This is a genomic window from Fluctibacter halophilus, from assembly GCF_020687825.1.
Taxonomy (GTDB): domain Bacteria; phylum Pseudomonadota; class Gammaproteobacteria; order Enterobacterales; family Alteromonadaceae; genus Fluctibacter; species Fluctibacter halophilus.
Genome location: NZ_JAJEWP010000001.1, coordinates 172,078 through 402,763 on the forward strand (window position 1 = coordinate 172,078; position 230,686 = coordinate 402,763).

A 230,686-nucleotide genomic window follows, 5' to 3' on the forward strand; every position below is an offset into this window, starting at 1 on the left:
GAGGCTGGCCCTTGCGGCGAGGGCAGGGACAGCCCGAGTAATCCTTCTGCTCAATTTCCTATCGTTGTAATACGTGGCCGCAGTCATCGACCGGGGTTTTTGTTTTTTGTCGTGTACGAGGAGATGAGAACCTCCTCAGGTTCGACGCTTTTGCCGGGAGCAAAAGCGAACAGCCGGAGGCTGGCCCTTGCGGCGAGGGCAGGGACAGCCCGAGTAATCCTTCTGCTCAATTTCCTATCGTTGTAATACGTGGACGCAGTCATCGACCGGGGTTTTTGTTTTTTGTCGTGTACGAGGAGGGTAAGCCGCGGCGAGCAAAGTGAGTGAGCCGTGATAGGTGATCACGGCGAGAGTGGCGCACGACACATCGTGGACGATGTGGCTGGAATCAGGTTACATGGACGTAGTGTCGACTGCCTGAGACTTTTTAAGTCTGATAAGCAAAAGCGAACAGCCGGAGGGTGAGGCTTCGTTCGCTGAAAGCGATGAGGCGTGAGTTAACCTCACGCCGAAAGAAACGAACGACGGTACAGGACGTACCGGCCGGGAGAGTTACCAGGGATGGGGTGCGCCAACGTTATGCTTGCGACTAGGCGATCGCATTTTCTGCCGAACAGTATCCTATATTTGTCACCCGGTCATCGACCGGGGTTTTTGTTTTTTGTCGTGTACGAGGAGATGAGAACCTCCTCAGGTTCGACGCTTTTGCCAGCAATAACGACCGTCTTTACAAGGTTGAAAAATTTATCCATCCTAGTTGCAGAGCGTTTCGCGATAGGCCATGCGAAGCCCGCCGGGGGTATTAACACAATAGGCCTGAAAGGATGAACAATTGAGATTTCAAGGAAAGCTGCTCCAATGGGATGATGAAAGAGGTTTTGGTTTTGTGCAACCAAACGGCGGTGGGCCACGGGCGTTCGTGCATATCTCGTCATTCACAAAGCCTTCTAAAAGACCAGCAATCGGCGACGTGATTATCTATGAGCACGTTGAGGATCCCAATAAGGGGCTAAGGGCAATCAATGTCCGTCTGCTTACGGGTGCCAGAAGGGGCGCAACAAAAAAACACATGACGTCATCGCCGTTTGGCAGCACATTTGTCGCTGCTTTTTGCGTTATTCTGGCTGTCAGCGTGTTGCTACAGTTTTTGCCGTTAGCGGTTTTGTATATTTACCTAACCGCCAGTGTTTTAGCGTTTTTGGTCTATGCATTGGATAAATCCTCCGCACGACGTGGCAGATGGCGCACGCCAGAAAGTCACTTACATCTGCTCAGTTTGGTAGGTGGTTGGCCAGGCGCTTATTATGCGCAAAAGCGGTTGAGGCATAAATCCAGCAAAGTAGCCTTCAAGCGTGTGTTTTGGGCAACGGTTTTGTGTAATGTTGCACTGTTTGTCTGGCTTTTCAGTGACCAGGGGCGTTCGTTGTTAACTGCTTTTGTCGGTTAACGGTGCCCCTGTCCAGCGTGTTAGCAGAGGATTGCCGTTAGGTCATCGAGTAAGGCTAGGCTTCGGTCGACACCTTGCCAAACTGCTTGGCCCAGCTCTGTGGAAATTTGCCTTGTAGCACGTAGGAAAAAGCGATTAACTCGGCGATCACATGGTACAGCGCTTTGGGGATGTCCTGGCCAAGTTCCAATTGACTGAGGAACTCGCTCAGGTAGGGATCTTCATGTACCAGTACACCGTTGGCTTTGGCCACTGCGATGATTTCTTCCGCCAATTCACCAAACCCTTTGGCGATCAGCACCGGGGCTTGATCGTCACCTTCCTGGTACTTTATTCCAACCGCACGGCGATTACCGGGTGTGTTGTCTGTCATGCTTTGGCCTCAAAAATCTGAAAAGGACGTTCGCGCAAGGATTCGGGGATCTTGCCTAATTGGCAGGTCGGGGTTTCCATTTCGATACCCAGGGCGGCAAAACGTTGTTTGAGCAGGGGCAGGTATTGGTGTACCCGCTCAAGCGCTGCTGTCGTTGATGCATAGAGATCCAGTGCAAGCGTTTCCTGCTGCCAACGGGCTTTGCTCAGCACAGCGCCCATTTCACCGATATCCAGTCGCATAGTCAGGTGCCAGCAGGTGCTGCTGGTTTGTTGCTGTTTGTTGTCATGTTTATCTTCGGTCTGTCGACGGATCAGGATTTCGGTGTCTTTGCCGTTTTGTCCGAGCATGCTCGGCAACACGTAGTACAGGGTGTCCTGACCCTGCATGCTCTGCTCGGCACTGTAAAGCTTATTGCTCTGATGGCCCGATAGCAGCCGCATGACACTGTGCAACAGACCCATGCGTTGGTCTTGCATTTGCACATCAGCCAGCAGTCGTCTCGGTGCCGTCCCGCCGGTGGTTTTCGCGCCGTCGACCAGTGCGCCGCTGAAAGACGCCAGTATCTGGCTGGCCAGTTGCGGGTGCTGGCTGGTCAGTCGTGCGCCCATGGCTACCTGCAACAGGCTGATCAAGGTAGTGATCAGGTGCGGTCGGGGCTGGGCTGCAACGAGTTGATCGCTGGCCATCGGCAACGGTGTCGCGCCAAGCAGCTGGGTGATACGTGCGGCGTCAGTAGTGTCACCGCGGGGCACGGATGCAGAGAGCTGCGTGGCGAGGTTGCTGAAGGCTTCCCTCAGCGCCGGTGCCAGTTGAGGCGAAGATTGTTGTAACTGGGTCACTAATTCAGCGAGCCCTTTGGAGGGCGAAACCTGATGGGGCTCGAGTTGTCGTTGCAGTAAAGCGAGCAAGCGGCCTAGGTCCTGCTGACTGCCGACCACTGAGGTTGTTCCTGGCGCGGGTTGGGACGTTAGCGGCGCAGTGCCTTGTATGCCGGATTGAGGCGGTTGTGCAACCAACCCTGCTTTGATCAATTGATTGAGCTGTGCGTTGTCCAGCGCAACTTTAGCGATTTCTGGCAGACCCTGTTGCTGTAACTGAGCGCCGCCGGGGGTGATGTTGACAATTGGCGGCGAAACCGGGCCACCTTTCACGTTGGGAGGCGCGACTGCAGTCGCAGAGGGCAAGGTGCTGCGCAGGGTTTCATTGAGGGGAAACTGGATCGTCTGAGCGCTGCTCAATTGCGGTAGCAACGTCGCCACAACGGCCGCACTGACAGTACTACTTGCCAGGCTTGGGGTAGTGTTCGGGCGCGCCAGGGTCAGCTGCCAACCCTGTCTGCCCGGTGCCACCGTGAGTTCCACCTGTGTACCCGGTTTCAGGGTGTTGGCGTTTGTGTCGCCGAGTTTCAGCGCCAGCGGTTGTTGCAAACCCGCCAGCTTAACCCAAACCTGGCCATCCTCTACCCGTTGAACGGTAGCGGGGAAACGCAGCGTCGGCGGATTGGTGACGGTTTGTTGAAGGCCCCGCAACAGGCTTTCAAGCTGGCTTTGATTCAAAGGGGTTTGTAGCGATGTTGGTGTGTTGCTCAGAAATTGCAGTTGGGTTTGCAGTGCATTTTGCACCACCTGAACCTGATAGGCGCCTGCTGGCAGTTGGCGCAGGGTTTGACTGTCAACCGGTAGTTTGGTGCTGGCCTTGCTGTCGGGACGGGCGAGTTGCAACGCATTGCCCGCCAGGTGTTGCACCAGTATCGGCTTGGCCTGGCTGGCCAACGTTGTGTTCGACGCCGGTGACAGTTGCTTCAGGGCCTGTCCCAGCAGTTGATTGGCAGAAAGCTGTACGTCACTCATAAACAGGTTATCGGCAGGGGAACATGATCCTGATCAATTCATCCTACACTAATTCTGGTCGTCGCTGGCAAGTTTGTCGATTCCCGATAGTATGCCTGATTTTGTCGACAGATATACGCCCAATACACAGCGCAATCAGTTGGTTGGGCGTCGCTTTAGTGGTATGCTACGCGACACTTTTTTGCCCGTTTTATTGCTCATTTTACCGGGGATCGGTTTGGTAGTGCTTTCAGGTCATCAGCTCGCTTGTCGTAAAAAAGACCGAGTGTTGTTCAGTCAACTGGATATTTCGGTTGGGCAAGGCCAGTTGTGGTATGTCAGAGGGCCTAATGGCGCTGGCAAAACCAGCCTACTGCGGATCCTGGTCGGCTTATCCGAAGCCGCTGAAGGGCAAGTCTTTTTTCACGGTCAGCCGCTGCATGACGCGCGCCATGAGTTTCACCAGGCGCTGATGTTCCTGGGCCACAAGCTCGGTCTCAACCGCACCCTCAATGCCCTCGAAAACCTGTCCTTCTGGTGCCAGCAAAATGGCCTCCAGGTATCGCAGGAAACCCTGTATCAGCGCTTGGCGTTGTGGGGGTTAGTCGGGCTTGAAACCATTCCCGTCAGTGAACTGTCGGCAGGTCAGCAACGACGGGTTGCGTTGTGTCGCCTGGGTCTTAAACCCGATGCGCAGCTATGGGTTCTGGATGAGCCTTACACGGCACTTGATGTGGATGGGATTGCGTTGTTAGACGCTGGTATCCTGGCGCACTTGCAACAGGGGGGAGCCGTTATCATGACCTCCCATCAGCCGTTGTCTATCGAGTGGACGGTGGAGCACTTGGTGCTGGAGTATCAGATTTGAAATTACGCGCCGTACTGTATCGAGAATTGACCCTGGCTTACCGCCAGAAGGCGGAGTTGATCCAACCGTTGCTGTTTTTCTTATTAGTGGTGACGCTGTTTCCGTTGGGGGTAGGTCCCGGACCGGAGACCCTGCAAAAAATTGGCCCTGGCGTGGTATGGGTGGCTGCGATTCTTTCCTCATTGTTGGGCATGGATCGTTTGTTTCGTGATGAATTCCTTGATGGCTGGATGGAGCAAACCCTGCTCAGCCCCATCGGCCTGGGATGGGTTGCGCTGATCAAAGTCCTGGCCCATTGGGTGATCAGCATTGTACCACTGCTGCTGATATCACCCCTGATGGCACTTTTTCTGAATTTAACCGTACCCATGTACACGGCACTGGTGATCACCTTGTTGGTGGGCACGCCATTGCTGAGTCTGGTAGGGGCGATTGCGGTTGCCCTGACGGTTGGCTTGCAGCGTGGCGGTGTTTTGTTGGCATTGCTGCTGTTGCCGCTGTTTGTACCCTTGCTGATCTTCGCCACCTCGGCAGTGGATGCGGCGAGCATGCAGTTGCCTTATACGCCCCAGATTGCGATCATCGGGGCCATGTTAATGTTGGCGCTGGCATTAGCGCCGTTTGCCATTGCGTATGCGTTAAGAGTGAGTCAAAACTGATGTGGAAATGGTTAAACCAATATGCAAAACCTGAAGCGGCGTTCAATTTGTGCCGGCGCTTATTGCCTTGGTTCGGATGGTTGTCTGGTCTGTGCCTGACCGTTGGTACCGTGTGGGGATTGGCCTACGCGCCGGCTGATTATCAACAGGGCGATTCATTCCGCATTATCTACATTCACGTGCCCAGTGCGATCTTGTCCATGAGTGGCTATGCCGCGATGGCTGTTGCTGCGTTGGTAGGTTTGGTTTGGCAATGGCGGACGGCCTATATGACCATGATAGCGATAGCACCCGTCGGTGCGGTGGTTACGTTTATCGCACTGTTCACCGGCGCCGCGTGGGGCAAGCCCATGTGGGGAACCTGGTGGGTGTGGGATGCGCGCCTGACGTCGGAATTGATCCTGCTGTTTCTGTATTTTGGGGTTATCGCCCTGTATGCGGCGTTTGATGACAAACAGCAGGGTGGCAAGGCGGCCGGTGTGATGGCCCTGGTTGGTGTGGTCAACTTGCCGATCATTCATTTTTCGGTGGAATGGTGGAACACCCTGCACCAAGGGGCCACCATTACCAAATTCGGTAAGCCGTCGATTGCGCCGGAGATGCTGTGGCCGCTGTTGATCAATCTGCTGGGCATGGCCCTGTTCATGGCGGCCGTGTCGGTACATCGCCTGCAAAATGAAATTTTACGTCGTGAATTGCATCGCCCCTGGGTGATGAGCCTGTTACACCATAATGGAGAAAAGTCACGTGCAGTTTGATAGCTGGCAAGCCTTTGTTGATATGGGCGGATATGGTTTTTTTGTCTGGTTGTCTTTTGGTGTGACGGCACTGGCGATGCTGGGCAGTATTGTCGAAAGCCGGGTCGCGCGCCGTCGATTGATCAAGGCGTTGCATGAAGAAGTGAAACGGCAGGAGCGCATTGCTGCCGCCAAAGGTGTGAAACGTGGTTTAGATGCTCAGGAGGTACGAGGATGAATCCCCGTCGTCAAAAACGGTTAGCCATCGTGGCGTTGGTTGTGTCGGTTGTTGCTGGTGCGGTTGGCTTGATGCTGTATGCGTTGAACCAGAACATTGACCTGTTTTATACCCCTTCCGAAATCATCGATGGCAAACAAGGCACTGTTCCACAGGTGGGGCAGCGTTTGCGTATCGGCGGAATGGTCGTACCCGGCTCGGTGAAGCGTAATCAGGAAACCCTGGCGGTGAGTTTTGACCTGGTTGACACTGGGCCTGCCGTAACGGTCAGTTATCAGGGCATTCTGCCGGATTTGTTCCGAGAAGGACAAGGCATTGTGGCGACCGGTGTACTGACGGCTGCCAACCGTATTCAGGCCGAAGAGGTGCTGGCTAAGCACGATGAAGAATACATGCCGCCGGAACTGGCTGAAAAGATGAAAGGGATCAAACACGTTAAGCCTGACAACCTGGCAACGGGAGGTCACTAATGTGGCCTGAAATTGGCAACCTGTCATTGGTCATCGCGTTGATGATGGCCATCTTGCTGGCGATATACCCGTTGTGGGGGGCGCACCGCGATCAGCACAACCTGATGGCGCTGGCCAAACCCCTGGCGATTGGCATGTTTTTGTTCACTGCCGTGGCATATGCAACCTTGACCCACAGCTTCATGGTGGATGATTTTACCGTTGCCTATGTGGCCGGGCACTCCAACAGCCAATTGCCCTGGTATTACAAGTTCACTGCCGTGTGGGGCGGGCACGAAGGCTCGTTTCTGTTATGGGTGCTGATATATTCCATCTGGACCGTGGCGGTTGCCTTGTTCAGTCGTGCGATCCCGCTACCGATGGTGGCTCGGGTATTGGGGATCCTCGGTGCTGTGGCGGTTGGGTTCTACCTGTTCATGTTGCTGGCGTCCAATCCCTTTGAGCGATTGTTGCCGTTCTACCCGGTCGACGGCCGGGATCTGAATCCGTTGTTGCAGGATTTTGGCATGATCATTCATCCGCCGATGCTGTACATGGGCTATGTGGGCTTCTCGGTGGCCTTTGCCTTTGCCGTCTCTGCGCTGATTTCAGGCCAACTGGATTCCACCTGGGCTCGCTGGTCGCGCCCCTGGACGATTGCGGCGTGGGGCTTCTTAACCCTCGGTATCGCGCTGGGTTCCTGGTGGGCCTATTACGAGCTGGGCTGGGGTGGCTGGTGGTTCTGGGATCCGGTCGAGAATGCGTCTTTCATGCCCTGGTTGGTAGGCACCGCGTTAATGCACAGCCTGGCGGTAACAGAGAAACGTAAGATCTTTAAATCCTGGACCGTTTTGCTCGCCATAGCCGCGTTTTCGCTGAGTTTGCTGGGCACGTTCCTGGTGCGCTCCGGCATCATTGTGTCGGTGCACTCCTTTGCCAGTGACCCGACCCGAGGCCTGTTCATTCTGGGTATTCTTGGTGTGGTGGTGTGTTGTTCGTTGTTACTGTATGCCATGCGTGCGCCACAACTGCGCAGTACCGGACGCTACAGCTTGTTTTCCCGCGAAGTGCTGTTGATTGGCAACAACGTGTTGCTCAGCGCTGCCACCATTGTGGTATTGCTCGGCACGCTGCTGCCACTGGTGCACAAAGAACTGGGGCTGGGGTCAATTTCCATCGGAGCACCCTTTTTCAACCAGATGTTTGTCTATCTGATTGTGCCCTTTGTCTTGCTGCTCGGCGTCGGTCCGCTGACCCGCTGGAAAAATCAGCCCGCGGGCGCGCTACGCAACCAATTGTTGCTGGCCATGGGCCTTGCTTTGTCGGCGGCGTTATTGGTGACGTTCAGTTACAGCACGCCGGCGTATCTTGGCGCGCTGGGCATGGTATTAAGTTTCTGGATCCTGGTGACCAGTGTGCAGGAGGTGCTTGCCCGTTTGAATGCGGCAACCACGGACCTGCCACTGATGCAACGTCTGCGCATGCTGACGCCCAGCCATTGGGGCATGATCCTGGGCCACGTGGGCTTCGCGGTGACATTGATTGGTATCACCCTGGTGAGCAACTATGAGACCGAAAAGGACCTTCGTATGGGTGCCGGTGATGAAGTGAGCCTGTCCGGTTATACGTTCCGGTTTGAAGGGGTCAGCGATCTGGTTGGGCCCAATTACACCGGCCATGCCGGTGAGTTTTCGGTGTGGGTGAATGGCAAACAAATCAGTCAGCTACACGCCGAAAAGCGTTTTTACCCGGTGCAACGGATGCCGATGACCGAAGCCGCCATTGACAGCGGATTGGGTGGCGATTTGTTTGTGGCGCTGGGAGAAGCACTGGACAACGGCGATTGGGCCGTGCGCATCTATGTGAAACCTTTTGTTAACTGGATTTGGTTTGGCGCCGGGATAATGGCGTTGGGTGGTTTGTGTTCGATGTTGGATAAACGCTACCGAATGGCACGTACCGCGCGCAGTCGTCGACAAGCCACTTCAGCTACGCCGGGTAATGCACCGGTGCAGGAGGCGTGATGAAGAAGTGGAGTCTGTTTGCGTTACCATTGGTGCTGTTTGTATCACTGGCGGTATTTTTGTACCAGGGGCTGTTTTCTGACCCCCGTTCACGTCCATCCAGTGTGGTAGATACGCCGTTACCGCCGATGGATTTGCCGGATCTGATGTTCCCCGAGCAACGCTATTCTGTGACGGATTTTGAAGGCAAGGTCACCTTACTCAATGTGTGGGGCGTGTGGTGCGTTACCTGTGCCATTGAGTTGCCGTACCTGACCGAATTACGTCAACAGGGCGTGAACATTGTTGGTTTGTACTACGACCAGGATGTGGATCCGGACTTTGGCCAGAAAACCCTGGCCGAAATCCAGCAGGAAGTGCGCCTCAAACTCAACCAACTGGGCAACCCCTATCAGTACAACATTTTTGATACGTACCGGGATTACTCCCTGGATCTGGGGGTGACGGGGGCGCCGGAAACGTTTGTGATTGATAAGACCGGTCATATCCGTATGCACCACATCGGTGATGTTAATCCCCGAGTTTGGGAACATAAGATTGGTCCCATGTATCAACGCTTGCTGCAGGAGTAGAACGATGCAAAGAGTGATTGTAATGGCATTGTTGTTGTTCAGCCTGTGCGCTGTGGCCAGTGAAGAGATCTATGAGTTCGATGATCCTGCCCGGGAAGCCCTGTTCAAGGAACTGACCCTGGAGTTGCGTTGTCCCCAATGTCAGAACCAGAATATTGCCGACTCAAATGCCATGATCGCCCGGGATTTGCGACGCAAAGTGTACCAGTTGCTGCAGCAAGGCAAGAGTCGTGAGGAAGTGATCGATTACATGAAAGCCCGCTACGGAGACTTTGTGTCCTACGAGCCGCCGGTAACCCCTGCCACCATCTGGCTGTGGGTATTGCCCGTGGGCTTTGTGATCCTGGCGGGGTGGGTGATTGCCCGGTCGCGGCCCACTGCGCGAGTGGATGATGAAGACAAATTGGCCAAGGCCAATGCAATGCTGGAGAACGACGAGTGACCGAGTTTTACCTGATTGCCGGTGTATTGGTGTTGCTGGCGGTGGTGTTAATGACACTGCCCTGGAGCCGGTTTAGCCATCGCCAGGATCATCTGACCAACACCCAGATTGTGCGCCAGCGATTGCAGGAGTTGGAACGGGAATACCGCGAAGGATTGTTGTCAGACGCGGACAAGAATGCCGCCATTACGGAGCTGAAAGTGGCGTTGGCCGACGAGGGGGATCGTAAGGTTCACTGGCATCTCGGCAGTGGGCGTTGGGTCTGGTTGGGAACGGTTGTTGCGTTACTGGTTGGTGCGGGTATCTATGCGCGGGTCAATCAGGTCAGTCAGGTTCAGCACTGGCATGAAGCGCTGGCCTCGTTGCCGGGCTTGGCGCAGCGGATCGTGATCGACGGTGATCGTACCGTCAGTCCTCAGGAAATGCAGACATTTGCTCTTGGCCTGCGTACCGAGCTGGCACGCAAAGGCGGCGATGCTGCAGGTTGGCGTCTACTCGGCCGTTTACATGCTGCATTGGGGCAGATGGACAGTGCAGTACAGGCGTTTGAGAAGTCGCTGGCACTGGTACCGGATCACCCCGGCAGCCTGACCAGCTACGCACAGGCATTGATGATGCTGGGGCAGGATGAGGCGCTTGAAAAAGCGGATGTCGCCCTGGCCACGTTGGGCCGCGTCCAACCTGAAAACAGCACCGCCTTGGGCATGAGAGCGCTGTTAGCGGAACAACAAGGTGATACCCAGCTTGCCATCGCGCGCTGGCAGGAACTTCAGTCGTTGTTACCCGTGGATAGTCCGATGCAGGCTGAAGTGGTAAAACGTTTAGATGCCTTAAGTGGTAATGTCACGGCGGTGACCGTCACCGTGTCGGTGGCACAAGATCTACTAGCAAATCTGCCGGAGCAAGGCTATGTGTTTGTGTTCGCCCAGGATGCCGCCAGTGACAGCAGGGTGCCTGCTGCGGTGATCAAGCAACCCCTGTCGACGTTTCCATTGACCGTGACCTTGACCGACCAGAATGCAATGATGCCGGGCGTAACCCTGTCTGGGTTACAACAGGTGCGGTTGGTGGCGCGGATTTCTGTGGATGGCAATGTGGCGGCCCAGGCGGGCGAGTTAGAAGGAGAGGCGTCGTTTGAGCTGAATGTTGGCCAAACCCAACGCCAGGATATCGTGATCAGTAAGGAGATAATGTGATTCGAGCATTGCACATCGGTGTGATCGTCAGTCTGTTGCTGTTGTCTGGCTGTGCCAGTCGCGAGGCGACGGAGCAGCAAGTAGCGGCACAAAACAGCGGCGATCCCCGCGATCCCTTTGAGTCGGTCAACCGCGAGCTGTGGGATTTTAACTACGATATTCTGGATGCCTATGTGTTGCGTCCTGTCACCGTGGCCTACGTCGACTATATGCCGCAATTTGCCCGTACCGGTTTGTACAACATGGCGCTCAACCTTGAAGAGCCGAGCAATACCGTCAACAACCTGTTGCAGGGCAAAGTGGATGGCACCTTCATTAGTCTGGGGCGTTTTTTGATCAACTCCACCATCGGCTTGTTGGGCAGTATTGACGTTGCAACCCACATCGGGTTGGAGCGACGGGAAGAGGAATTTGGCGAAGTGCTGGGCAAATGGGGGGTTGATACCGGCCCTTATCTGATGGTGCCGGCGTTGGGGCCGAACGATGTGCGTTCAGGGACCGGTGATCTGGTCGACAGCGCCTATTTCCCGCTGGACAATCTGAATATCTATGTGAGTATTCTGCGCTCGGGGATCAAGGCGCTCGAAGCCCGTGCAACCTTGATGCAGCAGGAGCAGCAACTGGAACAGTCGCTGGACCCTTACACCTTTGTTAAGACGGCTTATTTTCAGAACCTGGAATTCAAAGTCACCGACGGTGCAGTCGGGGAAGATGTTGACGCCGAGGCACCGGATGCGCAACAGGAAGCCCTCAGTGATGAGGAACTCGAAGACATTGATGCGTTGCTTGATGATTTGTAACGGCCGCGTTATGGCCTAAAAAAAAGCGCCGACAGGCGCTTTTTTTGTATCCGGGCAATGGCAATCGACTATTTGCTATAGCCGTCAGGATTCTGCGATTGCCAGTGCCACGCGTCCCTGCACATGTCGGTCAGCGTGCGGGTAGCTTTCCAGCCAAGGGCTTGTTCCGCCAGACTCGGGTCGGCAAAACAGGCTGCCACATCACCCTCCCTGCGCGGCGCAATGCGGTAATTGATTGAACAGCCACTTTGGGCTTCAAATGCCTGGATCATTTCCAGCACACTGTAGCCTACCCCAGTGCCCAGATTGTAGGTGACCAATCCGCAATCCTGGTCAAGCTTACTCAGTGCTTTGAGGTGCCCATTGGCCAGATCCTCAACATGAATGTAATCCCGTACGCCGGTACCGTCAGGGGTATCATAATCGTCGCCGAACACCGCCAGTTGGTCCCGTTTGCCGGATGCAACCTGGGAAATAAACGGCATCAGGTTGTTGGGGATACCGTTCGGATCTTCACCGATCTGTCCACTGGGATGGGCACCGACCGGATTGAAATAGCGTAACAGGACGATGTTCCAGCGCGCTTCGGACTTGTGCAGATCTTTGAGGATCACCTCGACCATCAGTTTGGACTGTCCATAGGGGTTGGTCGGTTGTCCTGTCGGCATGTTCTCGTTCAAGGGCAAACTGATGGGATCGCCGTAAACGGTTGCAGAGGAACTGAACACCAGATTGTATACGCCGTGTCTGGCCATGGCTTCGACCAGCACCAGTGAGCCATAAACATTGTTCTGGTAATACATTAGTGGCTTTTCCACCGATTCTCCGACCGCTTTGAGACCGGCAAAATGGATCACCGCGTCGATGCTGTGGGCAGTGAACAACTGGTCCAACAGGGCATCATCACGAATATCGCCCTCGACAAAGGTGATGGATTTTCCGGTCAGGTGTTCAACCCGTCGAAGAGACTCCTTTGACGCATTGCTCAGGTTATCCAATACCACGACAGAATAGTCGGCCTCTAATAGCTGCAGTACAGTATGGCTGCCGATATAGCCGGCGCCACCGGTGACCAGGATTGTCTGGCGCATCACACGTCTCCTTGTGTCTGTTCGGTTTTCAGGTGCTTGGCACAAAAACTGTGTTGGATCGGGGTCAGCACCAAGGGGTATGCCAGGATCAGTAGTGCCGCCCAAACCAGTGCCCACCAGTCATCGCTGGCGCGCAGTATCAGTGCAAAAGCCGGTACGATGATCAGCAGTTTAAGCAGGTTGAGCAGGAGCTTCTCCGGCGGCGTCAGGCGTTTTTCCGCGTCACGCATGGCCTGCATACGGTCGCCAAACGGAAGATGTTTAAGTTGTGGTATCTGCCGGGTTGTAAAGTAGAGTTTCACGTCAAGTCGCTGCATTGGTAATTGCCAAGAAGGTGTATCTTAACAAGTTGGGCACTGAGGGCCAGCACAAACATACCCAACACCAACAAAAACGCCCGGTTAAACCGGGCGTTTTGGCGAGTTTATGATAAGCCTTTAGGCTGTCGCACTTTCCATATTGCTGTCTTTTTTCTCTGACAGTTTTTCCCACACCCGGGTTTTCAGCGTGAACAAGGCAATCAGAATACCGATTGCAATGGTGAACAGACTGATTTGCAGGTACAGGTTCGGCATTTGATCGACTTTTTCCGGGTCGAAGTTACCGGCCAGCAGGCCAGCAACAACGTTACCGATGGAGTAGGTCAGTACAAAAACACCCATCATCTGACCGGCGAAACGTTTTGGCGATAGCTTACTTACCGCACTCAGGGCAACCGGGCTCAGGCACAGCTCACCAACGGTATGCAGGAAGTAAGTGGCCACCAACCAATACGGCGCCACTTTCAGACCGCTGGCTGCCAACTGGGCGGCAAAGAACATGACGATGAAGCCGGTTGCCATGATGATCAGGCCCACTGCACACTTGATACCGTAGGATGGCTGAACCATCCGTTTACCCAGATTGATCCACAGCGCAGCAAAGAACGGTGACAGCAGAATGATGAAAAACGAGTTAGCCGACTGGAACCAGGCCGTTGGGATTTCAAAGGTACCGACGATTCGGTCGGTATAATCACGGCCAAACAGGTTCAGTGAAGAGCCGGCTTGTTCAAAGCCTGCCCAGAAAAAGATTGATGCCAGACACACCAGGAACAGGGCACCCAGACTGCGTTTTTCGTCGGCGTTGAGATTGCCAAACACGTAAACACCAGCGTAGTAGGCCAAAAAGACCAGGGTGATGGCGATGGCCACGTATTGGGCAAGGCTGACAGGGTCAATGCTGAAGAGTCCTGTCATCATGGCAAAGGTCAGGAAGGCCAGACCGACCAGAAACGCAACGATTGCCATCCAGCTGATTTTCACACCTTTGTCAGACATGCGAACCAAAGGCTCGGCACCGGCGCCTTCCAATTTAGGCAGAGTGGCACGGTATTGGATCAGACCGAGTCCCATACCGATCGCCGCGGCACCAAAGGCGTAGTGATAACCGTATTCGACCTGCAAGTAACCACACACCATGTAGCCAATCACTGAGCCGATATTGATACCCATGTAGTACAGGGTATAACCGGCATCACGGCGCTGATCTTCAGGACTATAAAGCTGTCCAACCATGGCGCCGATATTGGGTTTAAGCAGTCCTGTTCCCAGCACGACCAGGATCAGGCCGATGAAAAATGTTGTGTCACTGGGGATGGCCAATACAATATGACCTGACATGATGATCAGGCCCCCGTACCAGACTGCCCGTTGACCGCCAATCAGGCGGTCGGCAATCCAGCCGCCGGGCAGGCCCATGAAATACACCGCACCGGTGTAAAGGCCGTAGATGGCGGTAGCGGACGCTACAGTGATGGCCAGGCCACCTTCCTGCAGGCTGGCGGTCATAAACAATACCAGCAGGGCGCGCATGCCGTAATAACTCATGCGCTCCCACATCTCGGTGAAAAACAGGGTAGATAGGCCGCCTGGATGACCCAGGAAGTCTTTGGTTTGCGTTTTTGTCGTCATGTTACTGCCTTTAAAAAAACACCCACAGAGTGTGAGTTGCCCGTCGCGAACAGGTCTGTTTGTAATAATAATGGCGCGAAAAAACCTCGGCGCACGCCGAAACTGACATCGGGTTATACTAGAGCTTCTTGCATAACACAAGTCAAACACGGTGGCTGTCATACGAAGCGTTTGTTCGGGAACTATTTGGGGGCTTAGGCGTCTTGATGTTTGGGAACTGAAAAAAGCGCAATACTGGTGGTCTGATGCCCTTTACTGCTACGGTAGATCAGTTATCATGACCGGCTGTTCGAAAGGCTTTTAAAATTAACCTGTTAATAGCACGGAAGTCGTATTTTAATGAATGTAATTCGGGTACTCCTCACTGTCGTGTGTGCGTTGGTGGCATTCCAGCCCATCGCCCAAACCATGCCAACTCAGCAGCAAATTCAGCAGTTTAAACGCTTACCCAAAGCGCAACAGCAGCGAATAGCACAACAGATGGGCATCGACCTGTCACTGTTGGATCAGCAAGGGCAAGGGCAGTCCAATGAGTTTGACAATGCCACACAGGTTTACCCCAGAGGTACGCAATTTGATGAGTTCGGCAACCCCATCGAGGAAGATGAGCAAAAGGCCAGGAGCGAAGAAGATGACGAACTGGCCCTTTATGGTGCTGACATCTTCTCCAATGAACCCACCGGTTTTAATCACGAAATATCGATGCCTGTACCCGATCACTATATTATTGGACCTGGCGATGAGTTGGTTATTGCTTTGTACGGGAATGAGACCGATACGTTTACGCTAAACGTAGAGCGCGATGGCAGTATTCTTTTGCCCCCGTTGGGGCCGATTCAAGTGGGTTCATTATCCTTTGCTGATGCGACGCAGGCGATCCGCAACGCGGTTACACAACAACTCATTGGCGTAAAAGTCAGTGTAACAATGGGATCACTGCGCACAATGCGGGTTTTTGTGATGGGCGAAGCGTATAAACCCGGCGCCTATCAAGTCAGCGCTTTATCAACCATAACCAATGCCTTGTTTGCCAGTGGCGGTGTCACCGACATTGCATCATTGCGCACAATCAAGGTGAAACGGCAGGGTAAAACGGTGGTGGAGTTTGACCTTTATGACCTGCTCAACGAAGGTGACGCCAGCAGTGACATTACACTCCAAGACGGAGATGTTGTGTTTGTTCCTGCGCTCAAAGATACGGTCGAGGTTGACGGTCAGGTCAGACGTCCCGCCATTTATGAGCTAAAAGACGAGCGTCACCTTGATGAAGTGCTGGCTCTGGCTGGTAACCCATTACCATCAGCATACATAGAAGCAGTGAGCATTGGGCGCTTTGAACAGGGGCGCAAAATCCAGATCACTGCGGATGGTCGTCAGGGGGCAAACACACCAGTGTTTAGCGGGGACGAAATTAAGGTGCCTTCCGTGACAAAACGCGTGTCTGATGCTGTGACATTGATTGGTGCGGTGGCGAGGCCTGGTCGCTATCAATATCATCAAGGCGTGACCATTGGCACGTTGTTGGGAGATGTGAGCAAAACCGTGCTGGAAACGGCGGATCTCAGCTATATCCTGGTATTGAGAACCAATCCAGTAAACTACCAGATGCAGGTATTCCAACTGGATTATATTGATGTGTTATCTGGCCAAGCGGATGATTTTCCGCTGGCCTCGAACGATAAAGTACTGGTGTTTTCGCGCATTGAGAGTGAGAGCATCGGCGATATTGACTTGGAAGAACTGGCCTACACAGAAGAAGAGCTTGAAGAGCAAGAAAAAGAAGCCTGGGATGAGCGAATTGAAGATAAATTGTTCTGGCAAAGTGTTGGTTTGACGGAAGAAGATCCCAATGCTTCCGCCAGCAATGACCTCGAGGATTTGCAGTCTCAATCGATCATTACCTTGTCTGAACAGGAGCGAGAGCGAGTACTTGAATATCGGGATTCGACCTATTTCTCCCGCAAACGTATGCTCGCCCCCGTCATTGCAATGCTTCAGGAGCAAGCCCGCTACGGCCATCCTTTGCAACTGGTTGAAGTGAATGGTGAAGTTAAGGTGCCCGGTTTATATCCACTGCCGCAGAATGGCGGTTTGAAGGCCTTGATCAAAGCGGCTGGTGGGCTAACAGAGGCGTCCTATGCGCAATCATCAGAGATTACCCGCACCATGGTGGGGGAAGATGGCGCGACACGGATTGAGCACATTAAGTTTTCACCACAGACGGTCATTTCTGCTCAAACTGATGATATCACTCTGCACAGTAAAGACAGAGTGAATGTGTTTTCCGTACCTTCATGGCAGCAGGAACTGTCAGTTGAGGTTGTGGGTGAAGTTCAGTTCCCTGGTAAATATGCGATCCGTCGAGGCGAGTCATTGGCTGAATTGCTCGAACGTGTTGGGGGATTGACTGAGTTTGGTGATCCTAATGCGGCAATTTTCACTCGCGAGAAGCTCAAAGAGCAGGAGCGACGAAATTTACGGGATTTGGCCGAAGAGCTGCGCAAACAAATCGCCTCGGAGAGTTTGCGTCGCAGCAGCGGTGCCGGCGCTATTGTCAGTTATGACGAGGCCAAGAAGTTATTAAGGGATTTAACGCAAACAGAAGCCATTGGTCGTTTGGTTATTGACTTTGAAGCACTTCTGACCGGCAATGAGAGTGCCGATGTGTTGCTGGAAGACGGCGATACGCTCTATATACCCAGCAAAACTCAATCCGTTAACGTGATTGGTGAGGTGTATGTTCCAACGTCCCATTTGTACACAAATGACCTTACCTATCAGGATTACATTGAAAAGAGCGGTGGTTATCGCGCGTTGGCGGATGAAGATAGAACCTACATCATCCGCGCCAATGGCTCGGTGGTGTTGCCCCAACGAAATGGCGGGTTCTGGTTTGACGGTGACGCTGCAGATTCATTGATAAGGCCAGGCGATACCATCGTTGTGCCATTTGATTCTGACAATGTCGACAATATGACGTTGTGGGCGAATGCCTCACAAATTGCTTATCAGATTGCTGTGGCGGTAGCAGCCATCGGTAGCTTGTAACCTAGCAAAGATTAACCTGTGGAGTTGAGATACAGTATGCGAATGAAAAACAGCGGATTTACGTTGGTGGAGTTGTTGATCGTTATCGTGATCATTGGCCTGTTGGCGTCTTTGGTCGCACCTGAAATGTTCTCCAAAGTAGATTCATCCCGACAAAAGACGGCAACGGCGCAGATGCAAATGTTTCAAACAGCATTGGATACCTACCGACTTGACATGGGACGCTACCCTAAAACGCTGAATGAACTAGTACAATCGAGCGAAAATGGTTGGGATGGCCCGTATTTGCCGAAAAGTGTGCCCAATGATCCGTGGGGTAATCCGTATGTTTATGCTGCACCTGGCACGAACGGTAAGGCTTATGAGCTAAAGTCCCTAGGTGCAGATGGGCAACCCGGCGGCCAGGAACAGGATGCAGATATCATTCATGAGTAGTGCTATCGTAGAGGTGTTGCAACGCCACGGTGTCAATGCCCAAGACATTGACAAGGCTATCAGCTACCAAAGTAAACATGGCGGTCAGATTGAGCAACTGTTGGTCAACCTTGGTGCCCTGGCCGAAGAGGAACTCCCCCATGTCTACGGTGATTTGTTGGGGTGCTCGGTCGTTCTGGACGCCTCTGATTTGCCATCGTTGACACACGCTGATAGTCCGTCACTTAATCATCACTATCTCGCCCACCGGCACTGGTTCTTGTTGGGGCAGCGAGAAGGGACATTGGTGTTTGCCGCGCAATACCCGATGAATCGCGATGCGAAGCAGTACCTCGCCCTCGAGGGGGTTGATTATGACCTCATTGTGATAGCCGCCGATGTTGCGGAGTCGTTGCGTCAAACGGTTGTGGGTTCAACAGATTCACAGGATGCCCTTGAAGATTCTTTGCTATCGGATGTCGAGGAAGACAAGCTGCGCGAGCTCGCCAGTGAAGCGCCCGTTGTTAACTTGTTGAATTCATTGATTGCCAAGGGCTTGAAATTGGGCGCCTCTGATATGCATGTAGAGCCAGTCAAGGGCAGATGTCGAGTGCGCTACAGGATTGATGGTGTACTGCATGACAGTGAGACGATCCCTAAACGGCTGGAATTACCGGTTGTTTCGCGCCTGAAGATCTTGTCGAACATGGACATTGCCGAGAAGCGGCGTCCGCAAGACGGTAAGATAGAAATCAAAATCGCCAACGTTGAACTGGACATTCGTGTGTCGGCCTTGCCGCTCAATGAGGGCGAGTCGATTGTCCTGCGTTTTTTGCGCAAAGACAGCATACGCTACGATATGGATGTGCTCGGCATCGCCGCGGACATTCGACAGAAGCTGGCTGAAGACCTGAAGTCTACCGCAGGCGTTATTCTTTTGACCGGTCCGACGGGCTCCGGGAAAACCACCTCTTTGTACACCTTTCTCAATGAACTCAACGATGATGACGTAAAGATTATCACTCTTGAGGACCCGGTTGAATATCAACTGGAAGGGATCAATCAAGTCCAGGTCAACAATGACATTGGCTTTGACTTTGCCAGCGGACTGAGAAGTATTGTGCGTCAAGACCCTGATATCATCATGTTGGGGGAGATCCGCGATAAGGAAACCGCCAATATCGCAATGCAAAGTGCATTGACTGGTCACTTGGTGTTTTCAACCGTGCATACCAACGATGCACCGAGCGCATTCACCCGACTGCTTGATTTGGGCGTTGAGGAATTCCTGTTAAATGCCGCTATTGTCTCGATCGTTGCCCAGCGCCTGGCCCGTAAGCTTTGTGATAACTGTAAACAACCCGATCCAAATGCGCAGGCATTGATAGAACAATATCAGTTGCAAGATCGGGTCAAAGGACCTATTTCGCTCTACCACCCGGTGGGTTGCGAGGCTTGTGCTCATAGCGGTTATAAGGGGCGGACCGCAATCATTGAATATTTACGTTGTGATGACGACATTAAATCCTTACCCAAGGATCATCAGTTCATTCAGCGAGCCCGTGCACACAATCAACAGCAAGGACACAGAACCTTGCTTCAGGATGGTTTGCTGAAAGCCTCAGAGGGTATTACCTCAATTGAGGAAGTGATTCGGGTTGCCGGCTGATGAACTTCCAATACACCGCGTATGATGCTCATGGCGTCAAGGTCGAAGGACAACTCGAGGCGCAGGATCGAGAGGCCGCGAAACGACAATTGGCGGCTGACAAATTGGTGGTGATTGCCATCAAGGAAAGCGCCTCTTTACGCAACCGTTCGCGCAATCAGGGTAAAGATGGACGAGTCGGTCTTAAGAACCTGGAGTTTATCACTGCCGAGCTGGCGATACTGCTCAATAGCGGCGTTAAGATAGACAAAGGGTTGAGCATCTTAAGTCGTGGGGTTAGTGACGCTGCCACAGGCAATTTGTTACAAAAATTGAGCACCGAAATCAAAAACGGCAGTACTGTCGCCAATGCGTTTGCAGCCCAAGAAGGGGTGTTTAGCCCTCTATTTATCAATATGTTGCGTCTGGGGGAGTCATCGGGGACGTTATCTGAAGTGTTTGCCAAACTGGCCGAAGAATTAACCTTTCAGCGACAGTTGCGCAGCAAAATTGTCCAGAGTTTAACGTACCCCAGTGTCATACTTGCAGTGTGTGTCGCTTGTATCCTATTTGTGTTCAATTATATCGTGCCACAAATGAGTGGGATGTTCGATAGGGCTGATGACTTGCCCCTCTACACGGAATTGTTGTTGGGATTAAGTGATTGGTTTGTCAGCTACCAGTGGTACCTTCTGGCGGCAATCGTTGTCGGGGGGTATGCCTTATACCGAGGTTGGCAGCAGCCAACGACGCGACGGCGCTTGGATGAGATAGGCCTAAAACTGCCCCTTATCGGAACAGGTATCCGTTTGGTGGAGCGCATCCGCTTTAACAGCTCCATGGCCATGGGGTTATCCAGTGGCGTAGCACTTGTCGATGCTATCGCTTTGGCTAAAGGCAATATCGCAAACCAGCAAATTGCACAGACCTTACAAGCCAGTCGAAACCGTATTAAACAGGGTGAACGATTATCGGTGGTCTTAAAGAGCGTACCGATTTATTCCGATTTTCAGCTTTCTTTGGTTGAAGTTGGAGAGGAAAGTGGCGACTTGGAGCCTGTATTTGCCGAAATCGCTCATCGTGCCCGGGAAGAGTTCGAGGGCTGGACGAAAACCCTGACCAACATGATTGAACCCCTTTTAATCTTGTTAATGGGTGGCATCGTTGGTTCAGTGGTAGTCGTGATGCTTCTGAGCATTGTCAGCACGAATGACGTTGGATTGTAGGGCATGCAAGGGCTTCGCAGGTGGCCGGGATTTACGCTGGTAGAATTGCTGGTGGTGCTGGCAATAGCGGGTACGATAGGGGCGTTGGTTGGACCCAATTTGTTCAGAGCGCTTGACAGCGTTACCGTGGAGTCGGATTTGCGCACTTTGCGTGGGACAGTAAAAAGCCTGTCTCATCTTGCCTTTATTAATGATCGGGACATCTCAGTGAAATTTTCAGATGACCGTATGCATTACTGGTATCTTGACGCGCCTCAACGTCAACAATCCTTAGCGTTTGAAACCCTGCGTTTTCCTCTCCAGGAGGTGAAAATTTCCCGTGCAGGTTTTCCCTGGCCTCAGCAAATAAGAGCGGATGCAGGTAACGAAGCGACAACAGTCGCTCTGCTAAAAGGTGCGCAACAATGATGCGCAAAATGGCAGGTTTTTCGCTGATTGAGGCGCTGGTCGCCGGACTTATCATGTTCATTGCATTGACGGTATTCACCAATGTCTATCGCGGTGCTCTGCAGGCGAACCAACGTGCCACGGAGGTGGTTTGGCAAACGGCACCGCTGGATTTGCTGTTTGATGCAATCCATTTGAAGCTTACCCAAGCACAATATGCCGACACCCAGCGGGGAGAAGAATACTTTCTGGGGCGGCGTTACCTGTGGGAAGCGAAAGTCAGTCGACGTATTACCCCTCCGGAGCGCTACCTGAATAAAGAGAAAGTAGAGACCGGGGGACAGGCCGTTGTATGGAAGGTGTCACTGCATGATGCCAGCAGCGATGACGTGCATGAATACATGGAGATAACGTGGTAAGGACGTCATTCCGGTACAGGGGATTCTCGTTAGTTGAACTGTTGGTGGCGATGGCCATTTTAGCCATGACGATCATGATTGCGACCATGGGTTACAGCTATTTTGTCCAGCGCTGGCAGAAAGATGCCAACGCGTTTGACGCTCATGTTGATACCTTGCAGGCACTGAAGCGCGTGCAGATGGCCGTTACCGGTTTGTATCCCTACATCGTCAGAGATCAAGAGCAAAACGCGACGCTTTATTTCGAGGGGTCTGAGGACAGCTTCATCGGCGTATCCAAATCCCCGTTTTCCGGTCGTCAGGGGCTCGCAGTGGTGAGACTGTCCATCGTTCAGTCGTCCGACCTTTCCTACTCTCTGCAGTACGAAGAAGCGGTTTTGAAGAATGATCTATTGCTGACCCTGGAGCAACGCCATGCTTTCACGTTTCAGCAAACCCTGTTATCCGGTGCGTCCGATATGGTGTTTGAGTACTATGGCTATGAAAACCTGGGACAGAAAACCGCATCTGCTGCGCGGCAATGGTGGACCAGTTTTAATGGTTCGAACCGTAATGTGATGCCCTCGGCCATACGACTGCAGTACGTTAAAGAGGGCCAGCAACAAGCCGTGGTTTTTTCCGTGAGTCAGTTAAACAGTCGGGCATTGGGGTGGTTTTCAAATGACTTCTAAGCAATCCGGTGTTGCATTGGTTCAGGTATTGCTGATCAGCGCAATCATCGCCATTGTCGCGTTGCATTTTAACAAGACCGCGCAACGCAACGTCGATATTGCCCGGCAGTATCAGCAGCGACTGGAAGCCGAGTTGGCAATGCGCAGTGCTAAGACAGCGGTACTGAGTCGCTTTTATCAAACGGATACGCTGGCCTTGTTTAACCATAGCGGTCAGGGAACGTCCTGGTATTGTAACGGTAAACCGGTGACCCTTTCCCCCGGTGTCACGTTGCAGGTAAAGAGTATGTTGGGGAAGTTGTCGGTATCGTTACCTCAAGACGAGCTATTGGTGCCGCTGTTTCGGGCTGAACAGATCCCGGATGAGCAATGGGGGCAGTTTTTACCTGCGCTGCACGACTGGACAGATGTTGACGATAACGTGTCACCATTTGGCGCTGAGCACGCCTATTACAACGCCAGTGATAAAGCCGGACCGCGCAATGGTCCGTTGCAAAGTGTTGCTGAAATTCGTGCATTACCGGGAATTAGTGATACCCAGTACGAGCGTATTGGGCCGAATCTGACCCATCACTATATCTCAACGTTTGCTCCGTTGTGCGCCTCTGCGCCTCTTGTTAGGGCGTTGTTCAATGAAGATATTGCGCAGCAGTTGATCATTCTCGGCAATGGACAACAAGACATAGAGCAGGGCTGGCAACAAATTTTTGGTAGTTTTGTCCCGTATGATGGCTTACTGGATGTCTTTCCCGGGAACCTGTTTGAAGTGACGTTGTCGGTGACTCGGGGGGACGTGAAACTGGATCATCGGTTTGAGATTTTGATACAGACGCATCAAAGTCGAGAACCAATCCTCCAGTTGTCATATTATTAGCCGATTAACTTGCAACACAGTCATTTAATTGACGATAATGGCCGGTCTTTTACATCAGGCCCGGCAATTGAGGGAGCTTTGTCATTAACGCACTGGTAACATATCTGCAGCGGTTTGTCGCATTTGATTCAGAATCATCGGGCAAGGAGAGCAAAGCCCAATTCGTCGCTGTTGTCGAGCGTGAACGCTGTTTTGAAACTGTCAAGGATTTGCCCATTGCCAATGTCAGTGAAGCGCTAAAAGCTGCGGAGCTGATGGATGACATTAGTCCTGTCCTTGGTCATCGGTACACACTGGTCGAGCCTTTGGGACTCGATAAATGTCGGGTCTATTTTTGGGTCATTCCAGACAACGCCTACAAGGATGCCGCCAAAGGCAGTTGGTTAATTATACCTGAGCCTTTGTTAGCAAAGCGTGCAATGGACACTGTAGCGACAGGAGAAATGCGTTGGCTGGTGGAGCGCAACGGACATGTGCTGCAGGTTATGTCTCGAGGCGGGGAGTTCTGCACCGATACTCTACCGCGCACACCCTCCGATATGGATGGCAAGGTCGACGGCTACCAAACCTATGAGCAAACGGATTGGCAGCGTACATTGACCCGACAGCTTTTTCATATGCCACCTCATGTTTGGCGCCAAAGCATTAACAAGCTGCGTTTGGGTAAGTTAATTGAAGGCATTAAATGGCGTTGGTTGGGAGCTGCGTTTGTCGGTTGTGTTGCAGCTTATCTGGCAATGACCAGTGCTTTTTTAGTCTGGCGTCAAGGCGCGGTGGAAGCACAATTGTCTGAACAACGTGAGCAACTTAATGACGTTTTTGCGTTGCAACACCAACTGGAAAACCATCAAGCCTTTGTCGCTGTGCTGCAAGACAGTGTAAACACCTTTCAGCCGTCTTCGGCCTTATGGCGTGTGGTTCTTTCGTTGCTGGACAAGCAGGATGTGCAAATTCAATCCATTGCTGTTGAAAATGGCCAGGTCAGCATGAGGACTAAGTCAGACAAGGTATCTGATTTATTGAAGGCCTTGTCCACGATTCCCGGAATTATAGAACCTCAAATGGCCTCTCCGGTGCTTCAGGTCAGAGGGGGAGAGATTGTGACTCTGACGTTCCGGGTGAATGATGATCAGGTCTGGTCCAGTGATGCAGGAGGCGATGGTGCAGAATAAAACTATACTGCTTGGCTTTGTGGCCGTGTTGTTGGTAATAAAGTTTGCCGTTGTGCCTCTGATTGACTGGCAGGATAGCACCGCAGCGACGGTGCACCGCCAGGCCGCCCAGTTGGAAAAAGGTAAACGTTTACTGGCCAACCAAGAGGACATCGCCGCAAGAGTACAGGCGCTAGAGGCTCTTCGAGAGACGTTGCAAGAAGGGTTGGTTTTCAGTGCTGAAGATCAGACTTCTTTGCAGATCGAGTTGCAGTCGTTCTTGGGCAAGCGCCTTGAAGAATATGGCCTTGAGGCCCGCAATATTAATTGGCTTAACTCCTTGTCAAAGGGGCCTTTGGTGGAACAACGGGTAGAATTATCTTTGTCTGGCAAGTTGCATGGTTTGATCTCGTTTATGCTGGATGTTGAACAATTCCAGCCCCGTATGAGTGTGGTCAGGATCAATACCATTAATTCGAACATGTATCCTCAGCGCCAGACCCTGGGACAGTTTAATGGTATGGTGGTACTTTCAATGATGCGCAATGCGGGGACATCAGGAGAGACCGATGAACAACCGTAGCCTTTTTATTGCGCTGATGGTGATATTGCTGCCCTTGTTTATATGGGATTTTAGTCAGCGTCTGGCGTTGAAAATTGATGACAATGAACAGCAGGATTCAGCCCTCAAGGTAGGTGAAAGCAACATCGCTACGTTGACAGAGGAGCGCCGAGACTCGTTGCTCAATGCGCTGAACCAATACGACCAGCCTAAGGAAAAGCCAACTGCCCGTCCTAAGGAAGAATCGACCAAGCCCAAAATCGCTGGCATGTCGGCAGCGCAACAGCAGCAACAGCAAGGTAAGTTACGAGATCTGTTTGATGGTCAGATGCGATATCGTCTGGTTGGCACGTTTCGTTACAACGGACAGCGATTGGCCATCATTAATGGCGTGAACATAACAAACAGCAAGCAATCGAGCAATGAAATCCAAGTAGGCCAGCGCTTAGGCGAGTACCTAGTTGAAAGGATTGATCCAGGCGTAGTAGCGCTACGCCACAACGAGCGGGTCGTAGAATTGCAGGTGTTTGCGTCAAAAGAGTCCAAGGAGATACAAAAGAATGCCGAGTAAATCGTGGCTGCGGGTGCTATCGGTCGTGGTATCGTCAGCACTCCTATCAGCGTGTGCGACCAGTAACCACAGTGATGCGTTTTCTAAAAAATACGGTGAGCAAGCGCTGGAAGTACGCAAAAGCTATCTGAACATTGATGGCGTGGAAGAGGCTGAACTTGGAATACAAGACGATGTCAGTGAATCTCAACAACGCCGTAACGACGGAGGCTTCTTTACCCTGCCGTCAATGAGTCGGCCTGACGTCTCCTTTTCCTCTGCCGAAATGGAACAACTGTTTCCCGACAGCGGCGAGATCCAAGTTGCTGCGAATCAAATGCCGTTGAACGGTTTTATCCACTATGTGTTTGGTGAACTGCTGGGAGTTAATTACATGGTCACCCCGGATGTGGACCGGGCTACGGCACCTGTGACACTAAACATTTCAAAGCCTGTAACACCGCGTAAGTTATTTGCGCTGGCACAAACGGCTTTGGGGGAGCGACATGTCACGGTCAAATATAATGGCGATGTCTTGTTATTGGCCAAAACAGAACCGAACAGCAAGGCCGCCCGCGCCGTTGGTATGGGACGTGAAGTGAACGACATTCCCAGCACTGCGAACAGCGTGATGCAAATCGTTCCGGTACTGTATGGCATCAAAGTTTCCCTGAAGACCACCATCGAACAGCTGGCCGACGTACAGATCACTCTGGATGCCAAGCAAAGCACGCTGTTTATCACCGGAGATCGTGAGCAAGTTGTCAGGGCTGTAGAACTGGTCCAGTTGCTAGATTCTCCGGCAAACAGAGGACGGCATGTGGGGCTGGTGAAGCTGACGTTTACCGGTATAGACATGTACCTCAACCAGTTGTCAGCGTTGCTGGAGTCGGAGGGGATCCCCAATGGCATCATCGAGCCGGGCAATGACAATCTGGTGTTTGTGCCTCTTTACCAAATCGGTGCTGTTGCGGTGTTTGCCGCCAGCCAGTCGTTGCTCGACCGTGTTGAGTTCTGGACCAAAACGCTGGATCAGCCAACGGAGGGGGATGTGCGTCAGTATTACGTATATCACCCGAAATTTGCCCGCGCCAAGGACATTGGCGAGAGTTTGCAGCCTTTGATTGCCGGAGCCCGACAAACGAACGTTAGCTCCAACGCGCAAAACAGCCGAGAGGACGCAAATGGTGCGTCGACAGGACAACTAAAAGCAACCTCGCGTACTACTGGGGCCAGCAATGATGAACTGAATTTTGTTGTCGACGAACGCACCAATGCGTTGATCTTTAACACGACAGGTACAGCATACAAAAAGATTTTGCCCTTGGTAACGAGCCTTGATGTACTGCCAAAGCAAGTGATGCTGCAGATCACCATCGCAGAAGTCACACTGACTGACGAGTTTAAGATGGGGGTGGAATTTGCCCTATCCAGTGGCAAGTTTGGTTTTAACAGCGGTTTTGCCTCTGAAGGAGTAGGGGATGTGCTGACCTGGGCCAGTGGGGTAAATACAGCATCACTGCAGGCCTTGTCATCCAATAATTTGTTCAATGTGCTGTCTAACCCCAATTTACTGGTGCGGGATGGTGTATCGGCGACCATTCAGGTCGGGCGTGAAATCCCCATTGTTGGCTCGACCACGGTCAATCCCAATACGGGTAACCAGTTGACCCAGTCAGTCGAGTACCGGCGCACGGGAACACTGGTAACGGTGACGCCCACCATTAATGCGCAGGGTGTGGTCATTATGAACATCAGTCAGTCTAACAGTAACGAGACAGAGGGAGACGCGGCCAGTGGCAATCCCAACATTTTTGAACGCTCTCTGTCTACTGAGGTCGTGGCGGAAAACGGACAAACCATACTGATGGGGGGGCTGATCAGCGAAGAGACCACAAACAATAACTCTGGCTTGCCTGGCCTGCGTGATATTCCTTTATTTGGGAATCTGTTTGGGGCAACCACGCAGAGTAAAGTGAAGACGGAACTGGTGATCATGGTAACCCCCCGTGTTATCAGTCGTTCAGACCAATGGGATGGGCTAATGCGTACGTTCAAAGACACGGTGTCGTCCATACGTATTGATTGATATACCTTTAAAATGTGAGAAAGGATTGATTTTTAAAGGCTTTCACGCATACTTACTATGCGTTGAAGAAGGCAACAGACCGTTTTCTCATTAAAGTGTGGCTTTTTTGAGCTAAATACATAATAAATTGACGGTTTTGTTGACATCGGAACTCATTTATATATAAATTGGATTTGGTTCGTTTTTCTGGCCAGCTAGGGTGCGGTTGAACGAAATAAAACCATCGACGGTAAACGGACACAACGCAAAATGAATTGCTTCGTGTTCAATTTCATGAAATTGGAGATAATTACAATGTTCAAAAAGACGCTTATTGCTGCATCTGTAGCAGCTACCGCATCTTTCGCTGCAGTAGGCTCTACTGTTAGCACGACTCCTGCTACACTGGGTGTGGAATATGCGGTCGGCATTCAGCAGGTTACTGCCGCTGACGTTACTATTACCCCTGAGCGTGACTACGACAGCGGTGATATCATCACTCTGGAAGTGACTGGTGCGACTGTTGCTACTATGACTGCAGCTGCTACTCCTGCTCCTATCGTTCCTACAGTGACTGGTGTTGGTAACCTGCTAGATAACATCGAATTCCTCGAGTACTCTGGCAACAAAATCAAACTGTTGGTAACTAACCCTGTAGCTTTCGGCGCTGGTACTGCAGTAACTGTTTCTGGCGTTCAGCTGATCACCACTGCTGCGGCAGACGAAGGTGAAGTTAAGATGTCTGCAGTTGGTACAGTTGCAACCGTTGAAGGTCCTAAAACTGTTGACTCGTCTACTGCAGTAACTGCAATCACTTACGCTCAACAGCTTGACACATCTGTAAGCACTGCTTTCGATGCTGTTATCGACGTTAACACTGCTCGTAAAGAGTTTGTTGGCGGCGGTACTGCTGATACTCTGGTAATCAGCAACACTGAAGCTGCTGTATCTACCGGCGTTACTACCACTGGTGCTACTTACAAAGTTTGGGGTGACTTCTCATTCCTGGACGCTGATGGCGACGGTGAACTAGGCGGTGCTGACGACGGTGCTGTCACTTCAACTGCTGGTACTGCAACTGTAGCTGAAGACTTCATGTCTGTATCTGTAGCGCAAGCAGCTGCTTTCTCTACTGGTACTGTAGGTATCACTGTGACTGGTCCTGCTGATGTGGTAATCCCAGATCAAACCTTCACTGCTGAAACCAAAGTTTCTTACACCGATCCTAAAGGCGGCGCAACTGACCTGGTAGCTACTACTCTGTCTGAAAGCTCTGCTGGTGCATGGACCCTGAATGGTGCGAAAGCACACATTCCATTCCTGCCTTTCGGTTCTGCTTACTCTCAGTCAGTAACTGTGTCTAACACTTCTACTCAAACTGGCGGTGTTGACTTGGTTATCTACGTAGGCGATGACACTGTAGAAATGGAAGGTATCGCAACTGTTGGCGCTGAAGGTGTTACTGACATCTCTGCTGCTATCCGTAACGCAGTAACTTCTGCAGGTCTGAGTGGTCCTCTGTCTTTCGACGTGATCATCAATGCACCTGAAAACGCCATCGTTGTTGAAGCGTTGTACTACGCTAAGACTGACGGCGACCGTCTGCGCACTCTGTAATCACAGAGACGACAGCATTAAAAAGGCGAGCATATGCTCGCCTTTTTTCATTTCTCTGCACACGAAATAGTATGATTGTTATTGCTCGGGCATTGATGCCCATTCTAGGGATAGTGTTGGTCGCAGCAGGTTACTACGGCCTAACAACCATTCCATTCTATCTCGACGATTTTAGTTCGATACTGCACAATCCAGCCATCGCGCCACCGATAGATTGGCAGGCTTTGTGGGACAAGCACAGTTCCAGGCCATTGACCTATGCAATATTCGCCCTTCAGCTTACCTGGTTTGGCGAAAACGCCGCTGCATTTCATGTTTTTAGCATCCTGCTGCACGGGCTGACAAGCGGTTTACTTGGCTTGTTATGTTGGCAGCTACTGCGTCATCAGGCGACCTCTAATACGTTTGACGGAGCGGCTGCATACACTTTCAGTGTTGGTGCAGCAGTTTTATTTGCCGTCCACCCTCAAAATAGTCAGGCTGTTGTTTATGCGGTGCAGCAGGGAGCATTGTGGGCGGCGTTTGGTTCGCTTGGTGCGCTGAATAGTTATGTGTACTGGCGAACAACACAACGCATGTGGGCTTTGTTGGTTGGCTTGCTGTTTTTCATTATAGCGCTATCGGGTAAGCAAAATGCAGCGGTTCTACCACTCATGATATGGGTTCTGGAGTGGTTGTTCTTTAAGCGCTTTACCAAGATACTTTTTGTTAGCGGTATTGCACTCCTAATGGTCTGCGTCATTGGATTAGTAAGCCAGTTCGGCAATCAGACGCTATCCGTGCTGGACGGTTTAACACGGGAAACCGCTGACATTGCACGCATAGACTATCTTATGACGCAATTGGATGCACTGCGCCACTATCAATTCCAGTTCTTCTCTTTGCAAGGCTTGCGGTTGGAATATGACTGGCCGCTTATAACAGTCCCTGATACAGCAACTGTTATATCAGCTATTTGGCACTCAGTAGTTGTGATATGTGCCATTTTAATGCGCCGAAAGATGCCGCTACTCACACTGGGGGTCCTATGTTATTACCTGGCGCATACGGTTGAGTCGAGTGTCATGCCCATCAAGGATTTGGTATTTGAACATCGTACCTATCTACCAAATGCTGGCATGGTGCTGGGCGTTGTTGCCCTTTTGATACCACTAACCCGTCGCAAAGTATGGGCTTTACCAGCGTATGTAGCATGCGCAGTGCTATTGCTATTGTTGACCTACCAATTGCACAACCGTATCACCTTGTGGGCAGATAAGACGCGTTTTTATGCGAATGAAGTCTCTTTGTCTAAACGCAGTGCACGAGCGACCGGTGAATATGCGACAGCTCTGTCTCAAAATAATCAATGTCCCAAAGCCATCAGCTATTTCAGTCACGCCATTGCATTGTATAATAAGCAGCCTGATTGGCAGTTGGGTATCCAGCCTGAGATGCTGCTTAATTACATCGCCTGTCTGCGTGAATTGGGCATTTATCAAAAAGCTGATATCTACGAGCTGGATTTGTTGGAACAAGTAAAAGAGCCCGTGCGTCGGAGTATGATCCTATCCAACAGAGGACTTTTCTACCTGCGCAATAAAGATTTTGAGCGTGCCAATCAGGCGCTGAGCGAAGGGTTTCAGTTAAATAAATCTGACTATGTTCTGACCGTAAATCTGGCCATCACTCGGGTTAACCTAGGGGACTATAAGGCAGGCCAAGCACTGCTCAAACATGCACTTATGCTTAAACCCGGGGATGAGACCGCGACCAACCTGTACAACAAATTGCAACAGTTAACTTCTACGAGCCAAGAATGATACCCATCGTAAAACCTTTCTTGCCCGACATCGGGCGCTATCAGTCATACCTCGATGACATCTATGCACGCACTTGGCTGACCAATAATGGCCCACTGGTGCAGGAACTTGAGACACGTTTGGCAGAGTACCTCGGTGTCGAGCATTTATTACTGGTCGCCAATGGCACACTGGCGTTGCAAGTGGCCTTTCGCACTTTTGGCCTGGAAGAAGGGGAGGCCATCACGACACCCTTCACCTTTGCTGCAACACCAGGTGCATTGCGTTGGCAAAATCTGCAACCCCGTTTTGCGGACATCTGCCCGGACTCATTGAACATTGCTCCTGATTGTGTCGAGAATCTAATCACAGAGACTACTCGAGCGATTGTACCTGTCCACGTATTTGGTAACCCTTGCGACGTTGAGCGGCTATCCACCATCGCTCAACGGCATGGATTGAAAGTGATCTATGATGCTGCCCATGCCTTCGCCTGTCAGTATAAAGGCCAAACAGTTTTGCAACACGGTGACGCTGCGACCTTGAGTCTGCATGCAACAAAAATGTTCCATTGTGTTGAAGGGGGCGCCATCATATTCAAAGAGCGCGAAGCATTGGAAAAAGCACGTCAACTGATTAACTTTGGTTTTGACAGGCACAATGTACCGGCGCATGTTGGCATCAATGCCAAAATGAGTGAGCTTCATGCCGCAATGGGACTCGCAATGCTGGACATTTTTCCTGAAATACTGGCCCATCGACAGGCTTTGATGCAGGCCTACCAGCAACAGCTTTCGGGCTGGGTGACGTTTCAGGAGTGGTCAAAAGACAGTCGTAATAACGGCGCTTATGCCCCGATTATTTTGCCATCAGAGGCGCACGTATTCGCCGTAATGGATGCGTTGCAGGCGGTCAATATTCAATCGCGTCGTTATTTTTATCCCAACCTTGCTGAAGTCAGTGTGTATGGCGATGAAGGTATTTGCCCAACGTCAGCTGACATATCCCGGCGGATTTTATGTTTACCGCTTTTTGCAAATATGACCTTTGAAGAGGTCTCTACGGTATCGGAAACGGTTAAGAAGGCTTTGTCTTAAGTCGCGACGATTTAACCGCTGGATTGGCTTACAGCCTGTATATGCGCTAAAATGCGGCGGTTGTTGAGGAGGGCTCTGTTTGGCCAGTTTTGCGGTTATTATTCCGGCGATGAATGAAGCATCAAGTATTCGTGCAGTGATTGAAGACATTCGCGCGCTGCATGATTGTGCCGTGATCGTCGTTGATGATGCCAGCACCGATGACACCGCATTGGTGTCCGAGCGTGCTGGAGCGATCGTATTACGACATGTGGTCAATATGGGGGCATGGCGCGCTACGCAAACCGGAATTCGCTTTGCGCGCTCTCAAGGCATTGAGCGGGTTATTTCGATGGATGCTGACGGACAGCATCTGGCTACTGAAATCAATAAGTTGCTCGAAGCTTCGTTGCGCGGTACGGATGTCGTGATTGGTTCCTGCTTGTCGAGAGGGAGTTGGGGAAGGCATGTAACCTGGCAACTGCTCAAATGGATTACCCGATTGGGAGTCAGTGATCTAACATCCGGGTTACGTTGTTATAATCGAAATGCCATCGACGTATTGTGCAGCGAGCAGGCCACAATGTTTGAATACCAAGACGTTGGGGTTTTGCTAATGTTGCGGGATGTCGGGCTTCGCTGTCAGGAAATAGAAGTCTTGATGAACGAACGAGAAAACGGCATTTCGCGGATTTTCTATTCATGGCTTGCAGTCGGAAAGTATCTGCTTTACACGCTGGTACTTAGCACGACAAAGGCGGGTTCAGTATCAACCAAGCATTACAAAGAACGATTGAAATTAGGGGAAAACAGTGAATAACGCGCACTTGATTGCTGCTTTTATTGGTGCCGTATTGAGCATTACGATTGTGTTCTTAACACGCCGTGATCACATATCCCCTTTGGTTGCCGTTCGCTGGTTTTTGATTGCGTTACTGGTGCTTTCAGTCAGCTTTTTTCCCGGGGTGGTAGACTGGTTTGGCCGTCAACTAGGCGTAGGTTATCCACCCATCCTGCCGGTTTTGGTAGCCCTGGGGGCAGCAATGGTTAAAATATTGTTGATGGACATTGAGCGCAATAAGATGCAGGTGAAGATTGACCGTCTGGTACAGCGAATGGCAGTGCTTGAGCATCGGGTGACCGAGTCTTCGCAGGACGGACAGAACAATAGCAAACGATCACATCCGTAACGGCATTGCCAGAACGCAACCGTGTCGTACTACCTCCCTTTAACAATGCCATGCTCGCGATATTCCGCTAGTGCGGTGAACCGATGACGAACGCGCTTTCTGTCGCTCAACGCGGCGTGCAATGGACGACCCTGTCCACCTTATTTCGTGCTCTGCTGTTTGTCCTGCAGTTGGCCGTGGCCTCCCGCTTCCTGAATGCCACAGCATTGGGGATATTTGCGCTGGTGCAGTTAACCGTGATGTTTTTTCAACTGCTAATGGACCTGGGCGTTGGGCAGTCTGTTATTCACCAACAGCGCACCCGCCGTAGGCACTTAAATGCGTTGGGCTTTATGTGTTTTTGTGTCGCGCTCGGATTGGCCGTAGGGGTCTATTTGCTCGCACCTTTGGTGGCTTTTCTCTTTTCATCACCGGGTTTGGTTGAGCCGCTGCGGGTCGCGGCATTGGTGTTCGTTTTTAGTGGTTGGAGCCGTATGAATTTGGCCGTTTTACAAAAACATATGCGCTTTGGGGCAATTGCCAGCGCGGAGTTTATGGCGGTTTTTATCAGTGTTATGTGCTCTATTCTGTTGTTGTTGATGGGGCACGGTGTTTATGCATTGATTGCAGGCATTGTGATGAACCAAGGGCTGCTGGCCTTATTCCTATGGCTTTTCTCCGGGCGTAAATGGTTCTTCAGTCTCCCTGATAATTGGACGGAATTACGCCGTTATTGGCATTTTGGCTTATACCAATCAGGCGCCAATGTGGTGAACTTTTTTAATAGCCAGGTTGACGTCATACTGGTCGGCAAGCTTTTGGGCACTGAGATACTCGGTGGATATCATCTAGTTCGTCAGTTGTGCTTTAAACCCGCAATGCTGATTAACCCGGTTGTTACCCGGGTAGCTTACCCGTACATGGCGAAAATGCGTGAGCACACCGATCTTGCTACTACCTACGCAATGATCGTCAAACTGTTGTCCTGGGTTAACTTCTCCCTGTATGCCGCGATGGCTGTTTTTGCGGAGCCGTTGATAGCGGTGTTTTTTGGCCCTGCTTGGTTACATGTCACAGGGTTGATGCAAATTTTGGCTGTTTGGTGCTTATTGCGTTCGGCACAAAATCCAGTAGGTGCGCTACTGATGGCAGTCGGCAAGGTCAGACGGTCGCTGTGGTGGAATGTAGCATTGCTGTTGCTATTTCCCGCAAGCATCGCTGTGGGGACTCAATGGGGCGTTATTGGGGTAGCGACGGCGTTAGCTGCGACACAATTTGTCGCTTATTTCGGCCATTGGTGGTGGTTATTGTTCAAAACAGTGGGATTGTCCGCTGGGCAGTATTCACTGGCCCTGGCCAGGCCGGCCAGCGCCGCATTGCTCTGTGCAGCCTGTGCTGTGGTGTTAATGCGAGCGTTTGCGATTGAATCACCACTGTGGATACTGCTGCTGGGCGCGGTGGTATGGGGCCTCAGTTGGCTGGTGTGTATTGTGATATTTGAACCGCAAGCGGCGCGCTGGCTTCGTTTGCGTATCGGAAGTTGAGGAGAGGTAATGGATCGTTCTATACGAAAAATTATTCATATATTCGGGCAAACGCCACATCATTATCTCCCTATGAAACACTTTTTTGTTGGGCTAAATGTTGAGGAAATCCTCCAAGAGTTTTGGGCTTGGTCAGTCTCTGGAGAGGCTGCACCACAAGGCTTTACTCAATATATGAATGCGAATGAACTGCTTCATTTAATGAAAAAGAATGCAGATGTTGGCAGCATTTTTGTGTTTCATGGCATGTTTGATCGCCATCTGTGGCCTCGGCTGGCGTTCTCTGGCCTTCCTAAGCAATGTCTGTGGGTTTGTTGGGGAGCGGATTTGTATGAGCATATTGCTGAGAGTAAAACAATCAAGAGACGAGTAGCTCATTTCTTCCATCGGAATTTAGTGAAACGATTTAGGCACGTAATCGCGCTGAATGAAGGTGACAGTGAGCTGATTTCCAAACACCTAGCCAAGCGCAAGGTGGATGTAGTCCCTTACCCACTAATTGCTTCAGACAACACATCCTTACAGAAGAAGAACGATACAAAGCTCAATATATTGGTAGGCAACTCAGGCGCTTCCAGCAACAATCATATTGAGGCTTTGGAATGGCTTTCTAAATTCAAGGACGAAAATATTTTAGTCAGCGTACTGTTGAACTACGGCGGTAGCAGCGATTATGTGAACAATGTAGTTCAACACGGGAATACTCTTTTGGGCGAGAAATTTAAACCGATTGTCGAAATGATGGGAAAAGATGAATATGACTCCTTTCTTGCTGGCATCGATGTAGCTGTATTTGCCCATCTTCGACAGCAAGGCTTGTATGTCGTTTATTCCATGTTAAAACATGGCAGAAAAATGTATGTGAGGGGGGCAACTTCGACCTTTAGCGAGTTAGAGCACAAAGGGTTTTATGTTTTTCCCAGTGAATGTATAAAAAAACAGACATTTGCGGATTTCTGTGCGCAAACTCCAGAGCAAAGACAGAATAATCAAACGCTTATGACTATGGTATATAGCGAAAGTGCTCTTCGACCAAAATGGGAGACACTGATTAAAGACAGTGTTAATAAACTTAATGAGGATGCGCATTAATCATGCAAGAAAATACTCCTACTAACCCTTTATTTGTTGCTTACGCCCTATGGTCTCAAAAATGGTTCATCATAGGCATGTCGTTTGTTTTCGCTCTTGGTACAGCTGTTACAACATTTTTCTTGCCGAACCTGTATGAATCGGGTGGAATCTATGAGCATGTCAGAGAAGAGTCTGGTTCGCTTTCATCATCATCTCAGCTTGGCCAAATGGCAAGCCTTGCTGGTTTGTCATTTGGTACACCATCCAATACGGATCCCAAGTCAATTGATGTAGTAGCCATTCAATCCCAAGATTTTCTACAACAATTCATAGCACAACGAGATATCTTGGTGCCGTTATTTGCCGCAGAAGGCTACAATCCCCAAACCGGTGAACTGCAGTTGGATAACGAGGTGTATAACCTTGAAGAGCAACGTTGGACTCGAGAAGTCTCTAGTCCATATACCAAAATCCCATCCTACTTAGAAGCAGTTGAAAGGTTTAAAGAGTTTTTTACCGTTGACGTAGATAGGATTACTGGTCTGGTGACACTTCAACTCGTTTTTTACTCACCTGAATTATCCGCCAAGTGGCTAAATGACCTTGTTGAAGACTTCAATGAGTTTGTTAGGAAAAAGGATATTCAACGCTATACAGACAATTTATTGTTTCTGACCGATAAAGCGAATAATGCACAAAACCAGAACATGCAAACCGTTCTTTACAACCTTATTGAACAAGAGCAAAAGAAGCAGATGCTTGCGACGGTTTCGAAGCACTATGTGTTGCGAGCTGTTGAAACGCCATTCGTACCGATGAAGCGATCGTCACCTAAACGAGCTCTGTTGACCGCTTCTGCCGGTGTGGCGGGGTTATTGCTCGCATCTCTTGGTGTTTTACTCATGTTTTTCGTTCGGGGCGATAGTGGTGTAGATGGCTAGTACTACTCCTTTTTTCAGCATTGTTGTACCTACTTACAATAGGGCTCACCTTATCAGTAAAACGCTACAAAGCCTGCTTACACAAAGTGAGCAGGACTTTGAAGTGTTGGTCGTTGATGATTGTTCTGGCGATATAGAGAGGTTATCCCAGATTATCTCTGAACTGGATGATGAACGTTTTTCGTTACTGAAACATGAAAAAAATCTAAATGGTGCCGCTGCCAGAAATACAGGCATAAATGCCTCGAAAGGCAAATATATAGCGTTTTTGGATTCGGATGATACCTGGCCTGACAAGCGACTGGCTGCAATGCGAGCTGCGATTGAGTGTACCCCCGAAGCCGATAGAGTGGTTTTCTATGGTCAGGTAGATTTTAAGTTTCCGGAGCAAAGCCACGGTCGGATCATGCCGGAGGTTGGTATTGGAGGTGGCAGTGTTGCCGAGTACCTTTTTATTCATGGAGGTCTGATTCAAACGTCGACAATCGTTTGTTCCTCGGCACTGGCAAAAGCGGTTGGATTTGATGAGCGATTTATTCGGCATCAGGATTATGATTTCTGTTTGAGGGCTGAAGCAAATGGATATCTGTTCAAATTTATTCCACATGTTGTATCGAATTGGTTGCGATACAAAGGTGCATCAACGTTTAAAAAGGGAGCAACGTTTGATTTCTGTAAGTTTTGGCTGGCAGAAATGAAACAGTATATGTCCGAAACTGCGAGTAAAAACTATCAGGCAAAAGTCCTTGCGCCCATCGCATTTGAAACCGGTAACTTGGCAGAAGGTTTCGCTATCCTATGTGCCAGTTTGGGACAGGTTTCATTGCGTCGTTGGCCAACCGTGTTACTCAAAAGTATTAAAGGGCTGATTAAATATTTCATCAGAGTGATTTCATGAAGCCGTATACGGTTTTTTTTGAATGGCAAATCGTTCTTCTTGAAAGTCTGGTAGTCATCGGGCTTTCTATATTCTTGGGTATTTTGGCTACTCGCGTATTTGTTCGCCATCAAGATCGAATGGCGACAGTTATCTCGTTTTTAATACTATGTTTCTACACCAAAGTGGCGACATTTTTCCCTTTAGTGCCCTTTTTTCCTGATACGTTAGGGTTTGCGGAGCTTGTCGAATCAAATGATATCCACTCATCGTCTTTGGGGGTCATTCTTTACTATTGGGTTAGTACACCCCTGCGGTGGCTGTCTGGATTTCAAATCGAATTGTTTTTGTACTTGCAGCAGTGTGTTTATCTATTAGGTTGCATATTAATCTGGTTGGCTTGGCGCGGTTTTAGAGAAAACTATGGAGCCACTCCAGGTAACTATTCATTGTATTTGTTCCTTGTCCTGCTGTACCCCTCAACGATCATGTTTATTGCGATGCCATTGCGAGAGTACTTAATGATTCTGGGCTTTGGCTTATTTTTGTATGGATTATATCGATTTCAATATAATCGTAGTTGGGGATGGCTGATCGCCGGAGGGATCATTACCATCATGGTACGGCCACAACTTGTTATTTTGTACCCCCTGATGATGTTAGTAGCAACGCAAAAAAGCCTGTTTAAATTATCGCTGCTAGGGGGGCTGTTGCTTGCCTTGCTAGTCCCGGTATTTGAATGGGTTACTGGGTATCATTTCGAACCCAGTTTCTTTGCTTTTCTCAGAGAAAGAGGAACGACACATTACGCCGCTTCCGGTATGACTTACGGACAAGTGGACTGGAAGACGTATTGGGACATTTTATTGGATTTGCCGGCATTATTTTTACAATTCGTATTGTCTCCTTTGCCGGTTATGCACAGTGTTAATCCCTTTCAACTGAAGTTGATGCTGTTGGATGTTATGTTTGTAATGACAGTTCTCGCAGGCGCAATATTATGTCGCTCAAGAGCGTCAACACCACTTATTCGAATTTTTATCGTGGTCGGGGTGATTTTTTCAATATGGGAATTCTACTTAGGGGGGGCTGTCCGACACAGAATGCCTCTCGTATTGATGTTACTGCCTGTAGCGACAGCGTACTATACATACCTGGGTGAGAGAATCAGGAGTGGATTTGAAAACAAGTATACCAAAGGATAAAAAGCCGCTGAGCCTGACCTTGGGATTCTCGACAGTCGGACAAAACCTGGAACAGTTGAGTTGTCTGCTACATCAGGTTGAGCGGGTTCCAAACATAGAAATTGTAGTGGTTGTTCAAAATTGGAAGGTGCTAGATAAACAGTATGCTGAGAAACATCCAAATATAGTTTGGGACTGGTCCTCAAAAACGGGATTAAGTCGAAGCAGGAATCGCGTTGTGGAACTTGCAGCGTCCGACTATGTCTGGATGTTGGATGATGATGTGGAGTTTGGTGTCGAAGAAATTAACTGGTTGGTCGGTTTTTTAGACCAGCAAGCGAGCGCTGCAGATATTTTGCGAGTGAGGGTCGGGTGCACGCACGATCGGACTCGTCTATACAAGCAATATACTGATTCAAACCGTGTTACTAAATTGACCTTGTTACAAATGAATTCTATCGAACTGCTGTTCAAGCGAACATTTGTTGTTAAACATGCGCTGAGATTCAATGAGAACATCGGATTAGGTACAGCGTATCCTGGCAACGAGGAAGTTAACTTTTTGCTCGATGCATGGCGGTTTAGCCCGACGTTTAAGCTCATCCATCGCCCGTTAGTTTTTCATTCCTGTTTTGAAGGTGGACGACAAAAAGTCGAGTCTGCAGCGATCATGGAAATACGCGGAGCTACAGCCTCTCGCTTTGGTTTATTGGGCGCTATTTTGCTTATTAGGTGGTGTGGGCGGTATGTCACGAAGTACCGCTCGGTTGTACCTGCAAAAGCATTATGGCGTGGTTATTTGAATGGTTATCGGACTTATTGCTAGCAGTGCATATTTTATTTTTAACGGATAATTTTCCGCCGGAGGGAAATGCTCCCGCGTCCCGAACATTTGAACATTGCAAAGTGTGGGTTGCTCAAGGACATGAGGTTACCGTCATCACTTGTGCTCCAAACTTTCCCGATGGAAAAGTATATCCGGGTTACAAAAATAATTGGTACAAACGCTCGGTTGTTGAGGGAATTAATGTTGTTCGTGTAAAGACCTACATGGCTGAAAATAAAGGGTTTCTTCGACGGATATTGGACTTTATGTCGTTTATGGTCAGTGGTTTTTTTGCTGCGGTATGGGCGCGAAAGGTTGATGTTGTAGTCGGCACTTCCCCCCAGTTTTTTACCGCTATTGCCGCGTGGGCGGCAGCAAAGTTAAAAAGGCGACCGTTTGTATTTGAAGTTAGGGATATCTGGCCAGCTTCACTCGTTGCTGTTGGTGCTGCGAAGGAAGGTTCCGCTGTTATAAAAATGTTTGAGAAGATAGAAATGTTTTTATATGGCCGAGCAACACTTATTGTGGCCGTTACCAATCAGTTTAAACGTGAATTAGTCAACCGTGGGGTAAATGGAGCCAAGATTGGCGTTGTGACCAATGGTGTTGATTTAACCTTGTATAAGCAACGAGAAAAGTCTCAAGAGTTGCTTGCTTCATTGGGGTTGCAGAACAAATTTGTTGTAGGGTACATCGGTACTCACGGTATGGCCCACGGGCTTGATAAAGTGATTGAGTCTGCTGAACTGCTTGAAGGAGACTCAGATATTCACTTTTTGCTGGTAGGAGGCGGGGCAAGAGTAGAAGTGCTTAAAAACAGTGTTGTAGAAAAAGGTTTAACTAACGTTTCTATTTTGGGTAGGCAACCCAAAGAGACCATGCCAGACTACTGGTCACTGTGTGATGTGGCACTGATATCTCTGAAAGACTCCCCCTTGTTTGAATCGGTGATTCCCTCAAAAACGTTTGAGTGCTTCGCAATGGGGCTGCCTACAATCGTTTCTGTCCCTAGCGGAGAGATCACTGGAATTGTTGAGGAGTATGAAGCAGGAATAATCGTAAAACCTGAAAATCCAAATGATCTTTCGCGTGCAATACTGAAGTTAAGGGATGACGCTCAAGCGCTCGAGACTTATAGAAGTAACGCTTTAAAAGCAGCAAAACACTTTGACCGTTCAGCTCTTGCGTTGAAAATGCTAGCTCAACTCGAACAAACGCTTTGAAATCTGCATCAAGGTGAAGAAGCTAGTTAATCGATATTGAGCTTTTTGTCCTGCTTGAAAACAATCACGTTGTAAATCACAAACAATCCAATAAACAGTTGTGCCATGATGTGCTCACCAACCCCTTGTTTTTCCTGATAAATGCCGGCGAAACAGAACATCGCACTGATGGCTGAAATATAGGCTGTAGTGCGGGTGTTGGAGCAACCGCTTGCGAGGAAAAGATGATGCAGATGATCGCGGCTGGCGCGCAGCGGAGAGTGACCTTTTGCAACACGGCGTAGCATGACAGAGAACATGTCCATTAACGGAATAGCAATCAGCCATACCGCGGTGACAGGGCGCATAACGGGGTTCTCTCCCTGGGTCATGAAAGTGATTAACCAAATGATGGTCAGTCCCATTAGCATACTGCCGGCATCGCCCATGAAAATTTTATAGCGGCCTTTTTTAAAGTGACCAATATTAAAAAACAGGAATGCAATGACGGCCCCGGCGAGCATGGAAGTGACGGCAGAATCAAAGTATATGCTGCTGGTAACTGCAATGATGCCCAGTGAAATGAAGGTATTAATGCTCAACGCACCTACCAGGCCATCGACGCCATCGGTCATGTTAAACGCGTTAATACAGGTAACCACGGCTAATACGGTGAATAAAGGACCCCACATGCCAAGTGTAACCGTATCACCACCGGCGATGCTGCCCAGTTGGTGAATGTATAAATCGGCGCCAAATACCATCAGTGATCCAATCAAAAACTGTGCGATCAGGCGAAGGCGGGCATCAATGTCGTGATAGTCGTCCAGAGCACCTATCAGAACCATAAACGAAGTGGATAACAAAAATATTTTATAATTGGCATCAAAGGGCGTGACGATAAAACTGCACAGTGTTATCGCTACGTAGATGGCCAGGCCCCCAACCAGAGGTACCTCGCCCTCATGCTGTTTGCGATTGCACGGGCGGTCGACCAGACCGACGTTTTGCGCAACAGGTCTCATCACCAAAACTAACATGAATACCAGAGTGAAGGCTGCTAAAAAATAAAAAAATGTAGCAATCAAGCCAATTTCCTTCGCTTGTTATGAGTTTGTGAACGTGAGTGCCATGGGCTAAAAAAGCGAAGCTATTGTAATCTAGGGTACCGATCATAGCAACGCCAGCGTCCGCTGATTGCCCAATGTGTGTGCACTTTAAATCGATGTTTGCACCAAGTATGCCAATGTTACTTTGTTTGCCTGAACCAAGGCTTAATCAATATGGCCTTTCGGGTGAGCGAGCACAGTGATAAGGGCAGCGCATTTTTTGAAAAAAACAGCCTTTGCCTTTCCATTTATCAGGCATTTGAGCTAGATTAGAACCTTTGTCGCCCCCCTACCAGATTAGGAGTAGAGAGCATTGAAAGTCACCGTTTTCGGTATTGGTTATGTTGGGTTGGTACAAGCTGCTGTATTGGCTGAAGTGGGCCACGATGTTGTGTGTGTTGACGTCGACCAGGCAAAAGTAGACAACCTGAAAAAAGGGATTATCCCAATATATGAACCGGGATTGACGCCGCTGGTTACCAGTAATCATGAGTCAGGACGTCTCGATTTCACGACGGATGCAGAATACGGCGTCCGCCATGGTGACCTGATCTTTATTGCCGTTGGCACCCCTCCGGATGAAGACGGCTCGGCGGATCTTAAGTATGTATTGGCAGTGGCGGGCACTATTGGTCAGTATATGACTGCGCCAAAGGTTATCATTAACAAGTCAACGGTGCCGGTGGGAACAGCGGACAAAGTGACGCAGAAAGTTAACGATACATTGGTGTCGCTGGATAAAGACACTCAATTTGATGTGGTCTCCAATCCTGAGTTCCTCAAAGAAGGTGCTGCAGTGAACGATTGCATGCGCCCTGACCGTATCATTTTGGGAACAGCCAGTGAAAGCGCCGAGAAAAAACTGCGTGAATTGTATGCGCCGTTCAATCGCAACCACGACAAGATCATTGTTATGGATGTGCGCAGTGCAGAGCTGACCAAGTATGCGGCCAACTGTATGCTGGCGACCAAAATCAGCTTTATGAACGAAATGGCCAACCTGGCTGAACGGTTTGGTGCAGACATTGAAAATGTCCGCCGCGGGATCGGATCCGATCCTCGCATCGGTTACCAGTTCATTTATCCTGGCTGTGGTTACGGTGGCTCTTGTTTCCCCAAAGATGTGCAAGCGCTCATTCGAAGTGCAAATGGCGTAGGCTACAAGGCGCAAATCCTGGAATCGGTAGAGGCGGTGAATTATCGTCAGAAAGAAAAGTTATTCGAATACATTTCCCGTCATTTTGGGGGCGATGTCGCAGGCAAAACAGTAGCATTGTGGGGGTTGTCGTTCAAACCCAATACCGATGACATGCGCGAGGCATCATCCCGGGTCCTGATGGAGCAACTCTGGGCGGCCGGAGCACGTGTGCAAGCCTATGATCCTGAGGCGATGGAAGAAACCCAACGGATTTTTGGTGATCGCGATGACCTGAACCTGTGTGGCACCAAAGAAGCTGCATTGAAGGGGGCGGATTTCCTGGTGATTTGTACCGAATGGCAAGCGTTCAGAGCCCCCGATTTTGAAGTGATCAAAAACAGCTTGTCGTTACCGTTGATCTTTGACGGGCGTAACCTGTTTGAACCTGCCCGCATGATGGAATATGGTTTGCATTACTATGCGATTGGACGTGGATTGTCAGTCAAGGAACACGGTAATGAGTCAAGTTAAGAAAGCAGTCATACCGGTAGCGGGTCTGGGAACCCGCATGCTGCCGGCCACCAAGGCCATTCCAAAGGAAATGTTGCCAGTGGTGGACAAGCCACTCATACAACATGTTGTTGCCGAGTGCGTTGCTGCCGGTATCCGGGAAATTATTCTGGTAACCCATGCCAGTAAGAACAGCATTGAAAACCACTTCGATACCAGCTTCGAACTCGAAGCCACCTTGGAGGCTCGGGTTAAACGTCAGTTGCTGTCTGAGGTGCAGAGCATTGTGCCCAAAGACGTCACCATCATGCATGTACGTCAGGGTGTTGCCAAAGGTCTGGGACATGCGATTCTGTGTGCCCGCCCGATGGTTGGCGATGCGCCGTTTGCCGTTGTTCTGCCTGATGTGATCATCGACGATGCCGCCTGCAATCCTAACAAAGACAACCTGGCCGAGATGGTGGCCCGTTTCAACACCAACCGGGTCAGCCAGATCATGGTTGAACGGGTGCCCCACGAAGACGTGTCTAAATACGGCATTGTCGATCTGGACGGTCTGTCTCTGGCTCCCGGCGAATCAGGAAAGATCCATCAGATGGTGGAAAAGCCCCGTCAGGAAGACGCGCCGTCTGATTTGGCTGTCGTAGGTCGTTATGTGTTGTCGGGCAAGATTTGGGATTTACTGGAACAAACGCCTCCCGGTGCGGGTGATGAAATCCAGCTCACCGATGCCATTGCACTGCTGATGAACAAAGAGCAGGTCGATGCCTATTACATGAAGGGCAAGAGCCATGATTGTGGCAGCAAGTTGGGCTATATGAAAGCCAACGTAGAATATGCGTTGCGTCACCCTGAACTGCAGGCTGAATTCAAACAGTATCTGCAGTCGCTGTTGGCAGAAAAATCCAGCAAAAAGAGCTAGAAAGCGCTCGCAGTGATAAACGCAAAGGCCTCAATTTCGAGGCCTTTATTGTTTTTATGCCGCTAACTGGCTTCCGCGTGATCAGCCAGCTTTGCCACCATACGCTCACCGATACCCTTCACCGACGTCAATGCCGCGACGGATGAGAACGGGCCATGACTTTCCCGGTAGTCGAGGATGGCTTTGGCTTTGCTGGCACCAATGCCAGGCAGTCGCTGCAATTCAATCAGGGTTGCTGTGTTGATGTTGACCTTGGCGGTGCGGGTTTGTGCCACGGCAACCTTTTCCTCCAATGTCTGGGCCTGCACGGGCGGAAATGAAGCCAAATGCACGCCACACGCAATGATCAGTGTGGGTAAATACTTTTTCATGTTGGGTCTCCTTGTATGTGAATAAGCGCCACCGGCGTGTTTCCCGGCGATTCCATGCGCTCATTACTAAAGGTATCTGCACGGGTTGTTTTGTGAAAGTCGGGTTTTGTGAAATCGGGTACAGTTTTCAACCCGCAAGGGTGAGTGTGGGGAACAGGATGGATGAGCGGTTGGGCATAAAAAAAGCCGCCCTAGGGCGGCTTTTTTTGATTCCATCACTTCACTTACAGGCGTTCAAGGACTGCCGCAGTGAAGTCAGTGGTACCGTGTTCGCCGCCCAGATCACGGGTGGTACGGTCGCCGCTTTCGATAACGTCTTTCAGCGCGTTACGGATTCGCTCGGCTTTGTCGCCCATGTCGAGATACTCGAGCATCTGGATGGAGGCCAGGATAACCGACGTTGGGTTGGCCAGGTTTTTACCGGCGATGTCAGGTGCAGAGCCGTGAACCGCCTCAAAAATGGCACAGTCTTTACCGATATTGGCACCGGGGGCCATACCCAGACCACCCACAAGACCCGCACACAAGTCTGACAAAATGTCACCAAACAGGTTAGTGGTGACGATAACGTCAAACTGGTGAGGGTTCATGACCAATTGCATGCAGGTGTTGTCCACGATCATCTCGGTAGACTCGATGTCAGGGTACTGCTCTGCAATTTCCCGTGCCACTTTCAGGAACAAGCCTGACGTTGACTTCAGGATGTTGGCTTTGTGCACGGCGGTGACTTTTTTGCGGCCTTCGCGACGGGCCAATTCGTAAGCAAAGGTGACAATGCGCTCAGCACCTTCACGGGTAATTTTACTCATCGCTTCAGCTTCTTTACCGTCCGCTGAGACAACTTGTCCAAGGCCGGAGTACATGCCTTCGGTGTTTTCACGGATAGTAATGATATCGATGTCTTCGTAGCGTGCTTTGGTTCCTTTGAACGACAATACAGGGCGCACGTTGGCATACAACTGGAAACGCTTGCGCAGACTGACGTTGATGGAGGTAAAGCCTTCACCGACCGGGGTTGTCAACGGACCTTTCAGGGTTACTTTGTTTTTCTCGATCAGGTCCAACGTCTGCTGAGGCAACAACTCACCGTGGTTTTCCAGTGCCATCAGGCCAGCATCGGCAAAATCGTAGGCGAAATCGCAACCCGCTTTTTCAAGGATTTGAAGGGCGGAATCGATAATATCAGGACCGATCCCATCACCGCGGATGACGGTAATGCGTTGTTGTGTCATTGAGCTTTCCTTTCTGTGGATAAGTGAGCCGGGGAGCAGCGGGTTTCGCGCGCCACTTTGCCTGCCAGCGAGCAGGCACTAGGCTATTTTAGCCGAACCGGACATAAAAATCAGGGCGCGTTTTATACCACTTTGGTGGTAGAAATGCCAGAAATTCACCGTCCCAGCGGGCAATTTACCGCAATCTCGGTGGCGGCATCAAAGAGGCTGCGGGAGAAGGTTTCATGATCAGTGTCGAGGCTTTCAAAAGCCTGGGCCAGATACGTTTCAGTATGGCGATCTGGCGAGTGGCCGAAATACACCATTCGAGCGCCAGCGAGGCTCAGCCCTAATAAGGTGGCCTGACGCTTTATCAGGGACTTTGTGTTCATCTCCCGCGGTGGCGTTGCCGCCAGGCGTAAGGCTTCGATGCTGCTGGCAGGTTGTTGCCAGGCTTTGGCCAATGTCAGCGGATGGCTGTGTAGCGACGCGTTGTCGGTATGATCATGCAGCGTGGTGATGTCGTACAGCGCATTTTGCTGCTGGCAGCGCCACTGGGTGCGTGTTTTGAATCCTGGGTGGGTAAACAGCCCGGTATTGGCAAAGGTCGCCAGGGTTGGCATTGCCAATGACAGGGTAATGTCGTCTCCGGCCAGCCGTTGGGCCAGTATTGAGCGCAAGCGGGTAAACTGCAGGAAGGCTGATTGCAATGGAAAGTAGTGCTGACTGAGGCGCAGCAGCAGGGCATGTTGTATCAGCTCTGCATTGGCGCGCTCATACCCCAGTACCATCAAGGCGTGGTGTACGCTTTTTACCGTCAGTTGTTCCCGGTTCAGGCGACTGGCAATGTTGAGCAGATGGCTGACAAGCGGCGCCTCTGTGCTGATCAGGGTGGACAGTTTGGCAACGTCCACCACCGGATTGCTCAGTTGGGTCTGGATATCGAGCAAAATCGGCGGGGGATGGTCGAGCCGATACGTGTTGTGCTGTAGCGGGGTAATACCCAGCAATGCGTCACACTGGTGTTGCCAGCGCTCATCCCACCACTGGTTCAGGCGTTGTGGACGACCGATACTTTGTGTTGCCAACCCCTTGTCAGTGGGTTGGCAGCGGTGTACCTGGATATCGTCTTGTTGTTGGCCAGACAGCGAACGAACGATCACATCCGGCTGTGCGACAGACAACACCAGCGAGGTTTGCCCTGATTTATTTCTTATCACCGAACCTGGTGGCATCAGTCCTGGGTAGTCGACCAGCGGCGCCAACCAGTTTCGCCATTGTGGGCTGCTGTGCAGGGCCAGATGGCTCAGCGCCTGAGCCCAGGACATACGACGTTGGTCGGCCACCGGGAGCAACATGCGGGCCAGCCGATGGGATAACACAGCGACTTGTTGCACCGGTTGCAACGCCGTTGGCGACAGTCTCCCGTTCCAGGATGGCAGGGAAGGGGCGATGTCCAGTACGGCGTCCCAGACATCCAACTGACTGTGTCTCAATGCACTGCGTAAACGGGATGAGGGCCGTAATGGCGGAAAACGCGTGTTGCCACCATCAGCTTGTCGAGCCTGGCGTTCTATTTCTGCCTGATTAAAGCTGTAGAGTGTCAGTAGTCCCGCAACCAGATGTTGTAAGGTGGTGTCATTGAACTGGTTGCGAACCCCGGTGACGGCGCCCAGTATCGCGCTGGTCAGGCTTAGCTGGGTGACATAGGGGAGGGCTTTGAATCGCCAGAAAAGGTGTGCAGTGACCTGATCCGGAGATTGTTTCAGGCAGCCAATGAGGTCATCAGCGAGGTGAAGGATTTGATTGACGTGGGCCGGGGTTAGCGCTGTGGTGCGCAGCGTTCGCTGCACACTCACAAGGTCATCGAGCATCCCAGACAGCGATAAGGCAGTCACAGGAGCGCGAAGCTAGTTTTCCAGGTAGCTCTGGTAAGCGCCATCACCCCAGGCAACCAGTTTGTCACCTTCAAACAGCAATGGTGTGCATTCGTTCTGGGTAGTAATCCCATCTGACTTTTTATGTTGGGTACGATAAAACATCACCTGAACGGTTTGATCATCGGAAATCTTGGCTTCACTGATGTCCGGAGAGCCCAACAGCGCAAGGATTTCCTGACGACTGACCCCCAGTTCCAGCTTGGCTATCTGAACCTTGTTGTATTCTTCCCGGTCCTTCCAATCCATATCTTCAGGTTTGTCGGGGTACAGAGTTACCACGCCAAAAACAAAGGCGGCATACAGGCAGACTCCGAGTCCAATGCGCTTAACGATTTTACTGTTCATTCGTGTCCGGTTTCTTTTCAGTGCGTGTGACAGTATACGTTGCCACAACGCCGAGCTAGTGAGCATTCGCCCCGAATTTGGCCATTTTTACCGATTTCTGACCTTGAAACAACCTTACCGTTGGCAAGGACGCCGGTCAGGTAATTACCTGATAGCACGGCTCATAGTGGGATCCTGGCAATTTCATGCGTCCCTGTGCAACAAAAGATTGTAACAATTCATCCATCATGGTCATCAGGGCTTTGTCGCCGTGGATGCTGAACGGACCTTGTTCCCTAATTTGGTGAATGCCTTCGGCTTTCACATTGCCCGCCACAATGCCGGAAAACGCACGGCGCAGGTTCGCTGCAAGGGCACTTTTGGGCTGGTTGAAATGCAGGTTGAGTGCGGCCATGTTGTCATGGGTCGGCACAAAGGGGTGCTGAAAGTCTGGCTCGATTTTCAGTGACCAGTTGAAGTGGTAGGAATCACCCGTGGATTTGCGGTAGTCCCTCACGGCGTCCTGGCGGTCCCGGATGGTGCGCGCAACTTCTGCCGGGTCGCCCACCACAATTTCATAAAGGTGCTGGGCTTCTTCGCCCAAGGTGGCGCCGATGAACCGGTCCAGGGCCTCAAAGTAGCCTTTGCTTTCTGCGGGGCCGGTGAGTATGACCGGTAACACCTGACGTCGATTGTCGCTGTGTAACATGATCCCCAGTAAGTACAACAGTTCTTCTGCGGTGCCTACACCTCCGGGGAAAATAACGATGGCATGGGCAACACGCACAAAGGCTTCCAGACGCTTTTCAATGTCAGGCATGATGACCAGTTCATTGACGATGGCATTTGGGGGTTCGGCGGCGATGATGCTGGGTTCGGAAATGCCTAAATAGCGCCCGGTTTTATAGCGTTGTTTGGCATGCCCGATGGTGGCGCCTTTCATTGGGCCCTTCATCGCTCCGGGACCACAACCGGTGCAGATGTTCATTTCCCGCAAGCCCAGTTGATAACCTACTTCTTTGGTGTATTTGTATTCGTGTTCAACAATCGAATGGCCCCCCCAGCACACCACCATGTTGGGATCACTGCCAACTTTGATTGAGTCACCATGACGTAACATATCAAACACCATGTCAGTCAGTTGGCGGGGATCCATTTTGTCGTAGTTGGGTTGCTGGTATTTGGCGCCCATGTGCAGAATGTCGCGCATCACGGCAAACAACAGTTCTTGCACACCCCGGATCAATTGACCGTCGACAAACGCCACCGGTGGTGGGTTTACCAGTTCCAGTTTAACGCCCCGTTCCCGGCGAACCAGATGGATTTCAAAGTCTTTGTAGGGGGAAAACGTGTTCTCAAAATCGTCTTCTTCGACGCCGCTGTTTAACACGGCCAACGCACAATTTCTGAACAGTTGGTATAAGTCACTGTCAACCGATTGATCAAGGCGGTCTGCTTCACTCTGGGACAGCTGGCTCATCGAGCCGAGTGGATTCAATTGTATCGCTTTCATGATGCGACCTCCTCAATTTTGCATTGGTTTCGTCCGCCATTCTTGGCGTCATACAGCAACCGATCGGCCCGCTCAAATACGCTGGCGATATCATCACCCTGGCGAAAATAGGTGCTGCCAATAGAGACCGTAATGGTGACTTTCTTCTCCTTGAATTTAAACGGTATTCGTTCGATATGGCGACGAATGGTTTCCAGTGGTTTTTGCACATCCTGTAGCGGTGTGTTGGGGAAAATGATCACAAACTCTTCGCCGCCCCAACGGGCCAGAAAGTCGGTTGAACGTAGGCAGCGGCTGATGTTCTGTGCGATGACCTGAAGGGTTTTATCCCCCGCTGCATGGCCATAGTTGTCGTTGATCCCTTTGAAATGATCGACATCGATGACGGCCAGACACAGGTCACCTTTGTGACGTTGCCAACGGCGGAACTCCATTTCCATCCGCTCGTTATACGCGGTTCTGTTCGGTACCTGAGTCAGCGGATCGTGATGGCTGTGGTACTTCTGCTCGAGCAGGCGATGCTTGTATTCCGCAGTCTCCCGCTCTAATTGACTGAGCTGATTTTTCATTTCCTCCAGTAAGCCAATGAGCATGCGCTGCTCTTCCTGATCAGCGTTTTGCCGGTCATCCAATGCACTCGACATGTGCGACAGGTGTTCAGTGGCTCGACGCTTCAAATCGTCAAGGTTGCTGCTTTCATCCACTGCTTTTTCGATGTTCTGCAACTGTTCTCGAATCGCGGTATTGGCCTCGGATTTCGACGCATAGTGAGCTTCGGCATCCTCCAGTGACTGGCCAACGGTCTGATTGACTTTGTGCAGTGAGCTGTGCAGACCGGCGACAAACTTCTCCGCATGTTTGCGTTCTTTCACCACGTCGCGAATGATGGCGCGAATGATCACCAGGCAGCATTCCAGCAACGCTTCGTGGTCAATACCTTTGATTAACTGGAGTTGAATGTCGTTCAACTGCTTATCGTTTTTATTGCTGACCGATAACTGCCCGATCAGTTCCTGCAGTTCCATCGCGATGGCATTGTGCAATTTGGCGTTGATACGCTCCTGTTCCGGTGCGGCAGGCTGGGTTGAATGACTGACATGCTGTTGTCGTGGTACATTGCCCAACGCGTCTTTGTATAACGCCAGTGCCCGTTCAAACAGGGGTAATGAAGTGGTAACGGACGAACCATCCTGTTGCAGGGTGCGCAGCAATTGTTGGGCGTCGGCAAGGACGTCGGGTTGCACGGCTGGATTTTCCTGCAGGGCGCGCACGGAATTTTCCAATACCGACAGGGTCTTGCTGGCATATTTGCGCATCGCATCACTGTTCTGCAGGATCAGGCCGGTGAGCTTGCCGATGGATACGTCGACCAGGGCAAAATTGGACTGCCCGCCAAGGTGGGAGCGCAATACCTGAAGTTCCTTGTCCAGCTCCGGACTGACGCCCTCATAATGCTTGCTCAGGCGAATGAGAAACTGTGATAGTTGCGAAATCTGATGCTTCAGCGTTTGCAGCAGTTTCTTTTGCTGGCGCGCATCATCGCTCTTGGCCGGTCCATTGGAGAACGTTTTTCTGTTCATTCTTGTCCATCAAAAATCGCGGTATGGCACTGTAGCACGCCCGTCACGGAGAACTGATCAGAGGATCATACCGGCGTCGATATACAAATAACTAAGTGATTGATCTTAAAAACTTAGTCACCTTAGTGCTGCAAGGAGAAACGTTAACACCCCTTGCTTAATTCTTAGCATAGATTTTGCCTATTGTCTGGCATTTCTCGCCATTGGCATGGGGCTGTCGACATTGGTTCTGAACGGATTAATGTCGAGCCCTCCCCGTCGGGTGTAACGTGCAAAAACGCTAAGGGTCCGAGGCTGGCAATGCTGCAGAATGTCGGAAAAAATCCGTTCAACGCACTGCTCGTGAAATTCGTTGTGCTGGCGGAAAGACACCAGGTAACGCAGCAATGCTTCTTGATCGATGCGTGGCCCGGTGTAGCGGATCATGACCGACGCCCAGTCAGGTTGATTGGTGATCAGGCAGTTGGATTTGAGCAAATGGCTGACCAAGGTTTCTTCGACGTCCTCTGCTGAGGTCTTCAGCACGCTGGGATCAAGTTCGAAACGGTCAATGCTGATGTCGGCATCGTCGATACAGGTACCCGGCAGTTCACCGAGTGTGAACTGATTAAATGCACTGGGTGGGTAAACCTTGACTTCTACTGCGGCGCCGGCAACCGCCGACAAGTCGTTACGCAACAGGGATTCGAGGGATGGGATGTCGGCAACCGGATGCTGATTGAGGCTGTTAAGATAGAGTTTGAACGATTTGGACTCAATCAGGTTCGGGCTGGTGATCGGCACCCGGCATTCAAGGATCCCCACCTGAGGTTTGCCTTTCGGGGTGAGCCACGACAGCTCATAGCCGTACCACAGATCGGTACCGGTAAATGGCAGGGGTTCACTGACACCAATCGCGTCACGGCTCAGCGAACGGGGCACCCCTTGCAATAAAGCAGGGGAATAGGACTGGGCGTACTCAACCGCTTTGCCAAGTTGTAATTGGGCCAGGGGATCGGTCTGTTCAGTCATGGGGATAGCTTCTTCTGGATAACTGCGGATACAATGCCGCCATTGTAGCGTAATTCGTCGTGTCTGCGCACCCTGACACGGCGTTCAAATAGACAGGTTTACAACATGCAACACGACATTTTTGCGATCATTGACCAGTTATTGGATGACTATCGGCGCCAGCATGGTGAAGAACTGACCATTGACTATGACTCGCAATGGGAGTCGCCGTGCTATCGTCACCAGGCAGAGTCTGGCCAAAGCGTTGCCTGGCAACCGGTAAGGCGTGATCAGCCAGCCGATTTTTCCGGCCTGGAATCAGCCCTTGAAATACACATGCCGGACGCCCTGAAGGCGTTGTTCGGCGGTTATTTCAGCGACAATATTGGGGTGTATGATACCCGTGGACCGGTTGAACTGTTGTTTGCCTGGAATGACGAAGACGTAGAGCGGTTGCAACAGAATCTGATTGGGCATGTGTTGATGAAGCGTCGACTGGGACAACCGGATACGTTGTTTTTTGCCCTGACCGACGAAGAGGATTTGATTTTGAGTGTCGAGGTCGACACCGGTGCAGTTGTCCTTGAACCTGTAGGTTTACCGGCACGGGAAACACTGGCACCGGATCTGGCCTCTTTTCTGGCGCGTTTGACCGTTACTGCGCCTTAGTCAAAGCCGCGACGGCCTTTGTCAGGGCTTCGACCTGGGCTTCCAGTTCCGTGACCCGGTTTTCCAGACAGGTTTGACTGGGTTTGCTGTCGGTGGCCGTTTCAACCGGAGCAAGGGTTGTTGAAGACTGTGCCTGAGGATCCTGCTTCCAGCGCTTTAGCACCGCAATGACTTCAGGGATGGCCAACGGACGGTGGGCTTTGTTGCGGATCATCGCGACGGTGGGTTCTGCACCCTGAGCCGCCAATTGCTGGCACAAGGAGAGGATGTAATCGTGATTTTTCATGCTGTTATTTTTTCTACAAAAGTGGTCAGTTAAACAAACAATTCGTCATCATGGCCAACCGATAATTGATGGTTGCTACGGGTCTGAAAAATTTCCTTTATACATCAATGTCTTATGAGTTGGCCTCATATTTGAATAGCTGAATGAGGTTTTATCATACTCATAAGGGAAAACACCAATGAAAAAATCCATCTTAGCTGCCGTATTTACCTTGCCTGTATTGCTGAGCGGTTGTGTTGTTTCGGTGGGTGGCGATGATGACTATGGTTATCACCGTGACTGGCAGGATCGTGAACAGGACAATCGTCGCTATATTGCAGATCTGAACCTGGACGTCACGCTGGCATCAACCAAACGTAAAATGGGCACACCCGATTTTACCGAGTCGTATCAGCAGGGTGACGATCAGATCACCGTATTGTTTTACCGTACTCACCGCCATGATGGCGACGGTATGACCACCAAAGACGAGTGCACACCGCTGGTGTTTAAAAATGAACGTCTTATCGGCTGGGGCGATACAGCTTACGCCCAGATCTAAGCCTACCTCAGACGCATGTTGAGTTGGTCGATCACTTCGGCCCACTCAGCATCTTCTACCAATGACCCCTGAATAAAAGAAGCCTGGGCTTCAGACCAGAAAGGCGCATCCTGAATGTGTGTACTGCTATCCAGCGGGCGATGTCGTTCGATGAAACGATCGATCGCAGCACTGTCTGACGCCAGACCCAATTGTCCAAATAAGTCGCTCAATGAGGGGGTTGTGGCATTCATCTTAGGTCTCCTTATCTGCTGACGGTCGCACCGTCTTGCTCATACTGCTAAGTATAGCTGCTTAGTGAAAAAGTCAGGTTAACAAAATGTTAACATGCGGCCGATAATCAAGTAGAGTGAATGTGCGAATCGGGGAAAGAAGGGGAACCGTATGCAAACTGCCGATAGTGCCGCGCTGGAATCGTCCATCAAAGCGGTATACCTGACTGCTGAAGATTTAAAGATTGCCGCATCGATTCTGTATCAGGCCTATCACGATGACCCATTGTTTATGGACATCTTTCAGGTCCATAAAGAAGGTTATGAACCCCGTTTGCGCTCCGCAATCCGTGAGGAACTGAATGCGTTCTGGACGTCGCGACAACCGATCATTGGTTTGTTTGAAGGGGAGCGTCTGCTCGCAGTGGCTTGCCTGATCAGCCCTGACTCCGCTTTTTCGCCAGGCAGGTTCTGGCATTGGCGGCTGAAGATGCTGCTGACCGCGGGTTTCTTTGGTACCCGCCAGATGGTCGATAAAGAGCAAAAAGTGCGCGACCTGATGCCTGACGAACGCTGTCATATGTTGTCCTTTATCGGTGTCCATCCGGATCATCAACATCGTGGTCTCGGTCACATACTGATGAGCGCGATTGACAGCGTGATGCTGGAAGAGCCTGAGAGTCAGGGGGTTGGGGTGTATGTTACCTTGCCCAAGTGCCTGTCGTTTTTTGAAGATGGTCAGTACGACCATGTGGGGCCATTGCAGGTGGGCAATATCACCGGTGAAGTGATGTTTCGCCCCCGTCCGCAAGTGGCGGATGAAACTCTGTCAGAGTAGATCGCTACGCGAACCTAAGCGATCGTCGTAATGCCCCGACGTTTGAGCACGCATTCGACGCCCATTTTAGCGGGCTTTTGACGTTCGATGTGTTGCTTGATTGTTGTCGCTTGACCAGTTTGTCGTGCTTCTCCAACACTTTTATTCTCCACAAGCGCTAGCGCCGTTGTCGGCATGTAAGCAAAACGCTGCTTCTTTTGTAAGAGATCGCCTACAACGGTGTAGGATAAACGTGGAATAATCACGGGTTTTAGGCCTACTAAAAAACATAACGTATTGTTTTTATTCGTTATTATTTCATTTTATAGACTTTAGTCTAAGTCAGGTGCCTTTTTTCACCGAAATGCCACTGGTAAACCCTTTGGATTGGCGTATCTTTTACCTCGTCACAAGGAAAACACGACGGGTCAGGATGACGCAAGGACGGTGACAGGATCGCTTCAGGAAGAAGCTTGAAATGCAGGATGCATTTCATCACGGAAGAGCAAGGAACACTATCAGGACGATAGCAGGACAAGTCCAGGAAGGGCAATACTGGAGGTTGGATAGCCAGTACGCACGGACAAAGGAATTGGACACACCCAGGATGGGTGACTCACTTAGGATGAGTGAGAGAAGAGGGAAAGGGGCGTATACGGATGTTGACCGGGATGGTATTGATAGCAAGGGACCGCTGAGAAGGAAGCTCAAAATATCGACGGTGCTGCGTCAGCAGCGCCGTCACCCCCACTTCATGTTAACCAAACACCCTAACCACGCATTAATTCACATACCCACGTCAGCGACACAGGTCTAGTGTCTGTCTGCAGAGTTCTTTACAATACCTGCAAAATTCTGGCGAGTATCTCCTTTGGCTGTAAAACACGTTGCTGAACCACCCTTTGACTGGCGATTTCTGTTGCCCCGTTACTGGTTGACCTGGTTGTCGATTGGTCTGTTGTACCTGATTTCCTGGTTACCTTATCGTCTGCAGTCGTTATTAGGTGCTGGATTGGGCCGTTTGCTTGCGGTTGTTGCCAAAAAACGGGTCGCTATTGCACGGCGCAATCTGGCGTTGTGTTTTCCCCACTGGACCGAAGCTGAGCGGGAAAAAGTGCTCAAGGCCAATGTGCGTGAAGCGGGTATGGCATTGCTGGAAGCCAGTATGGGCTGGTGGTGGCCCGATTGGCGCGTCAGGCGTATTGGCCGTGTCGAAGGCCTGGAACATGTGGAGCGTATTCAGCAACAGGGCAAAGGTGTCTTGGCCCTTGCCACCCACAACATGAGTCTGGAGCTGGGTTGCCGGCTGTTAGGGCTCACTCATCCATCGGTGGCGTTTTACCGTAAACACAACAATCCGTTGATGGAATACATGCAATATCGCGGCAGGGCACGGTCGAACAAATACATGATCCATAAACGTGATGTGAAAGGGCTGATACGCGCGTTACACGACGGTGAGTTATGCCTGTATCTGCCGGATCAGGACTATGGCCCGAATAAATGTGAATTTGTGCCTTTTTTTGACGTCAAACAGACAGCCACCACCACCGGGACATTGTTGTTCGCCAATGCCAGCAATTGCGAAACGGTGTTTGTGGTGTCGTTGCGTGACAAAGACGGATATTTGGTAAAGTTTCTGCCTGGACTGGAGAATTTCCCCTCCGGGGACGATAAACAGGATGTGACGCGCATCAATGAGCAGGTCGAGAAATTGGTGTTGCTGGCACCAGAACAGTATCTGTGGATGCATAAACGGTTTAAAACCCGCCCTGCGGATGCCCCCGAATCATTGTATTAACGAGTAGAGTAGCTCCTTTTAAACAGCAGTAAGGTTAAAAGACACTATGGCCAAGAAAAACACATCCAACACGCTATTTTGGGTGCGCCATTTAGGATTGGCGTTGGCCTTGATCATTCTGGCTGCGGTGATGATCACGCTAAAAAACAGCCGCCAGGATGCGCCTGTGCCTGATGGGGCGCCGGAGAAAAAGTCCGTAGCCAAGAACATGACCGATTTTTATGCGTCCTACCGAATGTCATCATCCAAGCCCTTTGAAGAAGACATTGGCGACTTCGTTATGGAAGTGAACGAAGAGGACGAGCCCTTGGGAGAGCGCCTTCAGGACATGGAAAGTCTGCAAAAGCCGGTATCTGAGCGTTGGGTGGGTGAACACAAGCACCGTAGTTTCAAGGCCGGCAGTACCTTGCGTGAGGCGATCACCAACTACGCACAAAATGAAGGTATGCAGGTATTGTGGGAGCTTGACCGCGATTTCATCATCAAGCACCACTTTCAGATGGACGACACAGTGGTGGGCTCATTGGGCACCATTGCCCAGGCAATTGATAGCAGTTTTGAAGGTGAAGTGGTTGCTTACATATGCCCTAAACAGCGTTCACTCGTGATCACCAACAAGAACGCGGATTACCTGCTGGAAAACTGTCGGGTGATCAAACCCAGCTAAGACGTGCTATTTCGACGCCTGGTCTGCAAAGGTGCTGTGCCAAATCTCTGTCACTGCGGCCCGGGTAGCCTCAAATGCATCATTCAGTGCGACCCGTGATTGTTGCTGTAGGGTCAGGCGATGGCTGGTATTGCGGTAGGCCAGGTAGGCTTCGGTAAGGGTTTGCTGTTGGTCCGTCGTTATGATCTGAACCGCTGCCGCGGTTTCCAGTATCCGCACGTTATCAGGCCAATCACACAGTTGCGGAAACTGATGGGCATGAGCCAACACCCAATACTGCACCAGAAATTCAATGTCGGTGATCCCACCCGGGTCTTGTTTTAAATCGAAGCCCTTGCCCTGGCTTGTGCTGAGGTGGGTACGCATTTTTTCACGCATTTCCACCACATCCTGACGCAGCGTACTCAAGGGACGGGATTGACACAAAATCTCCCGTCGAATCGCGCTGAACCGTTGCGCCATGGATTCACTGCCATACACAAACCGCGCCCTGACCAGCGCCTGGTGTTCCCAGGTCCAGGCTTCTTTTTGCTGATACTCCGCGAAGCCATTCAAGTGACAGACCAATAACCCGGCATTACCGGAAGGACGGAGTCGCATGTCCACGTCGTATAGCGGGCCAAACGCGGTCTTGGTGTTAAACAGGTGCATGATGCGCTGCGCCAGTTTTACGTAAAACAGTGGCGCTTCGATGGCCTTGGCACCGTCGGTCAGGGTACTGCGCTGGGCGTCGTGAACAAACACCAAATCCAGATCAGAGCCATATCCCAGCTCGTAGCCACCTAACTTACCGTAGCCCAATACCGCGAATCCGCGGTTATCGTCATCGCAGCCTTGTGGCTGACCATAGCGTTCGGTGATCTGTTGCCAGGCCAGGTTAACCACATGTTCGATGAGTGCTTCTGCGAGGAAGGTCAGGTGGTCGCTGACTTTCATGACTGGCAGGGCATTGGTCACATCGGCAGCGGCGATACGCAGTTGTTCGGTCAGTTTGAACTGACGCAGCACTTCCATTTGCAGCTCCAGATCGTCAGGGTCAACCCGAAGCAGGTATTGACGCAGGCTTTCTGCGTAATGGCTCAATGGTGTGGCCTGATAGAGTTGAGCCGGATTGAGCAATTCGTCCAGTAAGATCGGGAAACTGGTCAATTGCTCCGCCAACCATGGACTGGCGGCACAAAGGCGCAACAGTTGATCAATGGCACCGTGATGTTCGTTAAGCAATTGCAGGTAGGTGGTGCGGCCGATGATGGCTTGCAGCACACCGACAATGCGCTTAAACAAAGCGATGGGTTCGGCACTGGATTGGCTCAGCAATCGCCACAGCACGTGAGGCATTAACTCGTCCAGGGTGTCCTGCCCCCGTTGCCCCATACCACGCTGCTGACGCCAGGCTTTGCACTCGGTGATCAAGGTGCCAAATGTTTCAATATGTTCAGCATCCAGCCATTCGCTGAGACGCTCCGCGGACTCTTCGGCGGTCAGTGACAGTCGCCACAGATCAGCGATAGGGGAGGGCACCCTTTCTTCACTGTCCTCATCTTCCGGATCGCCGATAAGGGCCTGGAACTCCTCATGAATGGCCTTCATTGCATTGTCTATCTGTCTACGCAGGGTGGAGTAGTCGGCCGCTTGCATCATCGCTGCCAGCACCGCTTGTTGGCTGTCCGTATCAGGCAATTCCTGGGTTTGTTGATCATCCATCTGTTGCAGACAATGCTCAACCTTGCGCAACAACAGGTAATGTTGGCGAAGCTGTGCTGCTTCTTCAGGTTGCAATGCCCCTGTGGTGGCCAGATAGGCCAGATTGGCCAGCAGCGGCGGTTGCCTCAGGTGCGGGTCTCGGCCGCCTCGGATAAGCTGAAAGCTCTGCACAATAAATTCCACTTCGCGGATCCCACCGGCACCGAGTTTGATGTTGTTTGACAGCCGGCGTCGACGTACTTCCTGATTGATCTGGGCTTTCATGTTGCGCAACGACTCGATGGCACCGAAGTCAAGGTAGCGACGGTAGGTGAATGGTCGCAATATGTTGTTCAGCTCTTCATGGTAAGGGCCAACCGGATTGATGATGCGGGCTTTGCTCATGGCATAGCGTTCCCACTCACGACCCTGATCCTGATAGTAATCTTCCAGCGCCGCAAAGGGGCTGACCAGCGGGCCTGAATCACCAAAAGGGCGTAAGCGCATATCAACGCGGAACACCTGCCCCTGTGCAGTGGTTTGATGCAGCGTTGCGATTAGCTTTTGGGCCACTTTAATGAAAAAGCCGTGGTGATCGATTTCGCGCCGTCCACCCTGGGTTTTGCCATTGAACGGGTAAGCAAAAATAAGGTCGATGTCGGAGGAAAAATTGAGCTCCCGCCCGCCCAGTTTTCCCATTCCCAATATGAGCAGTGGCATATCACCGTGTTGCGTTTGCGGACGGCCGAATCGCTCAGCTACCTGCTCATAGGCCCAATGATAGGCCGCCATGATCAAGGCATCGGCCATGGCGGAAACCTGGGCGAGACTGTGCTCGATGGGTTGGCGTCCGGTCAGATCTCGCCAGGTCTGATGGACCATGAAGCGCCGGCGTAAGTGACGCAAAATGGTGTCCATATCCGCCGGACTATCCGCAGATGCCGCGGTTTGCGCGATGATAGCTGGGTAATCCAGTTCGCCATCTTCCAGGGTCTGCTGGTCAAATAACCATTCCAGCAAGGCAGGATCCTGCTCGACACTGCGCGCCACGAAAGTACTCAATCCAAATACCTCCAGACAACGGGCGTGCCAGTCACTCCGTTGTTCGAGTGCTGGGTGCCGTTGGCAGCAGTGCAGCCAGCGGGTTTGGGCGAGGTCGGTCAGGATTGTGTTTGCGCTCATGGTGCTGTGTATCGGTGGCAAGTTTTCAGGGAGCATGCTATGTATAGGCGCATATTGCAAACCCGTTGTGACAGGGTCGAACAGGAATGAGTGAATTAGTCAATTTGGTGGATATTCCCACCGATCTGTGGGTGTTTCTTGCCATCGACATGGCCATTGCCATTGCGCTGTTGTTTACATTGCGCTGGATGAGCGGAAAATTAGCGTCGGTGGATGCCAATGATGAATTGTGCGCCCAGGATAATTTTGCCTTCGGTATTTCAGTTGCTGGCAGGATGCTGTCCCTGTGTATTGTATTGTCAGCCGCAGTGGCCAGCTCCAGTACTAATGATTTCGGCGGCGCCGCACTGACGATGTTGATGTTTGGCGTAGTGGGGATTTTGTTGATCCGGGTTGGGCGCATTGCCCACGACAAAATCGTGTTGAACAGACTGGATAAAGACAAGCACATCAAGCAGCGCAACACCAGTATCGCGTTGGTGGATGCAGCCAGCGCCACCGCCATCGCGTTGATTGTGCAAAGTGTGATGGGCTGGGTTAAAGGGTCGGACACCAATGCGCTGGTGGCCATCTTTACCGGTTTCGTGGTGACACTGGCGATTTTACTCGCGACCACCCGTATTTACGAGCGGCGCTACCGGGCGCGCAACCAGGCGGAATCGATGCAAAAAGCGTTGACCAAAGGGCAGATGGCGCTGGCGATACAGCATGCCGGCAGACTGGTGGGTATGGCGTTGGTGGTGACGGGTTCAGCCAGCCTGCTGATCTATAACCCTGTCGGGTATGTCAGTAATCTGACTGGCTGGTTGATCACGGGGATGGCATTGACACTGCTGCTGGCAGTGCTGGTGGCCATTTCCAAGCGCCTGATCCTGGCAGGTTTGGATCTGAACGTGGAAATCGATCAGCAACACAATATCGGCGTCGCCAGTATTGAGCTGGTGCTCAATGTTGGGATTGCGTTGATTGTGCTTGGGTTGTTGCACTGATTAATGATGCCTCGTCGATATCGGTAGCTAACAAGGCGCTGATGTCCTGGCGCGTGTGGTCAAACGGGATTTCCTCGCATCCGCTCAGCAGGGCTAGTTTGCGGGACCGTGGCCAGCGTTTGACGGTATGTTCGGCCTGTAACGCGGCCCGTCGGTCGGCTAACGAGACGCAGAACTTGAGTGTCAAAGGGCCTTTGCCACGCAAGGATTTTGCCCCTTTGCTTCCCCCCTCACTGTGTTCCCTGAAGCGCCTGCCTGGATCCGTGCTGATGCCGGTATACAATTGGCCCAAGCGGTTTTCGATGATGTATAAATACCACGTCGTGTTCATGCCCGGCAGTGTAATGGAATTTGTGCAGCAGCGGTAGCATGAACGCCGGGTGTGAAAGTTTGATGAATTTTGCAATATTCAGTGTACACATGTACGCTGAAAGGCTACACTTACTGCTCAGACCACTTGAATGAACAGTTGCGCGAACAGTACCATGAACGATTCTACAGCGACCAAGCATACCTACAGTCCTTTGGAAGAATGGCTCAATGCGCTGAGCCATGGCATTGGTTTTATTCTTGCCATTGTTGGACTGGTGTACATGATCCTGCGATCGGAGTCCGCCCTCAGTGTCACCGCATCGTCGATTTACGGTGCCACGCTGACATTGATGTTTATGGCATCCACCATCTACCACAGTGTTCAGCAACAACGATTGAAAGCATGGTTTAAGCTGTTCGATCACAGTGCCATTTACTTGCTTATCGCCGGTACCTACACACCGTTTTTGCTGGTTAGCCTCGGTGGTTGGCTGGGATGGACATCCATTGCGGTGATTTGGTCCATCGCCATTTTCGGTGTGGTATTTAAATGCTTCGCCCGGCACCGGTTCCCCCGTTTGTCGGTGATCACCTATCTGGTCATGGGGTGGTTGGCGCTGTTGTTGATTTACCCGCTGTATCAGGCCCTTCCCGGTGCCGGAATGTGGTTGCTGCTCGCTGGTGGCCTGTGTTTCAGTATTGGCGTGATGTTTTATGTCGCTAAATCAAAAAAATACACCCACGCTGCCTGGCATGTGTTTGTACTGGGTGGTTGTGCCTGTCATTACTTTTCGATCTATCACTTTGTACTTTAGGCCTGTCTGAGTGGGCGCTTTGTCGCGCGATGTCACTTTGATGATTGCGCTTGTGGCTGGGGATCGCTAAGCTAGCAGCACGCAAACAGGTAAGACACCTTATCGTGCAATAGGCGAAAACCATTCATGTATGAAAATCATTACGGGCTGACGTCCAAACCGTTTCAGTTAACTCCTGATCCCAGCTTCTTCTTTGCCAGTAAATGGCACAAGCGGGCCATGTCATATTTACAATATGGCCTTTCTCAGGCGGAAGGCTTCATCGTCATAACCGGCGATATCGGAACGGGCAAGACCACCATCGCCAACAGCCTGTTAGACAGTATTGAAGATGATATTGTCGCCGCGCAGATTGTCACGCCCAAACTGTCTCCAGATGAACTGGTTAAAATGGTGGCGGCAAAATTTGACGTTGATGTGGCACAAAAAACCAAGGCCGATATTCTTAAAGACCTGGAAGTGTTCCTGTTTCAATTGCATAAACAGGGCAAGCGAGCGTTATTGCTGGTGGATGAAGCGCAGAATTTGCCGCTGGAAACCATCGAAGAGCTGCGCATGTTGTCAAACTTTCAGGCCGCCGGGAAACCGTTGTTACAAAGCTTCCTGTTAGGGCAGGAAGAACTGCAGCCGATCCTCAGAGCGCCCAACATGGAGCAGTTTCGTCAGCGTATTGTGGCGTCTTGTCACCTTGCACCACTGACCGACGGTGAAACCCGCGAGTACATCGAATATCGAATGCATCATGCCGGTTGGCAGGGCGAGAACCTGTTTTCTGAAATGGCCTACGACAAGATTTACCAGTTTACCCATGGTGTTCCGCGTAAAATTAATACCTTAATGGATCGTATCCTGTTGTACGGATTTCTTGAAGAATTAACGTCTCTGGATGAAGAGGCGGTCGAGAATGTCGTCAAAGAAGTGGCCGATGAAATGTTTGTACCGGATAAGCCGGTGATGGTTGACGATGCGCCCGTTGAGGGTGTTCAGACCCCAGCATCTGATGGTCCGGTCAAGGATGTGGCCTATTATAAAGCCATGCTCAATGAGTTGACCGATGCGCTGGACAACGCCATTAGCCATAAAATTAAATTAACCCGCTATATCGACAGCCTGTTGAAAAAGAAATACCGCACCTATGTCCGGTTAAAGTCCGACGATTAGGTCATACCTTTTACCTTTCCTTGACTTTTGTCTATTTTGGCTCCAACCTGTCACTATAAAGAGACAGGTTGTGGCTAAAGCGTGACCGCCACCCGGTCGATAAGAATAAAAATTGAACAATATCCATGTTGAACCACTCTAACTCGACAATGCAGTTGTTGTTTGAGAGGGGATAAGTGTTTTGAGGGTGCGCAACCATGAAACGAATGAAGCTAAGCTACTCCGACGCAGCAGAGCTACCAGAGTGTGATCATGCCCGGCATAGGCGCAGGGCTTATTATCACGGCAAATACAATCGCGAACTGACCATGCTAACGGTGGCTTGTTTGTTGTATCTGGTGTGCAGCTCACTGACCTGAGCCGCCACCGTTAATCTTCTATCCAGCTGCCCTGGTGGCAACCTTGTTGCTAGTTGTTGGTGAAGGGCACGCGTATCGAGAATGACACTCGTCGTTCGGTAAGATCCAAGTTGTTTGTGGTTGAGTCACGGTCCATATACTGAACGTCCAGCGACGTTGAAATGTCGCCGGGTAATTGGTGCTTCACACCCACACTTGCACTGGCAATGTCATCTTCTCTACCTTCCGCCTGACGTTCGATCTTGCGTTTTGACAAAGAACTGAACAGTGATGTGCGTGCGCCTAATTTGTATGAGCCGTTAAGGCTGACAGAGCGTGTTTTCCAATCCCGTTGTAAGGTCAGATATTCGGTGTCGGATGTGCCGACTGTCAGGCCAACAGCCAACTTACCGCTGTCATAACCGACTGTCATACCGCCTGCTTTTCGATATACCACTTCTTCATTAATATCCGGTACTGTAACGACCAAATCTGTGAACGACTCACCCGCATTCAGCTCATAATTGGGAGAATCCGGTAAAAAGCAATCGGCAAACGAAGTCGCTTCTTCCGGGCACACGAAAGTACCCAATGATGCTTCAGTCGCTACCAGGCGCGAAAAGGTTGTCACACTTTCACTGTAATAGGCACTGGTACGCACATAGCGAGCGGAATGGCTGAAGTTAAGGTTACCTGTCTCACCAAAGTAGTTGCGTCCGTAACTGGCTTGCAAGCGCGTTCTGCGCGAAAACGCCCAGTCAATGTTGACGCCGAGGTATTGTTTTGAGTCGTCCGTGGTGGTGTTGTCAGTCCGATCGGAGTCGTTATAGGTGACTTCAATTCGTTGAGCAATACCCGGTGCGTAACGAAGACCGATACCGTAGCTGGTAAACTCCAGATCAGACACCGACAGTTCACTGGTGCCGCTGCTGAACTCATTTTCTTCGCGCTGCCCCTGCGCCAGCAGGCTGATGCTGCTGAACAGCGGGAAGCTCAGATTGCCGCTGTAGCTACGGCTTTCCAGGTTGCGCAATGTGTTGCCATCATTCTTCTGATAGCGGGCACTGAGGTTCCAGGTCGCACGTTTCAGTGCACGCCCTTGTGACAGCGATACAAACGCCTGGCTGTTCTCGGTGTCCAGTCCTTCTCTTATCACATCGTCACTGGTGTTGTCAGTGCGACCATCCGATTTCAGTTTGTTGTAACTGCCCAGGCTGGTGAGTGCCACGTAGTCGCCCCGTAAAAGGGACAGGGAATACCCCGCACCATGGGAACGGGTTTCAATTAACTGATTGGAACCCAATAACTGGTTGTCAACGTTAGCGTAAGACGAAGCCCCCGCACGCTGAGACTGGGCGCCTTTTACATTGACCGACAAAATGTTGTCGATGATTTCGTAATCGGCACCGTAGCTATAGCGGGTATAGTGAGAAGGCTTGTCGGGGTCGAGGGCCAGATTACCGGTCAATGGATCGCCAAAGCGGTGGCGGTCAAAATACTCATAACTGGCAGATGCGCGCGCACTGTAATCATTGCCTTTGGCGGATAGCGCCAGGCTGGGTTTTACCGTTAGTGCGTCAACACCACTGGTTTGGGTGTCTTCTGTGTGATCCAGTTCATAGTTGGTATATGCAACCACCGTATCTGCAACCACGTCCACTTCGCCTGCCAGCGCAACGCTCACGTTAAACGCCAGCAGGTTGGTTGCAAACAATGCCGATTTACGCCAATGCACAGTGTTCCCTCTTAAAAGTCTAGTCTGCCTTGCTTCCGTAGTAGTAACCGTAATAGTCGCTACCGTCGCCACTTCCCCGGGTTGATTTGTTGATCACAAAACCTTTTGCCATGTCAGGATTCAACTGATCAACGGCTTGTGATAAACGGGTCAGGCTGGTTTTTCCTTCTTGTACAACCACAACAGCTTGTCCTGCCAGGTTTGCCAGAATAGCGGTCTCGTTAATGCCGACCAGTGGAGGACTGTCGATAATGACAACCCGATCCGGGTACCGGTTGGAAAATTCGTTGACCGATTCGAGCATCTTCTCACTGGCTAACAGCTCGGTCGACAGGTGGTGTGATTTACCCGCCGGGATGACTTTGAGTGTCTCAAGGTCGGTGTGATAGATCACATCACCCACATCTTTAACTTCGCCGAGCAAGTATTCCATCAAGCCGTTTTCAAACGGCTGTTGCAACGTCTTCATAACGCTCGGACGCAACACGTCGGCGTCAACCAACAACACGGTCTTGTCCTGCTCTAATGCAATACTGAGGGCCAGATTGATCGACGTGAAGGTTTTACCTTCATTAGGATTCGGGCTGGTGACCATGATGATGTTGCTGTTGTTCAAGGTCTTGGCCAGCGGGCCGAAGGCGTTGTTTAACACCTTGCGTTTGATGGCCCGGTATTCTTCATTGATGATTTGCCGTCCAACGTTGGAGACAAATCCCTCACGGACGTGTTCCAACGACAATGTGGGCTTATCGTGACTGGTCGCCGGGCTGGCTTTTTCGGCTGGCTTAGGCTTAGCTGCCGGTGCCGCCTCGACGGCGTCAGCCGTCTCGGCCTGCTTTTCGACCGCTTTCTCAATGCTGTTGTCTTTGGCCTTGTTTTCCTGCAAGGCTTTGTTCTTCTGTAAGGCTTTTTCTATCGTGCTCATAACAAGCCCTCCATCAGCTGCAGCGGAGAGCCGCCCAACGCGAACTCTGACCACACCAGCATCACATAAATCCCCACGACCACCACACTGGATACAGTGAATATCAGCATGTTGCGTTTGTTCACTTTGGTCATGGCTTCCACTTCAGTATGGGACACATAACCAAAAACAGGGATATTAAAGGTATTTTTCAATTGGCTGGCGCTGAGCACAACCGGCTTGATCTGACTCACCAGGAAGGCGATGCCCAAGCCTGTCCCGAAGCCAAAAATCAGTACCAGACTGTAGAACATGATGCGGTTCGGTCCGGTTGGCTTGGTGGGCAGGGTGGGTGGATCGATTTCCCGGAACTGGACATCGTCCGAGGTTGCCTCTGCTTTACGGGAAAGCTCAGCTTGTTCTTTACGTTGCAGCAGTTCCAGATATTTCTGACGGGTGATTTCATAATCACGGTTCAGACCCTGGGCTTCTGCTTCGATTTGCGGCACCAAATCGATGATTTGCTTCAGTTCACCCTGACGCTTGCGATACTGTTCAGCCCGCACGCGCAGCGATGCTATCTGGTTTTCATATTGGGCCACCGCCAGCTTCATTTCCTGGTAGACCGGGTTCTGGTTGATGTTGCCGAACTGTGAGTAGGAGCCGGTGCTTTGTGCCACCTGGCTAAGCTCTTTGATCAGCTTGGCTCGGTCTTCACGGAGATTCTCCAACATGCTCTTGGTCTTAACCACATCAGGATGATTATCGGTATAGCGGATCAAGAGTTCGTCAAGGTTGGCTTCCATATTGGCGATACGGGCATCGTACTTGGTCGCGATGGCCGGCGACAGGTCCGCAGAAGGAGCCGCTTGCTGGGCCAGACCAAACACCGGCGCTTCACCGGATAGCTGGTCTTTCGCCGCTTTGAGTTGCGACTCCAGTTCTAACAGGCGCAGTTCAGTGACCTGTAGCTCATCCTGTACCCGTTGTAGCTGGGCATAGTAGTCGCCGGTTTCACCGGGTGCTCTGTCGATACGACTGATTTTGAAATCGGCCAGGCGCTGCTCGGCTTCTTCCAGACGTTGTTCGTATTCTTCGATTTGCCGGGTTAGGAATTCTTCGGCCGAGTCACTGCTCTGGCGATTACTGCCCAGGGAAGATTCGATAAACTCGTTGAGGGTGATCCTCACCACTCGTTGCGACAGCTCTGGCGACTCGGAGGTATACCGAATGGTATAGATGTTCTGTTCCTGAGTACTGGCGATCTTAATGTTCTGTCGCAAACCTTCGACCAATTCATCCATCTCGGCCTGAGTATTGACCGTGATATCGAGGTCTGCTTCACGGGCTATTTTTTCCAGATTCGGGCGGCTCAACAGGGTTTGTGCAACCAGGTTGACCTGCTGCTCTGGATTGTTATAAACCGCGAGACCTCTCAACAGCGGACGGAGCAAGCTGTTGGTGTCGACAAAAAGGCGTGCTGATGACTCGTATTCGTCGGGCATTGTGGCGACCACACCCCATCCAATGGGGCAGATCAACCATGAAGAAACGATGATGTACCGTTTCTTTATCCATACCCCTTTGACGTAGTTCATCACCTGGTCAATGGCTTCTTGAATTCCTAACATGGCTACTTCTACAGTTATCTAATATTTGTGTGTTTCGGGTGTTCTACTAGAACCAAGCTTCAGGAATGATCAAAATATCACCTGGCAGGATGTCTACGTTGGCACTGATATCACCGTCCTTGATCAGGCGATCCAGGTAGACATTGTATTCCCGTTGTTCACCGTTCACGACGCGGATCAACTTGGCACCGTCGCCATTGGCGAACTCGCCCAGACCACCTACGGCAATCATCAGATCAAGCAATGTCATGTTTTCACGGTAGCTGACCGCAGACGGGGAGACGGCCTGACCGACCACTCGCACCTGCTCACTGAACGGTCCACTGAACTGAGTGACGCTGACCGTCACGATAGGATCACGGATGTATTTACCCAGCGCTTGCTCGATATCCCGGGCAAGTTGACTCGGTGTTTTGCCGGACACTGCAAGATCTTCAACCAACGATGTGGTGATTTTGCCGTCAGGACGAACGATAAAGGACCCTGATACTTCCGGGTTACGCCATACAAAGATGGTAAGATTGTCACCGGGACCAATCAGATAATCGTAATCATCGATGGATGTGGTGAGGGATTGATGTGCGGTAGCCTGGGGTAAAGTGTTCGTACTACTGCATGCCGCTATCCAGCCAACCATTGTGGTTATGACCAGCAACTGTACAAGTCTTTTTGTAATCATAATGTCTTTCCTAAACCTAACAGCAACAATTGACGCAATTCTGTCATTTACCGGAGCGTTATAATCTCTATAATGTGGCTCCAGAAAAGTTAGTCTATCTCAATTACTTAAATTAGCATATGATAAATTTCCCAATACAATCAGGGTGGATGTAAATGGCACTGACCAACAAGAAACAGAATAAACGGTCAAATGCTCTGGTGCTGGCAGAAGCCGTCATCGTAGCGTACGTTGCCTATATGGCGAATTTTCTGGTGGTCAACGTGGTCGGCGCCGAGATGCCATCCATCAGTAAGTTGGCTGCCAACATTTCCCTGATCACCATTTTTGTACTGGTTTCCTCACTGTCAGTGGGACTCTACGAAGCCAAACTTCGCGAAACTTTCCGCGGCATCATCCGACGTATTTTTGTCAGCCTGGCGATCACCTATTTCGCGGTTGAAGTGCTGACCAGTACGTTCTTCCTTGAATTGCGCATGCACCCTTATTATCTGCCCACAGCCGCGGGTTTGATCATTCTGTCACTGGTGTTGTTCCGCTATTTTACCAATCGGCTGGGGCTGTTGGGTTTAGGACGCACACGACTGGTGGTGATTGGTGCCGGTGAGCGTGCTTCAATCATTGAAAAGCGTATGCGTCGTGACGTTGACCGCCTGGGTTTCGAACTGCTGGGCTTTATTCCCATTCCCGGCGATAACCGTGAAGATGGTATTCGCAATGAGAAACTGATCCACGTCAAAGTGGATGAGAACTTCCGTAATTTTATTATTGATAACGATATCGAAGAAATTGTCATTGCCTGTGATCAACGACGGGGCACGCTGCCGATTGAAGTGTTATTCGATTGTCGCCTACGGGGGGTTGAAATCACCGATTTGCTGGATTTCATGGAACGGGAAACCGGCCAGATTGTGGTCAACCTGATGTATCCCAGTTGGGTGGTTTACTCGAATGGTTTCCAGTCACAGAACTACCTGCGTGATGCGCTGGAATACAGTCTGAACTGTTTCCTCGGTTTGTTCGTGTTGTTCTTCACCTGGCCATTTATGCTGCTCACCGCCATGATCATCTATTTCGATGACGGTCGCAGAACCGGGACCTCTGTATTCTATAAGCAGGAACGGGTCGGCCTGAATGGCAAACTGTTTAAAATCGTCAAGTTCCGCAGTATGCGTCCGGATGCTGAAAAAGACGGCGCGAAGTGGGCATCCAAGAACGATGACCGCGTGACCCGTATCGGCCATTTCATTCGCAAATACCGCATCGATGAGCTGCCCCAACTGTGGAATGTATTTAAAGGCGAGATGGCCTTTATCGGTCCACGTCCCGAACGCCCGCAATTTGTTGAGCAGTTGATCCGCGAAATTCCTTATTATAACCAGCGTCACAATGTGAAGCCGGGTCTGGCCGGATGGGCACAGTTAAATTATCCCTACGGTGCCAGCGTCGAAGATTCGATGGAAAAGCTGAAGTTCGATCTGTACTACGTTAAGCATCAGAGTCTGATGTTGGATATCTTGATCCTGATCCGCACCGTGGAAGTGGTGTTGTTCGGTAAGGGACGATGAGCATGAACAAGCACCCCAGCCTGAATGCAATGACGGTCGACGTGGAGGATTTCTTTCATGTGTCTGCGTTTGATTCGATCATCAAACCCGAAGACTGGAAAGACTATCAGCCACGGGTTGAAGACAATACCCGCCGGTTGATGGACCTGTTTGCCAGAAAAGGGGTTAAATCAACGTTCTTCGTACTGGGGTGGGTTGCCGAGCGCTATCCACAATTGATCAAAGACATTCACCAGCAAGGGCACGAAATCGCCAGTCATGGCTACGCCCATCGGCGCGCCTCATCGCAGACCCGTGAAGAGTTTCTGGCCGATGTCACCCGCTCAAAGAATCACCTCGAAGATTTGCTGGGTGAAGCTGTGACCGGTTATCGGGCGCCCAGTTTCTCCATCGGCTACGACAATGAGTGGGCCTTCGAAGTGCTAAAAGAGCTGGGGTTTGTTTACAGCTCCAGTACATATCCGGTCAAACATGACTTGTACGGGACTCCAGACTGGCCACGATTTGCCTACCAGCGTAAAGAAGGGATCACTGAAATCCCGATCCCCACGCTGAAAATCATGGGGCGTCAGGTGCCGATCGGTGGGGGCGGCTATTTTCGTCTGTATCCTTATGCCATGACCCGCAAACTGGTATCACGTTATCTGAATCAGGAGCGCCAGCCGTATTCGTTTTATTTTCACCCTTGGGAAATCGATGCCGACCAGCCAAGGCTGACTCAGGCGCCGCTGAAATCCCGTTTCAGGCACTATATCAACCTGGATAAAACGGAAGCCAAGCTGGCTCGCTTACTGGACGATTTTAACTGGTCCACGATGAAGGATGTATACGGAGTAAGTTAGTGACTGCCCAAACTCACCTGACGTTACACACACTGGGGAAGGATCCCGAACAACACGCCGCCTGGGACGCATTTGTGGATGCTTGTTCGGTGGGTTCCTTCTTTCACCTGACCGGTTGGTTGCGGGTGATTGAAAAGGTATATGGGCATACTCCCCATTATCTGTATGCCAAAGACGGCGATGCCATTGTCGGTGTTTTACCGTTGGTTGAGCAAAAAAGTCTGTTGTTTGGCCATGCACTGATCTCCACACCCTTTTGTATGGAAGGCGGGGTGGCCAGTGATGATGAAGCCGTCATGCTGTTTCTCGAAGAGCAGGCCATGCAACTGGCTGATAAATTGGGCGTCGATTACCTTGAAATGCGTTATCCGTTCGCGCGCAACAATCCGAAGCTGATAGAGAAGTGTGCCCACTCGACCTTCGCCTGTGAATTGGCGGCGGACGATGATGCCATTCTGGCCGGGATCAAGAAAAAGCAACGTGCGGTGGTGCGTCATTCGCTGAAAAACGACTTGCAATACCGTGTCGATCAGGACGCCACAACGGCCTACGACGTGTATTCAGAAAGCGTGCGTAATCTGGGCACGCCGGTTTTCCCCAAGCATTATTTCCAGGCGTTGGTGGATGAGTTCGGCGAGCGTTGTGATGTGCTGACGGTTGAGCACAACCGGCAGGCGGTGTCTTCCGTATTGAGCTTCTACTACAAGGGCAAGGTGATGCCGTTTTACGGTGGTGGATTGCACGCCGCCAGGGCATTGAAGAGTAATGACTTTATGTACTACCGCCTGATGTGTGATGCAAAAGCCAAGCGGGATTGTACGGTGTTCGATTTCGGGCGCAGTAAAAATGATTCAGGTGCTTATAACTACAAGCGAACCTGGGGCATGGAACCCACCCCGTTGCATTACCAGTTTTATCTGGTCAACGCTGACGAGCTGCCTAATCTCAGTCCCAATAACCCCAAATATCAATTGTTTATCAAAGCATGGCAGAAGTTGCCATTGTGGTTGAGTCGGCTGATGGGGCCATTTTTGTCCAAGTACCTGGGGTAACGTGTCATGGCGCAAAAGGAAGCACTGCTTTTTCTCTGTCATCGGATCCCATTTCCGCCCAACAAAGGGGATAAGATCCGTTCATTCAATGTGCTCAAAGCATTGAGTGAGCACTACGACATTTACCTGGGGACGTTCGTTGACGACCCTTACGACTGGCAGTACGCCGAAACCCTGAATGATTTCTGCACTGAGGTTTGCCTGCTAGGACAGAACAAACTGTGGTGCAAAATAAAGGGACTGACCTCTCTGCTGACCGGCAAATCGATTTCTGAACCCTACTATTATGATCGCAAGATGGCCCGTTGGGTGGATGATGTGGTGCGTAGCAAAGGGATCAAAAAGGTGTTTGTGTTTTCGTCGCCGATGGCGCAATACATAAACCATTATTCCGCGGAACAACTCACCAGTGTGGTGGATTTCGTCGATGTCGACAGCGACAAATGGCGTCAGTATGCCGAAGGAAAAACCGGTTTGTCGCGCTGGGTGTATGCCCGTGAGCAGCGCAAGTTGCTGGCGTTTGAAATTGCCACCACAGCCCGCGCCAGTCATGCCATTTTTGTTTCACCACAAGAAGCGGCGTTGTTCCAAGGATTGATTCCGCAACACTTGCGCGACAAAGTGCATGGCGTACTCAACGGCGTGGACACGACCTTTTTTGATCCGCAGGCCAAATTTGGCGAGCGCCCATTGGCACCGGTGGAAGTGGTATTCACCGGCGCGATGGACTACTGGGCCAATGTGGATGCGGTATTGTGGTTTGTTCGCCACGTTTGGCCACGGGTGCGGGAAACCCATCCTGAAGCCCTGTTCACGGTTGTCGGCGGTAATCCGAGTACCGAGATTGAAGCATTGGACGGGTATGACGGCATTACTGTCACTGGTCGGGTCAAAGACATTCGTCCCTACATTGCCAATGCCAAGGTAGTGGTTGCACCGCTACAAATTGCACGGGGCATCCAGAACAAAGTACTCGAAGGCATGTCTCTGGAAAAGCCGGTGGTGGCGACCAGTATGGCTGATGAAGGCATTGAATCAGGTTGTGAGCACGTCAGGGTGGAGGATACGCCCGACGGTTTTGCTGAGGCCGTTCGTGGGTATCTGGATAATCCGGTAACGGCGACTGAAAACCGTGCCTGGATCATGCAGCACCTGCAGTGGTCGCAAACACTGTCAGTCTTACCTGAGTGGATAGGAACGGATTAATATGTTTTATCAGACCGCCCATTTCCGTTTATTGTTGTGGACCTTTCTGGCCTGGCTGGGATTGTTCTTCACCAGTATCGAATCGACGGTGTCTATCTGGTACCGATCAGAGACATTCACTCACTGTTTCATTATTCTGCCGATTTGTATCTACCTGATTAAACTGCGATGGCGTGAATTGATCGAAAGAAAAATATCGCATTCTTACAGCGCTTTGGGCTTGCTTATCGGAGTATTGCTGGTTTGGCAATTTGGAGTAATAAGTGAAATCAGTGTATTTGAACAAGCTGCCGCTTTTTCGGTACTGCCCCTGTCGATATGGTTCATCTGCGGAAGAGAAGTTGCTCGAGTAATTTTATTTCCGCTTGTTTTCTGGATGTTCAGTGTACCGGTAGGGGAATTTCTCATTCCCGATTTACAGGATTTGACCGCGGATATAACAGTATGGGCCTTACAAATGTCCAGTATACCGGTCTACAGAGAGGGCTTGTACATAGCAGTGCCCGGTGGCTTGTTTGAGGTAGCTGTTGCTTGTTCTGGTATTCGTTATCTAATAGCGTCATTCACTCTCGGAACACTTTACGCGTACTTGAATTACACCAGCTTGAAAAAAAGAACAATATTCATTCTTTTCTCAATAATTCTTCCTCTGATCGCAAATGGTATAAGAGCCTACGGTATAGTGATTATCGCCTATTTATCGGATATGCAATATGCGGTTGGTGTAGATCACCTTATTTATGGGTGGGTGTTTTTCGGTGTCGTTATTTTGATGATGTTTTCAATAGGAAGTATATGGGCTGATGAAGTAAAGGAACAGAGAAATGAAGGCGTCAGCAATACTACTAAGGAGCTACCAATTCACTCCGTTTTATCTCTTACCGCGCTGATAATTTTATCTTTTTCAGCAGGTAAATACGAACGAGTGGTAGAGCCTCCGGAAACAAATTGGGTTTTCAATGAAATGTGGCGGTACACAGCCCTCGAAGAAGGAAAAGCTGAAACTTGGCAACCTGTATTCAAAGGTGCCGACCAGTTCAGATTGGGTTTTAAACAGGGAATCTACTTCTATTCGGCATCTTATCGTGGAGAAGAAAGCGGGAAAGAGATGATTAGTAGTACCAACCACATATTTGATAGAAATTATTGGATATTGGTTAAACGAACGCCATTTGAAAAATTTGAGCTTCTAGAGCTTATCAACAGTGAAGAGAAAAAAGTAGCGGTAGCTTACGGATACGCCACTCAGTGGATCATTTCGCCTGATGAGTGGAAGGTGAAGCTTATACAGGCAGTACAGGCATTTTTAGGTGAGCCTCAGAGGGGCGTATTAATCGCGATAGGACTGCCTTTAGACTCGGACGGTGACATTGAAAAATTGCTATTGGAAGCAAATCGGGTATTTACCAAAGATCTTATAATGAGCGTCCGACAGTGAAAGAGAAGGTCGCGATAGTACATGTGGTCCATCGTTTTGATACCGGTGGTCTGGAAAATGGCATGGTGAACCTGATCAACCGTCTGGACCCGTCGGTTTACCGGCATTCCATCGTGACGATGAAGGGACACAGCGAACTGTTTGCCGAGCGGATCAAAACCGATAATGTGACCTTTTACGACCTGGCCAAGGGCAATGGTCAGGATCTGGGCATCTTTTTACGCCTCAACCGGTTATTAAAAACCTTACGCCCCGATGTACTGCATACCCGCAATACGGCGACACTGGAAATGCAACTGGTGGGCTGGTGGCGCCGAGTGCCGCTGCGCATCCACGGCGAACATGGCTGGGATGTCAATGACATGCACGGCAGTAATCCCCGCTATCAGAAGCTGCGCCGTTTTATGCGCCGTTTTGTGCATCAGTGGGTTGCCTTGTCCGTCGAAGCGCGGGACTATCTGCTCAATACCATCGGCGTTGCGCCTGAGCGGGTAAACCATATTTGTAACGGCGTCGACATTCAGCGCTTCTCGCCACAGCCGTCGACAGACTCGGATAGCTTGGTGGTTGGTTGTGTCGGTCGCTTGGCTGCGGTGAAAAACCATACGATGCTGGCGACGGCCTTTGTCGATGCCTGGCACTATGCCCGCGAGCGCAACACAACGCTTAAACTGCATCTGATCGGCGATGGTGATTGCCGTGGTGCGGTTGAGAAAATCCTGATTGACGGTGGCTGTATCAAAGATTGTTGGTTAGCGGGCAATCGCAGTGATGTCCCCGACCTGATGGGGCAAATGGATGTCTTTGTGTTACCGTCACTGGCAGAAGGGATATCCAACACGATTCTTGAAGCCATGGCCAGCGGCTTGCCGGTGGTTGCAACCGCCGTCGGCGGCAATGTCGAACTGGTGCAGCATGAGCAAAGCGGCTTTTTGGTGGATGTGGATGCCGGGGCGTTGGCTACAGCACTGAAACGCTATGTTGATGAGCCGGCACTTATTCAACAACAGGGCCAATGTGCTAGACAGCTGGCCGAGGAAAAATTTAGTATTGATGCGATGACGGCCGCCTATGACGGGCTGTATCGTTCCCATTAACTTACACACTAGGATGGTTTTTCATGTGCGGCATTGCAGGCATTTTTGACACCCAAGGGACGGCGCCGCCGTCTGAATCTGTGTTGAATGCGATGAATCAGATTCAATTTCACCGGGGGCCGGACGAGGGAAGCATCTTTATCGACGAGAAAGTCGGTCTGGCCCATCGGCGGTTGTCGATCATTGACATCAGCACAGGGCAACAACCCTTATTCAACAAGCAGCGCAATGCGGCCATTGTGTTTAACGGTGAAGTCTATAACTTCAAATCCTTGCGTGAAGAGTTGATTGCACTGGGTTTTGAGTTCCAGACCCACTCAGACACCGAAGTGATCCTGCAGGCTTATTGTGCCTGGGGTGAAAAAAGCGTTGAGCGGTTGCGTGGAATGTTTGCTTACGCCATCTGGGATTTTGATAAACAACGTCTGTTTGTTGCCCGCGACCGCCTCGGTATCAAACCCTTGTTCTGGTCAATGCTGGACAATGGTCAGTTTATCTTCGGATCTGAGTTGAAAGTGCTGGAACAGCACCCGCAACTTCGCCGCGACATGGACCCGCTGGCGGTGGAAGATTTTTTTGCCTTCGGCTACATCCCTGAACCGCGTACCATCTACAGTCAGGTGCACAAGCTGGAACCCGGCTATTGCATGAGCCTGAGCTTTGGTGACAAGGCACCGACCATCCAACAGTACTGGCGGGTGAGCTTTGCCGACCAACTGACCCAGTCAGAAGACGACATCCGTGAAGAAATGATGGCGCGTTTGCGTGAAGCCGTCGATATCCGCCTGCTCGCCGAGGTGCCTTTGGGGGCGTTTCTGTCCGGTGGCGTAGACTCCAGCGCGATTGTGGCAATGATGGCTGAGATCCAGGGGGATCGTCCGGTCAATACCTGCTCGATCGGATTTGATGTTAAGAATTTCAATGAGACCGAGTTTGCCGAACTGGTGGTCGACCGCTACAAAACTGATCACATGGTTGAGGTGGTCAGCTCCGATGACTTTGATCTGATTGATCAACTGGCTGAGTTGTATGACGAGCCGTACGCCGACAGTTCCGCGATCCCGACGTATCGGGTCTGTGAACTGGCCCGCAAACGGGTAACCGTGTGTTTGTCCGGTGATGGTGGCGATGAGGTCTTTGCCGGCTACCGCCGCCACAAGTGGCATATGCTGGAAGAGAAAATCCGTTCTTATGTGCCGTCCGGCATGCGCAAACCTGTGTTCAATTTCCTGGGCAACTATTACCCGAAAATGGACTGGGCGCCCAAATTCCTGCGTGCCAAATCGACCTTCCAGGCACTGCAACGGGATGCACTGGCGGCTTATCTGCACACCATGAGCTTTGTGCCCGATGCCCGCCGCGAGCAATTGTATTCGTCGTCTTTCAAGCAGACCCTTGGTGGATACCACGCACTGGAAGTGTTTAAGCGCCATGCCAATGAATTTGATGGTCAGGATGCGTTGCAACTGATCCAGTACCTGGACATGAAAACCTATCTACCCGGCGATATCCTGACCAAGGTCGATCGCGCCAGTATGGCTCATAGCCTGGAAGTCCGGGTACCGTTGATTGACCACGAGTTTTTGCAGTGGTCAAACAAAATCCCCAGCCACTACAAGTTGCAGGGTAACAACGGTAAAGCGATTTTCAAAAAGGCATTAGAGCCGAAACTTCCCCATGACGTGTTGTATCGGGACAAAATGGGTTTTGGTGTGCCAATCTCGAAGTGGTTCCGGGGACCGCTCAAGGACAAGCTCCGTCAGCGCATCTTACACGGTAAGATGATGGACAGTGGCTATTTTGATCCCGCTGTGCTGAACAACATGGTTGAAGGTCACATTAACGGTACCCAGGAAAACGGTCAGATGTTGTGGGCGATGATGATGTTTGAAGCCTTTTTACAGCGCACGCAATAGGGCTATTGGCGGTGAAGATACTGACAGTCTCAACCTTGTACCCGAACAACAAAGAGCCCAAGCACGGGATTTTCGTGCGCAACCGGCTAAACCATCTGCGCCAGCATTTTGCCGATGTTGATGCCAAGGTGATTGCGCCGGTACCCTGGTTTCCATTGCGTATTCCGTTTGGCCCGTTTTCCGAATATGCAAAGTTTGTTGGTGTGGCTGAGCGGGAAACCCGTGATGGCATCGACGTATTACACCCCCGTTATCTGGTGATCCCGAAAATTGGCATGTACCTGACGCCGTTTTTTCTCGCCCGGGCGATGAAAAAGGCCGCCAGGCAATTGGCCAGTGAAGGGTTTGAGTGTGATGTGATTGACGGCCACTACTTCTTTCCGGATGGCGTTGCTATCCGCGAGCTGGCCGAGTCATTGGGCAAGCCCTACACTGTGACCGCACGGGGCACGGACATCAATCTCATCCCCCAGTATCCCCGTGCCCGCCGCTGGATTCGGCGGGTTGCTGAGCAAGCCGGTCATTGCATGACCGTGTGTAAGGCATTAAAAGACTCGCTGTTGGAGTTTGCGCCGGTGGGTAACAAGACCACAGTATTACGTAACGGTGTTGATCTGGACTTTTTCCAACCCTCTGATGAGGCACAGCAACGGGCTGCTAAACAGGCTTATGGCGTGGACGAACAGACGCCATTATTGGTCAGTGTCGGACACCTGATTGAACGCAAAGGACACCATTTGGTGATCGAAGCGTTACAGCAACACCCCACCGCTCAGCTATTCATCGCCGGAGACGGGCCCCAGCGACAGTCGCTGACGGCGCTGGTCGACAAGCTCGGATTGTCTGCACGAGTGACCTTTATGGGCGCACTGAGTCAGGAAGATTTACGGGATTTATACCGTGCTGCAGATGCTCTTATACTGGCGTCCAGCCGCGAAGGTTGGGCCAACGTATTGCTTGAAGCAATGGCATGTGGCACGCCGGTGGTGGCAACCAATTTATGGGGTACGCCTGAAGTTGTCGCCGACCCTGTTGCCGGTGTGTTGGTGGATAGAAACGCCGAGGCGATCAGCAACGGCATAACAGCATTATTGGCTGCAGGCATTTCGCGCCAGGCGACGCGACACTATGCACAGGGGTTTGACTGGTTGTCTACGTCCCAGGGCCAGCATCAGATTTTCTCGGCGTTGATCAAGTCAGACGTCGAAGGCAGTAAGGAGAGCCTCGCATGTTAGCGTTAATTGGTATGCCGCGTTCTGGCACAACATGGGTGGCAAAAGCCATCGATAGTCATCCCAAGACCTACTATTTGCACGAACCTGACAGCGTTAAGCGCCTGTCGATCCCGAATATCATCAATGAGCAGGATGCTGATGAGTATCGGCAAACCCTGAGTGATTACATGAATGACATTGAGCGTGTGGATGGCCTCAAGGTGGTAGGGCGCCTGCCGTTCTACCCGAAAGCCTATTTTAACGGGGCTCAGTTGGTTTTTAACCGGATGTCTGCGACGGCCAGTAAGGGATTGGGACGTTTCTTCCCATCACTGGGCAAAGCGGCGCCGCTGTTAATAAAGCCCCGCGGCGACTATGAGGTGTTTTTCAAATCGATTGAATCCATGGGACGAGTCTCGGCACTGCTGAAAGCCGATCCTGACCTCAAGGTATTGATGCTGGTGCGTCATCCCTGTGCCGTGATCAACTCTGAACTGAAAGGGGAAGCGGCCAACAAGTTTGCCTCAAAAACCCCAATCTATGAAAACTGGGGACTGTTTGAAAAGCTCCTGTTCTCCGACACTGCTGTGCAGCAGGGCCTGACACTGGAAGGCCTGAAGGCGATGACACCCGCCGAGCGATTGGCGTGGAAATGGCGCATTTTTTACGAGCAGATGTTGAGTCAGGCTGACAAGCCTCACTGCATGATGATCCAGTATGAAGAGCTGGCCAGTAAGCCACAGGCGGGCTTTGAAAAGGTCATGGCGTTTTATGGGCTGGATATGGATCCGCAGGTGCAACAATACCTGATCGATACAACGACGTCCCACTCTGATGCTTACTATGCAACGTCCAAAGACCCGGCTAAAGCCATGCACAGCTGGAAGCAGCGCCTGGATGAGGACACCATTCAACAAATCACCGCTATTGCCGGTGAGCACCTGAACAATGAGTATTGGTCGGCATGAAGATCCTCTACCATCACCGAGTGGCCTCCAAGGATGGCCAGTATGTCCACATCGAAGAAATCAACAAAGGACTGCTTAAGGCCGGCCATGAAATCGTACTGGTTGCTCCCAGCATGGGTGAAGAGCAGGAGTTTGGGGGTGACGGTGGACTGGTTTCAAAGCTGAAAAAGGCGTTGCCTCAGGCGCTGTATGAAATGGTTGAATTTGCCTACAGCTTCTGGGCATTTTTAAAACTGGCCGTCGCTATCATCAAGCACCGGCCAGACATCATTTATGAACGCTACAATCTGTTCAACCCTGCCGGTGTGTGGGCCAAAAAATGGTTCGGCATTCCGCTGTTGCTGGAAATCAATGCCCCTTTGTTGGAAGAGCGCAACAAATACGATGGTATCGCCCTTTTCAAGCTGGCGCGCTGGACAGAGCATTACACCTGGCGCAATGCGGATTGGGTGTTGCCGGTGACCGACGTGCTGGCGTCCTATCAGCGCGACATCGGCATTCCTGAGTCGCGTATTCGCGTGATCCCGAATGGCATCAACTGGGCAGATTTCACCGATCCGTCAATCAAAAATCCCCTCGAACGTGATGTCTCAGACTTTACCGTGGTTGGTTTTGTTGGCTTCTGCCGTGAATGGCACGGACTGGATAAAATCCTGTCGTTGATGACCGAGCCAGGCAATGAAAAGCTGTTTTTCCTGCTGGTGGGCGATGGCCCTGCGGTGCCCGGTATCAAGGCGCAGGCTGAATCTCTGGGCCTGACCGATCGTATCCACATTACCGGATTAGTGAAGCGGGACGCGATGCCGGGGTGGTTGCTGCCGATGGACATTGCCTTGCAACCGGCGGTCGTAGCCTATGCATCGCCGTTAAAAATGCTTGAATACATGGCCACGGGTAAAGCCATCGTTGCCCCTCGTCAGGCCAATATCGAAGAGTTACTGACTGACGGTGAAAATGCGCTGATGTTTGATACGGACGATCAGCAAACCTTTATTGATGCCTGCAATCGATTGGTCAAAGACGACGAATTGCGCGCGCGGCTGTCAGCCGCTGCCAGAGACACCGTCCTTAATCGGGACCTGACCTGGGACAACAATTGTCGGATCATCATCGATTTGGCCGAGCGTTCTTTGAAGGGCACAAGGTAACACCATGCGCGATTTAGCCATCCTGTCGATTTTTGCCTATGGCTGCTTCCTGGCCTTTAAGCGCCCGTACATCGGTGCGATGGTGATGCTGTGGATCTCCTACATGAACCCTCACCGCCTGGTGCCTTGGGGATTGACTTATTCTCTTCCATTATACGCACTGGCATTTTGCGTAACGTTTCTCGCTTTTTTAATCTCAAAAGATAAACACCGCTATCCTCTGAATGGCATGTCAATTCTGATGATAATATTTGTGTTATGGGGGGGGCTGTGCACGGTATTTGCGTTGGAGCCTGAATGGGCAACTAGTGAACTTAGCCGTTTTTCAAAAATCTTACTGGGAGTGGCGTTGTATCTTATGATCATGCGTGGTGAACATAAGATCAAAATGATGGTGCTGGTGATGGCGGTGGCGACCGCGTTTTACGGCGTCAAAGGCGGCATCTTCGCTATCATGACCGGGGGCAACTTCCGAGTCTGGGGGCCGCCGGACTCCTTCATCGAAGGTAACAACGAATTGGCACTGGCACTGCTGATGACGATTCCACTGCTGTTTTTCCTGTTTACCGACGCGAAGCATAAGTGGCTTAAACGAGCCTACATGGCCTCCATCGGATTGTGTTTCATTTCGGTGGTGGCCAGTTATTCCCGTGGTGCATTCCTGGCTTTGGCTGTCACCAGTTTCTTCCTGTGGCTGAAAAGCCGTTTCAAGGTGCCGTTGGCAGTGTTGGGGATTGTTGCGGTATTGGGCGCAATCCCGTTCATCCCGCAGCACTGGTATGACCGCATGAACACCATTCAGACCTACGAGCAGGATGCCTCTGCGATGGGGCGGATCAATGCCTGGACAGTGGCTGTGAACGTGGCCAACGATCGGATCACCGGCGGTGGTTATGGCCACTGGGGGCCTCGTACCTTCGCCATGTACGCACCAATCCCGGATAAAGTGCATGATGCGCACAGCATTTATTTTGAAGTGTTGGGCGAGTTAGGCTGGCCGGGTCTGTTGATGTTTTTGTCATTACTGCTTATCTGTTGGCGCATGAATGGGCGAAACATCAAACTCAGTGACGGACGAGACGACTTGTTGTGGTGTAACACTCTGGCCAAGATGTTACAAGTGAGCCAGATAGCTTACATGTCGGGCGGTGCGTTTCTCGGGTTGGCGTATTGGAACATGCCGTATCACCTTATGGTGGTGACCATTTTGCTCAATCTGTATCTGAAGGAGCGCGCCGAAGCCCCGCAACAGTCAGAGGAGCAGGATGGTGAGGTTGTCGCGCCGAAAGCCAGCACAAAATACGATTTTGATCCCGAAACCGGCATTCGCCGCCGCTCTTAATTGGTCATGGAGACTTTGCTGTGACGTCGGTTAAAACGTCCCTGAGTTGGACTTTTGCATCCAACTACCTGAACATGTTCATCCGCTTCTTCGCGGTCGCCATCACGGCACGTCTGCTGACCCCTGATGAGATTGGGATCTTCTCCATCGCATTGGCCGGGTTCGGTTTTATCCAGATTTTCCGTGACTTTGGTATCGGGTCTTACATTGTGCAGAAAAAGACCCTTAGCAGTGATGATCTTGGCGCCGCATTTACGGTGTCGATTTGTATTTGCTGGTTCCTGGCTGCCGTTACGTTATTGTTCTCGAAGGCACTGGGGACATTTTACGGCCGTGAAGAAGTCACGGTTATTTTCCAGTTGCTGGCCATCAACCTGGTGATCATTCCTTTCGGCACGATCAATCTGTCGTTGCTGAAGCGCAAGCTCAAATTTAAAAACGTGGCGATCATCGAAGTGTGCAGTGCCATTGTTGGCAGTGGCTCTGTGATCGTGTTTGCCTACATGGGGTACAGTTACAAAAGTCTCGCCTTTGGCTCTATCGCAGGGTGCCTGGCAACCGTCGTCGTGTCGAACATCTTTCGTCAGCCGGAATTACCGTTTTTACCGGGCTTTAAAGGGGTAAAATCGGTCCTTAAATTTGGCTCTATCCTGAGTACCAGCAACATTATGACGCAGATCGATGAAGCCGGTCCTGAGCTGATCATCGGTAAAGTGTCGGGGATGGAATCGGTGGCTTTTTTCAACAAGGGCTATTCCACCGCGAATTTGTTCGACCGTTTTATCTTCAAGGCGGTGCGCAGTATTTCCGGGGCGTACTTCGCTGCCTACAATCGGGAAAATCTCAACCGCTTGCGTACGGCATTCATGCAAATGCAGGACTACATTGTCGTGGTGTCCTGGCCGTTTTTTATTTTTCTGGGGTTCTACGCCGACGAGAGTATTCGTTTATTGTACGGTGACCAGTGGGCCGTCTCTGCGGCTTTGTTACCTTACTGTTGTTTCTTTATTGCGATCAACTCGGTGTTCGCCTTGTTTGATCAGTTACTGATCAATACCGGACACGTTAAGAAGCAACTGGGCATTGTGAATAAAGTGATGCTGCTGAAGCTGGCGATTGTGTTGTATGCCGCACACCAATCCCTCGAATTGTTGGTGATGTTGCTGATGATTGTACCGCTGGTACGTATTCTGATCCTCAAATCAGCCCTGCGGGATGTGCTGGAACTGGAATTGAGTGCTTACTCATCGCACCTGAAAATCTGGGCGTTGTTGTCGGGGGGCTTTTTCACTGCCCTGTACGGCATTCACACGTTACTGGTTAGCGGCGGGCTCAGTGGTATTCCGCTGTTGTTGTGCGCCGGGGTTTTGATGGCGGTTGTGTGGGTTACGCTGGTCATGGCCCTGAGGCATCCATTGCGTGACGAATTAAACGGGATTTTCCGCAAGCTACTGAAACGTTAAAAAAAGGGCTGTCAGACAGCCCCTTTTTGTTGGTTTGAATCGATGTTAGTTTTTCAGCACGTAGTACTTTTTGTCCTGGAATTGGATGTACTCAACGTTTACCAATGTATCCTGGCCTTCATCGCTGACCAGCGCGGTAACGGTTACGCTGCCATCGGCCTGGTGCTCAATGGTGTAATCGGCAATCGGGCCATCAAAGTAGGCAGTGTCCAGGCCTTCGTGGCCATCCAACAGGTCGTTGCCGGCACCACCGCGCACGTGGTCCCACTGAGGGCTGCCGATCAGGCGGTCATGGCCCCCGGCCAGGTCGATAAGTTCAATGCCACGCAGCACGGTATTGCTGAAATCAAACTGTTGACGGTAGTTATCGCCAAGCAGAATGTCATAACCGCCTTTGGCATCGATCTTTTCAACGTTCACGACCACATCTATTGACAGGGTGTCACTGCCTTCGGTGCCGAGGATCTGGTCGTAGCCATCACCCCCATCGATGTTGTCAAAACCAATCGTAGTGCCCGCGAACAGGATATAGTCGTCCCCACCTTGGGCGTCTATAACGTCACTGCCATTGCCACCATCAATCACGTCTTTGCCCTGTGAACCGACCAGGTAGTCGTGGCCGTCGAGTCCTTCAATGGTGAAGCCTGAAGATTGGGCGCTGACATCAAAGCTGTCACGGTATTCGGTGCCGCGCAGGTGTGAGTCCGGCAATACCGACAGGGTCAGCGTTGCACTGGCTTCACCGCCACGACCATCTGTGATGGAGTAGCTGATGTGCTGGTCACCATAACTGCCGGCTTCGGGTTGGAACTGAAGTGATTGGTTGACGATGCTCAGGGAACCGGATTGCGGTGCACTGACGCTGTTCAGGCGCAAGGTGTCTTGATCGGGATCCTGGTCGTTGGCCAGCAAGGTTGCGACCGAAATCACATGTAAGCCAGTACCGAGCAACTCGATGCGATCATCGCCGGCAACCGGGTTATTGTTCGGCCCCTGAACCAGTACCGTAATTGTACTGCTGGTTTGCTCGCCGTCAGTGTCTTCAACCACATACGTCATGTCGACGCGTCCGACAAAGGTGCTGTCGGATTGATAGCTGATGGTATTGCCGAATTGACTCACTGTTCCCTGCGCAGGGGTACTGACACTGATCACGGACATCGCCAGACCTAATTGGTGCAGGTCGTTTTCCAGTGGCGATACGATCACGCTTTCACCCTGGGCTACGACGACCATATCAGGCAGAGCAAACAGCGCCTGGCCTTCGGCGACGGTCAGCTGTGCACCGTAAACGGGCAGTGGCTGTCCGGCTTCATAGGCGCCCAGGTCTGGGGCATTACCCTGGTAGGCATCATTGATGCCGGGGATAGCGATACCGCCGTCGATGGCCATGGATGCACTGTTCAAACGCACATCGGTGCTGGTGCTGAGGTAGTCATCGAAGCGTTGCAGCGACAGGCTGTCGGCAAACAGGGTGTCGCTGTCGAGCAGACGGTCATGGTTACCCAACGGACCTTGCTGCCACTGTGCGAAGCTGTCGACGGACACCGCATAGCGTTGGCTGGCGAGGTCAAAAGTGAACTTACCGTCCTGTGTCCAACCGTTGTAGTCGAGGTTGACGTAGCTGTGAGCACTGGTATTTTTCAGGGTGAACTCAGAGCTGCCGGCACCACTGACGAACAGGTTGTTGTTGATGGTCAGCAGACGGATGTCGCCACTGCTGTTTTTCCAGGCTTCACCGGTGCCGACGTCAGAATCACGGGTCACCAGGGTGTTGTGGTAGATGAGCATGCCGCTGGGGTTGTCTTGCTCCGGCTTGATTTTCAGCGGACCGCGGGCGGCGTTGAGCACCACGTTGCGATAGGCATACACCGGGCCACCCCACACGGGCTGGAAGCTCAGGCCATTGGCGGTGTTGGTGATAAGGTTGTGGTGCACAGCGACATTGCGCAGCGCGAAGTCGAATTCGATACCATCATCGCCACCCCAGTTAATCAGGTTGTGGTGGATATTGATGGCGACGTTGGCCCGTTGGGTGTTCCAGTGCAGGCCGAGGGAGTCACCGAAGCCGGCCAGGGTGTTGTGGGCAACTTCAATGTTGTGTCCGGTAACGACAATGCCTTCATGGTTCCAGGTCTCATTGCTGAGGTTACCGAAGGCATGAGGGCCGGTCAGACGGTTATTGATGATGGTCAGGTCCTGATGGCCGCCTTTGGCGTCGATACCGACATTGACCTGATTGATAAGGTTGCTGTCGATGACCACGCCCTGGGTGTCACTGCTCAGGCGAACCCCTTTACCGGCATTGGTGATGGACAGGTTGTGAATGCGCACATAACTGGCATCGATGTCGACACCCACGCCCTGGCCGTCGGCATTGATAAGGACATTGCCGAGGCTGGCACCGGTGACGGTGACAGGGTGTGCGGCTGTACCACTTTGTTTCAGGGTGATGGGGCCGTACAGTCCGGGAGACAGCACGAAGGTGTCGCCGGGCTCGGCCTGGTTAAGGGCACTTTGCAGTTCGCTGTCATTGGCAATCACGATTTGGCGCAACTGGCCTTGTGTGCCGGGCATGGCACTGGTGCGCAGGGTGATTTCCTGCACGTCATATTCGGTTGTAGCGTCCGGGTCCTGCACGGTGGCACGGACAGTGTATTGGGTGTCCGGGGTCAGGCCGGTGATGATGCCGGCAAAGCCATCGGGCGACAGTTCGGTGCTGTTTTTGGAGTTGCGTACCATGTCAGGGCGCATGCGGAACAGGTCGATGGCCCGTTGCCACTGGTCTTGTCCCTGGGCTTTGATATCAATGCGTACGGTGGCATTGAAGTTTTTATCCTGTTTAGCAGGCAACAGCAGGCTGGCAGAGGTCTGTGTGACACCATCGGCTTGCAGGGTCTGCGGGGTGAGCACATTGATGTCGTCAGGGTTGCTGCGCGGGTACCAGTACCACACACCATCGGAGCCCTGATTATCGCCGGCATTTTGCAGGCCGACAAAATAGTCGCCCTGTTCCACGTAGGTGAATTTACTGAACACTTTATTGGCACCCTGGGCGTCACGCAGTGGGGTGTCGGTATCCTGCTCGTTCCAGATAACCTCGAAGTCGAGAGACTGGGGGTCCCAGGTCATGATTTCGGGGCCACCGTTCCAGAAGTAAAACTTGCCGTCGACAGGGCGGAAGTTAATCGCGGCCTGGGCGAAGAAGTTGGTGAAGTGCAGGTCTTCAAGGGCCGGAAACTCGACCACTTTGGTGGCGCTCAGGGTGTTACCCTGCCAGTCGAGGCGATAAATGGCGTACTTGTGGGCAGAGTACAGCTGTCCGGTTTGTGGGTGGACAAACAGACTGGATAGACCTGGAGCATCAAGCCCAATGACTTCACCAAGCCAGGTTTCTTTACCGTCAGTGTCATATAGGGCAGCAACATGCTTTTTATTCACATGACCGATGAATAACGCCTGATTACGTTCGGCGAGATAAGCCGACATCGGATAATGAAAATTAACTGAGGCCGGATACTGGTGCCAGGTGTTGGTGGCGGTTTTAAATTCCCACATGACGGGAGTTTCAGGAGCATGGGGAGGCACACCGCCACCACCGCCGAAGCCGTGAGGGCTGCTGGTCCAGATACTCTGGGTAGTTGGGTTCCAGACCACACCGTCATAGGTATGGGTAGACATAGGAGAGTTCTCGGGCAGGTACACCGTGGTATTTGCCTTCTGGCTGTGGGCTTCTGGCTTGACCAGCGGCGCCGGGTCAGTCAGACGTGCCCAACTGCCATTGCTCACATCAAAGGTATAGATTTCATTGCCGCCGTAATCGGAATGGCCACCGCCAAAGAAGTAAAAGCGTTGTTGTGACGGAGAAAAGGCTGCGCTGGTCCAGGCACGGAAGACCGCGTTTGGTCCCATGCTGCCCCAGAAAGGTTCGCTTGCGGTATCCAGGATCCATTGGTCGTGTTCTTCCTTGGTGATGGCGACGTCAGAAAACACGTTACTGCTTTGAAGTTTTGTCCATCCGTTGGTTGTTTCGTCGGCCATGACAGTAGAGGATAACGCGCTTGCTGAAAGCCAGAAAGACAACAAAAAACGGCGAAAAACGTTCATAAATCTATTTACCTGTAAGTTCGTACTCCAACCCTGAGTGATTAAAAAAAACCGTGCATCGGTGATGCGGAGCGCACCTTACCAATCGAAAAGGGGTGAAAAAATATACGAACAAATAACCACGTATTAGCTGGCAGTCGCTAAACCGTGATGAAAGAGGTGGGTTAAAAAAAGGGGCGTTGTTGGTGGGGTTTGTAAGTGCTTGTTGCACCTGATAATAGTGTTGGCAAATTGCGACACAAAATGGATCACATGGCATTTGTCAGCATGACATCGTGGGCAAAAGTTTTTTCGATAGTTGGGTAAAAAAATACGACTTTCGTTTAATGGTAACGGCTTTGTTGTTAGTGAGTGATAACAAAATAATTCGCGGAGTGAGGAACTACAACGGGCGTTTACCGTCACTAAAATGCAGGTATTCTATCCGTATCAGGGTGTCCTGTCCTTCATCGCCCTTGAGGGCCGTCACCAGCCAACTGCCATCATGCTGGTATTCAATCACATAATCTGCCGCGTTGTAGCGGTAGTACACCGTATCCTGGCCGGCTTGTCCGTCAATGCTATCATTGCCTTCGCCAGGCAGTACCTTGTCCCACTGGGCACTGCCAATGAATTGGTCATGGCCCCCGGCCAAATCGATCAGTTCTATACCACGGAGTACGGTTTTTCTGAAATCAAACTGTTGACGATAGTTATCGCCAAGCAAAATGTCATAACCGCCTTTGGCATCGATTTTTTCGACATTCACCAGCGAATCAATGGACAGGGTGTCATCGCCTTCGGTGCCGAGGATCTGGTCGTAGCCGTCACCCCCATCGATGTTGTCAAAACCCATCGTAGTACCCGCGAACAGGATATAGTCATCGCCGCCCTGGGCGTCAACAACGTCACTGCCGTCGCCGCCATCAATCCTATCTTTGCCCTGTGAACCAACCAGGTAGTCGTGGCCATCGAGTCCCTCAAGGGTAAAACCGAAGGTGCTGTCACTGAGGTCGATGCTGTCGCGATATTCGGTGCCTTTCACGTGATTGTCGGCTACTACTGACAGGGTCAGGAAGGCAGAGGCTTCGCCACCACGACCATCGGTGATGGTATAACTGACACGCTCATCACCAAATCGGTTGTTATCGGGGCGATACACTAACGTCTGGTTAATGAGTGACAGTGTGCCGCGGGTTGGCATTTGTATGTTTTGCAACGTCAGGGGATCATCGTCCGGATCCCGATCATTGGCCAGTAGCAGGGTGACATCAAAGGTATGTTCATTGAGCCCCATTAATTCCACCGTATCGTTTACTGCCACCGGCGGTTGATTGTCGCCGGTGATCGTAATCACAATTTCGCTATTGTCTTGCTGGCCCCGATTGTCACTGACCGTGTATGCAAGACGTAATGAGCCTTCGAACGAGCTGTCGGCAGTGTAGAAACCGAAGTTACCCGTCATGGTTAACGTGCCCCGTTTAGGGGTTTCTATCGCGGTCAGGTTTAGCGCTCGTCCTTGGCGATGAATATCATTGAGCAAGGGGGCTATGGCGACCCGTTGGCCTTTTTGTACGCTCACATGATCAGGCAGAGCAATCAGCACCTGGTCTTCGGCGACGGTCAGCTGTGCACCGTAAACGGGCAGTGGCTGTCCGGCTTCATAGGCGCCCAGGTCTGGGGCATTACCCTGGTAGGCATCATTGATGCCGGGGATAGCGATACCGCCGTCGATGGCCATGGATGCACTGTTCAAACGCACATCGGTGCTGGTGCTGAGGTAGTCATCGAAGCGTTGCAGCGACAGGCTGTCGGCAAACAGGGTGTCGCTGTCGAGCAGACGGTCATGGTTACCCAACGGACCTTGCTGCCACTGTGCGAAGCTGTCGACGGACACCGCATAGCGTTGGCTGGCGAGGTCAAAAGTGAACTTACCGTCCTGTGTCCAACCGTTGTAGTCGAGGTTGACGTAGCTGTGAGCACTGGTATTTTTCAGGGTGAACTCAGAGCTGCCGGCACCACTGACGAACAGGTTGTTGTTGATGGTCAGCAGACGGATGTCGCCACTGCTGTTTTTCCAGGCTTCACCGGTGCCGACGTCAGAATCACGGGTCACCAGGGTGTTGTGGTAGATGAGCATGCCGCTGGGGTTGTCTTGCTCCGGCTTGATTTTCAGCGGACCGCGGGCGGCGTTGAGCACCACGTTGCGATAGGCATACACCGGGCCACCCCACACGGGCTGGAAGCTCAGGCCATTGGCGGTGTTGGTGATAAGGTTGTGGTGCACAGCGACATTGCGCAGCGCGAAGTCGAATTCGATACCATCATCGCCACCCCAGTTAATCAGGTTGTGGTGGATATTGATGGCGACGTTGGCCCGTTGGGTGTTCCAGTGCAGGCCGAGGGAGTCACCGAAGCCGGCCAGGGTGTTGTGGGCAACTTCAATGTTGTGTCCGGTAACGACAATGCCTTCATGGTTCCAGGTCTCATTGCTGAGGTTACCGAAGGCATGAGGGCCGGTCAGACGGTTATTGATGATGGTCAGGTCCTGATGGCCGCCTTTGGCGTCGATACCGACATTGACCTGATTGATAAGGTTGCTGTCGATGACCACGCCCTGGGTGTCACTGCTCAGGCGAACCCCTTTACCGGCATTGGTGATGGACAGGTTGTGAATGCGCACATAACTGGCATCGATGTCGACACCCACGCCCTGGCCGTCGGCATTGATAAGGACATTGCCGAGGCTGGCACCGGTGACGGTGACAGGGTGTGCGGCTGTACCACTTTGTTTCAGGGTGATGGGGCCGTACAGTCCGGGAGACAGCACGAAGGTGTCGCCGGGCTCGGCCTGGTTAAGGGCACTTTGCAGTTCGCTGTCATTGGCAATCACGATTTGGCGCAACTGGCCTTGTGTGCCGGGCATGGCACTGGTGCGCAGGGTGATTTCCTGCACGTCATATTCGGTTGTAGCGTCCGGGTCCTGCACGGTGGCACGGACAGTGTATTGGGTGTCCGGGGTCAGGCCGGTGATGATGCCGGCAAAGCCATCGGGCGACAGTTCGGTGCTGTTTTTGGAGTTGCGTACCATGTCAGGGCGCATGCGGAACAGGTCGATGGCCCGTTGCCACTGGTCTTGTCCCTGGGCTTTGATATCAATGCGTACGGTGGCATTGAAGTTTTTATCCTGTTTAGCAGGCAACAGCAGGCTGGCAGAGGTCTGTGTGACACCATCGGCTTGCAGGGTCTGCGGGGTGAGCACATTGATGTCGTCAGGGTTGCTGCGCGGGTACCAGTACCACACACCATCGGAGCCCTGATTATCGCCGGCATTTTGCAGGCCGACAAAATAGTCGCCCTGTTCCACGTAGGTGAATTTACTGAACACTTTATTGGCACCCTGGGCGTCACGCAGTGGGGTGTCGGTATCCTGCTCGTTCCAGATAACCTCGAAGTCGAGAGACTGGGGGTCCCAGGTCATGATTTCGGGGCCACCGTTCCAGAAGTAAAACTTGCCGTCGACAGGGCGGAAGTTAATCGCGGCCTGGGCGAAGAAGTTGGTGAAGTGCAGGTCTTCAAGGGCCGGAAACTCGACCACTTTGGTGGCGCTCAGGGTGTTACCCTGCCAGTCGAGGCGATAAATGGCGTACTTGTGGGCAGAGTACAGCTGTCCGGTTTGTGGGTGGACAAACAGACTGGATAGACCTGGAGCATCAAGCCCAATGACTTCACCAAGCCAGGTTTCTTTACCGTCAGTGTCATATAGGGCAGCAACATGCTTTTTATTCACATGACCGATGAATAACGCCTGATTACGTTCGGCGAGATAAGCCGACATCGGATAATGAAAATTAACTGAGGCCGGATACTGGTGCCAGGTGTTGGTGGCGGTTTTAAATTCCCACATGACGGGAGTTTCAGGAGCATGGGGAGGCACACCGCCACCACCGCCGAAGCCGTGAGGGCTGCTGGTCCAGATACTCTGGGTAGTTGGGTTCCAGACCACACCGTCATAGGTATGGGTAGACATAGGAGAGTTCTCGGGCAGGTACACCGTGGTATTTGCCTTCTGGCTGTGGGCTTCTGGCTTGACCAGCGGCGCCGGGTCAGTCAGACGTGCCCAACTGCCATTACTCACATCAAAGGTATAGATTTCATTGCCGCCGTAATCGGAATGGCCACCGCCAAAGAAGTAAAAGCGTTGTTGCGACGGGGAAAAGGCTGCGCTGGTCCAGGCACGGAAGACCGCGTTTGGTCCCATGTTACCCCAAAAATCCTGACCATCACTGTCGTCTAGCAACGCATCATGCGCCTCGCGGCTCAGGGCCACATCTTCAAAGGTGTGCGGGGTAGGGTGCTTGTGCCAGCCTATCTGCGCTTGCGAGGTCGATTGCGCATACAACGTACCTGTGCACATCAGCCATCCCAGCATTGTGCTAACGATCCATCCAGTTTTCATAGTAGGTAGTGTAGTTGTTTAGCGTTTAAAGGTTGCCAGTGTCATGTTTCAGCAGCGTGAAATTAATCACGGTCACATGACCCTATCCGTTGTCCGCGGTATTGCTTCTGGCCCGTTCAATTTTGTTTTTCAAACCATCCAGTGGAAATCCGGCGTCATATGCCACTTTCGCATGTTTCTGAGCGGCTTCCAGCTTGCCCATATCGACGTAGAGAAGGCCCAGGTTGTAGTGAATTTCCGGGTTTTCTGGTTGAATCGTCAATGCAGACAGGTAGTTTTCTTCCGCACCCTCATAATTGCCCGTGGAGTGCAGGTGCAGACCAAACAGAGCTCTGGTGGTAGCATCCGCAGGCTGAAAATAGATCGCGCGCTTGAAATAGCACTCGGCGGTGTAATAGTCATCAATCGTGGCATACTCAATGTTCTGTTGGCGTTGATAACGGGAAACGGCGAATAACGCGCGATGGAAATTGGGAATGGCGCGCAGGGTATAATCAAGGTCGTGTTCAAGCTTTCCGGTTTGACCCTTAATTAACCGCTCAACATTGCTACTAAAATGGTTATTAATAACAATCGGCAACTGTTCTTGATGTGCAGGATTGGTGAAATCCCACGGCCCGTACTGATTAGTCAATGGGTTACCGGGAACGATGTCGCAGGTCACATTGTTGCGGGCCACAGCGCCAAAAGCGACCGAAAGTAAGCAAACTACAGCAAAAAAGGATTTGAAAACCATATCAAATATCCGTCAGAACCAATGCAATGAATTGGTTTAATGGGGCAGTCTTCTGCGAGAGGCCGCCAGAGAAGCCACTAGCTTATTGGATCCCGCCATCACAGGCAACCGATACGCGTTGGATTGCGCTACCACGGTAACGAGGTTCGACCGACAAGCTCGGCCAGTGACGCATGGTAAGGCGCATAGAATGCGTCCACAATTTGTCGCTGTTTTTCTGTCATTTTGGGCGGCTTCTCGGTCATGACCTTGGCTGTTTTCTCCAGCAGTGATCTGGGGATCAGGGGTTTGATGGTTTTAACGAGCTGGTTCAGGCCACCCCGGCGACCAATGGCTTGGTTGAGTCGGCCAAAAGGCCCTGAATACACGAAAGATTGGTTTTGGCTGACATTTTCGTGCAACGCAACATCCTGATCCAGACCGAGAAAAGCAAAGCAGGCTTTAACATGATCGTGGGGAGTCTTAATGAACTCTTCAAAAAACGCGAAATGGAACCGGTCTTTGGCAAAATGGGCCAGATACAGTTCCAGTTGCCCCTGATACAGCCCGGTACGCAAATAGTAGCTATCCTGTTCTATGGCTTGTTCAAAAGGGCGCGACTCTAATCCGGCCCGGACTTGATGCAGATACGCCGAGTAGGCTCTGTCGGTCGGATTACGCATGATATAAATAAATCGCGCGTCGGGAACCGTGTCGGCGATGCGTTGTGCAATGCCTGCGTAGGCACTGACACGGCCAACATCGGCACTGAAGTAGTCCGGCAATGGCGCACAGCTGTAGCTGGTTGACGCGTCAATCAGGCATTTTCTCGTGTCTTCGAAGCGTTGCTCAAACCAACTCAAGCCTTTGTCGAAGTGCTGGGTAAAAAAGTCGGGTTCCTTAGGCGCTGACAGGCAGATGTCCGGGTGCTGGTCCAGGTAACTGGCCAATTGCGTTGTGCCCGCTTTCTGGGCACCGAGTAGAAAAACGTTTGGGGGAAATCCTTGTAAATGCGCGGACACGGGAATTTTCCTGCAGTAATTGGAATCGCAATGAATCACGGCAAACTATCAAACTGCACTGTACTGTCAACCAAAAAACGCCGCAATCGCGGCGGTTTCACAAAATCTTATTGGCGAAAGGATAGATTCTGCGCGCTTCTTTGCGCTAGACTTGTCACTTGGTGATCTCATTACAAACAATGAGCAAGCAAATGGAGTATGTTTAGATGGCCACCCCTCCTATTTTTATCGTTGGCGTACAACGTTCAGGAACGACGTTTTTGCGATTGATATTTAATAGGCATCCTGAAATCAGCATTCCCTTTGAATCCAATTTTTTAGATGTTATCTCAGCAGCCGTAGAGCTGGATTTTTATGACTGGGAACAAAAAAAATCTTTGATGGAAAATATCCTCAATGAGCCCCTAACGCAAAAAGGCGGCATCACATTTCCGGATATGGACAAACTGAGAGAGGTTCATTCGCCAGCGGAAATGATCAGCGCGCTGTTTGATGACAACAGTCGTCGCGAAGGTAAAACAAGATGGGGTGTTAAAACGCCTCATTACATCATCAAAATGCACGAAATTCTGCATTTTTTCCCGGATGCTCGCATAATCGCCCTCGTCAGGGATCCTCGTGGCATTTTTGTGTCACAAAAAAGTATATCTTGGGGCGCCAAGCAGCCATCTAAGCTTGCATATTTTTGGAATATGGCAATTCAGTCGGTAGAAATGATCGAAACATTGTTCCCAAATAATATTAGAGTGGTTAGATATTGTGATTTGATCACTGATACCGAAGAAGTGGTTAAGTCGCTATGTGGGTTTGCTCAATGTGATTTTGTTCCGGAAATGCTGGATTTCGACAATCATAAAAGCGTATTGCCCAAAGATAGCGTAGAGTGGCACAAAAATTCTGTCAGAAGACCAGACCCTAGAAAAGTTGAAGAGTGGCGTGAAAAGCTCAGTCCATTTGATAATGCGACTTTTGTCCACCTTTGTGGGGAAGGACTTAAACGTTTCGGATATGAGGCAATCAAACCAAGCTTCAATCTGCCGCAAAAGGTGTTAAAGCGCTTACGCAGTGCCATATATTACAGTTGAACGTTATTGTGCCTAATCCAATCGAAGAAGAATAATAAACGTGAGAAAAGACACTCCTTCAATCCTTTATGTTGCGTATCATTTCCCTCCCATATTAGGAAGCAGTGGTGTGCATCGCACCCTGGCATTTATCCGTCATTTGGTAGATTGCGGCTGGGACGTCAGCGTGTTGACCACGTCCGTGAAGGCCTATGATAACTGGTCTGAACAACAATATGATTTCATCCCGGATAAGGTTAACGTGATACGTGCCTATGCCCGCAATGTAGCGCGGCATTTCAGCATCAAAGGTAAGTACCTTGGCGCGATGGCATTGCCGGACAACTGGCAAAGCTGGATTATTGGTGGTGTGATTCGTGGGCTTTGGTCTGTGATGGGGAAGCGGCCGTCGATCATCGTATCGACCTATCCGATAGCGTCAGCACACATGATTGGTTATCTGTTGCACCGCATCACTGGTATCCCTTGGGTAGTGGATTTGAGAGATCCCATGGCGCAAGCAGACTATCCGTCAGATCCTAAGCGTAAAAAGTGGTTTGAGTGGATTGAGCGTAAGGTCGTGAAGCACGCGAAGGTGGCGATTGTAACAACATTGGGTACCAAGCGCTTTTATCAGGACAAGTTTCCTGACGTGGCGGAGGATTTCTGGCATGTCATCCCAAATGGCTACGATGAGGCGATGTTTGACGATGTCGTGCCGCAATTGTCGCAAGAGAATGGCAAACTCGTGCTGTTACACAGCGGACTTATTTATCCAAATGAACGGGACCCCAGTGATTTATTCGCCGCCATCGCGGCATTAAAGCAGCAGGGCAAAATTGACGCGCAAGGATTTGAGTTGCGTTTGCGTGCCACCGGACATGATGATCATTACCGCCAGCAGCTCAGTGACCTGAACATTGAAGATGTGGTTACCCTGGCACCAACGGTACCGTATAAACAGGCGCTGCAGGAAATGCTCAGTGTTGACGCGCTGCTGCTTCTACAGGCTGCGAATTGTAATTATCAAATCCCTGCCAAAGCCTATGAATATATTCGCAGCGGCAAGCCGGTACTGGCGTTGACCCCTGAGGAGGGCGATACTGGGCAATTGTTGGCCGGCGCGGGTGTGGCGCAGATTGCACCGTTGGACAATGCCGAACAGATAGAGACTGCGCTGGTACAATTTATCGACGGCATCCGTGGGGGTAATGTGCCCCACCTGGATGAGCAAACCCTGTATGGGTATTCACGCCAGTATCAGGCAAAAGCAATGGAATCGTTGTTGGTGTCGTCTTTGTGACGGTGTAAACCCAGACGATTCGACGTTATCGATTTTAACAGTTGGCAGATTATGGAACAGCAGCAAACGACCTCCGTTACATTGGCCATTGAGGTAGGCAACCGGACGTGCCACATTACCGCGGGCCAGCACAGTGAATATGCACACAATGACCGCGCGCATGTGGTGATCAAAGGGCACCCGAAGACCCAACAAGGTTCACCTGTGGATGCCGAGGGTCTCCTCCTTCTGTGGGATCAGTGCGGCGACCCGGCAGCGCTGTTTGCGCAATTGTACGGACGGTATTTCATCACCCTGGTTGATACGGCCAAACAGCAGGTCGTGCTGTTCAACGATCACATGGGGATGCAGCCGGGGTTTTACGCGCAACAAGGTGACAATCTGCACATCGCAGACAACCTGGGTGCATTGCGTCATCAGCAGGGGGTTGCGGTAACCCTTAATCGTCAGGCGATCTACAACTATTTCTATTCGCACTGCATCCCGGCACCGGACACCATTTACCAGCAGTGTTTTAAGCTGGAACCTGCCAAAGCAGTGATTTTCGAAGGCGCACAGCGGCGCGAGTCGTTGTTGTATCAGCCACACTTTGCGACTCAGGCCTCGGACCCTCAACGCCTGCAAAAAGACTGTCTGTCGATCATTGATGAAGCGGTGTCCCATTACATCACTGATGATTGCGGGGCGTTTCTGAGCGGCGGGCTTGACAGCTCCACCGTGGCGGGGATGCTGGCGCGGCACAAACAACCCGCCAAGACCTTCTCTATCGGTTTTCATCAACCGGACTACGATGAGACCGCTTATGCCCAAATCACTGCCCGGCATTTCAATACTGACCATGAGGTTTTGTATCTGGAACCTGAGCAGGCGGCTGAAAAGTTTGTTGAAGTGGCGCAGTATTTTGACGAGCCCTTTGGTAACTCTTCTGCCATGGCGGCGTATTTTTGTGCCTTGTTTGCTAAACAGCACGGTGTCACACATCTGCTGGCCGGGGATGGTGGTGACGAACTGTTTGCCGGCAATGAGCGCTATGTGAAACAGAAGAAGTTCGAGGTTTTCCATGGCCTGCCAGGCGCAGTGCAATGGCTGCCTCGCTGGATGCTGACGGCTACGCCGTTAAAACAGTTACCTGGCTTTAAGAAAGTGGCCAGTTATATTCGCCAGGCCGATGTGCCGTTGCCGGACCGATTAGAAACCTACAATTTTATCCACCAGTTTGGTGCCAGTGAGATGTTTGCTGCTGATTTCCTGCAGCAGGTGGACACTGAGTACCCGACCAAGCTGAAGCGAGCCCGCTATCAGGAGTGCAGCAGTGAGCACTCTGTGGATCGGATGTTGTACCTTGATTGGAAATTCACGCTGGCGGACAACGATCTGGTTAAAGTCAGTAAAATGTGTGAACTGGCCGGGGTTGAGGTTGACTATCCGTTACTGGACAAGGCGCTGGTTGATTTCAGTTGCACCGTGCCTGCCGATGTTAAATTGCCCGGCGGACAGCTACGTGATTTCTATAAACGCTCATGTAAGGGCTTCCTGGCGGATGAAACACTGAACAAGAGCAAACACGGTTTCGGTTTACCGTTTGGTGTTTGGATGAAGGAAAACCAAACCCTGCAGGCGCTGACTCACGACTGCCTGTCGCGGTTCAAGCAGCGGGGCATCGTCCAGCCAGGATTAATTGATAAAGCGCTACAAGCCCATCAGACGGTGCATGCCGGTTATTATGGCGAACTCATCTGGATCATGGTGATACTGGAGTTGTGGTTGCAGAAACACGGGTTAGACGATGCATAAGTTGTGGCAACTTGGCGGCAAATTGGGCAGCCGCAATAAGCTCAGTATCCTGATCTACCATCAGGTGATGGCCGTTGCCGACCCTATGCGGCCCAGTGAACCTGATGCAAAGCGCTTCGAATGGCAGATGGCCCTGCTGCGCAAGTATTTCACGCCAGTGTCCTTACCCGACGCGGTGGTGATGTTGCGTGAACAACGCTTACCCGCCAATGCGGTGTGTATTACGTTTGATGATGGTTATCTGGATAACCTGACCGTGGCACTACCGATCCTTAAAAAATATCAGATCCCGGCCACCGTGTTTGTCGCTACTGCGTTCAGCGAAGGCGTCAACATGTGGAATGATCGGCTTATCGATCTGATTGGTGACCCGTCACTGACATCCTTGTCGCTCAACGCGATGGACCTGCCAGCCATGCCGCTGGATGATATTGATTCCCGTCAACAGGCGGTAAAAACGCTGATCCCGCTGATAAAATATCAGGATTTTCGTCAACGTCAGACGCTACTTGATGGATTGCTGGCGGAAAACCAGCGAACCGATTCTGCGCCCAAAATGATGACCCCAACCCAGGTTCGGGAACTATCCGACGCGGGCGTCAATATCGGCGCCCACACAGTGGACCACCCGATCATGAAAGTGCAGGATGAAGCCGAGCAATTGCGCCAGTTAACGGTCTGCAAGGAAACCCTGGAACAGTGGTTGGACAAACCGGTGACCGGTTTTGCTTATCCTAACGGTCGTCCCGATACCGACTACGACAGCACTTCCGTCATGCAGGTCAAAAAGGCCGGTTTCGAACATGCGGTGTCGACCCGTTGGGGGATCAATACGCCTTCCACCGACCCGTATCAGCTCAATCGGTTTACCCCTTGGGATCATAGTCAGTCTAAGTTCCATTTACGGCTAGTGTTGAATCAATTATTGTCCAAAGCTTAACAAGCTTGTAAACGATCAAATTTCTGAAAGAGAGACAAATGAATAAGCCCATCCCCCAAAGAAAACTGAGTTACAGTGATTTTTCAGATTTTGATTCCGATCGTCCAGTGTTCCTGACGGCACAATGGTTCGTCCTTTTTTCAAAGTTAATCCCTCAACCCGAATGGTCATCAGGGCTTATTGCTACAAAAGATGAAAAGGTTGGTTTACCCCTAAGAGTAAAAGGTAACCAAGCGGAAAGTCTGACAAACTACTACTCATCAATGTTTGATGTGCTGGGTTGTCATAGTAAGGATGATATTTGTCGACTAATTGAAGAAAATAGAAAGGTGCTTTCAGCCTATTCGACTATCAACTTTTTACCATTGAGGGAAGAGCAAGTAAGTGTTTGGAAAGAGGCTTTATCTCAAATAGGCTTCAAAGCGGAGGCTTATTTTCATACTGTAAACTGGTTTGAAGATGGCATTTGTGGAGTTGAAGACTACTGGGCTAGAAGACCTAGCCGCTTAAAGAATACGGTTAAACGGAAAACGAAGAAGTTAGATAAAGACCCGGAATATCACTGGGATGTAGGAGTACCTGAAACTCTTGCCGAGTTGCAGAGCAAACTGAAGGATTACCACTCAGTATATAACGATAGTTGGAAACAAGAAGAACCACATCTAGACTTTATTAATCAGATGTTGGAGTTGGCTTGGCATCTCGGCCAACTTAGGGTTGGAGTTCTGTATCATAAAAATCAAGCTGTGGCTGCGCAAGTTTGGTTTGTTCAAGAAAAGACAGCCTATATCTTCAAATTGGCTTACCGTAATGCTTACCACGGTCAAAGTGTAGGTACAGTCCTTTCTGCAGCAATTTTTAATTACGTAATAGAGAAAGATAGTGTGACCTGTATTGATTTTTTAACAGGTGATGATGACTATAAAAAAGATTGGATGGGAAGTAAGAGAAGCCTTTTTGGTTTGATCTGCTGTAATACAAAGTCTTTATCTGGACAAGTTGCGTGGTTCAAACAGTTGGTTTCCAAAAAACTCAAAAAACATGGAAATAGGGATTAGCGAGCGTGCATATTAGATATTTTTTTTTGTCTGCCTTCTGCTTTTAGGGGGCAATCACTCATTAGCGGCAGCCCCTAAAATTCTGCTGGATAACCTTCCCCAACCCGATTTAGGGTCGGCGCTGGCGGCAGCCAAAGACGGCAGTACCATTGAGTTAAGCGCCGGTGATTTTCAGCAAAGTGGGGTGCTGAAAGCCAATGATGTCACCATCATCGGACAGCCAGGCACCCGCATCCATGGGCAAGCCTACAAGAATAAGGCAGCGTTGGTTGTTCGTGGAAAGCGTACCACCATCCGACAGATTGAGTGCTTCAATATACAGGTGAAGGACAAAAACGGTGCCTGTGTGAGGCTTATCGGTCGGGACTTAACCCTCGACAATGTTTATTTCCATGATGCCGAGCAAGGCCTGCTAACCGGGGGAAAGCCCGGCATCGTCAAGATCATTAACAGCCGTTTTGAAAACCTGGGACGCATTGGCCGGGCGCACGGAATCTATGTGGGCGGCGGGCAATTGTTCATTCAAAACTCCCACTTTCTGTCGTCCAAAGATGAGGGCCATGAGATTAAGTCCAGGGCGGCAGTGACAGTGATTGAACGCAGTGTCATTGCATCATTGTCGGGTAACGACAGTCGACTCATCGACATTCCCAATGGTGGAGAATTGCGCGTCGTTGATTCGATATTGCAGCAAGGCCCGAACAGCGAAAACTGGAACCTGATTGGCTATGGCCTTGAAGGCTACAAGCACAAAGACAACCGCATCACCTTGGTCGGCAATATCGTGCTGATGGATCGCAGTAGCAATCGCTTCTTGCAGATCAAGCGTGACAAGGTCGAACCTGAGATACGCAGCAATGCGTTTATCGGACCGGTCAAAGACCGCTACGGGGGCAATAATCTGTATTTTGACGATCGCGATGCCGCCCAATTGCCTGATTTTCCCTTTTTACCTGCGCTGGAAAAATGACCTTATGAGCCTGCAACGCATACCGGTATTTATGCCTCTCAACGATGCTGAGTTGTTTTGTTTTACGGTACGTCCACAGGGACAATCCAACGGCGCTTTACTGTTCATTCCTCCCTTTGCAGAAGAAATGAACAAGTCGCGCAAAATGATGACCCTGATGATGGAAGCGGCCGCTCAAGCGGGCTATGAAAGCCACCTGTTGGATGTTTATGGCACCGGTGACAGTGCCGGGGATTTTGGTCAGGCGAGCTGGCAACACTGGGTCGACGACCTTGTGGCATGGATTAGCGCCTGGCGAGCCCAGCAGCCTGACTTGGCGTTACAGATTGTTGCATTGCGCAGCGGCGCTTTGCTGTGCAATGCCGTGTGTGAACAGCTGACCGATACTGATTTTATTGCGCGGATTCACTATTGGCAGCCCGTGTTTAATGGCACGCAATTTGTGAATCAGTTTCTGCGTCTTCGTCTGGCGGCAGATATGATCAAGCAGGACAGTAAACCCCTGACGGTGAAAGACTTACGTGCCCAGTTGCAACAGGATGGTCGATTGGAAGTGGCCGGGTACACACTTCAGCAAGCCTTGATTGACGGGCTTGAAGGGGCTCCTGTTACGCCATCGTCATTGTCATCGGCGACGCCGCTGCATGTCTATGAGGTGTCTGGTCGTGGACAACTGACGCCTGCACTGAGCAAAGCCGTCACAAGCCTCGAACAACAATATCCCACCCGGGTCCACACGTTGATTGGTCCCTCGTTCTGGAACGCGCAGGAGATTGCCCTGTGTGATGATCTTATCAACACCACACTCACGGCACTGAACGGTGAGGAGTCGGCCGATGACTGAACAGGCATTTACGTTTCAGGGTGAAAAGGGAGAGTTGATTGGTATCAGCCATCATCCCCAGGAGTCAGGCGGCAACACCGGTGTGCTGATTGTGGTGGGTGGACCCCAGACACGGGTCGGTAGCCATCGACAGTTTGTGTTGCTGGCCCGTCACCTGGCAGAAAAAGGCCTGCCCTGCATGCGTTTTGATTACTATGGGATGGGTGACAGCGAAGGCCGTGAAGCTAACTTTTTACACGCAGCCGGCGACATCGACGCCGCCATTCGCCAGGCCAAAGTCGTGCTCAATGTAGACAAGATCGCCTTGTGGGGGCTGTGTGACGCTGCGTCTTCCATGTTGTTGTGGGCCCGTCAGTATGACAACGATTGTGTGTCGCACATGGTTCTGCTCAATCCCTGGGCCCGTTCTGAACAGGGCGAGGCCAAAACCCTGGTCAAGCATTATTATCTGGCGCGACTCAAAGATCGTCAGTTCTGGCGCAAAGTGTTGCGGCTGGAGTTTGATGTGGGTGCGTCGTTGTCCTCATTGACTAAGAATCTGCTCGCGATGCGCGGTAAAGCACACAGCGCGGAGACGTCTGCTCTCGCGCCCAGCACTGAAGACAATTACATCAGTCACATGTTACAGGGGCTGCGTCGTTTTACGGGCGATATCTCGTTGATCATCAGTGGCCAGGATCTCACCGCCGCCGAGTTCGAACAGGTGGTGGCTGATTCTACCGACTGGCAAAACAGTATCGCCTCCAAGTGCAGCAACAACCATCGTATCGACGCGGCCAACCATACCTTTTCCAGTGCCCTGTGGCGGGACGAAGTCGCCACCAAGACCGAAGCGTTTATCAAAGGAGGGCAGGGATGAGTCAGGCGCAAGATACTGCATCTATTACCCCCTGGCATGCGTTTAAACGGGGCCTGACCAATCCATCGGGCTTGGCGCTATCAGTGACCCTTGCCATTCCGTTGGGGTTGTTATTGTGGGTTATGTTGTGGGTCAATGAGGCGTGGTTTGCGTCCGACAATCACCGTTGGTTTGCCGACAGTGCGTTTGATGATGCCACATTTGTGTCGGCCCGGGCATTGACCCTGGGATACAGTGATCCCAACCGTGACAAAGTCATCATTGTCGGCGCGTCAGCAACACGGGTGGCGATGCGCCCGGAAATGATCCGACAACGGGTTGGCGACAGTGCCGAAATTTATCCGATGGCCACAGGTCGACAAACGTTCTGGGAAAGCCAGCATCTGCTCAGCCGGTTACCACAGGGTAGTCAGGGTATCGTGTTTGTTGGATTGGGGCCCTCCCGGCTGACCCAGCCATTGGACAGTCTGCAAGACATACTGAACTCGCCGCGGGTTGCGTTTCGCAGTGAAACGTTTGACAACACCCTGTTGGCTCACGGTTTTACCCCGCGCCAGCCGCACACGAACTATGCGTTGGATAACGCCAGCTTTTTACTCGCGAGGGTACCGGCCCTGCTGCGTAACCTGGTGATGGGACCTCCAACCTACTCGGCGGGGTATCTGGACGGTCCTGCTGCGAAAAAAAGGGCCTATGATCGTATTGCCAAGCGCGTCGCCGCCAGATGGGATGATTACGATGCTAATCACAGGCACAATCTCGACGCGCTTTCGGATCTGATTGCCTTTATCCGCGCGCGCTCCGACATGCAGATTGTGCTTCTCGAACATCCGATGAATCCGGCCTTTGAGCAAGAGTATCTGCCGGCTGCATTGCGTCAAAAGCATCAGCAATTGCTCACTGACTTTGCCCAGGAGCATCAGGTGCAATACTGGCAACCTGCCAGTACATTGGATTTCAGTACTGACGCATTCTATGACTGGGCCCATTTGCGAGACCGTGAGGCGGCAAATCAGTACACCCGGAAAGTCATGCAACTGGCCCTGGCAGAGGGGTTGTGGGAGAACAACAATGAATAACGTTTGGCTTCGTGCAGGCCGAGTCGTGCAGGGTATCGTGCTGGGCGTGTTCCTCACCCTGGCGTTGGTGGAAATTGCATTGCTTGAGCATGGCGCGGTGGTGTTTCGCTACCAGGGTTTTTAACCACCATCGTGTGCAATAAACAGGAATAAGTATGTTCAGTGATATGACATTTTGGCTTTGCTTGGCCGTCAGTGTGGTGTTGTTTTGGTCGTTGCCCGGACGGTGGCGGTTTGGCTTTGTCGGGCTGATCTCTTTCGCCTATCTGTTTTCTCTGGACGGCAGTTTATTCTCGGCAAATGGCCAGTTTGACAGCGCTGCACTGCTGACCAAAAACCGCCAGACCTTGTTGCACCTGATTGTGTGGACGGGCGTGTTCTATGTTGTGTGCAACAACTTGTCGCGCTTTGGTCGCTGGCGTCCCTATGCGGTGCCGTCCTTGGTGATAGGCATCCTTTGTTACCTGGCGTATTTTAAATACGTGCCAACCCTGTTGGGGTATGTGGCCGGCAAACCCCTCGACAAGCACATTCTGATCCCGTTGGGGATCAGTTACTTTTCATTCAAGTTCATCCACTACGCGATTGAATGCTCGCGGGGCAATATCAAGGCCCATTCGTTGTCGCAGTTTTTCGCGTATATTTACCTGTTTCCGATTTTCACTGCCGGGCCCATTGAGCGTTTTGATCATTTTCAGAACCAGCAGCACCGACAATTGCGGCGCGATGATGTGATTCTGGGCAGCACCCGAATTGTGCACGGTTTGATCAAGAAGTTTGTGGTTGCGGGGGTTCTGTTAACCAGTTTGCAGCCCTTTGGTACCGAACAACTGCTCAACAACCTGGATCAATTGCACTTTTGGGATGTGTGGTGGTTTCTGGTCCTGTCATACCTGATCATCTACATGGATTTCAGTGCCTACAGTGATATTGCTATCGGTGCCAGCCGTCTGTTTGGTTTTACCATCATGGAAAACTTCAATTGGCCGGTATTGGCGCCCAATATCAGTAACTTCTGGAAACGCTGGCACATGACACTGGCCAACTGGTGTCAGGCGTACGTTTACATGCCGACCCTGGGGCTAACCCGTCAGCCCTATGCCGCAGTGTTCATGACATTTCTGGCCATTGGCCTGTGGCATGCGGGTTCATTGAATTTTATTGCCTGGGGTCTGTATCACGGTTTGGGTGTGTCGGCCTATTTTGCGTGGAATAAGGTCAAACGTAAGAAACGCTGGTTTTTCCTCGAACGGGGCAAGTTCAAGTATTGGGGAGTGCCGGTTACCTTTCTGTACATGGCGGGCAGCTTTGCCTTTACCATGACCCACCAGACCGGTCATCCGAGTGAGTTTTACGCGGCGCTGCGGATTTTGTGTGCTGCTTTTGGTGTGACTCTGGAGGCGTAGCATGACTGACTCAATCATCCAACGTCTGGCTGACCACGCGCTACGACAAGGCGACAAGGTGGCGCTGTACGGTCGTCAGGCCGACGGACAAACCTACCAGTTAACCTATCAACAGTTGTACCAGGACGTGTTTCGCTGGGCTGACGTGATCAGACAGGCCTATCCGGACAGCGAAGGCAATCTGGTACCGATTTTTACCCAGAAATCCCCATCCATGGTGGTCGGCATCCTTGCCAGTATGGCGGCCGGTCAGTGTGCCGCGCCCCTCAACAATAAGCTGCGACCGGTGCAATTGGCGCAGGTGCTTGACGCGTCATCGGCACGTATCGGTTTTATCGACAATGCTGCGCTACTGGCATTGCGCACGGCTAAACAGGGTGATATCCCGGCCCATTGTCAGTGGTTGTGGCATGATCACCACGTCGCGCAGAAAATGCACCACAATCAATTTAACCGGTTGCAGGACTGGTTGCCGATCATGCCGTGGCAACCGGGCGAGGCCAGTGAAATCATGGCGCCTGTGATCGCGGATGGTCCTGGTGTGTGTTTGTTTACCTCCGGGTCCACCGGCGTACCCAAAGGGGTGTTGATTGGTGTGGATGATTTGCTGGCACGTGCTGAGGCAGAGATAGGGCTTTTCTCTCTGTCCGGCGACGATGTTCTGCTCAACATATTGCCCTTTTCGTTCGACGTGGGCCTGAATCAGCTGCTCACCGCAATCGTGGTCGGCGCGCCGTTGGTGATCCTGGATTCCTGGCTGCCGACAGACATCATCAATGCGGTAGCAACGTTTGGAGTGACGGGCATCTCCGGCGTACCGGCAATCTGGCAAGACTTTTTACACCAGCAACTTGCCTTCAATGTGCCTTCAACCTTGCGCTATATCACCGTATCCGGTGGGTCACTGGCCCACGAACTGGTCACCCGGCTTCCCTCATTAGCGCCCAACCTGCAGGTGTTTAAAACCTACGGACAAACCGAGGCTTTTCGTCTCACGGCCCTGCACCCTCAGCACCTGCACAGCAAACCAAACAGCGTGGGTACGCCGTTTGGCGGCGCACGGGTTTACATTGTTAATGAGCGGGGTGAGTCTGCTGCGCCAATGGAAGAGGGCGAGGTGATCCATACCGGCTTGGGCACCATGCACGGCTACCTTGGGGAAGTGGCGGGGGATGAAAAGTGCCGGGCGAATCCTTTTGCCACTGGCCCTGACGACCCACAACTGGCGATTTACACCGGCGACTATGGCTATCTGGATGAAGACGGCTTTCTGTTCTTGCGCGGCCGCAAGGATCACATGGTCAAAATCAGCGGTAATCGTGTCTATCCCAATGAGGTCGTGCCCCACCTTCTGGCCTTGGACGCAGTTGCAGATGCCGCCGTGGTTGCTGTACCCCACGAAAACGACTATACCCTTGTTGCCGCACTGGTGGCGACGGCAGAGCCGTTGGACAACCTGATGGTAATCCGGCACATTGGGCAGATGGTGGCGGCCTACATGGTACCGCGGCACGTTCTGTGGTTGCCGTCTTTACCCCGTACGGCCAGCGGAAAACCCGATTTAAACACAATTCAGCAGATGGCCACGCAACACGTGGTTGATGCACAATCACAACGATAACAACCATGACGATCAGAGAGGAAATATCATGGCATTGAATGAAGCAGCGTTAACCGCGTTTTTGCAGGACAATATGGGCGTCGATCCGAATGATTTGGACGCGGACGCAGCCCTTTTTTCTTCCAACCTGCTGGATTCTTTCAGCATGGTGGAACTGATCATGTTCATTGAGCAATCCGCGGATATTAAGCTTAATCCTTCGGATATCCAGCTTGATAACCTTGATAGTATTAACCGCATCCTGTCCTTTGTGGACGCAGCTAAAGACGCCTGATCATGTTCATCGAAGCGCCGCTAATCCAGCACATTGCCCGACAACACGGTACGCCGTTTTTTGTCTACGATCTGGACATGGTTGATCAACGGATCAAGACCCTTAACGAGGGGTTTGAAGGACTGTTCAAGATCAGCTATGCCATGAAGTGCAATCCTCACCGCGTATTCCTGGAGCGATTTAAGGCACAATTGCCGTCACTGGACATATCCTCTGGCGGGGAATTGATCCGTGCGCTTGATGCCGGTTGGGATGCCGCCAAGATCAGTTTTACCGGGCCTGGTAAGCAGCGCTGGGAGCTCGAACATGCGGTTAACAGTGGGGTGGGTAAGATCATCGTCGAGTCTCCCCGCGAAATCGACATGCTCAATGACATTTGTGCGGATGCACAACGTCAGCAGTCGATCCTGATCCGGGTATCGCCACAACACCTGCCAAAAGGGTTTGGGGTGAATATGTCCGGTAAGCCCAATCAATTTGGCGTTGACGAAGAACATGTTGAAGCGGCGATTGACCAGATCAAGGCCTCGGAGCACCTGGCGTTGGTCGGCTTTCATATCTACTCCGGCACCCAGTGTTTGACGCCGTCAGCGATTTGCGAAAACTTCGCCAATTTCATTCGCTTGTTTGAACAGTTCAGTGAGTACGCTGACATTGAGCCGCAAGCGCTGATTTTCGGTTCGGCGTTTGGGATCCCTTACCATGAGGGCATGCAAACCCTCGACATTGATGAGGTTATCGCCGGTGCGTTACCGCAACTGAAAGGGTTAAAGGCACAGTCCCGCTTCAAAGACACCGGATTATACCTTGAATTGGGCCGTTGGCTGGTGGGCGAAGCAGGCAACTATGTAACGTCCGTGGTATCGACCAAGGAATCCCGTGGAACCACCATCGGCGTCTGTGACGGCGGAATGCATCACCATCTCGGTGCCTGTGGTCACCTTGGCAGCGTGATACATCGCAACTATCAGATGCAGCGTATTGCCAACACACAGCAGTCCACTGCGGTGGAGAACGGCAAAGTTAACCTCGTAGGGTCACTGTGTACCAGTATCGATACGCTGGGCCACGGTGTGGCTTTTGACGGACTCTCGGTTGGCGACCTGGTCTCAATTGGTTGCTCCGGTGGTTATGGCGCAACCTCCAGCCCGGTCAATTTTATCAGTCATCCTTATCCGCAGGAGTTCGCTATCCAGCGTGACCAACAAGGCGCAACCATCACGCCTCTGGCGGATGACTATCGTGCTGACTTCTCTTCTGTACAAGCACTCAGAAAGCCCCAACAGGAGGCTCGGGAAGGGATCGTGGTGCTCGGAACACCACGCTCCGGAACCACCTTGTTACGTCGATTACTCAATGCCCACCCGCGCATTGCGTGCCCAGGGGAAACCAACCTGTTGTCGGCCTGCGCGCGTTTTTTGCATCGTGAAACCATTGCTGAAGGGGTTGAGGTGGGTGTTGAAGCTGGCCTGAAGCACGCCGGTTTTGCGCAGGCAGAGATCTTGAACCGTTTGCGAGACATGGCGTTCGGGTTTCACCGTGATTATGCCCGTCGCCAGGGCAAAGCCCGGTGGGCGGAGAAAACCGCCTTTGACAGCTTCCACATTGACGATATCGAACGGGTGTGTGGCGAGCAGGTGCACTACCTGTGCATGATCCGGCATGGTCTCGACTTCGTGGTCAGTATGCAGGAGCTGTGTGACAAGAATCAGGCGTACTTGCAGGAAGTCCACGACTACATCCGACGGTACCCCAAGCCGCTGGAAGCGTTTGCCCATCTGTGGGTTGCGCTGACGGAACAGTTGCTGGCCTTTGCTCAGCGTCACCCGCACGATGCGGCATTGATCAAGTACGAAGACCTGGTCGCTGCGCCTCATGACGTGCTCTCAGGTGCATTGTCTGTGTGTGCAGAGACGTGCCCCGACGATCTGATTGACACTGCCTTGCAGGACAAGGACTCATTGGGACTGGGGGACTGGAAAACCTACGGCAAAACAGCCATCGAAGCGGGCAGTGTGTCCCGTGGTGACGGGCTCAGCGCGCGCACCAAGGGAGACCTGGCGACCATCATGAATCCAACGCTGGAAAAATGTGGTTATGCGCCTATCCCGTTGCATCAACAACACAGTGACGATGATGCCGCCCGGCGTTATGAGCTGGGTTTGTTGCTGGCGGGTCTGAAAAACAAAGACTGAGGGTCTGCGACCACACGGGAGCCCGTGTGGTCGTGCTTGCTGTTTTGGCTACAGGCAGATTTCGTGCACGTGTGGATGGCCGAGAAAATCCTGTGGACTTGCGGTCGGACCATAGGCTCCGGACTGAAACACCACAAGCCAGTCGCCCAGTTGAGGATCGTTCAACGCCATCTTGTCCGCCAGTGTGTCGAGCGGCGTACACAGAGGACCTACCGCGGTAACCAGCGTTTTTTCAAACCCGTCACCCAGTTTGTTTCCGATCGCCACAGGATAGTTTTTACGGATCACCTGGCCAAAATTGCCGGAGTTGGACAAATGATGGTGCAGGCCACCATTGGTCATCACAAACGTATGGCCGCGGGATGTCTTGATGTCGGTAATACGGCTGGCGTACACACCGGCCTCTGCAACCAGATAGCGTCCCAGTTCGATGATCAACTCCAGTGCCGCCAGGTGCGGGTACTGCTGCAATAACGCCGTCAGGTTTTCGCCAATCGGGGCCAGTTCAAGCCGTTGTTCGCCGGGGAAGTAGGGAATACCAAAACCGCCGCCGATATTGATGGTGCGGGTTGGAACCGGCGTCGCTTTTACAAGCTTATCTGCCAGTGCGAAGGTGTTGGTATGGGCCTCGGTGATGGCATCGACTTTGAGGTTCTGTGAGCCCCAGAAAATATGGAAGCCACGGAATTCAAAGGTGTTGTAATCGAGTGTGGGCAACCAGTCGAACAGGAACTCTTCATCCAGCCCGAATTGCTTGGGACCACCGCCCATCTTCATGCCGGAGGCTTTTAATTCAAACGCCGGATTGACGCGAAAAGCCACTTTGGGTTTCTTACCCAACTGCTCACCAAGGCTGACCGCTCTGGACAACTCCAGCGCAGACTCGACATGCAGGGTGACGCCCGCAACAATGGCGGCTTCAATTTCGGCTTCCTGCTTGCTGGGGCCAGCAAAGCTGATGTCATCCGCAGGCATGCCCGTTTGCAGGGCCAGCAACATTTCTTTCTGCGAAGCCACATCAAAGCCTTCCACCCAGTCGCGCATGGTGTTGACCAAGGGCGCATAAGGGTTGGCTTTGATCGCATAATGCAATTTGATCGGGGCCGGAATGTGCTGGTGAAACTTGTCAATTTGCGCTTTTACCACGGAAGTGTCGTAGGCGTAGAACACCGCTTTGTCGAGCAGACGGGCAATATCATCCAGCGTATGACCGCCAATCAACAGCTGATTTGCTTGCTGCGCAAACTGATCCATTGGCGCGTGTACGGGGGTAGGTTTAGCCATTGCTGTATTTTTCCTTCATCGCTTTGCTCAGGGTGCTACGGTCAACTTTGCCGTTCGGGTTGCGCGGTAGTGCTTCATGGACTTCCAAATGCTTGGGGTGCATGAAATTGGGCAGGTGCTTTTTGCACAATGCCAGCAATGCGTTTTCGTCCAGCGCCTCACCTTCTTTTAATACCATCAGCACCACAATGGCCTGTCCAAGCTCAAGATCATTGACGCCACAGGCGACCACTTCAGCCAGCGCTTCGATACCCTGGTACAAGGCTTCTTCCACTTCCATCGGACTGACCCGATAGCCGGAGGTCTTGATCATCTCATCTCGCCGACCAACAAAGTACAGGTAGCCCTCGGCATCCCGTTTGACAGTGTCTCCCGACCAAACTGCCATCTCCTGCAATATCAGTCCGTTTTGTTTGCTGGGCACCGGCTTGAACCGTTCGGCGGTTTTTTCACTGTCATTCCAATAGCCAAGACTAACGTGCGGACCGCGATGCACCAGTTCACCCGGCTCATCCACATCACACTCGCTGCCGTCTTCGCGCACCACCATGATTTCAGCGTTAGGGATAGCCTTGCCCATAGAGCCTGGGCGCTGATCCACTTGTGATGGATGAAGGTAGGTGCTGCGAAACGCTTCTGTCAGGCCGTACATCAGATAGGGATGGGCGTTAGGGAAGGTTTCGCGCAGTTTATCCAGCGTCACCTTGGGCATTGCGCCACCGGAATTGGTGAAATAGCGCAACTGATGGGTGGCTTCCTGTGGCCAGTTCACTTTCATCAACTGTTGCCACAGTGGCGGTACCGCAGCCAGTCCGGTGACCTGGTGCTTGGCCATGGTCTTGACCACATCACCCGGCAGAAGGTAGTCGAGTAAAACACAGGTGGCCCCGACCAGAAAGGCAGTAGTGACCTGGCTCAGACCATAGTCGAAACTCAGTGGTAACAGCGCCAGTATCACATCATCTGCGTTGTTTTCCAGGTATTGGCTGACGCTCATGGCACCACAGACTAAGTTACGGTGTGATAGCACGACGCCTTTGGGTTTACCTGTGCTGCCAGACGTGTACAGAATGGCCGCCATATCGTTATCAACACGATGTTGATGGGTAATCTGTCCCTGAGGCATTTCGCTCCACAGGGTTACGGGGAGCGTGGTCATCTCGGTGGCGGGAAGCTTATCAACCAGTACGATGTGTTGCAGTGCCGGACAATCAGGCAATATGTCTTGTAAGCCTTTGAGCCGATCACTGCTGGTGATCAGTATCTGCACATCACAATCATTCAGGATATGTTGTACCTGAGGGGCTTTGAGGACCGGATTGACCGGTACGAATACACCGTGCGCCCGGCTGCTGGCAAACAGCGAAACAATGGTTTCGATGCGTTTGGGGAGAAACACTGCAACCCTGCTGTGACGGGAAAGTCCGATGCCGGCAAGGCCCCCTGCGGCTTGTTCAACTTGCGCTTCCAGTTGCGCGTAAGTCAGCTCTTCACGCTTAAAGATGAGTGCGTGAGCCTCGGGTGTCCGTTGGGCGGTGTGTGAAACCAGTTGATCAAAGAAGGTCACCATAACTGCATTAACTCTCTATTTGTTGTCCAGCAACTATTTCTTATTCGAATAAATAATGGAACAATAGCATGATGACAATGGAGCCCTGCTCTGTCCACACGAAAAGACGTAATAATACAGGTACTATCACAATGAATACACCCGCTCTGGTGAAAGATATTTTGATCGATGTTCTGCAACTCTCCAGTGACGAGACGTTTGATGAGGATACCCCTTTGCTGGGTGCTATCCCTGAATTTGATTCCATGGCGGTTGTCAGTGTTATCACTGCCATTGAAGATACCTTTGGTATCGAAGTGGATGATGATGAAATCAGTGCTGATGTGTTTGAGACATTCGGGTCGCTGTGCACCTTTGTCGAGTCCAAGGTATAAGAAGCCACGTCCCTTCCACTTTTAGCGAAAAGGATCATTCATGGCCTACAAGAAAGTATTGTTGGTGTTTGGCACGCGTCCTGAAGCCATCAAAATGGCTCCGCTGGTGCTTGAATTGCGCCGCCATCAGGCGCTCGACGTACAGGTTTGCGTGACCGCGCAACACCGTGAAATGCTCGACCAGGTGTTGGCGCTGTTTGCACTGACGCCGGATTACGATCTTGATTTGATGCAACCAGGACAGGATTTGTACGATATCACCAGTAAAGCCCTGCTGGGATTGCGCGATGTGTTCAAACAGGCCGAACCGGACCTGGTGCTGGTACACGGTGATACGACCACCACCTTTGCGGCGTCGCTGGCGGCATTTTATCAACGCATTCCGGTGGGCCACGTTGAAGCGGGTCTGCGCACAGGGGATATCTACAGCCCGTGGCCGGAAGAAATCAATCGTACTTTGACCGGCGCCATGACGGCGTTGCATTTTGCCCCGACCGAACGGGCACAACAGAATCTTTTAGCAGAGAACAAAGCAGCGGATGCCATTCATGTGACCGGCAATACGGTGATTGACGCCTTGATCCAGGTGGAAGAGAAAATCCGCACTGACGATTCCCTCAATGATACGATGGCCAAGCGCTTTGACTTTCTGGATCCGGCTAAAAAGCTGATCCTGGTGACAGGCCACCGTCGCGAGAGTTTTGGTGGCGGCTTTGAGAACATCTGTCGGGCCCTGAAAACCTTGTCAGAGCAGCCCGATGTGCAAATACTCTATCCGGTGCATCTCAACCCGAATGTGCAGGAGCCGGTCAATCGGTTGCTCAAAGGCATCGACAATGTGTTTCTGATTGAACCGCAGGATTACCTGCCGTTCGTTTATCTGATGAGTAAGGCCACCATCATCCTGACCGACTCGGGTGGGGTGCAGGAAGAAGCCCCTTCACTGGGTAAACCGGTGTTGGTGATGCGTGATACTACCGAGCGCCCGGAAGCGGTTGAGGCCGGCACGGTGAAGCTGGTGGGAACGGATTATCAGGCCATCGTGGAGCAGGCAACGACATTGTTGACTGATTCGGCGGCCTATCAACAAATGGCCTTTGCCCATAACCCGTATGGCGATGGCAAAGCGTGCGAGCGGATCGCACAGATCATATTAGCGAATTAGGATTGTTGTATGGCTTTTGAAAAAGTGTCAGTCGTGGGGCTTGGGTATATTGGTTTACCGACCGCGGCGGTGATTGCATCCAGGGGCATTGAAGTGATTGGTATTGACGTGTCTCAGCGGGCCGTGGATACCATTAATCAGGGCAAAGTGCACATTGTCGAGCCTGATTTGGACATGGTGGTGCAGGCTGCAGTAACCATGGGTAAATTACGCGCATCACTGACGCCGGAGCCGGCCGATGCTTTTATGATCGCCGTACCGACACCGTTTAAAGAAGGTAAACAGCCCGACCTGAGCTACATTCAGCAGGCGGCAGAAGCGATTGCCCCGGTGTTGGAAAAAGGTAATTTGGTGATCCTGGAATCGACCTCTCCGGTTGGTGCTACCGAACAACTGGCCAGTTGGCTGCAAGGTTTACGACCAGACCTGAGTTTCCCCGGGCAATCCGGCAAGTCTGCGGATATGTTCGTTGCTCACTGTCCTGAGCGTGTATTACCGGGTCGGGTGCTTGAGGAGCTGGTGTCCAATGACCGGATCATCGGTGGCATGTCACCGGCGTGCAGTGCCAAAGCGATCGAATTGTACAAAACCTTCGTGCGAGGGGATTGCATTCAAACCAATGCCCGTACCGCCGAGATGGCCAAACTGACGGAAAACTCCTTCCGCGATGTCAACATCGCGTTTGCCAACGAATTGTCGATCATCTGTGATGAGCTGAAAATCAATGTGTGGGAGCTAATCCGCCTGGCTAACCGCCATCCGCGGGTTAATATTCTGAGTCCGGGACCGGGTGTCGGTGGTCATTGTATCGCTGTTGATCCGTGGTTTATTGTGGACTCTGCACCGCAATCAGCTCGCATGATACGCACCGCCCGGGAAATCAATGACGCCAAGCCGGGGTATGTTATCCAGCAAGTGAAAAAAGCCGCGGATGAATTCAAGCGTCCTGTGATTGCCTGTCTGGGGCTTGCATTTAAACCGGATATCGATGACTTGCGGGAAAGCCCGGCACTGGATATTACCCGTCAGTTGGCGGACATGGACATCGGTGAAGTGTTGGCGGTAGAACCTAACATCACGGCGTTGCCAGCCAGCCTTGAAAAGACGGATGTCGCGCTGGTCGGGCTGGAAGAAGCATTGTCGCGGGCCAACGTATTGGTTGTGCTGGTGGACCATAAGCCGTTTAAAGCGTTGTCCGTCACGGATGTGAACACCAAGTTGGTGGTCGATACCCGTGGTCTGTTAAGCGCAAATTAAGGCTGATTTGCCCGGGACTGGAGTATGCCTCGGGTTTTGAAGGAAAGAGGACGATTCATGAAAACATTTCGCAAACACGCCCTGGCATCATCGCTGGTGGTATTGTTAGGCACCGGCTGTTCTCAACAGTCCAGTGACGAGTTGGTGGCCAAAGCACAATCGCACATGGCACAGCAAAATCACGCTGCCGCCATCATTGAGTTAAAAAATGCCGTGATGCAAAGCCCCGATGATCCCACGGTGCGCGCGTTGCTGGGCGAGGCGTATGTTGAAGATGGACAATTACTGGCCGCCGAGAAAGAACTGAACAAAGCGCTGGACAATGGCGCCAGTGCTGAACGGGTGTTACCGAAGTTAGCCTTTGCCCTGTATCACAGTGAACAACTGGAGGGCTTTGAACGACTGGCAGGAATGCTTGATGGTGTGAGTCCGCAAACGGTCAATATCGTCAACCTATACCGTTTGTTGGCGGCGTTGCGCCTGCCGGATAACGGTGGTGAATCACCGACAACACTGCTGCAACAGCTGCAGGGCACCGAAGCAACACTGGGCAATGCTTATGTGTTGCTGAACAACAACGCCAATGCTGAGGCTGTGGCTGCGTTGTCTCAGTTGCCCGCTGGCGAGTACGTACCGGAACAAGCCTTTTTGCGCGGCGTTGCTGCGTTTCGACAAGGTGATTATGACAGTGCTGTCACTGCCTTTGAACAGGTGAAAACGGTTGTACCTCATCCTAACTCGACCAACTTTCACCTGATTGAAGCATTGATGCAGGCCGGGCAGTGGGATAAGGCGATAAGCCGAGTTGACGCGCTGTTTGCGATGAACAAAAACAGCCCGATGACCAATTTCTACAAAGCCCGCCTGGCCTATCGGGAAGACAACTATGAGCCCGCGATGCAGTTTGCCGAGCAAGCGATTCAGAACGGTGTGGATACGGTGCAAGCCAGGATCATTGCCGGTGTCAGCGCGCACCGTCTGGCTGCCAACGAACAGGCCCTCAAACACCTGGTCAACGTAACCAATCGTGAAGGCTTTAATAACGGCGCCGTTGAGCGTTTACTGGCCCAGGTGCAACTGCGTCTTGGCTATACCGAGGAAGCGGCGGCAACGCTTAGAAACATTAACGAGCGACAGTTGGCGGATGCCAGTATGTATGCCGAAGCGGGCATGCAGTTGGCTGCCAGTGGGGATCTGGATGAGGCGCGGGGATTCATGAACCAGGCCACGTCTCTGGATGATGACAACCTTGACTTCAAAGTACAGCGTGCGCTGATGAACGCAGGCATTAATGAACAGGCCGTGATTGATGAATTGCGTGATGTTGTGGCCCAGGACCCGGATAAACGTGTGGCGTGGATACAACTGGCCAAAGCGCACCTTCGCAGCAACGACCAGGCCGCAGCGGTAGAGGTGGCCAAACAGTGGCAGCAGCATGCGCCGGTTCAAGGGCGAGTGCTGGAAGGGTTTGTCTATCTGGAAGGTCAGGATTATGTCAATGCTGCCAGCGTATTGGAAAGTGTATTGGCCGAGAATCCGCAGCAAATGGATGCGCAGCTGTACCTTGTTGATGCCTATCAGCGTGGTCAGCAACCTGAAAAAGCCTATGCATTGGCAAAACAGGTGTTGACCGAGCAACCGGATAACATGAAAGGGATACTGGCGCTGGTTGTGTTGGCAGACACCCTTGACCAACGCAAAGACATGCAGGATTTTCTCAACGGTTTGACCGGTAAAGCCTCTGAACTGTCGCTGCCCACTGTCGGCCTTGCACTCGATGCCCGCTATCATGACGACCCCGAGCGGGCGATTGCATTGCTTGAGCCAAAACAGGGTGGACTGAATACCCTGGGTAAGATGACCTTGGGCGACGCTTACTTCCAGGCAGGTCAGTACAGGCAGGCGATGCAGTTCTATCAGGGATGGGTAGAACAGGAGCCTGCGTCACAGATGGCAAACTTACGCCTGATTGGGATGAACGAATTGATGGGTGACAATGCACAGGCACTGACACTCACCGAAGCCGCACAGCGACACCTGCCAAATGTAACGGTGTTCAAATTATTGGAAATTAACTATCGCACCAAGCTGGGGGAGATAGCCCGGGCCGAAGAGTTGTTAAAAGCAGCAAAAAGTTTGCCCATGTCTGATAGGGAACGCTTGAGCTTGTCCCTGTATGAGGGGCAGGTAGCAGTAGTTAAAAAGCGTTACGCACATGCACTGACACTACTGAGTGACTATCATCGTCGTTCTCCTTCGTTCTTGTCGGCCATTTTGATAGCCAAGTCACAGGTTGGTGTAGGCGAAGTTGAGAAAGCAAGGGCGACGCTGGAAGCACAGATGGGTAAGGTTTCCACAGCGACGCCAGCCATGCTGCACGTGGTCGCCGAGTTTTATCTGCAAAATGGCTATTATCAGGACGCGTTTGACAGTTATGAACGCTTAGCGGAAAAGGATCAGAATGATTTCTTTGCGCTGAATAACCTGGCCTATGTTGCGATGCAGCTTGAGCAATGGGATAAAGCCGAGGCCGCGGCGACTAAGGCGCTGGCTTTGGCTCCGGAAAATCCCTATGTACTGGATACGGCAGGTACCATCGCATTTGAGCGTGGCAACATAGACCAGGCTTTTACTCACTTGTACAAGGCCAACGAGCGGCTTCCACAGGCCAGTGATATCGCCGTGCATCTGGCCAAGGTCTATACCCAGTTAGGGAATGCGCAAAAAGCCAGGGAAGTGTTGCAGCGGGTTAAATCGCCATCGGATGCGGTACGTGAGATGTTGCAATCATTGCCACGTTAATCTCGACACGAGATTTTTCATTGCATGATTAAACAAGAGGGCCTGATGGCCCTCTTTTGCGTCACAGAGGAAGTGAACGGTTTGTTTAAAAATACACCATTCAAGCGTCAGTAAATTTTACAATGGGGTGAATTGGCGATGCCGGGGTAATTTTAATGGGCAAAGAGGGTGGCCTATAAAAGCCTTGTAAAACAAGGGTTTGTAAATTATTTTCAATTTGTTTTAAAAGTTTGGCACAGCACTTGTATTATCTTTGGCGTCAGTGGAACACTTCCCTGACTTTGACGTTGATGTAGAGGTATTTATTGTGAAAAAGATTCTTACTCCTTTAGTATTCGCAGCAGGTGTTATGGCAACTGCCACTGCAACTGCTTCTCCTGTAACTGTTGGCGGCGTGACCTGGGATCCAGATCAAACTCTGTCTTTCCCTGATTTGGGTGACTTTGTTGCTAACGGTACTATTTTCGAAACCGGTGCTGTAAATGCAGGTGACGTTGTAGGTGGTCGCGGTCAAGTGACTCAAATCAACAGCGCTCTGCCTAACGGTGCAGACTTCTGCCCAGGATGTGAACTGACCTTCACTTTCTCAATGGAGCTGGCTAGCGATTTCGCTGGTACACCTAACCTGGCTCTGGGCGGTGTTGACGGTACTTTTGAATTCAAAAACCTGAACATCAAGTTCTTCGTGGATCAAACACCTGATTTCGACGGTACCATGGCTTCTGCTGCTGACGGTAACCTGTGGTTGGAACTGGTTCTGAACCCTAGCAACTTGCTGACTGGTACTGGTATCGCTCTGGGTAGCGGTTCTGACCAAGGTACTGGTTCTGGTGTTCTGGACGTTATCGGTGGTTTGGCCATGGGTAACTTCGATACCAACACTCAAGCAGCTGGTGGCGACATCACTCTGACTTCTTCGTTCCAGCCTACCGCCGGTGCTCCTGGCCTGCTGAACGGTACTTTTGACCTGAAAGGTAACTCCATCCCTGAGCCTTCTGCTCTGGCACTGATGGGTCTGGGTCTGCTGGCTTTCGGTGGCGCTGCGCGTCGCAACAAGAAAGCTTAATACAGGCTAAGCGATGGAGAGGTGTAGGCATATGAAATACCTCTCTACATTGACAGACGGAAAATGTCATTAGCCTGCATTTCTCCATAAAAAAACCAGCCTCCGGGCTGGTTTTTTGTTGCCTGTAAGAAACTGCTCAGCCGGTGATGTGGACGATATGTCTGCTGCTTGTTGCTTTTCTTCGCTTAGCCCAACACAATAGTGACAACACAAAGGATTGAACCGCTGTAGCGGTGGAGAAAGCAAGTTGAATAAAGGCACACTGACGTTGTTGTGTGGCAAGATGGCGGCAGGGAAGTCGACCTATGCACAACGACTGTGCGATGATCACGCTGTTATTTGCCTGTCAGAAGATGTCTGGCTGGCCGCCCATTATCCCGGGCAAATTCACTCCTTCGATGACTATTTACGTTATTCCGCACAGATAAAACCCTTTATCAGACAACATGTTCAGGCATTGTTGAGGGCAGGTATTAACGTGGTGATGGATTTTCCTGCCAATACGGTCAGGCAGCGAGCGTGGTTTGTTGATCTGTGTGCAGAAGTTCACTGCCAGCACCGACTGATCTACCTGGAAAAATCCGATCAGCACTGTTTACAGAATCTGGCCAAACGAAGGAATGAACAGCCTGACAGGCGACAGTTTGATAACGAAGAAGTATTCCATCAGGTCACACGCTATTTCGAGCCGCCGACGGCAAGTGAAGGACTGAATATCACTGTTGTTTGAAGGCAGAGGCGGGTAAGCTGTTTGCACAATGCCACTGAAACTGGCGGTCGTGTGGTCATTACTTCGCTGACTTGGAAAGGAGCACCAATGCCGATTAAAAAATGGTTAATTCAATATGCCGTTGCACTGCCGCTGTTATTTACACTTTTTGGTGGTGTGCAATATATGAAGGGCAAAGCCCTGCAAGACGCCGTCGAGTTTGGCATCATCTGGTCACTGATCTCGTTGGCGATCTTTGCCGCAAACCGCATCTATCAGTTCCGCAAAGGGATCCATTGCGCGGTGTGCAATGACTTGCCCGAAAGGGATTGAGACGCTGAGGGCTCACGCAGAAGTTTGTCTGTGAACACATCGCCAACGGCACATTTCACCGCTGACAGAGGGTGGTTTCCCATCGGCTAGGTGGATAAGCGATACCCAGGGAGGTTTTATCAAAAGGATCACAGTTTTCCTGCTTGTGCTAACCGCATTTAATGTGTGGCTATTTTCGAAATACAGTCAGATAGCGTACATGGTGACTGGACCTGCCAAATATCAGGTTGGCGCGTTTGCGCTATTTCCACAACAGAACGGGAACGACTCTTTTCTTCAATGGACAAGTACCAGTGGCGCTAAGTTCTCTATTCATTTCAACAGTTTTCACCCCACAGCTGCAGTGTCGATTGACGCCGATGTTCAAGCCTCTGTAAAGCGCATAGAAGGCACCACCTATGCCTATACAGAGTGGATCTGGCGGCGGGGACTGAAGGCGTTTCGCTATTCCCCCATTTTGTCCCGCAACAGAGAAGAAGTTGCGTGCCAACAGATGGACAGCAAGAAAATGGTTTGTATTTCTATCTACGACACGGGGATGCCGTTCACACTGTCACATACTTATGGTTCAGTCGACATTGACAGCTTCAATCCCGTAAGTGAACACAAGGAAACCCGCTATCAACTCTTAGAGTTTAGATACCCGTATACTCTGATTTTTCAGTACCCAGATTAGGATGCTATTCCCTGCAAGTTGACGGAATTGGTAAGTGGCGGCTTCGAGCGAATTGCAGGCGACTGACATGAGCAAATTAAATGCCTACTGTATGAGTTAAGCAGACATGAGTTGACCAGCAATATGCATACAAGAGTGTGCCTTCAGTCATTCAGATCGTGAAAGTAAACGTTCCCCAGGAGAGTGTATTTTCAGGGTCACCGTTTTCGGGAAATGTAAACTCACTCCAGGCATCATTATGTTTTATGGCACTGACAGTAAACATCATATGCCATGTATTTCCAGGAAACTTATCACGCGCAATTTGAACCTGCCTATGTGTACCCCTTTCAAACGTCGGGTCCTTTCTATTTTCAGGATCTTTTAAACCACTATATGGAACCCATAAACCCGCATAACCGTTGCGAACCCCTTGAACAGAAGTACTTTCCCAACCATTCTCCGTAAGCTTGCTTTCCCCCATTTGAGCTGAAAGGTGATACTTATGTGGTTGTCCAATATCAGCACTTTCAACATAAAGATCTAATACATTAATGTCTTCGGCCTTGCCTTTAACGCAAATATAAAAATATTTTTTGTCGTGCATCAGGAATATCGTTACATCCGCGGGAAGTTGGATACTAGTTGCAGGTTCCCAATCGTCGTTACCGCAACGACCATCCAACAGTGGTGATTCATTAGTTGAATTAACAATAAACCTTTCTGAAGGGGTTGCTGTAACAGCGTCTGCGGTCAAAAAAATGCTTAACAATATAAATTTTGTAATGTTTCTCATGTCGCTCACTCATATTGGATAGGGTTAAGTTGATCAGTAGATCAGTAGATCAGTAGATCAGTAGATCAGTAGATCAGTAGATCAGTAGATCAGTAGATCAGTAGATCAGTAGATCAGTAGAACAGTTGAGTTGTCGCCTTAACAGTTTCGGTAAATAAATAGTATTTAGTCTTAACCTTCAAAACCTGATGATTCTCTAATGCTGATGGGGTTACCGTCAGGATCGATGCATCGAATGATATTTCCCCAATCTGTTTGGAACCGCTTGGCGTTTAGATCATATCGCTGTACCTGTTCGATTATCTTTTGTGTGTCTTCAACATGGAACCGAAGCACTGTCGGGCTTTGTGAAAATGTTTTTTCCTGGCTGGCCGCAACGCCGCCGGTTTCAATCATTAAGTAGGCGGAGCCAAACTCCAGACAGGTCAACCTAAAATCGCCATCACGTTTTGTGAATAATTCTCTTAACCCAAACAATGATTTATAAAAGGACACACAATCGTCAAAGTTGGCTACATTTAAGATAATTCCGAAACGTTCGATATCCATCTTGCTCCCCCTTTTCTCAAATTAAAAATCATGCAAAGGCAACTTACGGGACGATGACCAATTAGTCAGCTAACGCTATATGCCGTGCTGCGTTAATTTAACAATATCAATGGACCAATGACTCTGTATACGAGTGTTTCTTGAACAGTGCGTTCTGTTTATGGAACTATCATGCGGAGTTGTGGTTGCGGCTCTGCACGCGACTAACCTTGATGAACATGTTAATCCTGTGCTACTTAAAAACGGTTAAAAATTCCTCATTCAGCGTTTTCAGTCTCCAACCTGGTTATTCAAGTTGTTTAGTAAAAATTCGCCTAGCGCCTTCGCTGAAGGAGATTGGGCTCTTCGTGAGGGCGTGAGTAAACTCAATTGCGCAGTACCTGACACCCAATCAGGTAGTACCCTTACCAATTGCCCTTCATTAACTTCATGCCGGCACGTGTATGCGGGCAGGCTGACAATACCGAGACCGTTAATAGCTGCCGTTTTCAGCGTGCTCATGTCATCACTACAAAGTTGTGGGTTGTAAGGGACGGTAGTTTTGAGTCCCTCATTATTTTGAAGTATCCAGTGACCAGTGGAGGGTTGCCAGCCAACCTTCAGACTCTGCCTTTTAAACAAGTCATTAGGTGTTTGAGGGATGCCCGTTTTTTCCAGGTAATTAGGGCTGGCAAACAGGTGCCAGGATACAGTGCAAAGGCTTCTCTGAATGATGCTTGAGTCTGGTAAGGTTTCAATATGTCCCCTGATCGCCAAGTCAATCCCAGAAGAGACTAAATCTATATTCCGATTGGTGACTTGCTGGACGAGCTCTACTTTTGGATTCTCCTGCAGAAATCTTCCAATCAAATCTTTAACGGCAAATTGAGCAACCCCAAGCGAACAGCTCATCGTTACCCGTCCAGTCAAGGACGTTTTCCTGCTCTCTATCGCTGCCTCCGCAGCCTCCATTTCGTCAAGCAGAGCTCGAGCATGTCGATAAAAGAGCTGGCCGGTTTCCGTGACATTGAATTGGCGGGATGTGCGCTGAATTAACTTTATGTCGAGTCTTTCCTCTAGTTTTGAAACATGGCGACTCAAACGTGATTTGGGCATATTTAGCGCTTCAGCTGCGGGCGTAAACCCTTGTTTTTCTACTACGTGTACGAAGTAATAATAGTCATTCAGATCAATCATATTTCTCTACACATTCGCGAATCTTGCCTCAATGTTCTAAATATAGAACACTGTTTTCGGTTTTTCTATCTACAAGGCTTTATCGTTCTATCGCTAGAATGTATTCATCGGTTCGGAAAAATCATTTGGTGAATAAAAATGAATACATTTTTCAAATCTACAGCTGACACCATGAATCATTTGGACATGGTGCCTAGTGTTACTTCAGCGAAATTAGGCGAAGTGTTCAACATCGGTGATGGATTTGAAGCTCTGGCATTTCGCGAAAAAGATTTTTTAGGCGCGATGGATCCACTTGTAATGGTGGACCATTACCGGATGACCAAGCCCACTTTTGGTGCCCATCCGCACGCAGGTCTTTCAGCGGTTTCTGTCTTATTTGAAGACAGTGAGGGGCCATTCCACAATCGAGACTCACTTGGAAATGACTTCGATATCATGCCCGGCGACCTATATTGGCTAAAAGCTGGCTCTGGCGTTATCCATGATGAGTCGCCTCGTGCGGGGTCAAAAATTCACGGGTTGCAAGCATTTGTGAATCTACCTTCGACGCTCAGAAAAAGTGCTCCTGAGTCGCTGCATGTTAAAGCTCAAGACATGCCCATTATCGAGTGTGAAGGCTGTCGTGTACGTATTGTCCTTGGCGAAAGCAATGGCGTTACGGGCAGTCATTCCCCTGCATTACCGATGACCATTCTTGATGGACACATTGATTCAAATGCGACTTTCTCGCATCAATTAAACGATCAGCAAAATGCATGGATTTATGCTGTAAAAGGAGAGCTTATTGTTTTGGTTGGTGGCAGGCAGGTAAGGCTTTCCTCAGGCCACGCTTTTGCGATATCAGACGTTGTACCTGGCGCAAGGAATAGTATTCATGTGCTCAATCCCGCTCCTGAAAGTGCGCAGTTTGTGATGTTTGCAGGAAAACCTATAAATGAAAAATATGTACAGAAAGGACCGTTTATCATGGATTCGGAGGCTGAGATTGCTCAAATCGAAGCGGATTATACTTCCGGTAAACTTGGAAAATTGGCTTAAGAACTCACCATTGTTATTTTTTAAATGAGGAAAATAAGCATGAAGAATCTACCTCTAACAGCAATCAACTATCACTCGTTAACTAACAGAGTCCTTGTGACTTATGCAACTCCCTTGCTTATTTCGTTTGTTATGTCGTTTTTGATGTCCGGCGTCATGTCATTGACTATGTTGGCGCTAGAGTCGTCGACTGTGGGCGAAGTGTTTGCCAGTTGGCCGAAGGCATGGGCTGTAGCGATGCTGGTGGCGTTTCCAGTCAGTTTAATTGTTGTCCCTTTTACAAAACGCCTAGTATCTCAAATTATCGTTTCCGCATAGTTTGTGTAGAGGCTATGTTCATACCGCCCTGCTTATAAAGCGCTGAGATGCACAACGGTTTAGGGGCTAGCCAACATATTCAATACGACAGGAGACGAAGGAAATTAATATGAAAAATAATCTCCAAACCATTTTTATTTTGTTCGTGATGTTGTATTCATCGGCCGTTTTTTCTACGGAGTATTCTGCTCCAGAAGGTACCGGGAGCTTGAAAAAAAACGTCTATGAAATTCGTAATTATCACTACGACCCCGCAAAGTTTGATGCGTTTAGTAAATGGTTTATTAACGATGCGGCTCCTTTTCTCAAAGTTAACTTTGATGTAGTTGGTATCTGGATAGGGGCCGTTGATACACCGGTAATTGCTGGTACGGATCCTATGAAACTGAGTCTCGGTTCAGCAAACGCTACCTGGATTATCCGCTGGGAGTCACTGGAGGAAAGAAAAAGAATTCATGAGGCGGTTTTTGGTAGCGAAGAGTGGTATAAGATCTGGGCCAATCATCCCGACACGGACGGCTATTTGCAGGTGGAAGTCAGATTTGCCAGTCGCTATTAGCCACTAAAACTTTCGTTGCCAGTGCCGAGAAGAAGGTCAGGTCCGCATTACGTTAAAAGTGATGGTTCAGGGGGCTGATTACAGCTTCCGCTACTGGCACATCTCGGACCCATTGATACATTGCTATGCCGCGCTGACGGATCTCAACGGTGACAGCGAGCGACGTCCTCATCACGCTTCCGTCAAAAACGTCTACTACAGCTTGCGAATGGTGCTGATTTCGCTGTCGGAAAGACCCAAAGACGCCAGAAAGTGCTGATGCTCGTCGGGTTCCATTTTTTCAAAGCTGCGATGCCAGTTTTGCATGTCCTCATCGCTTAATCCGGCGGTACGCATGATGTTGACCCAGCGGTCTTTGGTCATGCCGGAATGTTGCAACAAATCCGGATGCTGGAGTAGCGCTACGATGGTGTGCTGCTGTTGGCGCAGTGACTGTATCTCTCTTTCCAATGCCTGAAACTGTTCGCGCAATGCTGCATTGTGTTGTTCGTTGTCTTTGTTGTTGATCAGTTCACAGACCTTGGAAATCGGTAAGCCGAAGTCGCGGTAACTGAGAATAAGGGCCAGGGTGTTTTCCTGTTCCTTTCCGTACCAGCGATAGCCGTTTGCCGAGCGCAATTTAGGGTGTAATAAGCCTCTGCGTTCGTAATACAACACGGTGGTTCTGGAAATGCCGTGGGCTTTTGCCAGCGCTGTCACTGTCTTCATGGGGGTTACCTTGCTGGCTTCAGGTTTGCCAGCGAACTGTAAAACGTGAAAAAGGTGTCTGCATTCAAACACCCTAGATGCTTAACGTGCACAGTGCAACGGGTCAATGGGTGAATCCTCGAAGGTTGCACGGAAATTGGCGCTGGCAAACCAGCAGATTGTGGTTAGCTACGCAGGACTTCTTGCCCTTGCTGAATAGTGATCAGAGCCTTGCGATCCGGACTGACAAATTGTTGTCTGGCGGTGCTGCTGTTTAATCGTGTGTCGCTGTAATACTGGCTAATCACGCCGCGCAGACCGGTGATCAGATCAGGGTTACGAGCCAGAAAATCGTCAAAGCTGTCTGTCGGGTGCTGCTGTTTTCTTAACGCCATGATCCTGACAATCGCCTCCGTTAAGGTGTGATGGAATTTGTCGGGGTCACCCCAATGTGCAGCATAGGCGGGAATTGTCCGGGTGATCCTATCGACGGCTTCAGCAAGGGTGAAGGTGGATAAATAGATCCATGCCAGGCGCAAATGGCCGTGGTGATCGAAGTGTTTAGGCGGAAGGGTTTTGTGTTCAAATAAGGATAAGAACAGGTCGTCACTGTAGGTCATTGGTTTGCCTCTGTCGGTTGCGTTCAGGCAGGTTAAACCCGTTACCTATAGACGGGTAAAGGCCTGTTGCCGACATCGGGCGGTGACGTCTGTTCAGAGCCTTGGATTACACACAAAAAAACACCGCGGCAATGCGCGGTGTTTTCATGTCAGAGGTTTATTGGATTAGCTTTTACGGCGCGCCAGGCTACCGAAAGCCAACAATCCCAGACCCATCAGTGCCAGACCGCTTGGCTCAGGAATGGAGTTACCTTTCAAGTCAAAGGTACCGTTCAGCAAGCCAGGTGCACCGTCAGTAGGCTGGAACGAAGAGGTCAGGGTCAGGTCGCCACCGGCTGCCTGAGTGTTGGTGTCGAAGTTACCCATGGCCAAGCCACCGATAACGTCCAGTACACCAGAACCTGTACCTTGGTCTGAACCACTACCCAGAGCGATACCCGTACCAGTCAGCAAATTGCTGGGATTCAGAACCAGTTCTAACCACAGATTCCCGTCAGCGGCTGAAGCCATGGTGCCGTCAAACTCTGGAGAATGGTCGACGAAAAACTTAATATTTAAGTCTTTAAATGCGAACGTACCGTCTACACCGCCGAGAGCCAGGTTTGGTACACCGACGAAATCTGCTGCCAACTCCATAGAGAAGGTAAAGGTTAATTCACAACCCGGACAGAAGGAGCCAGTGTTTGGCACTGCGCTGTTGATCTGGGTTACTTGACCACGACCTGTTACGATGTCCCCGGCGCTTACAGCCCCGGTTTCGAAAATGGTGCCGTTGGCAACAAAATCCGCCAGGCTTGGGAAAGCCAGGGTTTGATCAGGGTCCCAGGTAACACCACCGACATTTACTGGTGACGCCATTGCGCTCATTGAGAAACCCAATGTTGCGGCACCGATCAGAAGAGATTTTTTGAAGTTCATTGCTCTACGCCTTGTTTTAAGTTATCTAACGAAACTGTCAGTTAAAAACAACGCTGTACTGCAAAATCAGCTGAAAACTGTTACGTCCCACCGTTGCAAAAACGTTGCCAAAAGTTATAACCGATTGATTTTGTTGAGTTTGCTTGTTTTTGCTTTTGGGCAAATAATCACTCCAAAGCACAAAGTGTAAAACATTCCGACAGCTAGCGAAGCAGACTTTCCAGTGGACGACGACCGCTGCGAACCGGCACAGAAGACTGTATACCGAGACGGAAAAACATCACCGGGTGTTGGCCCTGTGGCGCGATGTCGTGCAGGTCTTGGCGTGTCTGCGCCAATGTATTGCGCAGCGTCTCAGGCAGGTCCGGGTTTGCCAGTGTGAGCACACCTGGCGCAGCGTAAGGGTGTACGGCAAGGCCCAGCGCTGTTGCCTGTAGCCAGAAACGCTGAATCTGACGTCCACATTCCACTAAACCGGCAAAGCTCTGATCAGCCGTACTGATATACGCAATGGCGGGGGAGAGCTTCATTGGTAATGTCACCGAGCGCATCGCGATGCTCTGATGGGTACCCAGCAGGTTGAGGGTCTTCATCACCGACCAGCGGCGAATCCAACGGAAAAAGGGCCGCGCAGGGGGTTCGATGCCGAGCACTTCCAGGCTCATGCCCTGCGCCGGACTGGCCTCGTCAAAGCTAACCGTGCTGAATAGCTCCTCGTGCAGTGTCGGATCCTGAAACCTGACCGCTTCGGCTCGCCGAACGATAGGGATCAGACGGGCTTTATCGGCTTTGTCTGTGAACACCTCACAATGGCCATTATTATTGCTGATAACGCTTTTCAGCCCGTCGATCTGTACTTGGGTGACAGGTCCTTTGAACGGAAAGCGCCGGTCGGTATGCCGCTTTGCGATCTGTTCTTCGAGTAAGGCGTCCTGCGCTGTCAGAATATCGGTGGACTGGGGCGTGAAGACAATGTCGATACAGCGGGCGTCCGCCTCGGCGTGAATGGCGATGTCACTTTGCCAACCAAACGTCGCAGCACTCAGGCGTGCGTTCTCCAGTGCTGCGCCCATGGCCAGGGCGGTCAGAACGTAGGTCTTGTCAGTGGCTTTACCACTGTGATCAGGATCGTTGCTTATCTGCAGATGGTTCGGAGACGACCAATGCAATGTCCAGGGAATAGAGTTGTCAGCGGAAGGCGCCCAGCGCGCACTTTCTGAGATCCGTTGTTGTTGTTGATTCAAAGTCATGTTGTCAGGTCATTCAATACCGAAGGCAGCTTTCGCTTCGCGAAGACGCTGCTGAAAAGTGGGGTTTTGGTGGCCGTGTGGGATGTGGGTAATTTCCATCTTGTTCAGGTACGGATCCCAATGGGTTCCCCGAGGGGCGGCAATGACATCACCCCGACCCAGCATGAGTTTTATGGCCTGAGCGGCTGCTACACCGGCACTCATGGTACAGCCAATAATGGTTGAAGGGCCGCGTTTTTCGGCCAGGTTGAGCCGGGTAGGGTCAACCAGGTAAGCTGATTGCAGTCCTGCTGGCGCGAGACCAAGGTAGAAGCGCAGGAACTGTTCCTCCAACGAGGCGCCTTGCATGCCAAAGTAGTCTTCAAAGCTCATCTGGCCGGGCAGAAAGGCGAGAAATGCGGTACCCATGCCCAGGGGTGCGGCGGTGATGGCGGGAATATTGCGCTCGTAGCAGCGCGCAAACACCAGTTTACGCGCTTCGATGGCAAAGAAATCGAGGCTGTCGATATAGACATCCACGCCGTCTAGAAAGGCATCAACGTTATCGCCGTTAACCCCTTGCTCGTAGCATTGAATACCGGCATCGGGATTAATGTCACGAACCATTTGCAACATGACGTCGAGTTTTGGCTGGCCAATCGTGTTCATATTGGCACCCACCTGACGGTTAAAATTTTCGACACCAAAGGCATCAAAATCTGCCATCCGGTAGTGGCCCACGCCCAGGCGGGCCATCGTCAAGGCATGGATACCACCAACCCCACCGCAACCGGCAATAGCGACCACTTTGTCTTTCAGTGACCGCTGTTCCTGCTCTGTCAGCCAGCCGATATTGCGTGAAAACGCCTTGTCGTAATCAAAGGGTTCGAGTGTCATAACCATTAACCTGATTGTTTGTAGTGGAAGGGGTGTAGTACGAGCTGTTCACGCAATTGGTTTTCCAATAACTGATAAAGCTCGAGTATTTCCACACTTAAATCAGAGGTCAGGCGTTCATGTTCAAGCACGAACAGCGCTCGGATCCCGTGATAATCCAATTCCTCGCCACATTGGGTAAAATTGAGCCCCAGGCGACCTAAGCGTTTCTTCAGCCGAGGCTCGACCACCACAAACATGTGCGAGTGATTGCACATCTTCACCATGGCGATAACACTGAGATAGAGGCCGATGGCGATGTTAGGGAAGTTACGCCGTTCTTCTTCAGAGAATATGTCACCGCTGCTCATCTCATTGATGACAAAAGGTTTGTGTTGCTCATCCAAACGGCGACGGAAGCTGTTGGGCACCGAAAGGCGGGATATTTCACCGAACGCACCACGTTGCAAGTGGTCTGGATTGACGACGTCTCGTTGGATGGTTTCTTCGCAATGTAACTCGAACGGAAGTTTCGCTTCAGGATTGTGCGGTGGTGGCACCACCAGACGTACGGTGCCCGCATAAGCACCTGTGCGCTTATGTTCCAGCAACAAGGGATGTGCATAATCATCACATTCGTCGACTTCCAGGCCGGAAGGCTGAGTTGGCTCCCAGCCCAGTTCCTCTGAGTAAACCATATGTCGGATACGGTAAGACTCTTTCCTGAGTTCTTCCGTGTTGGCGACCTTTATCGCAAAGTACTTATCAAAGTTTTCTGCTAATGAAAAAGCTTGCATGTGGTGATCACTCTTTACACCGCTTGCGGTGATGGGTTCCAAAACCGTTATTTTTATTATCCTGCTACCTGAGCAGATATCGGTAACTAATTCAAGTATATAAGTTATTTAGCCGCATTGGTGAAGTAAATCGAGTTTTTTCGGCAAATAGGCCATGGCGGCCTGATAGCCGTCCTGATAGAGCAGTTTCTTCTGTTCTTCGGTCATTGAAAAGTCCACCGAAGACAGGGTGCCTGTGTCTACCACAATGGTGTTGTGCCAGTGTTCAGCATGCACATACTCCCGTGACAATGCGGTCATGAAGGTGCGAATGAGCATAAACACAAATTCCGGCAATTGGAAAAAGGCCTGGCGCTTGCGTAGGGTGGTGACCTGCTGGCTTTTCAGTCGAAAGCACACATTGGGTGTGTTGTCCCCCGCCCAGTTTCGGAACAAGGCGTCTTCTGACAAAATCGCCCCATCCACCAATACGTGAGACTTGTAAGGTTTAAAACTGAACACCAATGGAATGGACATGGAATAGCGTACCGCTTCGGAAATTTTCATCTCAGGGCTGGTGTGGCGGTTGAAAATGACCGGGCCACCACCGTTCACATCGGTGGCGACAATGTTAAGGTTCATTGACAGGTCGCAAAAGCGTTGGCCGTCCAGTTGGCGATCCATCCAACGTTCAAATTTGACCCCATCACTCAAACCTCCATCCCGCAACAACTTGAAAATCGAATAGCCGCGGAATTGGCGAAAATCGGTGTCGAGGGCCAGTGTCATGATGCTGTCGAGGGAATGACCGCAACTGTAAAGCGCCGAGACGATGGAACCACCCGATATACCCACCACATGGTCAAAGGTCAGGTTTAATTCATTCAGGGCTGCGAAAATGCCAATGTGAGCAGGCAGTCGGGTGCCGCCGCCCGAAAAAATCGGCACGATGGCGCGGGTTTGTTCAACAAAGGGGGCAGATGATAGTGTCACGATGGCGATAAAAAATCTGGTGCTTAATGATCCAAGTATGGTTCAATTTAGTCATTGTGTATGCATTCCTTGTGACAGGTACAAATCAACACATGGTCAAACTATCGAAATTAACAGGCTGGCTGTTGAGCGCCATCTGTGTGACACAACTGATGTCACCCGCCTTTGCAACCTCGTTTGTAGATGTCGTCAAAACACTGAAGCCGGGTGTGGTGGGCGTGGGCATCTACGACCCGCTCGGGACGCCCCGAGTGCAGTTGCTGGGAACCGGATTTGTGGTACCACCCGGAAACCTTATTGCGACAAACCAGCACGTAGTGAATAAAGCCCTGAGTCAAGACTCAAAACAGTCCTGGGCGGTATTTGCCGGACATGGCGAAAGGCCGAGGGTGCTGGTCAGCACGATCGTGGCAACGGATGAAGAGCATGATCTTGCCCTGTTGAAAATGGATGTTACCTTGACACCATTGACGCTCGGCGCTGATACGCCATTGCCGGATGGCAGCGATATCGCCATTACCGGGTTTCCGATTGGCAGTGTTTTGGGGCTGTATCCGGCCACACACAAGGGCATTGTGGCGGCATATTCGCCCGTTGCCATTCCCACCGTGCATTCCCAGCAACTGGATGTGGCGATGCTGAAGCGATTGCGCGACCCCTTTATGGTCTACCAGCTGGATGTGGTCGCTTATCCCGGTAACAGTGGTAGCCCGGTGTATAATGTGCATAATGGACAGGTCGTCGGTATCGTTAACAAAGTGTTTGTCAAAGGCACCAAAGAAACGGCGTTGACGGACCCCAGCGGGATTACCTATGCAATACCGGTTAAGTATTTGAAAGATATGCTTAAAAATGACTATTAGTGTGGGCATCCCGGGACAAATTGTCGTTTTTTTATCACCTTGAGTATGATGCTGGCGCGAATATTGCTAAAATCATCGTAATAAAGCAGTTTTTGGGTCAGTTTGTTAAGAAAGCTGACACCCGTTAGATGGCCAGGTAGTGAGTATGACCACAGAAGACAAAAACACGTTGCACGAAGACGCGCAAGCACAGTCCAATTCAACGGATAACAGCCGCCGTAAGTGGCTGAAAAGAGCGGGTATTGCAGCGCCCAGTTTGTTGGTGCTGGCCAATCGTCCCGCGTTAGCAGGCAGTTGTTCCATTTCAGGATTCATGTCGGCACGTGTTGGCACGTCTCTGACCACTCATGATCCGGGCATGTGTCACGGCTGGAGTCCGGGCAACTGGAAAAACGACCGTGGTGAAATCACCTTTACCGCTTGGGCGGAAGCTGGCGTAAATACCGGTGATGCGTTCAATACCCATTTCTCCACCTCAAACATGTCCACTGGTTTCCTGCGTAAAGTGGTTAACGGTGTGCCTGAGGCCGGTGCGTACAGCTATACCAGCCAGTACAGCAACATGTTCATGAGTGTACTGAACGGCGCCATCAATGGCACCAATAACCTCAAGGACACGACCATGCACTCGGCGGCAGCGTTCCTGAACGCGTCGTTCCTGGCCAACGGTGGTGGCGGTACCAATCCGGATCCGTGGATGCAGACCTACATGTCGCCCGATGACGTTGTGGCTTTGTACCTGTTGTACGAGCTGATGAATCAGAATACGGTTCCCAGTGGTGTGAATTACCAATACGAGCGTGGTGGTGCTGTCATCGCCGTTGCTGACAGTATGCAGCCTTGGGAATACGCCAACTTCTTCGTCAGCATTGCCAACGGTAGTGCCAGCAGTACCTGGGGCGGCTAATTCAGACCGTTGTGACAACTGATAATCAACAACAAGATCGGGTGTGTCTGGTTCAGCCACACCCGATTTTTTATGTGGCCGATGACGGTGTGGTACATTACGCCGCCGCGACCAAACAAACCTTGTTGCTTCCGTCATCTGCACAGGATTTATTCGACGTGCTGATGAAAGCCTACCCCGACGGTATCGATATCAATGAATATGCGCCTTCTCAGGATTGTGAAGCGGCCGAGGATAGTGTAAAAAATACCGTCATGACCTTGGAACAAGCAGGAACGCTCAAACGGTGTCAGTAACACTGTCCAGATTGTCGCCGTCCGCGCTATCCCAACTGCTGTGTGAGCAGGGGGCAGTGATTCAGACCGGGCGTTATGTGGCCCGTATTCGAAGTCAGGTTCCTCACCTGGCCAAAGACTTGTTGACCCTTTATGGTCATACCCCTCTGCGTCAGGATGATGCCCACGACTTCCTGATTGATTTGACCCCTGGCAAAGGCCTGCGTCGCTGGGTTCATCCTTACGTTAATTTTGCCTTGTACGGCAACCAACCTTTTACGCCCTTGCCAATTGCTCAATCCACGCCCTTGCTTGAGTGGGGCATGAACTGGTGTGTGAGCAATCAGGATCATCGCGCATTGATCATTCATGCCGCGGTTGTGGAGCGCAATGGCAGAGCCATCATCATGCCGGGTCAGCCGGGGGCAGGAAAAAGCACGCTGTGTGCCGCGCTGGTAGCGTCAGGAGTCTGCCGGCTGTTGTCGGACGAACTGACCCTGATGTGTCACAAAACCGCTGAGGTACTGCCAAATCCCCGTCCGATCAGTTTAAAAAACCGCGCCATAGACATCATCGCCGAGCGTTTTCCTGATATACCCCGCACCGCAACAGTACAGGATACGTTGAAAGGGGCGGTTAGCTTGTTCAGGGCCCCTCAGTCCGCCATCGAGGGGACGTTTATATCGGCAAAGCCGGGCATCGTGGTGTTTCCCCGCTATCGGGCAGGCTTGGCGCAACCTTTGGTGGAAAGGGTCGGACGGGGACGCACGTTTGTCGAACTGGCCAATCAGTCATTCAATTATCCGGTGTTAGGGGAGCAGGGCTTTGCCACTTTGCAACAGCATGTCAGTCAATGCCGGGCCTATCGACTGGAATATGCCGGCGATTTGGATCAGGCCATCGACATAATGGACGAATTGCTGCATGACGAGTGAACTGGTCGCGTTGATTAATTGCCCGCAGCGGGCAACGGAATTGTCCTCACGGCAGTGGGATCAGGTCATGTCGGAAGCGACCGTGAATGTTATGTTAGCCCGTCTGTGCGTGGTCCTTGACCGTGCCGACCAACTGGGCTCGGTGCCACCGACGCTTCGCTGGCAATTGCAGGGCGCGTTGACGGTGGCCCGCGCGCATGCCCGGGATATCCGTATGGAAGTCAATCACATCTGTACGGCGTTACGGGTCGCTAATCTGTCACCGGTATTTCTGAAAGGCACTGCCTACCTGTTGGCAGAGGACGATGCCTGTGAAGGGCGTTTGTTCTCCGATGTGGATATTTTTATACCCGCCGCTGATTTAGACGCCGCCGAGCGGGTGTTGCAGTGGCGCGGCTGGAAGTCAGGAAAATTGAACGCCTATGATCAGCAGTACTACCGTCAATGGATGCATGAATTACCCCCGATGGTGCATCAGGGCAGGGGAATGACCCTGGATGTACATCATAGTCTGTTGCCCCTGACGGCACGTTTTGCTTTTGACCCCAATAGCCTGGAAATCGAGCAAAAGAACACGGTTCAGGTGTTGTCTCCGGTTGACCGTCTGTTGCACTGTATCGTGCACCTGATGATGGAAACTGCGTTTGAAAAAGGGCTGCGGGATATGGCGGATATCGATGCCATGTGCCGTCAGTTTGCTCTGCAGTCGCCGACATTCTGGACGGATTTTTTGCAACGGGTGGCAACGACAGGGTTGGGGCGGCTGATTTACTATGGCCTGGACCAGGCCGGTCAGTTGTATGCCACCCCCATTCCGCCAGATGTGATGGAGCAACTGACGCGAGATTATGCCCCCAATCGATTGCTGCGAGCGGTGATGAAGCGTGTATGGCGCCGCGCGTTGACGCGCCCGCTCAGCCTGTATCAGGGGCTGGCCGATCAGGGCGCGCATTTTGCCCTGTTTTTACGTGGTCACTGGTTGAAAATGCCTGTCACGACATTGTGTTATCACGGGGTCAGGAAAACCTGGCTGAATTTGACGGTAAAGGAATGACCTGTGCCAAAGGGGACAGATTTCACTACTTTTTTTCGTCTAAAACAGGCAATATAGACCAGCATTATGGAGGCCTGTCGGCCTGTTAGCTGCGGATAGCTGAACACGCTGGCAACAAGAGAGGAAGGTACATTGGTTGCGCACGACAATACGACAAAAATCGCTATCATTGGTTTAGGTTATGTAGGGCTGCCATTGGCAGTTGCCTTTGGTAAGAAGTTCCCGACCCTGGGCTTTGATATCAATCAACAACGCATTGATGAACTGCGCGCCGGGCAGGACCACACTCTGGAAGTCAGTACAGAGGAGCTCAAGCAAGTAGAGCATTTGAATTACAGCGCTGACCCCCAGTCCCTGGGCGATTGCAACTACATCATTGTGACCGTGCCTACTCCCATCGATCAGAACAAGCAGCCGGATTTGACCCCGTTGCGCAAAGCCAGCGAAATGATCGGCGCTGTGATTAAGCCTGGCACCACGGTAGTGTATGAATCTACCGTTTTCCCTGGCGCCACAGAAGAAGTGTGTATTCCAATCATCGAACAGGTTTCTGGCTTGGTGTTTAATCAGGACTTTTACGCCGGCTATAGCCCGGAACGTATTAACCCCGGCGATAAGAAACATCGCTTAGAAAACATTGTTAAAGTGACATCCGGTTCAACGCCTGCCATCGCCGATGAGGTGGATGCACTGTACGGCAGCATTATTGAAGCGGGCACGCACAAAGCGTCCTCTATCAAGGTCGCCGAAGCGGCCAAAGTGATTGAAAACACCCAGCGGGATTTGAACATTGCCTTGATCAATGAGCTGGCGATGATTTTCAGCCGCATTGGCATCGACACCGAAGAGGTATTGCTGGCAGCCGGCAGTAAGTGGAATTTCCTGCCGTTTCGCCCGGGTTTGGTTGGCGGGCATTGCATTGGCGTGGACCCCTACTACCTGACTCACAAGGCTGAGGAAGTCGGGCATCATCCCCAGGTGATCCTGGCGGGCCGTCGTATTAACGATCACATGGGTGAATATGTGGTCACCCGACTGGTCAAGAAGATGCTCAATGAGAAGATCATGGTAAACGGCGCAAATGTGCTGTTGTTGGGGATCACCTTTAAGGAAAACTGCCCGGATATTCGTAATACCAAGATCGTTGATATTGTCAGCGAACTCAACAACTATCACGTCAATGTTGATATTTACGATCCCTGGGCAGAGAAAGACGAAGTGGCCCACGAATATGGTCTAAGCTTGATTGATGCGCCGCAGCAAGGCCATTACGACGCCATTATTGCGGCTGTTGCTCATGACCAATTCCGCGCCTGGAGTGGCGAAGAATTGCGCGCGCTGGGTAAACCGGCATCCGTCATTTTTGATTTGAAATACATCTTTAATAAGTCTGACGTAGACATTCGACTGTAAAAGGAAAGCACATGAAAGTTCTGGTCACGGGGGCCGCCGGATTCATCGGTTCTCACGTAAGCCTGTATTTGTTAGGTCGGGGCGACGAGGTCGTGGGGTTGGATAACCTGAACGACTATTATGACGTGAATTTGAAACTGGATCGGTTAAAGCGCATTGAGAAACACAGCAATGCGATGAATTTTTCCTTTGTGAAAATGGATGTTGCTGACCGTGAGGGGATGGAAGCGCTGTTTGCCGAGCATAAGTTCGATAAAGTGGTACACCTTGCGGCGCAAGCCGGAGTGCGCTATTCGATTGAAAATCCCCATGCTTACATTGATTCCAACATTGTCGGGTTTACCAACATTCTTGAAGGCTGCCGCCACAATGACGTGAAGCATCTGGTCTATGCATCGAGCTCCTCAGTGTATGGTGCCAATGAATCCATGCCGTTTTCGGTGCATGACAATGTCGACCATCCTCTGTCACTGTACGCCGCGTCGAAAAAAGCCAATGAGCTAATGGCCCACACCTACAGCCATTTGTACAACCTGCCTACCACCGGATTGCGTTTCTTCACTGTCTACGGCCCTTGGGGACGCCCTGACATGGCACTGTTCCTGTTCGCCAAAGCGATTATCGAGGACCAGCCAATCAAGGTGTTCAACTACGGCAAGCACCGTCGTGACTTCACCTACATTGATGACATTGTCGAGGGTATCATCCGCACCTTGGATCACACTGCACAATCCAACCCTGAGTGGTCCGGTAAGAATCCTGATCCAGGTACCAGCAAAGCGCCTTGGCGGGTCTATAACATCGGTAACCAATCACCGGTTGAATTGCTCGACTACATCAAAACCCTGGAAACCCACCTGGGTAAGACGGCAGAAAAAGAATTGTTGCCCCTGCAACCGGGAGATGTGCCGGATACCTATGCGGATGTGGAAGCGCTGGTGGAGGACGTTGATTACCGCCCTCAAACCACCATTGACACAGGCATCGGCAATTTCGTCGCCTGGTATAAAGATTACTTTCAGGTCAGCTAAGTGGCTAACAATAAAAAAAGGCGTCAATCTGACGCCTTTTTTTGTGTCTGCCCAATGGCTACCGGGATGCCAGTCGCGCTTTCATTTCCCGACGCTTAGCATGCAACATTGGCTCGGTATAGCCGTTGGGCTGAGCTTTGCCTTCGAAGATCAATGCCTCGGCAGCCTGATAAGCCGGTGATGATGCGGGATCCGGTTGCATGGGAATATAGTCTGCATCGCCGGCATTCTGCTCATCCACCAGGACGGCCATCCGTTGCAGGGTTTGTTCCACCTGCTGACGGGTCACGATACCGTGTTCCAGCCAGTTGGCGATGTGTTGGCTGGAGATGCGCAGGGTTGCACGGTCTTCCATCAATCCGACGTTGTGAATGTCAGGCACTTTGGAACAGCCAATGCCCTGATGCACCCAACGGACCACATAGCCAAGGATGCCCTGGACGTTGTTGTCCAGTTCATTTTGCTTGTCTTGTTCACTCAGCACGCGATCACTGTCCAGTAACGGCACGGTCAGGATGTCCAGCAGGTTATTGTCATCCAGCGGCGGCAACTGACGTTGCAGCGCAAACACATCTTCCTGATGATAATGCAGGGCGTGTAAGGTTGCGGCGGTTGGGGAAGGCACCCACGCGGTACTCGCACCGGCGCGGGGATGGGCGATTTTCTGTGCCATCATATCCGCCATGTTGTCCGGCACCGGCCACATGCCTTTGCCAATTTGAGCCTTGCCTGATAACCCACACGCCAGTCCAACTTGAACGTTAGCCCGTTCATAGGCACCTATCCACGGCAAGGATTTCAGTTCCCCCTTCGGTGCAAACGGACCCAGGTACATGGAGGTGTGAATTTCATCACCGGTACGGTCCAGGAAGCCGGTATTGATAAATACCACTCTGTCTTTGGCGGCAGCGATACAGGCCTTCAGGTTAACGGTGGTGCGGCGCTCCTCGTCCATGATGCCCATTTTCAGGGTGTTTGGCGCCAGCCCGAGCACATGTTCTACCCGAGCAAATAAGGTATCGGTAAACGCCACTTCCTCGGCACCGTGCATTTTGGGTTTCACGATATAGATGCTGCCGGTTCGACTGTTGCGCAGCGGGCCATTGCCGAGTAAATCATGTTTACCAATCAACGCGGTGAGCATGGCGTCCATGATCCCTTCCGGGATGGGCTGTTGCTCAAACAGGATCGCATCGTTGGTCATCAGGTGACCGACATTGCGCACAAACATCAGACTACGACCCGGGAGTTGCAGGGAATCGCCCTGCAGGGTGGTGTAATGTCGATCCGCATTCAGGCTACGGGTCAGGATTTTATCGCCTTTGCGCATCTCGATGCTCAGGTTGCCTTGCATTAATCCCAACCAATTCTGATACACCAGGGTCTTGTCTTCGGCATCGACCGCGGCGACAGAGTCTTCACAATCCATGATGGTGGTCAATGCCGCTTCGACGACAATGTCCTTCAGCCCGGCCGGGTCTGCGCGACCGACCGGTGACTGGGGATCAATCTGTAGTTCTACGTGCAGGCCGTTGTGCACCAGCAACAGCGCTTCTGGGGCGCTTTTATCGCCTTGGTAGCCAATCAATTGCTGTGCGTCTTGTAGCGTGGCAGCGCGTCCACCCTTGAGAGATACGGTAATACCATCGTCAGAAAGGTGATAACCCGTACTGTCTTTGTGACTGCCTTCTGTTAGCGGAGCGATGACATCCAACCAGGCCCTGGCATGCTCGATAACTTTGGCGCCGCGCTTGGGGTTGTATCCCTGGCCTTTCTCAGCGCCATCGGTTTCGGCAATGATATCGGTGCCGTACAGCGCATCGTACAGACTTCCCCAGCGTGCATTGGCCGCGTTGAGGGCATAACGCGCATTATTGATTGGTACCACCAGTTGCGGGCCGGCTTGAGTGGCAATCTCGGGGTCTACGTTCTGTGTGGTGATGACGCAGTCTCCGGCCGGTTCGGGATCAAAATAACCAATCGAGTGCAGAAATGTCTGCCATTGTTGTGGGTCGGGGCGGTCGCCTTGCTGGCACCGGGTATCTATTGCGGCTTGCAGGGCATCGCGTTTGGCCAGTAATGCGGCATTCTGCGGCATCAGATCCGCCAGAATGTCTTCAAAGCCTTGCCAGAATGTGCTGCTGTCGACCTGACTGCCGGGCAGTGCTGCCTCATGAATGAAGCTGTAAAGGGTCTGGTCAATGGAAAGTCGCCCTTGCGTCACGTAATTCTGCATGTTGCACGTCCTGAATCGATGTATTGATACCCAAAGTGTAAGGAAAACTCACACCTATGTTTAATTTATGGTTTATATCCCTGTTATAAATTTCGTGAATGTCAGGAGAGATCTTTGCCCACATCGGCAATCAAACGTCGCAACCAGATATGTCCTGCGTCATGGTGTAACAGGGCACTCCAGGCCATTTTTAGCGCGATCGGGGGAATATCAAACGGCGGTTCCAACACCACAACCTCGGGATCTTCACCGTACAAGTGGGCTGCCTTGCTGGGCAGAGTAGCGATCAGGTTCTGCGCCTTGGCCAATTGCAGTGCCACGTGGTAGTGGCGGGTGAATACCCGGATATCCCGTTTCTTACCGAGTTTGGTCAGTTCCGCATCGACCCAACCGAGCTTCTGCACTTCGTTCGGGTCGACACCCACGCCCACACCAAAGCCGGTTTTGCTGACCCAGATGTGTTGTCCTGCCAGATAGCGGTCCAGATCAAACTGTTTGACGATCGGATTGCTGCGGTTCATGACACATGAAAAGGTGTCATACCACACCACCTTCTGGTGAAACGACAGTGGCAGTTCACTGAACCGGTTGACGGCCATGTCGACTTTGCCGTGTTCAACATCGTGAAAGGTGACATCACTGGGGGTAATAATGTCCAGTGTAATGTTGGGAGCTTCGACGCCAATGCGGCGTATGACTTCGACCAGCAGGGTGGATTCTGCGTAGTCGCTGGCCATAATGCGGAATGTGCGCCGGCTGGTGGCGGGATCAAAGTCGGTTTCTGGCTGAATCGACGCCTCCAGCTTCGCCAGCACGTCCCGAATGACCGGTTGCAGTTCCAGGGCCCGCTGGGTTGGCGTCATTCCATCACTGGTGCGCACCAACAGCGGATCATTGAACAAATCACGCAGTCGTTTGAGGCCGTTGCTCATGGCCGGCTGGGTGATGCTGAGCTGGTTGGCTGCCTTGGTGACGCTCCCCTCCCGTAACAGCACGTCCAGGTACACCAGAAGGTTTAAATCCACCTTAGCAATATTCATGTTGTAAATGCTCTTTAATTAAAACTGGCTGGAATCTCATTGTACGCATCTTCCCTTAGAAACACACAAAAAAATAAAGTTCTTTAAATACAATTAGATAGATTTAAAGTCGTTCAGTGTTGCTAAGAGAACGATAAAGAATGGCTGTATGTAATAATTCTGTACTATTCATCTGTGATATATAAAAAAAGAGCAGGCCGAAGCCTGCTCAATGACGGTTGGAACTGTGTGACCGGTTATGAAGCAGCGTCAAACTGGTTCATGGTGTTGTCTTCACCGGCGGCCTTCAATGCCTGCTCGCCACTGAAGTATTCTTTGTGGTCGTCACCCAGGTTTGACCCTGCCATTGCCTGGTGTTTAACACACGCCAGACCTTCGCGAATTTCGCGGCGCTGAACACCTTTCACGTAAGCCAGCATGGCTTCGTCACCGAAGTAACCTTTGGCCAGGTTGTCGGTTGACAATGCGGCAGTGTGGTAAGTCGGCAAGGTGATCAGGTGATGGAAGATACCTGCTTCACGGGATGCGTCTGCCTGGAAGGTACGCACTTTCTCATCAGCCTCTTGTGCCAACTCAGTGTCATCATACTTGGCGGCCATCAGCTCTTCACGGTTGTATGCAGAGACGTCTTTACCTGCTTCAGCCCAGGCATCGAATACCTGTTGACGGAAGTTCAACGTCCAGTTGAAGGATGGAGAGTTGTTGTATACCAGTTTGGCATTGGGGATGACTTCACGGATACGGCTTACCATGTTGCCGATTTGCTGCACGTGAGGTTTTTCGGTTTCGATCCACAGCAGGTCAGCGCCGTTTTGCAAAGAGGTAATGCAGTCCAGTACGACTCGGTCTTCACCGCTGCCCTCTTTGAAGCGGAACAAGCCATTCGGCAGGCGTACGGGTTTGGCCAACTTGCCATTCTGTTTAATCACCAGGTCGCCGTCATTCACATCGTCAACACTGTTGACGGGGCTTGTTTCCAGAAAGGCATTGTATTGTGAAGCCAAATCACCAGGCGCTTGTGTTACCGGGATTTTCTGGGTCAGACCTGCGCCCAGAGAGTCGGTACGGGCAACAATGACACCGTCTTCCACACCCAATTCCAGAAACGCGTAGCGAACGGCATTGATTTTGGCCAGGAAGTCTTCGTGCGGAACGGTCACTTTACCGTCCTGGTGACCACATTGCTTGGCATCGGATACCTGGTTTTCGATCTGGATACAGCAGGCACCGGCTTCAATCATCTTTTTGGCCAGCAGGTAAGTGGCTTCTTCGTTACCAAATCCGGCGTCAATATCAGCAATGATTGGAACAACGTGGGTCTCGTAATTATCGATTTTGTCTTCGATGTCACGGGTATCTTTGCCCGCGGCTTTGGCCTCATCCAACTGACGGAACAGATCGCCCAGTTCACGAGCGTCGGCTTGACGAAGGAAGGTGTACAACTCTTCAATTAATGATGCAACAGAGGTTTTCTCGTGCATGGACTGGTCAGGCAATGGACCAAACTCGCTGCGCAGGGCGGCTACCATCCAGCCAGACAGGTACAGGTAGCGCTTGCTGGTGGTGCCATGATGTTTTTTCACCGCGAGCATTTTCTGCTGACCAATGAAACCGTGCCAGCAACCCAATGATTGGGTATATTGGCTGCTGTCCTGATCATAAGCTTCCATGTCAGCGCGCATGATTTTCGCCGTGTAGCGGGCAATGTCCAAACCGGTCTTAAAACGGTTTTGCAGTTTCATTCGTGCAGCATATTCGGGAGAAATGGCATGCCATGGGCTGCCTTGTTCTTTACACAAGTTTTCGAATGCTTGAATGTCGCTTTGATAATTTGACATGGGATATTCCTTCCAACAGTAGGGTGATTCTCGTTGACGCTTGTTGCGCCGTTGAAATCATCCTATGCCGGTTAGCTTGATAAAAAAAATATATAATCTACATTCTCGCCATTTTTATTATGAATAATGGTTGGTGTGGCGTGACTAAGTTATCGCTAAAAATGGTCAAATTGGATGAATTCCAGCTATCATTCTGTTCTGGATCAGGAATCAACAAGTTGTTATGTCGGGAATTTTAGCCTCCGTTGATCAACGCACGAAATTGGTCGGTGAGAACAGACTTGAATTGTTAATGTTCAAGCTGGGTACCCGTCACATTTTTGCGATCAACGTTTTTAAAGTGAAGGAAGTGATCACCGTACCGGCGATGAATCAAATGCCGGGCTCTCACGCCAATCTCAAGGGTGTGACCAATTATCGTGGTCGCTCTATCCCGATCATTGATTTGCGTCAGGCGATTAAAATGCCACCGGTAAGCAATGAAGACCCCGACAACCCAATCAATCAGAATGTCATTATTACCGAATACAACCGTTCGGTTCAGGGTTTTCTCATCGGCCAGGTCATGAACATCGTCAACACGTCCTGGAGCGATATCCAACCACCACCCACCACCATCGGCAAGATGAATTATCTGACGGCCATCACCCAAATTGACGTTGATGGAAAGCGTGAATTGGTCGAGATCATTGACGTCGAAAAAGTGTTGGCGGAAATCGTCGAGTATGACACCCACATTTCGGAGGAAATCCTCGACGAAACGGTGACCGCGCATCTGGCTGGCAAGAAGGTGCTGGTGGTGGATGATTCCGCGACTGCCCGATGGCAGGTACGGGATACGCTGAAGCAATTGGGCATAGAGTGCATTGAGCAACGGGATGGATTGATGGCATTGAATTTGCTCAAGTCCTGGTGTGATCAGGGCAAGCGTGTTCAGGATGAAATTCTGCTGATGTTCACCGATGCCGAGATGCCGGAAATGGATGGTTACCGTCTGACGGCGGAAGTACGAGAGGACCCGCGCATGAGCGACCTGTTCATTGCGCTGAATACGTCGTTAAGTGGCAGCTTCAATGAAGCGATGGTTAAAAAAGTCGGTTGTAATCGGTTTATCTCCAAATTCCAGCCGGATCTGTTGGTCGACGTAGTACAGCAACGTATGCGTGAAATCCTGGAGGGTGGGGCAAAGGGATAATCTGCACTGACTAAACGGTCAATTCACTTTTCTCCGTGCGGATTTTGAGTATGATAGACCTTTCTGATGTCCAGGCGCCCTTAGCGCATTTCAAGGAGTAGCAATGAAACTGTTTCTAGCGGCCACGTTGTCGGTGATGGCGTTCACCGGATTTGCGGCTGAGCAACCAAAGAACATCATCATGGTTGTTGGTGATGGCATGGGACCCGCCTACACCACTGCCTACCGCTATTTTGCGGATGACCGCGCGTCTGCTGAAATCGACTGGACTGTTTTTGACCGCCATCTTAAGGGCATGGCCAGCACTTATCCTGCCAGGGTTAGCGGTTATGTGACGGATTCCGCGGCGGGTGCGACGGCCTTGTCCAGCGCGACCAAATCGTACAATGGTGCCATTGCTGTGGATGTGGAAAAAGCGCCCACCCCGACGGTGCTGGAATGGGCTAAGCAGCGCGGCATGAAAACCGGTGTTGCGGTGACTTCCCAGGTCAATCATGCCACCCCGGCGTCCTATGCCGCACACAATGAATACCGCCGCAACTACGACGAAATTGCCGATAGTTATTTTGACGATCGGGTCGGCGAGGCCTTTGTGCTGGATGTCATTCTCGGCGGTGGATGGGAATATTTTATTCGTGAGGATCGCAATCTGGTGGAGGAGTTCAAGGCCGCAGGTTATCAGTACGTTGATGATATGGCTGCCCTTTCAACCCTGACGCCAGGCAAACCTGTACTTGGTCTGTTTGCGGATACCGGCATGCCGTGGGCGCTGGATACGCCGACAAAGCAACGATTACCGGCACTGACCAAAGCTGCGGTCAAGCAACTGGAGAATGACAACGGTTTCTTCCTGCTGGTGGAAGGTAGTCAGGTTGACTGGGCGGGACATGCAAACGATGTCGCTTCTGCCATGGCAGAGATGCATGATCTGGCAATGACCCTGGAGTACCTGGAAAGCTATGTGAAGCAGAACCCGGATACCCTTGTTGTGGTCACTGCTGATCACAGTACCGGTGGCTTCACCATTGCGGCCAACAAAGATTACCGCTGGGAGCCAGACTGGCTGAAAAACCTGAAGATGTCAGTGGAGTCATTGGCCAAAGCGCTGGTGAAAAGCGATACACCGGTGGCATTCATCGAAGAAAATCTGGGCTTTGCGCTGAACGAGCAGGAGAAGGCTACCGTCAACGCCCTTCAGGAAGCCGACGAAAAAACCTGGTTTAAAACCGTTTCACACATTCTGGATGTGCGCAGCAATACCGGCTGGACCACGTCGGGCCACACTGCGGTGGACGTGCAGGTCTTTGCCATGGGTAAGGGCAGTGAGGTCTTCAAGGGACACATGGATAACACCGATATTTCCCGCCACATCTTCAAAATGCTGGGCAAGACGGAATAAGTGCTACAGGATTAACCAAAAGCCACCTCATGGTGGCTTTTTTTATGTCTGCCAACTAACGCCAACGCAGCGAAATGCTTTCGCATTGTGCGCTTATGGTGTTGCGGGATGGGGAGCGGGTGAATTCGCGACACTCAATTTGTCGCCTGACAAGCTGACAATCAGGGAGTACACTCGTATTAACAATCACTTGCGAAACGAGTATCCCGTTTGACAATGCGTCCACAGCTAAAAATCCTCATCATTGAAGATTCCCAAACCTTACTTGAACAATTGGCCCAAAGTATCCGTTCAACCATCGAGCAGTTTGATCGACCTGATATTGACCTCAGCGTGGTCGAAGCATGCAGTGTTGCAGAGGCCCTTACACAGGTGCGCGGTGACGGTGAAATACAGGCCGTGGTGTTCAGTTGGGATACCCGGGTTACGGGAGATGAAGTGGGTCTTGATGATGGGGCAGTGCTGGACAGCAATGCGCCGGTTATCCGGGCGATAAAAGACGTGCGCCGTGAATTGCCAGTGTATGTGTTGGGGGATGCCGTCAAGGGGCTGGATATCGTCAACGCTGCCGAAGGCATGGAGTCATTTTTCTATCGTAATGACATCATTTCGGACCCGGAGTCTATCCTCGGTTACATCATCAACGACTTTGATGATCGCAGCGAAACGCCATTCTGGACCGCTTACAAAGAATACGTGGTGGAGGCTAATGATTCCTGGCACACCCCTGGTCACAGTGGTGGTGCCAGCTTCCGTCATTCACCCTATATCAGCGATTTTTACCGCTTTTTCGGGCGCAATGTGTTTGTCAGTGATCTGTCCGTCAGCGTCGACTCGCTAGGTTCGCTGTCCGATGGCACGCACGCCATTGGCCGGGCGCAAAATATCGTTGCCAACACCTTTGAAGTGCGTCAGTCCTATTTCGTTACTAACGGCTCCTCGACGTCGAATAAAATCATCCTGCAAACACTGTTGCGGGAGGGCGACAAGGTCATTGTGGATCGCAACTGTCACAAGTCGGTGCACTACGGCATTATTCAGGCCCGAGCAATGCCGGTGTACCTGAACAGCGTGCTGAATCCGGACTACGGCATATTTGCGCCCCCGGATCTGGACCAATTGCGTGCTGTCATCGAAGCCAACACCGATGCCCGCCTGATTGTGCTGACCGGTTGTACCTATGACGGCTTGCTGACCGACCTGAAGCAGGTTGTTGAGCTGGGGCATCGGCACGGTATCAAGGTGTTCATCGACGAAGCCTGGTTTGCGTATTCATTATTTCATCCCCGCTTCAGAGCGTATTCTGCGGTCTATGCCGGTGCGGATTACGTGACCCACTCGGCGCACAAAGTGGTGTCGGCGTTTTCACAGGCGTCCTACATTCATGTCAATGATCCGGATTTTGACCAAGACTTCTTTAAAGAGGTCTACAGCATTCATACCAGCACGTCGCCCAAGTACCAGTTGATTGCGTCTTTGGACGTGTGCCGCAAACAACTGGAAATGGAAGGCTATAAAATCCTCAACGAACTGCTCGACAATGTTGAGGAACTGAAACAGCAGGTCTCCCGCTTCAAGCGTTTGCGGATCCTGGATGCGCAGGATTTTAGTCGTATCTTCGCCCACTTCAGCAAAGACAACATGGGCCACGACCCCCTCAAAATTCTTATCGACGTGTCGGCACTGGAGTATTCCAATCAGGAAATTCACCGTTTTTTGATGGATGAAGTCGGGCTGGAAATTGAGAAGTTTACCCACAGTACACTACTGGTGTTACTGACCTTGGGCGGTATGCGCTCAAAAATCGTACGTTTGTACAATGCGCTGAAAAAGCTTGATGAGGGCACGGTGACATTGCAGCGCAGCAAACGCCGCAATCCGTTGCCCGATGCCATTCCGCCAATCCAATTGGCGACACTGCCGTCGAGCGCCTTTTTTGGCCGCCGCGAGTCGATACCCTGGGAAACCAGCGTCGGGCGCATTGCCGCCGGGTTGGTAACGCCTTACCCTCCGGGGATCCCGCTGATTGTGCCGGGACAGCGCATCGAACAAGACCATATTGATTATCTGAAATCTTTGGCCAGCCAGAAACTGACCATTCAGGGCTTGTACGACGGCGAGCTGTACGTGCAGAGCGAAGATGATAATGGCTAATACTGCGCTGTCCGGCAGGTCGGATTAGGTCGACAAGGGCCGCTCTGGTGATGCCAGCCTAAACGATAAAACATTATGAGGGAGCGACTGATATGGGCAGACGTTGGTTGTGGGGCGCCATCTTATGTGCGACCGCAGTGCTTGGCGTTGCTGTCAATGAGGCCCGTAAAGAGGTGTTTTACCTGTGCGGCAATATGCAACCCGGCATGACACTGCAAGGTGTAACAGCACAGCTGGACACCGTCACCTGGTCTGGCTATCAGGCACAAACGTCAGACAACGCTCAACGAATTGTGTTGACCAGCCGATGGCTACTCAACCTTAAGCGCTGTGTGATCACCCTCGATTCCGACAATCAGGTTGGATCTGTCGAATACCAGTAAAACGCGGCTATTTTTGCTGTTCTATCAGGAAGTCTTCCAGCGAATGGCCGGTAAGCTTCTTAATCTGGGCAAACAAATACCACAATGCGGCCATCAACAGGATCATGCTGGGGATCACAATGACCGGGTAGCTTAGTGCGGTCATGCGGCCGAGCTCTTCGGTGTAGGCAGGCGTTCCCGGCGGACTCACCAAGATCAGCTTGGCCAAAATGTAATTGAGCGCCGACGACAGAAAAAAGGAGCTCGCCACAATGTAGGCGCTGTTGTTGATTTTTTTGTTGAAGGCCTCTTGGCAACGCTTTTCGTCCAGCATCGTGTTCAGAGCCGGCCAGTCCACCAGGCGTTCGTTAAGGATCAACATTTTCACCAGTGGTTTTCCGGTGTACTGGCTGATCAATACTGCAATCCCGATAAGCCCGGGAATGGTCGCTTCTTTGATCGCTATGTACTCAGCAGGCAGTTCCAGCAGGCTGATGCCGCCGGTCAGCAATACACTGACAATGCCCAATACCGAAAACCCGTTGACCTTGCCCGCTTTGATCAAGTCGTAGATACCGAAGCCGATCGGAAAAATGAGCGCGGCGACGATACTCCATGCCGGACCAAGGCGATCCTCCGGGCTCAGGTAGGTCATGATCACTACCGGCAGGATAATGTTGAATACCAGGTTGCCGAAGAAGCCTCCCTGTTGAGGCTGTTGTTTGGTTTGCGGGGCAGAAGGTTGACTCATGTTGCAAGGTTCTCTACGTCAGTTGGGGGCAGTATAACGGATTTAAATCACAGCCTCTACGGCTTGAGTTGGGGGGCGGCTCATCGACGTTTGCCGACCAAGATAATGGCAACAATGGCACCGGCCAGCAATCCGAATAAGTGATATTCCCAGGAAATCTGGCCGCCCCGGGGTACAACGCCATATAACAACCCCCCGTAAACGACGGCAACCAGCACCGCGATGGCCATCTGGCGCAGTTGCCCGCTGCGTACACCGCCGACCAGCAGAAAGCCGAAATAGCCGTACACCAGACCACTGGCACCGACATGGATGGCATCTCGGCCCAAAAGCCACACCGTCAGGCCACTGAGGACAATGATCATTGCGCTGGCCTGCCAGAACAGGCGACGGCCGTACTGGAACAGCAGCAACTGCATGATGGCCAGTGGTAAAAGGTTGGCCGCCAGATGCCATGGGCTACCGTGTAAAAAGGGCGCCAGCACAATGCCTGCCAGGTGATCTGTGTGTCGAGGAACGAGACCAAAAGCGGTCAGCGAACGACCGCTCACAAGGTTGATAAATTCAACCACTACCAGCACCAGCAGCCAAGTGCTGATGACCCGAAGTTGATAACGAAACGGAGCCGCTGTCATGCGATGATGTGCGGCAGGTAGCGGGACAAGTCCTGGGTGATCAGACTGCTGTCCTCACGCACGGAAATGCCGGCAGGCTGGTCGTCCACCAACCAGGCGCCAATCAACGTGTGATTGTTGCCGAACCGGGGCAGGGGGGCATAAGCCTGGTAGATATAACCTTCTTCACCGTACGGCCCGGGAGCACTGACCGCCGGTTTGCCCGGTGCCTGCAGAGTGATATTGGCGCCTTCGCGGGAAAACAGCGGTTTGCGTACCCAGCCATCAGGTATTTCCGCAGGCGGGGCGTGTTCAAACCAGGCCGGTAAAAGGTTCGGGTGCCCTTCGAATCGTTGCCACAACAGGGGCAACAGGGCTTTGTTGGAAAGCACCGCCTTCCACATCGGTTCAATCCACTGCACGTCTGCTGCAGGGATTGCTTCGCCATATTGCTCGTCAAACATAAATTCCCATGGATACAGTTTGAACAATGTATCTATGGGGCGATCGGTCAGATCGGTAAAATGTCCTGTATCACTAAGGCCAATGTCTTCGATGTACACAAAATCACTGCCAATACCTGCCGCTGCTGCACAGTCCTGAAGGTACTGAACCGTGCCTCTGTCCTCGTCGGTATCCATGCAACACGCCATATGAACACGCTCGATGCCATAGTGTTGGGCAATCTGGGCCCAGCGCCGGATCAGTTTTTCCTGCAGGGAATTGTATTGATCGGCCTGACGGGGTAACAAGCCCCGATCGACTTGTTCTTCCAACCACAGCCACTGCCAGAATCCGGACTCATACAGACTGGTAGGGGTGTCGGCATTGTTTTCATACAGTTTCGCCGGTCCATTGCCGTCGTAACAAAAATCCAGCCGCGAGTACAAACTGGGGTCTCGTCGCTGCCAGCTATCAAGGATGGGTTGCCAGAATTGCGCAGGAATCGCGCATTGGGTCAGCAGCGCTTCATCGCGCACGACCTGCTCAACGATATCGAGGCACATCTGATGGATTTCAGCACTGGGGTCTTCCAGATCCTGTTCGATTTGTTGCAGGCTAAAGCGGTAATACGCGCTTTCATCCCAATAAGGTTGGCCGTGCATGGTATGAAAATGAAACCCATATTCTCGGGCACGCACCTGCCAGTCTGGTCGTTCAGCGATAGGGAGTCGTAGCATTGGGGGCTAACCGCCCCAACTGCTTTTACCGCTGCCCCAACTGGACTTGGCCCGCACACTGCTGCCAAAACCGCCACGACTGATGGTTCGCGATACACTGGGTTTAGGGTTAAACGTCCGTTTACTGACTTTATAGTGACGTTTGCGTAAATCGCCGAAATCGTACCCGTCCGCCGTCAGCCAACGGTAGCGATAGCGGGAATAGGGAGAGTAGGAAGCAAACATGGGTTGATGGTAGTAACCGCCCGGTGACAGCAGATTGCTCAGCATAAAACCGGCCATAAAGGGCATAAAGAAACTGCCCTGGTTATTGTTCACCACGCGACATTGATTGGGGCCGAAATCGTATTCACAGTCCTGCTCACTGCGGTACTTGGGCGCCGTTCGCTCAGCTTCAACCAAAGCTTCCTGATAGGCCGTCTGGCAAATGTTGGCCTGTTCGGGATTGTCATTCACACACTGGTCAACGGACGTGTATACCGTGGCATCCTGACGATCGCCGCCGCAGGCGCTGAGCATCACGCTCGCCACACCCAGGGCCAGGGGTTTAACGGTAAAGTGCTTGCGCATCTGCGCGAGATTGATGGTGCTGCTGCGTTTACGTGTCATACCAACCTCCGGCTAGTACGTCATGCAAGCTGCATTGAGCAGCCCCACTGCAATGGAGATGGCTGCCAGCATGGTGCCGGCGGACACTTCATCATTGGCAATGCGTTCGGCAATCTTGGGCATAAACGTGAAGCGCAGGATGGCAAAAGCCAACACCTGAGCGATCAAGCCAACCACGCCCCAAATGGCAAAGTCGACCAGGGAAGTAGAATTGGTCGCTGCGCCGGACAGCGCCAGGGCAAAGCCGATAATTGCGCCACCAAAGCCGATCGCTGCGGCGGTGCTGTGCTTTTCTTTGACCAGGTGCCATTCATCATGAGGGGTGACAAAGGCATACGCGAGCTTGAATACGAACAACAATACCAGTGAGACAGCGAAATACAGGGCAAAATTGCCCAGTCCCGCCAGAGAGTCCATCAATGCATTCATTTGTGTTTCCTTTTTGCAGGGTTATCCATTAATGCGAATATCGCTGGGGCGCAGGTCAAAACCGGTGCTGCGTACCAGGCAACGGTCGAGGTTGTTGCCAACCAGCTTTTCTTCACCACACACCAGCAAGGCTTCGGTCATGTTGTCACCAACCGGCCTTTCATACAACATCACAAATTGATCGGTTTCGCTGATATCACCATCGGTTTCGTAGGTTTTTTCACGCATTGCGACGGGCGGCGACTGCTCACCCACGGCATCCCATACACGATGAAACGTTATGTCATCCAAGCGGTAGTCGGGGGATGAAATGCCGGCATTGAGTAGCGATTGCCATTGCTGATCACTACCCACGGTCTGGGTGTCAAAGAAGTACCACAATTTGACGTCCGTGATGTTGCTTTGATCCATCCCGCCGTCCAGTACCACTTGTAAAAAAGCATCATCATCGGTGTAGAAACGGAGGATTTTTCCGCCTGTGTCCAGGTCGACTTCGCCAACCGCCTGGATCACGTGTTTGTCTGCAGCCCCTTCAATGGTCAGTTGCGGTTCCAGTAAGCGCAATCGAAGGGGGTCCAGTTCAAAGGACCCACCGAGATACAGTCCCATGATTTCAGGGGCTTTGGGTGCTGCGGGGGCTTTGTTTGAGAACCATTTAGAGAACATGTTACAGCTCCCTCAGTTGTTGCCAGTCGATGGCGCCCAACCGTTGAGGTGCGATGTAAAAAATACTGTCGCCGGGTTGCACGTCACTATCCAGGGCTGGATTGAGGTTGACATGTTGCTTGCTATTGTCATTGGCAAAGCCGATGAATGTGGCGTCATACACCGTTTTGAAGCCCATGAACAACTGGCGTGCCGGAATTGGTTGGCTGTCGTGCGGCAACACCACAGAGAACTGTGCCTGACCCTCCTGGACGCTGAGTAAATCGTGGTGTAACAGACTGGAACCCGGATCAAAGGCGGACTTGGCCAGCATTTCTACTGCCACGCTGGGGGTACATTCAACGTTGGGACAATGTTCCTGCAGCAATGGAACCAGGTTTTCATCTTTAAAGTAGGCAATCTTATGGGCGTCGGGATTGCGCTTACTGCAATACAACGCGGTGGTCATGGTCAGATCGTCTTCCGGGTTATCAAGAATAATGACCCGGGCGGTGCTGACGCCAGCCCTGTCCATCTCGTCATCCTGACTGAACGTGTTGACGCGGACAAAGCCGATGTCACCTGGCATGGGGTTTTCAATGTCGGCCCGGACACACAGTACGATGTCAGGCTTACCCGGCGCGGCATCTTTTTCTTTCAGCAACAGGTTAAGCAGGTGCAAAGTACGCTGTTCGTTCCATCCGATGACCAGAATGTGGTCGCTGACGTTCAATGTTTTCAACCCTTTCACTCCTTTTTGCCATTGCATGGATACCCAACTGGCCGCGCGCCCAATCACTAATGCAAACAAGCTAAGGCCAATCGGGATCATGTAAAACGCGACCAGTGTCTTGCCCGCCGGGGTTTGTGGTGACATATCGCCGTACCCGACAGTGGAGCCGGTCACCATCAGCCAGTAGACATAATCGACAGGGTCGAGCAGGCCGGTCTCGCCGACCATGGCCATCAACACCCAGCCGATAATGGCATATATCAGCATGGCCACGACGATGGTGTACCATCGCATGTTGACAAAATAACGGGTCAGAACACGTCTGACCCGTATCAACAAGGTTTCACCGCTCACGGTATCAGGAGCCCAGAATGCGGCTCAGTTCATCGTCGGCAGACTGTTTGCCGCCTTTAATGCCTGCCTCAGCGAGCTTTTTCTCCAAATCATCACTGCTTTCACTGCTGGCCAGTTCTTCTGCGGCTTGCAGTTCGGCATTGCGCATGTTCTGGCGGTCCTGAATGCGCTGCAGTGATTCGGTCGCCGTTTTCATCTTGCTGTTGGCACCCATATGTCGCGAAGACACAGCAACCTGGGCTTTTTGTACCGATTCGGTGGCTTTGACCATGTCCACTTGCTGTTCCAGGCGCTTCAGGTTCTGTTTGGCCTGGGAAATATTGGCCGCAAGTTGCTTTTCAGATTGCTTGAACTGGTCTAGATACTGTTGCTCAGTGTCCATTTCGCCCCGCAAGTCGGCGACTCTCTGGGCACATTCAAGGGCCAGTGCGCGATCACTTTCCGCCGCTTTTCGAGCATGTTCTTCATACTCACGGATAGAAGCTTGCAAGCTGTCCACTTTTTGTTGGGCAAGTTTGCACTTGGCCAGAATTTGGGTACGGGCGTGATCTGATTTGCGCAGTTCTTCTTTCGCCTCACGGATTTCCTGCTCCAGGATCCGAATCGCCTGACTGTCGGCAACGGCCTGAGCAGCCTCTGTTGCACCACCTTTTACGGCTGTGACAAGTTTTCTCCATACTGACATGGTTGGATCCTCCGGTTTAATTCAGAAATTCCCGATAGGCATCTAAAAAGCCTTCGACATTTTGAAACAATGTTTGCACTTCAATCATGATGCTTTCTGCTTTGGAATCAGCACTGAGCGCACCAAATGCGGTGTAATATTCTTCATCTGCCACACGCGACAGCCCAATGGTGGTCAAGGGGAAAATCATGTGTGTACGCAAAATTTCTTCGTTTAACGCTGCGGCGTCTTTCACTTCAGCGGTTGAAAACAGCAGTGTTTCGACCAGAATTTGCTCTCCGCTGATGGCCAGCCACGCATCCAGACCATCCTGGTTGGCGATCATCAGACAGTCTGCTTCCCGCGTAACAACGAGGTTCTCATCGTTGCGGATCAGGGTCTCAAGTTGATCAAGATCCCAAGTCATGTCTACTCTCCTGTAGGGGACAAAGCCCATAATTGTAGTGATGTGATGCGATACATAGGCGGTATCGCGCTGTGCTTACCGTGATTGTGTCCATACTAAGGGCTTCCTGTGACGGCGGCAACGGTGTCAGTGTAGCCATGATGCTCGAATTAGGTCAAATAAAATGTGTACCAAAACGATAATATTGTGTATATTTGGGTAATATAATTTACAAAAGTGAGTTGTTTTGAGTATGTCGAATTTACCAAGAAACAGTGATTGGCGAGCCCTGGTGACCCGCTCAATACGCGCCGAAATGTTAAGAAGAAACATTAAATATCAAGAACTTAGCGATAGTTTACAGCAATTGGGTGTTCAGCAGAGTGCCGACAATCTGCGCAATAAAATCAATAAAGGGATCCTGGGCGCTGATTTGTTGTTACAAATCGTGTACGTGCTGAATATGCGCAACATCGGGCGAGATGAAATCGTGCTGAACCTGGCGGACATGGGATTTCAGATGGCGCCGTAAAACGGGCAAAAAAAAGCCCAACAAAGGGGTGTTGGGCGGTATGTTTGGGAGAAACATCGAAGAAGTTCAAGTTGGGTACAGTTTAACCAAAGCACATTGGCGAGCAATAGAAACAGGGTATGCAGGAAGATTTGCAGGTATGAAAAAAGATACGTAAAATGCGCGCCCGATCAGGAGAAATGACCATGCAACTGTCTGAATTCAGCTTTGATTTGCCCGAGGAATTGATTGCGCGCTATCCCACCGAGGACCGTACAGCCAGCCGTTTGCTGCACCTGGACGGGGTGACTGGTAAAACCAGTGACCGTCAGTTTACCGAAGTCCTTGCGTTGATCAACCCCGGTGACTTACTGATATTTAACAATACCCGAGTCATCCCAGCCCGTTTGCTGGGGCATAAAAGTACCGGTGGCAATGTTGAGGTGCTGGTTGAACGCATGCTTGATGAGCACCGTGTACTGGCCCACGTGCGTGCCAGTAAGGCGCCTAAGCCGGGTACGGAGATGCGTCTGGAAAACGCCATCAATGTGCGTATGGTGGCTCGCCATGAGGCGTTGTTTGAACTGGAATTCCTGCATGATGAACCGGTACTTGCGCTGCTTGAAGCCCATGGTCATATGCCTCTGCCCCCCTACATTGACCGCCCGGATGAAGACAGCGACAAAGAACGCTATCAGACTGTATACAGCGCCAAACCCGGCGCCGTGGCAGCGCCGACCGCGGGTTTGCATTTTGACGATGCAATGCTTGAAAAACTCAAACAAAAAGGGGTTCAGTTAGGCTTTGTCACGCTGCACGTCGGCGCGGGCACATTTCAGCCGGTTCGGGTGGATAATATCCTCGAACACAAGATGCACGCCGAGTTTGCTGACGTCCCTGAAGAGATTGTCGAAGCAATCAAGGCAACCAAAGCCAGCGGTAACCGTGTGATTGCGGTGGGGACAACGTCTGTGCGTTCTCTGGAGTCTGCAGCCCAGGCGGCCAAAGAGGAATTGATAGTGCCGTTTCTGGATGACACCGATATCTTTATTTACCCGGGTTATCAGTTCAAGGTAGTGGATGCGATGATCACCAATTTTCACCTCCCGGAATCAACGCTAATCATGTTGATCAGCGCCTTCGCGGGTAAAGAAAATGTCATGGGCGCCTACCAGCATGCCATTGAACAGCGTTACCGGTTCTTCAGCTACGGCGATGCGATGTTTATAGAAAAAGCCTGATGAGGTGGGCTGACCGGCACCGCCGGTCAGCCAACAGGTCAGGGTTTGATGTGTTTGTTGAAAAACGTCACCAGTCTGCGATTCAGTTCAGTGCGGTTTTCCAGTTTGTAGAAGCCGTGACCTTCATTATCTTCGACCATCGACTCGTAGGGATAACCTCGGGCATCCAGCGCTTCGGTTAAGGATTCGTATTGTTCCATCGGAACCCGCTGATCTTTGCCGCCATGGACGATAAATAATGCCGCTTTAATCTTATCGACCTGATAAGCCGGAGAACGTGCTTTCATGGCTTCAATGTCTTCGCCGAGCACCTTGCGCAGATAGTTGACCCCCACCCGGGAATCAGGGATGTCGCCTTCCTCAAGCATCATCGGCAGGTCGTAAACGCCGACGTAGCCGACGGCGCATTTGTACAGGTCCGGCTCCTTTACCACACCCATCAATGCTGCGTAGCCACCGTATGAAGCCCCAAAGATACACAGCCGTTCGGGGTCTGCATATCCGCTGTTGACCGCCCAACGGGTTGCGTCGGTGAGATCATCCTGCATCACTGCCCCCCATTCTCCGTAGCCACTGGCCATAAAATCACGACCATAGCCACCGGAGCCGCGGAAGTTCAGTTGCAGCACCGCAAAGCCGTTTTGTGCCAGCCATTGTACGGTGCTGTCAAATCCCCAGTAGTCCCGCGGACCGTGGGGACCGCCGTGAGGATGAACAATAAGGGGCACCGGTGTGTCAGGTTTGGCATTGGGGGGCAGGGTCAGATAACCGGTCAGCGTCTCACCATCCCGGGCGGTCAGACGGAAGGGTTGTACCTCGGCCATTTTTTGTGGGTCGATCCAGGATTTGGTGTCGACCAGTTTTTTCAGCTTTTTCTCCTGCGCATCAAATAAGTAATAGGTGCCTGGGTTTTTGTCGCTGGCCACATAGACAACCATTTGATTGCCATCTCGGGTGGCGCTGGTGATGCGCGCGACCTGATCACCAAAGGTTTGTTGTAACGCCTGGGTCCACTGGGCCAGAGGGTGATCCGTGAGTGTTTTGATGTAGGTGTAATCCGGCGACACACTGGCGCTGACCAGCTTCAGGTCGTGGCTCAGCTGCACGCTTTCTACATCAACCTCGGGATGACGGTAAATCAACTGGGGTTCACTGGGGCTATCGATATTGAAAGTTACGATACCTTTGGTGGGGGCATCGTAGTCTGATAAGGCATACACGGTTTTGTTGTCAGCCCCGAAAGCCAAAGGCACGATCTCGCCCTGATCATCGGGCATGGCATGAAACAACGACCAGTCGCCGCTGTCGGGATCACGGCTGAATAGCTTGAGGGTATTATTTTCACCGGCATCAACCCCCATCGCAAAGCGGATTTCACCACTGTGATCAGCCAGCATATAGGCATTTTTAATCGGTGCACTGGCAATTTCGCGCTTCCTGCCGCTGTACACATTGAGGCGATACGCATTGTTGTACTGGCTGGCATTACGGCTCAGGATGCGCTCTGTGACGATGATGTAGCGTGGGTCTTCTGGCAGCAGATGCACAATCTGCATTTGACTGACCGTCGGATTGATCGCCAGACCACCTTCATTTCTGAAGCCCCACAACATTTCACGGTGGCTGCCATCGACGTTAAAGGCGTAGTAATCACCGTAGGTGATGGGGTAGTCCAGACTGCCCTTGGTGTAGTAAAGCGGCAGGCCAATGCGCTCATCGTTTAACCAGGTTAAACGCCCCGGCTCTTCAAACGGGTCAAAATTGAGCTGTCCAACCACTTGCATGGTGTCGGTTGCCAGAATCGATACCCGATGTTCGCCATCATCGCCCAGCACAACGGCGGCGAGGTATTTTCCGGTCGGAGATAGTTGTACATCGCTGAATTCCGAGAATCGGGCGAATGCAGCAGCATCGATCGCTGGCTTGGCAATAAGGTTGGCAGAGACTGCCAATCCCATGAATAAAAAGAGATTTTTTAGCATATTCGTTCCCTGAAAAGTGAAGGTCCGATTTTAGCGTAGCGGGGTAGGGCGTGGTCAAGTGGGAAAGGGACATCTCGATAAGATTTATGTCTGCAATAAATTAACGTATAATCCGGCCACTTTTTTTCGGCACTGGACTGTTTTCCGGTTAGCAGGAATCTTATGCAATTTGAACTTGATACAACCGACGGCAAAGCGCGCCGTGGGCGGCTGATTTTTGAGCGTGGCGTGGTAGAGACACCGGCATTTATGCCGGTAGGTACTTACGGCACGGTAAAAGGGATGACCCCCGAAGAGCTAGAAGACACTGGCGCACATATTTGCCTGGGCAACACTTTTCACCTGATGCTGCGACCGGGTACAGAAATCATGAAGCAGCATGGCGACCTGCATGACTTCATGCATTGGCAAAAGCCCATTCTGACCGACTCCGGCGGATTTCAGGTCTTCTCACTCGGTGATCTGCGTAAGATCACCGAAGAAGGGGTGACGTTTCGCTCTCCCATCAATGGTGAGAAGATCCTATTGACCCCTGAAAAATCGATGGAAGTCCAGCGCGACCTTGGCTCCGACATCGTGATGATTTTTGATGAATGTACTCCTTATCCGGCCACTGAGCCTGAGGCGCGTCGTTCAATGGAATTGTCGCTACGTTGGGCCCAGCGCAGTAAAGATGCGCATCAGGGTAATGAATCCGCATTGTTTGGCATTATCCAGGGCGGCATGTACGAAGGCTTGCGGGATATTTCTTTGCGAGGTCTTACGGACATCGGCTTTGATGGTTACGCCATCGGTGGCCTGTCGGTGGGCGAGCCCAAAGAAGACATGATCCGCATTCTTGATCATACTGCGCACCAAATCCCCGCGGACAAGCCTCGCTATCTGATGGGCGTGGGCAAACCGGAAGACATCGTTGAAGCGGTGCGACGTGGGGTGGACATGTTCGACTGCGTGATGCCGACCCGCAATGCCCGCAACGGTCATCTGTTCGTGACCGAGGGCGTGATCAAAATCCGCAATGCCAAACATAAGACCGATACGGGCCCGTTGGACGAAAAATGTGATTGTTACACTTGTAAAAATTACTCTCGGTCATATCTACATCACTTGGACAAGTGCAACGAGATCCTGGGAGCGCGCCTGAACACCATCCACAACCTGCGTTACTACCAGCGAGTAATGCAAGGACTGCGGGATGCCATCGCCGAACAGCGTCTGGATGACTTTGTAGCTGAATTCTATGCACAGAAAAACATGCCGGTGCCGGCATTATAACGACAATAAAGAGAGGAACATATGAGCCTATTTATCTCTAACGCTTACGCACAGGCAGCCCCCGGTGGCGCGCAGGGTGGCGGTTTTGAAATGCTGATCATGCTGGGTATCTTCGGTTTGATTTTCTATTTCATGCTGTATCGCCCTCAAGCCAAACGTGTCAAAGAACACAAAAATCTGGTGGCATCATTGAGCAAGGGTGATGAAGTGCTGACCCAAGGTGGCCTGGTGGGTAAAATCACCAAGGTGACTGACGAGAAAGACTTCATGGAAGTGGCGCTGAACGACAGCACCCACATCGTACTGCAAAAATCCTCAGTGGCTGCAGTACTGCCTAAAGGCACGATGAAAGCAATTTAATCTGACACAAGCGGACAACAGTCCGCTTTGTTGTTTGACGAGGAAGGAAAAGTCTGTGTTGAACCATACTCCGCTATGGAAGTACATCATGATCCTGTTCGTGGTCAGTGTGTGTACTCTGTATGCCATTCCCAATCTGTACGGGGAAGATTACGCCGTACAGATCTCAGCGGGCCGAGATGCGGTTGTTGATGTTGCCCTGATGGACGACGTGACAGCCCAGCTTGAAGCCGCCAAACTTGAACCCAAAAGCATCGCCTTTGAAAACGATCAGATCCTGGTGCGCTTTCGCGATGACAGTGCACAGCGCAGTGCGCGAGATGCACTGGAACGCCACTTGGGAACCGATTATTTCGTTGCCATGAACCTGGCCCCAGATACGCCGGACTGGTTGGAAAGTCTGGGTGGAACACCGATGAAACTCGGTCTGGATTTGCGTGGTGGCGTGCACTTCCTGATGGAAGTGGACATGGCGTCAGCATTGGACAAATCCTATGAAGATTCGGTTGGCGATTTTCGTACCGCATTGCGCGAAGAAGGCTTGCGCTATCGAGGCGTGCGTAGAACCGATAACGGGATCGAAATCCAATTCCGTGATGAAGACACCCTGGACAGCGCTGAATTTTTCCTGCGAAACCGTAACCCGGATTTTGTGTTCACCGAAATTGATGGCCTGACCCTGCGTGCAGAAATGTCACAACAGAAACTGGCCCAGACCCGTGATTATGCAGTAAAGCAAAATATCACCATTATCCGTAACCGGGTAAATCAATTGGGGGTTGCTGAACCGCTGGTACAGAAGCAAGGCGCTGAGCGCATTGTGGTGCAGTTGCCGGGTATTCAGGACACCGCCAAAGCCAAGGAAATCCTCAACGCAACAGCAACCCTGGAATACCGCAAGGTTGACATTGAGCACGACGTGCGTGATGCCGTGGCTGGTCGGGTGCCGCCGGGTTCCGAGTTGTTGTACGATCAACAAGGTCAGCCGGTGTTGCTGGAAAAAGGCGTCATTGCCGAAGGTAGTAACATCATCGACGCCAACAGTGGCGTGGATCAGTACGGCTTGCCAAAAGTGTCGATTTCTCTGGATTCCAAGGGTGGCGCGAAAATGGCGCGCTTTACCAAAGACAATGTTGGAAATCCGATGGCCACCGTATTCATCGAGTACCGTTCCACGGGTGAGCGGGATGAAAACGGCAAATTGATTTTTGAACAACAGCGTGAAGTGATCAGTGTTGCCACTATTCGTGGTCGCTTCGGTGCCAACTTTGAAACCACGGGTCTGGACTCACCGCAAGAAGCACAGAATCTGGCCCTGTTGTTACGTGCCGGCGCGCTGATTGCGCCGATCACCATTGTCGAAGAACGTACCGTCGGACCCAGCCTGGGTCAGGAGAACATCGAGCTGGGTACGCAGGCTATCGTCTGGGGCTTCCTGCTGGTGCTGGCGTTCATGCTGGTGTATTACAAGAAATTCGGTATCGTGGCCAATATCGCGCTGGCGCTGAACCTGGTGATGATTGTCGGTGTTATGTCGCTGATCCCAGGCGCAACGCTGACGCTGCCAGGCATGGCGGGTATTGTTCTGACCGTCGGTATGGCGGTGGATGCCAACGTGCTGATCTTTGAGCGTATCCGTGAAGAATTGCGCGACGGGCGTAGTCCTCAGCAGGCCATTCACCATGGTTACGATAGTGCATTCTCAACCATTCTGGATGCCAACATTACCACCTTCATTGCGGCGTTGATCCTGTTTGCGGTCGGTACAGGCCCAATCAAAGGATTCTCCATCACGCTGATGATTGGTCTGGTGACGTCTATGTTCACCGCTATCATCGTTACCCGCGCGGTTGTAAACGGCATTTGGGGCGGTAAGCGTCTCAAAAAGCTGTCGATTTAAGGAGGTTTGGGATGCGAATTTTTAAAATGAAAGACACAGTGGATTTCATGTCACTGCGGATCCCGGCATTGGTTCTGTCGACCTTGATGGTGATAGGATCTCTGGTCAGCTTGTCGGTTAACAGCCTCAACTGGGGGTTGGATTTTACCGGCGGTACGGTGATTGAAATTGGTTATGACCAACCTGCACAACTCGACGACATCCGTCAGCGCCTCGACGGTGCCGGCTTTGGCGATGCGATCGTGCAAAACTTCGGTAGTGCCGAAGATGTTCTGATCCGCATTGCGCCGCGTGATGGGAAAAAGGCCAACGAAATCAGCAATACTGTGATGGATGTATTGGGCATTGGTCCTGACAACATGCGTCGTGTTGAGTTTGTTGGTCCCAATGTGGGTGAAGAGCTGACTGAACAGGGTGGTTTGGCCATGTTGGTGGCCTTGCTGTGTATCCTTATCTACGTGGCGATGCGTTTTGAGTGGCGTTTTGCGTTGGGTTCGGTAGCGGCATTGGCCCATGACGTTATTATCACGCTGGGACTGTTTTCAGTGTTGCAGCTTGAATTTGATCTGACCGTGCTTGCTGCGGTACTGGCGGTGATCGGTTACTCCCTGAACGATACCATCGTTGTGTCGGACAGGATCCGTGAAAACTTCCGCAAGATCCGTAAAGGTGAGCCGGTAGAAATTATCAATACGTCACTGACCCAGACCCTGAACCGGACCATCATCACGTCACTGACCACCATCCTGGTGTTGATGGCGCTGTTCTTTAAAGGCGGCGCATTGATCCATGGCTTCGCCACGGCGCTGCTGTTCGGTGTGTTTATCGGTACCTATTCATCCATTTATGTGGCGTCGCTGGTGGCGCTGGCCTTGGGTATCAGTCGAGAAGATCTGATGCCCACGGAAGTGGAAAAAGAAGGCGCGGATCTCGATCCGTTGCCTTAGCTATCGGGTAAATTTCGGAAACAAAAAAGCAGCCTCTGGCTGCTTTTTTTTTGCCGAATGATTGTGATGAGTTGTTGCTTAGTCAGTCAGCAGCGAGAAGCCTTCGTCCAGCCAACCGGTAACACCGCCAATCATTTTTTTCACCGGTCTGCCCAGCTGACTGATGGCAAGAGCGGCTTTGTCCGCGCCATTGCAATGGGGGCCAGCACAATACACCACAAACACCGTGTTGGTATCATAAGCGGCCAACGATTGCTGATTTAGCCGTTTGTGTGGAATGTTGACGGCACCCGGCAAATGGCCCTGTTGGAATAAAGCCTCAGCCCGAACATCGAGCAGTACAAAGTCCTGGCGGTCGTTGCTGATGGCAAAGTGGGTGTCCCAACAATCGGTTTCAAACGCCAGCAATTGGGCAAAGTGTTCGCAGGCGAGTGATGAAGGGGCTGGAGGTGTGCGTAGTACCGGGGATGCCATGGGTATGCTCCTTGTGTTGAATTGGCGCTACTTTATGACAATCCGGGTCGAGCGCGGGAGCGGGAAACCGGACAGAATGCGCCCGTTTTGCGCCAAAATATCCTATGTACGGAAAACTTGTACCTGTCAGGTTTTTAATAATTTTTCGATATGAGTCAAATATTTACCGTTAAAAAGCACGTGCGAACTGGTTAAAAAATGATCTATACTGGCGGCAATTTGCGACACTATGGAACGCCAGTGATAGACAACATTGCCGTCGTAACGCTTTTGGCTGCCTTGGTGCTGAACTGTGGCCTGGCGTGTTGGTTTCTGTTTCTTGTCCCCCCTGAAACCCGACATCATAAAGTACAAGCATTGTGGTATTTTCGCGGCTATTTTATAGCGACTTGTCTGGGTTACGTCTTTTACGCCTTGCGCCAATACGATCTGATGGCGTTGTCAGTTTTTGCTAACAATGGGTTGTTCCTGCTGGCCGCCTATTGTGTTGTGTTCGGGGTGCGTTGGCGCTACGCCGAAGACACCCATGTGTGGCGCCATCCCGCGATCGTTCATGTGCTGCTATTTGCCTGTGTGCAAACCTTTCTGTTTCTTCGCTATCCGGATCATGAGCTTGCCCGCACGGTACTGGTCTACGTCAACGTAACGGCAGTTTTGTTGTATTGTCTGTCATTGCTGGCGCGTTACCGGCATCGGGATGAGCACAACCGCAATTTGTTGACGGTGTGTATCGGGGTTGCCACTGTCGCCGTGTTTGCAATTCCAGTCACGTATGTTGCGAGCAATGATCTGACGGTGTTTTTCCTGATGATGTTGCTGGTGCAAAATATCATCACCGTGATGTTGTTTGGTGCGTTTTATGCCAGCTTCTTGTTTGATGCGGTAAATCACTATCGCCAGCAGTCAGCCATAGACGAATTGACAGGGCTTTATCAGCGACGGGTGTTTCTGGCTCAGGCTGAGGGCTTTTTCCGTGCTGCCCGTCGTCACGATTACCCGGTGGTTTTATTGCTGTGTGACTTACATGCACTGGAATCCATCAACCGTCAGCAAAGTCTGGAAGAGGGCGATAGGGTGCTGACCATCCTGGCGTCGACGTTGCGCAATGTGACCCGCGAAGAAGACATTCTGGGCCGTTTGGGTGATCAGGTGGTTGCCGCATTACTACCCCAGACTTCAACAGACAGCGCCCAGTATTTGGTTGAACGGATAAAAAAAGCCCTGGCCCAGTCGTCGTTACGGTTTGAACAACAAAACCTGAGTCAATGGGTGGGGTTTGGTGTCAGCAGCATTGAAGACCACGACAGCGCAGAAAGCTGCCTCAATGCGGCAATCAATCAGGCGCTTCATCGCCAGACTGAGGGGAAGGACGATACGGCAAAAAAGTCTGAACCCGATATTTCGTCGGCCAATCCCCGGTCATTGTAATTCTGTCACAGCACATACCGTTAGAACCATTTTCCAGCTACTATGGCAGTAAACCGTCTATCGGATGTTTTCATCATGAAGTTTCAAATGCCTCTCATTGCTGTGTGCCTGAGTATAGGTATGCTGTCGACCGGCTTGCACGCGGCACCCCAATTGCCTGATGCCAGTCCGCCACAGCTTGACCAATACCTGGGCGGTCTGTCTGAAGCCGAGCGGATTGCACAAACGGCGGCATGGTTGCAGGCGTTGGCTGCGCGCCCGGATTGGCAACGGCAGTACGCTGACTGGGTACAAGGATTAACCGCCAGTGCACTGAAGCAAACCACAACCGATCCTGATCATCCTCGTCGAACACTGACCGTTATCGATATTGCCCGGCTGGCCAGGACGACACAGAGCTTGTGGAAAATTGATGCTCAGGCCCTTGAATTGCATCGGCGCTGGCAACAAGGCAGTCTCGATTGGCGAACCCTTGCCGATGACACTGCACCCAATACCCGTCGCGCTGCAGTAAAATGGCTTTGTGAGCTGGATGTGGAGACGCTTTACCAAGTGGCAGAGCAATGGCGCGCGCAGCAGCTTTGGCAATTGTTTACAGACAACCAGTTGTTGGCGTTGCTGGCTCTGCGTACGGCCGACTCGTCGTTGTTCAACATAGTGTGGCGGCGTCCGGCAGATGCGCACAGTGCCTCGGTACTGCAACAACTTTCCGCACAGCTGCCTGCCGACAAGGCCATTCCATTGCTGATTGACGCCAGTGCTTCAGACATTCTGCAATCGCAGGCGGTCACGCTGTTGGTGGTCGAACACAGCCAGCATCCCGACGCGCGCGGATTTTTGCTCAAAGGACTGGGGAACGAGCGTATACAGTGGCACGTCGCAGCCAACTTATCCCGCGCCGATCAGACCTTCAGAATGGCAGCCTATCAGCAGTTGATGTCCGCGACGTCGACCGAAAAAAGTGCGTTGCGGGGCTTCGCATTGCAGCAGTTGACACGCGAGCGGGAGGTGTACTGATGGGACGTTTCAGCCTGGCTTGTGTACTTTTATTGTTCGCGACGTCGGTTTCGGCACAGCAATACCGCTACACCGATACGGAATCCGGCGCAGGGTTGATCCCGCTGGGATATCCGGTTCCACAACCGGTGGATAGCCTGACCCCGGTGGATGGATTTCGCACCTATGAGAGTCTTAACAGCCGCCATCAACAACTGGTCGGCCAATCACCCTGGTTCAGTGCAACGGCGGTGGGGACAACACTCAAAGGCCAAACGATATGGGCCTATCAAATCGGCACCTCGGACACCACCAATGCCTTGGGTGGACCGGTAGGTTCGGCGTTGATCAATGGCGGTATCCATGCCCGCGAGTGGCAATCGCCGGAAGCCACAACCGGCTACATGGAAGCGCTGTTTGAGCACCAAAACGATCAGCATTTGCACCAGTACCTGTTGGAGAACCTGCATTTGGTGATCATCCCGGTCCTCAACATTGACGGCTTTGTGCAGACGCAGCGTTACCCCAGTCAGGTGACATCGTCTGTCGGGACGCCACGGGAAGGGCGCATGCGCCGAAAAAACCTGCGTGATACTGATACTGATATCGAGACGCTGGATGACAACCTCAATGGCGTGGATCTGAACCGGAATAACGATCCGTACTGGGCAACCAATGATCAACGCAGTTCATCGGTTCAGACCTCGCTGGTGTATCACGGTAGCGTGGCCGCTTCAGAACCGGAAACCCAGGCCCTGCAACAGGGCGCCGTTGTGGCAGGCGAGCAGCGGTTGCGCTTTTATACCGATACCCATTCTTTTTCGCAGATTTATTACACCCCGCTGATTGGCCAAACCCGCCGCGACCGAATTGCTGCCAGAGTCGCAACCGTGATGCGCGCGGCAAATGCAAACAAGTACCGCTATGGCCCGTCAGCGGCGGGCTCTGGTATTGGTGCCACCGATGAATACTTTGCTAACACCTATGCTGTGCCATCCTACACACTGGAAATTGAACCCCTGAGTTCGGCCAGTGAATACGGTGGTTTTGGGATATCCCATGATGGCTTCATCCTGCCCGCTTCTGAGGTGGCGCGAATGCGCAGGGAAACCACCGCGGCAACGCTGATCGGACTGTATACCATGGCCGACATTCCCTATGTGCAGGAAATACAGTTGCTGGATACCGACCAACAGGTGGTTTGGCAGCAGCATTGGCAGGCTGACGGTCAGCAGCGTACCTTGCAACGAACAGTGCAGGGCAGTCTCAACGCCGGGCAGTCCTACCAGTTACGGGTCATCTTCAATAAGCCGATGCGCAGCCTTGATGAGGGCGGTGAGGTGGTTGGCAATGGGCTGTCGACGCTGCCGGGGATCACCTTGTCCTGGCAGGCCGTGATGGACGGTGAGGCACAAACCTGGTCCATTGATGCAGCGCAAGGACAGTGGATAACGGATGTTGGCAGCGTGCGTTACCGCACGGATACGTTTGTTGTTCCTGTGACCCTGCCAGAGACCTTTGAACTGTCGTCGGTGACACGGCTGACGATGGCCGTCAGTACCACTGACATGGCGGGGCAGGGGCTGGACACCAACCCTGCGACGATCGTGGATTGGCAGCAGGGACGCTGGCTCAATTATGAAGACAGTGACGGCAATACTGACACAGATACAGGTGGGGAAGATGTTGCGATGCGACTGATCGATGATGGCAGTCCGCTGTATGAAGACACATCGACGCCGACAACCCCTGTTGTGCCAACGCCACCCTCCACATCCAGCAGCAGTGGTGGTGTGTTCAGCGTATGGTGGGGCTTTTTGTCGTTGCTGGTGGTGATTCGCCGACAATCGCGCTAAAAAAAAGCCGGCATTTGCCGGCTTTTTGATAAGACTGTGGGTTGATCATCCGCGCAGGGTTTTTACCAGCTGCTGTACCACTTTGGCGCTGCCGGCAACGATCTCACCTTTCTTCATGGTGTCGTTTCCTCCGGCAAAATCCGTTACCAGACCGCCTGCTTCTTTGACGATCAGTTCTCCGGCGGCAATGTCCCAAGGTTTGATGCCGCGTTCCCAGTATCCGTCATAACGGCCGGCGGCCACGTAGGCCAAATCCAGCGCAGCAGAGCCACATCGGCGCACATCACCGGCCTGGGTGAAGATACGATTGAAGGATTCGGTGTAGGCTGGCAATGCTGCCTTATCTTTAAATGGGAAGGCTGTAGCCAGTACGGTACCTGCCAGTTCACGGGCGCCAGAAGCACGGACACGGAATCCGTTCAATTGAGCACCGGCCCCTTTGCTGGCGGTGAACAGTTCGCCACGAATGGGATCAAAAACGACGGCCTGTTCGACCTTGCCTTTATGTTGCAGGGCGATAGAAACGGCAAAGTGAGGAATGCCTTTGATGAAATTGGTCGTGCCATCCAGCGGGTCAATGATCCATTTGTACGCTTCGTCACCGTCAATGACGCCGCCTTCTTCACCGATAAAGCTGTGATCAGGATAGGATTGCTGAATTTTGGCAATGATGGCTTGTTCTGCTTCTTTATCAATACGCGTGACATAATCATTGATGCCTTTTACTTCGGCCATCAGATCGTCTCGCTTCTCGAGACCACGGACAATAATGTTTCCGGCAACGCGCGCAGCGCGCACCGCAATGTTCAGCATAGGATGCATAGTCAAACCACCAATTGTATAAAGAACTGTTAAGAGCAGCCCGGTTGCTACAGCGCCCGGTCAACGATTCTCGAGCGCACCTTCGGGTCGCTCAAAAATTCGCCGCGGAGTCTAACAGGATATGACCGTAATGCAATGACTATTTACCCTAAACCTCGGATTGGGGCAGGATCCGAGCCCACAATGTGTGCTAGACTTCGCGCCCTGAACGACGTCAACAGCTTGTCTATGTTAAAGAATATTCGAATCGTATTGGTAAACACTTCCCATACCGGCAATATCGGCTCAACCGCTCGGGCCATGAAAACCATGGGCCTGGGTGAACTGGTGCTGGTTGATCCGGTCTCTGCACCCGATGGTAAAGCCAGTGCCATGGCCGCCGGTGCCGGCGATGTACTCGGGAATGCGAAGACAGTAGCAACCCTGGCCGAAGCCGTGCAGGACTGTGGTCTGGTGGTTGGCACCAGTGCGCGGTCGAGAACCTTGCCCTGGCCGATGCTGGAACCTCGAGAATGCGGTGAAAAGCTGGTTCAGGAGGTCGCTAATTACCCCGTTGCACTGGTGTTCGGGCGTGAAAACAGTGGCTTGAGCAATGATGAATTGCAACAGTGTCATTATCATGTGTGCATTCCTGCCAATCCCGAATACAGTTCGTTAAACCTGGCTGCTGCGGTTCAGACGCTGTGCTATGAAATCCGCATGGCGCACCTGAATGCTGAGTCTTATCCGCCGGTCGAGGAGACGTATCCGCTGGTGGAAGATTTGGAACGCTTTTATACCCACCTTGAATCGACACTGTTGGAAACCGGTTTTATTGTCAAAAATCACCCGGGTCAGGTAATGACCAAGTTGCGCCGGTTGTTCAATCGTGCCCGTCCTGAGGCGCAGGAGCTGAACATTCTGCGTGGCATTCTGGCGTCTATCGATAAAACCGCCAAGGGCCAACGCCGGGATTGAGTTATGTTTGAGCGCATCAAAGAAGACATCGACAGTGTGTTTCATCGCGATCCGGCTGCGCGCACTACCTTCGAAGTGCTGACTAATTATCCCGGCTTGCATGCAATTTGGATCCATCGGCTCAGCCACCGCTTGTGGAAGGCTAACTGGAAATGGCTGGCACGCACCTTATCGACGTTTTCCCGTTGGCTAACCGGGGTCGAAATCCATCCGGGCGCAACCCTGGGGCGGCGGTTTTTTATCGACCACGGGATGGGTGTGGTGATCGGCGAAACCGCTGAAATTGGTGATGATGTTACGCTGTATCATGGCGTTACCCTTGGGGGAACCAGTTGGAGTGCAGGTAAGCGCCATCCCACACTGGAGGACAATGTGGTTGTTGGAGCTGGCGCCAAAGTGCTGGGTCCTATCACGATGCATAAAGGGGCCAAAGTCGGGTCCAATTCGGTGGTGGTTAAAGACGTACCCGCCAATGCAACCGTGGTCGGGATACCTGGCCGAATCGTGATGCAAGCGGCAGAAAAAGATCAGGAAAAACACGCGCAACGTGGTAGAATCGCGCGCAAATATGGGTTTGATGCCTATGCGGTATCGCCAGACAACCCGGATCCCGTCGCCAATGCCATTGGGCAGATGCTGGATCATTTGCACCTTGTCGACACCAAAGTCGAAGAAATGTGCAAGGCCATCAACACCATGGGTGGTGATGTGTGTGGGAAAGCGTTGCCGAGTCTTGACATTGAAGCGTTTGAAACCGGCCACGAAAAGAAAGATCAGGACAGTTTCGATCCGCACATTTGAACGCGGGATTGACGGAATACCCTACTAAAACACTAAGGTAAATACTTGACCAAAATAGTCGGGTATGGCATCCTTTGTGCCACGTATTAGTCAGGTGAACGTTATGAAACTCACATCGAAAGGACGTTACGCGGTCACTGCCATGTTGGACGTCGCACTGCACTCGCAAAAAGGTCCAGTGCCCCTCGCCGACATTTCAGAGCGACAGGAAATATCGTTGTCGTACCTTGAGCAGCTGTTTGCGCGTTTACGCCGCGAAAAGTTGGTTGAGAGTGTTCGTGGGCCAGGTGGCGGTTACCGGTTGGGCCGGGATGCCTGCCAGATCCCGGTTGGCGAAGTCATTCGCGCAGTCGATGAGTCTGTAGACGCCACCCGTTGCCAGGGACAATCGGACTGTCAAGGCGGCGAACGTTGCCTGACCCATAGCCTGTGGCAGGACCTCAGTGAACGTATTTCACTGTTTCTGAATGGCATTACATTGGGTGAGCTGATGGCCAAGGGCGACGTTAAAGCCGTTGCCGACCGTCAGGACCAAACCAAACACATGAATCAGATTGTTGCGAACGAGATAGAGATCAGTTTGCAATTGTAAGCGGAGCCAATAATGAGCGATATCAAGTTACCCATTTATCTGGACTATTCTTCCACCACACCGGTTGATCCCCGTGTGGCCGAGAAGATGATGGCCTGTCTGACCAACGATGGCAATTTCGGTAATCCGGCGTCTCGCTCACACCGCTTTGGCTGGCAGGCTGAAGAAGCGGTTGACATTGCACGTAATCAAATCGCTGAGTTGATCAACGCTGACCCTCGTGAAATTGTGTTCACATCAGGTGCAACAGAGTCTGACAACCTGGCCATCAAAGGTGCAGCGCATTTCTATGCCAAAAAAGGCAAGCACGTGATCACCGTGAAAACGGAACACAAAGCCGTTTTGGACACCTGTCGTCAGTTGGAGCGCGAAGGGTTTGAGGTCACTTATCTGGATCCCGAGCCAAACGGTCTGTTGGACCTGGAAAAATTCAAAGCAGCGATTCGCCCTGATACCGTTCTGGCATCTGTGATGCACGTGAATAACGAAATCGGTGTGATTCAGGACATCGAAACCCTGGGTGAAATCTGCCGCGACAACAAAGTGGTTTTCCACGTTGATGCTGCGCAAAGCGCCGGCAAGGTGCCGATCGATTTGCAAGCGTTGAAAGTCGACCTGATGTCTTTCTCCGCGCACAAGGCCTATGGTCCCAAAGGTATTGGTGCCTTGTATGTGCGCCGCAAGCCGCGTATCCGCCTGGAAGCACAAATGCACGGTGGCGGTCATGAGCGTGGTATGCGGTCTGGCACACTACCTACTCACCAGATTGTGGGTATGGGCGAAGCCTTCCGTATTGCCAAAGAAGAAATGGCAACAGAGAACGAACGTATTCTGATGCTGCGCAACCGCTTGTGGGATGGCATCAAAGACATTGAAGCCGTGTACATCAACGGTGACATGACCCATCGTGTAGCGCATAACCTGAATGTCAGTTTCGCCTACGTGGAAGGGGAATCCCTGATCATGGCGTTGAAAGACATGGCGGTATCGTCGGGCAGTGCTTGTACGTCGGCGAGTCTTGAGCCTTCTTATGTGTTGCGTGCCTTGGGTCTGAACGATGAATTGGCACACAGCTCAATCCGTTTCAGCATTGGTCGCTTCACCACCGAGGCGGAAATTGATCACGTTGTCAGCGTGATCCGTAACGCCATTGACAAGCTACGCGAAATGTCACCGCTGTGGGAAATGTACAAAGACGGTGTTGACCTGGACAAAGTGGAATGGGTGCATCACTAAGCATCCGCACAGAATGAGAGTATGAGGTAACCAATCATGGCTTACAGCAACAAAGTAATTGATCACTATGAAAATCCCCGCAATGTTGGCGGGTTTGACAAAAACGATCCGTCGGTAGCCACCGGGATGGTGGGCGCACCTGCCTGTGGTGACGTAATGAAACTGCAGATCAAAGTCGGCGAGAACGGCATTATCGAAGATGCCAAGTTTAAGACGTACGGTTGTGGTTCTGCGATTGCGTCCAGCTCACTGGTCACCGAGTGGGTTAAGGGTAAAACCCTCGAAGAAGCCACCGCGATCAAAAATACCGACATTGCCGAAGAGCTGGCGTTGCCACCGGTAAAAATTCACTGCTCAATCCTGGCCGAAGATGCCATCAAAGCGGCTGTGGATGATTATAAGAGCAAGCATTCCAGCTAATGATGCAAGCCGAGGAGTCTTTCGTGGGAATTAAAGTATCCGAAGCCGCAGCACAACGTGCAAAATCGTTTTTGTCCAGTCGGGGCAAAGGCATTGGGCTGCGCTTAGGCGTAAAAACCACCGGCTGTTCCGGACTGGCTTACGTGTTGGAGTTCGTCGATGAACTGAACCCCGATGATGAGGTTTTTGAAGACAATGGTGTCAAGATCATCATTGACGGCAAAAGCCTGCTATACCTCGATGGCACAGAGCTCGATTTTGCCAAAGAAGGCCTGAATGAAGGTTTTCAGTTCAACAACCCGAACGCCAAAGGCGAATGCGGGTGCGGCGAGAGCTTCAACGTATGATCTAAAGGGGCGATGGCCCCTTTTGCTTTTGAGTCATTGGATAGCACAATCGCATGAATTTTTTCTCTTTGTACCAGCTACCTGAGCAATTCGACATCGATCTGGAACAGCTCAACAAAGCACATAAAACCCTGGTCAAACTGACCCATCCTGATCGCTTTGCCACTGCCAGCGAGCGTGAGCGGTTGATGGCTGTGCAGAAGAACGCCCAGGTCAATGACGGCTACAGTGTGCTCAAATCGCCGGTCAGTCGCGCCGAGCACCTGCTCAGCCTGCGTGGAGTGGAACTCCGCCATGAGCAACAAACCATGCAGGATACCGCCTTTCTGATGCAGCAGATGGAATGGCGAGAGGCCCTGGAAGACATGGCTTCAGCACCAGACGAACAGCAACTGACGGCCCTCGATGCTGAATTGGTCGGGCACATTAATGATCACATGACGAATATGAAAATGGCGTTAGATAAAAACTCTGATGACGGCAATCAGCGTGGCGCAGATGAAATTCGAAAACTTAAATTTATGCTGAAGTTGCGCGCCGAAATTGCGCGACTGGAAGACACCCTTCACGAGCAATAAAACACAGGACCGACAATGGCGCTACTTCAAATCGCAGAGCCCGGACAAAGTGCACAACCCCATGAACGTAAATTAGCCGTGGGCATTGATTTGGGCACCACAAACTCATTGGTTGCTTCAGTCCGCAGTGGTCGGGCCGAAACCTTACTCGATGAACAGGACGAAGCGATTTTGCCGTCTGTGGTTCGCTATGACGAGAAAGGTGACGTACAGGTTGGCCGGGATGCTTTGGCAATGGCCAGCCAGGATCCGGTCAATACCATTGTCAGCGTGAAACGTTTTATGGGCCGCAGTGTACAGGACATCCTTACCAGCTACCCGAACTTGCCCTATACCTTTGTGGAAGGACATGATGACCATCCCTTGTTACAGGTACACACTCAGCAGGTTAATCCGGTGCAGGTGTCCGCGCAAATCCTCAGTACTTTGCGCGAACGTGCTGAGGCCACCCTCGGGGATGAGCTCAGTGGCGCGGTGGTGACGGTACCGGCGTATTTTGATGACGCTCAGCGTCAAGGCACCAAAGATGCTGCCCAACTGGCAGGTCTGAAGGTATTGCGTTTACTCAATGAGCCCACCGCTGCGGCAATTGCCTATGGCCTCGACAGTGGTCAGGAAGGGGTCATTGCCGTCTACGATCTGGGTGGTGGTACCTTCGACATTTCAATTTTACGCCTCAGCAAAGGGGTATTCGAGGTGCTGGCCACGGGCGGCGACACTGCTTTGGGGGGCGATGACTTTGACCAGGCCCTGGCAACCCATATGGCCAATCAGGCCGGACTCAGCGAGCAGCAATCGAAAACCCTGCGCAGAACTTTGCTGGATACCGCCCGCTGGGCCAAGGAACAACTGAGTGCAGACGCCGCCGTGGACGTTCACTTTACCGACGACAGTGGTACCGAACATGCCCTGACCATCAGCAGTCATACGCTGGAAAAGCTGATCGCGCCGATGATCGATCGCACACTGAAGGCCTGCCGCCGGGCGGTAAAAGACGCCGAAGTCGGTGTCGACGACGTGCTTGAAGTGGTGATGGTTGGTGGATCAACCCGCGTGCCTGCGGTGCGTGATGCGGTGGGTAGCTACTTTGGTAAAACCCCTCTGACCAGCATCGACCCGGACAAGGTAGTGGCGGTAGGCGCAGCAATTCAGGCGGATATTCTGGTCGGCAACAAGCCGGACAGCGACATGTTGCTGCTGGATGTGTTACCTCTGTCTCTGGGTATCGAAACCATGGGCGGTCTGGCAGAAAAAATCATTCATCGTAATACCACGATCCCAGTCGCCAAAGCACAGGAATTCACCACCTTCAAAGACGGTCAGACCGCAATGATGGTGCATGTGGTACAGGGAGAGCGGGAATTGGTTGACGATTGTCGCTCGCTGGCGCGTTTTACCCTCACCGGTATTCCGCCGATGGCGGCAGGTGCGGCGCATATTCGGGTCACCTTCCAGGTCGATGCCGACGGGTTGTTGAATGTCACGGCGATGGAAAAGTCGACCGGAGTACAAGCACAGATCCAGGTAAAACCGTCATACGGGTTAGATGAGGCGCAGATCACGCAGATGCTCAGCAGCTCCATGACCCACGCCAAGGCGGATATGCAACAACGTATGCTTAAAGAGCAGCAGGTCGAAGCAGCACGGGTTGATGAAGCATTGAAGGTTGCACTGGCAGCCGATGCGGACTTGCTCAGTAGCGAAGAATTACATGCATTGCAAGATGCCTTGCAGGCAATGCGGGAAGCCGCCAACGGCGATAACCCTGACGCGATTGAAGCCGCCATTGAGCGGGTTGACGCCGCCAGCAGTGACTTTGCTGCACGGCGCATGGACAAGTCCATTCAGCAGGCGCTGGCAGGTCACAGCGTAGACGATATTTAAACAGTTTAACCGAGAGGACGGCAAACTATGCCTCAAATCATTTTTTTACCCCACGACGAGTTGTGTCCTGAGGGGGCAGTGCTGGAAGGTGAAAAAGGCACATCAGTACTGGATGTGGCGTTGAAAAACGGCATCGGCATTGAACACGCCTGTGAAAAATCATGTGCCTGTACGACCTGTCATGTGATCATTCGCGAAGGTTTTGATTCGCTTAAGGAAAGCGACGAATTGGAAGACGACATGCTGGACAAAGCCTGGGGACTTGAGCCTGAATCTCGCCTCGGCTGTCAGGCCATCATCGACGACGAAGACCTGGTGGTAGAAATCCCCAAATACACCGTTAATCAGGTCAGCGAAGGCCACTGAGTCTACCCCTGAGTTTGACATCAGCAGCGGAACACCAGTTCCGCTTTTTTGTGCGTGCGAACGGACCCATTGGGCAGTACACTGCTAACCTATAAATAAACAACCATCGGCACTGCCGTGCTGGTGCGAGGAGAAATTCATGGCACGTGCCGTTATCGTCGCCTATCGTCCCAAGCCTGACGGACAGGCAAAATTACTTGATCTGGTGCGCCAGCATCATCCGTTGTTGCTGGCGGAGAAGCTGATCACTTCACGCCCTCCCTTTGTGATGCAAAGCAAAACCGGCGAGGTCATCGAAGTGTTTGAGTGGCTGAGCGAAATGGCCATTCAGGATGCCCATGACAATCCCCGTGTTCAAGCCCTTTGGCGCGACATGGCCGAGGTGGCCGATACTATTCCCGTGGCACAGGTCACGGAAGCCCAATCCTTGTTCAGTGAGTTTTCGCCACTGTCATTGCTACGAGATGATGTGTAATTGTTGTCCGGTCAGGCAATCGATTCTCGCTTGTCGAGCTGCGTGAGGTTGTTCTACGCTTAGTCAACAGGACGTTAAAACGAAGACTGCAGCATGGAACATCAGGATCACCTTCAATCGCTGAATGACGCGCAAACGGTGCAGCAAAAGTTGCGCCACCTGCATGATGCTGTCAAACAACAGCACCCTGCCATCACGCGCATTGCAGTGGCGTTGTATGATGACAAAACCGATGCGCTGAAAACCTTCATTTACAGTGCCGATCAACACACCCCCCTGGAGCATTATCAGACGACCCTGGCTCAGACGCCGCAGTTGGCGACCCTTGCCCAACAGGGCAAAACACGGGTGATTAACGATTTACGTGAATTGTCCGACAGTGATAAGCCCCATACCCAAGCCCTGTTGGAAGCTGGCTATCTGGCCAGCTACACCGTGCCGATGGTGTTTAACGGACACTTTTTCGGATTTGTTTTTTTCAATGCCGCTGAGGTTGGGGTGTTTGAGGAGACATTGCTGGTTGAATTGGACTCAGTGTCCCACCTGGTCACCTTGCTGGTTTTTCATGAGCGGGCTAACGTCAGAACCTTGTTGGCGACGTTAAAATCGGCACTGGATTTGAGTCATGGCAGGGATCCCGAGACCGGCTCGCACCTTGAGCGGATGTCACGCTATGCCCGCTTGATCGCGCGAAAGCTTGCACGGCAATGGGATTTCGATGATCAGTATATCGAGCATATTTATCTGTTTGCGCCGTTGCATGATCTCGGCAAGATCACCGTGCCCGATCGGGTGCTGCTGAAACCCGGTAAGCTGACTGACGAAGAATTCGAAGAGATGAAGCTGCACGCGATCAACGGCAGGCAGTTACTGGACAAATTGATCGACAACTATGGTCTCAGTGGTATCGGCCATATCGACATGCTCAAAAACATCGCTAATCACCATCATGAAGCGTTAGATGGCTCCGGATACCCCGATGGGTTAAAGGGCAACGACATTCCTGTAGAAGCCCGTATCGTGGCGGTAGCCGATGTGTTTGATGCCCTGACCAGCGAGCGGCCGTATAAAAAGGCCTGGTCAAATCAGCAGGCCATCGACAAGCTGCGCGAGTTGGCCGGCATCAAGCTGGACCCCGATTGCGTCAATGCGTTACTGGACAACATGGAGGAGGTAGAGCAAATCCAGCGCACCTTTGCCGAAAACCCTGTTGGCTGACACCCTTCGTGGTATCACAGGGTATCCCCCGTCAAAATTCATTCATCCAACCGTAAACCCTCTGTCATCTAGCCCCTTCATCGTAGCGGATTGATTTTTAACACTTAATCCAAAAAGGAAACGCGATGAGACGCACAACACAACGTTCAATGCTGGCATTGGCGGTAACGGCTGCCCTAACGCTGAATGGGTGCTCAGGTGATGATGGCGCCAAAGGTGCCGATGGTTCTGACGGCGCACAGGGGCTGGTCAGCTTGCTGCTGCAGACGCCCTTGTATGCTGGCAATGAACAGTGTTTCGATGGTGGTACCCGGGTTGATTCGGGGCTGGACAGCAACAACGATGGTGAGCTGGCCAGCGATGAAATCACTCAGACCAGCTATCTGTGCAATGCCACTGCGCTGAATGAGGCAATGAATTTCAATCGTATCGCCAGCTTCCCTGTGTGTCTGCAACTGGACCCAAGCTGTAATGTCGATACTGAAACCGCAGCCGAGATCGCGGCAGTCAATGATGATGGCACCGTGGTGGTGTACACCGACAGTCCTCTGGAAGTTGTCGGGTTTGTCGATATCAACGATCCAGCCAACCCACAGGCGCTGGGAACCGTGGCACTGAACGGTGAGCCTACCTCTGTGGCGGTAAAAGGCGCTTATGCCCTGGTCGGCGTTAATACCTCAGCGGATTACATCAATGTCAGTGGGGCACTGGCCGTCATCGATATTGCCAGCCAGACAGAAGTGACCCGACTGGACCTGGGCGGGCAACCCGATTCTGTAGCGGTATCACCGGATGGCCAGTTTGCCGTCATTGCAATCGAAAACGAGCGAGATGAAGACTTGGGCGATGGCGCGCCACCGCAGATGCCAGCCGGGACCCTGGCGATCGTTGACCTGAGTGGGACAACACAAGAATGGTCGGTGAGCTTTGTTGACATGACCGGTCTGGCGGACTTGTACGGTGATGATCCTGAGCCGGAGTACGTGGACATCAACAACGACAATATCGCGGTAGTGACCCTACAGGAGAACAACCACATTGTGCTGGTTGACCTGCAGGACGGCAGTGTGCTGAACCACTTCAGCGCCGGTGCAGTGGATTTAACCCAGGTCGATACCGAGGAAGAAGAAGCGTTTATTTCCCAGACCGACAGTCTGTCAGGTGTTCTGCGTGAGCCGGATGGGGTGACCTGGTTGTCTAATGACTACTTTGTGACGGCCAATGAAGGGGATCTGGACGGTGGTTCACGGGGCTTTACTGTGTTCAATACTGCCGGCGATGTGATCTATGAGGCGGGAAATACCCTGGAGCATCTCACGGCCCGCGTTGGCCATTATCCCGATGAACGCTCAGGCAACAAAGGCAATGAGCCGGAGAATGCCGAGTTTGGTGTGTTTGGTGACGAACGTTACCTGTTTGTGAACGCTGAACGGGCCAGTCTGGTATTTGTTTACGACGTAGCCGATTTAACCCGTCCGGTGCTTAAGCAGGTACTCCCGGCAGCAACGGCACCTGAGGGGGCGCTGGCGATCCCATCGCGCAATTTGCTGGTGGTGGCCAGTGAGGAAGATAACCGTGGCGACAAGCAGCGTTCAGTATTGAATATCTATGCCTACCAGAACGCCGCTGCAACGTATCCCACCGTGCAGTCTACGGATCGCACCGATGGTACGCCAATCCCCTTTGCTGCATTGTCAGGTCTGGCTGCGGGAGAAGGCGAGACCTTATGGGCGATTGAAGACAGTTTCTACCTCAGCAACCGTATCTTCCGCATCGATACCGCTCAGACCCCGGCATCGCTGAACCAGGAAATTCGAATTACCGATAGCAATGGCGTTCTGGCTGCGTTGCCGGTGGTTAATCTGGCAGACAACAGCGTGGATGAGGATGACGCTACCCGTGTCAGCGTGTTTGACAGTGCTGACCTGGCTGCGATGATCAATGCCGACAATACGGTCAATATTGATCCTGAAGGTATCGCAGTGGCCAGTGATGGCGGTTTCTGGATCGCCTCTGAGGGGGCAGGTACCCAGGGTGACAGCAGCCGTCCCATCAACAGCTTGAATCTGTTGCTGAAGACCTCTTCGCAAGGGGAGATTGAGCAGGCAATTACCCTGCCGGATGCGGTCAATGCACAACAGGTGCGGTTTGGCTTTGAAGGTGTGGCTGAATACAACGGCAAAGCCTATGTTGCGTTCCAGCGTGCCTGGAACGGTGAAACTCAGCCCCGTATTGGTGTATATGATACGGCGACGCAAAACTGGCAGTTTTTCTTCTACCCTCTTGACGGGGTTGCGTCGCAAAACGGTGGCTGGGTTGGGCTGTCAGACCTGACCTCGTTGGGCGATGACCGCTTTCTGGTTCTGGAGCGAGATAACCAGGGCGGGCCGGATGGCGCGATCAAGCGCATTTATGAGATTGACACCAATGGTGTTGCCAGTGGTCAAACCCTGACCAAAACCCTGGTGCGTGATCTCGTCAGTGACCTGACCGCTACCGGCGGACTGGTGGCTGAAAAGGTTGAAGGTCTGGCACGGTTGAGTAATGGCGACGTGTACATCATTAACGACAATGACGGTGTCGACGGTGTATCCGGGGAAATCCGCCTGATCAATCTCGGCCCTATCGCAAATTAATCGCCACACGGGTTTCCCGACAGCGCCCGCTGTCGGGAGCTCGCCAGCGTGCACATGATGGCAACTGGCACGCAACGCCTGTCTGGGCGCCTGCATTGGGCAAAACACTCACATCGGTGCGACTTACAAACTACTTACAGATCAGGGCGTTAAGTCACAAGGCGGAAAAATGTTTAATTTTATTAGTCATTTGCGCTCAGATTGCCTATAATTCGCCGCCAAAATTTTAACCAACGCAGACCCTGTCTGCGGTCAATCGTCTAACGGAGATGGGACATGGCCCTGGAACGTACTTTTTCTATCATCAAACCTGATGCCGTCGCTAAAAATGTGATCGGTGTAATCTACAACCGCTTTGAATCTGCCGGCTTGCGCATCGTTGCATCTAAAATGCTGCACATGAGCAAAGAGCAGGCTGAAGGCTTCTATGCTGAGCACAAAGAACGTCCTTTCTTTGGCGCTTTGGTTGAATTCATGACGTCTGGCCCTGTTATGGTTCAGGTTCTGGAAGGTGAAAACGCGGTTCTGAAAAACCGTGAAATCATGGGGGCGACTAACCCTGCAGAAGCACTGGCTGGCACGCTGCGTGCTGACTACGCCGTGTCTATCGACGAAAACGCTGTGCACGGTTCTGATGCACCAGAATCAGCAGCACGCGAAATCGCGTACTTCTTCTCTGAAGAAGAAATCTGCCCTCGCACACGCTAAGACGCGTTGTTCGGCAATAAAGGGGAGCGATTGCTCCCCTTTTGTCGTAGTAAAGGTTGTCTATTTTCTGTACAATTGGCGCGGTGTGAAATCGCACAGAGCCAATCTCGTTCAATACAGGTGAGTTGTTTATATGCCAGAATCTACCGTTACCAAAAAAACCAATCTGCTGGATCTTAACCGGGCGGCAATGCGCGAATTTTTCGCCAGAATTGGTGAAAAACCGTTTCGTGCGGATCAGGTAATGAAGTGGATTTATCAACAAGGTATCAGCAACTTCGAGCAGATGACCAATCTGAACAAAGGGTTGCGTGACAAACTGACCCAATTGTGTGAAGTGCGGGCGCCAGAAATCGCCTACCAACAGAACGCTTCTGATGGCACGATCAAATTCGCGCTCAAGCTAGACGGTGGGCAAGAAGTCGAAGCCGTCTGGATCCCTGAAACTGATCGCGCCACCTTGTGTGTGTCGTCACAGGTGGGCTGTGCGCTGGAATGTACCTTCTGTTCGACCGCTCAACAGGGCTTTAATCGCAACCTGAGTGTGTCGGAAATCATTGGCCAGGTGTGGCGGGTAGCGACCACGATTGGCCTGTCCAACGACACCGCCCGACGTCCGGTGACCAATGTGGTGATGATGGGCATGGGCGAACCGTTGCTCAACCTCAAAAACGTTGTGCCTGCAATGGACATCATGATGGATGACTTCGGCTTTGGTTTGTCCAAGCGTCGGGTAACGCTCAGTACGTCCGGTGTCGTACCTGCACTCGATATGCTGGGTGATCAGATTGATGTGGCGCTGGCCATTTCCCTGCACGCGCCGACCGATGAGTTGCGCAATGAGATCGTACCGATCAATAAAAAATACAATATCGAAACGTTTTTAGCCGGTGTGCGCCGTTATCTGGCCAAGTCTCGGGCCAACCAGGGCAAGGTCACGGTAGAGTACGTGATGCTCAATGGTATCAACGACAGTACTGATCAGGCCCATCAGTTGGCCAAGGTACTGAAAGACACGCCATCGAAAATTAACCTGATCCCCTTCAATCCGTATCCCGGATCGCCCTATACCTGTTCAAGCAATTCACGCATCGACCGGTTCGCTAAAGTCCTGATGGAGTATGGCCTGACCGTGGTTGTGCGCAAAACCCGGGGCGACGATATTGACGCCGCGTGCGGTCAATTGGTCGGTGATGTGGTGGACAGAACGAAAAGAATGTTAAAAAAACAGATGAAGGGAGAGCAAATTTCAGTAAAAATGGCGCACTAGTCCAATGCTGCCAACAAGGTTGTGGGTATCATGCGCATCATATTGATTTTTGTTGTTTTGTTACTGGCCGGTTGTGTCAGCCAACCCTTGCCCAAAGGGTTTAAAGGGGCCGATGAATTTGACCCGGTGGCCGCGGCCAAAACCCGTATTTCTCTCGGTCTGACATACCTGAAAAACGGCAACTACAGCCAGGCTAAATTTAACCTGGACAAAGCCCTGCAGTTTGCGCCACGTCTGGCGGACGCCCATTACAGCATTGCCTACTACTATCAGTTGGTGGGTGAAAATGAACTGGCCGAACAGTCCTATCAGGACGCGATGGATTTCGATCCCCGTAACCCTGACATTGCAAACACCTACGGTGCCTTCTTGTGTCAGCAAGGCAAGTACGAAAAGGCCAAAAGTTTCTTTCTCAAAGCGGTGAACAGCAATAATTATGTGTCGACCGCGGAGACCTTTGAGAACCTGGCGCTGTGTAGTCAGAGTCAGGGGCAGGTCGATGATGCCATTCAATACCTGCAAAATGCCATTAATCACCAGCCGACCCGGGGAAAAAGCCTGTTATTGCTGACTCAGTTGTATGCCGCGCAGGAACAGTGGTTGCAGGCGCGCGATACTTTGCGTAAGTACGAACGTGTTGCCAGTGTATCGGCGGAGACCCTGTGGCTGTCAGTGAAAATCGAACAGGCGCTGGGCAATATGCAAACAGCTCGGGGTTACGGCGACATGTTGGTTGCGATGTATCCGGGCCATCCCAATACCCAGGATTATCTGAAGAAACGTCAACAGCGTGCCAGCTCGGCTGCATCCGAGCGTGTGACTACGAAAGTTGCTGACTCTGCGACTGCGTCGGCCGATATCGCGACTGCCAAACCTGACGTGATTGAGCGTAAACCCGAACCGTTCAAGCCCGAGCCGCAACCGTTTGTGCCTGAGCCTGCTGAGGTCGCCCAAGGGCCAGAGGTTGGCGAGCAAGCGACAGCCGCTGCCAGCGACGACACCCTGGCAGATGAAACGGCTGCGAAGGTGGAACAACCCGCGGACGCCGTGGTGGAAGATGCTGAACAACCAACTGATGTGGTTGAGCGTCAGCCCGAGCCGTTTAAACCTGAGCCGCAACCTGTTGTGCCTGAGACTGCCGAGGTCGCTCAAGGGCCAGAGGTTGAAGAGGCAGCCGCAGCCAGCGACGGCACACTGGCGGATGAATCGGCTGCGACGGCGGAACAATCGGGGGACGCCGCTGTGGAAGATGCCGAACAACAAACGGTCGTCGCTGAACGTCAGCCTGAACCCTTTAAGCCCGAACCGAAGCCATTTGTGCCTGACCCGGCTCCTTCCACACAGGCTGAGCAGGCTGAGACGGTGGAATCCGAAGGGGCAGAACAACCGCTGTATCATACGGTGGCAAAAAATGAGAATTTGTACCGCATATCATTGCTTTATAATTTGAAAATGGCGCGACTGATTGAGTGGAATAACCTCAGTGATGCGTCAGCTATCCGACCGGGTATGCGCTTGTACCTGGTGGACCCCAACACACTAGAGCAGGAATAATGAGCGAAGACCAACAAGAATCCGTACAGGAAGCGCCCCAAGGCCCGGGCCCGCAACTAAAAGCTGCGCGGATAACCGCAGGCCTCAGCGAGGCAGAAGTGGCAGACAAACTGCGCTTGAAAGTCACCAGTATTGTGGCGCTGGAAAACGATCAGATTGATGAACGTATCTCGCTGACCTTTACCCGGGGGTATCTGAAATTGTACGCCCGCCTGGTCAACTTGCCAGAAAGTGACGTGCTGGAGACGTTCGACCGGTTCCACACCCACAGTAAAGAGCCGGCAAAGTTGCAGAGTTTTTCCCGTCGGGTTGCCAAGCAGGCCAGTGATGATCGTCTGATGATGGTGACCTACCTGATCGTCGCGCTGGTTATCGCGTTGGTGGTGGTGTGGTGGTTTCAACAATCAGGCTCTGATGATGGCGACAGCACTCTGTTGTCTGAGCCAGCCTCGTCGTCAGTCAGTACCGCGGCGAACCGACAGGCGGACAATCCGCCTGCCACAACCCGTGATTCATCGGCTGACAATCGTGACAATGCTGCTGAGCAATCCGAGCCGGATACACAGACCCAGTCAACACTGGAGCAGGTTGTAATTACGCCGACAGAGCGTAACGATGAAGTACCGGTCAGTGAGGAACCTCAACCGGCCACCGACACAGGCGCTTCGGCGCAACTGTCTACCCAACAAGCTATGACCGACGATGTGAGTAGCGAGGATATCAACAGCGAGGATACCGGCAGCCCAACGGCTGTGGTTTCAATGCCCGATGCTGCACCGGTTGAACTGGTGTTTGAATTCAGCGGTGATTGCTGGATGAATCTGGTGGACGCCACTGGTGAAGCCATTGCCTATGGGGTTAAAGCCAAAGGACGGGTCATGCCGGTCACCGGCATCCCGCCGTTTGAAGTCACACTGGGCGCGCCGGGCGTGGTCGAGATTTCCTATAACGGTGAGGCCGTGGACATGAGTCAGTTTGACGAGACCCGCACCGCCCGTTTCAACTTGCCATTGGGCGAGTGACCGAGACACACTAAGGTAATTCACTATGTTTACAGATTCACCCATTACCCGCCGTAAATCCACCCGTATTAACGTGGGGAGCGTACCGATTGGTGATGGTGCGCCGATTGCTGTCCAATCGATGACCAATACGCCAACAGTCGATGTGCAGGCGACGGTTGATCAAATCAAACGTATCCAGGCTGTCGGTGGCGAGATTGTGCGTGTCTCTATTCCGACCATGGATGCCGCCGAGGCGTTTAAGGCCATCAAAGCGCAGGTTTCCGTGCCGTTGGTGTGTGACATCCACTTTGATTACCGCATCGCGCTGAAAGTGGCCGAGTATGGCGCCGATTGTTTGCGCATTAATCCCGGCAATATCGGCAATATGGAGCGGGTGCGCTCGGTGGTGGATTGTGCCAAGGACAAAGGGATCCCTATCCGGATTGGCGTGAACGGTGGTTCACTGGAAAAAGATTTGCAGGAAAAGTATGGCGAACCGACTCCCGCAGCCTTGGTGGAGTCTGCCATGCGGCATGTGGATATTCTGGATTCGCTCAACTTTGACCAATTCAAGGTCAGCGTGAAAGCGTCAGATGTGTTTCTGGCCGTCGGTGCTTACCGGGAATTGGCGACGCGCATTGACCAGCCGTTGCATCTGGGCATTACCGAAGCGGGCGGTTTCCGTTCCGGCGCGGTAAAAAGTGCAGTGGGTCTGGGCATGTTACTGGCCGACGGTATCGGCGATACCATCCGAATTTCATTAGCGGCCGACCCGGTGGAAGAAATCAAAGTCGGATTTGATATTCTCAAGTCACTTCGGATCCGTTCCCGTGGTATCAACTTCATTGCCTGTCCGAGCTGTTCACGTCAGGAATTTGATGTGATTGGTACCGTTAATGCACTCGAACAACGGCTCGAAGATATCCTGACACCCATGGATGTGTCTATCATCGGCTGTGTTGTAAATGGGCCCGGCGAAGCGGAAGTGTCAGACCTCGGTTTAACCGGCGCACGCAATATGAGTGGCTTCTACCTCGACGGTAAACGTCAGAAAGAGCGCCTGTCGAATGATGATTTGGTCGACGCGCTGGAAACCCGCATTCGCGCGAAAGCGGCACAGCTTGATGCAACGCGTAAAATTGATATTAAACAGGTGGGCTGAAAGACCTCCACAATGGCCGTTAAGCATTTTACGTTTCTGTTCAAAGCCCCTATAATGCGGGGCTTTTGACGTTTTAACCTGGGCACAGGCCTAACCTTAGCAAACAACAGAGAATTCCCTCAGTGAGCAAACAGATCCAAGCAATTCGCGGTATGAATGATTGCCTTCCCGAGCAGAGCGGGACCTGGCAGTGGGTGGAGCAGCGGATCCGACAAGTGGTGGCCAGTTATGGTTACCAGGAAATTCGAACCCCAGTGGTTGAAAGCACCGACCTGTTTAAACGTTCGATCGGCGAAGTGACTGACATCGTCGAAAAAGAAATGTACACCTTTGATGATCGCAACGGCGATAGTCTGACCTTGCGTCCTGAAAACACGGCCAGTGTCGTGCGCGCCGGTAATGAGCATGGTTTGCTGTATAACCAGCAGCAGCGTTTGTGGTACATGGGACCGATGTTTCGCCATGAGCGTCCGCAAAAAGGCCGCTATCGGCAGTTTCACCAGTTTGGCGTAGAGGCCTTTGGTATCGACGGCCCGGACATTGACGCCGAAGTGATTCTGTTGTCCGCGCGGTTGTGGCAACAATTCGGCATGGCAGAGCAGGTGACACTTGAGATCAACTCACTGGGCTCGAATGAAGCCCGTGCAGCCTACCGAGACGCATTGGTTGCTTACCTGAAAGCCAACGAAGCGGCGCTGGATGAAGATTCGAAACGTCGCATGACCACCAACCCATTGCGGGTATTGGACAGTAAAAATCCTGACGTGCAGGCCGCACTGGCAGACGCGCCGTCGTTGTTGGATCATCTGGATGACGCCTCCAGGCAACATTTTGATGGCTTACGTGAACGATTGGACGATTTGGGTATCAAATATCGGGTTAATCCCCGTCTGGTGCGTGGCCTGGACTACTACAACCGTACCGTTTTTGAATGGGTAACTGACTCTTTGGGAGCTCAGGGTACGGTGTGTGCCGGAGGTCGTTACGACGGCCTGGTTGAGCAACTGGGCGGCAAAGCCACTCCTGCAGTCGGCTTTGCATTGGGTATGGAGCGTCTTGTGTTGTTGCTGGAAACCCTGCAACTGACCTCTGAGGTACCTGGGGCGGTGGATGTTTATGTGACGGCCATGGGTGAAAAAGCAGAAGGGTATGCCCGTCGTCTCTCTGAGCAAGTGCGAGATGCACTACCGGGTATTCGATTGCAAAACCACTGTGGTGGCGGCAACTTCAAAAAGCAGATGAAACGTGCAGACAAAAGTGGCGCTGTACTGGCTCTGATCATTGGTGACAATGAAGCTGACAATCAACAGGTTGGCGTGAAATATTTGCGACACGATCGAGAGCAAGAAACGATTGAAGACAGTGCATTGATTGCGTACTTGCGCAGCAATTTAAGTAGTGAACACAATTAAGGCCGGGTCACAGACCGGGGCCGGCAGTAAGAGGAAGAAATGATGGAACAGTTTGCAACCGAAGAACAACAAGTCGAGGCGATCAAACGCTTCTGGAAAGAAAACGGCATTGCAATCATTGTCGGCGCAGCCGTTGGCTTGGGCGGATTGTGGGGCTGGCGTTATTACAATGCTGAGCAAATCCAAAGCAAAGAAATGGCATCTCTGACCTATCAGCAACAGGTTGAAGCGCTGGCTCAAGACGGTCAGAACAGCCAGGCTCTGGCTTCCTTCGTAGAGCAAAATGAAGGCAAAGGCTATGACATTCTCGGCGCTTTCATGCTCGCTAAAGCCGCCGTCGACAGTGACAAACTGGATGAAGCTGCGAGTCAGCTGAACGTTGTGATTAATCGCAGTGAACAGGTCGCTGTGCAAGACGTTGCGCGCCTGCGTCTGGCCCGTATCTATTCCCAGCAGGCTAACAATGAGCAAGCGTTAGCCACTCTTGATGCAGTAACAACGGCTGCGTTTGATGGTCAGGTGCAGGAAATCCGCGGTGACGTGTACGCTGCGATGGGTCAGTTCGACCAGGCCAAAACCGCTTACGTTGCTGCACTCGCTCAGTCGCAAAGCAACCGACTGGTGGAGATGAAGCTAGATAACCTCGCCGTGTTGGCCACCCAACAAGACGAGGAGTAAGCCATTGAGTATGCGATTTAGCCCTTTGTTGCTTGCCGGTGCACTGGCATTGTCGGGGTGCAGTACGGTATCCGATTGGTTCGCCGATGACGAAGAACTGGAAGTTCGTCGTCTGCCGGACATTGAGGCCCGCTTCACCCCGCAGGTGGTGTGGGAAAAAGACATCGACAACGGTGTCGATCAGTATTTCTCTCGTCTGTCGCCTGCGCTGGGTTACGGTGCTTTGTACGTTGCAAATCGTCAGGGTGGTGTGTTCTCCCTTGATCCTGCCAACGGTAAAACCAACTGGCAGGCGGATTTTGCCACCTTTGATGACAGCGGCTATCTGAGTTTTCTGACGAATCTGTTTTCTGATGGCGTGCCGGCAAAAATTTCAGGTGGCCTGACCCTGGCCTACGAAACGGTGTATTTCGGCACCGAAGATGGGTATGTGTATGCTCTGGATGCCGAAACCGGTGAACAACGCTGGCGTGTCAGCGTGCGTGGCGAAGTACTAGCCCGTCCCGCCGTGGATGAAAACGTGGTCGTGGTCAACACCGGCTCGGGTCAGTTGTTTGGCCTGGATGCTGCCAGTGGCGAGCAATTGTGGCGCTATGAGTCTGAAGTACCTGCTTTGTCACTGCGTGGCATCTCCGCACCTGCTGCCGCCAATGGCGGAGCGATCGTCGGCACAGCGTCAGGAAAGTTGGCAGTTACTCTGCTGGAAACCGGCCAGACCGCATGGGAGCAGCCAATTGCCAAGCCCAGTGGCGCGACTGAACTGGATCGTATCGTGGATATCGACACGGCTCCTGTCGTGTTTGGCGGTGTGATCTACACTATCTCTTACAGCGGCACATTGGCGGCGGTGGAATTGCGCAGCGGCCGGGTAATGTGGAAACGTGAATACAACAGCTACCAGGATTTGGTAGTGCAGGGCAACCAGTTGTTTGTGGTAGACACCAAAAGCAACGTCTACAGCCTCGATCGTCGAAACGGCATCGAGCAGTGGAGTATGGGCCGACTGCGTGGTCGGGAGCTGACCCATGTGGTTGTGGCTAACAATAATGTCGTGGTTGGCGACAAATTTGGTTTCCTGCATTGGCTGGATCGCAATGATGGCAGTCTGGTCGCTCGCCTGGATGTGGGTGGCGATGATGAGGACAACGGTATATACACCGCCCCTGTGGTGGGTGACGATGTGTTATACCTTCAAACCCGAGAAGGCGACGTGTTCGCCGTCAGCACGCCCGAGTAATCTTCTGTATGTCGGGGTGCCGCGGCGTACCCCGACATACACAATACACTGAATCAGGAATACGCATATGTTACCCGTAGTGGCCTTGGTCGGCCGTCCCAATGTGGGCAAATCGACGTTGTTTAATCGACTTACCAATACCCGTGATGCGTTGGTGGCCGATTACCCCGGTTTGACCCGGGATCGCAAGTATGGCCAGGCCAAATATGAAGGCCTGCAGTTTATCGTGGTTGATACCGGCGGTATCAGTGGTGATGAGCAGGGGATTGACGCGGCCATGGCTGAACAGTCATTGCTGGCGGTTGATGAAGCGGATGTGGTGTTATTTCTGGTTGATGCCCGGGCAGGTTTGACACCCGCCGATCAGGGCATTGCAGCCCATTTGCGCAAGCAACAGAAAACCGTTTTTCTGGTCGCTAACAAAGTCGATGGCATCGACGGCGACAGTGAAAGTGCCGAATTCTATGCCTTGGGATTGGGCGAGGTGCATCAGATTGCTGCGGCACATGGCCGTGGCGTTGCCCAGTTGCTGGAGTCTGCCCTCACCCCGATTGAAGAGACCTTCCCGGACATGCGCGTGGTTGAAGTTAAACGCAATGACGATGAGGACGATGCTGAAGCGCAACTGGAGCGGCTGCAGTCACTGCCCATTAAGCTTGCCATTGTTGGTAAGCCGAATGTGGGTAAATCGACCCTGACCAACCGCATACTCGGTGAAGATCGGGTGGTCGTGTATGACATGCCGGGCACCACACGAGACAGCATCTTCATCCCGATGCAACGGGACGAGCGGGAGTATGTGCTGATTGATACCGCCGGTGTACGCAAGCGCAAGAAAGTCTCGGATGCGGTGGAAAAGTTCTCGGTTGTTAAAACGTTGCAAGCCATTGAAGAGGCTAATGTCGTGTTGCTGGTGGTGGATGCACGGGAAGGTATTGCCGATCAGGATCTCAGTTTGCTCGGTTTCATCCTCAATGCCGGCCGCTCGCTGGTGATTGCAGTGAACAAATGGGATGGCCTCGATCAGTCAGTCAAAGAAGACATCAAACGTGAGCTGGATCGTCGGCTTGGTTTTATTGACTTTGCCCGTTTGCATTTCATCTCAGCGTTGCACGGTTCCGGCGTTGGTCATCTGTTTGAATCGGTTCAGGAAGCGTACGCATCGGCGACCAAGCGTATCAGCACATCGTTGCTGACCCGGATCATGGAAATGGCTCAGCAGGATCACCAACCACCATTGGTGCGTGGTCGCCGGGTGAAAATGAAATATGCCCACGCGGGGGGATACAACCCGCCGGTGATCGTGATCCACGGCAACCAGGTGGAAGATCTGCCCGAGGCGTACAAACGTTACATGATGAATTATTTCCGCAAAACCCTGGAAACCATGGGGACGCCGATTAGAATTGAATTCCGTGAAGGCAGCAACCCGTTCGAGGGCAAGAAGAACCAACTGACCCTGTCGCAGCAGCGTAAGCGCAAACGGATGATGTCATTTCATCAGAAGAAGAAATGAAAAAAAGGCGCTGATACAGCGCCTTTTTTTGTGTGTTGAGCCGAGGGGGCTATAAACCGTTGCCAAACTGATCGTGGGGGACCAGCATCTGGTTGTCAGGAAACGTTGCCTCGTCATTGGCATCCAGAATCCACGGTTGCAGACATGCCCTGTCCTGGGTGCATGGGTCGGTGAGGGCGTGTAAAAAGGCCACCAGGTCACCAACCTGGCGGCGACCCAAAGACGCATCCACCGGCAACGGACTGGTGGCCACTGCCTCGCCGCTACGCGCCATCTCGAGCTGCTCTATCACGTCACGGGAGTGCTGATGGGCTGGCTGTTGAAGTGCTTCACAGCTGACCTGGCTCAGCTCAATCACGTCCCTGACTTGCGCCAGTTGGCAAAACGGTGCGTTTTCATTGTCCCTGAAAAGCCGAGCGATATTGCCAGCAGGATTGGTGTAATGCTGCACAACCTCTCGCAACGTCGCATAGGCGCCAGCATGGCCGTAGGGGGCGGTGACACCGACATTGAGCAGGCTTGGGGTGCGGAAGTGATAACGGTCGGCAGGGTTGCCGGTGACCGCTTCACGGCCAATGTCCTGACCGGTCGCCTCATCGGTACCGGGCCCCCATTGGGGAAACCCGACCAGGTGAAAGCGCTGGTCGGTAAAGGCCGGACCATTGTGACAGGCCACACAGCCGGCACCGCCGTCTTGTGGGAAGTTGAAGAACAGCAGTGCGCCCTGTTTTTGTTGTTGACTCAGTGCCCGATCATCACCCTGTAAATAACGTTGCCACGGCGAATTGACGAACAATGCAGACTGCTCGTAGCTGGCCAGCGCCTCGGCAACACGGCGGTAATCGATGGTGTCGTCACCAAAGGCTTCACCAAACAGGGTTTGCCACAGCGTGGGTTCAGAGGGTGCCTCCCCGGCCAGGCGCCCGGACAATGCCGCCCTCAGCGTGTCGTTATCCTGTGCCTGCAGAAAGTCACCGCGCATTTCGGTGGTCGAGGTTACCGGCAGATGCGCTTGTGCCACGGCCAATGACGTACCTGGCTCATAGCGAGGATCGACCGGCGGAGCGTCACCTGCAGCGACACCTTCAGGGGTTGTAATCGCACCGTCCGGTAAGCGGCTTACGCGGCCGTCCCAAAATAGCGCGTTTTCCAGAAAGGCAAGGTTGAAGAAAGTCGGCGCGTGGCGAGGCACATTGGGCAGATGCCGCACATTGTTATCATCATTGGCACTCGGATTGCGACCCTGTCCGAGCAAGTCTGGGTCGTCCTCACCTAAGCTATTGATGGCACCAACCCCTACCGACAGGCTCAATCCGTCACCGCCACCCAGGACCGGATGGTGGCAACTGACGCATGCAGCATCCTTTTCACCGCCGAGGTTCTTGGTGTAGAACAAGTGCTTGCCCAGTTGAACTTTGGGATCCTCCGGGCTGGGCACAGTGGCGTCAACCGGGATTAAGCCCTGAGTTTCAATCACTTCACGCAATTGGGTATCCAATTGATTGTCTGGACGTTGAGGTGATGGACCGGGTAAACCTGGGGGCCTGTTGGGGGGTGGCTGTTGGGCAAAAACAAGGCTGGTGGCGATACAGCTGATGCTCAGCAATCGGGTACCGAAACGGGGGAAGGCCAATCGCATAATGCGCTCCTGTCTGGCTGGGTTGTGTTCGCTGAAGATGCGCCAGCATTGGGCAAAGACTGTGACCCAAATGTGCAAAAAATGGGGAAACGCGTCACCCGGCAGTGCGTTTTAGCCGCCAGCAGGGTAAGGTAGTTTTACCGATGGTTGGCTTTCCCTGAGATTGTGGGCATACAAACAAAATTATTCAGTTACTTTTTGGTGTTCGGCCTGATACTGGTCTCGGCGACGGTATTGCTGGTTCAGGATGCGCTCGACCGAGGCATGATTGAGTATGTTAATACCCGTGATAGGGATGCCATGGCTGACGCCATACAGGCGCTCGAGTCGGTGTACCAGCGGGACGGGAACTGGCAGAGTCTGGCGGGACAACCCCGTTATTTTCGTCGTGTGATTGAAGACAGTTTGTCCCGGGCTGGCCTGAATCCTCCACGCCAGCCACCTCCGCCGCCGCGAGGTTCGCGTCAGCTGCCGCCACCCCAACCGCAACAGCGATTGGTTCATGCATTGCTGGATGCTGACAAACAGCCCATCGCAGGACGCTACCCCGAAGGGCGCAACTACACCTATTTACCCCTCAGACATGAGCAAGCCATCGTTGGGTTTCTGGCCATCAGTCAGCGAGAGCATCTGACCGCCGGTTATGATCTGTCGTTTGTGACCGACATTCAGCAACGATTGTGGTGGTGGGGCAGTGTGCTGGTCGGGCTATGTGTGTTGCTGACTTATCCTCTGGCCCGTCATTTGACGCTGCCGGTGCGGCGTATAACCGCAGCCGTGCACAACCTGACCAAAGGTCACTATGATGAACCACTTGATATTCAACGCAAAGACGAGTTAGGCGCGTTGGTCAATGACTTAAACACCCTGACCACCACGTTGGCCGCCAACCATCAGGCCCGGGACCGCTGGCTGGCTGAGATTTCCCACGAGTTGCGTACGCCGCTGACGGTGCTGCGCGGACAACTTGAGGCGATGGAAGACGGCGTTCGGCCGATGACCGCTGACGCCATCAGTCTGGCCCGCAAAGAGGTGGAACAGTTGCAGCGATTGGTTGAAGATTTGCAAACCTTGTCGCGGCTGGACCTTGGGGCGCTCAGCTACCAGATGCAATCCCTCGATCTGAGAGAGTGGCTGCCTGGCTGGTTACACCGACACGATGATACGCTGTCGAAACAGGGTATTGACTGGACACTGGATGATGGCAACGGTGATATGCAGGTACAGGGCGACCCGGTGCGCCTGCAGCAATTGGTGGACAATCTGGTCACTAACACGGTGCGCTATGCTAAAGGGGCCACTTGCCTGCACTGGCGCCTGCATGCTGACAACAACGGCATACAATTGAGCGCCGAAGACAACGGTGAAGGCGTCAGTGATGACGATTTGGCCCGTTTGTGTGAACCCCTGTTTCAGTCGGTCGGGCATGCACAAAACCGGGGCCTGGGTCTGGGCCTGACCATCTGTCGGCGCATTGTCGAGGCCCACGGAGGCACATTAACCCCTTTTCATAGCGACAAAGGGGGATTGGGTGTGCGCATTCTGTTGCGCCGCTGAGGAGCGTTATGAATACAACAGGTCACGTATTGATCGTTGAGGATGAACCTCAACTGGCGGCATTGCTGTCAGACTACTGTCACCGGGATGGCTATCAGGTGACGTGTCTGGACAATGGTAATGATGTGGCGCCTTTTCTGGCTAAAACCTCGGTGGATGCATTGTTGCTGGATTTGATGTTACCGGGAAAAGACGGGCTGACGGTGTGTCGGGAATTGCGTCAACACAGTGACATACCGGTGCTGATGATGACGGCTAAAGTGGAGGAGATCGACCGCCTGTTGGGTCTTGAACTGGGCGCCGATGACTACATCTGCAAACCGTATAGCCCGCGGGAAGTTATGGCGCGGCTTAAAGCTGTGCTGCGGCGCAGTCGTGTCCGTGAAATCCCCTGCAGCGCAGGTATCCGTTTACAAAAAGGTCAGTTGCGGGTGTCTTACCATGACCAGCACATCGACCTGACCGGGATTGAATTTGGTATGGTGGAGCTGTTGTCCAGTCAGCCTGAACGGATTTTTTCCCGACAGCAGCTGATGGACAGTGTGTACACCGATCATCGGGTTGTCAGCGACCGCACCATCGACAGCCACATCAAAAAATTGCGCAAAAAACTCGATCAACTGGGCGCCAATGACTGGATTCAGTCGGTTTACGGGGTCGGGTACCGTTGGCATCCACCGCAGGATTAATCGGCTTTTTGCCCGGTTACCTGGCTGTGGATTTCACCGTCGGCCACTTTGGTCACCAGGGTATCTCCCCGTTCGACTTGCTGCACCGATTTAACCACATTTCCACTGCCATCAAAGGCGATGCTATAGCCCCGTGCCAGGGTTGCCAGCGGGCTGACGGTATCAAGTAGCTGGGCGCCACCATGAACCCGTTGACGGGCATCTTTCAATTGATTGTTGATGGCATGACGCAACCGTTGGGCAAGATCCCGTTGTTCGGCGGCGGCCAGACTGATCCGTCGTGCGGGCGTTGCGCGGGTCAACCGAAGTAGCTGATTGTCGCAGCGTTGGCTGGCGCGGTTCAGACTGCGTTGCATTGCACCATGCAGTTGTAAAGCCCATTGATCAAGGCGCTGACTCTGCTGCTGCAATTGCTGTTGAGGGTGATATTGCTGCAGGCGACTGGTGGCCAGGGCACTGCGGTGCTGGCAGTGACGCAGCAGGTGTCGGAAAGCCTGCTGCAGCTTGCTTTGCAATGTGGTAAGCCGTTGGCCCATTTCATCCTGGTGCTGACTGAGCAATTCGGCCGCAGCGGATGGGGTAGGGGCGCGTAAGTCGGCGACATAGTCACAGATGGTAAAATCGATTTCGTGACCTACAGCGCTGACGATGGGCAAGGGGGAGTCGTAGATCGCCCGGGCCAGCGCTTCATCGTTGAAGCACCATAGGTCTTCCAGTGAGCCACCGCCCCGTCCAAGGATCAGTACATCTACTTCTGCCCGTCGGTTGGCAGTGGCCAGTGCGCCAATCAATTGAGCAGCGGCTGTGTCTCCCTGAACCTGTGACGGATAGACAATCACTTCGATAGACGGGTTACGTCGCTTAAGCACGGTCAGGATATCGTGCAGTGCGGCCCCTGTGGCAGAGGTGATGACGCCAATGCGGCGTACGTGGGTTGGCAAGGCCTGCTTGTGCTCTTGGGCGAACAGGCCTTCAGCCATCAGCTTGGCTTTGAGTTGTTCAAACTGTTGTTTCAGCAAGCCCTCGCCGGCGGGCTCGAGGTGTTCAATCACCAGTTGGTAGTCGCCACGGGGTTCGTACAATCCCACACTGGCCCTGACCAATACCTTATCACCCTCTTTGGGCCGTTGGGTGACACGCCGGTTGGCGCCCCGAAACATCGCCGCCCTGACCTGGGCGCGTTCATCTTTGAGGGTGAAATACCAATGGCCGGAACTGGCGGCGACAAAATTGGAGATCTCGGCGGATAACCAGATCAGGCCGATTTCGCTCTCCAGGATCATCCGTGCAAAACGGTTTAACTGCGTGACGGAATAGATATTGGAACGGCCGTTGGATTGCGAAGACATGGTTCTCCAAAAAAATGACAGAAGATCGAAAAAATCGAGTTTACCTGATAAAGCAAACCGGCTACAATTGCGCCGCAACTAAAACCCCCCAATCAAAGGTGTTGTTGCATGTTGCGGATCGCTAAAGAAGCCCTAACTTTTGACGATGTGTTGCTGGTTCCCGGCCACTCAAACGTCCTCCCTCACACAGCCAGTCTGAAGACCCGATTGACCCGTGGCGTGACCCTGAATATTCCCCTTGTATCGGCAGCGATGGACACTGTTTCCGAGGCAACCCTGGCCATTGCACTGGCCCAGGAAGGTGGGATTGGTTTTATCCACAAGAACATGACCCCGGAAGATCAGGCCCGTCATGTGCGTATGGTAAAAAAATACGAAAGTGGTGTGGTCTCTGATCCGGTTACGGTAACCCCTGATGCCACCATCGGTGAAGTCAATGCATTGGCTGACCAGCACGGCTTTTCCGGATTCCCTGTCGTCGACAAAGACAATAACCTGGTCGGTATCGTGACCGGTCGGGATTTGCGTTTTGAGACCCGCTTCGATCAGCCGATTACCTCGGTAATGACCCAGAAAGACAACCTGATCACGGTTAATGAGGGTGCCGACCCGAATGAAGTGTTGGCCATGATGCATGAGCACCGGGTGGAAAAAATCCTGGTGGTCGACAATGCGTTCAAACTGAAAGGCCTGATCACGGTTAAAGATTTTAAGAAAGCAGAGAGCAAACCCAATGCGTGTAAAGATGAATTGGGACGTCTGCGTGTCGGTGCTGCAGTAGGCGTTGGCCCGGGTACTGAAGAGCGTATTGCTCTGTTGGTTGAAGCCGGTGTGGATGTGTTACTGATTGACACCAGCCATGGTCATTCGGAAGGCGTTATCCAACGGGTAAGAACCACCCGCGAAGCCTATCCTGAACTTCAGATCATCGCTGGTAATGTGGCGACTGCTGAAGGTGCCCTGGCGCTGGCCGATGCGGGCGTGGATGCGGTCAAGGTCGGTATTGGCCCTGGTTCAATCTGTACCACCCGTATCGTTACCGGGTGTGGCGTACCACAGATAACCGCCATCGCGGATGCCGTAGATGCCCTTGCCAGCCGCGACATTCCTGTGATTGCAGACGGTGGTATCCGTTTCTCCGGTGACATCGCAAAAGCCCTGGTAGCAGGCGCAAGTTCGGTGATGGTGGGCAGCATGCTGGCCGGTACTGAAGAAGCCCCAGGTGAAGTGGAGCTGTATCAGGGACGCTACTATAAGTCGTATCGTGGTATGGGCTCTCTGGGTGCCATGAACCAAAGCCATGGTTCATCAGACCGGTATTTCCAGGACAGCAAAAACGCCGAAAAACTGGTACCTGAGGGTATCGAAGGCCGCGTTGCTTACAAAGGTCCTATCGCAACCATTATCCATCAGCAGATGGGGGGATTACGGTCTGCCATGGGCTTGACCGGTTGTGCCACCATCGAAGAACTGCGCACCAAGCCGCAATTCGTCAAAGTGACAGCGGCTGGCATGGGCGAGTCCCATGTTCATGACGTGAGCATTACCAAAGAAGCCCCCAACTACCGGATGGGCTAAGTTAGACAGCATTACACCGCGGGTCAGTTTTCTGGCCCGCACTTTTTTATCCTTCATGCGGAAACACAGATGACCACAAATATCCATGACCAGCGCATACTGATCCTCGATTTCGGTTCCCAGTACACTCAGTTGATTGCCCGTCGCGTGCGGGAAATCGGTGTGTATTGTGAGCTGTGGGCGTGGGATGTCAGTGAAGAGCAGATCAAGGCATTCAACCCGCAAGGGATCATATTGTCCGGCGGGCCTGAGTCCGTTACCGAAGCCGGTTCACCCCGAGCGCCGGAGTATGTTTTCAATGCCGGCGTACCGGTGTTGGGCGTATGCTACGGCATGCAAACCATGGCTGAGCAATTGGGTGGTTCGGTGCAGGGCTCCGATATTCGCGAATTTGGCTATGCCAAGGTTGACGTGATTGAACCCAGTCCTTTGTTCGCCGCGATTGAAGATCACATCAGCGACAGCGGCAATGCCCAGCTTGACGTGTGGATGAGCCATGGCGATAAAGTGTCTGCCATTCCACCGGGCTTCAAAACCCTGGCCACCACCGACAGTTGCCCGTTTGCGGCGATGATGCATGAGGAAAAGCGCTTCTACGGCGTGCAATTCCACCCTGAAGTGACCCACACCCGTCAGGGGCTGCGGATCCTGACCCAATTCGTGATGGACATCTGTGGTTGTGAAAAATTGTGGACCCCGGCCAGCATCATTGAAGACGCCGTTGAGCGTATCAAGGAGCAGGTGGGCGACGATGAAGTGATCCTCGGCCTGTCCGGCGGGGTGGACTCGTCAGTCACCGCGATGCTGTTGCACCGCGCTATCGGCGCGCAACTGACCTGTGTGTTTGTCGACAACGGCCTGTTGCGCCTTAACGAAGGGCAACAGGTGATGGACATGTTCGGCAATCACTTTGGCCTCAACATCGTTAAAGTGGATGCTGAAGACCGTTTCCTCAATGCTCTCAGCGGCGAAATGGATCCGGAAGCCAAGCGTAAAATCATCGGTCACGAATTTGTTGAGGTGTTTGATGAGCAGGCCGCCAAGCTGAAAAATGCCAAGTGGCTGGCCCAAGGCACGATTTATCCGGACGTGATTGAGTCTGCCGGCTCCAAAACCGGTAAGGCCCACGTGATCAAATCTCACCACAACGTCGGTGGATTGCCGGAAGACATGGAACTGGGTCTGGTCGAGCCGCTGCGTGAATTGTTTAAAGATGAAGTGCGTAAGATTGGTCTCGAACTGGGTCTGCCGTATGACATGCTGTATCGCCATCCGTTCCCGGGTCCGGGTCTGGGTGTGCGTGTACTGGGCGAGGTGAAAAAAGAGTACTGCGATCTGCTGCGCCGTGCCGACGCCATTTTCATCGAAGAACTGCACGCAGCCGATCTGTACCACAAAGTCAGCCAGGCATTTACCGTGTTCCTGCCGGTGCGCTCTGTTGGTGTGATGGGCGATGCCCGGAAGTACGATTGGGTGGTATCGTTGCGCGCGGTTGAAACCATCGATTTTATGACCGCCCATTGGGCACACCTGCCGTACGACTTTCTGGGGCGGGTGTCGAACCGTATCATTAATGAAGTCGACGGTATTTCACGGGTGGTGTATGACGTGTCGGGCAAACCCCCGGCCACCATTGAGTGGGAATAAACGTAAGGGTCGTAACTCATTGCAATACAACATTTTTGTGATGCAATATTGCGCGACTCTCAAACCAAACAAAAGCCTTGCTCAGCAAGGCTTTTGTTTTTCATGAACATGACAGGTTAAGTGCATACGGCTCGACATCAAAGGCTGTTATCTACAGGCTAAGCAGCATCTTTAATCGGGCAGACTGATTTCTGGAAACATCTAGTTCCATGCCATCCTGCATGACGAGTCGGTAGTTTCCGTTGACCCAAAGTGATATGTCTGCAACGTAATGAAGATTTACAATATGTTGGCGGCTTATTCTGAAGAATTGCTGCGGATGAAGTCGCTTTTCGATGCTACCGAGTGATTTAGGAATGAGTGGCTTATTGTCTTTGAAGTAGACTCTTGAATAGTTGCCGCAGCTTTCGAATAGTGCAATATCCTGTAAGCTTGCCAACCAGCAACGCTCGCCATCTTTGAGGAAAATTTTACTGTCTGAATTTAGCCTATCGTCCTTCTCGGTGTCTGGCTGTGTATTGATTTTTTTGATGGCTTGTTCAAGACGAGCGGCATTGATGGGTTTAAGTAAGTAATCTAATGCATTGTATTCGAAGGACTTTATGGCGTATTGGTCGTATGCTGTGGTAAAGATTACGTGGGGAAGGTGTTCCAGTGTTTCCAGCACCCAGAAGCCATCCTGTCCGGGCAACTGTATGTCTAAAAACAAAACATCAGGCCGGTGAGTTTCGACCAGTTTGACCGCTTGTTCTGCGTTTTCCGCTTCAGCCACAACAGCTATGTCGGCATAGGGAGCCAGCAGTGCTTTGAGTTCTGAACGGGCCAGACGAGAATCTTCGACGATGACTACTCGCATGTTTCATACTCCACTGGCAACCACACTCGGGCTTCAATCAAATCTTGCTGTTGCTGAAGTGAAAAGCTCGCGTGGGTCGCATACATCAATAACAATCTTTCGGTGATATTCAACAGGCCTGTGCCGGTACTATTGGGATTGTCGGTTATGTGTTGTTTAGTGTCTAACTTGCCCGGATTGGTCACCAATATTTCAAGTCGTTTTTTTGAAATTTTTGTTGTAATCACCAATTCACCGCCGCCAGGCTCATTAGCAATACCGTGTTTTATGGCGTTTTCCACCAGTAACTGCAACAACATTACCGGGATCAGGCAAGGCTCACTTTGCGGGTCAATTTGCATGCTGACGATCAGCCTGTTCTCATAATGCAGCTTCGCTAAGGCGATAAATTCATTGACCAGGAGCAACTCTTTGCGGAGCGGAATTTTGTCCTTGTGAGTGCCGGACAATGAGTGGCGTAACACTTCAGCCAGGCTGCTTATTGCAGCTCTGGCTGCAGTGACATCTTCCAGCATTAAGCCTCTGATATTATTCAGGCAATTGAACATGAAATGAGGGTTTATCTGGCCCTTTAAAGCATTCAGTTCAGCTTCTTTTAGACTGGCACTTAACCTGAGTACTTCGACGTCACTCTTATTGGCGCGGTGCAGGTATTTTATGGCGTAGTACAACAATGTCCAAATCAACAAGATAGGTAGCAACTGGAAATAATTGGTGAGGATATGATCTACATTGTGGGCCACTGATAATTTGGTTTTACCGGACAAAAGCAGCCGGTCTAACAAGGCGAAAGTCAGATAAATCGCCTGCACAAAACATATGGCTGACACAATGCAAACACCCGTGCAACTCAGAGTCAGTGTCCAGGGGGATAGGGACCTGAATCGGGTACTTGTGTAGATTTTTCTCATGACCAAGGTGATTGCCAGCCCAAAGAGGGCGAAAAGCATCGCCAACGGGATGCCTTTCGTCATTGGATAATTCTGAATCCAGAACGATACCATCTGGGCAATAGCAAACAGGCTCCATCCTGTAATTTGTAATGACCAAAAGGTGCTCATTCGAGATGTCATCTTAATGGGGCCGATTCATCTTTTTCGATACAGAGTAATATACAGAAATAATCGAAAAACGTGTTGTTTTGTGCAGCGATAAAGCGGATTGGTTTTGGATAGTCAAAAGGCAACAGCACCGATTTGATTCGCTGCCCATCATCCACTTCAAACGTCAGCGTTTCTCCTTCAAAGAAGCCAAAGCGATAGGTATTTTTACTCACAAAGGTATGATCATGTTGATGAATAAACTGCTCCTGAACGCTGCCGTAACTGACAGTTAGCACATCATCTTGTGCGGCAATGCTCACTTCTCCATAGCCATCATGAAAATAACTGCCGGCATAATCGGTCAGTGGCATCAGCAATGTCTCGTTGTTTTGCTCGTCAGCCTTGGTTTGCATCTCACTGTTGTGGATATTTTGTGCTTGTTGTTGTGGCTCCGGGGGTTCCAGATAATTGCTGGGGGCGTTGCCTAGTATGATGTCTGACACTTCCAGGGCAATCAGGTGTGGCAGCATGGTCGCGTTTTTATTCGACAATACGACGATCCCTACACCGTCATCAGGATAGGTAAATACAGCCGCACTAAAACCATCGATGTTGCCGCCGTGTTGGACTTGATAGTGCCCTTGGTAATGACTGATAAACCAACCCAAACCATAGCTCATTGGTGAACGATGCGCGCCTGCTATATAACCTCTGACCGGCGTATGTGGGGATTGTATTTGTGCCAGTGTCGTCGGCGCGATCATTGGTTCACCGTGATAAGTGCCTTGGTTTAAAAGCAGTGACAGCCATTGAGTCATGTCATTTACACTGGAGTTAATTGCGCCAGCCGGTCTCATTACACCGTTCATATTGCCACTGTAGGGTAGGCGTGATAACTCGCCGTCCTTTTCAATATAGGGTTTTGCGTGAGCAGCTGATTTTTGCATTTGCTGATAACTGGTTGTGGTGTTATTCATGCTCAGCTTAGAAAGTATGCGTTTTTCTATCAGTGTATCCCAGCTTTCACCAGACGCTTTTTCTGCCAGGTGGCCGGCAAGTGCGTACATCAAATTATTGTAGATAAACCCCTGGCGCAGGGATTGTTGTGACTCCAAATGCGCAAATGCGGCAAGCAGTTCATCAATGGTCAAGGATTCATTGGCCAGCCAAATCAGTTCGTGACGCGCCAAACCGGTGCGGTGACTCAGAATATCGATTAGGGTTGCTGTGTCCCTAATCTGGGGATTTTGGAAAGTTAGTTCAGGAAGGTATTGCTTGATTGGCGTTTGCCAATCAAGCTTGCCTTCGTCGACCAGTGTTCCCAACACGAAGCTGGTAAAAGCTTTGGTCGAAGATCCTATAGAAAATTGTGTATCTGGAGTGACCGGTGTGCCTTTTTTTAAATCGCTGACACCATAGCCTTTCGCTTTAACCACCTTCCCATTTGCAACGACGGCGAGCGCTAAACCGGGGACATTGAAATCCTGCATGGATTTCTCAATTTTTGTATCTAGCGCTGTCAATTTATCGTTATAGACTGACTCAATAGGGTGTCCTTGGGCTATCGCCTGAGACGTGACTAGAAAAACTAACCCAAAGATGCTGCTGGTGACACTCAAATTAACCTTTTTCATAAATAAACCCTCAAACAATTTCGCCGCTATTTTTACGCAACGAAAACCGCGATAGGGGGAATTTATGACGAATGGTATGAATCCTGTTTAGGCGGCAGAATACACGGATGAATGGGACACACGGCAACGCGTGACGAAGAAAAAGCCATTTCCCCAAACCCTGTGTTTGGGCTTTCGGATCTGTGATGAGATTGTCAGGAAAGATAGAAACGCCTCACCTGTTATCAACAACGTCATTTTAATGGCTTCTCCACAGTGGGGCGAGTAATGGGGTGTTAATTCGGGGGATTGAGGCGGCGACTAAAAAAGGCGCCGTACGGCGCCTTTTTTTTGATTTCGTGATTAAGCAGCACTGTCTCGCTTGAGGTTTTCAAACTCGCGCTTCAGATCGTATTTTTCGTCAGTAACGATTTTTTCCAACGTGGCAATGCGCTCTTTGCACTGCAGTACTTCCTGCTGCAGCGCAGCAATGTCCTGATCATCTTTCTTATTGCGCTTCTTGCCTTTGGGTCCGTTGATCAACTCAACAACAGCCCAACAAATGATGGCAACAATGGCGACTGAAAAAGGCCCGATAGTCATGATTCCCTCACTGTGTGGTTCGTATTCAAAGTCTATGTGACAACAGAACACAAAGCAATTTTGTTTCCATGTTTAAAAAGTTCTTTTAAAACATATAGATACATTTTTCACCGATTTGGCGAAGGTGTTAAAGTTGGTGATATTCACCAATTATTTAGGGTTTCTCGCCAACCGTTATGTCGTACAATACCACGGTAGTCGACATAACGAGGTAGGCATGCAAGCCAACGATGAACAGTGGATGGCCCACGCGCTGCGCCTGGCCGACAAAGCCTGGCAGGAAGGTGAAGTGCCGGTCGGCGCGGTTTTGGTGCGCGACGGTGAAGTCATCGGTGAGGGATGGAATCGCTCCATCGGCAACCATGATCCGTCCGCGCATGCGGAAATGATGGCGATCCGTGCAGCCGGTCAGAAACTGTCAAACTATCGACTGGTTGATACGACCTTGTACGTTACCCTAGAGCCTTGCCCAATGTGTGCAGGATTATTGGTGCACAGTCGTATTGCCCGACTGGTGTTTGGGGCGGATGATCCGAAAACCGGTGCTGCAGGCAGTGTCATGGATATCGTCAACGATGAACGCCTGAACCATCAGGTGGCGGTAACCCGGGGGGTATTGGGTGAACAGTGCGGGGCGAAATTATCGGATTTTTTTAAATGGCGCCGTCAGCAGCAGAAAGCCGCTAAGCGGGAAGGTACTTAGCAGGCTTCTGCCATGTCGTCGAACATTTCCTGTTGTTGGAATTGCTGGCGACGGGACATGACTTTCTGATGCAGTCGTTTGAGTAGCAATCGGCGGCGATTATTCATTGACGCCCGCGTCTTGCTGGTCATTACATTGCGTTTACGCATGTGATGTCTCCTTTTGTTAATAACAATCCTCCTGAACCATTTAGAGCACTGACGCGCAGATTAAGTTCAAAGAAGCACGTTTTTTGCGGATACTAAACCGCACATATGACAATTCTATGACATAGGTAGTGTCGGTCAGGCCAATTTCAAGGGGGCTAATCCGTTTGCTGGGTGTTATCCGAGGGCGGCGTGAGCTCGTCGAGCAGGGCAGGATCTTGCGAATCTAACCAGACCAGCGTGTCATAATAACGCCGAATGTTGTCCACATAAATGACTGCTTCGTCACCCCGGGCATAGCCATAGCGGGTGGTTTTATAGAAGCGCTTCTGGCGCAGTTGGGGTAAACGTTTTTTGACGTCAACCCACAGGTCTGGGTTGCCACCCTGGCGCTCTGTCAGCACCCGGGCATCTTCGAGGTGTCCCAGGCCGACGTTGTACGCGGCCATCGCGAACCAGGTGCGATCCGGTTCTGGGATACGGGCCGGGATGCGGGTCAGTAACTGGCGGAAATAGTTGGCGCCGCCCTGTATGCTTTGCTCTGCATCCAAACGGGAACGGATCCCCATGTCTCTGGCGGTCGCCAATGTGAGCATCATCATGCCTCGAACACCGGTAGGCGATTTGGCCCGGGGATCCCAGTGGCTTTCCTGATAGCTCATGGCCGCCAGCAGTCGCCAGTCGAGGTCACCGGCATATTGTACAAACAGGTTTTTATAGGTCGGTAGCGTGGTCTGAGCGGCTTTGATGAACGCCCGTGTATCGACATAATTGAACTGGCGCACATGGCCAAAATACTTGTCTTCCAGTGCTGCCAGCCGACCGTCATTCTGGATCAGACCAAAATACTCAATCAATGCTGCCAACAATGCATCGTCGCGCTTTTTGTTCAGCGCCCAGGCGATGCCCTGAGCCTCATGCACGGTAAACCCGATACTCAGATCCGGATGGCGTCGACGCAACACCGCCAGAATATTGGAGTCCGCAATGGTGTAATCAAGTTCGCCATCCACCACCAGTTGCAGCAATTCTTCGGCATCTTTTTCATCGGTTTCCTGCCAGTTCATGGTCGCGCCTGCGTCTCTGAGTGTGCGCAAGGTTTCGGCATGGCTGCTGCCTGCCACGACGCTCAATGAACCGGTCAGATCGTCGGTACTGCGGGGCCGTTCATTGCCTTGTTTGAAAACCAGCTTCTGGCTGACGGCCTGATAGGCAGGGCCAAAATTAAACTGGCTCTGGCGCTGTTCGGTGGCAGTAATGCCGGCGGCAATGAGGTCGAGGTGGTTGCGTTCAAGCTGGGGGAACAAATCAGACAGGTTGTAAAACGGCATCACTTCCAACCGCACACCCAGATATTCGGCAAACCCGGCCGCCAGTTCATATTCGAACCCTTCAGGGCCGGAGGCACCGTTGTAATAGGTGGTCAATCCGTAGTTTGTGCCGACCCGCAAGACGCCCGCATCCAGCACGTCCTGTAGACTGTTTGAGCGCTGCGGGCCTTCACAGGCGCACACAGACAATCCCAGCAATATAGCGGCTATCCAACGGAACGGTTTGATCACACCAGCATCTACGGTTAAACAACAAACCCGCATTGTGAACAAAAAGCGCCCCGACTTCCAGTCCTGATTAGTGGCCCGACCCCGTAAGAAAAGTTGTTTTTTCGCCCACCTTCGGCTTATCAACGGGCTGATTTTCCTCTATAATCCGCGCCTTCAAACTTCCCGAAACCGTGTGCCTTCCGGTCAGTCCGTCGGAAGTCACAACAACCAGTGGTGATGACCGATATGCTAGTCCTTCGTGGTGCCCCGGCGCTGTCTGATTTCCGACGTCAGAAACTGTTGGCACAATGTGCCTCCCAACAATTACCCGTCACCGATGTGTACGCCGAATATGTGCACTTTGTTCAGGTCAGCAGTGATCTGAGCGAGGACCAGCAACAGGTGCTGGATAAACTGCTGACCTATGGCCCGAAAGCCCAAAGTCATTCCCCTGACGGTGAGTTGTGTCTGGTAGTGCCGCGTCCGGGTACCATTAGCCCCTGGTCTTCAAAAGCAACGGACATTGCCCACAACTGCGCATTGAACAACATTAAACGTATCGAGCGTGGCTGTGCTTACTACCTGAGTGTGTCAGCGCCGTTGAGTGCCCAGCAGCAGCGTCAGGTGTACGGACTGTTGCACGATCGTATGACCGAATCTGTGTTGCAGCAGTTGCAACAGGCACAGGTGCTGTTCGTCGAAGAGGCGCCTCGAAGTCTGACATCCGTTGATATCCTGGCCGGGGGTAGGGAAGCCCTGGCCAAAGCGAATGTCAGCCTTGGTCTGGCGTTGGCAGATGACGAGATTGATTACCTGGTCGAGAATTTCCAGCGTTTGGGACGTAACCCGAACGATATCGAACTGTACATGTTCGCACAGGCAAACTCAGAGCATTGCCGACATAAGATTTTTAATGCCGACTGGACCATCGATGGCCAGCAGCAGGCCAAATCGCTGTTCAAAATGATCAAAAACACCTATGAGCAGCATCCAGAACACGTGCATTCCGCCTATGCCGACAATGCCGCGGTCATGGAAGGTTGGGAAGCCGGGCGCTTTTTCCCCGATCCCATCACCAACCAATATCATTACCATCATGAAGGTATCGACATTCTGATGAAGGTCGAAACCCACAACCACCCCACCGCAATTTCGCCGTTTCCGGGCGCAGCCACCGGCTCTGGTGGTGAAATCCGTGATGAAGGTGCAACGGGTCGCGGCTCCAAACCCAAAGCCGGCTTGGTTGGCTTCAGTGTGTCGAACCTGCGTATCCCTGGTTTTGAACAGCCCTGGGAAATTGATTATGGCAAACCGGAACGGATTGTCACCGCGTACGACATTATGATGGATGGCCCATTGGGCGGAGCGGCGTTCAACAACGAGTTCGGACGCCCGAATATCCTCGGTTATTTCCGTACTTACGAACAACAGGTGAACAGCTTTAATGGTGTTGAAGTACGCGGCTATCACAAGCCAATCATGATTGCTGGTGGCCTTGGGAATATCCGCAAGCAACATACCCAGAAAGGTGAAATCACGGTCGGAGCTAAGCTGATCGTGCTGGGTGGTCCGGCAATGAATATCGGTCTAGGCGGTGGTGCTGCATCATCGATGGCCTCCGGCCAGTCCCATGAAGATCTGGATTTTGCGTCGGTGCAGCGTGACAACCCGGAAATGGAGCGTCGCTGCCAGGAAGTCATCGATAAGTGCTGGCAATTGGGAGAGCACAACCCGATTCAGTTTATCCACGATGTGGGCGCCGGCGGCCTGTCCAACGCATTCCCTGAGTTGGTCAGTGACGGCGGTCGGGGCGGTCGCTTTGAGCTGCGCAATGTGCCAAATGATGAACCGGGCATGGCGCCGCTGGAAATTTGGTGTAATGAATCTCAGGAACGATACGTCATGTCTGTGGCGCCTGAAAATCTGGAGCGTTTTGCCAAAATTTGTGAACGCGAGCGGGCACCGTTCGCGGTGATCGGTGAAGCCATTGAAGAACAACATCTGACCCTCAGTGACCGTCAGTTTGATAACCTGCCCATCGATATGCCACTGGATGTGTTGTTGGGTAAGCCGCCCAAAATGCACCGTGATGTTGCTTCAGCCCAGTCTAAGGGTGAAGCACTGGACTTGTCGGTGATGACCGTGGAAGAAGCCGTTGAGCGGGTATTGCGCTTACCCACAGTGGCGGAGAAAACCTTCCTGATCACCATCGGTGACCGCTCAGTAACCGGTCTGGTCAGTCGTGATCAGATGGTGGGTCCTTGGCAGATCCCGGTCGCCGATGTCGCGGTGACCGCCAGTGCCTTTGACACTTACCACGGTGAAGCCATGTCGATGGGCGAGCGCACACCGGTGGCGTTGCTGAACTACGGCGCTTCTGCGCGTTTGGCGGTGGGTGAAGCCCTGACCAACATTGCGGCAGCGGACATTGGCGATCTGAAGCGGATCAAGTTGTCTGCCAACTGGATGGCGGCGGCAGGCCACCCCGGTGAAGATGCCGGGCTGTACGAAGCGGTTAAGGCGGTGGGTGAAGAATTGTGCCCTGCACTGGGTCTGACTATTCCGGTCGGTAAAGACTCCATGTCGATGAAAACCCAGTGGCAGGAAGGGAATGAACAAAAATCGGTGACCTCACCCTTGTCACTGGTCATTTCTGCGTTTGGTGCGGTGCGTGACATCCGTAAAACCCTGACCCCGCAATTGCGCACCGATGCCGGCGATACAGCCCTGATGCTGATTGATTTGGGCGCCGGTAAAAATCGTCTGGGCGCGTCCTGCCTGGCGCAGGTGTATCAACAATTGGGGCAGTCGGTGCCGGATGTGGACAGTCCTGAATTGTTGAAAGGTTTCTTTGAGGCGATTCAGCAACTGCTGGCTGATAGCAAGTTGCTGGCCTATCACGACCGCTCTGACGGCGGATTGTTTACTACCCTGGCCGAAATGGCGTTTGCCGGTCATTGCGGTATTTCCGTGCAGCTGGATAGCCTGGCCGGAGATGATCTGGCGGTGCTGTTCAACGAAGAGTTGGGTGCTGTTATCCAGGTCCGTCAGGATGACATCAACGCTGTGCAGGAGTGTCTGCAACAACACGGTCTGGCGAGCGTAAGCCATGTGATTGGTAGCGTGAACGACAACGATACTATCAGCATCCAACGGGGCAATGGCGTTGTGCTGGAGCAGTCTCGTACAGCATTGCGTAAAGCCTGGGCGGAGACCACCTACCACATGCAGAGTCAACGGGATAATCCTGATTGCGCCCGTGAAGAGTTCGATAGCAAAGCCGATGCCGCTGATCCGGGTTTGCATGCGCATCTGACCTTCGATCTGAACGAAGATGTTGCGGCCCCTTATATCGCCACCGGTGCACGGCCTCAGGTCGCCATCCTGCGTGAGCAGGGGGTAAACTCTCACGTAGAAATGGCGGCAGCATTTGACCGTGCCGGGTTTGAAGCGGTGGATGTTCACATGAGTGACATTCTTTCCGGTCGTCAGCAACTGGAGGCGTTCCAGGCGCTGGTAGCCTGCGGTGGTTTCTCTTACGGTGACGTATTGGGTGCCGGTGAAGGCTGGGCCAAATCGATTTTGTTTAATGGGCGTGCCCGTGAACAGTTCGCGCGCTTCTTTAGCAATCCGAACACCCTGTCTCTGGGGGTTTGTAACGGCTGCCAAATGCTGTCGAACCTTAAAGACGTGATCCCTGGCACTGAGCACTGGCCTCACTTTGTGACCAACCGCTCAGAACGGTTTGAAGCCCGGGTGGCAATGCTGGAGGTGATGCAATCACCGTCGGCGTTCTTTGCAGGTATGGAAGGCTCGAGAATTCCCATCGCCGTATCTCACGGTGAAGGTCGTGCCGAGTTTGCCACCCAGGACGGCGCTCAACGGGCCTTTGAGCAGGGTAACGTTGCTTTGCGTTATGTGGACAACTATGGTCAGCCGACCATGACCTATCCTGCCAACCCGAACGGCTCTCCACTCGGGATCACCGGGTTAACCAGTGACGATGGCCGTGTCACCATTATGATGCCGCACCCGGAGCGGGTATTCCGCACGGTGGCGAACTCCTGGCGCCCTGATGAGTGGCAGGAAGATGGTCCGTGGATGCGAATGTTCCGCAATGCACGGCGCACCTTAGGCTAAGCGAGATCGCTTTTTCAGCCATGCCGGGAATTTTTTCCGGCTTGGCCGGTCTATATCTTTACAGTGACTGTTTGCACCTCTGTGACCGTCACTGTTGTAGCTTTCCTAAGAGCATGAGGCTCACTTTTTAGATGCCCAACCCCTGGGCATCTTTTTTATCTCGTGTTAAAAGATTGATTTTCTTGACCTTCCCCCTTGTTAAATTAAAAAACACTGGCTATTATTTCATCGCAGCTTGACTTCTGCGGGTTCTTTTGCATGTTGTAAAATGACACCGCAGTAGACGTATCAACGCAGAAAAACCAACGATAATAACAATAAGAGAAGCTTATGAATCGCTCATCAAAAGGGTTTGGACTGGCCGGTGTGCTGGCCACCGTGGTATTTCTGGTGGTGACCGCTGTAATGAGCGCCTCTGCTAAGTCAGAGCCCGTTTCAGTAACGCCGGTACACGATACATCTGCTGCCGAATAGGCGCAGTGAAACCAAATAAAAAAATAGGGAGCTCAGGCTCCCTATTTTTGTTTGTGTCGTTCGCGGTTGGTTTGTTTTTCCTCAGCACTTTTTTGTAGCAGCACATAGACTGCGCCGTTGCCACCGTGGAAGGGCTGGGCGGAGTGAAACGCCAGCACCTGTGGTAATGATTGCAGCCATTGGTTGACGTGGCTTTTCAACAGTCCGGGAAACGGTTCACTATCAGGTTGTTTGCCGTGTTTTATCAACACCGTGCGGTGGTTGTTTTGCTGCGCCTGCCGCAAGCCGAAAAACAGTTTATCTCGGGCCCGTTCGACACTCAGGCCCTGTACATTGAGACGATGATCGACACTGTATTTTCCCAGCCGCAGGTTTTTATACACCCCTTCCTGAACCCCGGGTTTTTTAAACCCGATCGGATCATTGGGTGCCACCGGCGCCGGTAATTCTGCACTCAGCGGGTTTACCAGCACATGGGTTTCCCGTTCAACCGCAGCACGTCGTAACTGTTGTGCCAGACTCGGACTTTTTGCTGCGCTGCTGATATGGGTATCCTGCTTAAGGGGTTTGACGTCTTGCATCCACTCGGCAAAGTCGTCCTGAGGGCCTTGCTCGTCGTTCCACATACCATCCTCTCGCATCGTTGCATCAGCCTAGGAATGCTTATAGTGTCGGCAACACCTTTTTTCAATGCTTGTCGATCACCGAATGCGCTTTTCCAGTTCCGGGCAATGGGACCTGACAGGGGGTAGCTGACATTTTCACGCTTCGGGGATTGTGCCATAATCGTCGCGCGAACAAACGACAGGATAAACAATGAAAACAACAACAACGCTTTTGGCGCTGTGTCTGGTCGGCGGATTGAGCGCCTGCAGCAAAGCGCCTGAACCTACTGAGACACTGTCTGCACCACAGGCTGACACCACCGCGGCAGCACCGGCAGAAGAAACTGCCATTGCGCCGGGTCAGGACTATCATTCCTATGCCAATCCTGATGTTATGCGGGTTAAACACCTGAGCCTTGATTTAACCGCGGATTTTGAACAGCACGTATTGCATGGTTCAGCTACCCTTGATTTTGAACGTGTTGACGGTGGCAGTGATACATTGGTGCTGGACACCCGCGAGCTGGACATCGACAACGTCACTGCCAATGGCGAACCGCTGACTTTCACGCTGGCAGAGCCCGATCCTAACCTGGGGGCCGCGTTGACCATTGATGTGCCTGAGGGCGTTAATCAGGTGACCGTGCACTACAGTACCTCTCCCCAGGCCAGTGGTGTGCAGTGGCTGACGCCACAGCAGACCGCCGGTAAGCAGCATCCGTTCTTGTTTACCCAGGCACAGGCTATCCATGCCCGTAGTTTCATTCCTTTGCAGGATTCACCGCAGGTCAGGGTGACCTATGATGCGGTCATCCGTACACCGCAGGAATTGCTCGCTGTGATGAGCGCGGCAAATGATCCAGAGGCTGCCCGTGACGGCGAGTATGAATTTTCCATGCCCCAGCCAATCCCTTCTTACCTGATTGCGCTGGCCATTGGAGATTTGCAGTTCAAGGCCATGGGTGAGCGCACCGGCGTGTATGCCGAAGCGTCTTTACTGGATGCCGCCGCCAAAGAGTTTGAAGACACGGAAGCAATGCTGGAAGCCACCGAGCAACGCTTTGGCCCGTATAGCTGGGATCGCTACGACTTGCTGATCCTGCCGCCCAGCTTCCCGTTTGGCGGAATGGAAAACCCACGCCTGTCATTCATTACCCCCACGGTGATTGCCGGTGATAAGTCACTGGTGTCATTGATTGCCCACGAACTGGCCCATTCCTGGTCGGGCAACACAGTGACCAATGCAACCTGGCGTGATTTGTGGCTGAACGAAGGCTTTACCACTTATCTGACCTATCGCATCATGGAAATCATCTACGGCACTGACCGTTTCAATATGGAAGCGGTATTGGGGTACCAGGACCTGGAAGCCGACATCGAGGCGTTGCCGGATAATGACGAAATTCTTGCGATTGATTTGCGCGGTCGTGACCCGGATGCCGTGTTCTCGAACATACCGTATGAGAAAGGTGCATTGTTCCTAAGAGAGCTCGAATACACCGTTGGTCGCGAAGCCTTTGATGCGTTTTTGGTGGATTACTTCGAAAAATTCGCTTTCCAGAGCATCACCACGGACGCCTTTATTGAGTATCTGAAAAACACCTTGGTGAAAGACCACGGGGATAAACTGGATATGCAGCGTATTGAGCAGTGGATCTTCGCCCCGGGTATTCCTGAGGGTGCACCAGAGCCACAATCCAATGCCTTTACGGTGGTGGATGAGGCGCGCAGTCAATGGTTGGCTGGTGAGTTGGCTGCCAAAGACATTGCAACTGACAAGTGGACCGTACACCAGTGGCTGTATTTCCTCAATAACATGCCGGAAATCCTGTCTGATGCCCAATTGAAGGCGCTGGACGAAGCCTTTGGTCTGACTGACAGTAAGAATAACGAGATCGCCCACAGTTGGTTGCTGATCAGCATCAACAACTGGTATGAGCCGGCGTTTCCACGTTTACATGACTACCTGGTACACATCGGGCGTAACAAACTGGTGAAGCCATTGTATCGGGCGCTGTCCGAAACGGAAGAAGGAAAGGTGATGGCGCAAAAAGCCTTTGCTGAAGCCAAACCGGGCTACCATCCCCTGACCGTCAAAGCCAATGAAGGTTTTGTGCAATAAAGGGTCGATGTTTCGATTCAAAAACGCGCCTCGTTGGCGCGTTTTTTTTATCCCAGGTGGTGCAGCTGGGGTAAATGGATGACGAAGGATGCACCACCTAACTCGGCAGATTCGATTTCGACGCTACCGTGGTGCAATTCGACAAAGCGTTGCACGATGGCAAGTCCCAGACCGATGCCCCCAGAGGTGCGGTCACGGCTGGTATCAAGGCGCACAAAGGGATCAAACAGCTGTTGCCGATCCGCTTCGGGAACACCAGGGCCATCGTCATCAATTCGGATCTCAACCTTGTCGCTCTGCAACGAAGCCGACACACAGATGTGCTGTCTTGCATACCGCACCGCATTGCGCAGCAGGTTGTCAATCACCCGGGTCAATGCATCACGGTCTGCGTTGACACGTAAATTGGTATTACGGACATCCAGCGTCAGGGTCAAATGGCCATGGGTCATGCGGAAGTTATCCAGTGTGGCAGCCAGCAGCGGGGCCAGTTCCAGAGGCTGGATGGTCAGCTGTGGCTCCTCGCGGTCAAAACGTGCATAGGCTAGCAGTTCGTCGATTAGATCGTCCAGTTCCTCAATATTGCTGTCCATGGTGTCGAGATAGTGCTGATGTTGTTTGGGATCATCAGCATCCCGGGCCATTTCAAGTGCAAACCGGATCCGGGCCACAGGGGTACGCAACTCATGAGAAACCGCATGGGACAATTCCTTGTGGGATTTTATCAGACGCTGAATGCGCCGTGCCATGGCATTGAAGCGTTGTGCCAGAGGCTGCAACGGGGCCGGCACACCGAGGCTGGCGCGGGCCTGAAAATCCCCTTTGCCGAATGCTTCAGTGCTGCGGGTCAGACTGACCAGCCCTCGCGATAGCGGCCAGGCCCAGATGAACACTGCCAGCGCCAGACCGGCCAGGAACAGGCTGCTGAACAGTGCATCCGAAGAGGTTGATACCCCTGAATCAATCGGTCCTAACACCATCACTTCGTTGCCTTCACTCATACGCTGTAAGAACCAGCTGCTGCCCGCATCATCGTCGTACAGGGCCAACAGTCCGCCCCGTTCCAGGTAAGTGCGTTGCTGCGCCGTCAATGACAGGGGGGGCGCAGAAAACCGCGTATCGACCTGTTGCATGGTAAGCAACGCCAGCGGATAGCCAAACGATGCAGCTGCGGCGCTGAGGTAGTCTTTGCGCTGGGATTGTGGATAGCGCAACAATTCACGGTTGAGCAAAAACAGGGTGCCCTTGTGAACATCGCTGTCTGTCAATGCATCGGCTTGCTGCAGGTGTTGATCGTAGATGCGGTCAATGCTCCAACCAAGACCAACGATAGTAATGGCGACCAGCAGGTACAGACGCAGGAATAAGTGGTTCATGGTGTTAATTCAGGTAACTCATTGCCAGGCGGTGCTGACAAAAAGGTACCCTTTCTTCCATACGGTTTTGATTTTATGCGGTTTATTGGCGTCGTCGCCAAGCTTCTTGCGTAACCGAGAAACCAGCATATCGACGGTTCGGTCCATGCCATCATAGCCGAACCCGCGCAAATGGTTGAGCAGATCATCGCGGCTGAGCACGGTGTCCGCATGTTGCGCAAATTGGGTCAGCAGGGTGAATTCATTGGTGGTCAGTGGCAACTCATGCTCACCCAGGTGAACGGTTTGATGGGTCGGGTTGATCAGTAATTGGCCAAAACGCATTTCTGCCGGCAGGGCGTTTGACGGTGTATTGTTGGTACTGCGTCGTAGCAGCGCGGTGATGCGTGCTAACAACAGGCGAGGCTGCACCGGTTTACAGATATAATCGTCGGCGCCGACCTCCAGACCAACGATGTGATCAATATCGTCACTGCGGGCAGTGAGCATGATGATCGGGATGTCGGACTGCAATCGTAGTTCACGGCATATGTCGACGCCATTTTTGCCCGGCAGCATAATATCGAGCAACACCACATCCGGCTGAGCGGCCAGTATACGCTCTACCGCCCGGTCACCCCGCGCTTCCCAGGAAACCCGAAAGTGTTGCTGCGACAGGTATTCTGACACCAGGTTTGCCAGAGCCTGATCATCCTCGACCAGAAAAACATGATGGAGCCGCTCGTTCATTATCCTTATGTATCCATAATTGGGCGCAGCCCTGTGTCCAGACGGCTGCGCACGGTCTTAAAAACGGTAGGTGGCGTAGATCCCCAGATTGCGGCGATACGCATTATCCGCGTCATACCCATTCTCAACGGCATCAAAATCACTGTAGGAAAATGCCAGACCTAAATCCCATTGACGATTCAGGTTGTAGTTTACCCCCAGTGTGTAGCGATTGGCATGGTTTTGACTGAATCCATGCAAATCCCGGTATGAGTAGTCCGCAAAAGCCGTAAGGTCATTGCCCAATGCCTTCTCTGCGCCGACACTGAAGCGCCACTCGTGTTTATTGGCCAGATGCTGCTCATTCCAGTACACATAGCCGCCGGAAAAAGTGACCGCGAAATCATCGGAAAACACGTATTTACCGGTGACATCAGCGCCATAACCGAGGGCGTCACCGTTGCCGTCAGACTCCAGATAGCCTCGCAGGCCTGCGCCGATGGCCAACTCCAGTCCCGCAGCGGTATCGCTGCCGCGGGATAGCATGCGGTAGCGGATGCCGCCCAGTCCCAGGGTCAGATCATCGGTGATCCCGTAGGCAGCATTCAGGCCAAGCTGGCCACCGTTATCGTCTTCACTGTCGCCATAGCCTATCGAGGCTCCCAGCACCACTTCACCGTCTTTCAGGGTCAGTGGACGCAATACCGGATTGGCCGGGCTGAGTTGAGCTGCCAGTGTGCTTGAAGACATTAGTACCATTGTTAATACCGTAAGCGTTTTTTTCATGATTCATTCTCCTTGTAACCACGCTAATCAGTGGTGGCCATTGTGGAGCAATGAACTGTCTCAATCTTTTGCGTTTGCGTGTAAATCTGTCAGCACACTGTCAAAATGTGTCACAACGCTCAGAACATCCGCCACAGCCGATGCCGACGACGGGCACGCAGCCGTTGTTCAACCGCACCAATCACCCTGATTGTCGAGGTGGCGAGTATGTGGACACTGTCTTTGCGACGCAGCTCAAAATGACGATCCTCACCCGCGACAAAGGGCAGATGGAAGGTCCCGGTCCAGGCGTCTGACCAGCAGGCCATCGGGATCTGTGAGCCACTTTCCCACAGACAATAGGCTCCCTGCGTCGGCGCTTCCCAGATGAATGCGGCGTTGATGTCACAACTGACCTGATCCTGGGCCAACTCACAGGTTCCCGGGCTGGCGATCAGGCTGGCAACCCGCGGTGGCATCGGCTGCTGCTGAGCATTTACAGGTGCTGTCAGGCATAAACTGAGGCCCAGCAGTGCGGGGCGCAATCCCTTCAGAATGACCACAGTACCCCCATACCGACGCGGAACGTATCATTGCGATCCCCAACAATGGGACTGTCGGCGATACCGTCGCTGAAAAAGGCGTAACCGGCGAAGCCAATCAACGACCAATCTTCGCCCAGCGGCCGCTCGGCATACAGTCGGGCTGAACCAATCCAGGCGGTGGAACCGGTGTAAACCGGACGGGTTAGTGTGGCTTCATGGGGGCGTACACCATAATAGAAATCCACCGCGTCCGATGATACGACGGTGATCCCTAACGACGGCATCCAGAGCGCATGACGAGTATAATACTGACGCGCCAGCTCTGCGCTGAACAGGCCGCCTCCGTGGCGACCCAGGGCATCGTGCAGCAGCCGGACCCGAAGGTCCATTTTGCCGATGGTGGTCAGGTATTCCACACCCACTTCCAGTGACGCGTTGCGTGCATCCAGTCCATCCAGCACCTGGGTGTCATATTGTTCTTCCGCATCGATGGTTGAAAACCAGGATTCGGCGATCAGATTGACCTGTTGCTTGTTGTCGGCATGAACCACATAGCCGAGGGTCAGAGGATGTTGGCTGAGGGGCGATGATTCGATAAAAAAATCATCCACATACACGCCGCCTGACAACAAAAGGGAAAGGGCTAACTGGCGATCGTTGCGATACATCCCTTCAATCAGAGTTTGTCCATAGGAAAGCGCCAGACCGATGTCCAATTGCCACTCAATATCGTCTGGAATGTAGCGTTTCGGTTCATTCGCCTTGGCCCCTGACGATTGAAATAGAAGTGTACCGATCAGTAACGTGATATGTAGAAATGAACAACCCTTTGCCATTGTTATGCCCTTGATGCTTCCTCCCTTGTTGTCAGGGATGGGTCCTTGCGCCAGCATTGTAGACAACCGGCGAGGAAAAAGAAGGACTTCCCGCCAATTGCTACACTTTTTTACATTTTCTATGAGTGTGAGAGGCAGGCGAAAAGGTCAGTAAATTACCGCCAAGGTAGGGTGTATATTTGGACAAGGCAAAAAAAGCCACCTACTATGAAGGTTCGTTTTGGACAAAACTGTACCCATAAATCATGGCAACTTTCACGGATCAGGATGGGTATGCGTTACCAATAGCGCCCCACCATGTGTTTGGACGGCTAGCAGGTGTTGTTGACAGTGCGATTGACGCGCCTGAAATCTCGAGGATTCACGCGGTTGTATACTGGGAAGACAATGGCTGGTGGTTACGGGACGAAAGTCGCAATGGCAGCTGGCTGAACGGTCGTCGTGTTGTATCTTCGCAACCGGTACCGTTGCAGAAGGGGGATGCAATACAATTTGCCGGTCTGAGCACACCCTTGCTTACGTTATCTGATGTGTCACCACCGGCGACCTTCCTGTGTCGCTATGTGCCCCATCGCTGCGTGTGTGATGAGGTTATCCCGTTACATGCCCATCAGCTACTGCCTTCGGAACAGGATGCGGAAATCGCGGTGTACATTGCTAAACAGCAATGGTGCCTCGAACCCCTCGACAGTCACAACCCCATACGGCTGCTCAACGACAAAGCCTGGATTCGGTTCAAGGGGCAACGCTGGCAACTGCGAATGGGGGAGGTCCCCAAAGAAACCGTCCCCTTGCTGCCGGCGTTGAACAGTTGGCAGGATGTTCATTTTGTTTTCCATGTCAGTCAGGATGAGGAAGAAGTCCAGCTGACATGCACCGACGGACAATCGGGACAGATTGATTTGGCGATTCGCAGCCATCACTACCTGTGTCTGCTGCTGGCCCGACAACGTATTGTTGATCGCTGCTCGGGGGTGTCGGATATCAATCAGGGATGGTTATACGTCGATCGTCTGGCCCGTAGCCTTGGGATCACGGAAAGTCACCTGAATATCCAGATATACCGTGCCCGCAGTCAGTTCAGCGAACACTATGCCCTGACCCCTGATGGCCCGGCGTTGATTGAGCGTGTACCGGGTAAAGTGCGCTGGGGCTGCCCGGACAATGTCATCATCAAAGGGGGACAGACCGAATACGATGGTGTAGAGACGTCCATTCAGCATCATGCCTGAAGCACCGCAATTTTCATCTTTTCAACCTCATACGTTGCCTGGCTATACACTTGAAAGCTGCATAGGACAGGGAGCAATGGGGATCGTTTACCGTGCCCGAGATGAACGTTTACAGCGCACGGTGGCGATCAAGTTTTTGACCGACTCAGCGCCTGACATTCTGGCGCTCAGAGAAGCCAGGGCGCTTGCACGCATTTCTCACCCCAATGTCGTGCCCATTTATGACATTATTGAACACGAGCGCGGTGTGGCGCTGGTGATGGCATATTTTGACGCCAGGCCGTTGTCAGCGATACGCCACTCGGCCAACGGGTCGGTCGAAGCGAGGGTGGATATCCTGTCGCAAATTGCCGCGGGGATAGACGCAATTCATGCCGCCGGGTTGGTGCATGCCGACATTAAGCCTGCCAACGTGCTGGTCGCCGATGATGGTCAGGTCAAAGTGATTGATTTGGGTATTGCCTGCAAACACTCAGTGGGGGAGGCTGACGGTGTGCAACAACCCGTCTACGCCACTGAGGCCTATTGCGCGCCCGAAAAACGTCGTTCGGGTGAGGACTCGGTGGCGACCGATATCTATGCCTTTGGTTTGCTGGGAATTGAGCTACTGACCGGTACATTGCCCTCGTCCTCCACTGCATCATTGAACTGGCAACGTCAAACCGCACAGTCACTGCCGTCATCGCTGGTGGCGTTGTTGAGCCAGTGTATTGCCACCAAAGCCCGGCTCCGGCCTGACAGTATGGCCGGCGTCGCTGACGTGTTGGCAGCGGTGAAATCTGAGTTGGTTTCTGCGCGTATCGGCGAACAACCAACCCGACCGCTGACGCCGGCTGATGCCTCGCTGTCCGCTACCTTGTGGCGAAGGGGCAATCTGGTGCTGGGGATGGTGGCAGCCCTGCTGCTAACTTCTTCGATGGGTGACCCTGAAGCCGGTGAGATCCGGCGCGTTGTCATAGTGTCGCCGACCATGGCTGACGGTGGGGCCGTGGGGGAGCAACATGCCATGGTGCTGGCCAGTATCGATCATACCTTGCGCTATTGGGTTGAGCAGCAGCCAGAAATGCAATTGGTCGCAGCAGCACAGACCCGGGCGTTGCCGTTAAGGGGAGATGTCATTGCTGCTGCAACCCAGGCCAGCGACATTGTGCTGCCTTTTGTCTCCTGTGGGGCTGGTCAGTGTGAGGTCATCGTGGAGCGTCTCACCGGTCCAGACTGGACTGTAACGTCCTCACAGCGATGGACGCTACCCTTTGGCAGTGCTGCGATGATGACCAGTGTAGTACGTAGCCATATTGCTGACGTGATGGGTATACGTGCGCGAGCGCAGGCTGCAATCGATGTGAATGAGGACAGTTACGGAGCGTTCCTGGCGTTGTACTACCGTATCCAATTGCAAGGAGAACAAACGCCTGAGGTACTGCAGGCATTACTTCAATTGCTCGACAAACAACGTCACCTGTACCCGGCCTACGGGTTATTGCGCCAGACAGTCATCAATGTGTATCAGGACAGCGGCGAATCCCATTATCTGGACCTTGCCGAATCGACGCTGCGGGATGCGCCCTACGAATACCGACAAGGCTCGGCGTTTTTTGTGGATATGTTCTGGCTTGCCCTCAACCGGGGCGACATGACGCGTGCCGGGAAAGCGATCGGGCAGGCACAAACCCGTGGTCTGGACAATGTCGAGGCCCATGACTTGCAGGCTGCATTGTACCTTGAACAAGGGCAGTATCCGCGCGCGCTGGAGCACTATCAGCTGGCTCAGTCATTGCGTTTCAGCGCCCGGCGTTTGTATAGCATGGCGTTGTGTCACTGGTATTTGGGCAACGTCAATAAAGGTCAGCTTGCGCTGGAGCAGTTGCGCACTTTCATGCCACAGGACCATGCAGCGAATCAGCTGTTGGGGGCGCTTTACCTGTATTCCGGTCAGGTTGAGCAGGCTGTCGAGATGCTGTCGCTGGTGGTGGCACAGCATCCGCAAAGCCTGGACTACAACAACCTTGCGCTGGCGTACATGCTGCAAGGGGATTTTGAACAGGCCCGCAGCCAGGCGCAGTTAGCCGTTGAGCAGTCACCGCAAAATCCGACTTGGTGGTTAAACCTTGCAGACACACATCGCACCTTGGGTGCCTGGGAAAGCGCCTTTGTCGGTTATCGTCGGGTGTTGGCGTTGATTGGCGAAGCTCACTCTGCCGATGACTGGTTGTTGGTAGCTCAGGCCAGACTGCACCTTAACCAGACCGGAGGGGCGTTGCATGCGCTGCGCCAGGCGTTCAAGCGCGCACCGGACAATGGTGAAGTGGCCTATATTGCTGCTTTGATTTACACCGCATTGGGCGAATATCAGTCGGCCATGCTGCATGTGGATCTTGCCCTGCAGGCTGATATCGGGCCGGTGTGGTTTCGCTTGCCGTGGTTTGCGCCGTTGTGCACAACGGCGCAGTTTCGTGAAGCGCTATCTATCAGTCTGAGCGAATGCCAACGACTGGATATCGCCAGCGCCCGTTAACCCTGATTGCCTTTGATGCCGATTTTCGGATCCTGTGAGTAATACTGGGTATAGCCAGACTCTGAGGGCGTTGCATCAGTGCACACCAATTGGAAATTAAATGCCTGATAGTGCTCAGATGCGTGCAACAGGTTTAAGGTTACCGTCAGTTGATTGCGGGCGTTGTTGATGTGCACATTGTATGTGACGGGCGCTCGGATCTTATCCAGCATGGTGGCGTTAAAGGCATACACAAAGGCTTTGCTGGACAAATTAAACACCAATTGTGCGGTCTGAAAATGGTCGAAATCAATGTCGAACGGAAACGGGTCATCGCTTTCCATGCCAGCGTCCGGCGAAGTGCCTTTATAGCGGAACGCCCACGCATCGTGAGGGTGAGGGACAACATCGAAATAAAACACGTGTTCTGTCAGTTGGCGGTCGGATTTGGAGAGCGTTGTCATGAGCACGTCCTTGTGTGAATAGAAGATGAAGGCTTAAATATTTGCCTTATCATAACTCTAGCAGGCTTTATTATTTCTGCCAGGAGGTGACATTTCTGTAATCTCCTGTAATGCACTTTTCATTGCGCCTTTTCTACCCTTGTCGGTCTCTATTATTGCATTTGCACCGCCTGATCCGATCACGAAACCAGGTTGGTAGCGTTGTCACCGGGTCAGGGAGCACCCCATGAATGTGTCACAACTGCAGACTTTTGAACGGGAATGTCTACAAGCTCTGGAAGGCTATCGTTGCAATCCACACTCGTTGCATCTTCAGATCCGACTGAATGCCAGCGGCGAACAGTGGCTGGGGTATACCGGCGGGGCACTACTGGCGGGCACATCGCCGGCTTTGCTGTCGCAGCAACCTGGTGCGGGTGATACTGCCGGACACAAGGTATCTTATCCGTTAGTACTGGGAACGCAGTGTATCGGGGACATAGGGGTTAGCGGATTATCCCCAGAGGCAGTGGAGGATGGTAGCCACTACCCGGCGCTGATGACATTGAGCAACATCGTAGTGCGTTATCTCATCCGGGCCCGGGTGGAGCACTCCGCTGAGCAACAAGTATGCTGGTGCGGTAACAGTCCGGCGCTGAGAGCGTTGGAATTGCGTTTGCCGTCTTTGGCCAGTGTGGATTTGCCGGTGTTATTGATTGGACCCTGTGGCAGCGGCAAGCGTATTGCCGCCAGTACCCTGCATTGTCACAGTCACCGCCATCACTGCCCGCTGGTGTATCTGTCAATGGAGGGGGGGGCATCGAAACAACAGGACGCGTCACTGCATGACGCATGGCAACGGGCGCATGGTGGTACCCTGAGTGTTCGGTTGTCCTCTACCCAGGCACCTGCTCGCGTGGCTGAGCGCATTATCCAGTGGCAAACCAAAAGCGGTAGCGACGTTCCAGATGTTCGCCTCCTCGTCAGTGTCAGGGACCATGATGCTGAAGGCTTCTCGTCCTGGCCTTGGTTGCGCCTGACCTTACCCACCCTATCCCAACGACGAGAGGATATACCGGCATTGTTGACCATGCTGCGGGCCAAGTATCGAGGACTCGCTGATCTGCAGTTTTCTGACGGTGCCGTAAAGGCCCTTCAGGAGCTGAACTGGAAGGACAATGTCGTCGGGCTGGAACGGTTTGTGGCCCATGTCGCATTGTCATCACCCCACACGACCCTCGAAGGGCAAGACATACAGCAAATGGATTTAGCGGACTTTGCGGCAGAAGGAAACGCAGTTCAGTGTTCGGGCGGCGGTATCCTGGATTGGTCCAGTACGCCACCGTGTAGTTCCGCCGCTGGGTTGGCGGCTTTTGTGCAGGCTATGCTGAGCCCCGACTGGCAAGCCCCTCCATCGTTCCATGTGGCCTTGGTTCGGGCGTTACAGATACTGCGTAAGCACGGTGGTGAGCCGTTGCCACTCACCGAACTGGCCCGTCAGGTATTTGTCAGTCCGGCGCATTTATCCGCCTTGTTTCGTCGTCATTTGGGGGCTTCGTTCAAACCGCTACTGCAACAATTAAGGGTCGAGCGGGCCAAAACGATGTTGCGTGCACAACCACGACAATCGGTGACAGATATTGCTTTTGCGCTGGGATTTCATGACTTGCGTCACTTTGAAAAGACCTTTCGTCGCCATGTTGGCTGCTGCCCTCGGGTATTCCGGCAGGACGGCTGAACCGTGCAATCGATTTTTACCACTGGATAACGACGTGGCGCGAAAAGTACCCATTTTTGGCGCTTTTTTTACCCGCACAAGCGCCGCAAGACTTCTAGTCTGGATCATGTTCAACGATCAGTGACGCCCTGTGCAGCGCTGCGAAGGACATCCACTTTTTGAATAACACCACAGAACAGGAGTGAACATGGCATTTCCAACCTCTGTCAATGATCAGATCACCGACTCGGTGACGCAGGCCAACGTTGAAGTGCTTGGCGATGCGCCTGCGATGTCAATGGGCAATCTGTTTCAGGCAACTTCTCAGGCGCTCGGCAACGCAGCGCACAACGCAACGTCTGCGCAGCAGCAAACCGCGGTGACGGCTCAGGCAGCAACCACCATGGGTGTCGCAACGTTGTACTCATTGGACACTGCGTCTACGGGCAAGGCGACATCAGCGATCTTGCAATCCAAAGTCGCGGGTTTGAATTAAGTCTTTACCAATAATTGGAGAACTACATCATGGCATTTCCAACATCAGTTAACAGTCAGATCACTGACTCGGTTACCCAAGCCAATGTCAAGGTCCTGGGCGATGCCCCCGCGTTGTCGATGGGCAATTTGTTCCAGGCGACATCACAGGCGCTTGGCAACGCAGCACATAACGCCACTACCGCACAACAACAAACGGCAGTGACCGCTCAGGCAGCAACCACGATGGGCGTCGCAACGTTGTATTCCATTGATACTGCCAGTACAGGCAAAGCGACCTCAGCCATTCTGGGCTCGTAATTGCGGATAAGGAGTCACTGAAATGGCATTTCCAACCTCCGTCAACGACCAGATCACAGATGCTGTCACACAGGCCAACGTCAAGGTCCTGGGTGACGCCCCTGCGATAGCGATGGGTAACCTGTTTCAGGCAACGTCACAGGCGCTGAGCAATGCGGCACACAATGCCACGTATGCCCAGCAACAAACCAATATTACGGCTCAAGCGGCCACTACGGCAGGGGTAGCGTTATTGTATGCCCTTGATACTGCATCAACCGGGAAGGCGACAAAAGCCATTCTTGCATGATGCTTCAACCATTCAATCAAATAGAGGGAAACCGATATGTATCCTACATCCGTCAACAGTCAAATTACTGACTCAGTCACGCAAGCGAACACCAAAGTATTGGGTGATGCACCCGCAGTATCCATGGGCAATTTCATGGTGGCTACTTCCCAGGCACTCAGTAACGCCGCACACAATGCAACCACCGCGCAACAACAGTCGGGTATTACCTGGCAGGCGGCGACGGTTCAGGGTGTCAGCACGTTGTACAGTGTCGATACTGCTTCGACCGGTGTTGCTACCAGCAAGATTTTTGCGTGATACCAACAGGGAAACCGGCAGTAACCCGGATTTCTAGTGTCCAGGGGGAGTCGTCACAGACTCACCCCTCTTATTCAAACGGACCGTTGACCCGGTTTTTGTGGTAACCGGTCGACGGCAAAACAGGTAGCGCAGCTGGCGCTGCAAAGGTGAACGTCATGAACAACGCATCGACAGTAAACGACGTCATTACTGACGCAGTATCCCAGGCCAATACCTTGTTGGTTGGGCTGGCTGCACCCCAGGGGATGGCGCTGCTGGATGTTGTGTCCGCAGAAACCCTGGGTATGTCCATGCACAATGCAGTGTCGGCACAGCAAAACGCTCAAATCACCAACAATGCGGCGGTCACCACCACCTGTGCGCGTATTCTGGCGGCAGAGCCTCCATTGCCACCCAGTCCCGCTGGTACCGTGCCACCACCCTTTATGCCTTTATCCGGCAATGGCGGGGGCGGCAGTGGTTCAGCCCCGGAAGACCTGCTGAAAATGGCCTCACAACTGGCCGAAGCCGCGATACAGCAAGCCAAAAAAGAAGGTGCTGACAGCCAGGCCACGCAACAAGCGATAGCGGCATTTCTGGCCCAATTGGAGGCAATGAACAAACCAAGTGATTCTGGTAGTGGCTCGTCGGGCGGTGACAGTGGCGGCTCATCGCCTGCGCCATCACCCGCGCCAGCACCGTCGCCAGCACCTGCGCCTTCGCCATCACCCGCGCCAGCACCTGCACCGTCGCCAGCACCCGCGCCGACACCGCAACCAGGCCCCGCGCCGGCACCCAAGAAAGACGAGGGGCACTGAAAAGGGCCAGCTCATCCGCAACTTAATTTGGCAACCAGGAGGATCCTTCCATGGCTAATGAAATGGTAAATCCACAAATCGCGAACTCTATCCAGGCGGTGCAACAAGCAACGCTGACCGGTGACATCATCCGGCACGCTGGTGCTGGCAAAGCCTATCAGTCAGTGTCGCAGTCTACGGCGATCGCCGTACAGGATGCCACGGATCAGTTGCGCAATCTCAATACCATCAGCACCACGGCGGCTGGCGTGGCGATTTCTCAAATGCTCGCCACCGGCAATGTGGCCCAATGTACCGAAGTACTGACCCAATTGCAGACCTTGATGACCGGTGCGGCAGAGAATTTCAAAACCATCGGTAGCAACGCCGGTGAAGTACTGTCGACGTTTCCCACCGGCGATTAAGGTTACCGGACCTAACGAGGATGCATCATGATTACTATTCAGTACCCCATTGTCGATGACAGCGGACTGAGTCTGGCGGGACGCCAGGTACTTGGATGGATCCCCGGGGGCACGCGCTGGTTTCAGCAAGCCATCAGCGATGGGCGTCATTACACGTTTCATGCGGAAAGTGCGTTGTTAAACAGTGTACTTCAGGGTTTGTATAGTGCTCAGCAGGTACCGCTATCAGCCTGCGGCTTTAGTGCCTCGGCGGACTTTTTGCTGGGTTTGAACGACAATCAACGCTCGGTAATCGATACGGTGATGCAAGGAGGGAAGTCAGCGGCACAACGTCAGGCCCTTGATGCACTCATTGATACCAAAGGGCTGGTCACCGAACAGGATTATGCCGCCGTACAGGAACGACTGGCCGCTTGGTCAGTGGCGGCGTCAGCCCCGTTTCAGCATCTCAATGGCAATGATCTGCGAAGCCTCCATCAGTTGGAAACGCACCTGCACGCCAACACCTACAGTGATGCACTGATCAATAATGCCGTGGCATTCGCGAAAACCCACTGCGCCAATGCTGGCGGATTCGCCAAGCTGGTGCAATTCGCCCTGAGAACATTCGCAGCGCTGGTCAGTGATCCGGCCACGTCCGGTATTTCTCCTATGGTCAAAACGGCCTTTGCTCAGATTTTCGATCACAGCTGCTGCATGGTGATGCAGCGACTGGTTTGCCCTACCTTAGCGCCCCCTCAAACCACCGCTGACAGTCAGTCTTTGCTGCGGGATTGGGGCAGGCGCCGGCAATTTACCGGCTTCACCGATCTGCCTACCGGCGTATTGCAGCTGGTGCAGAACATCGGGGTGTCCCCGCTTCGCCAACAGTCTACGGCGACCGTCGCCATGACGCAGTTGGAACAGCGCCTATGGCCCTTTCTCGCTGATGTGACCGTTTCCTCCTGCTGTTTGTCACAGGATGGAACCACCTGGCGTGTGGGAGCTATGCAGCAACAAACATCGGCAGAGTATCTGTTGAATGACGATGGTTGCCTGACATTGGATGCCCTTTCACTTTCCCCAACATCGGAGAATTCCTAATGGCAACGTCAAAAAAAGCGCCGACCAAGAGTACCGGCAATGATCCCCTTGCCACTGAACTGGCAAGCCTGCAACAACGCATGGACAGTCTTGAAAGTGATGTAAAAGCGCAGCTTGCCTCGCTGGAGGCCTCAGTACAGCAACAGCTGGCAAACATCGCGCAGACACAAACCGAATCGGCCAGCGAAAAGGACCCTGAGGCTGATCCAGATGTTGATCCTGTGCAGGCCAGTGTTGCGCAGTTAGCCCAACACGACCAACAGACCTTTCAACATTTGCACCAGCAAGCACAGGCGTATTTGAACCAGGCGGGACAGCCCGGCAAAAACGAAAGCCCAGCGGAACATTTGCAGCAGGTGTCCAATGCATTGCACGGTGCTGCCCAAGCCCAACAAGTTCCTCTGCAGCAGCTGCAACAAGCGGCACAGCAACACATCTCCCATGCCGAGCAGGCGGTGCAGGCGTCGATTGCCCAGATCAGCCAGTCACTGGCGCAACAGCAGCAGGCTATGCACAGTGTTATGCCGTCAACAGCGCAGGAGACCGCCACCGAGCCTTCCCCTGATACTGATCCGAATAGCGGCGCCTGAGGGATAGGGCAATGATAGCCATAAAGCGGCCAGCGGTTTGCCTTAGCCCTGATCAACAGCATAAGCAGCGGGCAGCGGTGCAGCAAATGCAGGCAATACTGACAGCGGTTAATCAGTCCCACCCCTATCGACTGCTGCGCACCCAGGACCGCCGCGCATTGCTGCAAAAAGGCTATGCAAGAGACTTGGTCGAAAACCTGGTGTACATGACATTACGACCACAGCCGGGATTGTCTGTCCAACACGGCGATCGATTGATGATTGGGTTTACCCAAGCCGCGTTTGACCCGTCCCTGTACGGTTGTGACAACATCAGCGAAGCGCTGATTAAAGCCAACCAGGGCTGTTGCAGTTGGTGTGAGCGGCTGATTGCCGCTAATGATGGCGCAGTCTTTCACTATCGCCCACCGTGTGGTTACCTGCAGGGATTGGACATACAGCGAACCGCTTACTATGCCCTGGCTTATGATGTGAACAACCTGCTGTTTGCCTGTGGCGATTGTGCCCAGCGCTACAAAGGGAATCATTTTCCGGTGATCAGCGGCCCCCATATGCCGGATGTGTCCGAATGTGCTGAGCGGCCGTCTCTGGTCAACCCCTATGGAGAAGATCCACGCCAGTTTATCCGCTTTAACCCCATGAATGCGTGCGCGTATGGGTTTGATGAAGTGGTGGCATTCTATCAACAGACAAAGGGCCTGTCCGTCGAGCAGACCGCTGATTTGGTTAGCGCGGATCCCGGCCGTATTCCTGACCAACAGGATATTCGGGGTCACAGGCTCAGTGACAGTTCGGTTGACCGGGCCTATCAACAGTGGTTGTGCGGTTGCGCCAACAGCGGTCAAACGCCTCGACGGGGGCAGTCAACCATTGATTGTCTGGGTTTAAACCGTCCCGCGTTGGTTTACGCTCGGGCCGCACAGCTGCGAGATTGGCGCCTGGCGTGGCTCGGGTGGTCTGAAAAAAGCGATAAGGTTTGTGACAATCCGTTAGCTGAACAGGCTCCAGTGCAGTTTCGCAGCCTGTTCATTGATGCCTGTAACACCTGGCAACAGGCGCAATGCGCCCAGGGGACCGCCCATGACTAAGTCTTCGAAAAAGCAAAAGCGTCAACGTGCAGCCATAACGCCTCAGCCCGATTATCACCCGGCCACGGTTTCCCCTGCACCGATCAAGCGGCCGTCAGCGTTGGCGCAACCTGATTACTCCGGAACCCGTCAAGGGGCAGCGCATAACCCTGCACCGCCACCGGCTGTCGATCCTTATCTGAGCCACTATGCCACCGTGTTGAGTACACCATTGACACAGCCACAACCATTGATCCCGCAAACGGTAATGAGTGGTCTGATGTACATCGTGCTGGAGCAGGAGCTGACGTTGCGTAATAAACGCCGCATTGTGTTGTTGGATAGCAATGATTTGCTGTACGGCAGTGTGGGCGGAAAGTGTGTGATGCTGTCCATCGACTGGCAAAAAGACTGGCACAACGTGGTCAAGGTGCACGAGGGAAAACACACTTGGGAGACCAGTTTTGCAGAGCTGGCAGCGACACAGGATATCGCATTGCTACGCTTATTCGCCCACAGTGAAGTCTGGGCAGAGGGTACCTACGCGCCATTGGCGTAGGGGGACAGGATGAAGCTGATCAAATATGCATTGCTGGTCGCCGCAGGGATCGTAATGATCTGGCGTCCGCCGCTGTTTCCACCGTTGCCGGCTGTGTCAGCCCTGTCACCGCCAGTGCGCTCAACGTCGCCAACCACGTTGCAGGATATTCACACGGTTTTTTTGACACCGCGAAGCGGGGACACCCTCAAAAAGCAGGCGAGTCACAGCGTGTCTCACCTGCAAAACCTTAATCATCGTCAACTCAAACAACACCAGGAAAGTGTGTTGAGCCATATCGTACGTACCCTCGTGGATCGTCTGTTCAACCTGGCCATTTTGCCGTTTGGTTTGTTGTACGTCATGTATCGTTGGGTTCGTTCGAGCGTGGCTGACAACCTGACCTATCTGGAGAACGCACATGAAAAACCCTAAAGCGCGGGCATTGCGTCGCAGCATCAGCGGCTGGCTGACTGAGCAAATCAACAACCTTTCGTTGCAAGGGGATCCTGTACCCTGGCAAACCATTAAACAGCAGACCCGGGGGTATGTGCTCAAGGGGTTGCAAGACATCAATACCGGCTTGGATACATTGGTAACATTGACACGGGAAACGTACTCCCTGAACACGCAGCTACCTTTGGTGGTGTTTTATATCAAAGGCGGCAACGCGTTTCGACGAACCGTTAATGGTGAGTCGGGTTCGTCAGACTGGGATACCCAGATCCTGATCAATCCCTGGTTGCCGCCACCGGTATTGGATTTTTTGTACGGTCAGATTGAAGACCTGTTGATGGATGTGTTCACCCTGACTGCAGCATGCATCGGTGAAGTGACCAAACAGGCATTGCCGGATAAAACGACGTTAAACACGGTGATCGCAGGGCTTTGGGGGCAGCAAAATGATGCTATCCCCTGTGATGGAGCAACGCCCCTCAATACCCTTTATGACCTTGAACTGACCAAGCAGCAATCCATCCGCATGGTGTTTAATCACGCTATGACTGGTCTTTGGGCAAGGGAGTCACATGGGCTTAAAAGTGATGGGCCCGGGATGATCTTCAATGAGGCCATTCGACCGTTTTCGCTGCATCGCCTGGGCTATGTCTGGCGGGCCAAGGCCAAAACAGGCACGGCCGCGATTGCTATCGACAGTCCCATTCTGATGGAGCTGATTGACGTCACTATTCCGCGTAAGAATACCGTTGAAGCGATTGAATTGTGGCAGTCCAGTATACTTGGTATTGAAGATACCTCGGTCGTGTTGCCGCCGGCAATGCCGCCACTGCCTCCTGAGTTACCGGCGTTACCCCATGACGTTCAACTGCCCATGCCGGGTCTGCTTTACCATGCCCGCGAACAGTTGATTATGCTCAGTGAAGTGGCGGACGGCTCCTCCCGCCATGTGGATAAAATGAAACGGCGTATAGAGCGTTTTATTGTTATATGGAACTTAGATCAAGAGCCGAGGGCCAAAGCTGCGCTCACTACCTTGTTGCAAGAGACCATGGGACAGGTTGTGGATGACAGTTTCCAGTTTAATAATGCGGGATGGTGTGAGGCATTACTTACTGGCAGTGCCAAGCAGCCAGTGGATGAGGTCGCACAGGTAATACGGGCACATTCCTGTGCTGCATTGGGTCCCAGTCAATGTGGATTACGTTGGGTAGCCATCCTACTGGATGTTGTGCATCAGCGCAGTGATGCGTTGAAGACACCCCCCAGTCGTGAGCAGGAACAGCAGACCAGTGCC

General features: G+C 52.1%; 215 protein-coding genes (1 of these 215 cut by a window edge). 147 read left to right on the forward strand and 68 right to left on the reverse strand.

Annotated elements, in window-relative coordinates:
• Nucleotides 1–832: 832 nt before the first annotated feature.
• A complete protein-coding gene (locus tag LJ739_RS00855) occupies nt 833–1,447 on the forward strand; it encodes a DUF1294 domain-containing protein (RefSeq protein ID WP_229156704.1) in 615 nt (204 codons plus the stop codon).
• Between the two features lie 55 nt (nt 1,448–1,502).
• Here LJ739_RS00855 and LJ739_RS00860 read toward each other — a convergent pair whose 3' ends face one another.
• Both LJ739_RS00860 and fliK read right to left on the reverse strand, forming a co-directional pair.
• The gene (locus tag LJ739_RS00860) at nt 1,503–1,820 is read right to left on the reverse strand and encodes an EscU/YscU/HrcU family type III secretion system export apparatus switch protein (RefSeq protein ID WP_229156705.1); all 318 of its coding nucleotides are present in this window, start codon (nt 1,818–1,820) and stop codon (nt 1,503–1,505) included.
• On the reverse strand, nt 1,817–3,673 hold the full coding sequence (gene fliK, locus LJ739_RS00865) for a flagellar hook-length control protein FliK (RefSeq protein WP_229156706.1): 1,857 nt from the start codon (nt 3,671–3,673) through the stop codon (nt 1,817–1,819). Before fliK ends, LJ739_RS00860 begins: the two co-directional genes overlap by 4 nt.
• 217 nt (nt 3,674–3,890) lie before the next feature.
• Here fliK and ccmA point away from each other — a divergent pair, with 217 nt between their 5' ends.
• The 10 genes from ccmA to LJ739_RS00915 are packed head-to-tail and all read left to right on the forward strand — an operon-like array spanning nt 3,891 to nt 11,637.
• Nucleotides 3,891–4,520 carry a cytochrome c biogenesis heme-transporting ATPase CcmA gene (ccmA, locus tag LJ739_RS00870; RefSeq protein WP_229156707.1) on the forward strand — a complete coding sequence of 210 codons (630 nt, stop codon included), beginning with the start codon at nt 3,891–3,893 and terminating at the stop codon, nt 4,518–4,520.
• A complete protein-coding gene (gene ccmB / locus LJ739_RS00875; protein ID WP_229156708.1) occupies nt 4,517–5,179 on the forward strand; it encodes a heme exporter protein CcmB in 663 nt (220 codons plus the stop codon). Before ccmA ends, ccmB begins: the two co-directional genes overlap by 4 nt.
• A complete protein-coding gene (locus tag LJ739_RS00880; protein WP_229156709.1) occupies nt 5,179–5,937 on the forward strand; it encodes a heme ABC transporter permease in 759 nt (252 codons plus the stop codon). Before ccmB ends, LJ739_RS00880 begins: the two co-directional genes overlap by 1 nt.
• A complete protein-coding gene (gene ccmD, locus LJ739_RS00885) occupies nt 5,927–6,154 on the forward strand; it encodes a heme exporter protein CcmD (protein WP_229156710.1) in 228 nt (75 codons plus the stop codon). The genes LJ739_RS00880 and ccmD overlap by 11 nt, the downstream gene beginning before the upstream one ends.
• Nucleotides 6,151–6,624, forward strand: coding sequence for a cytochrome c maturation protein CcmE (gene ccmE, locus LJ739_RS00890; RefSeq protein ID WP_229156711.1), 474 nt, complete (start codon nt 6,151–6,153; stop codon nt 6,622–6,624). Before ccmD ends, ccmE begins: the two co-directional genes overlap by 4 nt.
• Entirely contained in the window at nt 6,624–8,627 is a 2,004-nt protein-coding gene (locus tag LJ739_RS00895) for a heme lyase CcmF/NrfE family subunit (RefSeq protein WP_229156712.1), read from the forward strand. The genes ccmE and LJ739_RS00895 overlap by 1 nt, the downstream gene beginning before the upstream one ends.
• Entirely contained in the window at nt 8,627–9,199 is a 573-nt protein-coding gene (locus LJ739_RS00900; protein WP_229156713.1) for a redoxin family protein, read from the forward strand. Before LJ739_RS00895 ends, LJ739_RS00900 begins: the two co-directional genes overlap by 1 nt.
• A gap of 4 nt (nt 9,200–9,203) precedes the next feature.
• The gene (locus LJ739_RS00905; RefSeq protein ID WP_229156714.1) at nt 9,204–9,641 is read left to right on the forward strand and encodes a cytochrome c-type biogenesis protein; all 438 of its coding nucleotides are present in this window, start codon (nt 9,204–9,206) and stop codon (nt 9,639–9,641) included.
• Nucleotides 9,638–10,837 carry a c-type cytochrome biogenesis protein CcmI gene (gene ccmI, locus LJ739_RS00910; RefSeq protein ID WP_229156715.1) on the forward strand — a complete coding sequence of 400 codons (1,200 nt, stop codon included), beginning with the start codon at nt 9,638–9,640 and terminating at the stop codon, nt 10,835–10,837. The genes LJ739_RS00905 and ccmI overlap by 4 nt, the downstream gene beginning before the upstream one ends.
• Nucleotides 10,837–11,637, forward strand: a complete 801-nt coding sequence (locus LJ739_RS00915) for an MlaA family lipoprotein (RefSeq protein ID WP_229159365.1) — start codon at nt 10,837–10,839, stop codon at nt 11,635–11,637. Before ccmI ends, LJ739_RS00915 begins: the two co-directional genes overlap by 1 nt.
• 68 nt (nt 11,638–11,705) lie before the next feature.
• On the opposite strand, the gene galE is transcribed toward LJ739_RS00915, so the two are convergent.
• The 3 genes from galE to LJ739_RS00930 all read right to left on the reverse strand — a co-directional run bounded on the left by galE (nt 11,706) and on the right by LJ739_RS00930 (nt 14,680).
• A complete protein-coding gene (galE, locus tag LJ739_RS00920; RefSeq protein ID WP_229156716.1) occupies nt 11,706–12,728 on the reverse strand; it encodes a UDP-glucose 4-epimerase GalE in 1,023 nt (340 codons plus the stop codon).
• Nucleotides 12,728–13,045, reverse strand: a complete 318-nt coding sequence (locus LJ739_RS00925; protein WP_267494117.1) for a DUF6170 family protein — start codon at nt 13,043–13,045, stop codon at nt 12,728–12,730. Before LJ739_RS00925 ends, galE begins: the two co-directional genes overlap by 1 nt.
• 120 nt (nt 13,046–13,165) lie before the next feature.
• A complete protein-coding gene (locus tag LJ739_RS00930) occupies nt 13,166–14,680 on the reverse strand; it encodes a peptide MFS transporter (protein WP_229156717.1) in 1,515 nt (504 codons plus the stop codon).
• A 339-nt stretch (nt 14,681–15,019) separates the two neighbouring features.
• On the opposite strand from LJ739_RS00930, the gene LJ739_RS00935 reads away from it, so the two are divergent.
• The 24 genes from LJ739_RS00935 (at nt 15,020) to LJ739_RS01050 (ending at nt 41,010) form a co-directional block, all read left to right on the forward strand.
• Entirely contained in the window at nt 15,020–17,728 is a 2,709-nt protein-coding gene (locus tag LJ739_RS00935; RefSeq protein WP_229156718.1) for an SLBB domain-containing protein, read from the forward strand.
• A gap of 36 nt (nt 17,729–17,764) precedes the next feature.
• On the forward strand, nt 17,765–18,163 hold the full coding sequence (gspG, locus tag LJ739_RS00940) for a type II secretion system major pseudopilin GspG (RefSeq protein WP_229156719.1): 399 nt from the start codon (nt 17,765–17,767) through the stop codon (nt 18,161–18,163).
• On the forward strand, nt 18,156–19,811 hold the full coding sequence (locus LJ739_RS00945; protein WP_229156720.1) for a GspE/PulE family protein: 1,656 nt from the start codon (nt 18,156–18,158) through the stop codon (nt 19,809–19,811). The genes gspG and LJ739_RS00945 overlap by 8 nt, the downstream gene beginning before the upstream one ends.
• 107 nt (nt 19,812–19,918) lie before the next feature.
• Nucleotides 19,919–21,016 carry a type II secretion system F family protein gene (locus LJ739_RS00950; RefSeq protein ID WP_229156721.1) on the forward strand — a complete coding sequence of 366 codons (1,098 nt, stop codon included), beginning with the start codon at nt 19,919–19,921 and terminating at the stop codon, nt 21,014–21,016.
• A gap of 3 nt (nt 21,017–21,019) precedes the next feature.
• A complete protein-coding gene (locus tag LJ739_RS00955; protein ID WP_229156722.1) occupies nt 21,020–21,424 on the forward strand; it encodes a pilus assembly FimT family protein in 405 nt (134 codons plus the stop codon).
• Complete coding sequence (locus LJ739_RS00960) at nt 21,421–21,822, forward strand: hypothetical protein (protein WP_229156723.1); 402 nt, start codon at nt 21,421–21,423, stop codon at nt 21,820–21,822. Before LJ739_RS00955 ends, LJ739_RS00960 begins: the two co-directional genes overlap by 4 nt.
• The gene (locus LJ739_RS00965) at nt 21,816–22,493 is read left to right on the forward strand and encodes a PulJ/GspJ family protein (RefSeq protein WP_229156724.1); all 678 of its coding nucleotides are present in this window, start codon (nt 21,816–21,818) and stop codon (nt 22,491–22,493) included. The genes LJ739_RS00960 and LJ739_RS00965 overlap by 7 nt, the downstream gene beginning before the upstream one ends.
• Nucleotides 22,483–23,367 (forward strand): type II secretion system minor pseudopilin, encoded by an 885-nt coding sequence (locus tag LJ739_RS00970; protein ID WP_229156725.1) that lies wholly within the window; start codon nt 22,483–22,485, stop codon nt 23,365–23,367. The genes LJ739_RS00965 and LJ739_RS00970 overlap by 11 nt, the downstream gene beginning before the upstream one ends.
• Nucleotides 23,368–23,576: 209 nt before the next feature.
• Entirely contained in the window at nt 23,577–24,539 is a 963-nt protein-coding gene (locus LJ739_RS00975) for a hypothetical protein (RefSeq protein WP_229156726.1), read from the forward strand.
• On the forward strand, nt 24,529–25,101 hold the full coding sequence (locus tag LJ739_RS00980; RefSeq protein WP_229156727.1) for a hypothetical protein: 573 nt from the start codon (nt 24,529–24,531) through the stop codon (nt 25,099–25,101). The genes LJ739_RS00975 and LJ739_RS00980 overlap by 11 nt, the downstream gene beginning before the upstream one ends.
• Nucleotides 25,088–25,651: a hypothetical protein gene (locus LJ739_RS00985; protein WP_229156728.1), complete on the forward strand. Its 564-nt coding sequence runs from the start codon at nt 25,088–25,090 to the stop codon at nt 25,649–25,651. The genes LJ739_RS00980 and LJ739_RS00985 overlap by 14 nt, the downstream gene beginning before the upstream one ends.
• On the forward strand, nt 25,641–27,719 hold the full coding sequence (locus LJ739_RS00990) for a type II secretion system protein GspD (protein ID WP_229156729.1): 2,079 nt from the start codon (nt 25,641–25,643) through the stop codon (nt 27,717–27,719). The genes LJ739_RS00985 and LJ739_RS00990 overlap by 11 nt, the downstream gene beginning before the upstream one ends.
• Nucleotides 27,720–28,013: 294 nt before the next feature.
• Nucleotides 28,014–29,315: a hypothetical protein gene (locus LJ739_RS00995; protein WP_229156730.1), complete on the forward strand. Its 1,302-nt coding sequence runs from the start codon at nt 28,014–28,016 to the stop codon at nt 29,313–29,315.
• 71 nt (nt 29,316–29,386) lie between these two features.
• The gene (locus LJ739_RS01000) at nt 29,387–31,117 is read left to right on the forward strand and encodes a tetratricopeptide repeat protein (RefSeq protein ID WP_229156731.1); all 1,731 of its coding nucleotides are present in this window, start codon (nt 29,387–29,389) and stop codon (nt 31,115–31,117) included.
• Complete coding sequence (locus LJ739_RS01005; RefSeq protein WP_229156732.1) at nt 31,114–32,193, forward strand: DegT/DnrJ/EryC1/StrS family aminotransferase; 1,080 nt, start codon at nt 31,114–31,116, stop codon at nt 32,191–32,193. The genes LJ739_RS01000 and LJ739_RS01005 overlap by 4 nt, the downstream gene beginning before the upstream one ends.
• Before the next feature lie 79 nt (nt 32,194–32,272).
• The gene (locus LJ739_RS01010) at nt 32,273–32,992 is read left to right on the forward strand and encodes a glycosyltransferase family 2 protein (protein WP_229156733.1); all 720 of its coding nucleotides are present in this window, start codon (nt 32,273–32,275) and stop codon (nt 32,990–32,992) included.
• Complete coding sequence (locus tag LJ739_RS01015; RefSeq protein WP_229156734.1) at nt 32,985–33,362, forward strand: DUF2304 domain-containing protein; 378 nt, start codon at nt 32,985–32,987, stop codon at nt 33,360–33,362. Before LJ739_RS01010 ends, LJ739_RS01015 begins: the two co-directional genes overlap by 8 nt.
• Nucleotides 33,363–33,445: 83 nt before the next feature.
• Nucleotides 33,446–34,885, forward strand: coding sequence for an MOP flippase family protein (locus LJ739_RS01020; RefSeq protein WP_229156735.1), 1,440 nt, complete (start codon nt 33,446–33,448; stop codon nt 34,883–34,885).
• A 9-nt stretch (nt 34,886–34,894) separates the two neighbouring features.
• On the forward strand, nt 34,895–35,977 hold the full coding sequence (locus LJ739_RS01025) for a TDP-N-acetylfucosamine:lipid II N-acetylfucosaminyltransferase (protein WP_229156736.1): 1,083 nt from the start codon (nt 34,895–34,897) through the stop codon (nt 35,975–35,977).
• A 2-nt stretch (nt 35,978–35,979) separates the two neighbouring features.
• Entirely contained in the window at nt 35,980–36,900 is a 921-nt protein-coding gene (locus tag LJ739_RS01030; protein WP_229156737.1) for a GumC domain-containing protein, read from the forward strand.
• Nucleotides 36,893–37,798, forward strand: a complete 906-nt coding sequence (locus tag LJ739_RS01035) for a glycosyltransferase family 2 protein (RefSeq protein WP_229156738.1) — start codon at nt 36,893–36,895, stop codon at nt 37,796–37,798. The genes LJ739_RS01030 and LJ739_RS01035 overlap by 8 nt, the downstream gene beginning before the upstream one ends.
• The gene (locus LJ739_RS01040; protein WP_229156739.1) at nt 37,795–38,982 is read left to right on the forward strand and encodes a hypothetical protein; all 1,188 of its coding nucleotides are present in this window, start codon (nt 37,795–37,797) and stop codon (nt 38,980–38,982) included. Before LJ739_RS01035 ends, LJ739_RS01040 begins: the two co-directional genes overlap by 4 nt.
• Nucleotides 38,957–39,787 carry a glycosyltransferase family A protein gene (locus LJ739_RS01045; RefSeq protein ID WP_229156740.1) on the forward strand — a complete coding sequence of 277 codons (831 nt, stop codon included), beginning with the start codon at nt 38,957–38,959 and terminating at the stop codon, nt 39,785–39,787. Before LJ739_RS01040 ends, LJ739_RS01045 begins: the two co-directional genes overlap by 26 nt.
• Entirely contained in the window at nt 39,748–41,010 is a 1,263-nt protein-coding gene (locus LJ739_RS01050; RefSeq protein ID WP_229156741.1) for a glycosyltransferase family 4 protein, read from the forward strand. Before LJ739_RS01045 ends, LJ739_RS01050 begins: the two co-directional genes overlap by 40 nt.
• Before the next feature lie 26 nt (nt 41,011–41,036).
• On the opposite strand, the gene wecA is transcribed toward LJ739_RS01050, so the two are convergent.
• A complete protein-coding gene (gene wecA, locus LJ739_RS01055) occupies nt 41,037–42,077 on the reverse strand; it encodes a UDP-N-acetylglucosamine--undecaprenyl-phosphate N-acetylglucosaminephosphotransferase (RefSeq protein WP_267494122.1) in 1,041 nt (346 codons plus the stop codon).
• A gap of 334 nt (nt 42,078–42,411) precedes the next feature.
• Between wecA and LJ739_RS01060 the strand changes: the two genes are divergently transcribed.
• The gene (locus LJ739_RS01060) at nt 42,412–43,767 is read left to right on the forward strand and encodes a UDP-glucose dehydrogenase family protein (protein ID WP_229156742.1); all 1,356 of its coding nucleotides are present in this window, start codon (nt 42,412–42,414) and stop codon (nt 43,765–43,767) included.
• Nucleotides 43,754–44,668, forward strand: coding sequence for a UTP--glucose-1-phosphate uridylyltransferase GalU (gene galU, locus LJ739_RS01065; protein WP_229156743.1), 915 nt, complete (start codon nt 43,754–43,756; stop codon nt 44,666–44,668). The genes LJ739_RS01060 and galU overlap by 14 nt, the downstream gene beginning before the upstream one ends.
• Nucleotides 44,669–44,730: 62 nt before the next feature.
• Here the strand turns inward: galU and LJ739_RS01070 are convergent, their stop codons facing one another.
• From LJ739_RS01070 to queF, 7 genes are all read right to left on the reverse strand, one after another.
• On the reverse strand, nt 44,731–45,039 hold the full coding sequence (locus tag LJ739_RS01070; protein WP_229156744.1) for a ComEA family DNA-binding protein: 309 nt from the start codon (nt 45,037–45,039) through the stop codon (nt 44,731–44,733).
• Between the two features lie 224 nt (nt 45,040–45,263).
• The gene (locus LJ739_RS01075; protein WP_229156745.1) at nt 45,264–46,271 is read right to left on the reverse strand and encodes an isocitrate dehydrogenase; all 1,008 of its coding nucleotides are present in this window, start codon (nt 46,269–46,271) and stop codon (nt 45,264–45,266) included.
• A gap of 155 nt (nt 46,272–46,426) precedes the next feature.
• On the reverse strand, nt 46,427–48,124 hold the full coding sequence (locus LJ739_RS01080) for a hypothetical protein (RefSeq protein WP_229156746.1): 1,698 nt from the start codon (nt 48,122–48,124) through the stop codon (nt 46,427–46,429).
• 36 nt (nt 48,125–48,160) lie between these two features.
• Nucleotides 48,161–48,535, reverse strand: a complete 375-nt coding sequence (locus tag LJ739_RS01085) for a DUF3192 domain-containing protein (RefSeq protein ID WP_229156747.1) — start codon at nt 48,533–48,535, stop codon at nt 48,161–48,163.
• A gap of 136 nt (nt 48,536–48,671) precedes the next feature.
• Nucleotides 48,672–50,027 (reverse strand): nucleotide 5'-monophosphate nucleosidase PpnN, encoded by a 1,356-nt coding sequence (ppnN, locus tag LJ739_RS01090; RefSeq protein ID WP_229156748.1) that lies wholly within the window; start codon nt 50,025–50,027, stop codon nt 48,672–48,674.
• On the reverse strand, nt 50,024–51,607 hold the full coding sequence (locus LJ739_RS01095; protein WP_229156749.1) for a sensor domain-containing diguanylate cyclase: 1,584 nt from the start codon (nt 51,605–51,607) through the stop codon (nt 50,024–50,026). Before LJ739_RS01095 ends, ppnN begins: the two co-directional genes overlap by 4 nt.
• A 180-nt stretch (nt 51,608–51,787) precedes the next feature.
• Entirely contained in the window at nt 51,788–52,618 is an 831-nt protein-coding gene (gene queF / locus LJ739_RS01100; RefSeq protein WP_229156750.1) for an NADPH-dependent 7-cyano-7-deazaguanine reductase QueF, read from the reverse strand.
• Between the two features lie 105 nt (nt 52,619–52,723).
• Between queF and syd the strand changes: the two genes are divergently transcribed.
• Nucleotides 52,724–53,266, forward strand: coding sequence for a SecY-interacting protein (syd, locus tag LJ739_RS01105; RefSeq protein ID WP_229156751.1), 543 nt, complete (start codon nt 52,724–52,726; stop codon nt 53,264–53,266).
• Here the strand turns inward: syd and LJ739_RS01110 are convergent.
• Complete coding sequence (locus tag LJ739_RS01110) at nt 53,253–53,552, reverse strand: hypothetical protein (protein ID WP_229156752.1); 300 nt, start codon at nt 53,550–53,552, stop codon at nt 53,253–53,255. The two genes, syd and LJ739_RS01110, sit on opposite strands and share 14 nt — an antisense overlap.
• Before the next feature lie 178 nt (nt 53,553–53,730).
• On the opposite strand from LJ739_RS01110, the gene LJ739_RS01115 reads away from it, so the two are divergent.
• Nucleotides 53,731–54,093, forward strand: coding sequence for a DUF3192 domain-containing protein (locus tag LJ739_RS01115; RefSeq protein WP_229156753.1), 363 nt, complete (start codon nt 53,731–53,733; stop codon nt 54,091–54,093).
• 2 nt (nt 54,094–54,095) lie between these two features.
• Here LJ739_RS01115 and LJ739_RS01120 read toward each other — a convergent pair whose 3' ends face one another.
• Complete coding sequence (locus LJ739_RS01120; protein WP_229156754.1) at nt 54,096–54,326, reverse strand: DUF2789 domain-containing protein; 231 nt, start codon at nt 54,324–54,326, stop codon at nt 54,096–54,098.
• A 151-nt stretch (nt 54,327–54,477) separates the two neighbouring features.
• Between LJ739_RS01120 and LJ739_RS01125 the strand changes: the two genes are divergently transcribed.
• Nucleotides 54,478–55,143 (forward strand): GNAT family N-acetyltransferase, encoded by a 666-nt coding sequence (locus LJ739_RS01125; protein WP_229156755.1) that lies wholly within the window; start codon nt 54,478–54,480, stop codon nt 55,141–55,143.
• Between the two features lie 14 nt (nt 55,144–55,157).
• Here the strand turns inward: LJ739_RS01125 and LJ739_RS01130 are convergent, their stop codons facing one another.
• Nucleotides 55,158–55,388, reverse strand: coding sequence for a hypothetical protein (locus LJ739_RS01130; protein WP_229156756.1), 231 nt, complete (start codon nt 55,386–55,388; stop codon nt 55,158–55,160).
• 605 nt (nt 55,389–55,993) lie between these two features.
• Here LJ739_RS01130 and lpxL point away from each other — a divergent pair.
• On the forward strand, nt 55,994–56,923 hold the full coding sequence (lpxL, locus tag LJ739_RS01135; protein WP_229156757.1) for an LpxL/LpxP family Kdo(2)-lipid IV(A) lauroyl/palmitoleoyl acyltransferase: 930 nt from the start codon (nt 55,994–55,996) through the stop codon (nt 56,921–56,923).
• A 46-nt stretch (nt 56,924–56,969) separates the two neighbouring features.
• Nucleotides 56,970–57,590, forward strand: coding sequence for a TcpQ domain-containing protein (locus tag LJ739_RS01140; protein ID WP_229156758.1), 621 nt, complete (start codon nt 56,970–56,972; stop codon nt 57,588–57,590).
• Between the two features lie 6 nt (nt 57,591–57,596).
• On the opposite strand, the gene glnE is transcribed toward LJ739_RS01140, so the two are convergent.
• On the reverse strand, nt 57,597–60,455 hold the full coding sequence (glnE, locus tag LJ739_RS01145) for a bifunctional [glutamate--ammonia ligase]-adenylyl-L-tyrosine phosphorylase/[glutamate--ammonia-ligase] adenylyltransferase (protein ID WP_229156759.1): 2,859 nt from the start codon (nt 60,453–60,455) through the stop codon (nt 57,597–57,599).
• An 86-nt stretch (nt 60,456–60,541) separates the two neighbouring features.
• On the opposite strand from glnE, the gene LJ739_RS01150 reads away from it, so the two are divergent.
• Complete coding sequence (locus tag LJ739_RS01150) at nt 60,542–61,444, forward strand: DUF350 domain-containing protein (RefSeq protein ID WP_229156760.1); 903 nt, start codon at nt 60,542–60,544, stop codon at nt 61,442–61,444.
• Here LJ739_RS01150 and LJ739_RS01155 read toward each other — a convergent pair.
• Nucleotides 61,401–61,775, reverse strand: a complete 375-nt coding sequence (locus LJ739_RS01155; protein WP_229156761.1) for a GIY-YIG nuclease family protein — start codon at nt 61,773–61,775, stop codon at nt 61,401–61,403. The two genes, LJ739_RS01150 and LJ739_RS01155, sit on opposite strands and share 44 nt — an antisense overlap.
• A 154-nt stretch (nt 61,776–61,929) precedes the next feature.
• Between LJ739_RS01155 and trhA the strand changes: the two genes are divergently transcribed.
• From trhA to LJ739_RS01170, 3 genes are all read left to right on the forward strand, one after another.
• The gene (trhA, locus tag LJ739_RS01160) at nt 61,930–62,571 is read left to right on the forward strand and encodes a PAQR family membrane homeostasis protein TrhA (RefSeq protein ID WP_229156762.1); all 642 of its coding nucleotides are present in this window, start codon (nt 61,930–61,932) and stop codon (nt 62,569–62,571) included.
• A 126-nt stretch (nt 62,572–62,697) separates the two neighbouring features.
• Nucleotides 62,698–63,732: an XrtA/PEP-CTERM system-associated ATPase gene (locus tag LJ739_RS01165; RefSeq protein ID WP_229156763.1), complete on the forward strand. Its 1,035-nt coding sequence runs from the start codon at nt 62,698–62,700 to the stop codon at nt 63,730–63,732.
• A gap of 197 nt (nt 63,733–63,929) precedes the next feature.
• On the forward strand, nt 63,930–64,091 hold the full coding sequence (locus LJ739_RS01170; RefSeq protein WP_229156764.1) for a hypothetical protein: 162 nt from the start codon (nt 63,930–63,932) through the stop codon (nt 64,089–64,091).
• A 49-nt stretch (nt 64,092–64,140) separates the two neighbouring features.
• Here the strand turns inward: LJ739_RS01170 and LJ739_RS01175 are convergent, their stop codons facing one another.
• Genes LJ739_RS01175 through LJ739_RS01190 form a run of 4 tightly spaced genes read right to left on the reverse strand, consistent with a single transcriptional unit; the run spans nt 64,141 to nt 68,977 of the window.
• Entirely contained in the window at nt 64,141–65,805 is a 1,665-nt protein-coding gene (locus LJ739_RS01175; RefSeq protein WP_229156765.1) for a TIGR03016 family PEP-CTERM system-associated outer membrane protein, read from the reverse strand.
• Between the two features lie 19 nt (nt 65,806–65,824).
• Nucleotides 65,825–66,730 carry an XrtA-associated tyrosine autokinase gene (locus LJ739_RS01180; RefSeq protein ID WP_229156766.1) on the reverse strand — a complete coding sequence of 302 codons (906 nt, stop codon included), beginning with the start codon at nt 66,728–66,730 and terminating at the stop codon, nt 65,825–65,827.
• Nucleotides 66,727–68,340, reverse strand: coding sequence for an XrtA system polysaccharide chain length determinant (locus LJ739_RS01185; protein WP_229156767.1), 1,614 nt, complete (start codon nt 68,338–68,340; stop codon nt 66,727–66,729). Before LJ739_RS01185 ends, LJ739_RS01180 begins: the two co-directional genes overlap by 4 nt.
• A gap of 46 nt (nt 68,341–68,386) precedes the next feature.
• On the reverse strand, nt 68,387–68,977 hold the full coding sequence (locus LJ739_RS01190; protein WP_407646754.1) for an XrtA/PEP-CTERM system exopolysaccharide export protein: 591 nt from the start codon (nt 68,975–68,977) through the stop codon (nt 68,387–68,389).
• Nucleotides 68,978–69,174: 197 nt separating this feature from the next.
• Between LJ739_RS01190 and LJ739_RS01195 the strand changes: the two genes are divergently transcribed.
• Genes LJ739_RS01195 through LJ739_RS01250 form a run of 12 tightly spaced genes read left to right on the forward strand, consistent with a single transcriptional unit; the run spans nt 69,175 to nt 84,273 of the window.
• The gene (locus LJ739_RS01195) at nt 69,175–70,587 is read left to right on the forward strand and encodes a TIGR03013 family XrtA/PEP-CTERM system glycosyltransferase (RefSeq protein WP_229156769.1); all 1,413 of its coding nucleotides are present in this window, start codon (nt 69,175–69,177) and stop codon (nt 70,585–70,587) included.
• A 2-nt stretch (nt 70,588–70,589) separates the two neighbouring features.
• On the forward strand, nt 70,590–71,429 hold the full coding sequence (locus tag LJ739_RS01200; protein ID WP_229156770.1) for an XrtA system polysaccharide deacetylase: 840 nt from the start codon (nt 70,590–70,592) through the stop codon (nt 71,427–71,429).
• Nucleotides 71,429–72,481 carry a FemAB family XrtA/PEP-CTERM system-associated protein gene (locus LJ739_RS01205; RefSeq protein WP_229156771.1) on the forward strand — a complete coding sequence of 351 codons (1,053 nt, stop codon included), beginning with the start codon at nt 71,429–71,431 and terminating at the stop codon, nt 72,479–72,481. Before LJ739_RS01200 ends, LJ739_RS01205 begins: the two co-directional genes overlap by 1 nt.
• 6 nt (nt 72,482–72,487) lie before the next feature.
• Nucleotides 72,488–73,687 (forward strand): TIGR03087 family PEP-CTERM/XrtA system glycosyltransferase, encoded by a 1,200-nt coding sequence (locus LJ739_RS01210; RefSeq protein ID WP_229156772.1) that lies wholly within the window; start codon nt 72,488–72,490, stop codon nt 73,685–73,687.
• A 1-nt stretch (nt 73,688) separates the two neighbouring features.
• Nucleotides 73,689–75,125: an exosortase A gene (xrtA, locus tag LJ739_RS01215; RefSeq protein WP_229156773.1), complete on the forward strand. Its 1,437-nt coding sequence runs from the start codon at nt 73,689–73,691 to the stop codon at nt 75,123–75,125.
• A complete protein-coding gene (locus tag LJ739_RS01220; RefSeq protein ID WP_229156774.1) occupies nt 75,122–76,222 on the forward strand; it encodes a TIGR03088 family PEP-CTERM/XrtA system glycosyltransferase in 1,101 nt (366 codons plus the stop codon). The genes xrtA and LJ739_RS01220 overlap by 4 nt, the downstream gene beginning before the upstream one ends.
• A 23-nt stretch (nt 76,223–76,245) precedes the next feature.
• The gene (locus LJ739_RS01225) at nt 76,246–78,138 is read left to right on the forward strand and encodes an XrtA/PEP-CTERM system amidotransferase (RefSeq protein WP_229156775.1); all 1,893 of its coding nucleotides are present in this window, start codon (nt 76,246–76,248) and stop codon (nt 78,136–78,138) included.
• 11 nt (nt 78,139–78,149) lie between these two features.
• Nucleotides 78,150–79,373, forward strand: a complete 1,224-nt coding sequence (locus tag LJ739_RS01230; RefSeq protein WP_229156776.1) for a glycosyltransferase family 4 protein — start codon at nt 78,150–78,152, stop codon at nt 79,371–79,373.
• The gene (locus tag LJ739_RS01235) at nt 79,367–80,320 is read left to right on the forward strand and encodes a sulfotransferase (RefSeq protein ID WP_229156777.1); all 954 of its coding nucleotides are present in this window, start codon (nt 79,367–79,369) and stop codon (nt 80,318–80,320) included. The genes LJ739_RS01230 and LJ739_RS01235 overlap by 7 nt, the downstream gene beginning before the upstream one ends.
• Nucleotides 80,317–81,468, forward strand: a complete 1,152-nt coding sequence (locus LJ739_RS01240; RefSeq protein WP_229156778.1) for a glycosyltransferase family 4 protein — start codon at nt 80,317–80,319, stop codon at nt 81,466–81,468. Before LJ739_RS01235 ends, LJ739_RS01240 begins: the two co-directional genes overlap by 4 nt.
• 4 nt (nt 81,469–81,472) lie before the next feature.
• The gene (locus tag LJ739_RS01245; RefSeq protein ID WP_229156779.1) at nt 81,473–82,810 is read left to right on the forward strand and encodes a putative O-glycosylation ligase, exosortase A system-associated; all 1,338 of its coding nucleotides are present in this window, start codon (nt 81,473–81,475) and stop codon (nt 82,808–82,810) included.
• Nucleotides 82,811–82,830: 20 nt separating this feature from the next.
• Complete coding sequence (locus tag LJ739_RS01250) at nt 82,831–84,273, forward strand: oligosaccharide flippase family protein (protein WP_229156780.1); 1,443 nt, start codon at nt 82,831–82,833, stop codon at nt 84,271–84,273.
• A 45-nt stretch (nt 84,274–84,318) separates the two neighbouring features.
• Here the strand turns inward: LJ739_RS01250 and LJ739_RS01255 are convergent, their stop codons facing one another.
• The 4 genes from LJ739_RS01255 to LJ739_RS01270 form a co-directional block, all read right to left on the reverse strand.
• Nucleotides 84,319–88,380, reverse strand: coding sequence for an Ig-like domain-containing protein (locus LJ739_RS01255; RefSeq protein WP_229156781.1), 4,062 nt, complete (start codon nt 88,378–88,380; stop codon nt 84,319–84,321).
• A gap of 382 nt (nt 88,381–88,762) precedes the next feature.
• On the reverse strand, nt 88,763–92,791 hold the full coding sequence (locus tag LJ739_RS01260) for an Ig-like domain-containing protein (protein WP_229156782.1): 4,029 nt from the start codon (nt 92,789–92,791) through the stop codon (nt 88,763–88,765).
• A gap of 109 nt (nt 92,792–92,900) precedes the next feature.
• Nucleotides 92,901–93,554: a tetratricopeptide repeat protein gene (locus LJ739_RS01265; RefSeq protein ID WP_229156783.1), complete on the reverse strand. Its 654-nt coding sequence runs from the start codon at nt 93,552–93,554 to the stop codon at nt 92,901–92,903.
• A 128-nt stretch (nt 93,555–93,682) separates the two neighbouring features.
• Nucleotides 93,683–94,555, reverse strand: a complete 873-nt coding sequence (locus LJ739_RS01270) for a sulfotransferase family protein (protein WP_229156784.1) — start codon at nt 94,553–94,555, stop codon at nt 93,683–93,685.
• A gap of 206 nt (nt 94,556–94,761) precedes the next feature.
• On the opposite strand from LJ739_RS01270, the gene LJ739_RS01275 reads away from it, so the two are divergent.
• The 14 genes from LJ739_RS01275 to LJ739_RS01335 all read left to right on the forward strand — a co-directional run bounded on the left by LJ739_RS01275 (nt 94,762) and on the right by LJ739_RS01335 (nt 109,962).
• Nucleotides 94,762–95,640: a sulfotransferase family protein gene (locus LJ739_RS01275; protein ID WP_229156785.1), complete on the forward strand. Its 879-nt coding sequence runs from the start codon at nt 94,762–94,764 to the stop codon at nt 95,638–95,640.
• A gap of 109 nt (nt 95,641–95,749) precedes the next feature.
• On the forward strand, nt 95,750–96,922 hold the full coding sequence (locus LJ739_RS01280) for a glycosyltransferase (RefSeq protein WP_229156786.1): 1,173 nt from the start codon (nt 95,750–95,752) through the stop codon (nt 96,920–96,922).
• A gap of 51 nt (nt 96,923–96,973) precedes the next feature.
• Nucleotides 96,974–98,716 (forward strand): asparagine synthetase B family protein, encoded by a 1,743-nt coding sequence (locus LJ739_RS01285; RefSeq protein WP_229156787.1) that lies wholly within the window; start codon nt 96,974–96,976, stop codon nt 98,714–98,716.
• Nucleotides 98,709–99,656 (forward strand): polysaccharide deacetylase family protein, encoded by a 948-nt coding sequence (locus LJ739_RS01290; protein WP_229156788.1) that lies wholly within the window; start codon nt 98,709–98,711, stop codon nt 99,654–99,656. Before LJ739_RS01285 ends, LJ739_RS01290 begins: the two co-directional genes overlap by 8 nt.
• A 38-nt stretch (nt 99,657–99,694) precedes the next feature.
• Complete coding sequence (locus tag LJ739_RS01295; RefSeq protein ID WP_229156789.1) at nt 99,695–100,714, forward strand: GNAT family N-acetyltransferase; 1,020 nt, start codon at nt 99,695–99,697, stop codon at nt 100,712–100,714.
• A 184-nt stretch (nt 100,715–100,898) separates the two neighbouring features.
• On the forward strand, nt 100,899–101,684 hold the full coding sequence (locus LJ739_RS01300; protein ID WP_229156790.1) for a hypothetical protein: 786 nt from the start codon (nt 100,899–100,901) through the stop codon (nt 101,682–101,684).
• Between the two features lie 4 nt (nt 101,685–101,688).
• A complete protein-coding gene (locus LJ739_RS01305) occupies nt 101,689–102,528 on the forward strand; it encodes a hydrolase 2, exosortase A system-associated (protein WP_229156791.1) in 840 nt (279 codons plus the stop codon).
• Entirely contained in the window at nt 102,521–103,387 is an 867-nt protein-coding gene (locus tag LJ739_RS01310) for a hydrolase 1, exosortase A system-associated (RefSeq protein ID WP_229156792.1), read from the forward strand. Before LJ739_RS01305 ends, LJ739_RS01310 begins: the two co-directional genes overlap by 8 nt.
• Nucleotides 103,384–104,466 carry a hypothetical protein gene (locus LJ739_RS01315; protein ID WP_229156793.1) on the forward strand — a complete coding sequence of 361 codons (1,083 nt, stop codon included), beginning with the start codon at nt 103,384–103,386 and terminating at the stop codon, nt 104,464–104,466. Before LJ739_RS01310 ends, LJ739_RS01315 begins: the two co-directional genes overlap by 4 nt.
• A complete protein-coding gene (locus LJ739_RS19010) occupies nt 104,459–104,590 on the forward strand; it encodes a hypothetical protein (protein ID WP_267494124.1) in 132 nt (43 codons plus the stop codon). The genes LJ739_RS01315 and LJ739_RS19010 overlap by 8 nt, the downstream gene beginning before the upstream one ends.
• Nucleotides 104,591–104,621: 31 nt before the next feature.
• Entirely contained in the window at nt 104,622–105,872 is a 1,251-nt protein-coding gene (locus LJ739_RS01320; protein ID WP_229156794.1) for an MBOAT family O-acyltransferase, read from the forward strand.
• A 1-nt stretch (nt 105,873) separates the two neighbouring features.
• A complete protein-coding gene (locus LJ739_RS01325) occupies nt 105,874–107,493 on the forward strand; it encodes a class I adenylate-forming enzyme family protein (RefSeq protein ID WP_229156795.1) in 1,620 nt (539 codons plus the stop codon).
• Between the two features lie 28 nt (nt 107,494–107,521).
• Nucleotides 107,522–107,767 carry an acyl carrier protein gene (locus tag LJ739_RS01330; RefSeq protein WP_229156796.1) on the forward strand — a complete coding sequence of 82 codons (246 nt, stop codon included), beginning with the start codon at nt 107,522–107,524 and terminating at the stop codon, nt 107,765–107,767.
• Nucleotides 107,768–107,769: 2 nt separating this feature from the next.
• The gene (locus tag LJ739_RS01335; protein WP_229156797.1) at nt 107,770–109,962 is read left to right on the forward strand and encodes a sulfotransferase; all 2,193 of its coding nucleotides are present in this window, start codon (nt 107,770–107,772) and stop codon (nt 109,960–109,962) included.
• Nucleotides 109,963–110,010: 48 nt separating this feature from the next.
• Here the strand turns inward: LJ739_RS01335 and LJ739_RS01340 are convergent, their stop codons facing one another.
• Complete coding sequence (locus LJ739_RS01340) at nt 110,011–111,246, reverse strand: pyridoxal-dependent decarboxylase, exosortase A system-associated (RefSeq protein ID WP_229156798.1); 1,236 nt, start codon at nt 111,244–111,246, stop codon at nt 110,011–110,013.
• Nucleotides 111,239–112,816, reverse strand: coding sequence for an acyl-CoA ligase (AMP-forming), exosortase A system-associated (locus LJ739_RS01345; RefSeq protein ID WP_229156799.1), 1,578 nt, complete (start codon nt 112,814–112,816; stop codon nt 111,239–111,241). Before LJ739_RS01345 ends, LJ739_RS01340 begins: the two co-directional genes overlap by 8 nt.
• A 131-nt stretch (nt 112,817–112,947) precedes the next feature.
• On the opposite strand from LJ739_RS01345, the gene LJ739_RS01350 reads away from it, so the two are divergent.
• The 8 genes from LJ739_RS01350 (at nt 112,948) to LJ739_RS01385 (ending at nt 121,198) form a co-directional block, all read left to right on the forward strand.
• The gene (locus LJ739_RS01350) at nt 112,948–113,190 is read left to right on the forward strand and encodes an acyl carrier protein (RefSeq protein ID WP_229156800.1); all 243 of its coding nucleotides are present in this window, start codon (nt 112,948–112,950) and stop codon (nt 113,188–113,190) included.
• Between the two features lie 40 nt (nt 113,191–113,230).
• A complete protein-coding gene (gene wecB, locus LJ739_RS01355; protein ID WP_229156801.1) occupies nt 113,231–114,355 on the forward strand; it encodes a non-hydrolyzing UDP-N-acetylglucosamine 2-epimerase in 1,125 nt (374 codons plus the stop codon).
• A 9-nt stretch (nt 114,356–114,364) separates the two neighbouring features.
• Nucleotides 114,365–115,612 (forward strand): UDP-N-acetyl-D-mannosamine dehydrogenase, encoded by a 1,248-nt coding sequence (wecC, locus tag LJ739_RS01360; protein ID WP_229156802.1) that lies wholly within the window; start codon nt 114,365–114,367, stop codon nt 115,610–115,612.
• Nucleotides 115,613–115,669: 57 nt separating this feature from the next.
• Entirely contained in the window at nt 115,670–118,414 is a 2,745-nt protein-coding gene (gene prsT / locus LJ739_RS01365; protein ID WP_229156803.1) for an XrtA/PEP-CTERM system TPR-repeat protein PrsT, read from the forward strand.
• Nucleotides 118,415–118,721: 307 nt separating this feature from the next.
• Complete coding sequence (locus LJ739_RS01370; protein ID WP_229156804.1) at nt 118,722–119,480, forward strand: PEP-CTERM sorting domain-containing protein; 759 nt, start codon at nt 118,722–118,724, stop codon at nt 119,478–119,480.
• Nucleotides 119,481–119,727: 247 nt separating this feature from the next.
• Nucleotides 119,728–120,210, forward strand: a complete 483-nt coding sequence (locus LJ739_RS01375; RefSeq protein WP_229156805.1) for an AAA family ATPase — start codon at nt 119,728–119,730, stop codon at nt 120,208–120,210.
• 87 nt (nt 120,211–120,297) lie between these two features.
• Nucleotides 120,298–120,522, forward strand: a complete 225-nt coding sequence (locus tag LJ739_RS01380; RefSeq protein WP_229156806.1) for a hypothetical protein — start codon at nt 120,298–120,300, stop codon at nt 120,520–120,522.
• Between the two features lie 199 nt (nt 120,523–120,721).
• The gene (locus LJ739_RS01385; protein WP_229156807.1) at nt 120,722–121,198 is read left to right on the forward strand and encodes a hypothetical protein; all 477 of its coding nucleotides are present in this window, start codon (nt 120,722–120,724) and stop codon (nt 121,196–121,198) included.
• 151 nt (nt 121,199–121,349) lie between these two features.
• Here LJ739_RS01385 and LJ739_RS01390 read toward each other — a convergent pair whose 3' ends face one another.
• The 3 genes from LJ739_RS01390 to LJ739_RS01400 all read right to left on the reverse strand — a co-directional run bounded on the left by LJ739_RS01390 (nt 121,350) and on the right by LJ739_RS01400 (nt 123,698).
• Nucleotides 121,350–121,973 carry a hypothetical protein gene (locus LJ739_RS01390; RefSeq protein ID WP_229156808.1) on the reverse strand — a complete coding sequence of 208 codons (624 nt, stop codon included), beginning with the start codon at nt 121,971–121,973 and terminating at the stop codon, nt 121,350–121,352.
• 171 nt (nt 121,974–122,144) lie between these two features.
• Entirely contained in the window at nt 122,145–122,522 is a 378-nt protein-coding gene (locus tag LJ739_RS01395; protein ID WP_229156809.1) for a VOC family protein, read from the reverse strand.
• Between the two features lie 270 nt (nt 122,523–122,792).
• Nucleotides 122,793–123,698 (reverse strand): LysR substrate-binding domain-containing protein, encoded by a 906-nt coding sequence (locus tag LJ739_RS01400; RefSeq protein ID WP_229156810.1) that lies wholly within the window; start codon nt 123,696–123,698, stop codon nt 122,793–122,795.
• 138 nt (nt 123,699–123,836) lie between these two features.
• Between LJ739_RS01400 and LJ739_RS01405 the strand changes: the two genes are divergently transcribed.
• From LJ739_RS01405 to LJ739_RS01415, 3 genes are all read left to right on the forward strand, one after another.
• Nucleotides 123,837–124,739: a pirin family protein gene (locus LJ739_RS01405; RefSeq protein ID WP_229156811.1), complete on the forward strand. Its 903-nt coding sequence runs from the start codon at nt 123,837–123,839 to the stop codon at nt 124,737–124,739.
• A gap of 39 nt (nt 124,740–124,778) precedes the next feature.
• Entirely contained in the window at nt 124,779–125,057 is a 279-nt protein-coding gene (locus LJ739_RS01410; RefSeq protein WP_229156812.1) for a DUF2798 domain-containing protein, read from the forward strand.
• Nucleotides 125,058–125,166: 109 nt separating this feature from the next.
• On the forward strand, nt 125,167–125,616 hold the full coding sequence (locus LJ739_RS01415; RefSeq protein ID WP_229156813.1) for a hypothetical protein: 450 nt from the start codon (nt 125,167–125,169) through the stop codon (nt 125,614–125,616).
• Nucleotides 125,617–125,811: 195 nt separating this feature from the next.
• Here LJ739_RS01415 and LJ739_RS01420 read toward each other — a convergent pair whose 3' ends face one another.
• The 7 genes from LJ739_RS01420 to LJ739_RS01450 form a co-directional block, all read right to left on the reverse strand.
• Nucleotides 125,812–126,324: a MerR family transcriptional regulator gene (locus tag LJ739_RS01420; protein WP_229156814.1), complete on the reverse strand. Its 513-nt coding sequence runs from the start codon at nt 126,322–126,324 to the stop codon at nt 125,812–125,814.
• Between the two features lie 164 nt (nt 126,325–126,488).
• A complete protein-coding gene (locus LJ739_RS01425; protein ID WP_229156815.1) occupies nt 126,489–126,923 on the reverse strand; it encodes a hypothetical protein in 435 nt (144 codons plus the stop codon).
• 165 nt (nt 126,924–127,088) lie between these two features.
• Nucleotides 127,089–127,841 carry a PEP-CTERM sorting domain-containing protein gene (locus LJ739_RS01430; RefSeq protein WP_229156816.1) on the reverse strand — a complete coding sequence of 251 codons (753 nt, stop codon included), beginning with the start codon at nt 127,839–127,841 and terminating at the stop codon, nt 127,089–127,091.
• A 203-nt stretch (nt 127,842–128,044) separates the two neighbouring features.
• Nucleotides 128,045–129,091 (reverse strand): nitroreductase family protein, encoded by a 1,047-nt coding sequence (locus LJ739_RS01435; protein ID WP_229156817.1) that lies wholly within the window; start codon nt 129,089–129,091, stop codon nt 128,045–128,047.
• Between the two features lie 9 nt (nt 129,092–129,100).
• Nucleotides 129,101–129,967, reverse strand: coding sequence for a ThiF family adenylyltransferase (locus tag LJ739_RS01440; protein WP_229156818.1), 867 nt, complete (start codon nt 129,965–129,967; stop codon nt 129,101–129,103).
• Nucleotides 129,968–129,972: 5 nt separating this feature from the next.
• Nucleotides 129,973–130,743, reverse strand: coding sequence for a PEP-CTERM/exosortase system-associated acyltransferase (locus LJ739_RS01445; protein ID WP_229156819.1), 771 nt, complete (start codon nt 130,741–130,743; stop codon nt 129,973–129,975).
• Nucleotides 130,744–130,851: 108 nt separating this feature from the next.
• Nucleotides 130,852–131,718: a patatin-like phospholipase family protein gene (locus LJ739_RS01450; RefSeq protein WP_407646755.1), complete on the reverse strand. Its 867-nt coding sequence runs from the start codon at nt 131,716–131,718 to the stop codon at nt 130,852–130,854.
• 89 nt (nt 131,719–131,807) lie between these two features.
• On the opposite strand from LJ739_RS01450, the gene LJ739_RS01455 reads away from it, so the two are divergent.
• From LJ739_RS01455 to LJ739_RS01485, 7 genes are all read left to right on the forward strand, one after another.
• Nucleotides 131,808–132,578: a S1 family peptidase gene (locus LJ739_RS01455; RefSeq protein ID WP_229156821.1), complete on the forward strand. Its 771-nt coding sequence runs from the start codon at nt 131,808–131,810 to the stop codon at nt 132,576–132,578.
• A 145-nt stretch (nt 132,579–132,723) separates the two neighbouring features.
• The gene (locus tag LJ739_RS01460; protein ID WP_229156822.1) at nt 132,724–133,485 is read left to right on the forward strand and encodes a hypothetical protein; all 762 of its coding nucleotides are present in this window, start codon (nt 132,724–132,726) and stop codon (nt 133,483–133,485) included.
• Between the two features lie 11 nt (nt 133,486–133,496).
• Nucleotides 133,497–133,781 carry a hypothetical protein gene (locus LJ739_RS01465; protein ID WP_229156823.1) on the forward strand — a complete coding sequence of 95 codons (285 nt, stop codon included), beginning with the start codon at nt 133,497–133,499 and terminating at the stop codon, nt 133,779–133,781.
• Nucleotides 133,772–134,695 carry an HprK-related kinase A gene (locus LJ739_RS01470; RefSeq protein ID WP_229156824.1) on the forward strand — a complete coding sequence of 308 codons (924 nt, stop codon included), beginning with the start codon at nt 133,772–133,774 and terminating at the stop codon, nt 134,693–134,695. Before LJ739_RS01465 ends, LJ739_RS01470 begins: the two co-directional genes overlap by 10 nt.
• On the forward strand, nt 134,685–135,749 hold the full coding sequence (locus LJ739_RS01475; RefSeq protein WP_229156825.1) for a nucleotidyltransferase domain-containing protein: 1,065 nt from the start codon (nt 134,685–134,687) through the stop codon (nt 135,747–135,749). The genes LJ739_RS01470 and LJ739_RS01475 overlap by 11 nt, the downstream gene beginning before the upstream one ends.
• Nucleotides 135,750–135,881: 132 nt before the next feature.
• The gene (gene tviB / locus LJ739_RS01480; RefSeq protein ID WP_229156826.1) at nt 135,882–137,162 is read left to right on the forward strand and encodes a Vi polysaccharide biosynthesis UDP-N-acetylglucosamine C-6 dehydrogenase TviB; all 1,281 of its coding nucleotides are present in this window, start codon (nt 135,882–135,884) and stop codon (nt 137,160–137,162) included.
• Nucleotides 137,163–137,173: 11 nt separating this feature from the next.
• Nucleotides 137,174–138,193 (forward strand): NAD-dependent epimerase, encoded by a 1,020-nt coding sequence (locus tag LJ739_RS01485; RefSeq protein WP_229156827.1) that lies wholly within the window; start codon nt 137,174–137,176, stop codon nt 138,191–138,193.
• 58 nt (nt 138,194–138,251) lie between these two features.
• Here LJ739_RS01485 and LJ739_RS01490 read toward each other — a convergent pair whose 3' ends face one another.
• The 3 genes from LJ739_RS01490 to LJ739_RS01500 all read right to left on the reverse strand — a co-directional run bounded on the left by LJ739_RS01490 (nt 138,252) and on the right by LJ739_RS01500 (nt 143,307).
• The gene (locus tag LJ739_RS01490) at nt 138,252–140,429 is read right to left on the reverse strand and encodes a malate synthase G (protein ID WP_229156828.1); all 2,178 of its coding nucleotides are present in this window, start codon (nt 140,427–140,429) and stop codon (nt 138,252–138,254) included.
• A gap of 101 nt (nt 140,430–140,530) precedes the next feature.
• The gene (locus LJ739_RS01495; RefSeq protein ID WP_229156829.1) at nt 140,531–141,469 is read right to left on the reverse strand and encodes a LysR family transcriptional regulator; all 939 of its coding nucleotides are present in this window, start codon (nt 141,467–141,469) and stop codon (nt 140,531–140,533) included.
• 236 nt (nt 141,470–141,705) lie between these two features.
• On the reverse strand, nt 141,706–143,307 hold the full coding sequence (locus LJ739_RS01500; protein WP_229156830.1) for an isocitrate lyase: 1,602 nt from the start codon (nt 143,305–143,307) through the stop codon (nt 141,706–141,708).
• A gap of 223 nt (nt 143,308–143,530) precedes the next feature.
• Here LJ739_RS01500 and LJ739_RS01505 point away from each other — a divergent pair, with 223 nt between their 5' ends.
• The 4 genes from LJ739_RS01505 (at nt 143,531) to LJ739_RS01520 (ending at nt 148,438) form a co-directional block, all read left to right on the forward strand.
• Complete coding sequence (locus tag LJ739_RS01505) at nt 143,531–144,502, forward strand: chemotaxis protein CheV (RefSeq protein ID WP_229156831.1); 972 nt, start codon at nt 143,531–143,533, stop codon at nt 144,500–144,502.
• A 103-nt stretch (nt 144,503–144,605) separates the two neighbouring features.
• Complete coding sequence (locus LJ739_RS01510) at nt 144,606–145,901, forward strand: alkaline phosphatase (RefSeq protein WP_229156832.1); 1,296 nt, start codon at nt 144,606–144,608, stop codon at nt 145,899–145,901.
• A gap of 216 nt (nt 145,902–146,117) precedes the next feature.
• Entirely contained in the window at nt 146,118–148,055 is a 1,938-nt protein-coding gene (locus LJ739_RS01515) for an aminotransferase class V-fold PLP-dependent enzyme (protein WP_229156833.1), read from the forward strand.
• Nucleotides 148,056–148,147: 92 nt separating this feature from the next.
• Nucleotides 148,148–148,438, forward strand: a complete 291-nt coding sequence (locus LJ739_RS01520; protein WP_229156834.1) for a hypothetical protein — start codon at nt 148,148–148,150, stop codon at nt 148,436–148,438.
• A gap of 7 nt (nt 148,439–148,445) precedes the next feature.
• Here LJ739_RS01520 and LJ739_RS01525 read toward each other — a convergent pair whose 3' ends face one another.
• The 9 genes from LJ739_RS01525 to LJ739_RS01565 form a co-directional block, all read right to left on the reverse strand.
• Nucleotides 148,446–149,168 (reverse strand): VC0807 family protein, encoded by a 723-nt coding sequence (locus LJ739_RS01525; RefSeq protein ID WP_229156835.1) that lies wholly within the window; start codon nt 149,166–149,168, stop codon nt 148,446–148,448.
• 80 nt (nt 149,169–149,248) lie between these two features.
• Nucleotides 149,249–149,803, reverse strand: coding sequence for a rhomboid family intramembrane serine protease (locus tag LJ739_RS01530; protein WP_229156836.1), 555 nt, complete (start codon nt 149,801–149,803; stop codon nt 149,249–149,251).
• Nucleotides 149,800–150,963 carry a glutathionylspermidine synthase family protein gene (locus tag LJ739_RS01535; RefSeq protein ID WP_229156837.1) on the reverse strand — a complete coding sequence of 388 codons (1,164 nt, stop codon included), beginning with the start codon at nt 150,961–150,963 and terminating at the stop codon, nt 149,800–149,802. Before LJ739_RS01535 ends, LJ739_RS01530 begins: the two co-directional genes overlap by 4 nt.
• A 6-nt stretch (nt 150,964–150,969) precedes the next feature.
• The gene (locus tag LJ739_RS01540) at nt 150,970–151,572 is read right to left on the reverse strand and encodes a DUF1190 family protein (protein WP_229156838.1); all 603 of its coding nucleotides are present in this window, start codon (nt 151,570–151,572) and stop codon (nt 150,970–150,972) included.
• Between the two features lie 12 nt (nt 151,573–151,584).
• The gene (locus LJ739_RS01545) at nt 151,585–152,001 is read right to left on the reverse strand and encodes a DUF350 domain-containing protein (RefSeq protein ID WP_229156839.1); all 417 of its coding nucleotides are present in this window, start codon (nt 151,999–152,001) and stop codon (nt 151,585–151,587) included.
• Nucleotides 152,002–152,022: 21 nt separating this feature from the next.
• Entirely contained in the window at nt 152,023–152,667 is a 645-nt protein-coding gene (locus LJ739_RS01550) for a YjfK family protein (RefSeq protein WP_229156840.1), read from the reverse strand.
• 1 nt (nt 152,668) lies between these two features.
• On the reverse strand, nt 152,669–153,673 hold the full coding sequence (locus LJ739_RS01555) for a potassium channel protein (protein ID WP_407646756.1): 1,005 nt from the start codon (nt 153,671–153,673) through the stop codon (nt 152,669–152,671).
• Between the two features lie 64 nt (nt 153,674–153,737).
• On the reverse strand, nt 153,738–154,418 hold the full coding sequence (locus LJ739_RS01560) for a PspA/IM30 family protein (RefSeq protein ID WP_229156841.1): 681 nt from the start codon (nt 154,416–154,418) through the stop codon (nt 153,738–153,740).
• 16 nt (nt 154,419–154,434) lie between these two features.
• Nucleotides 154,435–154,824, reverse strand: a complete 390-nt coding sequence (locus tag LJ739_RS01565; RefSeq protein WP_229156842.1) for a DUF2170 family protein — start codon at nt 154,822–154,824, stop codon at nt 154,435–154,437.
• Between the two features lie 232 nt (nt 154,825–155,056).
• Between LJ739_RS01565 and LJ739_RS01570 the strand changes: the two genes are divergently transcribed.
• Both LJ739_RS01570 and queA read left to right on the forward strand, forming a co-directional pair.
• A complete protein-coding gene (locus LJ739_RS01570) occupies nt 155,057–155,335 on the forward strand; it encodes a DUF6471 domain-containing protein (RefSeq protein WP_229156843.1) in 279 nt (92 codons plus the stop codon).
• Nucleotides 155,336–155,520: 185 nt separating this feature from the next.
• Nucleotides 155,521–156,555, forward strand: a complete 1,035-nt coding sequence (queA, locus tag LJ739_RS01575; protein WP_229156844.1) for a tRNA preQ1(34) S-adenosylmethionine ribosyltransferase-isomerase QueA — start codon at nt 155,521–155,523, stop codon at nt 156,553–156,555.
• A 38-nt stretch (nt 156,556–156,593) separates the two neighbouring features.
• On the opposite strand, the gene LJ739_RS01580 is transcribed toward queA, so the two are convergent.
• Nucleotides 156,594–158,537 (reverse strand): S9 family peptidase, encoded by a 1,944-nt coding sequence (locus LJ739_RS01580; RefSeq protein ID WP_229156845.1) that lies wholly within the window; start codon nt 158,535–158,537, stop codon nt 156,594–156,596.
• Nucleotides 158,538–158,699: 162 nt separating this feature from the next.
• Here LJ739_RS01580 and tgt point away from each other — a divergent pair, with 162 nt between their 5' ends.
• From tgt to secF, 4 genes are read left to right on the forward strand one after another with little or no spacing between them, the layout of a single operon-like run.
• The gene (tgt, locus tag LJ739_RS01585; protein ID WP_229156846.1) at nt 158,700–159,812 is read left to right on the forward strand and encodes a tRNA guanosine(34) transglycosylase Tgt; all 1,113 of its coding nucleotides are present in this window, start codon (nt 158,700–158,702) and stop codon (nt 159,810–159,812) included.
• A gap of 21 nt (nt 159,813–159,833) precedes the next feature.
• Nucleotides 159,834–160,172: a preprotein translocase subunit YajC gene (yajC, locus tag LJ739_RS01590; RefSeq protein ID WP_229156847.1), complete on the forward strand. Its 339-nt coding sequence runs from the start codon at nt 159,834–159,836 to the stop codon at nt 160,170–160,172.
• A gap of 55 nt (nt 160,173–160,227) precedes the next feature.
• Nucleotides 160,228–162,072 (forward strand): protein translocase subunit SecD, encoded by a 1,845-nt coding sequence (gene secD / locus LJ739_RS01595; protein WP_229156848.1) that lies wholly within the window; start codon nt 160,228–160,230, stop codon nt 162,070–162,072.
• Between the two features lie 11 nt (nt 162,073–162,083).
• Nucleotides 162,084–163,019 (forward strand): protein translocase subunit SecF, encoded by a 936-nt coding sequence (gene secF / locus LJ739_RS01600; RefSeq protein ID WP_229156849.1) that lies wholly within the window; start codon nt 162,084–162,086, stop codon nt 163,017–163,019.
• A 78-nt stretch (nt 163,020–163,097) separates the two neighbouring features.
• Here secF and LJ739_RS01605 read toward each other — a convergent pair whose 3' ends face one another.
• Nucleotides 163,098–163,493, reverse strand: coding sequence for a rhodanese-like domain-containing protein (locus LJ739_RS01605; protein WP_229156850.1), 396 nt, complete (start codon nt 163,491–163,493; stop codon nt 163,098–163,100).
• Nucleotides 163,494–163,733: 240 nt separating this feature from the next.
• Between LJ739_RS01605 and LJ739_RS19110 the strand changes: the two genes are divergently transcribed.
• From LJ739_RS19110 to LJ739_RS01620, 3 genes are all read left to right on the forward strand, one after another.
• Entirely contained in the window at nt 163,734–164,921 is a 1,188-nt protein-coding gene (locus tag LJ739_RS19110; protein ID WP_229156851.1) for a GGDEF domain-containing protein, read from the forward strand.
• A 75-nt stretch (nt 164,922–164,996) separates the two neighbouring features.
• Nucleotides 164,997–165,938, forward strand: a complete 942-nt coding sequence (locus tag LJ739_RS01615) for a hypothetical protein (protein ID WP_229156852.1) — start codon at nt 164,997–164,999, stop codon at nt 165,936–165,938.
• Complete coding sequence (locus tag LJ739_RS01620; protein WP_229156853.1) at nt 165,938–167,773, forward strand: M14 family metallopeptidase; 1,836 nt, start codon at nt 165,938–165,940, stop codon at nt 167,771–167,773. The genes LJ739_RS01615 and LJ739_RS01620 overlap by 1 nt, the downstream gene beginning before the upstream one ends.
• A 45-nt stretch (nt 167,774–167,818) precedes the next feature.
• On the opposite strand, the gene suhB is transcribed toward LJ739_RS01620, so the two are convergent.
• Nucleotides 167,819–168,595, reverse strand: coding sequence for an inositol-1-monophosphatase (suhB, locus tag LJ739_RS01625; RefSeq protein WP_229156854.1), 777 nt, complete (start codon nt 168,593–168,595; stop codon nt 167,819–167,821).
• A gap of 228 nt (nt 168,596–168,823) precedes the next feature.
• Here suhB and trmJ point away from each other — a divergent pair, with 228 nt between their 5' ends.
• From trmJ to der, 21 genes are all read left to right on the forward strand, one after another.
• Complete coding sequence (gene trmJ, locus LJ739_RS01630) at nt 168,824–169,552, forward strand: tRNA (cytosine(32)/uridine(32)-2'-O)-methyltransferase TrmJ (RefSeq protein WP_229159373.1); 729 nt, start codon at nt 168,824–168,826, stop codon at nt 169,550–169,552.
• Between the two features lie 3 nt (nt 169,553–169,555).
• Complete coding sequence (cysE, locus tag LJ739_RS01635) at nt 169,556–170,353, forward strand: serine O-acetyltransferase (protein WP_229156855.1); 798 nt, start codon at nt 169,556–169,558, stop codon at nt 170,351–170,353.
• A gap of 103 nt (nt 170,354–170,456) precedes the next feature.
• On the forward strand, nt 170,457–170,945 hold the full coding sequence (gene iscR / locus LJ739_RS01640) for a Fe-S cluster assembly transcriptional regulator IscR (protein WP_229156856.1): 489 nt from the start codon (nt 170,457–170,459) through the stop codon (nt 170,943–170,945).
• A gap of 12 nt (nt 170,946–170,957) precedes the next feature.
• Complete coding sequence (locus LJ739_RS01645) at nt 170,958–172,181, forward strand: IscS subfamily cysteine desulfurase (protein ID WP_267494126.1); 1,224 nt, start codon at nt 170,958–170,960, stop codon at nt 172,179–172,181.
• A 36-nt stretch (nt 172,182–172,217) separates the two neighbouring features.
• Nucleotides 172,218–172,601: a Fe-S cluster assembly scaffold IscU gene (iscU, locus tag LJ739_RS01650; protein WP_229156857.1), complete on the forward strand. Its 384-nt coding sequence runs from the start codon at nt 172,218–172,220 to the stop codon at nt 172,599–172,601.
• Between the two features lie 2 nt (nt 172,602–172,603).
• Nucleotides 172,604–172,948, forward strand: a complete 345-nt coding sequence (iscA, locus tag LJ739_RS01655) for an iron-sulfur cluster assembly protein IscA (RefSeq protein ID WP_267494206.1) — start codon at nt 172,604–172,606, stop codon at nt 172,946–172,948.
• Between the two features lie 53 nt (nt 172,949–173,001).
• The gene (hscB, locus tag LJ739_RS01660; protein ID WP_229156859.1) at nt 173,002–173,526 is read left to right on the forward strand and encodes a co-chaperone HscB; all 525 of its coding nucleotides are present in this window, start codon (nt 173,002–173,004) and stop codon (nt 173,524–173,526) included.
• Nucleotides 173,527–173,541: 15 nt separating this feature from the next.
• Nucleotides 173,542–175,410, forward strand: a complete 1,869-nt coding sequence (hscA, locus tag LJ739_RS01665; protein WP_229156860.1) for a Fe-S protein assembly chaperone HscA — start codon at nt 173,542–173,544, stop codon at nt 175,408–175,410.
• Between the two features lie 27 nt (nt 175,411–175,437).
• Nucleotides 175,438–175,776 (forward strand): ISC system 2Fe-2S type ferredoxin, encoded by a 339-nt coding sequence (gene fdx / locus LJ739_RS01670; RefSeq protein ID WP_229156861.1) that lies wholly within the window; start codon nt 175,438–175,440, stop codon nt 175,774–175,776.
• 139 nt (nt 175,777–175,915) lie between these two features.
• A complete protein-coding gene (locus LJ739_RS01675; RefSeq protein WP_229156862.1) occupies nt 175,916–176,251 on the forward strand; it encodes a hypothetical protein in 336 nt (111 codons plus the stop codon).
• A 93-nt stretch (nt 176,252–176,344) separates the two neighbouring features.
• The gene (locus LJ739_RS01680; protein ID WP_229156863.1) at nt 176,345–177,469 is read left to right on the forward strand and encodes an HD domain-containing phosphohydrolase; all 1,125 of its coding nucleotides are present in this window, start codon (nt 176,345–176,347) and stop codon (nt 177,467–177,469) included.
• Nucleotides 177,470–177,594: 125 nt separating this feature from the next.
• On the forward strand, nt 177,595–180,105 hold the full coding sequence (locus tag LJ739_RS01685; protein ID WP_229156864.1) for an esterase-like activity of phytase family protein: 2,511 nt from the start codon (nt 177,595–177,597) through the stop codon (nt 180,103–180,105).
• Between the two features lie 276 nt (nt 180,106–180,381).
• On the forward strand, nt 180,382–180,813 hold the full coding sequence (gene ndk, locus LJ739_RS01690; protein ID WP_229156865.1) for a nucleoside-diphosphate kinase: 432 nt from the start codon (nt 180,382–180,384) through the stop codon (nt 180,811–180,813).
• Nucleotides 180,814–180,946: 133 nt separating this feature from the next.
• A complete protein-coding gene (locus LJ739_RS01695) occupies nt 180,947–182,083 on the forward strand; it encodes a bifunctional tRNA (adenosine(37)-C2)-methyltransferase TrmG/ribosomal RNA large subunit methyltransferase RlmN (protein WP_229156866.1) in 1,137 nt (378 codons plus the stop codon).
• 30 nt (nt 182,084–182,113) lie between these two features.
• Nucleotides 182,114–183,637: a type IV pilus biogenesis/stability protein PilW gene (pilW, locus tag LJ739_RS01700; protein ID WP_229156867.1), complete on the forward strand. Its 1,524-nt coding sequence runs from the start codon at nt 182,114–182,116 to the stop codon at nt 183,635–183,637.
• Nucleotides 183,637–184,659, forward strand: a complete 1,023-nt coding sequence (locus LJ739_RS01705; RefSeq protein WP_229156868.1) for a RodZ domain-containing protein — start codon at nt 183,637–183,639, stop codon at nt 184,657–184,659. The genes pilW and LJ739_RS01705 overlap by 1 nt, the downstream gene beginning before the upstream one ends.
• 25 nt (nt 184,660–184,684) lie before the next feature.
• Complete coding sequence (gene ispG / locus LJ739_RS01710) at nt 184,685–185,803, forward strand: flavodoxin-dependent (E)-4-hydroxy-3-methylbut-2-enyl-diphosphate synthase (protein WP_229156869.1); 1,119 nt, start codon at nt 184,685–184,687, stop codon at nt 185,801–185,803.
• A 122-nt stretch (nt 185,804–185,925) separates the two neighbouring features.
• Entirely contained in the window at nt 185,926–187,215 is a 1,290-nt protein-coding gene (hisS, locus tag LJ739_RS01715) for a histidine--tRNA ligase (protein ID WP_229156870.1), read from the forward strand.
• 42 nt (nt 187,216–187,257) lie between these two features.
• On the forward strand, nt 187,258–187,893 hold the full coding sequence (locus tag LJ739_RS01720; protein WP_229156871.1) for a YfgM family protein: 636 nt from the start codon (nt 187,258–187,260) through the stop codon (nt 187,891–187,893).
• Between the two features lie 10 nt (nt 187,894–187,903).
• Nucleotides 187,904–189,130, forward strand: a complete 1,227-nt coding sequence (bamB, locus tag LJ739_RS01725; protein WP_229156872.1) for an outer membrane protein assembly factor BamB — start codon at nt 187,904–187,906, stop codon at nt 189,128–189,130.
• 67 nt (nt 189,131–189,197) lie between these two features.
• Nucleotides 189,198–190,646: a ribosome biogenesis GTPase Der gene (gene der, locus LJ739_RS01730; protein ID WP_229156873.1), complete on the forward strand. Its 1,449-nt coding sequence runs from the start codon at nt 189,198–189,200 to the stop codon at nt 190,644–190,646.
• Between the two features lie 49 nt (nt 190,647–190,695).
• Here the strand turns inward: der and LJ739_RS01735 are convergent, their stop codons facing one another.
• Complete coding sequence (locus tag LJ739_RS01735) at nt 190,696–192,285, reverse strand: cytochrome-c peroxidase (protein WP_229156874.1); 1,590 nt, start codon at nt 192,283–192,285, stop codon at nt 190,696–190,698.
• Nucleotides 192,286–192,450: 165 nt separating this feature from the next.
• Between LJ739_RS01735 and LJ739_RS01740 the strand changes: the two genes are divergently transcribed.
• Both LJ739_RS01740 and LJ739_RS01745 read left to right on the forward strand, forming a co-directional pair.
• A complete protein-coding gene (locus LJ739_RS01740) occupies nt 192,451–193,842 on the forward strand; it encodes an ATP-binding protein (protein WP_229156875.1) in 1,392 nt (463 codons plus the stop codon).
• Between the two features lie 8 nt (nt 193,843–193,850).
• Nucleotides 193,851–194,531 (forward strand): response regulator, encoded by a 681-nt coding sequence (locus tag LJ739_RS01745; protein ID WP_229156876.1) that lies wholly within the window; start codon nt 193,851–193,853, stop codon nt 194,529–194,531.
• Here the strand turns inward: LJ739_RS01745 and xseA are convergent.
• A complete protein-coding gene (gene xseA / locus LJ739_RS01750) occupies nt 194,528–195,880 on the reverse strand; it encodes an exodeoxyribonuclease VII large subunit (RefSeq protein WP_229156877.1) in 1,353 nt (450 codons plus the stop codon). The genes LJ739_RS01745 and xseA overlap by 4 nt on opposite strands.
• Nucleotides 195,881–195,988: 108 nt before the next feature.
• Between xseA and guaB the strand changes: the two genes are divergently transcribed.
• On the forward strand, nt 195,989–197,458 hold the full coding sequence (gene guaB / locus LJ739_RS01755; RefSeq protein ID WP_229156878.1) for an IMP dehydrogenase: 1,470 nt from the start codon (nt 195,989–195,991) through the stop codon (nt 197,456–197,458).
• 69 nt (nt 197,459–197,527) lie between these two features.
• Nucleotides 197,528–199,105: a glutamine-hydrolyzing GMP synthase gene (gene guaA / locus LJ739_RS01760; protein ID WP_229156879.1), complete on the forward strand. Its 1,578-nt coding sequence runs from the start codon at nt 197,528–197,530 to the stop codon at nt 199,103–199,105.
• A gap of 151 nt (nt 199,106–199,256) precedes the next feature.
• Here the strand turns inward: guaA and LJ739_RS01765 are convergent, their stop codons facing one another.
• The 4 genes from LJ739_RS01765 to LJ739_RS01780 all read right to left on the reverse strand — a co-directional run bounded on the left by LJ739_RS01765 (nt 199,257) and on the right by LJ739_RS01780 (nt 203,220).
• A complete protein-coding gene (locus LJ739_RS01765; protein WP_229156880.1) occupies nt 199,257–199,961 on the reverse strand; it encodes a LytR/AlgR family response regulator transcription factor in 705 nt (234 codons plus the stop codon).
• Complete coding sequence (locus LJ739_RS01770) at nt 199,952–201,022, reverse strand: sensor histidine kinase (RefSeq protein ID WP_229156881.1); 1,071 nt, start codon at nt 201,020–201,022, stop codon at nt 199,952–199,954. Before LJ739_RS01770 ends, LJ739_RS01765 begins: the two co-directional genes overlap by 10 nt.
• A gap of 8 nt (nt 201,023–201,030) precedes the next feature.
• Nucleotides 201,031–202,638: a serine hydrolase gene (locus tag LJ739_RS01775; protein WP_229156882.1), complete on the reverse strand. Its 1,608-nt coding sequence runs from the start codon at nt 202,636–202,638 to the stop codon at nt 201,031–201,033.
• A gap of 342 nt (nt 202,639–202,980) precedes the next feature.
• Nucleotides 202,981–203,220 carry a hypothetical protein gene (locus LJ739_RS01780; RefSeq protein WP_229156883.1) on the reverse strand — a complete coding sequence of 80 codons (240 nt, stop codon included), beginning with the start codon at nt 203,218–203,220 and terminating at the stop codon, nt 202,981–202,983.
• 217 nt (nt 203,221–203,437) lie between these two features.
• On the opposite strand from LJ739_RS01780, the gene tadA reads away from it, so the two are divergent.
• The gene (gene tadA / locus LJ739_RS01785) at nt 203,438–203,923 is read left to right on the forward strand and encodes a tRNA adenosine(34) deaminase TadA (RefSeq protein ID WP_229156884.1); all 486 of its coding nucleotides are present in this window, start codon (nt 203,438–203,440) and stop codon (nt 203,921–203,923) included.
• Here the strand turns inward: tadA and LJ739_RS01790 are convergent.
• Together LJ739_RS01790 and mltF are read right to left on the reverse strand one after the other, a co-directional pair.
• Nucleotides 203,920–204,072, reverse strand: coding sequence for a hypothetical protein (locus LJ739_RS01790; RefSeq protein WP_229156885.1), 153 nt, complete (start codon nt 204,070–204,072; stop codon nt 203,920–203,922). The genes tadA and LJ739_RS01790 overlap by 4 nt on opposite strands.
• Before the next feature lie 155 nt (nt 204,073–204,227).
• Nucleotides 204,228–205,664, reverse strand: a complete 1,437-nt coding sequence (mltF, locus tag LJ739_RS01795) for a membrane-bound lytic murein transglycosylase MltF (RefSeq protein ID WP_407646724.1) — start codon at nt 205,662–205,664, stop codon at nt 204,228–204,230.
• A 192-nt stretch (nt 205,665–205,856) separates the two neighbouring features.
• Between mltF and purL the strand changes: the two genes are divergently transcribed.
• On the forward strand, nt 205,857–209,750 hold the full coding sequence (gene purL / locus LJ739_RS01800; RefSeq protein ID WP_229156887.1) for a phosphoribosylformylglycinamidine synthase: 3,894 nt from the start codon (nt 205,857–205,859) through the stop codon (nt 209,748–209,750).
• Between the two features lie 330 nt (nt 209,751–210,080).
• A complete protein-coding gene (locus tag LJ739_RS01805) occupies nt 210,081–210,224 on the forward strand; it encodes a hypothetical protein (RefSeq protein ID WP_229156888.1) in 144 nt (47 codons plus the stop codon).
• Nucleotides 210,225–210,265: 41 nt separating this feature from the next.
• On the opposite strand, the gene smrA is transcribed toward LJ739_RS01805, so the two are convergent.
• Entirely contained in the window at nt 210,266–210,850 is a 585-nt protein-coding gene (gene smrA / locus LJ739_RS01810; RefSeq protein WP_229156889.1) for a DNA endonuclease SmrA, read from the reverse strand.
• Nucleotides 210,851–211,040: 190 nt separating this feature from the next.
• Between smrA and LJ739_RS01815 the strand changes: the two genes are divergently transcribed.
• On the forward strand, nt 211,041–212,951 hold the full coding sequence (locus LJ739_RS01815; protein WP_229156890.1) for a M1 family metallopeptidase: 1,911 nt from the start codon (nt 211,041–211,043) through the stop codon (nt 212,949–212,951).
• Nucleotides 212,952–212,998: 47 nt separating this feature from the next.
• Here LJ739_RS01815 and LJ739_RS01820 read toward each other — a convergent pair whose 3' ends face one another.
• The 5 genes from LJ739_RS01820 to LJ739_RS01840 all read right to left on the reverse strand — a co-directional run bounded on the left by LJ739_RS01820 (nt 212,999) and on the right by LJ739_RS01840 (nt 217,181).
• Nucleotides 212,999–214,327, reverse strand: a complete 1,329-nt coding sequence (locus LJ739_RS01820; protein ID WP_229156891.1) for an ATP-binding protein — start codon at nt 214,325–214,327, stop codon at nt 212,999–213,001.
• Nucleotides 214,328–214,345: 18 nt separating this feature from the next.
• Nucleotides 214,346–215,056, reverse strand: coding sequence for a response regulator (locus LJ739_RS01825; RefSeq protein ID WP_229156892.1), 711 nt, complete (start codon nt 215,054–215,056; stop codon nt 214,346–214,348).
• Nucleotides 215,057–215,113: 57 nt separating this feature from the next.
• Complete coding sequence (locus tag LJ739_RS01830; protein ID WP_229156893.1) at nt 215,114–215,821, reverse strand: porin; 708 nt, start codon at nt 215,819–215,821, stop codon at nt 215,114–215,116.
• Nucleotides 215,822–215,940: 119 nt separating this feature from the next.
• The gene (locus LJ739_RS01835) at nt 215,941–216,363 is read right to left on the reverse strand and encodes a DUF3019 domain-containing protein (RefSeq protein ID WP_229156894.1); all 423 of its coding nucleotides are present in this window, start codon (nt 216,361–216,363) and stop codon (nt 215,941–215,943) included.
• On the reverse strand, nt 216,351–217,181 hold the full coding sequence (locus tag LJ739_RS01840) for a MipA/OmpV family protein (protein WP_229156895.1): 831 nt from the start codon (nt 217,179–217,181) through the stop codon (nt 216,351–216,353). Before LJ739_RS01840 ends, LJ739_RS01835 begins: the two co-directional genes overlap by 13 nt.
• A gap of 245 nt (nt 217,182–217,426) precedes the next feature.
• Between LJ739_RS01840 and LJ739_RS01845 the strand changes: the two genes are divergently transcribed.
• Nucleotides 217,427–218,413, forward strand: a complete 987-nt coding sequence (locus tag LJ739_RS01845) for an FHA domain-containing protein (protein WP_229156896.1) — start codon at nt 217,427–217,429, stop codon at nt 218,411–218,413.
• Nucleotides 218,406–220,928, forward strand: coding sequence for a serine/threonine-protein kinase (locus LJ739_RS01850; RefSeq protein WP_267494128.1), 2,523 nt, complete (start codon nt 218,406–218,408; stop codon nt 220,926–220,928). The genes LJ739_RS01845 and LJ739_RS01850 overlap by 8 nt, the downstream gene beginning before the upstream one ends.
• Here the strand turns inward: LJ739_RS01850 and LJ739_RS01855 are convergent.
• The gene (locus LJ739_RS01855; RefSeq protein WP_229156898.1) at nt 220,925–221,371 is read right to left on the reverse strand and encodes a hypothetical protein; all 447 of its coding nucleotides are present in this window, start codon (nt 221,369–221,371) and stop codon (nt 220,925–220,927) included. The genes LJ739_RS01850 and LJ739_RS01855 overlap by 4 nt on opposite strands.
• Nucleotides 221,372–221,597: 226 nt before the next feature.
• Between LJ739_RS01855 and LJ739_RS01860 the strand changes: the two genes are divergently transcribed.
• The 13 genes from LJ739_RS01860 to LJ739_RS01920 form a co-directional block, all read left to right on the forward strand.
• Complete coding sequence (locus tag LJ739_RS01860) at nt 221,598–223,088, forward strand: helix-turn-helix domain-containing protein (protein ID WP_229156899.1); 1,491 nt, start codon at nt 221,598–221,600, stop codon at nt 223,086–223,088.
• Between the two features lie 187 nt (nt 223,089–223,275).
• Nucleotides 223,276–223,563 carry a RebB family R body protein gene (locus tag LJ739_RS01865; RefSeq protein WP_229156900.1) on the forward strand — a complete coding sequence of 96 codons (288 nt, stop codon included), beginning with the start codon at nt 223,276–223,278 and terminating at the stop codon, nt 223,561–223,563.
• A gap of 29 nt (nt 223,564–223,592) precedes the next feature.
• A complete protein-coding gene (locus LJ739_RS01870; protein ID WP_229156901.1) occupies nt 223,593–223,862 on the forward strand; it encodes a RebB family R body protein in 270 nt (89 codons plus the stop codon).
• A 22-nt stretch (nt 223,863–223,884) separates the two neighbouring features.
• Nucleotides 223,885–224,151 carry a RebB family R body protein gene (locus tag LJ739_RS01875; protein WP_229156902.1) on the forward strand — a complete coding sequence of 89 codons (267 nt, stop codon included), beginning with the start codon at nt 223,885–223,887 and terminating at the stop codon, nt 224,149–224,151.
• Between the two features lie 36 nt (nt 224,152–224,187).
• Nucleotides 224,188–224,451: a RebB family R body protein gene (locus LJ739_RS01880; protein WP_229156903.1), complete on the forward strand. Its 264-nt coding sequence runs from the start codon at nt 224,188–224,190 to the stop codon at nt 224,449–224,451.
• Between the two features lie 158 nt (nt 224,452–224,609).
• Entirely contained in the window at nt 224,610–225,251 is a 642-nt protein-coding gene (locus LJ739_RS01885) for a RebB family R body protein (RefSeq protein ID WP_229156904.1), read from the forward strand.
• 50 nt (nt 225,252–225,301) lie between these two features.
• Entirely contained in the window at nt 225,302–225,655 is a 354-nt protein-coding gene (locus tag LJ739_RS01890) for a hypothetical protein (RefSeq protein ID WP_229156905.1), read from the forward strand.
• Nucleotides 225,656–225,682: 27 nt separating this feature from the next.
• Nucleotides 225,683–226,738 (forward strand): hypothetical protein, encoded by a 1,056-nt coding sequence (locus LJ739_RS01895; RefSeq protein WP_229156906.1) that lies wholly within the window; start codon nt 225,683–225,685, stop codon nt 226,736–226,738.
• Nucleotides 226,738–227,328: a hypothetical protein gene (locus LJ739_RS01900; protein ID WP_229156907.1), complete on the forward strand. Its 591-nt coding sequence runs from the start codon at nt 226,738–226,740 to the stop codon at nt 227,326–227,328. The genes LJ739_RS01895 and LJ739_RS01900 overlap by 1 nt, the downstream gene beginning before the upstream one ends.
• Before the next feature lie 11 nt (nt 227,329–227,339).
• On the forward strand, nt 227,340–228,416 hold the full coding sequence (locus tag LJ739_RS01905; RefSeq protein ID WP_229156908.1) for an HNH endonuclease family protein: 1,077 nt from the start codon (nt 227,340–227,342) through the stop codon (nt 228,414–228,416).
• A complete protein-coding gene (locus LJ739_RS01910; RefSeq protein ID WP_229156909.1) occupies nt 228,409–228,954 on the forward strand; it encodes a hypothetical protein in 546 nt (181 codons plus the stop codon). Before LJ739_RS01905 ends, LJ739_RS01910 begins: the two co-directional genes overlap by 8 nt.
• Nucleotides 228,955–228,963: 9 nt before the next feature.
• Nucleotides 228,964–229,368: a hypothetical protein gene (locus LJ739_RS01915; RefSeq protein WP_229156910.1), complete on the forward strand. Its 405-nt coding sequence runs from the start codon at nt 228,964–228,966 to the stop codon at nt 229,366–229,368.
• Nucleotides 229,355–230,686, forward strand: the 5' portion of a protein-coding gene (locus LJ739_RS01920) for a hypothetical protein (protein ID WP_229156911.1). Its footprint extends 573 nt past the window's final position; only the first 1,332 of its 1,905 coding nucleotides appear in the window; it begins with the start codon at nt 229,355–229,357; its stop codon lies off the right edge, out of view. The genes LJ739_RS01915 and LJ739_RS01920 overlap by 14 nt, the downstream gene beginning before the upstream one ends.

Bases quoted from the DNA above. Each gene is read 5' to 3' on its own strand.
- LJ739_RS00860 (WP_229156705.1), bottom strand. From the start codon at position 1,820: ATGACAGACAACACACCCGGTAATCGCCGTGCGGTTGGAATAAAGTAC.
- fliK (WP_229156706.1), bottom strand. From the start codon at position 3,673: ATGAGTGACGTACAGCTTTCTGCCAATCAACTGCTGGGACAGGCCCTG.
- LJ739_RS00880 (WP_229156709.1), top strand. From the start codon at position 5,179: ATGTGGAAATGGTTAAACCAATATGCAAAACCTGAAGCGGCGTTCAAT.
- ccmE (WP_229156711.1), top strand. From the start codon at position 6,151: ATGAATCCCCGTCGTCAAAAACGGTTAGCCATCGTGGCGTTGGTTGTG.
- LJ739_RS00895 (WP_229156712.1), top strand. From the start codon at position 6,624: ATGTGGCCTGAAATTGGCAACCTGTCATTGGTCATCGCGTTGATGATG.
- LJ739_RS00900 (WP_229156713.1), top strand. From the start codon at position 8,627: ATGAAGAAGTGGAGTCTGTTTGCGTTACCATTGGTGCTGTTTGTATCA.
- LJ739_RS00905 (WP_229156714.1), top strand. From the start codon at position 9,204: ATGCAAAGAGTGATTGTAATGGCATTGTTGTTGTTCAGCCTGTGCGCT.
- galE (WP_229156716.1), bottom strand. From the start codon at position 12,728: ATGCGCCAGACAATCCTGGTCACCGGTGGCGCCGGCTATATCGGCAGC.
- LJ739_RS00925 (WP_267494117.1), bottom strand. From the start codon at position 13,045: ATGCAGCGACTTGACGTGAAACTCTACTTTACAACCCGGCAGATACCA.
- LJ739_RS00930 (WP_229156717.1), bottom strand. From the start codon at position 14,680: ATGACGACAAAAACGCAAACCAAAGACTTCCTGGGTCATCCAGGCGGC.
- LJ739_RS00935 (WP_229156718.1), top strand. From the start codon at position 15,020: ATGAATGTAATTCGGGTACTCCTCACTGTCGTGTGTGCGTTGGTGGCA.
- gspG (WP_229156719.1), top strand. From the start codon at position 17,765: ATGCGAATGAAAAACAGCGGATTTACGTTGGTGGAGTTGTTGATCGTT.
- LJ739_RS00945 (WP_229156720.1), top strand. From the start codon at position 18,156: ATGAGTAGTGCTATCGTAGAGGTGTTGCAACGCCACGGTGTCAATGCC.
- LJ739_RS00955 (WP_229156722.1), top strand. From the start codon at position 21,020: ATGCAAGGGCTTCGCAGGTGGCCGGGATTTACGCTGGTAGAATTGCTG.
- LJ739_RS00960 (WP_229156723.1), top strand. From the start codon at position 21,421: ATGATGCGCAAAATGGCAGGTTTTTCGCTGATTGAGGCGCTGGTCGCC.
- LJ739_RS00970 (WP_229156725.1), top strand. From the start codon at position 22,483: ATGACTTCTAAGCAATCCGGTGTTGCATTGGTTCAGGTATTGCTGATC.
- LJ739_RS00985 (WP_229156728.1), top strand. From the start codon at position 25,088: ATGAACAACCGTAGCCTTTTTATTGCGCTGATGGTGATATTGCTGCCC.
- LJ739_RS00990 (WP_229156729.1), top strand. From the start codon at position 25,641: ATGCCGAGTAAATCGTGGCTGCGGGTGCTATCGGTCGTGGTATCGTCA.
- LJ739_RS00995 (WP_229156730.1), top strand. From the start codon at position 28,014: ATGTTCAAAAAGACGCTTATTGCTGCATCTGTAGCAGCTACCGCATCT.
- LJ739_RS01000 (WP_229156731.1), top strand. From the start codon at position 29,387: ATGATTGTTATTGCTCGGGCATTGATGCCCATTCTAGGGATAGTGTTG.
- LJ739_RS01005 (WP_229156732.1), top strand. From the start codon at position 31,114: ATGATACCCATCGTAAAACCTTTCTTGCCCGACATCGGGCGCTATCAG.
- LJ739_RS01020 (WP_229156735.1), top strand. From the start codon at position 33,446: ATGACGAACGCGCTTTCTGTCGCTCAACGCGGCGTGCAATGGACGACC.
- LJ739_RS01025 (WP_229156736.1), top strand. From the start codon at position 34,895: ATGGATCGTTCTATACGAAAAATTATTCATATATTCGGGCAAACGCCA.
- LJ739_RS01030 (WP_229156737.1), top strand. From the start codon at position 35,980: ATGCAAGAAAATACTCCTACTAACCCTTTATTTGTTGCTTACGCCCTA.
- LJ739_RS01035 (WP_229156738.1), top strand. From the start codon at position 36,893: ATGGCTAGTACTACTCCTTTTTTCAGCATTGTTGTACCTACTTACAAT.
- LJ739_RS01040 (WP_229156739.1), top strand. From the start codon at position 37,795: ATGAAGCCGTATACGGTTTTTTTTGAATGGCAAATCGTTCTTCTTGAA.
- LJ739_RS01050 (WP_229156741.1), top strand. From the start codon at position 39,748: ATGGCGTGGTTATTTGAATGGTTATCGGACTTATTGCTAGCAGTGCAT.
- galU (WP_229156743.1), top strand. From the start codon at position 43,754: ATGAGTCAAGTTAAGAAAGCAGTCATACCGGTAGCGGGTCTGGGAACC.
- LJ739_RS01070 (WP_229156744.1), bottom strand. From the start codon at position 45,039: ATGAAAAAGTATTTACCCACACTGATCATTGCGTGTGGCGTGCATTTG.
- LJ739_RS01075 (WP_229156745.1), bottom strand. From the start codon at position 46,271: ATGACACAACAACGCATTACCGTCATCCGCGGTGATGGGATCGGTCCT.
- LJ739_RS01080 (WP_229156746.1), bottom strand. From the start codon at position 48,124: ATGCTCGATGACCTTGTGAGTGTGCAGCGAACGCTGCGCACCACAGCG.
- LJ739_RS01085 (WP_229156747.1), bottom strand. From the start codon at position 48,535: ATGAACAGTAAAATCGTTAAGCGCATTGGACTCGGAGTCTGCCTGTAT.
- ppnN (WP_229156748.1), bottom strand. From the start codon at position 50,027: ATGAAAGCGATACAATTGAATCCACTCGGCTCGATGAGCCAGCTGTCC.
- LJ739_RS01095 (WP_229156749.1), bottom strand. From the start codon at position 51,607: ATGAACAGAAAAACGTTCTCCAATGGACCGGCCAAGAGCGATGATGCG.
- queF (WP_229156750.1), bottom strand. From the start codon at position 52,618: ATGACTGAACAGACCGATCCCCTGGCCCAATTACAACTTGGCAAAGCG.
- syd (WP_229156751.1), top strand. From the start codon at position 52,724: ATGCAACACGACATTTTTGCGATCATTGACCAGTTATTGGATGACTAT.
- LJ739_RS01110 (WP_229156752.1), bottom strand. From the start codon at position 53,552: ATGAAAAATCACGATTACATCCTCTCCTTGTGCCAGCAATTGGCGGCT.
- LJ739_RS01115 (WP_229156753.1), top strand. From the start codon at position 53,731: ATGAAAAAATCCATCTTAGCTGCCGTATTTACCTTGCCTGTATTGCTG.
- LJ739_RS01120 (WP_229156754.1), bottom strand. From the start codon at position 54,326: ATGAATGCCACAACCCCCTCATTGAGCGACTTATTTGGACAATTGGGT.
- LJ739_RS01125 (WP_229156755.1), top strand. From the start codon at position 54,478: ATGCAAACTGCCGATAGTGCCGCGCTGGAATCGTCCATCAAAGCGGTA.
- LJ739_RS01140 (WP_229156758.1), top strand. From the start codon at position 56,970: ATGGCCAAGAAAAACACATCCAACACGCTATTTTGGGTGCGCCATTTA.
- glnE (WP_229156759.1), bottom strand. From the start codon at position 60,455: ATGAGCGCAAACACAATCCTGACCGACCTCGCCCAAACCCGCTGGCTG.
- LJ739_RS01150 (WP_229156760.1), top strand. From the start codon at position 60,542: ATGAGTGAATTAGTCAATTTGGTGGATATTCCCACCGATCTGTGGGTG.
- LJ739_RS01155 (WP_229156761.1), bottom strand. From the start codon at position 61,775: ATGAACACGACGTGGTATTTATACATCATCGAAAACCGCTTGGGCCAA.
- trhA (WP_229156762.1), top strand. From the start codon at position 61,930: ATGAACGATTCTACAGCGACCAAGCATACCTACAGTCCTTTGGAAGAA.
- LJ739_RS01165 (WP_229156763.1), top strand. From the start codon at position 62,698: ATGTATGAAAATCATTACGGGCTGACGTCCAAACCGTTTCAGTTAACT.
- LJ739_RS01170 (WP_229156764.1), top strand. From the start codon at position 63,930: ATGAAACGAATGAAGCTAAGCTACTCCGACGCAGCAGAGCTACCAGAG.
- LJ739_RS01180 (WP_229156766.1), bottom strand. From the start codon at position 66,730: ATGAGCACGATAGAAAAAGCCTTACAGAAGAACAAAGCCTTGCAGGAA.
- LJ739_RS01185 (WP_229156767.1), bottom strand. From the start codon at position 68,340: ATGTTAGGAATTCAAGAAGCCATTGACCAGGTGATGAACTACGTCAAA.
- LJ739_RS01190 (WP_407646754.1), bottom strand. From the start codon at position 68,977: ATGGTTGGCTGGATAGCGGCATGCAGTAGTACGAACACTTTACCCCAG.
- LJ739_RS01195 (WP_229156769.1), top strand. From the start codon at position 69,175: ATGGCACTGACCAACAAGAAACAGAATAAACGGTCAAATGCTCTGGTG.
- LJ739_RS01200 (WP_229156770.1), top strand. From the start codon at position 70,590: ATGAACAAGCACCCCAGCCTGAATGCAATGACGGTCGACGTGGAGGAT.
- LJ739_RS01210 (WP_229156772.1), top strand. From the start codon at position 72,488: ATGGCGCAAAAGGAAGCACTGCTTTTTCTCTGTCATCGGATCCCATTT.
- xrtA (WP_229156773.1), top strand. From the start codon at position 73,689: ATGTTTTATCAGACCGCCCATTTCCGTTTATTGTTGTGGACCTTTCTG.
- LJ739_RS01225 (WP_229156775.1), top strand. From the start codon at position 76,246: ATGTGCGGCATTGCAGGCATTTTTGACACCCAAGGGACGGCGCCGCCG.
- LJ739_RS01235 (WP_229156777.1), top strand. From the start codon at position 79,367: ATGTTAGCGTTAATTGGTATGCCGCGTTCTGGCACAACATGGGTGGCA.
- LJ739_RS01240 (WP_229156778.1), top strand. From the start codon at position 80,317: ATGAAGATCCTCTACCATCACCGAGTGGCCTCCAAGGATGGCCAGTAT.
- LJ739_RS01245 (WP_229156779.1), top strand. From the start codon at position 81,473: ATGCGCGATTTAGCCATCCTGTCGATTTTTGCCTATGGCTGCTTCCTG.
- LJ739_RS01255 (WP_229156781.1), bottom strand. From the start codon at position 88,380: ATGAACGTTTTTCGCCGTTTTTTGTTGTCTTTCTGGCTTTCAGCAAGC.
- LJ739_RS01260 (WP_229156782.1), bottom strand. From the start codon at position 92,791: ATGCTGGGATGGCTGATGTGCACAGGTACGTTGTATGCGCAATCGACC.
- LJ739_RS01265 (WP_229156783.1), bottom strand. From the start codon at position 93,554: ATGGTTTTCAAATCCTTTTTTGCTGTAGTTTGCTTACTTTCGGTCGCT.
- LJ739_RS01275 (WP_229156785.1), top strand. From the start codon at position 94,762: ATGGCCACCCCTCCTATTTTTATCGTTGGCGTACAACGTTCAGGAACG.
- LJ739_RS01285 (WP_229156787.1), top strand. From the start codon at position 96,974: ATGGAACAGCAGCAAACGACCTCCGTTACATTGGCCATTGAGGTAGGC.
- LJ739_RS01290 (WP_229156788.1), top strand. From the start codon at position 98,709: ATGCATAAGTTGTGGCAACTTGGCGGCAAATTGGGCAGCCGCAATAAG.
- LJ739_RS01295 (WP_229156789.1), top strand. From the start codon at position 99,695: ATGAATAAGCCCATCCCCCAAAGAAAACTGAGTTACAGTGATTTTTCA.
- LJ739_RS01305 (WP_229156791.1), top strand. From the start codon at position 101,689: ATGAGCCTGCAACGCATACCGGTATTTATGCCTCTCAACGATGCTGAG.
- LJ739_RS01310 (WP_229156792.1), top strand. From the start codon at position 102,521: ATGACTGAACAGGCATTTACGTTTCAGGGTGAAAAGGGAGAGTTGATT.
- LJ739_RS01315 (WP_229156793.1), top strand. From the start codon at position 103,384: ATGAGTCAGGCGCAAGATACTGCATCTATTACCCCCTGGCATGCGTTT.
- LJ739_RS19010 (WP_267494124.1), top strand. From the start codon at position 104,459: ATGAATAACGTTTGGCTTCGTGCAGGCCGAGTCGTGCAGGGTATCGTG.
- LJ739_RS01320 (WP_229156794.1), top strand. From the start codon at position 104,622: ATGTTCAGTGATATGACATTTTGGCTTTGCTTGGCCGTCAGTGTGGTG.
- LJ739_RS01325 (WP_229156795.1), top strand. From the start codon at position 105,874: ATGACTGACTCAATCATCCAACGTCTGGCTGACCACGCGCTACGACAA.
- LJ739_RS01330 (WP_229156796.1), top strand. From the start codon at position 107,522: ATGGCATTGAATGAAGCAGCGTTAACCGCGTTTTTGCAGGACAATATG.
- LJ739_RS01335 (WP_229156797.1), top strand. From the start codon at position 107,770: ATGTTCATCGAAGCGCCGCTAATCCAGCACATTGCCCGACAACACGGT.
- LJ739_RS01340 (WP_229156798.1), bottom strand. From the start codon at position 111,246: ATGGCTAAACCTACCCCCGTACACGCGCCAATGGATCAGTTTGCGCAG.
- LJ739_RS01345 (WP_229156799.1), bottom strand. From the start codon at position 112,816: ATGGTGACCTTCTTTGATCAACTGGTTTCACACACCGCCCAACGGACA.
- LJ739_RS01350 (WP_229156800.1), top strand. From the start codon at position 112,948: ATGAATACACCCGCTCTGGTGAAAGATATTTTGATCGATGTTCTGCAA.
- wecB (WP_229156801.1), top strand. From the start codon at position 113,231: ATGGCCTACAAGAAAGTATTGTTGGTGTTTGGCACGCGTCCTGAAGCC.
- wecC (WP_229156802.1), top strand. From the start codon at position 114,365: ATGGCTTTTGAAAAAGTGTCAGTCGTGGGGCTTGGGTATATTGGTTTA.
- prsT (WP_229156803.1), top strand. From the start codon at position 115,670: ATGAAAACATTTCGCAAACACGCCCTGGCATCATCGCTGGTGGTATTG.
- LJ739_RS01380 (WP_229156806.1), top strand. From the start codon at position 120,298: ATGCCGATTAAAAAATGGTTAATTCAATATGCCGTTGCACTGCCGCTG.
- LJ739_RS01385 (WP_229156807.1), top strand. From the start codon at position 120,722: ATGGTGACTGGACCTGCCAAATATCAGGTTGGCGCGTTTGCGCTATTT.
- LJ739_RS01390 (WP_229156808.1), bottom strand. From the start codon at position 121,973: ATGAGAAACATTACAAAATTTATATTGTTAAGCATTTTTTTGACCGCA.
- LJ739_RS01395 (WP_229156809.1), bottom strand. From the start codon at position 122,522: ATGGATATCGAACGTTTCGGAATTATCTTAAATGTAGCCAACTTTGAC.
- LJ739_RS01400 (WP_229156810.1), bottom strand. From the start codon at position 123,698: ATGATTGATCTGAATGACTATTATTACTTCGTACACGTAGTAGAAAAA.
- LJ739_RS01405 (WP_229156811.1), top strand. From the start codon at position 123,837: ATGAATACATTTTTCAAATCTACAGCTGACACCATGAATCATTTGGAC.
- LJ739_RS01410 (WP_229156812.1), top strand. From the start codon at position 124,779: ATGAAGAATCTACCTCTAACAGCAATCAACTATCACTCGTTAACTAAC.
- LJ739_RS01415 (WP_229156813.1), top strand. From the start codon at position 125,167: ATGAAAAATAATCTCCAAACCATTTTTATTTTGTTCGTGATGTTGTAT.
- LJ739_RS01420 (WP_229156814.1), bottom strand. From the start codon at position 126,324: ATGAAGACAGTGACAGCGCTGGCAAAAGCCCACGGCATTTCCAGAACC.
- LJ739_RS01425 (WP_229156815.1), bottom strand. From the start codon at position 126,923: ATGACCTACAGTGACGACCTGTTCTTATCCTTATTTGAACACAAAACC.
- LJ739_RS01430 (WP_229156816.1), bottom strand. From the start codon at position 127,841: ATGAACTTCAAAAAATCTCTTCTGATCGGTGCCGCAACATTGGGTTTC.
- LJ739_RS01435 (WP_229156817.1), bottom strand. From the start codon at position 129,091: ATGACTTTGAATCAACAACAACAACGGATCTCAGAAAGTGCGCGCTGG.
- LJ739_RS01440 (WP_229156818.1), bottom strand. From the start codon at position 129,967: ATGACACTCGAACCCTTTGATTACGACAAGGCGTTTTCACGCAATATC.
- LJ739_RS01445 (WP_229156819.1), bottom strand. From the start codon at position 130,743: ATGCAAGCTTTTTCATTAGCAGAAAACTTTGATAAGTACTTTGCGATA.
- LJ739_RS01455 (WP_229156821.1), top strand. From the start codon at position 131,808: ATGGTCAAACTATCGAAATTAACAGGCTGGCTGTTGAGCGCCATCTGT.
- LJ739_RS01460 (WP_229156822.1), top strand. From the start codon at position 132,724: ATGACCACAGAAGACAAAAACACGTTGCACGAAGACGCGCAAGCACAG.
- LJ739_RS01475 (WP_229156825.1), top strand. From the start codon at position 134,685: ATGACGAGTGAACTGGTCGCGTTGATTAATTGCCCGCAGCGGGCAACG.
- LJ739_RS01485 (WP_229156827.1), top strand. From the start codon at position 137,174: ATGAAAGTTCTGGTCACGGGGGCCGCCGGATTCATCGGTTCTCACGTA.
- LJ739_RS01490 (WP_229156828.1), bottom strand. From the start codon at position 140,429: ATGCAGAATTACGTGACGCAAGGGCGACTTTCCATTGACCAGACCCTT.
- LJ739_RS01495 (WP_229156829.1), bottom strand. From the start codon at position 141,469: ATGAATATTGCTAAGGTGGATTTAAACCTTCTGGTGTACCTGGACGTG.
- LJ739_RS01500 (WP_229156830.1), bottom strand. From the start codon at position 143,307: ATGTCAAATTATCAAAGCGACATTCAAGCATTCGAAAACTTGTGTAAA.
- LJ739_RS01505 (WP_229156831.1), top strand. From the start codon at position 143,531: ATGTCGGGAATTTTAGCCTCCGTTGATCAACGCACGAAATTGGTCGGT.
- LJ739_RS01510 (WP_229156832.1), top strand. From the start codon at position 144,606: ATGAAACTGTTTCTAGCGGCCACGTTGTCGGTGATGGCGTTCACCGGA.
- LJ739_RS01515 (WP_229156833.1), top strand. From the start codon at position 146,118: ATGCGTCCACAGCTAAAAATCCTCATCATTGAAGATTCCCAAACCTTA.
- LJ739_RS01520 (WP_229156834.1), top strand. From the start codon at position 148,148: ATGGGCAGACGTTGGTTGTGGGGCGCCATCTTATGTGCGACCGCAGTG.
- LJ739_RS01525 (WP_229156835.1), bottom strand. From the start codon at position 149,168: ATGAGTCAACCTTCTGCCCCGCAAACCAAACAACAGCCTCAACAGGGA.
- LJ739_RS01530 (WP_229156836.1), bottom strand. From the start codon at position 149,803: ATGACAGCGGCTCCGTTTCGTTATCAACTTCGGGTCATCAGCACTTGG.
- LJ739_RS01535 (WP_229156837.1), bottom strand. From the start codon at position 150,963: ATGCTACGACTCCCTATCGCTGAACGACCAGACTGGCAGGTGCGTGCC.
- LJ739_RS01540 (WP_229156838.1), bottom strand. From the start codon at position 151,572: ATGACACGTAAACGCAGCAGCACCATCAATCTCGCGCAGATGCGCAAG.
- LJ739_RS01545 (WP_229156839.1), bottom strand. From the start codon at position 152,001: ATGAATGCATTGATGGACTCTCTGGCGGGACTGGGCAATTTTGCCCTG.
- LJ739_RS01550 (WP_229156840.1), bottom strand. From the start codon at position 152,667: ATGTTCTCTAAATGGTTCTCAAACAAAGCCCCCGCAGCACCCAAAGCC.
- LJ739_RS01555 (WP_407646756.1), bottom strand. From the start codon at position 153,673: ATGCGATGGTACACCATCGTCGTGGCCATGCTGATATATGCCATTATC.
- LJ739_RS01560 (WP_229156841.1), bottom strand. From the start codon at position 154,418: ATGTCAGTATGGAGAAAACTTGTCACAGCCGTAAAAGGTGGTGCAACA.
- LJ739_RS01565 (WP_229156842.1), bottom strand. From the start codon at position 154,824: ATGACTTGGGATCTTGATCAACTTGAGACCCTGATCCGCAACGATGAG.
- LJ739_RS01570 (WP_229156843.1), top strand. From the start codon at position 155,057: ATGTCGAATTTACCAAGAAACAGTGATTGGCGAGCCCTGGTGACCCGC.
- queA (WP_229156844.1), top strand. From the start codon at position 155,521: ATGCAACTGTCTGAATTCAGCTTTGATTTGCCCGAGGAATTGATTGCG.
- LJ739_RS01580 (WP_229156845.1), bottom strand. From the start codon at position 158,537: ATGCTAAAAAATCTCTTTTTATTCATGGGATTGGCAGTCTCTGCCAAC.
- tgt (WP_229156846.1), top strand. From the start codon at position 158,700: ATGCAATTTGAACTTGATACAACCGACGGCAAAGCGCGCCGTGGGCGG.
- yajC (WP_229156847.1), top strand. From the start codon at position 159,834: ATGAGCCTATTTATCTCTAACGCTTACGCACAGGCAGCCCCCGGTGGC.
- secF (WP_229156849.1), top strand. From the start codon at position 162,084: ATGCGAATTTTTAAAATGAAAGACACAGTGGATTTCATGTCACTGCGG.
- LJ739_RS01605 (WP_229156850.1), bottom strand. From the start codon at position 163,493: ATGGCATCCCCGGTACTACGCACACCTCCAGCCCCTTCATCACTCGCC.
- LJ739_RS01615 (WP_229156852.1), top strand. From the start codon at position 164,997: ATGAAGTTTCAAATGCCTCTCATTGCTGTGTGCCTGAGTATAGGTATG.
- LJ739_RS01620 (WP_229156853.1), top strand. From the start codon at position 165,938: ATGGGACGTTTCAGCCTGGCTTGTGTACTTTTATTGTTCGCGACGTCG.
- suhB (WP_229156854.1), bottom strand. From the start codon at position 168,595: ATGCATCCTATGCTGAACATTGCGGTGCGCGCTGCGCGCGTTGCCGGA.
- trmJ (WP_229159373.1), top strand. From the start codon at position 168,824: ATGTTAAAGAATATTCGAATCGTATTGGTAAACACTTCCCATACCGGC.
- cysE (WP_229156855.1), top strand. From the start codon at position 169,556: ATGTTTGAGCGCATCAAAGAAGACATCGACAGTGTGTTTCATCGCGAT.
- iscR (WP_229156856.1), top strand. From the start codon at position 170,457: ATGAAACTCACATCGAAAGGACGTTACGCGGTCACTGCCATGTTGGAC.
- LJ739_RS01645 (WP_267494126.1), top strand. From the start codon at position 170,958: ATGAGCGATATCAAGTTACCCATTTATCTGGACTATTCTTCCACCACA.
- iscU (WP_229156857.1), top strand. From the start codon at position 172,218: ATGGCTTACAGCAACAAAGTAATTGATCACTATGAAAATCCCCGCAAT.
- iscA (WP_267494206.1), top strand. From the start codon at position 172,604: ATGCAAGCCGAGGAGTCTTTCGTGGGAATTAAAGTATCCGAAGCCGCA.
- hscB (WP_229156859.1), top strand. From the start codon at position 173,002: ATGAATTTTTTCTCTTTGTACCAGCTACCTGAGCAATTCGACATCGAT.
- hscA (WP_229156860.1), top strand. From the start codon at position 173,542: ATGGCGCTACTTCAAATCGCAGAGCCCGGACAAAGTGCACAACCCCAT.
- fdx (WP_229156861.1), top strand. From the start codon at position 175,438: ATGCCTCAAATCATTTTTTTACCCCACGACGAGTTGTGTCCTGAGGGG.
- LJ739_RS01675 (WP_229156862.1), top strand. From the start codon at position 175,916: ATGGCACGTGCCGTTATCGTCGCCTATCGTCCCAAGCCTGACGGACAG.
- LJ739_RS01680 (WP_229156863.1), top strand. From the start codon at position 176,345: ATGGAACATCAGGATCACCTTCAATCGCTGAATGACGCGCAAACGGTG.
- LJ739_RS01685 (WP_229156864.1), top strand. From the start codon at position 177,595: ATGAGACGCACAACACAACGTTCAATGCTGGCATTGGCGGTAACGGCT.
- ndk (WP_229156865.1), top strand. From the start codon at position 180,382: ATGGCCCTGGAACGTACTTTTTCTATCATCAAACCTGATGCCGTCGCT.
- LJ739_RS01695 (WP_229156866.1), top strand. From the start codon at position 180,947: ATGCCAGAATCTACCGTTACCAAAAAAACCAATCTGCTGGATCTTAAC.
- pilW (WP_229156867.1), top strand. From the start codon at position 182,114: ATGCGCATCATATTGATTTTTGTTGTTTTGTTACTGGCCGGTTGTGTC.
- LJ739_RS01705 (WP_229156868.1), top strand. From the start codon at position 183,637: ATGAGCGAAGACCAACAAGAATCCGTACAGGAAGCGCCCCAAGGCCCG.
- ispG (WP_229156869.1), top strand. From the start codon at position 184,685: ATGTTTACAGATTCACCCATTACCCGCCGTAAATCCACCCGTATTAAC.
- LJ739_RS01720 (WP_229156871.1), top strand. From the start codon at position 187,258: ATGGAACAGTTTGCAACCGAAGAACAACAAGTCGAGGCGATCAAACGC.
- bamB (WP_229156872.1), top strand. From the start codon at position 187,904: ATGCGATTTAGCCCTTTGTTGCTTGCCGGTGCACTGGCATTGTCGGGG.
- der (WP_229156873.1), top strand. From the start codon at position 189,198: ATGTTACCCGTAGTGGCCTTGGTCGGCCGTCCCAATGTGGGCAAATCG.
- LJ739_RS01735 (WP_229156874.1), bottom strand. From the start codon at position 192,285: ATGCGATTGGCCTTCCCCCGTTTCGGTACCCGATTGCTGAGCATCAGC.
- LJ739_RS01745 (WP_229156876.1), top strand. From the start codon at position 193,851: ATGAATACAACAGGTCACGTATTGATCGTTGAGGATGAACCTCAACTG.
- xseA (WP_229156877.1), bottom strand. From the start codon at position 195,880: ATGTCTTCGCAATCCAACGGCCGTTCCAATATCTATTCCGTCACGCAG.
- guaB (WP_229156878.1), top strand. From the start codon at position 195,989: ATGTTGCGGATCGCTAAAGAAGCCCTAACTTTTGACGATGTGTTGCTG.
- guaA (WP_229156879.1), top strand. From the start codon at position 197,528: ATGACCACAAATATCCATGACCAGCGCATACTGATCCTCGATTTCGGT.
- LJ739_RS01765 (WP_229156880.1), bottom strand. From the start codon at position 199,961: ATGCGAGTAGTCATCGTCGAAGATTCTCGTCTGGCCCGTTCAGAACTC.
- LJ739_RS01770 (WP_229156881.1), bottom strand. From the start codon at position 201,022: ATGAGCACCTTTTGGTCATTACAAATTACAGGATGGAGCCTGTTTGCT.
- LJ739_RS01775 (WP_229156882.1), bottom strand. From the start codon at position 202,638: ATGAAAAAGGTTAATTTGAGTGTCACCAGCAGCATCTTTGGGTTAGTT.
- LJ739_RS01780 (WP_229156883.1), bottom strand. From the start codon at position 203,220: ATGACTATCGGGCCTTTTTCAGTCGCCATTGTTGCCATCATTTGTTGG.
- tadA (WP_229156884.1), top strand. From the start codon at position 203,438: ATGCAAGCCAACGATGAACAGTGGATGGCCCACGCGCTGCGCCTGGCC.
- LJ739_RS01790 (WP_229156885.1), bottom strand. From the start codon at position 204,072: ATGCGTAAACGCAATGTAATGACCAGCAAGACGCGGGCGTCAATGAAT.
- mltF (WP_407646724.1), bottom strand. From the start codon at position 205,664: ATGCGGGTTTGTTGTTTAACCGTAGATGCTGGTGTGATCAAACCGTTC.
- purL (WP_229156887.1), top strand. From the start codon at position 205,857: ATGCTAGTCCTTCGTGGTGCCCCGGCGCTGTCTGATTTCCGACGTCAG.
- LJ739_RS01805 (WP_229156888.1), top strand. From the start codon at position 210,081: ATGAATCGCTCATCAAAAGGGTTTGGACTGGCCGGTGTGCTGGCCACC.
- smrA (WP_229156889.1), bottom strand. From the start codon at position 210,850: ATGTGGAACGACGAGCAAGGCCCTCAGGACGACTTTGCCGAGTGGATG.
- LJ739_RS01815 (WP_229156890.1), top strand. From the start codon at position 211,041: ATGAAAACAACAACAACGCTTTTGGCGCTGTGTCTGGTCGGCGGATTG.
- LJ739_RS01820 (WP_229156891.1), bottom strand. From the start codon at position 214,327: ATGAACCACTTATTCCTGCGTCTGTACCTGCTGGTCGCCATTACTATC.
- LJ739_RS01825 (WP_229156892.1), bottom strand. From the start codon at position 215,056: ATGAACGAGCGGCTCCATCATGTTTTTCTGGTCGAGGATGATCAGGCT.
- LJ739_RS01830 (WP_229156893.1), bottom strand. From the start codon at position 215,821: ATGAAAAAAACGCTTACGGTATTAACAATGGTACTAATGTCTTCAAGC.
- LJ739_RS01840 (WP_229156895.1), bottom strand. From the start codon at position 217,181: ATGGCAAAGGGTTGTTCATTTCTACATATCACGTTACTGATCGGTACA.
- LJ739_RS01845 (WP_229156896.1), top strand. From the start codon at position 217,427: ATGGCAACTTTCACGGATCAGGATGGGTATGCGTTACCAATAGCGCCC.
- LJ739_RS01850 (WP_267494128.1), top strand. From the start codon at position 218,406: ATGCCTGAAGCACCGCAATTTTCATCTTTTCAACCTCATACGTTGCCT.
- LJ739_RS01855 (WP_229156898.1), bottom strand. From the start codon at position 221,371: ATGACAACGCTCTCCAAATCCGACCGCCAACTGACAGAACACGTGTTT.
- LJ739_RS01860 (WP_229156899.1), top strand. From the start codon at position 221,598: ATGAATGTGTCACAACTGCAGACTTTTGAACGGGAATGTCTACAAGCT.
- LJ739_RS01865 (WP_229156900.1), top strand. From the start codon at position 223,276: ATGGCATTTCCAACCTCTGTCAATGATCAGATCACCGACTCGGTGACG.
- LJ739_RS01870 (WP_229156901.1), top strand. From the start codon at position 223,593: ATGGCATTTCCAACATCAGTTAACAGTCAGATCACTGACTCGGTTACC.
- LJ739_RS01875 (WP_229156902.1), top strand. From the start codon at position 223,885: ATGGCATTTCCAACCTCCGTCAACGACCAGATCACAGATGCTGTCACA.
- LJ739_RS01880 (WP_229156903.1), top strand. From the start codon at position 224,188: ATGTATCCTACATCCGTCAACAGTCAAATTACTGACTCAGTCACGCAA.
- LJ739_RS01885 (WP_229156904.1), top strand. From the start codon at position 224,610: ATGAACAACGCATCGACAGTAAACGACGTCATTACTGACGCAGTATCC.
- LJ739_RS01890 (WP_229156905.1), top strand. From the start codon at position 225,302: ATGGCTAATGAAATGGTAAATCCACAAATCGCGAACTCTATCCAGGCG.
- LJ739_RS01895 (WP_229156906.1), top strand. From the start codon at position 225,683: ATGATTACTATTCAGTACCCCATTGTCGATGACAGCGGACTGAGTCTG.
- LJ739_RS01900 (WP_229156907.1), top strand. From the start codon at position 226,738: ATGGCAACGTCAAAAAAAGCGCCGACCAAGAGTACCGGCAATGATCCC.
- LJ739_RS01905 (WP_229156908.1), top strand. From the start codon at position 227,340: ATGATAGCCATAAAGCGGCCAGCGGTTTGCCTTAGCCCTGATCAACAG.
- LJ739_RS01910 (WP_229156909.1), top strand. From the start codon at position 228,409: ATGACTAAGTCTTCGAAAAAGCAAAAGCGTCAACGTGCAGCCATAACG.
- LJ739_RS01915 (WP_229156910.1), top strand. From the start codon at position 228,964: ATGAAGCTGATCAAATATGCATTGCTGGTCGCCGCAGGGATCGTAATG.